154 protein-coding genes (1 of these 154 running past the window's edge) are annotated in these 221,882 nt (G+C 41.4%); 34 read left to right on the top strand and 120 right to left on the bottom strand.

Annotated elements, in window-relative coordinates:
- Window positions 1-267: 267 nt before the first annotated feature.
- From ACTJKN_RS08540 to ACTJKN_RS08510, 7 genes are all read right to left on the bottom strand, one after another.
- Entirely contained in the window at window positions 268-1,170 is a 903-nt protein-coding gene (locus tag ACTJKN_RS08540; protein ID WP_440824057.1) for a metallophosphoesterase family protein, read from the bottom strand.
- 118 nt (window positions 1,171-1,288) lie between these two features.
- Window positions 1,289-3,148, bottom strand: a complete 1,860-nt coding sequence (locus ACTJKN_RS08535; protein WP_440824055.1) for an alkaline phosphatase — start codon at window positions 3,146-3,148, stop codon at window positions 1,289-1,291.
- Window positions 3,142-4,665: a RagB/SusD family nutrient uptake outer membrane protein gene (locus tag ACTJKN_RS08530; protein ID WP_440824053.1), complete on the bottom strand. Its 1,524-nt coding sequence runs from the start codon at window positions 4,663-4,665 to the stop codon at window positions 3,142-3,144. The genes ACTJKN_RS08535 and ACTJKN_RS08530 overlap by 7 nt, the downstream gene beginning before the upstream one ends.
- Before the next feature lie 13 nt (window positions 4,666-4,678).
- Complete coding sequence (locus ACTJKN_RS08525; RefSeq protein WP_440824051.1) at window positions 4,679-7,912, bottom strand: SusC/RagA family TonB-linked outer membrane protein; 3,234 nt, start codon at window positions 7,910-7,912, stop codon at window positions 4,679-4,681.
- 229 nt (window positions 7,913-8,141) lie between these two features.
- The gene (locus tag ACTJKN_RS08520; protein WP_440824049.1) at window positions 8,142-9,086 is read right to left on the bottom strand and encodes a FecR family protein; all 945 of its coding nucleotides are present in this window, start codon (window positions 9,084-9,086) and stop codon (window positions 8,142-8,144) included.
- 63 nt (window positions 9,087-9,149) lie between these two features.
- Window positions 9,150-9,713, bottom strand: a complete 564-nt coding sequence (locus ACTJKN_RS08515) for an RNA polymerase sigma-70 factor (RefSeq protein ID WP_440824047.1) — start codon at window positions 9,711-9,713, stop codon at window positions 9,150-9,152.
- 457 nt (window positions 9,714-10,170) lie between these two features.
- Entirely contained in the window at window positions 10,171-11,175 is a 1,005-nt protein-coding gene (locus ACTJKN_RS08510) for an LLM class flavin-dependent oxidoreductase (protein WP_440824045.1), read from the bottom strand.
- Between the two features lie 443 nt (window positions 11,176-11,618).
- On the opposite strand from ACTJKN_RS08510, the gene ACTJKN_RS08505 reads away from it, so the two are divergent.
- Window positions 11,619-12,344, top strand: coding sequence for a LytR/AlgR family response regulator transcription factor (locus ACTJKN_RS08505; protein WP_440824043.1), 726 nt, complete (start codon window positions 11,619-11,621; stop codon window positions 12,342-12,344).
- Between the two features lie 28 nt (window positions 12,345-12,372).
- On the opposite strand, the gene ACTJKN_RS08500 is transcribed toward ACTJKN_RS08505, so the two are convergent.
- On the bottom strand, window positions 12,373-12,504 hold the full coding sequence (locus ACTJKN_RS08500; protein WP_440824041.1) for a hypothetical protein: 132 nt from the start codon (window positions 12,502-12,504) through the stop codon (window positions 12,373-12,375).
- A gap of 77 nt (window positions 12,505-12,581) precedes the next feature.
- Here ACTJKN_RS08500 and ACTJKN_RS08495 point away from each other — a divergent pair, with 77 nt between their 5' ends.
- A complete protein-coding gene (locus ACTJKN_RS08495; protein WP_440824039.1) occupies window positions 12,582-13,721 on the top strand; it encodes a histidine kinase in 1,140 nt (379 codons plus the stop codon).
- A gap of 179 nt (window positions 13,722-13,900) precedes the next feature.
- A complete protein-coding gene (locus ACTJKN_RS08490) occupies window positions 13,901-14,110 on the top strand; it encodes a hypothetical protein (RefSeq protein WP_440824037.1) in 210 nt (69 codons plus the stop codon).
- Between the two features lie 192 nt (window positions 14,111-14,302).
- Here the strand turns inward: ACTJKN_RS08490 and ACTJKN_RS08485 are convergent, their stop codons facing one another.
- The gene (locus tag ACTJKN_RS08485) at window positions 14,303-14,791 is read right to left on the bottom strand and encodes a hypothetical protein (protein WP_440824035.1); all 489 of its coding nucleotides are present in this window, start codon (window positions 14,789-14,791) and stop codon (window positions 14,303-14,305) included.
- 273 nt (window positions 14,792-15,064) lie between these two features.
- On the opposite strand from ACTJKN_RS08485, the gene ACTJKN_RS08480 reads away from it, so the two are divergent.
- On the top strand, window positions 15,065-15,691 hold the full coding sequence (locus ACTJKN_RS08480; RefSeq protein ID WP_440824034.1) for a hypothetical protein: 627 nt from the start codon (window positions 15,065-15,067) through the stop codon (window positions 15,689-15,691).
- Window positions 15,692-15,734: 43 nt separating this feature from the next.
- Here the strand turns inward: ACTJKN_RS08480 and ACTJKN_RS08475 are convergent, their stop codons facing one another.
- From ACTJKN_RS08475 to ACTJKN_RS08450, 6 genes are all read right to left on the bottom strand, one after another.
- On the bottom strand, window positions 15,735-16,622 hold the full coding sequence (locus ACTJKN_RS08475; protein ID WP_440824032.1) for a sugar phosphate isomerase/epimerase family protein: 888 nt from the start codon (window positions 16,620-16,622) through the stop codon (window positions 15,735-15,737).
- Window positions 16,623-16,963: 341 nt separating this feature from the next.
- The gene (locus tag ACTJKN_RS08470) at window positions 16,964-18,334 is read right to left on the bottom strand and encodes a YeiH family protein (protein ID WP_440824030.1); all 1,371 of its coding nucleotides are present in this window, start codon (window positions 18,332-18,334) and stop codon (window positions 16,964-16,966) included.
- 255 nt (window positions 18,335-18,589) lie between these two features.
- A complete protein-coding gene (locus ACTJKN_RS08465; protein ID WP_440824028.1) occupies window positions 18,590-18,763 on the bottom strand; it encodes a hypothetical protein in 174 nt (57 codons plus the stop codon).
- 14 nt (window positions 18,764-18,777) lie between these two features.
- Window positions 18,778-19,560, bottom strand: coding sequence for a DUF1223 domain-containing protein (locus ACTJKN_RS08460; protein ID WP_440824026.1), 783 nt, complete (start codon window positions 19,558-19,560; stop codon window positions 18,778-18,780).
- A 213-nt stretch (window positions 19,561-19,773) separates the two neighbouring features.
- Window positions 19,774-20,535 (bottom strand): LytR/AlgR family response regulator transcription factor, encoded by a 762-nt coding sequence (locus ACTJKN_RS08455; RefSeq protein ID WP_440824024.1) that lies wholly within the window; start codon window positions 20,533-20,535, stop codon window positions 19,774-19,776.
- Complete coding sequence (locus tag ACTJKN_RS08450; RefSeq protein WP_440824022.1) at window positions 20,516-21,556, bottom strand: sensor histidine kinase; 1,041 nt, start codon at window positions 21,554-21,556, stop codon at window positions 20,516-20,518. Before ACTJKN_RS08450 ends, ACTJKN_RS08455 begins: the two co-directional genes overlap by 20 nt.
- Before the next feature lie 451 nt (window positions 21,557-22,007).
- Here ACTJKN_RS08450 and ACTJKN_RS08445 point away from each other — a divergent pair, with 451 nt between their 5' ends.
- Window positions 22,008-23,057: an alpha/beta fold hydrolase gene (locus ACTJKN_RS08445; RefSeq protein WP_440824021.1), complete on the top strand. Its 1,050-nt coding sequence runs from the start codon at window positions 22,008-22,010 to the stop codon at window positions 23,055-23,057.
- Window positions 23,058-23,105: 48 nt separating this feature from the next.
- Complete coding sequence (locus ACTJKN_RS08440; protein ID WP_440824019.1) at window positions 23,106-23,564, top strand: organic hydroperoxide resistance protein; 459 nt, start codon at window positions 23,106-23,108, stop codon at window positions 23,562-23,564.
- Between the two features lie 71 nt (window positions 23,565-23,635).
- Here ACTJKN_RS08440 and ACTJKN_RS08435 read toward each other — a convergent pair whose 3' ends face one another.
- Window positions 23,636-24,103 carry an Lrp/AsnC family transcriptional regulator gene (locus ACTJKN_RS08435; RefSeq protein ID WP_440824017.1) on the bottom strand — a complete coding sequence of 156 codons (468 nt, stop codon included), beginning with the start codon at window positions 24,101-24,103 and terminating at the stop codon, window positions 23,636-23,638.
- Window positions 24,104-24,688: 585 nt separating this feature from the next.
- Here ACTJKN_RS08435 and ACTJKN_RS08430 point away from each other — a divergent pair.
- Window positions 24,689-25,195 (top strand): hypothetical protein, encoded by a 507-nt coding sequence (locus tag ACTJKN_RS08430; protein WP_440824016.1) that lies wholly within the window; start codon window positions 24,689-24,691, stop codon window positions 25,193-25,195.
- The gene (locus tag ACTJKN_RS08425) at window positions 25,183-25,938 is read left to right on the top strand and encodes an oxygenase MpaB family protein (protein ID WP_440824014.1); all 756 of its coding nucleotides are present in this window, start codon (window positions 25,183-25,185) and stop codon (window positions 25,936-25,938) included. The genes ACTJKN_RS08430 and ACTJKN_RS08425 overlap by 13 nt, the downstream gene beginning before the upstream one ends.
- A gap of 331 nt (window positions 25,939-26,269) precedes the next feature.
- Here ACTJKN_RS08425 and ACTJKN_RS08420 read toward each other — a convergent pair whose 3' ends face one another.
- From ACTJKN_RS08420 to ACTJKN_RS08375, 10 genes are all read right to left on the bottom strand, one after another.
- Window positions 26,270-27,997, bottom strand: a complete 1,728-nt coding sequence (locus ACTJKN_RS08420; protein WP_440824013.1) for a RagB/SusD family nutrient uptake outer membrane protein — start codon at window positions 27,995-27,997, stop codon at window positions 26,270-26,272.
- Window positions 27,998-28,020: 23 nt separating this feature from the next.
- On the bottom strand, window positions 28,021-31,254 hold the full coding sequence (locus tag ACTJKN_RS08415; protein WP_440824011.1) for a SusC/RagA family TonB-linked outer membrane protein: 3,234 nt from the start codon (window positions 31,252-31,254) through the stop codon (window positions 28,021-28,023).
- A 29-nt stretch (window positions 31,255-31,283) separates the two neighbouring features.
- The gene (locus ACTJKN_RS08410; protein WP_440824009.1) at window positions 31,284-32,717 is read right to left on the bottom strand and encodes a fasciclin domain-containing protein; all 1,434 of its coding nucleotides are present in this window, start codon (window positions 32,715-32,717) and stop codon (window positions 31,284-31,286) included.
- A gap of 32 nt (window positions 32,718-32,749) precedes the next feature.
- Window positions 32,750-34,564: a fasciclin domain-containing protein gene (locus tag ACTJKN_RS08405; RefSeq protein WP_440824007.1), complete on the bottom strand. Its 1,815-nt coding sequence runs from the start codon at window positions 34,562-34,564 to the stop codon at window positions 32,750-32,752.
- 10 nt (window positions 34,565-34,574) lie between these two features.
- Window positions 34,575-36,041, bottom strand: coding sequence for a RagB/SusD family nutrient uptake outer membrane protein (locus tag ACTJKN_RS08400; protein WP_440824005.1), 1,467 nt, complete (start codon window positions 36,039-36,041; stop codon window positions 34,575-34,577).
- Between the two features lie 9 nt (window positions 36,042-36,050).
- A complete protein-coding gene (locus ACTJKN_RS08395; protein ID WP_440824003.1) occupies window positions 36,051-39,329 on the bottom strand; it encodes a SusC/RagA family TonB-linked outer membrane protein in 3,279 nt (1,092 codons plus the stop codon).
- Between the two features lie 6 nt (window positions 39,330-39,335).
- Complete coding sequence (locus ACTJKN_RS08390; protein ID WP_440824001.1) at window positions 39,336-41,561, bottom strand: fasciclin domain-containing protein; 2,226 nt, start codon at window positions 41,559-41,561, stop codon at window positions 39,336-39,338.
- A gap of 437 nt (window positions 41,562-41,998) precedes the next feature.
- Complete coding sequence (locus ACTJKN_RS08385) at window positions 41,999-43,360, bottom strand: hypothetical protein (RefSeq protein ID WP_440823999.1); 1,362 nt, start codon at window positions 43,358-43,360, stop codon at window positions 41,999-42,001.
- A gap of 27 nt (window positions 43,361-43,387) precedes the next feature.
- Entirely contained in the window at window positions 43,388-44,770 is a 1,383-nt protein-coding gene (locus ACTJKN_RS08380; protein WP_440823997.1) for a glycoside hydrolase family 88/105 protein, read from the bottom strand.
- A 638-nt stretch (window positions 44,771-45,408) separates the two neighbouring features.
- Complete coding sequence (locus ACTJKN_RS08375; protein WP_440823996.1) at window positions 45,409-46,449, bottom strand: adenylate/guanylate cyclase domain-containing protein; 1,041 nt, start codon at window positions 46,447-46,449, stop codon at window positions 45,409-45,411.
- A 332-nt stretch (window positions 46,450-46,781) separates the two neighbouring features.
- On the opposite strand from ACTJKN_RS08375, the gene ACTJKN_RS08370 reads away from it, so the two are divergent.
- Both ACTJKN_RS08370 and ACTJKN_RS08365 read left to right on the top strand, forming a co-directional pair.
- Window positions 46,782-47,393: a GIN domain-containing protein gene (locus ACTJKN_RS08370; protein ID WP_440823994.1), complete on the top strand. Its 612-nt coding sequence runs from the start codon at window positions 46,782-46,784 to the stop codon at window positions 47,391-47,393.
- 133 nt (window positions 47,394-47,526) lie between these two features.
- Window positions 47,527-48,135, top strand: a complete 609-nt coding sequence (locus ACTJKN_RS08365) for a hypothetical protein (protein ID WP_440823992.1) — start codon at window positions 47,527-47,529, stop codon at window positions 48,133-48,135.
- A gap of 247 nt (window positions 48,136-48,382) precedes the next feature.
- On the opposite strand, the gene ACTJKN_RS08360 is transcribed toward ACTJKN_RS08365, so the two are convergent.
- Window positions 48,383-50,017, bottom strand: coding sequence for an ABC-F family ATP-binding cassette domain-containing protein (locus ACTJKN_RS08360; protein ID WP_440823990.1), 1,635 nt, complete (start codon window positions 50,015-50,017; stop codon window positions 48,383-48,385).
- Window positions 50,018-50,168: 151 nt separating this feature from the next.
- Window positions 50,169-51,014 carry a FimB/Mfa2 family fimbrial subunit gene (locus tag ACTJKN_RS08355; protein WP_440823988.1) on the bottom strand — a complete coding sequence of 282 codons (846 nt, stop codon included), beginning with the start codon at window positions 51,012-51,014 and terminating at the stop codon, window positions 50,169-50,171.
- Window positions 51,015-51,602: 588 nt separating this feature from the next.
- On the opposite strand from ACTJKN_RS08355, the gene ACTJKN_RS08350 reads away from it, so the two are divergent.
- Window positions 51,603-51,824, top strand: coding sequence for a hypothetical protein (locus ACTJKN_RS08350; protein WP_440824076.1), 222 nt, complete (start codon window positions 51,603-51,605; stop codon window positions 51,822-51,824).
- 96 nt (window positions 51,825-51,920) lie between these two features.
- Here ACTJKN_RS08350 and ACTJKN_RS08345 read toward each other — a convergent pair whose 3' ends face one another.
- Genes ACTJKN_RS08345 through ACTJKN_RS08335 form a run of 3 tightly spaced genes read right to left on the bottom strand, consistent with a single transcriptional unit; the run spans window position 51,921 to window position 53,782 of the window.
- Window positions 51,921-52,193, bottom strand: coding sequence for a UBP-type zinc finger domain-containing protein (locus ACTJKN_RS08345; RefSeq protein ID WP_215130350.1), 273 nt, complete (start codon window positions 52,191-52,193; stop codon window positions 51,921-51,923).
- A 2-nt stretch (window positions 52,194-52,195) separates the two neighbouring features.
- Entirely contained in the window at window positions 52,196-53,440 is a 1,245-nt protein-coding gene (locus ACTJKN_RS08340) for an NAD(P)/FAD-dependent oxidoreductase (RefSeq protein WP_440823985.1), read from the bottom strand.
- Window positions 53,441-53,449: 9 nt separating this feature from the next.
- The gene (locus tag ACTJKN_RS08335; RefSeq protein ID WP_440823984.1) at window positions 53,450-53,782 is read right to left on the bottom strand and encodes a phosphoribosylpyrophosphate synthetase; all 333 of its coding nucleotides are present in this window, start codon (window positions 53,780-53,782) and stop codon (window positions 53,450-53,452) included.
- A gap of 249 nt (window positions 53,783-54,031) precedes the next feature.
- Here ACTJKN_RS08335 and ACTJKN_RS08330 point away from each other — a divergent pair, with 249 nt between their 5' ends.
- Entirely contained in the window at window positions 54,032-54,211 is a 180-nt protein-coding gene (locus tag ACTJKN_RS08330) for a hypothetical protein (RefSeq protein ID WP_440823982.1), read from the top strand.
- A 113-nt stretch (window positions 54,212-54,324) separates the two neighbouring features.
- Here ACTJKN_RS08330 and ACTJKN_RS08325 read toward each other — a convergent pair whose 3' ends face one another.
- The 15 genes from ACTJKN_RS08325 to ACTJKN_RS08255 all read right to left on the bottom strand — a co-directional run bounded on the left by ACTJKN_RS08325 (window position 54,325) and on the right by ACTJKN_RS08255 (window position 70,182).
- Window positions 54,325-56,013, bottom strand: coding sequence for a sigma-54 interaction domain-containing protein (locus ACTJKN_RS08325; protein WP_440823980.1), 1,689 nt, complete (start codon window positions 56,011-56,013; stop codon window positions 54,325-54,327).
- A gap of 350 nt (window positions 56,014-56,363) precedes the next feature.
- The gene (locus ACTJKN_RS08320; RefSeq protein ID WP_440823978.1) at window positions 56,364-57,332 is read right to left on the bottom strand and encodes an alpha/beta fold hydrolase; all 969 of its coding nucleotides are present in this window, start codon (window positions 57,330-57,332) and stop codon (window positions 56,364-56,366) included.
- A gap of 730 nt (window positions 57,333-58,062) precedes the next feature.
- Window positions 58,063-59,010, bottom strand: coding sequence for a D-2-hydroxyacid dehydrogenase family protein (locus ACTJKN_RS08315; protein WP_440823976.1), 948 nt, complete (start codon window positions 59,008-59,010; stop codon window positions 58,063-58,065).
- 35 nt (window positions 59,011-59,045) lie between these two features.
- Complete coding sequence (locus ACTJKN_RS08310; protein WP_440823975.1) at window positions 59,046-59,663, bottom strand: TMEM175 family protein; 618 nt, start codon at window positions 59,661-59,663, stop codon at window positions 59,046-59,048.
- Between the two features lie 8 nt (window positions 59,664-59,671).
- Window positions 59,672-60,286, bottom strand: a complete 615-nt coding sequence (locus ACTJKN_RS08305; protein WP_440823973.1) for an alpha/beta hydrolase — start codon at window positions 60,284-60,286, stop codon at window positions 59,672-59,674.
- A gap of 2 nt (window positions 60,287-60,288) precedes the next feature.
- Window positions 60,289-60,591 (bottom strand): GNAT family N-acetyltransferase, encoded by a 303-nt coding sequence (locus tag ACTJKN_RS08300; RefSeq protein WP_440823971.1) that lies wholly within the window; start codon window positions 60,589-60,591, stop codon window positions 60,289-60,291.
- A 4-nt stretch (window positions 60,592-60,595) separates the two neighbouring features.
- Window positions 60,596-61,531: a ring-cleaving dioxygenase gene (locus ACTJKN_RS08295; protein ID WP_440823970.1), complete on the bottom strand. Its 936-nt coding sequence runs from the start codon at window positions 61,529-61,531 to the stop codon at window positions 60,596-60,598.
- A 5-nt stretch (window positions 61,532-61,536) separates the two neighbouring features.
- The gene (locus ACTJKN_RS08290; RefSeq protein WP_440823968.1) at window positions 61,537-63,843 is read right to left on the bottom strand and encodes a tetratricopeptide repeat-containing sensor histidine kinase; all 2,307 of its coding nucleotides are present in this window, start codon (window positions 63,841-63,843) and stop codon (window positions 61,537-61,539) included.
- Window positions 63,844-63,845: 2 nt separating this feature from the next.
- Complete coding sequence (locus tag ACTJKN_RS08285; RefSeq protein ID WP_440823966.1) at window positions 63,846-64,535, bottom strand: YoaK family protein; 690 nt, start codon at window positions 64,533-64,535, stop codon at window positions 63,846-63,848.
- Between the two features lie 13 nt (window positions 64,536-64,548).
- Window positions 64,549-65,022 carry a Dps family protein gene (locus ACTJKN_RS08280; RefSeq protein ID WP_131032254.1) on the bottom strand — a complete coding sequence of 158 codons (474 nt, stop codon included), beginning with the start codon at window positions 65,020-65,022 and terminating at the stop codon, window positions 64,549-64,551.
- A gap of 22 nt (window positions 65,023-65,044) precedes the next feature.
- Window positions 65,045-65,479 (bottom strand): DoxX family protein, encoded by a 435-nt coding sequence (locus ACTJKN_RS08275; protein WP_440823964.1) that lies wholly within the window; start codon window positions 65,477-65,479, stop codon window positions 65,045-65,047.
- Window positions 65,480-65,482: 3 nt separating this feature from the next.
- Entirely contained in the window at window positions 65,483-67,375 is a 1,893-nt protein-coding gene (locus ACTJKN_RS08270; RefSeq protein WP_440823962.1) for an amidohydrolase, read from the bottom strand.
- A gap of 26 nt (window positions 67,376-67,401) precedes the next feature.
- Window positions 67,402-68,142, bottom strand: a complete 741-nt coding sequence (locus ACTJKN_RS08265) for a M17 family peptidase N-terminal domain-containing protein (protein ID WP_440823960.1) — start codon at window positions 68,140-68,142, stop codon at window positions 67,402-67,404.
- Window positions 68,143-68,153: 11 nt separating this feature from the next.
- Window positions 68,154-69,533: an alginate export family protein gene (locus ACTJKN_RS08260; RefSeq protein WP_440823958.1), complete on the bottom strand. Its 1,380-nt coding sequence runs from the start codon at window positions 69,531-69,533 to the stop codon at window positions 68,154-68,156.
- A gap of 16 nt (window positions 69,534-69,549) precedes the next feature.
- A complete protein-coding gene (locus ACTJKN_RS08255) occupies window positions 69,550-70,182 on the bottom strand; it encodes a hydrolase (RefSeq protein ID WP_215130319.1) in 633 nt (210 codons plus the stop codon).
- A gap of 581 nt (window positions 70,183-70,763) precedes the next feature.
- Between ACTJKN_RS08255 and ACTJKN_RS08250 the strand changes: the two genes are divergently transcribed.
- The 4 genes from ACTJKN_RS08250 (at window position 70,764) to ACTJKN_RS08235 (ending at window position 78,874) form a co-directional block, all read left to right on the top strand.
- Window positions 70,764-72,455 (top strand): sigma-54-dependent Fis family transcriptional regulator, encoded by a 1,692-nt coding sequence (locus ACTJKN_RS08250; RefSeq protein WP_440823956.1) that lies wholly within the window; start codon window positions 70,764-70,766, stop codon window positions 72,453-72,455.
- 6 nt (window positions 72,456-72,461) lie between these two features.
- Window positions 72,462-74,816 (top strand): tetratricopeptide repeat-containing sensor histidine kinase, encoded by a 2,355-nt coding sequence (locus ACTJKN_RS08245; protein ID WP_440823954.1) that lies wholly within the window; start codon window positions 72,462-72,464, stop codon window positions 74,814-74,816.
- A 6-nt stretch (window positions 74,817-74,822) separates the two neighbouring features.
- On the top strand, window positions 74,823-76,742 hold the full coding sequence (locus ACTJKN_RS08240) for a sigma 54-interacting transcriptional regulator (protein ID WP_440823951.1): 1,920 nt from the start codon (window positions 74,823-74,825) through the stop codon (window positions 76,740-76,742).
- A 176-nt stretch (window positions 76,743-76,918) separates the two neighbouring features.
- Window positions 76,919-78,874: a sigma 54-interacting transcriptional regulator gene (locus ACTJKN_RS08235; protein WP_440823950.1), complete on the top strand. Its 1,956-nt coding sequence runs from the start codon at window positions 76,919-76,921 to the stop codon at window positions 78,872-78,874.
- Window positions 78,875-79,243: 369 nt separating this feature from the next.
- Here the strand turns inward: ACTJKN_RS08235 and ACTJKN_RS08230 are convergent, their stop codons facing one another.
- Window positions 79,244-80,866, bottom strand: coding sequence for a Na+/H+ antiporter (locus ACTJKN_RS08230; protein WP_440823948.1), 1,623 nt, complete (start codon window positions 80,864-80,866; stop codon window positions 79,244-79,246).
- A gap of 472 nt (window positions 80,867-81,338) precedes the next feature.
- On the opposite strand from ACTJKN_RS08230, the gene ACTJKN_RS08225 reads away from it, so the two are divergent.
- A complete protein-coding gene (locus ACTJKN_RS08225; protein ID WP_131032265.1) occupies window positions 81,339-82,157 on the top strand; it encodes an alpha/beta fold hydrolase in 819 nt (272 codons plus the stop codon).
- Window positions 82,158-82,861: 704 nt separating this feature from the next.
- On the opposite strand, the gene ACTJKN_RS08220 is transcribed toward ACTJKN_RS08225, so the two are convergent.
- From ACTJKN_RS08220 to ACTJKN_RS08195, 6 genes are all read right to left on the bottom strand, one after another.
- Window positions 82,862-83,803: a hypothetical protein gene (locus ACTJKN_RS08220; RefSeq protein WP_440823945.1), complete on the bottom strand. Its 942-nt coding sequence runs from the start codon at window positions 83,801-83,803 to the stop codon at window positions 82,862-82,864.
- 34 nt (window positions 83,804-83,837) lie between these two features.
- The gene (locus ACTJKN_RS08215) at window positions 83,838-85,046 is read right to left on the bottom strand and encodes a DUF4998 domain-containing protein (protein WP_440823943.1); all 1,209 of its coding nucleotides are present in this window, start codon (window positions 85,044-85,046) and stop codon (window positions 83,838-83,840) included.
- A 12-nt stretch (window positions 85,047-85,058) separates the two neighbouring features.
- A complete protein-coding gene (locus ACTJKN_RS08210; RefSeq protein ID WP_440823941.1) occupies window positions 85,059-86,327 on the bottom strand; it encodes a DUF5000 domain-containing lipoprotein in 1,269 nt (422 codons plus the stop codon).
- Window positions 86,328-86,339: 12 nt separating this feature from the next.
- A complete protein-coding gene (locus ACTJKN_RS08205) occupies window positions 86,340-88,265 on the bottom strand; it encodes a RagB/SusD family nutrient uptake outer membrane protein (RefSeq protein WP_440823939.1) in 1,926 nt (641 codons plus the stop codon).
- 11 nt (window positions 88,266-88,276) lie between these two features.
- A complete protein-coding gene (locus ACTJKN_RS08200) occupies window positions 88,277-91,519 on the bottom strand; it encodes a SusC/RagA family TonB-linked outer membrane protein (protein ID WP_440823938.1) in 3,243 nt (1,080 codons plus the stop codon).
- Between the two features lie 139 nt (window positions 91,520-91,658).
- Window positions 91,659-93,068, bottom strand: a complete 1,410-nt coding sequence (locus tag ACTJKN_RS08195) for an alpha-L-fucosidase (RefSeq protein WP_440823936.1) — start codon at window positions 93,066-93,068, stop codon at window positions 91,659-91,661.
- 235 nt (window positions 93,069-93,303) lie between these two features.
- Between ACTJKN_RS08195 and ACTJKN_RS08190 the strand changes: the two genes are divergently transcribed.
- Window positions 93,304-94,737: a sensor histidine kinase gene (locus tag ACTJKN_RS08190; RefSeq protein WP_440823934.1), complete on the top strand. Its 1,434-nt coding sequence runs from the start codon at window positions 93,304-93,306 to the stop codon at window positions 94,735-94,737.
- Between the two features lie 13 nt (window positions 94,738-94,750).
- Window positions 94,751-95,455, top strand: a complete 705-nt coding sequence (locus ACTJKN_RS08185; RefSeq protein WP_440823932.1) for a response regulator transcription factor — start codon at window positions 94,751-94,753, stop codon at window positions 95,453-95,455.
- A gap of 331 nt (window positions 95,456-95,786) precedes the next feature.
- Here the strand turns inward: ACTJKN_RS08185 and ACTJKN_RS08180 are convergent, their stop codons facing one another.
- The 24 genes from ACTJKN_RS08180 to ACTJKN_RS08065 form a co-directional block, all read right to left on the bottom strand.
- Window positions 95,787-96,671 carry a PorP/SprF family type IX secretion system membrane protein gene (locus tag ACTJKN_RS08180; protein ID WP_440823930.1) on the bottom strand — a complete coding sequence of 295 codons (885 nt, stop codon included), beginning with the start codon at window positions 96,669-96,671 and terminating at the stop codon, window positions 95,787-95,789.
- Between the two features lie 21 nt (window positions 96,672-96,692).
- Window positions 96,693-103,454, bottom strand: a complete 6,762-nt coding sequence (locus tag ACTJKN_RS08175) for an MBG domain-containing protein (protein WP_440823928.1) — start codon at window positions 103,452-103,454, stop codon at window positions 96,693-96,695.
- A gap of 541 nt (window positions 103,455-103,995) precedes the next feature.
- Window positions 103,996-105,984 (bottom strand): DUF4832 domain-containing protein, encoded by a 1,989-nt coding sequence (locus tag ACTJKN_RS08170; RefSeq protein WP_440823927.1) that lies wholly within the window; start codon window positions 105,982-105,984, stop codon window positions 103,996-103,998.
- A 646-nt stretch (window positions 105,985-106,630) separates the two neighbouring features.
- Entirely contained in the window at window positions 106,631-107,896 is a 1,266-nt protein-coding gene (locus tag ACTJKN_RS08165; RefSeq protein ID WP_440823925.1) for a glucuronyl esterase domain-containing protein, read from the bottom strand.
- Between the two features lie 2 nt (window positions 107,897-107,898).
- Window positions 107,899-109,554, bottom strand: a complete 1,656-nt coding sequence (locus ACTJKN_RS08160; protein WP_440823923.1) for a RagB/SusD family nutrient uptake outer membrane protein — start codon at window positions 109,552-109,554, stop codon at window positions 107,899-107,901.
- A 12-nt stretch (window positions 109,555-109,566) separates the two neighbouring features.
- Window positions 109,567-112,389: a SusC/RagA family TonB-linked outer membrane protein gene (locus ACTJKN_RS08155; protein WP_440823921.1), complete on the bottom strand. Its 2,823-nt coding sequence runs from the start codon at window positions 112,387-112,389 to the stop codon at window positions 109,567-109,569.
- 33 nt (window positions 112,390-112,422) lie between these two features.
- Window positions 112,423-114,096, bottom strand: a complete 1,674-nt coding sequence (locus ACTJKN_RS08150; protein WP_440823919.1) for a RagB/SusD family nutrient uptake outer membrane protein — start codon at window positions 114,094-114,096, stop codon at window positions 112,423-112,425.
- Between the two features lie 14 nt (window positions 114,097-114,110).
- Window positions 114,111-117,281: a SusC/RagA family TonB-linked outer membrane protein gene (locus tag ACTJKN_RS08145; protein WP_440823917.1), complete on the bottom strand. Its 3,171-nt coding sequence runs from the start codon at window positions 117,279-117,281 to the stop codon at window positions 114,111-114,113.
- 582 nt (window positions 117,282-117,863) lie between these two features.
- Entirely contained in the window at window positions 117,864-118,808 is a 945-nt protein-coding gene (locus tag ACTJKN_RS08140; protein WP_440823915.1) for a DUF4886 domain-containing protein, read from the bottom strand.
- A gap of 5 nt (window positions 118,809-118,813) precedes the next feature.
- Complete coding sequence (locus ACTJKN_RS08135) at window positions 118,814-119,962, bottom strand: glycoside hydrolase family 88/105 protein (RefSeq protein WP_440823913.1); 1,149 nt, start codon at window positions 119,960-119,962, stop codon at window positions 118,814-118,816.
- Between the two features lie 12 nt (window positions 119,963-119,974).
- Complete coding sequence (locus ACTJKN_RS08130) at window positions 119,975-120,853, bottom strand: glycoside hydrolase family 16 protein (RefSeq protein WP_440823911.1); 879 nt, start codon at window positions 120,851-120,853, stop codon at window positions 119,975-119,977.
- Between the two features lie 10 nt (window positions 120,854-120,863).
- Window positions 120,864-121,976, bottom strand: coding sequence for an alginate lyase family protein (locus tag ACTJKN_RS08125; protein WP_440823910.1), 1,113 nt, complete (start codon window positions 121,974-121,976; stop codon window positions 120,864-120,866).
- A 116-nt stretch (window positions 121,977-122,092) separates the two neighbouring features.
- Window positions 122,093-126,178 (bottom strand): hybrid sensor histidine kinase/response regulator transcription factor, encoded by a 4,086-nt coding sequence (locus ACTJKN_RS08120; RefSeq protein WP_440823908.1) that lies wholly within the window; start codon window positions 126,176-126,178, stop codon window positions 122,093-122,095.
- A gap of 205 nt (window positions 126,179-126,383) precedes the next feature.
- Window positions 126,384-127,946, bottom strand: a complete 1,563-nt coding sequence (locus ACTJKN_RS08115; RefSeq protein WP_440823905.1) for a DUF4832 domain-containing protein — start codon at window positions 127,944-127,946, stop codon at window positions 126,384-126,386.
- A 33-nt stretch (window positions 127,947-127,979) separates the two neighbouring features.
- Window positions 127,980-129,203, bottom strand: coding sequence for a SusE domain-containing protein (locus ACTJKN_RS08110; RefSeq protein WP_440823904.1), 1,224 nt, complete (start codon window positions 129,201-129,203; stop codon window positions 127,980-127,982).
- Window positions 129,204-129,259: 56 nt separating this feature from the next.
- Window positions 129,260-130,906 carry a RagB/SusD family nutrient uptake outer membrane protein gene (locus ACTJKN_RS08105; protein ID WP_440823902.1) on the bottom strand — a complete coding sequence of 549 codons (1,647 nt, stop codon included), beginning with the start codon at window positions 130,904-130,906 and terminating at the stop codon, window positions 129,260-129,262.
- Between the two features lie 13 nt (window positions 130,907-130,919).
- On the bottom strand, window positions 130,920-133,913 hold the full coding sequence (locus ACTJKN_RS08100; RefSeq protein ID WP_440823901.1) for a SusC/RagA family TonB-linked outer membrane protein: 2,994 nt from the start codon (window positions 133,911-133,913) through the stop codon (window positions 130,920-130,922).
- 396 nt (window positions 133,914-134,309) lie between these two features.
- Window positions 134,310-136,100 carry a glycoside hydrolase family 2 protein gene (locus tag ACTJKN_RS08095; RefSeq protein ID WP_440823899.1) on the bottom strand — a complete coding sequence of 597 codons (1,791 nt, stop codon included), beginning with the start codon at window positions 136,098-136,100 and terminating at the stop codon, window positions 134,310-134,312.
- 11 nt (window positions 136,101-136,111) lie between these two features.
- On the bottom strand, window positions 136,112-138,106 hold the full coding sequence (locus tag ACTJKN_RS08090; RefSeq protein WP_440823897.1) for a glycoside hydrolase family 97 protein: 1,995 nt from the start codon (window positions 138,104-138,106) through the stop codon (window positions 136,112-136,114).
- Between the two features lie 519 nt (window positions 138,107-138,625).
- Window positions 138,626-139,696 (bottom strand): serine hydrolase domain-containing protein, encoded by a 1,071-nt coding sequence (locus tag ACTJKN_RS08085; protein ID WP_440823895.1) that lies wholly within the window; start codon window positions 139,694-139,696, stop codon window positions 138,626-138,628.
- A gap of 464 nt (window positions 139,697-140,160) precedes the next feature.
- The gene (locus ACTJKN_RS08080; RefSeq protein WP_215126290.1) at window positions 140,161-140,487 is read right to left on the bottom strand and encodes a DMT family transporter; all 327 of its coding nucleotides are present in this window, start codon (window positions 140,485-140,487) and stop codon (window positions 140,161-140,163) included.
- A gap of 105 nt (window positions 140,488-140,592) precedes the next feature.
- Window positions 140,593-140,883: a hypothetical protein gene (locus ACTJKN_RS08075; protein WP_440823893.1), complete on the bottom strand. Its 291-nt coding sequence runs from the start codon at window positions 140,881-140,883 to the stop codon at window positions 140,593-140,595.
- A complete protein-coding gene (locus ACTJKN_RS08070) occupies window positions 140,880-141,443 on the bottom strand; it encodes an NAD(P)H-binding protein (RefSeq protein WP_440823891.1) in 564 nt (187 codons plus the stop codon). Before ACTJKN_RS08070 ends, ACTJKN_RS08075 begins: the two co-directional genes overlap by 4 nt.
- A gap of 164 nt (window positions 141,444-141,607) precedes the next feature.
- Window positions 141,608-142,339: a helix-turn-helix transcriptional regulator gene (locus ACTJKN_RS08065; RefSeq protein ID WP_440823889.1), complete on the bottom strand. Its 732-nt coding sequence runs from the start codon at window positions 142,337-142,339 to the stop codon at window positions 141,608-141,610.
- 353 nt (window positions 142,340-142,692) lie between these two features.
- Between ACTJKN_RS08065 and ACTJKN_RS08060 the strand changes: the two genes are divergently transcribed.
- Window positions 142,693-143,964, top strand: a complete 1,272-nt coding sequence (locus tag ACTJKN_RS08060) for a hypothetical protein (RefSeq protein WP_440823887.1) — start codon at window positions 142,693-142,695, stop codon at window positions 143,962-143,964.
- Between the two features lie 92 nt (window positions 143,965-144,056).
- Here ACTJKN_RS08060 and ACTJKN_RS08055 read toward each other — a convergent pair whose 3' ends face one another.
- The 6 genes from ACTJKN_RS08055 to ACTJKN_RS08030 all read right to left on the bottom strand — a co-directional run bounded on the left by ACTJKN_RS08055 (window position 144,057) and on the right by ACTJKN_RS08030 (window position 154,956).
- A complete protein-coding gene (locus tag ACTJKN_RS08055; protein ID WP_440823886.1) occupies window positions 144,057-144,980 on the bottom strand; it encodes a DUF4886 domain-containing protein in 924 nt (307 codons plus the stop codon).
- 111 nt (window positions 144,981-145,091) lie between these two features.
- Window positions 145,092-146,771 (bottom strand): sodium:solute symporter family protein, encoded by a 1,680-nt coding sequence (locus ACTJKN_RS08050; protein WP_440823884.1) that lies wholly within the window; start codon window positions 146,769-146,771, stop codon window positions 145,092-145,094.
- A 22-nt stretch (window positions 146,772-146,793) separates the two neighbouring features.
- The gene (locus tag ACTJKN_RS08045) at window positions 146,794-149,073 is read right to left on the bottom strand and encodes an FAD-dependent oxidoreductase (protein WP_440823882.1); all 2,280 of its coding nucleotides are present in this window, start codon (window positions 149,071-149,073) and stop codon (window positions 146,794-146,796) included.
- Between the two features lie 14 nt (window positions 149,074-149,087).
- Entirely contained in the window at window positions 149,088-151,100 is a 2,013-nt protein-coding gene (locus ACTJKN_RS08040; protein WP_440823881.1) for a sialate O-acetylesterase, read from the bottom strand.
- Between the two features lie 2 nt (window positions 151,101-151,102).
- Entirely contained in the window at window positions 151,103-153,103 is a 2,001-nt protein-coding gene (locus ACTJKN_RS08035; RefSeq protein WP_440823879.1) for a glycoside hydrolase family 2 protein, read from the bottom strand.
- An 8-nt stretch (window positions 153,104-153,111) separates the two neighbouring features.
- Window positions 153,112-154,956 carry a glycoside hydrolase family 97 catalytic domain-containing protein gene (locus ACTJKN_RS08030; RefSeq protein ID WP_440823877.1) on the bottom strand — a complete coding sequence of 615 codons (1,845 nt, stop codon included), beginning with the start codon at window positions 154,954-154,956 and terminating at the stop codon, window positions 153,112-153,114.
- Window positions 154,957-155,172: 216 nt separating this feature from the next.
- On the opposite strand from ACTJKN_RS08030, the gene ACTJKN_RS08025 reads away from it, so the two are divergent.
- Window positions 155,173-156,186: a LacI family DNA-binding transcriptional regulator gene (locus ACTJKN_RS08025; RefSeq protein WP_440823875.1), complete on the top strand. Its 1,014-nt coding sequence runs from the start codon at window positions 155,173-155,175 to the stop codon at window positions 156,184-156,186.
- Window positions 156,187-156,661: 475 nt separating this feature from the next.
- Here ACTJKN_RS08025 and ACTJKN_RS08020 read toward each other — a convergent pair whose 3' ends face one another.
- The 7 genes from ACTJKN_RS08020 to ACTJKN_RS07990 form a co-directional block, all read right to left on the bottom strand.
- Window positions 156,662-159,436 carry a hypothetical protein gene (locus tag ACTJKN_RS08020; protein WP_440823873.1) on the bottom strand — a complete coding sequence of 925 codons (2,775 nt, stop codon included), beginning with the start codon at window positions 159,434-159,436 and terminating at the stop codon, window positions 156,662-156,664.
- Between the two features lie 65 nt (window positions 159,437-159,501).
- Complete coding sequence (locus ACTJKN_RS08015; protein WP_440823871.1) at window positions 159,502-160,911, bottom strand: SGNH/GDSL hydrolase family protein; 1,410 nt, start codon at window positions 160,909-160,911, stop codon at window positions 159,502-159,504.
- Window positions 160,904-164,314, bottom strand: a complete 3,411-nt coding sequence (locus ACTJKN_RS08010; RefSeq protein WP_440823870.1) for a hypothetical protein — start codon at window positions 164,312-164,314, stop codon at window positions 160,904-160,906. Before ACTJKN_RS08010 ends, ACTJKN_RS08015 begins: the two co-directional genes overlap by 8 nt.
- An 8-nt stretch (window positions 164,315-164,322) precedes the next feature.
- Window positions 164,323-166,911, bottom strand: a complete 2,589-nt coding sequence (locus tag ACTJKN_RS08005) for a glycerophosphoryl diester phosphodiesterase (RefSeq protein WP_440823869.1) — start codon at window positions 166,909-166,911, stop codon at window positions 164,323-164,325.
- Complete coding sequence (locus tag ACTJKN_RS08000) at window positions 166,908-167,807, bottom strand: DUF5017 domain-containing protein (RefSeq protein WP_440823867.1); 900 nt, start codon at window positions 167,805-167,807, stop codon at window positions 166,908-166,910. The genes ACTJKN_RS08005 and ACTJKN_RS08000 overlap by 4 nt, the downstream gene beginning before the upstream one ends.
- A 17-nt stretch (window positions 167,808-167,824) precedes the next feature.
- Window positions 167,825-169,396, bottom strand: coding sequence for a RagB/SusD family nutrient uptake outer membrane protein (locus tag ACTJKN_RS07995; protein WP_440823865.1), 1,572 nt, complete (start codon window positions 169,394-169,396; stop codon window positions 167,825-167,827).
- Window positions 169,397-169,414: 18 nt separating this feature from the next.
- Window positions 169,415-172,594, bottom strand: coding sequence for a SusC/RagA family TonB-linked outer membrane protein (locus ACTJKN_RS07990; RefSeq protein WP_440823862.1), 3,180 nt, complete (start codon window positions 172,592-172,594; stop codon window positions 169,415-169,417).
- Between the two features lie 341 nt (window positions 172,595-172,935).
- On the opposite strand from ACTJKN_RS07990, the gene ACTJKN_RS07985 reads away from it, so the two are divergent.
- A complete protein-coding gene (locus ACTJKN_RS07985; protein WP_440823860.1) occupies window positions 172,936-173,952 on the top strand; it encodes a GntR family transcriptional regulator in 1,017 nt (338 codons plus the stop codon).
- Window positions 173,953-174,008: 56 nt separating this feature from the next.
- On the opposite strand, the gene ACTJKN_RS07980 is transcribed toward ACTJKN_RS07985, so the two are convergent.
- From ACTJKN_RS07980 to ACTJKN_RS07970, 3 genes are all read right to left on the bottom strand, one after another.
- Entirely contained in the window at window positions 174,009-175,631 is a 1,623-nt protein-coding gene (locus tag ACTJKN_RS07980; protein ID WP_440823859.1) for a RagB/SusD family nutrient uptake outer membrane protein, read from the bottom strand.
- 17 nt (window positions 175,632-175,648) lie between these two features.
- Window positions 175,649-178,726, bottom strand: coding sequence for a SusC/RagA family TonB-linked outer membrane protein (locus ACTJKN_RS07975; RefSeq protein WP_440823857.1), 3,078 nt, complete (start codon window positions 178,724-178,726; stop codon window positions 175,649-175,651).
- Window positions 178,727-178,835: 109 nt separating this feature from the next.
- Window positions 178,836-181,508: a family 16 glycosylhydrolase gene (locus ACTJKN_RS07970; protein WP_440823855.1), complete on the bottom strand. Its 2,673-nt coding sequence runs from the start codon at window positions 181,506-181,508 to the stop codon at window positions 178,836-178,838.
- 319 nt (window positions 181,509-181,827) lie between these two features.
- Here ACTJKN_RS07970 and ACTJKN_RS07965 point away from each other — a divergent pair, with 319 nt between their 5' ends.
- Entirely contained in the window at window positions 181,828-183,279 is a 1,452-nt protein-coding gene (locus tag ACTJKN_RS07965) for an ATP-binding protein (protein WP_440823854.1), read from the top strand.
- A 332-nt stretch (window positions 183,280-183,611) separates the two neighbouring features.
- Here ACTJKN_RS07965 and ACTJKN_RS07960 read toward each other — a convergent pair whose 3' ends face one another.
- From ACTJKN_RS07960 to ACTJKN_RS07885, 16 genes are all read right to left on the bottom strand, one after another.
- Entirely contained in the window at window positions 183,612-184,313 is a 702-nt protein-coding gene (locus tag ACTJKN_RS07960; protein ID WP_440823852.1) for a sulfite exporter TauE/SafE family protein, read from the bottom strand.
- On the bottom strand, window positions 184,310-184,738 hold the full coding sequence (locus tag ACTJKN_RS07955) for a FixH family protein (RefSeq protein ID WP_440823850.1): 429 nt from the start codon (window positions 184,736-184,738) through the stop codon (window positions 184,310-184,312). Before ACTJKN_RS07955 ends, ACTJKN_RS07960 begins: the two co-directional genes overlap by 4 nt.
- A 111-nt stretch (window positions 184,739-184,849) precedes the next feature.
- On the bottom strand, window positions 184,850-186,232 hold the full coding sequence (gene ccoG, locus ACTJKN_RS07950) for a cytochrome c oxidase accessory protein CcoG (RefSeq protein ID WP_440823848.1): 1,383 nt from the start codon (window positions 186,230-186,232) through the stop codon (window positions 184,850-184,852).
- Entirely contained in the window at window positions 186,216-187,184 is a 969-nt protein-coding gene (locus tag ACTJKN_RS07945) for a cbb3-type cytochrome c oxidase N-terminal domain-containing protein (protein WP_440823847.1), read from the bottom strand. Before ACTJKN_RS07945 ends, ccoG begins: the two co-directional genes overlap by 17 nt.
- Window positions 187,171-187,353 carry a hypothetical protein gene (locus ACTJKN_RS07940; protein WP_167293061.1) on the bottom strand — a complete coding sequence of 61 codons (183 nt, stop codon included), beginning with the start codon at window positions 187,351-187,353 and terminating at the stop codon, window positions 187,171-187,173. The genes ACTJKN_RS07945 and ACTJKN_RS07940 overlap by 14 nt, the downstream gene beginning before the upstream one ends.
- A gap of 3 nt (window positions 187,354-187,356) precedes the next feature.
- The gene (gene ccoN / locus ACTJKN_RS07935) at window positions 187,357-189,498 is read right to left on the bottom strand and encodes a cytochrome-c oxidase, cbb3-type subunit I (protein WP_440823845.1); all 2,142 of its coding nucleotides are present in this window, start codon (window positions 189,496-189,498) and stop codon (window positions 187,357-187,359) included.
- A gap of 73 nt (window positions 189,499-189,571) precedes the next feature.
- Window positions 189,572-189,751, bottom strand: a complete 180-nt coding sequence (gene ccoS, locus ACTJKN_RS07930) for a cbb3-type cytochrome oxidase assembly protein CcoS (protein WP_440823843.1) — start codon at window positions 189,749-189,751, stop codon at window positions 189,572-189,574.
- Window positions 189,748-192,132, bottom strand: a complete 2,385-nt coding sequence (locus ACTJKN_RS07925) for a heavy metal translocating P-type ATPase (protein WP_440823841.1) — start codon at window positions 192,130-192,132, stop codon at window positions 189,748-189,750. Before ACTJKN_RS07925 ends, ccoS begins: the two co-directional genes overlap by 4 nt.
- Window positions 192,133-192,145: 13 nt before the next feature.
- The gene (gene hemN, locus ACTJKN_RS07920; protein ID WP_440823839.1) at window positions 192,146-193,519 is read right to left on the bottom strand and encodes an oxygen-independent coproporphyrinogen III oxidase; all 1,374 of its coding nucleotides are present in this window, start codon (window positions 193,517-193,519) and stop codon (window positions 192,146-192,148) included.
- Window positions 193,492-193,920 carry a lactate dehydrogenase gene (locus ACTJKN_RS07915; RefSeq protein ID WP_440823837.1) on the bottom strand — a complete coding sequence of 143 codons (429 nt, stop codon included), beginning with the start codon at window positions 193,918-193,920 and terminating at the stop codon, window positions 193,492-193,494. Before ACTJKN_RS07915 ends, hemN begins: the two co-directional genes overlap by 28 nt.
- 487 nt (window positions 193,921-194,407) lie before the next feature.
- Window positions 194,408-195,439: a response regulator gene (locus ACTJKN_RS07910; RefSeq protein ID WP_440823836.1), complete on the bottom strand. Its 1,032-nt coding sequence runs from the start codon at window positions 195,437-195,439 to the stop codon at window positions 194,408-194,410.
- A 24-nt stretch (window positions 195,440-195,463) separates the two neighbouring features.
- On the bottom strand, window positions 195,464-196,654 hold the full coding sequence (locus ACTJKN_RS07905; protein ID WP_440823834.1) for a PAS domain-containing sensor histidine kinase: 1,191 nt from the start codon (window positions 196,652-196,654) through the stop codon (window positions 195,464-195,466).
- Between the two features lie 56 nt (window positions 196,655-196,710).
- Complete coding sequence (locus tag ACTJKN_RS07900; RefSeq protein WP_440823833.1) at window positions 196,711-198,492, bottom strand: hypothetical protein; 1,782 nt, start codon at window positions 198,490-198,492, stop codon at window positions 196,711-196,713.
- Window positions 198,493-198,674: 182 nt separating this feature from the next.
- Window positions 198,675-199,130, bottom strand: a complete 456-nt coding sequence (locus ACTJKN_RS07895; RefSeq protein ID WP_440823831.1) for a pyridoxamine 5'-phosphate oxidase family protein — start codon at window positions 199,128-199,130, stop codon at window positions 198,675-198,677.
- A gap of 26 nt (window positions 199,131-199,156) precedes the next feature.
- On the bottom strand, window positions 199,157-200,176 hold the full coding sequence (adhP, locus tag ACTJKN_RS07890; RefSeq protein ID WP_440823830.1) for an alcohol dehydrogenase AdhP: 1,020 nt from the start codon (window positions 200,174-200,176) through the stop codon (window positions 199,157-199,159).
- A gap of 69 nt (window positions 200,177-200,245) precedes the next feature.
- Window positions 200,246-201,121, bottom strand: a complete 876-nt coding sequence (locus ACTJKN_RS07885; RefSeq protein ID WP_440823828.1) for a universal stress protein — start codon at window positions 201,119-201,121, stop codon at window positions 200,246-200,248.
- 219 nt (window positions 201,122-201,340) lie between these two features.
- Here ACTJKN_RS07885 and ACTJKN_RS07880 point away from each other — a divergent pair, with 219 nt between their 5' ends.
- The gene (locus tag ACTJKN_RS07880; RefSeq protein WP_440823826.1) at window positions 201,341-201,706 is read left to right on the top strand and encodes a hypothetical protein; all 366 of its coding nucleotides are present in this window, start codon (window positions 201,341-201,343) and stop codon (window positions 201,704-201,706) included.
- Between the two features lie 372 nt (window positions 201,707-202,078).
- Here ACTJKN_RS07880 and ACTJKN_RS07875 read toward each other — a convergent pair whose 3' ends face one another.
- Window positions 202,079-202,696, bottom strand: a complete 618-nt coding sequence (locus ACTJKN_RS07875) for a YceI family protein (RefSeq protein WP_440823824.1) — start codon at window positions 202,694-202,696, stop codon at window positions 202,079-202,081.
- A 335-nt stretch (window positions 202,697-203,031) separates the two neighbouring features.
- On the opposite strand from ACTJKN_RS07875, the gene ACTJKN_RS07870 reads away from it, so the two are divergent.
- The 3 genes from ACTJKN_RS07870 to ACTJKN_RS07860 are packed head-to-tail and all read left to right on the top strand — an operon-like array spanning window position 203,032 to window position 205,698.
- The gene (locus ACTJKN_RS07870) at window positions 203,032-204,009 is read left to right on the top strand and encodes an aldo/keto reductase (protein ID WP_440823822.1); all 978 of its coding nucleotides are present in this window, start codon (window positions 203,032-203,034) and stop codon (window positions 204,007-204,009) included.
- A gap of 11 nt (window positions 204,010-204,020) precedes the next feature.
- The gene (locus tag ACTJKN_RS07865) at window positions 204,021-204,758 is read left to right on the top strand and encodes an SDR family oxidoreductase (RefSeq protein WP_440823820.1); all 738 of its coding nucleotides are present in this window, start codon (window positions 204,021-204,023) and stop codon (window positions 204,756-204,758) included.
- Between the two features lie 19 nt (window positions 204,759-204,777).
- On the top strand, window positions 204,778-205,698 hold the full coding sequence (locus ACTJKN_RS07860) for a helix-turn-helix domain-containing protein (protein WP_440823818.1): 921 nt from the start codon (window positions 204,778-204,780) through the stop codon (window positions 205,696-205,698).
- 52 nt (window positions 205,699-205,750) lie between these two features.
- On the opposite strand, the gene ACTJKN_RS07855 is transcribed toward ACTJKN_RS07860, so the two are convergent.
- The 3 genes from ACTJKN_RS07855 to ACTJKN_RS07845 all read right to left on the bottom strand — a co-directional run bounded on the left by ACTJKN_RS07855 (window position 205,751) and on the right by ACTJKN_RS07845 (window position 207,980).
- Window positions 205,751-206,641: a bestrophin family protein gene (locus ACTJKN_RS07855; protein WP_440823816.1), complete on the bottom strand. Its 891-nt coding sequence runs from the start codon at window positions 206,639-206,641 to the stop codon at window positions 205,751-205,753.
- A 239-nt stretch (window positions 206,642-206,880) separates the two neighbouring features.
- Window positions 206,881-207,267 (bottom strand): hypothetical protein, encoded by a 387-nt coding sequence (locus ACTJKN_RS07850; RefSeq protein ID WP_440823814.1) that lies wholly within the window; start codon window positions 207,265-207,267, stop codon window positions 206,881-206,883.
- 20 nt (window positions 207,268-207,287) lie between these two features.
- Window positions 207,288-207,980 (bottom strand): lipid-binding SYLF domain-containing protein, encoded by a 693-nt coding sequence (locus tag ACTJKN_RS07845; RefSeq protein WP_440823813.1) that lies wholly within the window; start codon window positions 207,978-207,980, stop codon window positions 207,288-207,290.
- 577 nt (window positions 207,981-208,557) lie between these two features.
- Between ACTJKN_RS07845 and ACTJKN_RS07840 the strand changes: the two genes are divergently transcribed.
- The 4 genes from ACTJKN_RS07840 to ACTJKN_RS07825 all read left to right on the top strand — a co-directional run bounded on the left by ACTJKN_RS07840 (window position 208,558) and on the right by ACTJKN_RS07825 (window position 214,436).
- Window positions 208,558-210,930 carry an ABC transporter permease gene (locus tag ACTJKN_RS07840; RefSeq protein WP_440823811.1) on the top strand — a complete coding sequence of 791 codons (2,373 nt, stop codon included), beginning with the start codon at window positions 208,558-208,560 and terminating at the stop codon, window positions 210,928-210,930.
- A 1,127-nt stretch (window positions 210,931-212,057) separates the two neighbouring features.
- Window positions 212,058-213,056, top strand: a complete 999-nt coding sequence (locus tag ACTJKN_RS07835; RefSeq protein WP_440823810.1) for an aldo/keto reductase — start codon at window positions 212,058-212,060, stop codon at window positions 213,054-213,056.
- A 10-nt stretch (window positions 213,057-213,066) separates the two neighbouring features.
- Complete coding sequence (locus tag ACTJKN_RS07830; RefSeq protein ID WP_440824074.1) at window positions 213,067-213,954, top strand: helix-turn-helix domain-containing protein; 888 nt, start codon at window positions 213,067-213,069, stop codon at window positions 213,952-213,954.
- Between the two features lie 167 nt (window positions 213,955-214,121).
- Complete coding sequence (locus ACTJKN_RS07825; RefSeq protein ID WP_440823809.1) at window positions 214,122-214,436, top strand: hypothetical protein; 315 nt, start codon at window positions 214,122-214,124, stop codon at window positions 214,434-214,436.
- A gap of 89 nt (window positions 214,437-214,525) precedes the next feature.
- Here ACTJKN_RS07825 and ACTJKN_RS07820 read toward each other — a convergent pair whose 3' ends face one another.
- The gene (locus ACTJKN_RS07820; protein ID WP_440823807.1) at window positions 214,526-215,605 is read right to left on the bottom strand and encodes a sensor histidine kinase; all 1,080 of its coding nucleotides are present in this window, start codon (window positions 215,603-215,605) and stop codon (window positions 214,526-214,528) included.
- A 216-nt stretch (window positions 215,606-215,821) separates the two neighbouring features.
- On the opposite strand from ACTJKN_RS07820, the gene ACTJKN_RS07815 reads away from it, so the two are divergent.
- Entirely contained in the window at window positions 215,822-216,184 is a 363-nt protein-coding gene (locus tag ACTJKN_RS07815) for a response regulator transcription factor (RefSeq protein ID WP_440823805.1), read from the top strand.
- 214 nt (window positions 216,185-216,398) lie between these two features.
- Here the strand turns inward: ACTJKN_RS07815 and ACTJKN_RS07810 are convergent, their stop codons facing one another.
- On the bottom strand, window positions 216,399-218,396 hold the full coding sequence (locus tag ACTJKN_RS07810) for a PAS domain S-box protein (RefSeq protein WP_440823803.1): 1,998 nt from the start codon (window positions 218,394-218,396) through the stop codon (window positions 216,399-216,401).
- A gap of 254 nt (window positions 218,397-218,650) precedes the next feature.
- Between ACTJKN_RS07810 and ACTJKN_RS07805 the strand changes: the two genes are divergently transcribed.
- On the top strand, window positions 218,651-218,845 hold the full coding sequence (locus tag ACTJKN_RS07805; protein WP_440823801.1) for a hypothetical protein: 195 nt from the start codon (window positions 218,651-218,653) through the stop codon (window positions 218,843-218,845).
- 141 nt (window positions 218,846-218,986) lie between these two features.
- The gene (locus ACTJKN_RS07800; RefSeq protein ID WP_440823799.1) at window positions 218,987-219,457 is read left to right on the top strand and encodes a hypothetical protein; all 471 of its coding nucleotides are present in this window, start codon (window positions 218,987-218,989) and stop codon (window positions 219,455-219,457) included.
- A gap of 105 nt (window positions 219,458-219,562) precedes the next feature.
- Here ACTJKN_RS07800 and ACTJKN_RS07795 read toward each other — a convergent pair whose 3' ends face one another.
- The 5 genes from ACTJKN_RS07795 to ACTJKN_RS07775 all read right to left on the bottom strand — a co-directional run.
- Window positions 219,563-220,054, bottom strand: a complete 492-nt coding sequence (locus ACTJKN_RS07795; RefSeq protein WP_440823797.1) for a hypothetical protein — start codon at window positions 220,052-220,054, stop codon at window positions 219,563-219,565.
- A 78-nt stretch (window positions 220,055-220,132) separates the two neighbouring features.
- Window positions 220,133-220,423: a hypothetical protein gene (locus ACTJKN_RS07790; protein ID WP_440823795.1), complete on the bottom strand. Its 291-nt coding sequence runs from the start codon at window positions 220,421-220,423 to the stop codon at window positions 220,133-220,135.
- Window positions 220,424-220,678: 255 nt separating this feature from the next.
- The gene (locus ACTJKN_RS07785; RefSeq protein ID WP_440823793.1) at window positions 220,679-220,879 is read right to left on the bottom strand and encodes a hypothetical protein; all 201 of its coding nucleotides are present in this window, start codon (window positions 220,877-220,879) and stop codon (window positions 220,679-220,681) included.
- Between the two features lie 60 nt (window positions 220,880-220,939).
- Complete coding sequence (locus tag ACTJKN_RS07780) at window positions 220,940-221,776, bottom strand: transporter (RefSeq protein WP_440823791.1); 837 nt, start codon at window positions 221,774-221,776, stop codon at window positions 220,940-220,942.
- Between the two features lie 97 nt (window positions 221,777-221,873).
- Window positions 221,874-221,882, bottom strand: partial view of a ferritin-like domain-containing protein gene (locus tag ACTJKN_RS07775; protein ID WP_440823789.1) — the end only. Its footprint extends 513 nt past the window's final position; the window shows 9 of its 522 coding nt (coding positions 514-522); the start codon falls outside the window, past its right edge — the gene reads right to left on this strand; the stop codon is at window positions 221,874-221,876.

Below are 221,882 nucleotides of genomic sequence, written 5' to 3'. Positions count from 1 at the left end.
AGAAACAAGATAGCATTAAGAGTTGCTGCAGTTATAAAAAATCAGACCAGCTATAAAAATAATTATAATATAGCTGCTTAAAATTTGTTTTTATCATAACAATCATCTCGACTGAAGCATAGCGAAATGGAGAGATCTATAATAGATTTCTCGACTGCGTTGCACTCCGCTCGAAATGACGACCGCTTGAGATTGGCATCGTCTACTCCAATGTCTTTGAATAAATCTAATTTCCCCGTATAATGACCATTTTAACAAACTACATCATCAATAATTAACATATTTTTCTTCAAAACTGCCATCAGCGTATAAATCGATCAAGCCGTAACCTGGTGCAGTTTCTCTCCTGTTGCCCTCCCACCAGGCGCCAGATACAGCACCGTTGCAGAGGTAGGTAACACCGTTGTACACCACTTTATCGCGCATATGCAGGTGGCCACTTAAACACAGTTTTACATTAGGATGTTGATAAAAAAGATTAATAATTTTGCTCGTATCGGTATGCATATCGCCCCCCAACATGGTCCATTTGTTTACAATATTATCTTCTATCATTAAAAGCGCGGTAAGGATTGGAATGTGCGACATTACCATAACAGGCATTGTAGAACTGGTAGTTTCGAGTTCGTTTTTTAACCATGTTAACTGCTCATCGCCCAATTTTCCAATATACCAGGTATTGTCAATATCCAGGTGGGTACTATCCAACACAATAATCTTCCATCCGTTCTGCATTAAACTATAATATGGCTTAACCAACTGCAATTTATCCATGGCATATTTCTTCCCGTAAAAAACATCACCTTTAGTATTTTCGTTCCACCAGATATCATGATTACCTAAACAGTAATGCACAGGAAGGTTACATTCGTTCTTCATCGTCTCGTTTACAAGTTTCCATTGATCGTTAATGGTATTGATGTTTTCTTTGTTCATATCAAAAACGATATCTCCCCCGTTTAGAACCAGGCCTATCTTGGGCGATTGCGACTGTAAATGGTGCAGACACTTAACAAACCTGGCTGGCGCATTGAATTGATTCTTAAGGTGAACATCAGTGATGTGCGCAACTCTTAACACTGTTTTTTTATCAGCTGCCGATAAAAGTGCTGGCAAGGTTGGCAGCAAAAACAGGCCACCTATATTTTTTAGTGCAGATCTTCTTTCCATTACATTCTTTTTACTGTTTTTCAAAATTAGCATTGCCCTGTAGCCTTAACGTTAAGAAAAAAGCGGTGCTGTGATATACAGACACCGCCACAGTTTATTTATTTAAACTCTTGATTTATTAATTTTTCTTTAAACGATAAGCTTCGATGATTTTATAAAAAATCTGATGATTAGGATATACCCCCATAAAGGCGTCCGAACCAGGACCGTAAGCAAATACAGGTACCATGATATTGGTATGATCATCTGTACTGAAATTGCCACGTACGGTTCCTTTTCTATAAGAGGCATCAAGGAGCGACAACCCACCGGTTTCATGATCGGCAGTTACGATTACCAATGTTTCGCCATCCTGATCGGCAAACTTTAAAGCTTCACCCACCAGACGGTCGAAATCTTGTTGTTCGGTTACCGCAAAAGGCAAATCGTTTGCGTGTCCGCCATGATCAATCTGCGCGCCTTCGGCCATGATGAAAAATCCTTTTTTATTTTTCGAGAGCAATTCAACAGTTTTTAAGAACGAAATCTTCAGCATTTCTCCCCGGCCATCCATTACTTTCCGTGTAGCAGAATCGTCTAAAAGTACCACTTGTTTATCCGCATTTGAGGCAACGAAACTTTTTAGGTCTTTCTGCATAGTATAACCTTTAGCCGAGATTTTATCCATCAATTTTTGATCTGGATTCTCAGTAAAACTTTTGCGTTTCGAACCAACCAGAATATCAACATGACCGTTCTGAAAATCGGCTGCAATTTCCTTCGTCATAGATCTTTCGAGCTGATGGGCATAAAATGCTGCAGGCGTGGCATCGGTAATATCGCCACTGCTGATGATCCCGCTTGTAAGACCATAAGGTGCCAAAATATCAGGAATAGACTGAAGTGCTTTACCCGTAGAATCGACACTGATGTAGCGGTTATTGGTTTTATGCCCTGTAGCCATAGCCGTAGCACCTGCTGCAGAATCAGTAAAATCTGAATTGGAAGCTTCGGTGCGCGAAAGGCCAAGATGTTTAATCGTGATGATGTTGGATTGACCAAAATTAGCACTTAAGCCTGCCTGAATCTGTGCCAGCCCCATTCCGTCCCCTATTAGAAGAATTACATTTTTGGCTTTGGTTTTTAATCCGTCGGTTTTGTACGTTGGCTGATAAGGCTTATAAGCTTTCGGGTTGCTGTACTCGAGCTTAGCCCTGTTCTGGTAAAAATCTTTGAGCAATGCAGGATGATCCGTTCCGATCCAGTCAACCCCCATATGTTCCAGTTCTTTCCAGCTGTTCGGACTATCTTTGGTTGCCCAAAAACGGAAAGGTTTACCCAATGCATGTACTTTGGCAATTACCGCTTTCATCTTTTCTAAATCGGTTGGTGTTGGAGTACCTTTTCCATTCCATACCGAATAATGAGAAATATCATCGCTAATCATACCAATGTGCTTTAACTGATCACTTGTGTATTGATTTGCGGGACGGCCATCGAAACTGATGAGTGATGGATAATCCTTAAACTTTTCGGCAGGCGGAACAGCCCCGCTCATTACAATTTTAATGGCTGAAGGATTGATCTGTTGATCGAAAACAGATTCATTACCTTTTAAATCGGCCAGTAATTTCGGGATTACGTGTTCATAATCCTCCTTTATATCGATTACCAGCTGAAGTTTTTGTTTCGGATCTGGATAAGAATGGTTGGCATGATCTTTAAAAAACGCCACCAATGGATCGATATATAATTTTTTCAATGTTTTACCCGGGGTGATTTCGCTGCTATCGTGTGCAACGAACAATTCTCCATTACGGTAAAATACATCGGCCTCGATAGACCCCATGCCAGCATAATAAGCCTCCAATAAAGGAATCTGCTGCTTATAATCATTGTGGCTGTGTCCATTACCGGCATTCAGTTTCTGCTGAGCAGAAACTGAATGTACACCTAAACCCAATAATAAAAACAGGATCAGTTTATTCGATTTTACCATCCTGGATTTTGTTTAATTACACCTGCACTGTTATCAATTTCTCTTTGTGGTACCGCCCAAACATCGTGTACCTGTGGATTAAAAGTTCTTGATGGCCAAATTACGCTCCCATCAAAATCGTGTAATGGTTTTGCATAGGCTGCCTGAGCATCACCCCATCTTACTAAATCGCGGTGACGGTCGGCCCATTCTCCTGCAAGTTCGTTACGGCGTTCGCGTTTAAGGTCGTCGATCGTCATTCCTGTTCTGGTGCCTAAGCCTGCACGTTGCCTGATTTTGTTCAGTTCGGTATCGCCTGCCCCTGCACCGCTCAGGTTAATTGCAGCTTCGGCTTTAATCAGCAATACTTCGGCATAACGCATTAGGGGAACATTTAAATCTGTTGTGCCATTGTCTCCGTTCGGATTCACGTGTGTTGGAATTGGATTAGCATATGAAAACGGCTCCATGTATTTTTTAAACTGGTAATTTGAAGTCGCTCCTGCATCTTTGGTAAAGCTACGCTCAGCACCAAAAAACATAAATTTATCACCAGGTTTTAAGATGGTGGCTTCACGGCGCTGATCGCCAGTTTCGTAAGAATCGTAAAGCTCTTTGGTTGGCAGGTAATAACCCCATCCGTTATAAATCCCCCAGGCCTTATTGGTTAACATTACACCTGGAAGCTTGCTGCCCCAACCTGTTCCGCCACCGCTTGGCGTACACACCACCGACCAAATATATTCTTTCGACCAATTGTTAGCGGCCTTAAATACATCTGCAAAACCTGTATTTACTAAATCATGCTGACCTGAAGTGATGACCATATCAGCATATTTAGCAGCATTGGCATAATCTTTTTTGTACAGGTACACTTTAGACAGATAGGCCCAGGCAGCCGTTTTATGTGCTTTACCGTAATCAGCTGATTTCATTGCCGAGAACAAGGGAAGGTTATCAGCTGCTTTTAATAAAAGTGAAATGATATAATCGTAGTTTTCGTTTACATTTTTTGCACGGGCAATAGGCTGAGAAGGATCACTTTCTGGCGTTACGATCGGTACTCCGGCTTTATCGTTACCGTAATTGGCAGCCAACTGGAAATAAACCAGTCCGGCGTTAAAATAAGCATCGCCAATAATCTGTTTTTTCAAGGTTTCATCCATTGCGATGGCCGGCACATTGATAATAATATCGTTAGCGCGTTTAATGATGGCATAACGCATGCTCCATTGGGTTTCGGTATAACCTCCACCAACATAGGTACGGTTAAAATTTTTGATATTATCGGCCTCTGGCTTGTTACGTCCGGTAACCATATCATCGCTGGCATTGATAAACCAGAACATCCCACGACCGTAAAAGTCTTCTGCATTGTAATTTTCATACATTCCAGCTTCTGCTTTTATGGCATCTTCTTTGGTTTTCCAGAAATTTTGTGCCGATGGAGCCCCTTCAGGCACAATATCAAGCTCTTTTGTACATGAAGAGAAAAAAGCAAGGGTGGCAAATGCCATATATTTTAAATTCGTTTTCATTGTTGTTTTGTGATTATAGATTTATGCTTAAACCAAGGATAAAGCTTCTGGCTTGAGGATAACGACCAACATCCACTCCATTGTTGTCCATTCCGATTTCTGGATCAAAGCCTGAGTATTTGGTAATGGTAAAAAGATTGTTTGCTGTAGCATAAACCCTTACTCCACCTGTTTTTAATTTATTGGCGATTGATTTTGGTAAACTGTATCCCAGGGTTACGTTACGGATGCGCAGGTAAGAACCATCTTCGATATAAAAATCGGAGGCTGCAAAGTTTCCATTAGCATCGCTTGTTGAAATAATTGGCACTTTACCACCAGGGTTCTCTGGCGACCAGGCATCCAGGATACCGACCAGTTTGTTGTAAGATGGCCCACTAGCACTATAAGTAGTGCGTTTTACTGCATTAAACAATTTATTACCCTGTACGCCCTGCGCAAAAATATTGAAATCGAAATTTTTATAACTTGCATTAAAGCTCAATCCGTAAGAGAAATCGGGATAAGCGCTACCAGCGAAATAACGGTCTTTGCCATCAATAGACCCGTCGCCGTTGATGTCCACAAATCTAAAATCTCCTGCTTTTGCATTTGGTTGAATCTTAGTTCCCTTGGCATTTTTATAGTTATCGGCTTCTGCCTGACTCTGGAAAATACCATCAGTTTTTAATACAAAATAACTATACAGTGGCTGTCCTACCCTATTGGTAAGGGGAGCAACCTCATTCCGGAAATTGGTAGATACAGTCTGGTTTTCTATGCCTGGTAAAAGTTCTTCTATTTTGTTGTTTATTTTAGTTAAAGTAGCATTTACCGAGTAAGTGAAAGCTGCGTTTTTATCACTGTTGTAAGTTAACCCTAACTCAATACCCTTATCTTTTACCTTACCTGCATTAATGATTTGAGTATTTAAACCTGCCGTTCCAGGCAATGTTCTGGTTAGGATCATTTTATCGATTTCTTTGATAAAATAATCTACTGAAAGATTTATCCGGCCCAATGCCGCTACATCAACACCAAGGTTGGTCTGTTTAGATTCTGCCCATGCTATATTAGGATTGGCCAAAACGTTTTGTACATAACCATTTTGCAAAGTTGGCGTTTGCCCAAAATAACTTTGTGTAGGGCTTAGTAATGGATTAACCGCATCAGTAGTTAGCGAAGCTAAATTACCGAGAAAGCCATAGCTGCCCCTTAATTTCAATTCATTTAACCAACTTACATCTTTAAGAAAATCTTCTTTGCTCATTACCCATCCAATCGAAGCCGAACCATAATTCCTGGTCCTGTTATTTTTAGTGAGTAACGATGATCCATCACGGCGACCGATTAACGATACCAGATATTTTTCGCGATAGTTATAATTTGCTCTTAAAAACAATGACGACAGTGCCTGTGCAATATAACCGCTCGAAGAAGGCTGTATTACCGTGGCATTCATCAAATACCTGTATTGTGGCGATTCATCATCAAAACCAGATCCAGAAGCAAACAACTTTCTGTATTGTGTTTTTTGAAATGAATAACCACCAGTAAGATCAAGCTGATGGTTACCAAAGGTACCTTTGTAATTTAACACTTGTTCTGTTAGGAAATCGCTGTCATGGTTGCTGCTTTCCTGTAAACTATTGCTTAATACCGGCTTTCCTACCTCAGGTCTTTTAGGTGTAAAGCTTTTAAATGAAGCATCAGTTTTGGTGATGCTTAAGTTAGACCTAAAGGTTAAGCCTTTGGCCAGTTTAATATTGGCGTAAGGATTAACCACTAAAACATTTATAGGGTTATTGATATCGATACGCATTAAATCTGCAACGGGGTTAACAATGTCTCCATAGTCTCCGGCATACTGTCCACCCGGTAAACCGGCAAAACTTCCATCGGCATTATATGGTGTTCCATTGGTTGGATAATAAATAGCCGAAAGTAAAGCACCGGTATAATCGCTGCTCGTGTTGGCGCCGTTACCATTGGTACTGCTATAAGAAAGGTTTTCGCCAACTTTTAACCAATTGGTAACTTCATGTTCGGTATTGATCCTGAAATTATAACGTTTGGCTTTGGTATTTAACACAATGCCTTCTGCATTACGGTAATTGAAACTGAGGTAATAATTAGATTTCTCGCTACCACCATTTATTGCGGCATTGTAATCCTGTAATAAACCATCTCTAAAAACCTCGTCCATCCAATTGGTGCGGGTAATCTGTCCATCAGGGTATTTCGAAATATCAAAAGCCGGCAATATCGTTGTACCACCGTTTTTGGCAGCAGTTGCGGCCACCTGTGCACGTTGCTGAGCGTTTAATGGCTCTAATTTCTTCCATGCGCGCTGTTGCCCAAGTTTAGCATCGAAACTGATCTGCATTTTACCGCTCTTACCCTTTTTGGTTGTAACTAATATTACACCTCCCGAAGCTCTTGCTCCATAAATAGCTGCCGATCCGTCTTTTAATACCGATATAGATTCGATATCGTTAGGATTAAGCTGTGGAGTGCCCGAAAAGATAGATCCATCGATTACATACAGCGCATTTTCAGTGTTGATACCGCCTGAGCCACGAATGTTGATACGGGGCATCGACGTCGGATCACCACCCTCATTGGTTACCATTACACCAGGGGTTTTTCCGGCCAGTACCTCTCCTACACTATTTAATGAGCGTGAAGAAAGTTTATCCAGCCCAACAATGCTGATTGCACCTGTTAAAGTTTCTTTCTTCTGTGTGCCGTAACCTACTACTACCACATCGGCAAGCATCGAACGTTCTTCGCTCAACAACATATTAATAACCTGGTTTTCACCTACTTTTACTTCTTTGGTACGGTAACCGATCATAGAGAACGATAACACCGCATCAGCACCCACTTCAATGCGGTAAGCGCCATTACCGTCGGTTATTGTTCCGCTTTGCGTGCCCAGTACTTTCACTGAAACGCCAGGAAGCAATAAACCTGTTGAATCGCGCACAACTCCAGTGATAATCCGGTCTGGCTTATTCTGAATGGCGTTGTTCAAAATTACATATTCGCCTTTTTCTAAAACCTGTAATCCTAGTTTATCTAATAGCGACCTTACAGGCTCTGTGGTAAAATCGCCACTTACAAACATGTTTTTTTGTTGCAGCTGATCTGGATTATAAACAAAGCTAAGTCCGGTGCGCGACTCAATTTCTTTGATAATTTCGGTCATCTTACGGCCTTTGTTTAGCGTAATGCTGACGGTAGTTTTCTCTAACTTTTGTGCCATACCAGCCGAGGCCAGGATTGAGCTGCAAAATATGCAGAGAATTGAAAATGTTAAACATGAGTATTTCATGATCTTATAAAGAGCTGATGTCCTCTTAGCGGAGGTTGGTTTCATTTGTTTGATTTGTTTTTTAAAAGCTTTTAATTATGCTGGCCCTTTGGCCGGAAAGAAAGATTACGGTGGCCAGTCTAACTGGCGCCGCTAAGTATTTCTATGTTACCTGCTCATCTCATCTGTATATAATAAATGTTTTATGATTTTTTGATCCGTTGAATTTTAGGTGGTGCAGGCTGCAGATGATATCCAAAATCTCTTCTGGCGATTGCCTGCTGCTAAAAACGGCTGTGCTTTTAAGTTTAACCAAAGTGCTGTCACTCAGCGAAATCCTGATACTGTACACGTATTGAAGCTTGGTGATTACCTGCTCCAGGGTTGCACCCTCAAAGGCAAGTTCAACAAAGGTCAAAGCTTTGGTTTTACGGATGGCTGCCCATTCTTCGATTTTATCGTATGTTAAAAATTCGTCTTTGATCAGTGTACCAAGACTTTTCTTCTTATTGCTTACTGTAACTTTTCCGGTTACTACAGCAACTTCGATATGTTTGCTGGCCTGATAAGACTTAACATTGAAAGAAGTACCCAGCACTTTTATATCGATACCAGATGTGGTATATACTGTAAATGGTCTTTTCTCCTGGTGGGCAATATCAAAAAAAGCTTCACCCTCTTTTAATGTGACCTGGCGGTTGTTTGAGGCAAATACTTTGGGGTAGCTGAGTTTTGCAGACGGGCCTAACAAAACCACCGAACCATCTGATAAAGTAACGCGCTTCCGTTCTGTACTTCCAGTAACTACGGTAACCTGGTTTTCAGGCTTCACTGGGGTATTGAGTTTCCAGATGCTTATTCCCAGTGTAATGATGATGAGTACTGCGGCAGCGATTCCGATAAAAGACTGTAGTTTGAATACTTTACCATGTTTTGGCTTTTGGCGCATAGCGATCTGAAGGTGAACAAGCATTTGCTCCCCTATTACAGCTTTCCGGTCGGCTGCCAGTTCAATATTTTCCTGGTTGAGCGTGGCATACCATTCTTCAACTTTTTTTCGCTCTTGCGGACTTGCCTGCTTGTTGAGATATTTCTGCAGCAGTTCCTTTGCCTGTTCTTCTGTCATTTAAATACATGTCAGTTGAAAAGCAGATTGGTACTAACCAAGAATGTTATCTATAAATTAACTTTATGTTAAGCCGATTAAAGCCGCAATGAGCAGGATATAGGAAAGGCTTTTTTTAAGCAGTTTTAGTGCTGCAGAAATCTGGTTTTTTACTGTTTGTACCGAAACATCAAGTTCCGAAGCTATTTCTTTGATGGATTTTTCCTGTTTTCGGCTCATCGAGAATACCAGTTGCATTTTTTCGGGTAAAAGCGCAATGGCTGCATCAACTTCTAAATGAAGCTCTTTTAAAATCAGTTTATCATCAGCAGCTGCAATGTGCTGCTCATCCATTAGTGCTTTAAGTGCAGTTTGGTGATATTCTTTTATGCTGCCCGATCTGAAATAATTAATCACCTTATATTTCACAGCACCATACAGATAGGCACTGAGGCTTCCTGTTAAGTTAATTGTTGTTCGGTTCTCCCAGAGGGATATGAAAATTTCCTGTGTAATATCCTGTGCCAGCGCCTCATCACCCATTTTTTTCAGCGCAACATCAAAAACATCCTCCCAATAGATCCGGTAGATTGCCTCCATAGCCTGATGATCTCCAAGCTGTAAAGATAAAAATAGTGAATTGTCCAAAGGATGCCGCTTATAGAGCGCAAAGCTAATGGCCCAATATTCCCTTAATATTAACAAATCTTAAAGAGTAGATGACGAATGTAAGATGGGAAATAGACAGGATTCTGCGGTGATCAGTGATTTCCGCGGGAAACATGATGCGATTGAGTTCCTGCAGATTTAAGAAGATTGCCGCAGAAACCGCGCATTGGAAGAACGCTGTGTCCCTCTGTGACCTTTTCTCTGTGAACTCGGTGGTTAATATGGAAAATGGACTGGATCTGCGCTCTCATCTTCAATATCTTCAATAAAACGATCGTCATCTCGATCCGATATCAATAGGATGGAACGCAGTGAAATGGAGAGATATATCTCAATAGATCTAGCTTCGCTGAGCCTTCGGGTTCTCGACTGCGTTGCACTCCACTCGAAATGACGAACCATGCAGGAAGGCATATTCGCAATGACTCCTAATCGCTTACCCAAACAACCCTGCAAAAATTCTATTCGAATGCAATTTTGCCTGATGATCGTAAATATGCGAGGTACTCATGATCTCATTTACACCATATTTGGCAACAAAAGCTTCTAAATTTTCGCTAATGGTTTCGGCACTGCCAATAAAAGAATAATACAACATTTGTTCTACAGCTTCTTTTTCCAATTGATCCCAATATTGATTGATATCATCAACTGCAGGCTTTAACAATTCTCTTTTACCTGTAATTACCCCCAGGAACATCCGCTTTACCGAGCTTGATAAACGTTCAGCTTCTGCATCGGTATCGGCAGCAACCACATTTACACAGGCCATTACATAAGGTTCCCGTAAAAATGGGGAGGGCTTAAAATTATTTCTATAAATGGCGATGGCCTGTTCAAAATAAGCTGGTGCAAAGTGACTGGCAAAAGCATAAGGAAGACCTTTTTCTGCTGCTAACCGGGCGCTATCAGTGCTCGAACCTAAAATCCAGATCGGGATATCCAATCCTTCTCCCGGAATGGCCCTTACGCTTGCCCGGTTATTATTGGCAGAGAAAAACTGTTGGAGTTTCTCAATATCCCTTGGAAAACTATGCACAGCACTAAAATTTTCACCACGGATGGCCATTGCCGTAACCTGATCAGTTCCGGGTGCCCTGCCCAAGCCCAGATCGATACGGTTGGGATAAAGAGAGGCCAAAGTACCAAATTGTTCAGCAACAATTAAGGGTGCATGATTGGGTAACATAATGCCTCCCGAGCCTACGCGGATGCTATTGGTGCCACCAGCAATATAACCAATAAGCACAGCTGTTGCCGAACTGGCAACACCAGCCATGTTATGGTGTTCGGCAAACCAATAACGTGTATAACCTAAAGTTTCAGACTGTTTAGCTAAATCGAGGCTTGTTTTAAAGGTATCTGCAGCAGTAAAACCATCTAACACAGTTGCAAGATCGAGAACGGAATAAGGAATATTTTTCAATAAGTGATCAGCCATAAATTAATAGGAATAAAATCTATGCTGCAAAAATATCTTTAATAAAGCCAAGTCTGGTTTATCTGAATATATATGACGTTTAACCAACACTAATCAATACAGCAGGAATTATTCAATTAATCTATGCAAAATGAGATGGCTATCAGGCAACTGGGTATACACAAATGTAGGAGTATATATATTATTGTAACAAAACATATAAATCTGCGCTCTTAGCTTGATTAAAACTTACAATTCGATTAGCAAAACCATTAAAGGCGGAGTATAGGTATCCCAGAATATTTTTATGGATTATAGCTATTGCCTGCATCTTTTAAACTTAATTGACACATTTTTGCGTTAAATTAGTAAATAAGAAAGGACTTTAAATTAATCCGTACAGATAGTACCCTTTCCGGTACGAAAAGGAGTAATTTCGTTATAAGAGAAACAGATTTTTGAAGATGATTAAGTGCATAGCCATAGACGACCAGTTCAGTTCCTTAGCGGGACTACAAAAATATATTGAGGATACTCCGAACATGCGACTCGTCCAGCAGTATACTGATCCAATTACTGCTTTAAGAGAGCTAGCCAACTCAGAAACAGTCGATATAATTTTTATGGATGTGGAAATGCCTCAGATTTCCGGCCTGGAGCTGGCTAAGGCCATCCGCTTTAGAACCAGAAAACTCATCTTCACCACCTCACACCAGGAATATGCTTTTGATGCTTTTGAAGCTGCAGGAGATGCTTATTTGCTTAAACCATATAGTTATGCCAAATTTGCCACTACGATTACCCGGCTTTTTGGACAGGAAATGACAGGTGGTGCCAACGAAGATTACTTTTTAGTTAAAAATAAAGAAGAGGAACACCGTGCGGTAATGGTTAAATATGAAGATATTATTGCTTTTGAAAGTTTTCATAATTACATTAAAATACATACTGTAGAAAAAGTAATTATTGCTTACTTAAGCCTAAAAGATGTTCGGGAACAGCTTAGTATTAAAAAAGGTTTTATACAGTTACATCGCGGTTATATTGTTGCTATCGACAAGATTTTGTATGTTGATGGCAACCGGATTTCCATGAACAACCACGTAAGCTTTACCGTTGGCGATATTTATTATAATGATTTTAAAGGCTTTATGTCTACTAAACTAATCATCAGTAGCCGTAAAAAATAACGGCTATTGATGAAAAAATTCAATAATTTTAAATTATACCTGAATTCGTAGTAAATGTTGTAGTGGTTGGTTCGGAAGTGGTGGTTGTTTCGTTTATCTTTCCACCAATTTTTTTTTTAAATACAAAAAGTGTTTTTTTAGCTAATTTTTGAGTTTTCATAATTATTTTTTTTTCGAAAACTAGCTGCGATGGCACCCTATAACTTTAATCGTTACACAAATAGCAAATAAGTCTTTATGAATAGGTTAAAATGGAGCAACAGTATGTTGCAAAACTGGCTATATACTTACCGGATACACATCATTGCATGGACGGTATTTATTATCTGGGAAACCGTTATGGTTGTTTATTTTATCGGTATGTTAGGCACATTTGGCAACTATGCTATTCATTATACTATTAATATCACCTTATTTTACACCTATGCTTTACTGATAGAGAAAGCAACAGCATTTCCCAATGAAGCGGTATGGAAAGTTCCCTTAGTTGTAATCCTCACAATCTTGACTTACTTGGGTATAGTTACCGGCGTTGACATTCTGCTAAATACTTATACCAACATTTTACCTGGCCAATTACCTAGTCTTAAGATCAGAATAACCAAGGTACTTTATAGGGGTTCGTTTTTCCTTCTTTTTTCTACAGGTTATTATTTCTTAAAACGGTTCATCAAAGAAAAAGCAGAGAAATCCCGTATCGAAAAACAACGTTTTCAAATGCTTATTGATAAGGAAAAAATGGATAAGGAGCTGGCCATGTCTAAGAATGCTTTCATGAAAGCACAAATTAATCCCCATCTGCTTTTTAATACATTTGAGTTTGTACACCAGAAACTAAGCACCTACTCGCCAGAAGATGCTAAGGTAATGCTTTATCTTTCTGATATGATGCGTTTTGCAGCCAATACCCAACACAATGAAGGCTATGTATATTTAAGTGAAGAAATTGCACAATGCGAAAACCTGATTGGTTTGCATCGCATTACCCAGGGTGCAATTTATATCGAACTTGCCAGCGGCCCTGATCTTGGTGAAATCAAATTAATTCCGCTTATTTTGCTTACCATTCTGGAAAACATGTTTAAACACGGGAATCTTAATGACATAGAAAACAAGGCCACTATAGATGTTTACACCTTTGATGACAAACTGCGTATCGAAAGCCGCAATTTACCCAGATTAGTAAAAAGCAAAGTAGGCTTTGGCTCAGGAATGGATAATATCCGTAACCGATTAAAATACGCTTACCACCAAAATGCCGAAATAACTGCAGGGATTAGCGAAGAAGGTTTCTATATTTTAAGCATAAGTATTTCCTTAAATGCATTGCTAATAGAATCTGAAGATAAAAAAACTGAACAAACTATCCCTCTTTAACAATTAGATCGACCTGATAAGCAATCTTTCCAGGTTTCCACCATCGAGAAATATTATCGGTTCCCCTACTTAATGTAACAAAATTATTACTATATTAAACCGTCCTAATTGACGTTTTAATATTTAGATAAATCTTTACTGAAGAATTAAATGTAATCTTAACATAACAGATTAAAAAAATGAGAAAGGGTACAATATGCTATGTAGATCAAAATAGTGGACATGGCATTATTAAAGATGAAAATGAACAGAAAATTCAATTCTTTTTAATGGAACTTAAGGAAGAAATCAGGCTCAATGATGAAATTTCTTTTGAAATAGAGCTTACGGCAAGAGGCCTTGCTGCAACAAAAATACATTTAGTTAGCACTGCAGAACTAACATCCTAATAGCGTCTCAATGAAACTTTGAGGCCAATACTAGATCTAAAAGGAAATTAATACCGATTTAAATCTAATTGACTATCGTTTATCCTAATAAATAAAGATGCTGTAGCAAAATAGGTTTCCCGGGGAATTTATATGTGATATTTTAAGTAATGGAAACTTATATGGAGTAAAATCCTTGTTTCCAATGCAAGATTACCATTTCTGAATAGGTTGATAAATGGATTTTTCTTCCTTGCGGCTAAGTTTCTTTGTAAAATCTTCGCCAAAATTATGGCTATAAACCTTAAAATTGATTGCCCACTCATCCTTTATCATGGCAGGTACAAATTTTTCAAACATTTTTTCAAATGATCTGAAATTTACAAAGGGTTTGCAGACGACCAGATATTCAGCATCTGAATTCACTATAATTTCCTCAATAAGCTTTGGCCATCTCAATTTAATCTCGACAGGCAAATTTTGATATTGCTGCCGATCAATAAACAGTCCTATATTTTGTATAAGTTCTTCGGATAAGGAACTGCCTAGCAACTTTTTCCATTTCCCATCTTCTTTCACTATCCTTTCCAATACCTGTTTATGGTCAAGAACAGTCCATAAAGCTCCTCTTGAAAGCTGGATAAGCTGAAAATGCATGATATCGCCATCAGGCAGATTAAAGAAGAAGTCGAGCTCGATCATCAATTATGGGGCGATACCAAATATCGCAAAATCAAAAGTATTGAACTATTTCCAAAACACAAAAAAGTACAGAATTAAAAGCTTAATTGCGAATTCTTCTCCATAAAAAATTAAGCTGCTAAGCCAAAGAATTGCGTATATTTTTTAATTATTAAATACCTGTTAAATAAAAAATTGATTTTTATCATCAAGAAAAATCAAAAGCACCTTAAAAACGTAATATTAAACATACAAAAAATTTAATTTTAGCAATCATACATATATCTTTGCGGCATGAAAAGTACCAAATTATCCGCTCTTGTATTCCTTGTAATCACTTCATTATCTTGCTTATCAATTCATGTTCTTGCTCAAAACAAGCCAACCAAACTAGCTGATGTCTTCGAGAATGTAGATAGATTGAACGGAAACGATATGATTGAACGTTTAGCTGCTCAGCGCAGTGCCTATAATAAAAACCGCTCAAAAAACAGCCTTCCAAAGGCAGAATACATCATCAACAGAAATAACTTAACCCTCATTAGCTTTAATGGCTTAGATTATTATGTAAAAAACAATAGGGTAATAGGTATACAAGGACTAAATCTTTCAGACGAAGTATTGAACCAGATTACAGACAAATTGGTTCTTTTAGACAGTATCCAGTTTGATCAAAGTGAGCGGTCGAATACCGAACATTTTAATCCAAATGTTGATTTTCAGAAGATTTGGAATATCGACCGTCAATTTATGCTTACACTTAAAATGTTGTCGAGCACGGTGAGAGACATAGCCGCACTTACAAAAAGTGAGAATCCATCTTTAACCGTTGAGACCAAGGTTGCAAAAATGCGTTTACCAAATATCGATAAGGCGGCAGAAAAATCAAGCATGCAATCGTTGGTGTCATTATCGAAATAACAGTAAATTAACATTTCTTGTTTCAAGAGTAACAGGCGCTAAATCAATCCACTTTCTTTTCGGAATATACTTCGGCAATCTGTGCAGAAAGATATTTAAAAGCAAGCGGCATTTCGATAGCTGCATTTTTGATGCTTCCCTCCATAAAAATGAAACCTTTATAGTTTATTTTGTGCAGGGCTCTTAAATAAGGCTTAAAATCATCGCCCATAACACCTGGTAACGACCTATTTTGTTTTTCGGCCACTTCAGAAAATGCAATCAATGTTCCGGCCTCAATAATTTCATTTGGAGACTCTCCTTCCCGCATCATGTGAAATATATCAGCATTAAGCCTGAAATTTGGGTGATCAATTTCTCTTACAATTTCTGCAGCAGCCTTTAATGAGGTGATGAAGTTGGTTTCGGTGGTTTCGAGGTTTTCTAACAAAATTGTAACCTTATATTTCCCGGCAATTTTTGCTAGTTTTTTGCCCAGGCTAATAAAATCTGATTTTGCCTTAACGACATTATAATCAGCAGGAATGCTCCTTGCACCCGAGCTCCCTAAAACAATAAACCTAATCCCCGCTTGTTGAGCTCTTGAAAGAACAGTTTCCGTGTAACTTAAAACCTTCGCTTCATCTACCTCCGGCCCAGCTATTTTTATACTTGCCGGATAAAAAAGGTTACAGGTTAACACTTTACATTTTGCAGCTTTAATCTTTTTCAAATTGGCACTAAACTGGTCATCTGTTAGTGCAGGTGAAAGCATCTTCGGAACAGATTCGCCAATCATTTTAAAACCAGAGGCATAAGCTAAACTATCCTGTGTTAAACCAGACACAATCCCTAAACGCGGATATACCTGTTTATCAGAAATAAAACCACAAAAACCGATATAAATCAGGCAGATAAAAAAAGCCAGATAGCTAAATTTTGTACTTCTCATATTGTTATTTAAACGATTTGGTCAAAAAATGAGGTCTTAAGCTCCCCTAACTGAACAACTTGCCGGTGAGTTCCTAAGAATTCTTCCTTAAAGATAATATAAAATCTGCCCATTAAGTTTTGTATCAGCAAAATCACAGATTATGGAATTACAGAAATGAATAGCCCAGGTACAAATGCGGTGCAAACTGCTGCATTGGCAAAATAATGAAATAATTTGTTTCAGAGTATCGTCATTTCGACCGCAGTGGAGAACCCGAAGGCTCTACGATGTAAAATCTTTTAAATTTCAATTCTTATAAACATTTCAAAGATCTTTCTCCCGAAAGTTCGGGACTTCACCTATTTAAAATCTGGTACTGGGAATATATATCCGCCAAATAAAATATACGACCATAAGAGGGTCCAGAATATGTTAAATATTTGTGCTGTAACAAATGTAAATGCGGGTTTACCGCCCTGAAGTTTAACCAGAGCGGAAAATTTAGCTTCCATACCGATCGAAATAAATGCGATTGCAAACCACACGGTACGTAAGCCGTTTAAGGTTGGCCCAACACTTTTTGCGGTTGTGGGAGATAACAGAAAAGAAAACACCAAAGATGCTGCAACAAAACCCAATACAAATTTCGGAAATCGCTCCCACACAATTTTCAACCCCGGGCGCTCTGCTTTGAAGGGTACACCATCTTCTCCTTTAGGTTTTTTATAGGCCCACCATATTGCAATAAAAAAAGCAGCAACACCGATAAAAACATTTTGCGAAAACTTGGCAATAACACCTGCTTTAACGGCTATTGGTCCAACCAAATCGCCTGCAGCAGTTACGGTTGCCGTTGTATCTAAGGTACCACCCAGCCATGCCCCACCAATCACCTCAGGTATATGAAAATACTTTACCGCCCAAGGCAGAATAATCATCATCGGGATGGCCATAATCAATACCAGCGTGGTTACGTAAGATAATTTACGTTTATCTCCATTAATAGCACCAGCAGCAACAATTGCTGCAGAAACACCACAAATAGATACGGCTGAGGCCAATATTACGCCAAATTCATCATCCACTTTTAACTTGCGGCTTAACCACATCGAAAAAAACCAAACTACAGTAACAACAATAATGGCCTGTATTATACCAGGTAAACCAGCTTTGATCAGATCGGCCGATAATATTGTGGTTCCTAATATCACCAAACCTGTTTTTATATAAAACTCAGACCGTACTGCTTCTTTTAGCCAAGATGGCAACTTGATCAGGTTGCCCAATGCGATACCAATAAGCAGTGCAAATACCACATATTCTAGCCCAAAATAGGATACACTTTTATTACCTCCGATAATAAAAGAAACGATAGCTAAAAAATAGATGAGTGTAAAACCGCCAGCAAACCGCGCAACACTGCCTCCAGATAAACCTACAGCAATTGAGGCTAAGGCCAGAAAAATTGCGCCCATTTCAACAATCAACAATAAGTTGGATGCTGATAATATTTTACCCAAAAGATCTTCACTGGTTGCCCATTTAAATGCAGGTAAACTTATTACAGTACCATTGCTGGTTAAATAAAGTACAGTGGCAATAATAATCGTTCCCAATATAACTGCCCACCAATCTTCAGTGAGTGATTGTAAAAATGTTTTCTTATCCGGGGTTATCCCAGCATCTGTTAAAGCTCCAGTAGTATCGGCTGCGTTGTTTCGATTCGACATAGTTGATTAATTATGGTGTTAATCTGATTTAATTCTAAAAATATTGGTGGATATGATCAATAAACGAATACCCAATATCTAACTAAAATAAATATTCAGGAGAATTTTATCCGTAACAAATATCTGACGCTGTAAACGCCGTATATGTTTCCTTTTGAAGTTGAATGTATATTCCGTCTAAATAGAAAGGTCGCCAAATATATGGCGACCTCCTAACTAATAAACTTTGCTTATGAATTTTTGACTAGACTTATGTTATATAACTGGCTCATCCTCCAGTCCTTTCTGTTTTTTCTTTCCGATGCTTTGCACCATTTCACATTGCTGTGGATTTTTTTCAAATGGAGGGCTAACCAGAAAAAGTGTCGACATTAAGCTTGCCAATCCAAGCAATAAACTGTTGGTTGTGGTATTTTGATGATTTTCCATGATAATAAATATGCTTAAAAAGTTGTTGATGCATTTACTGCTGAAATTGCGCCTGTTGTTTTATGCTGAACCATTCCGATTACTTCCCATTTTTCGGCACTGCTGCCTTTAGGGATACTCAATACTGCAGTTCCAGATTTTGCATCCTTAAGAGATAATGTTAAGGTTTTCCGTACAATTTGGACATGGGATAATTTAAGTCCTGCATTCTCCCCACGCTGTACATCGGTGTTACCGCTCTTTTGTATAAGTGCAAAAAGGAGCTCGTCGCTAGCCTGAGTATCTTTGGCTTCGTAATTTATTTTCAGTACATCCCCATCCCTTTTCGTATCGAAGGCTAAACTGGCAGTATACTTTTTATTCAGAAGCTGTTTATTAATGGCATTTCTCACGTCGCTTTCATTAGATCCTATAAATTCTTGAGCACCGTTAATAACCAATTGAGGGGTATACACCTGTGCATTTAGCCAAGCACTATATTTTTTTTGCCTTTTTGTATTTTCCGGACTTCCAAAAACATCCTTCCAACCTAAATTATCAAAATAATCTACGTGATATCCAAGCACATACACCGGTTTCCCATTAGATTCTTTCTCTATTTTGGCCAAAAGTTCTTCTGCTGGCGGGCAGCTCGAACATCCTTCAGACGTAAATAATTCCAAAACGGCAAAGCCTTTTCCATTAATGGGCTGCTCCACTTTTTTTTCTTGTGCAGACCCCGCCCAAATAAATGCGCTAAGTGCTATTACCACCACAATGACCGCATTTACGATCGCTATTCTTTTTAGTGTTTTCATAATTTCTATTCTTTTTTGATCAAAAATAAGCGAGTAGTCTGCCTGAAATTAGGTGGAAATAGCTGAACCGGACAAATTAACGAAGGAACTAGACATAAAGCTGGTAAGGAAGACAAATTAGCAACGAACGTGCCCTAAAGCAAAAAGGTCAGAAAAGGATATCCATTTCTGACCAAGCTTGTTATCTAATGGCAAATAAATATGAATTTTTCTTTACCTATCTTCCATCCAGGAAAGAAAAGCAGGTGTTTTTTCCTTATTAATCAGCAATTTATCTGGAGTTTCAATCACCAGTTTAACAAACAACTTCCGTAAGAAATAATGTTCTATTTCTTTAATGGCTTTAAAGTTTACCAAATATTGGCGGTTAACCCTGAAGAACTGCTTAGACGATACCAATGCCGTAATCTGATCAAGAGATTGACTTAATGCAAACTCTTGTTTATCGAAGCACATAATGGTTGAAGCATCATTCCTGATATAAAAGAAAGCAATATTCTCGGTTTGAACTGTGGTATATTTCTGGTTTTTAAACACTAAAAAGCTCTCTTTCCCGGCAGGGCTGTTCAATTTTGTCAATAAATTGCTTAAATCGGGAATTACCTTTTGCTGAAAAAAATTCCGAAGGCCGTCTACCTTTTGAAAAGCCTCCTGAATATCTGTCTTTGAAAATGGTTTTAACACATAATCTACCCCATTACGTTTAAAAGCTTCCAACGAGTACTCATCGAAGGCTGTGCAGAACACAATAGGACTGTTTACTTTAACCTGTTTAAATATTTCAAAACATAATCCATCTGCCAATTGAATATCCATAAATATCAGATCTGGCTGTGGCTGTTCTAACAGCGCTTTTACCGATCCTTCGATGCTCTGGTACTGCCCTACTATCTTCACGTCGGGTCTCAGGCTCAAAATTATATTTTCGAGTGATTTAGCTGTTTTCAGCTCATCCTCAATGATGATGATGTTCATGAATTAATGGGAGTTTAATTTTAAAAATTTGGCCATCGTTAATAATTTCGATTGGCTTTTCGAGAAGATGCTGGTAGCGCAATGTGATATTTTTTAATCCAACCCCCAACGAGTTGTTATCCGCTGTTTTTAAACGGATAGGGTTTTCCAAAACAATTTGCCCATCTTCGGCATACAAGCTGATGTGCAAAGGTTTATCCAGCGAAACCACATTATGCTTGATACAGTTTTCAATTAACAGTTGTAGCGTAAAGGGAGGAATTAAGGTGTGCAATATTTCTTCATTTAAAGTAGAAGTAAAACTAAAACCACCATCAAATCTTGCCTGTTGTAAAAATAGATAGGCATTGAGTATTTCCATTTCTTCCGAAACGTGAATCAGGTCTAGTTTACGGCTCTCAAGGGTATATCGATAAAAATTAGAAAGCTTAAGGATAAAATCGACAGCGTCTTCATCACCGATTTCTACCATAGCCTTTAACGTATTGAGGCTATTAAAAAGAAAATGAGGGTTAACCTGCTGCTTCAGCAATTCATACTGTGCGCCCAAACTATCGCTTTTGATTTTCTCCAATTCCATATTCACCTGTTGATTTTCGTAATTTTGCTGTAACAGATGAAGGAACATATAAAAAATTAAATTGATTAATATTCCCCTTACTTCTACCATCAACATCACCGGACCGAAATTAATGTGCGAAAGGATCAATTGCTGAATCCACGCCAGGCAAAGCATAACGCCAATACCAATTGAAAGACTTTTAAATAACCTGGAGTAAGAAATCCCTTGTTTGTTGGGCCTACTGCTCTTTCGCGACAGCATGTAAATATTCAGGTACCACATCAACAATGCAAATACCGAGGTAATGCCAGCATTAACTGCCGCTTCGGCTGCATTAAAATGATGTTCTGCTATTTGTGGAACAGAAGATAAAACGCCGAGAAAAATGGAACTTACCCAAATAATGGCAGGCGAAATCTTTAAAGGGTTTTTGGTCATATCAGTTTTTAGCCTGGCCATTCAGGGTGGTTGGGATAATCAAAAATAATATTTTTTTAAATATGATAGCTGCACCGCAAGTATCTCATCTTTTTTTCACCTAAAGTAACCACGTAACTCTTATAGTTAAACAATTTTAAGCCTGAACCAGACAGATTCGGCGCTTAAGTAGACAATATCAGGTTTAAATCAGCATAAGAATTGTGTTTTTTTCGATAAGATCCGTATTTCGTTAAAATAGTTAACAAACGCATAAAAGGCTAACAATAGAAAATGTATCAACACGATAGCCGGCACAAAATAATACCCATTCCTTTGAATTCAATTATAGTCTTACTCAGGGCTAACAATGTATAAGTCAAAACCTAATTTGTCTATTTCATCAGGAAAAGGCTAATCTCCTCTTTCCATCCGCATTAATTTTGACATACCTAAGGGAGTAAAATATTAATTATTCAACAAATTTTAGCAAATGGAAAATCAAAATAATTATAGCCGCCGGCGCTTTTTAAGCTTAGCAGCATTAACCGTGGCCGCTGCAGAACTTGGCGGGTTAAACCTTTTGAGCGCCAAGGGAATTACAAAAAATAAATCCAGCAATAATAAAATCAATGGCAATATATCTTTCGATAGGATAAAACAGATTCATGCCGGTGTGTTAAACATGGGTTATGCAGAAAGCGGACCTGCAGATGGCGAACCGGTTATACTGCTACATGGATGGCCTTATACAATCCACAGTTATACCGATGTGGCTACGCTACTTTCTGCAGAAGGATATCGGGTAATCGTTCCGCACCTTCGAGGCCATGGCAGTACGCAGTTTCTTTCGGCAAAAACACCTAGAAATGGACAACAATCGGCCATTGCTGCAGATATTATTGCTTTGATGGATGCCTTAAAAATAGATAAAGCAGTAATTGGCGGTTTTGATTGGGGCGCAAGAACGGCCAATATTATGGCTGTTTTGTGGCCAGAACGTTGTAAAGCAATGGTTTCGGTAAGCGGATACCTCATCGGAAGCCAGGAGCTAAACCAAAAACCATTGTTGCCAAAAGCTGAATTATCATGGTGGTATCAGTTCTACTTTGCAACTGAGCGTGGCCGTTTAGGATATGAAGCTAACCGAAAAGATTTTGCCAAACTGATCTGGCAAACCGCTTCTCCAGAATGGAAATTCCCTGATGCCGTTTTCGAAAAGTCGGCAGTTGAACTGGATAATCCGGATCATGTTGCCATTGTAATTCATAATTACAGGTGGAGATTGGAGCTGGCAGAAGGGGAAGCAAAATATGATAAATATGAAAAAATATTAGCCACATTCCCAGCCATAACGGTTCCGACAATTACGCTCGAAGGCGATGCCAATGGCGCGCCACATGGTAATCCAAGTAATTATGCAGCTAAGTTTAAAGGCAAATATGCGCACTATAATCTTAGTGGCGGCATTGGCCATAATCTTCCTCAAGAGGCACCTAAAGCATTTGCAGATGCCATTATCCAGGCAGCAATGATGGCGTAAAAAAAATATTCATCTAATAATTTAAACAATCATAATAAAATTTAAAAAATGGAAAATCAAAATGTAATCGAATCAGCAAATACTTTAAACGTAGTGATCAACAAAGTGCTTTATACTGGAAAAGTTCATGTAAGCGGTGGCCGTGAGGGCTTTGCAAAAAGTAGCGATGGAGCACTTGACACCGCACTATCATCTCCTGGCAGTACTGGAAAAGGAACTAACCCTGAGCAATTATTTGCTGCAGGCTGGGCTGCATGTTTTATTGGTGCAATGAAACACAATGCGCCCCAACTTCAAATTGCACTTCCTGCTGATGCTGTAATTAATGCAGAAGTTGATCTGGCTTTGTCCGATAGTGGTTTTAGCCTTCAGGCAAGGTTAAATGTAGTTTTACCCGGACTTACCTACGAAGAAGCAAAAACAGTGGTTGAAGCTGCTCACCAAACCTGTCCATACTCTAAAGCTACCCGTGGTAATATCAATGTACAGATCAACGTAGCGATATAAGCTTCTATAAATCAAAAAAGCACTCCGGATTAAATCGGGGGTGCTTTTTGATTTATAATTTAATGATCTTGCTATACAGGAAAAGCAGTTTCGCGTTTAGCCTGCGTAATTACAAGTGAACTATTAAGGGTACCTATATTATCCAAACGGCCGAATTTATTGATTAGAAAATCATTATAAGCGATCATATTTCTTGCAACAACTTTTAACATAAAATCAAAGCCTCCTGTTGTATGGTAACATTCCAGTACTTCATCAAGTTTGCTCACTTCCTGCTGAAATAACCGGAAGGCATTAACAGAATGATTGGTAAGCTGGACCTGTAAATAGGATATCATACAATTCTCGAATTTATTAGGATCGATTAATGCTACTACCGATGAGATAAACCCTAAACGTTCTAAGCGTTTTACACGTTCCTGAATGGGCGATTTTGACAAATGCAGCATAGCAGCCAGTTCCTTATAGGTTAGCCTTGCATCTTTTTGTAATAGTGTTAAAATATCTCTGTCTGTTTGGTCAGGGCTGTATAATTCCATTATAGTGGTTAGTCTATTTATTTCTTTTCTAGGCTTAGTTTATAATGAATACCCAAATATATAAATACTCTCCGTTAAACCCTTAAGCAGAACACAAAAAAAAGAACAAAATTTTGGCAAAAAGTATAATTAAAACTACCAACAGAATTAAATTCCGCAAAAGCCTATTCAACAGGACATTTTCCGTATTTATCAGCCACCTTCGTTTTAATTGTCAATGCGACAGATATTTGTTTAACGAATGAAACAAACTGCTAACAGCAGTGCGTTGATTTAGTTTAGTTAATGATAACAAGAGCGCCAGCGCGATGCTGGCTCTTTTGCTTTTTAAATTATACCCTTATTTGGTGTAAACCTGTAGCAAATCGTCTCCCTGCTCCATAATCTTTAAGTGCAACCTTTTTCCAATCTCAATACAAGAAGATAAAAATTAATCATATCGAAAATCTTTAACTTTTTTTGGAATATTCAATTTTTAATATTTACTTTGAAACACAAAGCACTTTACATAACATAGAAACATGAAGCAATTTCTTCATCAGGCTTATACTCACTTGAAAATCACCGTTATTTAACCAGCAAGCTATGAATACGGAAGAACAAAAATTAAGGTTACACTCTAAAATATACGTCTGTACAATCATTGTAGGATTGGCAATAAGCGGATTAACAGCTTTTCCGTTAGAAACCGAAATGGCCTATCTGGTTAAATACAGTACAATTTTACCAAGTAGTCTTCAAATCTGGATTGAAGTGGTTTATCAGGCCCTTAAAGCGACCAACCTACAGTATCCATTTTTAAGTTATGGCACCGATTGGTTAGCTTTTGCACATATCATGTTAGCCGTTCTTTTTATCGGCCCATTAAAAGATCCTATAAAAAATAAATGGGTAATCGAATTTGGGATCATCTGTTGTATCTCGATCATTCCACTGGCTTTAATTGCGGGAAACATCCGTCACATTCCAGTATTCTGGCAAATGATAGACTGTTCTTTCGGCATCATTGGCATCATCCCATTGATACTATGCCGTATCAACATCAAAAAAATTGAAATATTAGAAGAGCATTATGGATTATGGACTTTGTAAACAAACATTCTATCGTAAGGAAAATATGGGGCAACACAGATGTTATTCTTTTTATTTTTGCTGGCGCCGCCGCAGAATTTAGCCTGAATAAAGCTGTTGATTGGCTGTATTTTACGGGTAAACTTCCTAAAGATCCACTTGGAAGATTGTTTTCTACGGTTACCTATGCGCAAAAAATCGTATTTTCTACTTTAACTGAAGCCCATGCAGCCATAGATCAGATTACCATGATCCATCAGCATGTTGAAGCTGGAAGAAATACTAAAATTCCAGATTGGGCCTATAGAGATGTATTATTTATGCTGATTAACTACTCTATCCGTGCTTTCGAGGTGTTGGAAAGAACACTCACTTTAGCAGAAAAAGAGGAAATATTTACTACTTTCTATCAAGTTGGGTATCGCATGAAAATAAATGGGCTTCCTACTAATTTTGCGGCGTGGCAAATGATGCACGAACAACAGCTACAGGAAAATTTAATTTATAGCTGCTTTTCTCATGATCTTTTCGATCAGTACAAAAAACACCTGGGTGCGTTGAGGTATTTATTAATGCGAAAAATACAAGCACTCATTGTTCCACTTAAAGTAAATGAATTGCTTAAACTGGGGGAAGGAAAACCCATTAAACCAATACTTACTTTATACAAAATAAGCAGGAAACTGAAGCTGAACAAACCGTTAAGAAACTTAATTCTTCCGGCAGCTTACAAGGCACAGATTTTGAGCCTGGAAGCTTTTTAAGCGTAATGAAGCTCTATCACAAAGTTAATTCGACACGTATTGTCACGTTGTCCAAAGGACGCCTACGGAGAGCTTGTCGAAACGCCTCGCCGAGGTTATTTAACCTAGTCCTTCGATAGGCTACCATAAAAAGGTCGTCATTGCGAGGAACGAAGCAATCTTAATGCGCACGCTGGTAGCGATCGTTGTAAGATTGCTTCGTCGGCTGGAAAAGCCTTCTCGCAATGACGATAATTATGAGGAGATTTAACCTCTTAAATTTATTTGTAATAAATGTTGATTTTTGCACGATAAATTACCCTCAGGTACTATACAGTTTCAATACAACCTTCTATTTCCAATCAAACGGCAAATACCAGTTGGCCGGATCCATTAATTTCTGCCTGGTAAGGCTTGCATTAGGATTGCCTGCTTTTAACAGCTTTTGGTAAATGCGATCTGCTAAAAAGGCCGGGTTGTTCTGTCTGCGGGCAATACGGACCAAATCAGGCCAGCGGTTACCTTCAAAAGCAAGTTCCAATGCGGCCTCATCAATTAATTTGCCTTCTAAGCCAACCATATCCGTCTGGTAACTTACATCGATCGAATTTACTACTGCCCTACCTCTAATGCCACAATTACGGTACCAGGTACCCGATACATCGTTATTTTTTCTGGCATCGAAATAATAAGGTGAGGTTTCCGGATAGGGCGTAATCATGGTGTTTAACTCCGCTACCGAAACAGGTGCCTGTGCTCCTGCAGTAATGGTACCTACATAATAGGTATTTCTGATCCCCGTGTTTAACAATGCCCAGCCCAATTTGGTCTGTCCATCTCTATTGGCTGCTTCCGAAAAACGAAGGTGCAGTAAAGGTGCCCTGTATATGCCCCACTTACCGCCATTATCTGTTAGTTTGGTGATTTCATCGCCCATTGCTGAAGCATTGAAGGATAATTTGCTTCGCGGATCGAAGGGAACACCACCGTAGGTAATTTGGCTGTTCCAAAGGTCTTTTATGGCTTGTGATGGCTTAATCTGATAACTTTTTATCGGCGAACACAAATCAATCATTGGATTTACAGGTTTAAAAGCGGTGTTATAAGGCATAGCCCATAACCATTCGGTACTCCATGGGCTCGAGGTGGTTGGCAAAGCAAAAATAGCACGCCAGCCTGCATCTAAACTGTTTATCAAACTACTGGCATCTTGCCCGCTTCTGCTAAACAGAATGGCTAAATTAGCATACGCCACATCACCGGAGTTATTGATTTTGTAAAAGTTAAACCTGAAGTTATCATTCGCATTGCCATTTTCGGCATTCATCAGCTTGGCATAATTTTCGGCTGCTTTAATATAGTTACCTTTCCACAAGTAAAGATCGCCCAACAGGAAAGCCTTTGATGCAAACAGTTTTTGGGTATAATTTCCATCAATGGTTACCAATAAGGATGTGCCTGTTGGATAAGCATAAGCTTCTTTATAAGGCAGGCTTTCGTTAAAGGCTATTAATTTATCCAAGAGCTGATCAAACGGTGTTTTTGGATAATTGGCCAGGTTTTTCAAATCATCTACCGTTTCTATCGCATCAGTGATATAAGGCACGCTACCATATTGAATACCTAAATGCAGGTAAATCCAGCTCCTTAATGTGGCAATATCTGAGTAACGTTTGTTATAATCATCAACACTCATCCGGCGATCATCAACCATCATTTTAAAGTTTTTGAGCACATCGTTACAATTCACAATCACCTGATAATATGGCCTTGGATCAGCATATTGATTATTTTTTGTTTCGGTATGTGTTGATAACTCCTGTAAATCGGTACTTGATCTGGAGGTAACATCCATTAAATCTCCACGCAGTTCATTCTGCAGGATATACAGTTTTTCCAGACCCAAAAATTGGCCGTAAATACCAACAACCGCCGCATCTGCATCAGATACTGTTTTAAAAGCATTTACACTATCCAATTTATCTTCGGTTGGTACGTCGAGCATTTTTTTGCAAGACCACGAACCTGCCGATAAAATACCCAACAGTAAAAGGGATGCGATTTTTTTATTTATGTTCATTTTCATGAGTATATCTTTCTTAATTATAATCCAACTCTAACGCCAAGTTGAAACGACCTGAACTGAGGCTCAAGTGTGGTATCTACGCCCTGGCTAAATAAACTGCCTGAATTGCTAAATTCTGGATCATAGCCTAAATAATTGGTTACAGTAAACAGGTTATTAGCCGTAGCATAAATTTTTGCGTACTTAATGGCTTTTAGTTTTAAGGGTACATTATAGGTTACATTAACGGTTCGCAAACGTAAGTAAGAACCATCTTCTATCCAGCGGTCAGAAAAACGGGCATTCCCTACCGGATCGCCATAAGTAGCTTTTGGTACCAACGTAACTTGTCCATCACCTTTCCACCTGTTGCCAATATTTGGTGTTTGGTTGTAATAAGTACTTCCAGATTCTAGCTGCGCCCTGGTATAATTGTAAACGTCGTTACCGCTAACAAAAGTGATTAAAGCATCTAAACTCCAGTTTTTGTAAGTGAAGGTGTTGTTAAAGCTTCCAAATAATTTCGGATTAGGATTGCCAATAACGGTGCGGTCGGCATCGTCTATGATTTTATCACCATTGCTATCGGTAAACCTTATATCTCCTCCTGTAAATGGCACCAATGCTCCTAAGCTGTTGCGGCTAGATAATCCTGAGGCAGCAGCCTCTGCATTGGTCGCAAAAACACCATTGGTTTTATAACCGTAAAACTGATTGGCTGACTGCCCAACCTGGCTGATGTAAGCACCACCCGCATAACTGGTTATAACTGAATTTCCATCAGGTAAACTGGTAATTTTATTGGTTGATGTACCGATGGTTAAACCCGCATCCCATTTTAATTTTTCATTTAGAATCCGACCGTTTAAGGCTAAATCTAAACCATTTGTCTGCATGCCACCATTATTGTTGATAAAAGAAGCAGTACCCGTAACAACACTCAGCAATTGATAGCTTAGCATATTTTTAGTGCTGTTTCTCCAATAATCTAAGCTGATGCTTAAACGCTCACTAAAAAAGGAGCCATCTATACCAGTATTAAACTTGCGTACGGTTTCCCATTGTAGATTGGGGTTAGCAAAATTGCCGGTTACGATACCCCTGATGCCCAATACATTTTGAGAGGTATAATATTTTCTGGCGGTATAATTCCCAACATCATCATTTCCAACTAAACCATAGCTCATTCTTAATTTCAGCAGGTCAACGCGCTGTAAATTGCGCATAAATTTCTCCGAAGAGATTACCCAGGCAGCACCAACGGCGGGTAAAACGGCATAACGGCTTCCATTAATCCTCAAACCATCGTCGAAGTTTAAGAAACCCTGGTCGGCCTTTGCACCAAAGCGCGAAGAACCATCAACAGCCATTGAGAAATTAACGAGGTATTTATCGGCGTAACTATAATTGGCAGACAGGTAATTGTTCAGCGTACGCCATTTCCCAATATCGCCACCAAATGTTCTAAAAGCGGCATTACTGTTCCCGATGCTGATCAACTCATCTGTTGCAGAGTTAAAACCCAAAGCATAGTCCTGCTCGCTTTCGCTCTGCGAATAGCGTGTGCCTACAATTGCATGTAATTTGCTATAAGAGCCAAAAGATTGATCGTAAGTTAAACGCAGATCGTTAAACACATTAAAAAACCTTCCTACCTGTGTACCCAAACGGCTATCGCCTACATAATTGGAAAGCGTATCGTTGGTTACCCCTTTTCTTGGAATAAAAAGCGTTTCCTGTGTTTTATCGTAAGTTACACCACTTAGGTTAGATAGTTTAAAGTTTTTGTTGAAAGTAAAATCGAAATTGATGTTACCATAAAATCGATAAGCCTTTTTTAAATTTTGTCCTTTCTCGATTAAAGCTCTTGGATTACTCACCTGTAAAGTATCGTAATCTGCTAAATTTGGTGAAACTGCCCCAGTCGAATTTATTTCATTTCTGGCCATAAAAGGCGATTTAACCAAAGCTAAAAACAGCGGGTTGGTTACAGGAGCAATTCCCTGATCTTTTAAACGCTGCTCGGTATAAGTAAATGATAAACTGGTGCTTCCCTGCAGTTTTTTAGTCAGGTTTAAATCACTATTAAAGCGTGTGCTGTATTTTAAATTATCGGTACTATCAATTACACCCCTATCTCTGGCATAAGCAGCAGACAGTGCATACTTTGCAATATTATCACCACCGGTTACCTTTAAAAAATAGTTCTGATCGAAACTGCTTTTTAATACCTCATTCTGCCAGTTGGTTTCGTTGTGGTATTTAAAATAATCGGGATTGGTTGGACTATCGTTCATATAAGGTTTTGCTGCAATGGCACTATTGCTTAATCCCTGACTTTTTAAAATATCAGAAAGATATAACCTATAATCAGAAGCACCCATTACAGGTAAGTTTTTAGGTTTGAAATTAAAACCTGCGTAACCAGAAAAATCGATATTGGTAGCCAGATCGTGTGCACGGTTGGTTGTAATTAACACCACTCCATTTGCCGCTTTCACCCCATAAGTAGCTGCCGAAGCTGCATCTTTAATAATACTGATGTTTTCAATATCCCGAACATCGATAAATTGAAGCGGGTTGTTAACATGGCCTTTAATTAGTGAAGCACCGTAATTATTGGCATCAAAAATCATCCCATCAACCACATATAAAGGTTGATTTGTAGCATACAACGAGTTAAACCCTCTAATGAGCACATCGGCACCTACTCCAGGTGTTCCTGAGCGCCTGGTAACTTTAACCCCTGCTGCCCTGCCCTGGACGTAACTCATAACACTTTCAGAATTACTGGCCCAGTTACCTTGCAAACTCACATTACTGATGGCGGGTATTGCCCTTGCCTGAGAAACCGTACCTATGGGCGTAACTACCTCATTATAAACCGAGGCAAATGATAATGGGTAAAGTTTGGTCCTGATTTCTTTATCTTTGTAAACTGGTAATACTTTGGCTTGGAAACCATTACCTGAAATAATAATGCTGGCCTTATAATCGGGTACGACTACAATAAACCTTCCTTTTTCGTCGGTAATGGCGGCGTTAAAACCAGTAACCGTGATATTAATGCCCACTAAAGGCTTATTGGTATTCCCATCGAGCACAACTCCCCTTATTTTTTCACCCTTAACTGCGCGGGCCTTTACTTTTACGGTAGTGGTATCTGTTTCGGTTTTCATCGAATCTACTTCCTGTGCCTGTGCAGCTAAGCCAAACACCAGTAAGCAAAGCAATATGCCCCAAACTTTTTTTATCGTTGTAAAATTATACATAGTATTTTTTTTGAAAGCAAGATTCATAATTAAGGTAAAACTGGTTCGAAGCGTAGATAATCCAATATGAGCGTACTTACATTTACATTCGTACTGTTTGCAGCGGTCAACCTCACCTGAAAATTGCCAAACTGTGCTGGCGTATATTCTCCTAAATAGGTTTCGTTATAGGTTAAGGGATTTACCAGATGGGTATAAAACAAAGTATAACTTACTGTGGCAGGGTTAAAAAAGAAATAACGCTGTGTAAATGCCACAACCTGTGGGTCGCCGGGTAAACCAGAAATAGCCCTTGCGTAAACTTTATATTTTACCACTGGCAAGTTGGCTTTAGTATAAAACACGCCAAATTCGGCATACTTGTGGTCGTAAACCTCGATATCGTTAAAGGTTTTCCCTAAATTATCGAGTTTTGTACGGTATAAAAGCGTACGTGCAGCACTAATGGCTTGTGGTTTTTCACCCTCAATTTTAAATTCTGGAACTTTATCCTTCAAACGAAAAGGCAGTGCATTTACCACGTGCACCATCCCGTTACTGGCACGATAAGAACGGATAATATTAACCTTATTGATCGGCACTTTTACCCCTTGTAAAGAAATCAGTGTATCAGGTAACTTTTCAATTGGATAGACGCCTTTAACGGTTAAATCTTTTACCAAAAAGTAGGAAGCATTCAAATTCGGATTTGTACTTGGATAATAGGCTGAAAGTTTTTCCGATTCGGCTGTAAAAGCGGCATCCTGCAATATAAAATAAGTGTATTGCTGACTTTCGTCTCTCAGATCGGCTACATTTACCCAGTAAGTATTTCTGGATATCATGGGCGGACTGGGGGCAAAAATTGGGTTTCCCAATGCATTATAACCAATAACAGTAGCATTTGCGGTATCGATAACGGTAATCGACAGATTATTAATATAGTTTTTTTGCAAAGTACCATCAGTACTGCCGAGCATATAATCCCAAATATTCTGTTTGGTTGGAACAGCCTGATCTACGGCATACAATACCCCATTTTTCACAAACTGGCCAGCAGCAGAAACAGTGCCTTCTTCAAATTTAGTGCTGGTAAAAACACCAAACTTATTATTAAGCAGTTTCAACCTTGTGGTATCGCCTTCTTTGTTTAATGGATAAGTAGATATTGCAATGTGATTGGCCACAAAATCTTTCAATTTTGCGAGATCAGAAACAATTGCTGCATCTAAACTGGCTAAAGCCTGATTGGTTGGTGCCCAAACCGTATAATTTTGCGCACCTGCAAGCACTTTATCATAACCTGTAGTTTTAACATAACCGTTAAAAACACTTAGGTTCGCCTGGGCATCTAGCTTTTGCGCAAGATCTAAACTGTTATCTACATTGGTAAGCTCGTTATGAAGGTCCAGGTTATCCTTACAGGAATATAAAACTGCACTGATACTGAGCAGGACAGCATATATTATATATTTTCTAGTCATTATTTATATTATTAGTTCTATAGCTCAATTAGTTATGGGCGTTTATAAACCAGGCCCGAGGGACTAAATCTTGGATAGTTCTGATCATCATCAATCGGAATAAAGTGAATCATATCCATATTCATAATTCCACTTCCATTGCCACGCAGTGTAGTAAACCTAACCCAGTGTTTATCAGTAGTTTTGATGTCGACCACACCAGCCAATTTCCCGACCATAACCGACCATTGGTTATTAACTGATATGGGCTGTAAACCATTTACACCATTACTTACATCGGCTGTGGTAGCCATATAGCGTTTAAAGCCGTTGGTTAACATTAATCCATCTGCTGAAGGCAAGGCTGCATTGGCAGTAGGCACACCAGAACTACCTAATGTTTGCGCAAAATCGACCAAATTCGGCAATAATTGCTCTTGTGTTGTGCCCACATCTACCCCAACCTGCGTAAGCGGTCCGGAGACGTTGTAGGTATGACAGATCCAAACTTTGTATTTACCTTTTACCAGCATAGGGGTCCTGATTTCCATCCAGATAGAACGTGCAGTATTACTGGTGGTTGGATTAAATTGAATTACATCCCTGTTGGCATAACTCCTGCCATCAGATGCACCGATTGGCGTTGACGACACGGCATAAACAGGACCAATTGTATTTGATCTGTAAGCATCAAGCCTGATACCTGCAGTAATTAATTTTCCGTTTTGTAAAAGCTGAATGGTTTGTCCAGGCGCCCGCCAGGCCGCTAATAATTTTAATTCTGGCTGATCGCCAATATCGAAGAAAACGCCCGTAGGTACCCTAGGTTTAATTTTGTAAAAACCTTTCGATTCGTGCAAAACCCCGTTAGAAGTAGTAACATTACTAAAAGTTCTGTTTACTTCTACTCCGGGCTCAATCACACCATTAAATTCATCATCATTTAATAAGATTTTCGTTCCAACTAATTTTGTGGTTATAATTTCACTCGGCACCAACGTTGCCAAGGAAGGCGAAGAAACAATATCGGGTGTATAACTTGCTCCTGTTGAAATGTGGTAAGCTACGTACATCCACAAACTATCAGTATGGCTTTTCGGATTACCTGTTTTTGAAAGTTTGGCTTTTAAAGCAGCATAGTTATTAAAACCAGCAGCTTGTAATGCCGAATCAGATTCTAAAATTACCGTCTGGAAACGGCGTGTAGTATCAGGAATTACAGATTGAACATAGTTTAACGAGTCGTAAAAACCAGTTTCTTTTAAGGCATGGGTAAAGATGCTATACCTGGTATTGCCTTCGATAGTTGAAGCCAGCGTTTTAGTTGAAGGGATTAATACATGATCGATAACATGGATGATTCCATTCCCAACCCGAACATTCGACTGGGTAATGAGCGCCTGTTTGTTAATGATAAAACTACTTACGCCATCTTTAAAAGTAACACCGGTTTGCAGATACTGGCCATACAGGGTGATCTGGGTTAACTTACCGTCGGTAAATTTGCCTGTAGCCAAGGTATCTGGCAAAACGTGGAAACGAACAACGTCTTTCAGTTCTGCAGCTGATAATTGGTCGACTGCTGTTTTATTTAAACTTTTTAACCAATCGTTAACTGCATTATTATCAGGAGTAAACATGGTGTATTTACCATACGCTGCCAAATAACCTTTTGTACCCGATCGCTCTAAGATTTGGGTAAACAAAGAAAATTTTTCTGGATTTTTCTCTAAAAACCCGGTAATGTTTACATCATCAGTGGTACTTAATGTTAAACTTTCTCTTTTGCAGGCATTAATCACGAAGATTATAAATGCGCTGAATATAACCAAATAGGTAATGTTGCGGATGTCTAATTTCACTTTCATATCACTTATTCTATTTAGTGTAAAATGGATTTTGTACGAGATTAGGATCGGTAAATAACTCACTTTGATAAATTGGCAAGTAATGGCTATTGGGATCTCTAAATTTAGTAATGGCCGATTGTTGAAGTGTAGGCGATACTGTTTTGGCTGCAAGATCTAACAAAATATCAATGCGGCTATAGTTATTGCGTTTGGCGTGACGTAAAAGGTCGAACCATCTTTTGCCTTCAAAAGCAAATTCTCTGGCACGTTCGGCCAAAATATAATCGCACAAAGCTTCAGTTTCTGAAGGGTCTACAGTAACTTTCGTAGCATTTACAGCATCACGTCTTAATCGCAGTTCATCAACCAATGCCAAAGCTTCTACACCACCTCCGGTTAAGGCCAAAGCTTCGGCTTTAATCATCATGATATCTGAATAACGGTAAGCCTGCCATTTTACATAAGATGGATTTTCTGTGCCATATTTTTGGATGGTAAAAGCCGAACTATAATAAGAGCCTGGTCTGATATCATAGTTATTATCCGGATCAACGTCATCTGGAATAAAGATTTCGGTACTCAAAAACGGAGATCCGATAAAACGCCGTCTGGTGTTTACCAATAAAGTATAAAACGGGTTTTCAATCGCCTGGTCGAATTCAAATATGGTTTCGATGGATGAACCTTTAAAAAACACATTATTGTACCAGCCAGAACCTGCACCAACAAGGGCAAATCTTTGCGAACTGATGATTTTATTACACTCAGTAATACAGTTCGGATAATCTTCCATCCACAGGTACACATCGGCCAGCAAAGCATTTACGGTAAATTTTGTTACCCTACCCTTATCAAACCTTGTGCTACCATAAGTGGTAACCGCTCCTTGTTCTGCTTTTTTTAAGTCGGCAACAATCTGTTTTAAAATATCGGCCTGTTTGGTTTTCGGCAGATCCTGTAAATCGGTATCCTTTACGGTGGCGGTTAATTTTAAGGGTACATCTCTAAAGGTACGCAACAGGTAAAAATACATGAGGCTTCTTAGTGTAAGCGCTTCTGCCACATAACCGTTCAATGCTGCATCGGTAAAAGTGGGATCGGTAGCTTTAACGCCAGGCGCAAAATCGAGCACTGTATTGCAATAGTTAATGGTGCGGTAAAATGCTGCCCATCTTGCTGTTGTATTGTCCTGGGTAATATTTACATTGATAATATCCGTTTCTTCTGTTGTAATACTAGGCCCGCCTGCAATCATATCGGCCCTAAGCTCACCATACATAAACATGTACTCCAATAAAGATTTATCACCAATACTGGGAGGAGGTGCCAGTAAAGAGGTGTAACAACCGGAAACCGCTGCTAAAACATCTTCTTTCGTTTTCCAGAATTCCTGTCTGGTAATTCCATCCCTAGGTTTAAGATCGAGCCATTTGTTGCAAGAGCTACTCATTACCAGCATCATTACTAAACAAGTGCTATATAAAATATTTTTCATCAGTTTGAATTAAAAGTTAGCAGTTAAACCGAAAGTGATTGTTTTAATTGGCGGCGTGGTAGAATTATCTATCACCGTGTTGGACCCATTTAACTTAATTGGCACTTCAGGGTCCTGACCAGTATATTTAGTAAATGTTAAGATATTCTGAACGGTAAGATTGGTGGTAAGCGATTTCATACCCAATCTCTTCATAAAGGTTTTGCCAAAGTCGTACTTTAACACCACCGAGCTCAATCTTAAAAATGATCCATCTTCAATGTATCGGTCGGAGCCTAAAAAGTTATAGCCCGTACCATACATGGCTCTCGGCATATCGGTAACATCTCCTTCTTTTTTCCACCGGCGCAATACTGCTGTACTTTGGTTGTTAAAACCATACATATTGGTGGTGTTAATTTTGGTACCGTTAATAATATCGTATCCGGTACGGAAAGTAAAGTTAAAACCTAAACGAAGGTTTCCGTTGATGGTTAGGTTAGATCCAAATCCTCCCGTTAGTTTCGGGTTGCCATTACCCAGGTACACAATATCTTTATAATCGATGTTCCCGTCATGGTTGATATCTTCATACATGGCATCACCCGGTTGGAAAACATAATCGATAGATGGATAAGCAAAACGCATGTAAATTTTATCGCCGTTCGGCCCAACAATCTGGTTTCCACTCTCATCCAATGCAACAGTTGCGTTTTTATCAGGATATACACCTTTAAATTTGAAGCCATAAAACGACCCGAAAGGATTATTTTCCTGAACAAACACTTTGTACACATTGTTGCTGGTTACCCTACCTTTGTTTTCTCGAGGGTATAGCGGCGAAACCTCACGGATTACGTTTTCGTTGTGCGCGATATTGAAGGATAGGTCTAATCTTATCTTTTTCTTTTTGATCACCGTAGCATTCAGGTTTACTTCCCAGCCCTGATTATCCATAGTGCCCACGTTCATATCAACCCCTCCATAACCGTTATAACTTGCTACCTGTAAACCCGGATAAAACAGATCTGTTGTACGTTTACGGTATAAATCGAAATCGAGGTTTAAATTTTTAAAGAGGTTTAAGGTAATACCGAGGTTGGACTGTGTAACAGTTTCCCATCTTAAATCGGTTAATTCCATATTGGTAGAGTATACGCCGGCATTATCCAGGTAACTAAACCCATAATTTTGGTAAATATTAAAATAAGAATAATCGTTTCTTGGCACATTGCCACTTTTACCATAACTCGCCCTTAAACTAAAATCATCTACATATTTATTGGCCTTCTTCATAAAAGGTTCGCCAGATATCCGCCAACGGCCAGAAACTGAAGGAAAAATGCCATATCGGTTAGCGGCACCGAACCTGGAGTTACCATCGCCCCTAATGCTACCGTTAATGATATAACGGTCTAAAAATTTGTATTGAACGTTAGCCAATAAACCAACTGACCTGGTTTGCCCTAATGATGATGATGCAGAACCTGTGTAATTGGTACGGCTATCAACAGAAGGGTCGGATAAATACGATGATGCCGTATTGGTAGAAAACAAGTACTGCCCAGTCCTGCGGCTATCTTCACTATCGAAGCGTAAAAAACCTATAATGTCGTGTCTATCGTTCAGTTTCGGTGTATAGGCCAATGTCATACTGGTGTTCATGGTGAATGAATCGCCATCCGCATCTGAAGCCATATTAACTACTGATTCGGTATAAGGGCGGCCTGTTGCAATCTGTGGAAGGAAAGTTTTTACTTTGGTGTTATTAATATTTACCATAAAACTTCCGTTTAAACGCAGTACGCTTGGCAAAATCTCGTACTGTAAACTAAATTTTGGTGTAATCCGTTCGCCCAATTGGTGGTTACTGCCTGCAGCAGCCATAGCCAATGGATTAAAAGTTCCGCTTACCTTTTCCTTTTTATCAGAGTTATAGATGAATAAGCCTTGGGCTGTTGCTGCAGGACTGAAAAAGTTTGAAGTTAAATTTCCATACTCATCGTACTCGTAAATGCTCTGGTTAGGCATTTTGGTATAAGCAACATCTCTAACGGTCTGCGTAAAAAGTCCGTTCTGATCGATGTGTGTGTATGAAATATCAGAACTGAACCTGATTTTGTTCGACACCATATAATCTAAATTCACCCTTGCCGAAACACGGTTTAAATCGGTGCCAATGGTAGTACCTGTTTGGTTAAAATAATTTACCGAAGCCCGGTATCTCGCTTTTTCACCACCTCCAGAAATAGATAGGTTATGATCTTGAAGGTAACCTACCCTCGTAATGACCGATAACCAATCGGTATTATTGCTGTAATTATAGTAATTATAAGGATCGTTCGGATCATATTGAAATTGTTTTGCAAATTCTGAAGTAGAAAACTGACGGCCAGCATTATAATATTCTTCCAAAACGAGTGATGAATACTGGTTACCATCCAACATTGGGATCGGACTTGGCTGTTTAGAATACGAACCTTTAAAGTTATAGGAAATAGCTGGCGGGCCAATTGAACCTCTTTTTGTGGTAATGATCAATACACCGTTTGCGGCTCTCGATCCCCAAATCGCTGTAGCCGCGGCATCTTTTAGCACACTAATTTCTTTAATATCAGATGGGGCAATATTTAATAACTGACCGTAATTGTTCTCATCAGAGGTGGCAAAGTTAAAATCAGAAGGAATGGTAATGTCGTAAGGCATACCATCCAATACAATTAACGGATCGGTTGCGCCATTAATGGAAGATGTACCGCGGATCCGGATCTGCATCGGCGCGCCCGGATCACCCGTACTGGCGGTAATATCAACCCCTGCCATGCGGCCTTGCAAGGCCTGGTCGATTGATGCCGATTGGAGATCTTCGAGTTCTTTGGCATCGATGGTAACCGTAGCCGAAGTCTGATCGCGTTTATCGATCGTCATTCCACTTCCATTGTTTGTTTTGGCTCGTGAAACAATCTGAACTTCATCCATCTGATTTTCAGAAGGTTCCAACTGGAAATTAATTACTGCTTTATCGATATTAACAGGTGCTGAAGACCTATAACCAATATATGAAACCGAGATCCTATAGGTTTTATCTGCTACCGGTAAAGAATAGTTTCCATCAATATCTGTCGAAACGCCTTTAATTACCCTTTTGTCTTTATCAACAATTACAACAGATGCACCAATAATGGGCTGCTTATCTTTTTTATCAATTACCTTTCCCTTTACATAGTTAATTTGTTGTGCATAGGTTAGGGGCGATACCAACAAACAGCATAGTAAAATAAAAAAACTATAATTATATTTTTTAGTCATCTCGGTTTAGAATTGATATTTTAAATAAGAATTGATTTGGTGAATCACCGTTCTGTTAGATAACACGTTGCTCCTATCGGTTGTACCCAGCAAAACATTCACAGAAGTATTGGTTACATCTCTTAGCGTGAGTGTATTTGTGGTATTGGTAAATACAGTAACCTTGGCTGCATCTCCCGAATCGTTTTTAAGCAAACTTTCAAAAGAACCTGTTTTCTGTCCGTCGCTTGCTACTGTGCTTTTAATAATATGGTATTGGATAAATTTGGCCACTCGGCTAATGTCTCCTGCATCTGTTGGCGCATAATTTGGCGTTCCGTTGGCTAGTTTTGGTAATAATCCAGCGGTTACCGCAGCTTGTATAGCCGCATTTGTAGGAATGAAAACGGTGTAAGCGCTTCCATCGGTAACCCCTTGAATTGCGCCTGTAGCAGCCGTATAAAGCGTAACGTTATTTTTAAGGTATTGAAAGAAAGCATAATAAGGATCGGTTGTTAATGTACCATATTTTTCGATATGCTTGCTTACCGGAAGTACAGTGTACATCAGTACTTTGGCAGCATAGGCATCAGCTCCATTAACAGCTGTGGCAACCGAATCGATCTTAATACTTTTATCGGCAAGTGCTGGCAGATCTTCTGTCCCAGCAGAAGAGAAAAAACCGTTGTTGTACTTAATGTATTCACCACCCGAAGTTTCTAAAATACCAGCTGTTGTAGCAAAATTTGGTACAGCACGGTCACCCAGTGGGATAATATGCGTTTGCAAGAGTCGCCTTAAAATATTAAGATCGCCTCTAATTGGCGATGAAGGATAAAATGGATCGTATGAAAATCCTAAATTTACCAAGGTGGCATCGGGAATTGGGATAACAATATATTTTAATGAGGCCGTTTTAATTGGAATAGCATAGCCCAAAACATCAAGCGCCTGTTTCATAATGTAATAGGTAGGATCTAAATTTACCTTCCCATAAACAGTTGAAAATACATTGGCATTTTGGGCAGCATTTACGCCATAAAACAATCCATTACTTAAAAACTGTTTGTCTACCACATTAGCAGGAGTAAGTTTCGTGGCTTCGCCCAAAAAGCTGTTAACCGTATTAAATTTGCTTGGCCATACTGTAGTTCTGTATAAGTGGGAATTGATAAAATCCCTGATAATGTCGGATCTTAAAGAAAACAGTTCGTTCAGCTGTGCTTTATAGTTTCCTGGCTGTAACCTGTTTTTTGCATAATATTTTAACAGCACTTTTGCATAGGCCTCAACCGCGTCATCGGTTGGTGCAAAAATGGTATACATACCAATCTGTGCATCGTTGGCATCATCTTTCAGGTAATTTTCGTTATTAGGCGAAAAACCAAGCAATACGCTATAGTTTTTAACGTAAACATTATCACTTTTCCCCGTTAACACCTGATAACGGTGGGTAATATCAGTATTCACATTATAGCTTACATATTTATCCAAAAGGGATTTGAAGGCACCATATTGTGCTTTAGCACCAATATACTGATCGATGCTTTGTGGCGGTGTAAGCACCTTATCTACAATGTGGATTACGCCATTTTCGGCTACAATATCTTGCTCGATAATTTTTCCAGGGCCTACATTTTTTCCGGTATATTCAGTATTTGGATAAAAATAATTATAATCTAAAGCGCTAATGCCCGCAAAAGTGACGAAGGGGCTAAGAAAATAGGGCAGGTTTTTATTGTTAAAATCGGTTGGCAAGTATGTTCCGTTTCGGTTACCCGCAATTACCTTTATCGCTTTACCATCATTGTCTACGCCATCATAAACAAAATCGTAATAAACAGTACGTCGCCTAAAACCGACATTTTTAACGAAACCTTTTGCAGTTAAATTATCGCTTAAACGTTCTACTTTTTCTCCATCATAGGTCATTGAATAACGTACAATTGCCGAAGCGAGCGTTGCATTTATCTCGGTTAAGTTGTTTTCGGTCATGTAAGTGGCAAAAGCCACATCTGTTGGTGCAAAAACCGTCCACGATCCTGCTTTGCTTAAGGTTTCTTTATAGCCCGATTTATCTATACACTCTAAAAATCTGGTAAAATTCCCTTTGGCCTGAAGTTGTTGATAAATCGGATCGGCTAATGTTTCAGGACGGCCATAGAACTCATCAAATTCTTTTTTCCGGCAAGCGCTGAGAATGAATATAATCGTCAAATTAACGATTAAAAATTTTTGTAAAATTTTACTCATAGCAATTTCATTGGATAAACGGCCATTAAAATACTGGGCAATAAAAAGCTATGGATCTAAATCAATTAGAAATTAAAGAATGCAAAAACTGACTTAAAAGGGTGAGTAGATTTTTACTGCATAGAATGATATTAACGTTCGTTAATTAAATTTTGGTTAAAAAGTTATTTGGTTAGTGAATTATTCCTTAAATATATAAAGGCAGAACAAAATCCCCATCCTGTACTATCCTGTCTTCTTACTATAAAATATTATCATAAAAAGATAATATTAATCTTCAGCTCAGGTAAATCGTTTTAAGCAAGCCTTAATGCCTTTAAAAAAAAATAAGCAATAGCAGTACTGGTCAAAAAAAACATTAACAGTACAACAAATAAGACAAAATGTGAGGGCTATTCTGCAATTAGCAGTAGCATGTAATGTTGTTCGGCTTAAAGCTATTTGATATTCATCCATCCTTTTGGGATAGAAATCACGCAGATATTCATCGACCGGTTGTCTTCAGACAACATCGCAGATTGGATTTCGATTTTTTTACCATCAGGACTCATGGTAGGATGCGGATGATCTGCAGCTGTTTGCTTATGTCCGGCCGAAAGCAGTTTCATTTCACGCGTTTTCCTATTAATCAGATAAATGCTTCTCGAAAAATCGTCGCCAACGGCCCACTTTCCGTCTGGAGAACCGCTTACATGCCAAAGCCCGCTACCCGTTGGCGTTTGTCCTTCAATTCTCATTTCCCTTGTTCTTAAATTTACAATGGCCAGCCCGGTAGGTTTTTCGCGGGTGCCTGATGGTCCCCAGGCATTTTCTTGTCCGGGATTGGCACCGTTCACCTCAGTTTGTGGGGCAGATACAGCACCAGTTCCAGGTATAGGTCTGTGCCCCATAATGGCCATGGCTACTTCATCACGCGAAATGATGGCTTCGTGGGTAACCCATTCATAATCGGCCTCTGGATATAGTGGCCGTAACCCTGTTCCATCAGCCAATACAGTCCAGGTTCGCTGTGGGGATTTCCCTCCGGTTTCCCAGCAAAAAACAATTTCGCCGGCCAGCCAGGGATTGGTCTGTATATGCCCTATCTGAAACGGAACCGAAACTACATATTTGATTTCGCCGGTGTGGATATTCATCCCCGCTATACCCGATGGGCCAGCGCCCATTTTCCGTGGTCCAAAGTTCGGTTCCAGTTTAATTCCTGCAGCAAGATGTTTAGCCGCTTCTTCTTTACCCACCCTGAAATAAGCCCAGTTTTCGTCGCCATCAAGCGCCATATCGCCACCTGCACCTATTTCTTCGGGGGTAGTTCCACAAACACGCTCGTAAGCCGATATTGATTTCATTTTGCCAGTTTTACTATCGGCAAATACCTTAGCGAGATCTACCTCTATAATTTTTACTGCGCCTCCTATGTGTTTGCCCGAATCAATATTCCGCATAAAATATAGTTTCATCGATTTTCTGGCCACATTCAACATGCCGGTGTAGCCACCTTCGGTAACCTGAACAAGATCTCCCGTCTGCTCATTTACCGCCATTGCTTCTCCCTTAACCCTGCCAGATCGGAATATCAACCATCGTCCATCAGCAGTCCACTGATTATGTGTCTGATAAATCTTCGAATCTCCTGCCGGCGTGCTGGTTAGAAAAGTAAGTACAGCACCCGTAACCGGATCTTTAAGCACTTTCTTTTCTGAAGGAAAACGTTTACCAATCTGTGCGTAGCCTGGCTGATGATTAAACGCTAAAATGCAGGTAAAAACGGCAATAAGAAATGAACAGGATGTATATTTCATCTTTATTTTGGTTAAATGCGGTGTTGATTATTTGTACATCTGTACCGAACTATCGTTTATTACGAAAGGGTGCGTTTGTAACAAACGATAAGTTTCTGCTCCTGCTAAAAGCACCGGGCCATAGCTATGTGCCGCAAAAACATTTACAGGCCTGTAATAATAAAACGCAGGATCGAACCCCATGCCTGTACCTACACAGGTACCTTCTACCTGACCGTTTGCATTTATTTTAGTGCTCACTGCGTTCCAGGCCAACAGCGCCATAGGGCCATAGGCTCTGGCATCAAGCCAGCCTTTATTTACTGCACGGGCAATGCAATAGGTATAAATCGCGGTAGCAGAAGTTTCCAAATAAGAATCGTTACGATCTAAAAGCTGATGCCAAAAACCTGTTCCATCCTGCAAAACTGCCAAACCTTTTACATGTGCTTTTAACATTTGCAAGATATAGGGTCTACCTGGATGGTTTACAGGCAAGGCATCCAGCAGTTCTATTTTTGTCATAAGTGCCCAACCATTTGCCCTCGCCCAATGAAACTGCGGATGGGGATCCATGTCCTGAACCCAGCCATGCATATACAATCCTTTTTCTGGATTAAACATCCGTTCGGCAAACAATCTGTATTGTTTCACCGCTTCGTCAAAATATTTTGTATCACCGGTTAGTATGCCCATCTGCGCAATTGCAGGCAGGCTCATGTAGAGATCATCAAGCCATAACGTATTGGGCTGTGGCCTGTTCCTGGCCAATGTACCGTCTTTCAAACGGAACTCTTTGGTCATAATGTAATTTAAATAATGATCGATAACCGGGCGGAGATCGGCTTTCACCTCTCCTGTTCGCTGCGTCTTAATCATTGCTGCAGCAATAGAACCTGCATCATCCAGTGCATGTGGATCTATTACCGAACGAACCGGTGTTACTGCCCCTTTATTTGTTTTTAAATATTTTTGATAAGCAGAAACAACATTTGCCAAAAAATTAACCCGCTTTACGGTATAATCTTTAAATTTTTGATCTCCTGTTGCAGTAGCAACCTCCAGCATCCCCGTATAGGTAACCCCCCATTCGTAACTCGTTAACCGATAGTCTCCTGGTTTAAATATCGAAATGGAATCTGCCTTTTTTAAATCCGAAACCACTTTTCCAGAAACCTTACCTATCAGTTCGAAAGGGGTCGTTTTATCCAGGTAGTTAAAAACACGATCAAGCGATACTTTAATATCTGCCATTTTTGTTTCACCATAAGGTGTAACATAGGCCGGTTTTAACAGATGTAGTGGCGAGGTAACATCATTCCCTTTATGTTCTACATATTGAGCAAAAGCTGGTACGCCGGCGCATATCGCAGAACAAAGGAATAATATTTTAGATCCCGAAGTTTTAATCAGATTGGTAAAAACAAACATAATAGGTGGCTCAAGCTATATCATTGCTCCTAAATGGGAACAAAACATATAGGGGTTTATAATTGGTTAATCAAGCCAATCTATCATAATTTAAAAAAAGAAGCAACCTGCTCTGTCCTGCTTCTTCCGTAAAGAAATTATTACAGTATTTATAGAGCCTGTTTAAATTTGACGCAATTATTTTTACTTTTCTAATATTTTTGTCACACTGAGGGATAATTTATTGTATAAAAATCAATATGAATGACGCATATCTTTTTTTGCCCAGAGGCTCATCCTTGCCTCGGCTCGCCGCCGCCGATGAGGCTCTTTCTTTTTGCTGTCAAAAAGAAACAAAAAACACCGGCTGAAAATTTTTCTTTCAAAGCTAGTGGGTTGGCTGGGCCGGTGGAGCCCGAAAAATTTGTTAGGCCGGATTTAAGTAGAACGGGATACCGTGCTATGGCCTAGCTGGATGGAAATGAGACAGCAGCTAAAATACTGATTAATAGTTTTTTATGGAATAACGTCAATGGTAGCGGAGTCGATTGCTTTTAATATATCTAAAAACGGGTCTTCGACTCCGCTCAGGCTGACATACTAATAATTTATAGGCTCATATAATATGTTTTGCGCATATTTTTTATGCTTTGGATGTATTAAACAGGTTTTACAGCTACAAGCTGCATTTCTTTTTCCTTTCCACGGAGCTTAATTGCGCCTAACATTTGCGTGGTATAATGGTCGGTTAACTGGAGTTCTTCAATTAGCGCTATCGAAACCAGCATCTCCTGGTTAAACTCCTTGCACATATTCTGAATTCTTGAAGTGGTATTCAGTACATCTCCAGAGTAGGTAATATCGCGTTTTATAATCCCTACTTCGCCTGCTATAATCTTTCCGCAATGAATACCTGCTTTAAAAGCAGGCAGTAAACCATATTTTCCAATGTACTTATCCCTCAGCAGTAATAGATGCGCTTTGATATCAAAAAAACAATTGATGCATTTATTGTTTCTTAATCCTTCATCATAGCGCCAGGCAATTACCACTTCATCGCCCACATATTGGTATATTTCTCCCCTATTTTCTAAAATAGGATTGGTAATATCGATAAAGATATCTTTTAATAATTCGTGGTATTTTTTATCTCCGAGGCTTTCGGCTATAGATGTTGATGAATTTAAGTCGAGAAACATAAAGATCCGTGATTCTTCTTTGGGCGTATTGTATTTTCCCCTAATAATATCCCAGAAAATCCCTTGTCCAAACTTACTGTTTATCTGTAGCAGCAACTGCGTTATGGAAACCACGATGGCCCACACCAATCCGTTTTTTAAAAATCTTTTCGAATCACCCAGTTCATAGAGGCTCAGTATCTCGTTTACAATCAAAATAACGCCTAAAAACGATCCGGCAACAATTAAGAGGGTATAGCCGTAAGGCTTATCGTTATATTTTACATTTACAAAGAATACGAGCAAGCTTCCGCCCAACAGTGCCCCAAACAAGCCAATAACTGCATTTAGTACAATTGAAGAAATTAAGGTATAACCAGGCGCTGGCCCTAAAGAATTTCGGGTATGCAGCACAAGGTCTTCAAAAATGGCAATTACCATTCCAGCCATCACCCAGGCAAGGATAATGACCAGTAACTGCTGAAGTTTCTGCTGTGTTTGGCGATTGATTTTTACTGACATCGTGATTTTATTCAAAACGACTGATCCAATATACTTTAACTTTTCACTAAAATAATGAATATAATCCTTACATGTGCCTTACTTAAACAATTGAAATAGCAATTACAAGCTAATGCACAAAAACTGTTCGCTGCCGCACAACGACTGTTCGGAAATGAACATGCGTAAACGAGTAATAATTAAAAAACAACCATTGCAGAGCAATTGAAGTAACATTTGCTTTTTGGCACCCGCTTGGTTAACCACGAAACTGAATAATGTGTGTACAAGCTGGTTTAAATTAACAAACCACTATAACCTCAGCAAATTTTAATATTTAAATAAAAAACACGATGAAAACCTCAATTAAAACGCTAATCGTTATTGCATCTGCAGTAATTACCTTAACGGCTGCCCTTCCAAACAACTTAAGGGCTGCAGAAAAAAACACGACAATACTTTACAAGATTCAAAACTTTAGAAGGATTATGATAAAGGGAAATGTAGAAGTGATGCTGGTACAGCGGCCCGCTATTGGAATATCTTTTTCAGATGATAATGCAGGAAGTGTGAAAGTTACCCAGCAGGGCGAAGTGCTACGCATTACCGGACTCAATAAAGAAACGTGTAAACTTGTTATTTATGTAAACGACATCTATCGCATTGAGGCTGATGAAAATGCTGTAGTAAAAACAGAAGCAAAGCTCAGCACTAAATTTCTTCAGATCATTCTTAAGGGAAATGCCTTTGCCGATATCGATACCAGTAGTGAGGGCTTGTATACTGAAATTCTCGACAATAGCACATTAAAACTCAAAGGCAATACCAATCACCATACGCTGGTTATGGGCAAAGCACCAAATTTAATCATCGATCGTTTTGCTTCCGCCCATACAGACGTTAGCCGGGTGGGCGTTACAGCAGAAGAAACTGTTGCGCTTGTTCATCCTCAATTCAATAAATGATAGCGGCTTTAAAAGTAAATCATCCTCACGAATAATTTTGCTAATCACACAAAACAACCAATCGGAACAGTTATTTTTTCTATTTTGCGTTCGAAATAAAATTTACCTCTAGACTAAATAACATCATTAGCAAATGAAACTCTCCGAAAACTTGCAAAAATTATTGCCATATGGTTACCTGTTCCTTGTGGTGATGGGGATAATAAAAGAAAGCATTTTTTACTACCAGATCGGTATAAACATTTTAAAGTATACCACAATTATGGATGTACTGATCAGTCCAGTGGCAACACTAACCTCTCATCCGGTGGTAGTAATCGTTACGACAGGCTTCATTCTGCTCGCTTATGCTTACCCGGCCTATCTGGCAAAGCGCAGGAATAAAAAGTGGGCACAAAATCTTTCTGGCCTAAAAAACCCTGAAACACTTAGTGAAGAGGAAGTAGAAAGCCACTTTTCAAAACTTTTCACTATTATTTTTGCTATCGGACTACTATCGATGTTTTTGGGAATTGGCCTTGGACAAGGGAAAAACTTATCAAAACACATCCGCAATAACGAACTCAAATACGATCGCAAGCTGAATTATTCGAACGACGAATCTGAAGACATTTATTTGATCGGCACAAATAGTATTTATTATTTCTACCTATCCAAAGGAAACAGATCAATTAAGATTGCGCCAATTGGTGCTGTAAAAAATTTAGAAATTCCAATAAAAGCTTCGATTAGCGCTAAGTAGTAATCTTATTTCTAAATAAAGTGTTCAGTATTTCTCATTTTCAAATATCTTATATTTCCCTCCAGGACCCTAATCAATGTTGCGAGGGCTCTTCATCCGATAGTTATCGGATGACGATTTTTCTACTAGGATCTGTCTATAGTAGCCTAGTCGAAAGGCATTTATTTGCAGTTATCAATCTGAAGAAGTCTTCGACTACGCGCTCCACAGGAGTCCTTTGAACAGACTGACGCCCACTAGTGCTTATTTAACTTTGCTCTATTTCCTTCAGGCTATTCATTTTCTTATAAGCTAAGAATCCTTTAATATCTTCAAAGTGTTCACGAACGCGTTTATTGCCAAACTCAAACACTTTTTTCACCAATCCATCTAAGAAATCCCGGTCGTGCGATACCAAAATCAAAGTACCATCAAAATCTTTCAACGCGTCTTTAATAATGTCTTTGGTCTTCATGTCCAAATGGTTGGTTGGCTCATCCAGGATTAATACATTTACGGGTTCTAACAACAATTTAATCATGGCCAAGCGGGTTTTCTCGCCCCCGGAAAGTACCTTAACCTTTTTTGTGGTATCATCACCACTGAACATAAAGGCGCCTAAAAGGTCTTTGATTTTTATTGAGCCGTCGCTTAACGGAATTTGATCAATGGTTTCGAATACCGTTAGGTTTTCATCCAGCAATGCAGCCTGGTTTTGGGCAAAATAGCCAATCTTAGCATTATGACCTACTTTTAAACCGCCTTCGAAATCAATCTCACCCATAATGGCTTTAATCATAGTCGATTTACCTTCACCGTTTTTCCCAACAAAAGCCACTTTTTCGCCCCGTTCGATCACCATAGATGCTTTTTCAAATACCACATGATCGCCATAAGTTTTAGTTAGCTCTTCTACCATTACCGGGTACTGACCTGAACGTGGTGACGGAGGAAACTTCAATCGTAATGCCGAAGTATCTACTTCATCGATTTCGATCACTTCAAGTTTCTCGAGCATTTTTACACGCGATTGCACCTGTAGAGTTTTAGAATAAGTTCCTCTAAAACGATCGATAAATTCCTGGTTATCGGCAATAAAACGTTGTTGTTCTTCGTAGGCTTTCAATTGGTGTACGCGGCGCTCGGCACGCAGTTGGAGGTAATGGGTGTATTTGGCTTTATAATCGTATATCCTGCCCATGGTTACCTCAATAGTACGATTGGTAATGTTATCTACAAAGGTACGATCGTGCGAGATTACCATCACCGCTTTTGCCGAATTGATCAGAAAATCTTCCAGCCATTGAATACTTTCGATATCCATGTGGTTGGTAGGCTCATCCAGTAAAATGAGGTCGGGTTTCTTTAATAAAATTTTGGCCAATTCGATACGCATACGCCATCCACCTGAAAACTCAGAAGTTTGGCGGGTAAAGTCTTTACGATCGAAACCCAAACCTTTTAACACTTTCTCTACCTCTGCATCATAATTGGTTTCTTCAATCGAATAAAATTGCTCACTTAACTCCGATACCCGTTCAATAAGCTTCATATAATCGTCACTTTCGTAATCGGTACGGATAGTCAGTTGTTCATTCAGCTCATCAAGCTCTTTTTGCATCTGGTTTACCTCTGCAAAAGCTTTCATGGTTTCTTCAAAAACAGTGACATTGTCGTGAGTGAGCAAATGCTGTGGCAAATATGCAATTACAGCTTCTTTCGGACCTGTTACGCTGCCAGAAGTAGGTTTAGCTACATCGGCAATGATTTTTAAAATGGTCGACTTGCCTGCGCCATTTTTACCCATTAAGGCGATTTTATCGTTCTCGTTTATCGAAAAGGTTACGTCGCTAAAAAGGGTGGTTCCGCCAAATGAAACGGAGATGTTATTTACATTAATCACGATTGGGAATATTAAATTCGCGGCAAAGATAAAGGAAAGCGCTTAAATTATCGCGAGAATTTTAAGGCATAAAAAAAGCCTCAGCGTTATACTAAGACCTTTTAAAATCTGGAATGGTTTTATTTACCAGCTTTACATTTTTATATACTAATTATTGCACAGTTATAGTGTATTCTCCTGTCAGTACTTTAGCTTTAACCAGGGTTGTTTTATTTTTATATACCCGAATATCCTGAATGTAAAGCGGATGTAACCATACCCCTGATTCAATTGAAAGATTACCGGTTGTGTTGAGTATATAAAGGCTGATTTTACCATCCACAGCAGTATATTCAGGGAAACTGTAGGTCTTTACCCGATGGGATAATGAATCTGCTGAAACCTTAAAAGCAGTTTTTTCGTCATAAATTTCAGACACCTTGAAGTTAGGGGCATCATTCACTTCAAATTCGAGCTTGCCCACAATACGCTCCATCACCATCTCTACTGTTTGATTGTTGTTAATATTGACCGCTTTTCTGGATAAAAAGGTGTCACTAGTCTCATAATGCCTCCAATAGGGATCAGGGCCATCCTGTAAATATTCGATAGAGGCCTGTGCGTAAGGGAGGTATACGGGAATGGTATCGAGTTTATAAAACTGATTGATGCCAAACGCCGACTGTGACCCGACTGCTACAAAATTATACTGTGCCGGATCAAGTTTAAATATTACCTTTCCAAAATCAGATTGAGACGAAAATTGCGTTAGCCGTTTCACTTCGGCACCTGTCTTGGCATTATAGGCAATCACGCTAAGCTGCGTAATATAATTCTGCAATGGTTCAGGTTGCATCCCCACATTTGGCTGCCCGACAGTGTGGTTGAGGCCAGAAAATTGAAAGGTAACCTCGTGTGTAGTACCTCCTGGCTGACCACCATGACCGTCCAGAATCTTCCGGCAGGAACATATCATAACGACCTGAACCAGAGTAAGTAGAAGAAATAACTTTTTCATAAGCTTTTTAATTAAAGTTATTGACTATCAATCAATTTTAAACTTTAATCAACACATTGTGCATCATAATGTATACCTATACACACGTTTTCTTTGTATTAAAAGCACATTCTATCATTATTGGAAATATGGTTTACAGGAAAATATGCAATTAATCATATCAGACAAATATGTAGACAATACTATAGACGTTGTACATGATCACCCGAATTTAACCTTCGATGAGCCTAAATTGAACCATTTATGATAGGAGAAACAAGTCTATCTTCATGAGTAAAGAATACACCAATTATTTAAAAATTATTTTTTCCAGACTACAATGGCTAAATAATAGAATTCAGGGTGAATAATGATTAATCGATAAGGCCATTTTTTGGGATAATGTGCCCAGAATTTCTTCACCGTTCAATTCCATCAAAGTGGTTTCGATTGTCAGGCAATTAGCATTTAGGGCGAGTTGTTCGATGCTGTACCGAAAGGCTGCTCTACCATCGAAATAACGGATGATGTTAAACCTGGCAACTCCTGTAGTGCCCTTGCAGGAATTGAGGAAAAAGCAGGAAATGACCTTAAAATAAATCAGAGACAATATGTCGTTCGGACATCCTTCAAAAAGGTGAGGTTGGAACCTATTTTATTGCTTATTCTAAAAATTTGAGTACCGTTAAGGAAATGTTAACACGAATGTCCGTTGGTTATCCGCCTGGCAACTCAGATCGGATCCTTCATTTTAGCACAGCCCACACAGGCACCTTATATTTTGCACCAAGCCTTATGGTGTTACAGGCTTATGCTGAAGATGGCATGTAGAGAATTCTTGCGGTGATTGATACGAGGTAATAGTGACTCAGGTTACTATTAATTTTATATGCTTTAACCAAAAGCCACCTTTTTTATAATATTTAATCAATATTCAACCATTTCATTATCCAGAAAGCAGTACATCCACCGTTCTCCCGGTTCTGATGAGATGATAACAGGATGTTTCTCTGCCCGGCAATGATGCGACATGTGTTGCATTGGCGATGAATCACAGCATAAAGTAATGCCACAAGTTTGGCAGGTACGAAGGTGTACCCAATCTGTACCTTGTTTTATACAGGTTTCACAAACACGTTCTTTTGCAGTTTTTAATTCTTTTACAGCCTCAATGTGGCTGCAGATGCTGTTGTTTTCCATAATTACAATTTTGATAAATATTGATGAACCTGAGTTACCGCCATGGCACCTTCGCCCACAGCCGATGCAACCCTTTTTACCGAATTAAACCTGACATCACCAGCAGCAAAAGAGCCCGGAACACTGGTTTCTAAATGATAAGGCGGCCTTTCCAGTTCCCAGCACATCTTATATTGATCCAGGCTAAGCAAATCGTTACCTGTAAAAAGATATCCGTTTCTATCCCTGCAGATTGCAGTTTCAACAGCCCATTCGGTATTGGGTTTTCCACCTATGCAGATAAATAATTTTGATGTCTCGTGCCATGTTTCTGTTCCATCCTGACTGTTTACAATTTTGATGCGCTGTAGATAATCATCACCTTCCAGTGCCACTACTTCAGCATAATACAGGACATGAATATTCTTAATGGATGCTATCCGCTGAATCAGGTATTCAGATAGGGTATCTGCAAGGTTACCTTTTCGGATCACCATGAAAACGCGTTTGGCAAAGCCAGAAAAATAGGTAGCGGCCTGTCCGGCAGAGTTTCCGCCGCCAACAATATAAAGATCTTTATCCTGACAGAAAAAAGCCTCACTTGCACCGGCACCATAATAAACCCCTTTGTGAAAAAACCGGTCCTCATCAGGGAGATTCAATCTCGCATACTCCACTCCTGTTGCACAGATATTTGTTTTAGCAACAAGCTTTTCGCCGCTTGCAAAATCTACATGGATTCTATTGTTATAAAATGCACCTTTGATCCCCTCCTTTAAAAGCAAAATCTCGACACCGAATTTTAGCGCTTGCTGCCTGGCTCTTTCAGCAAGGTTTGCCCCGGATATTCCTTCAGGAAAACCCAGATAATTTTCGATCAGCGAACTTGTACCAGCCTGCCCACCAATAGCCTCACGTTCAATCAGAATCGTTTTCAGCCCTTCTGATGCCGCATAAACCGCGGCACTTAATCCCGCAGGACCAGCACCGTAAATCGACAGATCATATTCCGCATATTTAGGTTCGGTAATCCAGCCCAGGTTACAGGCAATTTGTTCTAAGCTTGGATTTACAATCACTTTGCCATCTGGGAATTCTATTACGGGTTGCTTATCCGGATTATTAAATGAGGTAATTCCCTGGCCCCAGCCCAAATCATCATGCGTAATATCGAACCATTCGAAATCGATAACACTTCGTTTTAAAAAGTCTCTGATGGGGTAAATTTCAGGAGAATCTGGTTTACCATATAGTTTTAGTTTGTTCATGGGCAGTTCCTAGTCAGTTCGGGTTTTTAATTTTTTAATCACCTCATCACCAACGCTTTCGGATGAAGTTCCGTAACCGTTAACAAAGATCCCTTTTATTTCACCATCAACAGAGGATATGGCATAAACAATCGCCTCATCATCGGGATCAGATTCTCCTTCAAAACGATAGTATTTATCAATCAAAAATTGCTCGGGAGACGCCTGAATTGGGTTTTCTCCGCTATTTAACTGGCTACTTTTCAAATTGAAATCGAAAGTATAACCCTGTTTAACCAGGGCATTTACAACTTCTGAAAGTGAAGTCATTTCCCCGATATGTTTTAAATAATCGTTATCCATAATTATTTGTTCTTTTTAAATAACGTGTTAATTTACCAAAAACCAAACCAACACACAACACCCTGTAAAACAAAATTTTAAAAACAAACCAACAATAAAAATCGACGAAATAAAGTGAATTTATGATAAAATTCGGGTGTATTTATTTTTAAAAATATTAATGAACAAAAGATAAACTATTCGATGTATAAAAAAGCAAAAAAGAGTGGCTTAAGCTAATTTAAATGGTTATCTTTAAATAAAAAAGCCATGATAATAGACCCAAATAAAGAAGAACTTTCTGACGATAAGGAAGATGCATTAACCAGCGAGGAAGATGCGCTAAATCAAAGTACAATCATTAGTGATGAAAGGGCTGCCGAACACGATGCCGACTTGTTAAACCAGGCAGACAAGGGCTCCCGCTCATCTTTCGAATTGGATATTTAGGCCAATCGTTTTGCCAGGATAAATGGCGATATCTTTGGAAATTTCAGAAGATATCGCCATTTCAGTAAGCAGTGCTCGAAAGAATAAGTACGAAAACTATCGCTTCAAGATGATCAATAAATGTGTTTTTTGGCCAGGCCAAGCTTTTTGATTTTTGAATTTAGCGTGGTTGCCGGAACACCTAATAATTTTGCCGCGCCATGCTGACCGGAAATCCGCCCGTTACATAACGCTAATACAGCGAATATATGCTCGCGTTCATTTTCAAATATGGTTTTAACAGAGCCAGCTGAAGATATGGATTGTTTGTTATTCTCTGGAATTTCGATATCCTTAATCACATTACCATCAGCCATCACCACCTGCCTTTCGATGAGGTGCTCCAATTCTCTTACATTCCCAGGCCAGCTGTAAGCCATCATCGTGGAAATTGCCTTTTTTGAAAATCCATGAAGATTTCGATTAGACTTTTTGGCGAATTTCGCTAAGAAAAAAGTAGCCAATACAGGTATATCCGGTTTTCGATTTCGAAGTGGCGGCAATGAAACCGGAAAAACATTTAACCTGTAATATAAATCACGCCTAAACCGCCCCGCCTCCACTTCTTCTAAAAGATTTCTGTTGGTGGCCGAGATGATGCGCACATCAGTCACAATAGTTGTTTTGCCCCCAACACGCTCTATTTCTTTTTCCTGTAAAACACGAAGCAATTTAACTTGTAAATCGAGCGGTAACTCGCCAATTTCATCCAGGAAGATTGTACCCTTATGCGCTTGTTCAAACTTCCCGATCCGTCTTTCTGTAGCACCCGTAAAGCTTCCCTTCTCATGACCAAAAAGTTCAGATTCGATTAAATTAGGTGGAATAGCTGCACAGTTGACCTTAACCATTGTTTTTTTGCTTCTTGAAGACCCCTCGTGAACGGCTTTGGCGATCAGCTCTTTCCCCGTTCCGGTTTCGCCCAAAATTAAAACTGTAGTTTCCGTAGCAGCAATCCGGTTGAGCAGTTTGTAAACCGCTTTCATTTCAGGGCTACTGCCAACAATATCAGGGTTTACGAAGATTTCAGGTGACTCTTCAGGCTCAAAAATCAGGTATTCTGCAAGCTGCGCACTTAGTTTTTCAACTTTCTTTTCTAACTGCTTAATTTTCTCCTCTGCAAAGGCTAATGTTTCAGACCCGTTTATAATTTGGGACGTACCTAGCCTTGCAAGATCAGCACCTTTTACATTTTTTTCCCAAATTGTAGCGAGCAGTCCAGCTATGAAATCGGCAATGTTACAGCAAAAAGTCAATCCTTCCGCACTTAATTCCCGCTTATGATTATGAAGTTCGAAAGTTCCCAGTATGCGGCCGTTGTGCGCTAAAGGTATATAACAATGAAAATGATACTCTGTAGGATGATTGCTGAGGCAATGGTTCTCGCCAAAATCAGCTATCCAGTCTTGCCTCGACTTAAGCACAGGAAAATCAAATCCCGAAATTTCTTTTGTAATCAGCGAAAGACTAATCGGATCGGAGATAATTTCTGTACAGGATATTTTGCCTGAAATAGCCTCTGTGAGATATGCTCTTGTAATGTGGTCCACTTCATCGTTATAAAGAATCAATGCAGCACAATCAATAGAAAATAATGGATTCAGTTTAGAAAAAATACCTTGAAATAGTTCCTTTAAACTAAAATTCTTTTCTTGTTCTGCTATTGTTTCTGCCCTTGTTTCGAAATAAGAATCGGCATGAGGCTTAACATCGTTGCCATCAACACTAGTACTCGTATTAAGATATGATTCTTGCTTTCTCATTTTTATAATTGACCTTCCTAAAATATCTATCCGGGAAGTGGATGAATGAACTTAACGCAATCGCAAAACGAACAAACCCGGATGATTATTCATCATCACTGAGCGTTTTAGAATTGATTTCGATAGAGACTTTTTTGTTAACGTTCAAGCCCGCGAATTCAAAGAATATGCCAAAGGCAAGAATATGGCGTTAATGGGCTGCAATCAAGATTATGATCGTAAATGCCTCACGATATTTCGCTAAAAGGCGATTTTGGACACGAAATGTAGTAGAGAATGAGTGAGAAGATGATGGAACGGTATTAATGGTGGATATCCTTATTGTTATGTATTAGATATCCACCAATTGCTTATTCTTTAATAAACTTGATCAGTTCTTCATTGAACCTGTCTTTTTCTTCGAGAAAAGAGGCATGGCCGCTTTTATCAAAGGTAACAAGTTTAGAACCCGCGATTCCGTTATTCATTTGTTGCGCTAAGGCATAAGCTACAATGTGATCGTCTTTTGCATGCATGATTAAAGTCGGGACTTTGATTTTTGCCAGATCAGCCCTCAAATCTTCATCTCTTAACGAAATAAGCGCCTGCTCCATTGCATATGCTGATGATTGAAGTTCGATCGAATATAACCACTGGCCAATGCCTGGCGACAGTGAGCTTGGCGTTAGCGCAAATTTAGCGCCTACAGCAGCTAATAATGCCGGGCGATCTGAATTGTTAAGTGCTACCCATTGGCTGATATCATCTTTGGTAAACAATGGATAAGGATAATCGGCGGTTTTAGTGTGGCGGGGGGCTGCTGCCGAGAACAGACCAAGCTTTTTAATGTGTGCACCATCGTATTTGGCTACATAATGTAACACGATTGCCCCACCCATTGAGTGTCCGCCGATAACAGCGTCTTTTACATCCATCTGGTCTAAAACACTTTTGATATCATCCGCAAACTGATCGTAGTCATATTTACCAAATGGCTTATCAGATTGGCCAAAGCCTCTTAGGGTAATCCCAATTGCGCGATAACCGGCTTTAACCAAAGCATGGTACTGGTACTCCCAGGACGCATCGCTTAACGGGTAACCATGGATCAGTACCACTGCCGGACCATTGCCTAAATCAGTTACGTGCAGTTTTACATTTGGCGCAACCTCATAATATTCTTTTCTTCCTTCGGTAGCTGCTGTTGTTTGTTTTTCTTCTTTGCTTTCTTTTGGCTGTTCCTTACACGAGCCTAAACCCATTGCTGAAACGAGCAAAGTGGCTGCAATGAGTTGATTGTACTTCATCATAATTTGTTTGTATTTTAAATAATTGATCATGCCACTATTTTTAGTGGTCATCCCTTATCATTCAAAACAAAAGCCACCACACAATAGCCTGATTATTAAATAATTAATCAAATAACACCCATTTCAAGCTTACCTTATTTCGTTAATTTATGATTCGGTTATTTTTTGTGGTTATGGAAAAGGAAAATCTGTTAGATGACGATCCTTCGTACGTACCTTCTAAGAATCGTCATCCGAGCTATCGGATGCGAGAAGGCTTTTTCAGCCGACGAAGCAATGACGACCTTTCTTTTGAATTTGTCATTGATAGTGTAGTCGAAGGGCATTTTATTTGCGATTTTATAAATTCAAGAAGTCTTCGACTACGCTACCATTGACGTTATTTTACAAATCACTATTAATCAGCATTTTTATCGCTTTGCATTTCCATCCAGCTAGGCCATAGCACGGTATCTCCGTTCTACTTAAATCGGCCTAACAAATTTTTGGGAATCCACAGGCAAGCCCATGCAGAAACTTCAATACAAAAATTTTCAGCCGACACTTTTGTTTCTTTTGGTGCCAAAAGAAAAAGGCCTGTCCGGCCAGGACGAATAAAACACCCCCGTCCTGCGGACACCCTCTAAAAGAGGGGAATTATATACCGCCTGATATTTCAACGTCATTTATATTGATCTTTATGAAATAAATTACCCCCTCAGAGTGACAAATGAGACGCTTAACTTATCCGCCAGATGGTAACACCTGACACTATGGAAATCTAACTTTTTGGATGTCGAGGGATCCAGTCCAGCAAAACCTTAATAATATCATTAAAAAAAAGGCTGTAGGTATCCTGCGTAACGAAGCCGATGTGAGGAGTCGCCAGTACGTTCTTCAGCTTTCTGAAAGGATGGCCTTCATCAAGCGGTTCTTTATCAAAAACATCTAAGGCTGCGCCGGCGATCTTGTTTTCTTCCAGGCTTTTGATCAATGCATTTTCATCAACCAATGGTCCCCTTGAGGTATTGATCAGGTAAGCCGTAGGTTTCATCAATGCTAAATCTTCGGCACCCACAATACCTTTACTCCTATCGCTCAGCACCATGTGAACGGTTAAATAATCAGACTCCTGGAATAAAGTTTTTTTGTCTACATACCTGGCACCGCCAGCTATCGCTTTTTCGGGTGTTAAGTTTTCACTCCAGGCAATGATATCCATATCAAAAACTTTTGCCACGGCGGCAACCTGTGCACCCAAATTCCCAAGCCCTAATATGCCAAGGGTTTTTCCTTTTAAATCGTTACCCACCATCTGCTGCCAGCCACCAGCACGCAGATTGGCATTTTCTTGCGGAATGTGTTTTGCGATGGCCATTAAGAGTGCCCAGGTAAGCTCTAAAGCGCCGTGACCTAAATAACCGGTATTACGCACTTCAATTTGCAATTTTTCAGCTACAGCAACATCAATGGAACGGTTTCTGGCACCCGTAGAAACGATCAGTTTCAGGTTGGGTAACTGCATAAGTAAAGCAGCGCTTAAAGGGGTGCGCTCGCGCATGACACAAATGATATCAAAGTGTTTAAGGCGTGCTACAATTTCATCCCCTCCATGAAGATGATCGGTAAATACCTTAATATCGGCATGTTCGGCAAGTACCGTCCAATCGGCAAATGATTTCGCTACATCCTGGTAATCATCAAGTACTGCAATTTTATATTTCGACATATTTTATAAATTTAAATCCTTTGCAATTACAACCATTATGTTTGGATAAAGTTAATTTTCTTTGATGATACTGCCCAGAATATCCAAAGTAAAACACAGATCAGCAAAGCGGGATCGGGATAAAAGAACGAAAGGACGAAAGCGATTAAGTAGGTCGGGAATCCATACAGATAGTTGTTTCTGAGCTGCATAATGGCAGCATCACTTATTCCGGGACGCAACAGTTTTTTATCAGCGGTAGCCTGTTGCCAAAGCAGATTGAAAGCCAGATTAATCAAAACGAACAGTCCGGTGTAAATGGTAACCGAAAGCTGTTTTGAATCCGTTAGAAAAAACCTGGCCAGTAGTGCACTGGGAAAAGAAACAAGCGAAACCAGGAACAGTATGAGTCCGTTGGCAAACATCAGTCCCGTGTTTCGTTTGTAAATCTGTTTAAAAACTTTATGGTGGTTAACCCAGATAATAAAAATGCTAAAAAAGGAAATGACAAAAGCGATATAACCTGGCCACTGCATTTTAAGTTCTTCAAGTAAATGTACCGGAGTATCGCCATCCTTCAGTTCAGGAACATGGAGCTCGAGCACAAGGAGCGTCACCGATATGGCGAAAACACCATCGCTAAAAGCCTCTATTCTTTCTGTTTCCTTTTCCATTTGCTCAGTTAACTGTTAAAAATCAGCTTATTTACCTGCTCTATTTCTGAATGGCTGATGGTATGCCCCATGTTTTGGTAAATAATCTCGGTAACCTCTGCACCCATACCTTCGAGTAAAACTGTTGATTCTTTAACCCTCGATACCGGAACATGCATATCGGGGTCACTGCTGCCGATAAAAACAGGCGTACCGTCGAAGTCGCCATGATAATTGCGGTGATCTACCTGTTCGCCGATAAGCCCTCCTGTGAAAGCCACCACACCACCATAACGGGCAGCATTACTTGCAACAAAATCGAGGGTTAAACAGGCGCCCTGAGAAAAACCCAAAAAGTAGATCTGTTCTTTTGTAAAACCTTCTTTTTCCAGATCAGTTATAATATCGTTTATTGTTTTTAGCGCATTGGAAAGCGAAGGCTCGTTAGCTGCCCGTGGCGCCAAAAACGATTGTGGGTACCACGTATTATTTTCAGCTTGCGGGGCGATCAATGCAAATTTTGAAACCTCCAGGTATTCTGCCATCGATAATATATCCTGGGCCGTTCCTCCACGGCCGTGGATCATGATCAATACTTTTTCTGCCTGATCAAGGCTTTTTCCAGCTTTTATAATTTCTCTCATTTTTATTCTTCTTTTATTTTGTTCCAGATATCGCGATACAGATCTTCGTGCCGTTTGAACTGAATGTGAACATAGGGGCACATTGGAATAACCATTAATCTGTTTTCGCGAACATAGGCCACCATTGCATCGAGCAACATTTTAGCATAACCTTTTCCTTCTTTTGCAGGCTCAACTTCGGTATGGTAAACGGTTAAATCGTTATCCTTAATATCAAAAATCATTTCGCCAACTTTTCCGTCTTCATCATAAATATCGAACGAACTTGGTTCGCCTTCCTGAATGTTTAATTTTACCTGTGCCATATTTTTAAATTAGTTTTGGAAGTAATTTATCTAAATCTTCGCGTAAATGCTCATGCTGATGTGGTAATTTTAAATGTGTTCCCAGTTCATTTAAAGGCTCATCAACAGTAAAACCTGGATTTTCTGTTGCAATTTCGAAAAGAACCCCTCCTGGTTCGCGGAAATATAAAGAGTAGAAGTAATCACGATCGATTTTAGGGGTAATTTGTAAGTTTTTACTTAAAATCTGCTCCCTCAATTCCATTTGAATATCCTCGTTTTTAACACGGAATGCCACATGGTGGTTGGTACCGGCAGCATTTCTTCCCCTGTGGCCAGCTGGTACTTCCAACAGATCTACAATAGCCGCATTTTCTACTGTATCGGTAATAAAACGATAGCGGTTTTCCTCCTGCCCCAATAAACGGTAACCAAATAAATCAGTTAATACCTTCGCGGTTCCATCGATACTTTGCAGGGTTAAAGTGGTACTGTGGAAACCTTTAGTGGCGGTATCCTTTTTAATCTCGGTAGTTTCCCATGGCGTTCTGATATCTGTAGTTTTGGGAACAATCAAACTCAACGATAAGCCATCCGGGTCTTTAAAAGCCAATACCTGTTCTCCGAAGCGCTCGGTAATCTCTTTTGTTTTAACGTTTGCGGCACCGAATCTTTCCAACCAGAACTGGTGACTGTCCACAGGTACTGAGTAGCCGATTTCTGTCGCCATGCCTACGCCTTCTGTCCCCTGCCCAATGCCCTCCCAGGGGAAAAAGGTAAGAATAGTTCCTGCTGATCCACTTTCATCGCCATAATAAAGATGGTAAGTTCCAGGATCATCAAAGTTCACAGTCTTTTTCACCAACCTTAAACCTAGTGTTTTAGTATAAAAATCGAAGTTCTGCTGTGCATTGCCTGCTATCGCTGTGATGTGGTGCAAACCTAAAATGTTATTATTCATATCGTTTAATTTTTATTTATTAATAGTGTTGAACTTTCTGTAATTAATTCGTTGTGGCGTTTGAAGATGACATCAAGCACAAGGCCATCATCATTCCACATTTTTATTTCTCCGTTAAGCTGTTCGGTAAGGCCGGTCATCAAGCTCATTCCAAGTGATTCGGTATTGTCAGGATCGAAGCCTGCTGGCAAACCAATCCCCGTATCTGCAATTTTCAGTTCACAGCGCTCCTCTCCCGTGAGCAAGAAAGAAATGTGCACTTTACCTTTTTCATTAGCTGGAAAGGCATATTTAATCACGTTACTAATGGCCTCGTTCAGGATCAAACCAAGCGGAACCGCCTGTGCAACATCTAATTTAATCGCCTCTGTTTCTAAAGTGAACTGGATTTTCTTATCAGTACCAAAACATTCGATCATGTAATCGACCAGTTCTTTGATGTACCATTTCATATCTATTTCAGCCAGATTATCAGATTGATAAAGCTTCTGGTGGATGAGCGACATGGCATGCATCCGGTTCTGGCTATTTCTAATGGCCACTAAAGCATCTTCATTATCGAGGTAAGCCGATTGGGTATTGAGCAAACTGATGACAATCTGCAGGTTGTTTTTTACCCGGTGGTGGATTTCGCGAAGGAGCCACTCTTTTTCACCCAGTATTTTCCTAAGCAGCTCGTTCTGCGTATTTATTTCTTCCTGCTTTTGCTCCAGGATAAGATTGCTACGCTTTTTTAGACGATAACGGTTATAAATGAGACCTGCAAACAGCGCCGCGATAATAAGTCCTGCGATAAAAAAATACCTCACACGCTCCTCATTCCCGATCCTGACCTGCTGCAACTGATTTTTTTGATGAAGCAGGGCAATATCCTTATCTTTTTTCTCGGTTTGATATTCGATTTCCAATCCCGAAATCTGTTTGTTCTTTTCGTTGTTCCAGATGGAATCTGTTAACCTTTTATAGGTTTTATAGTGCGCCACAGCCGACCAGGGTTTGTTCAGTGCAGAATCTACATCAAACCAAAGCCTGTGCAACTGAGACAGCGCCAGTAAGTTTTTCTGCGCTAAACTTTGCTTTTCATGTTCTTTTAAATAACCGTCGGCAGCTTGAAATTGCTTCTCATGGATCAGTTTCCGGATGATACTGCGGTACAGATAAATCTGGTTTGGATCATCTTTGGGCAGGTCGTGGTGGAATTTAATTAAAGTTTTGAAAAATGGTTCAGCCTTGCCATATTGTTCAATATCGTAGTAAGTGTTGAATAAAATATAAGGAATGCGCAGTTTCATCTGGGTATCAGTTGGCGGATATTTTTTAATCAGCTCTTTCAACTCAGCTATTCCATCTTCGAATCTTTTCATCCGGACATAAATGGTGGCTACATTGGCAATAATGGTCTGCATGTAACCTGGGTCTTTGTAACGCTCGGCAATGTTTTTGGCCCTTAACCAATAGTCAAGTGCTTTCTGGTCGTTCCTCAGGTAATAATAGGTTAAACCTAAATGGTTGTTTATAGAACTTCTTTGCAAACTTGTATCGGCCAACTGGTCGGCAGTTTTCTCTGCGAGTAAACCGTATTTTAGCGCTTCCGAAAAATTGCCGAGGCTGATATTGGTAATACACATGTTATTGTACACGCCTTGCAACTCTTTAAAACCAATAGCCTTGTAAACAGCAAGCGAGGTATCCATTAGTTTAATGGCATAGGCTGGCTGCCCTTTTATGTTGTAATAATCGCCCAGGTTTTTGAGCGAATTGGCTTCCTCCAATTTATCCCCAGCCTGGCGGTAAAGGGCCAGGGATTTTTCGTTGTAAGCAATTTTCTTTTCGAGATCCGCTCCTTCATTGCCAAAAAGAGTACCCATAGCGGAATAAGCGGCTGCCAATTGATCTTTCAGATTCATCTTCGAGGCATAGGCTATGGCCTGTTCATAAGTTTTTGCGCCTAAAATCCTATCTCCCGATTCGCGGATGATACTTCCTTTGAGTACCATACTTCGGGCAATTCCTTTTGGATATTCGATCTTGCCGGCTAAAGCAAAAGCCTGTTCGCGGAGCTGCATCGCCCGGGCGAGGTCGGCCTTTAATTCGCCTGGTAAATTGAGGTAATAGGTGCCCAGGTCGATCCATAAATCGACTTTGCTTTCTGTTTGGCCAAGCCTGCGAAGTTTAATTTCCGCTGTCTCAACTTCCTTGGAGGTCCTGATGCCCTGCCCTTTTGCAAGGACAGGACTGATCAGCATGAAAGTAATTAACAGGAACCTGAATTCCGGCCAGCAAAAATTAGCTGTTCTATTTTTGGTTGGCATCTTTAAAGTTTAGCATCATTTTTAGCCTGCTTTGTGCTGTAATAGCAGATTAACATGGCAACACCAGGCAGCACGATACCCACTAAGCCAAACAGCTGTCCGATCCAGGCACCGAGGATACAACCGATTAAAAAACCGCCCAAAGTGATTAAGCCTTTATTTATTCCTGAAAGGAAGTCAGCATTTTTGAAACCTGAATTACAAAACGACCTGATATCGAGCGCAAACTGGGTTACATTACCTGTCATCATGGTGGTTGGTCCGTAGGTTTCCTTGGCAAAAAGTTTCCCAAAGGCATTCTGCAGCCCCATGGCAAAAACCACGATCATCGTAACCAGATACATTGGCCATGTAACTTCACCATTATCTATATAGCCTAATGAATACGCTATTGCACCGCCAAGTAAAAGAATAAGTCCCTCACATAAAAGCAGAAAATGCCTGTTTGAAAATCTCGCCGATATCCAGCCGCCAGCCATAACAGAGAGCATAAATATTGGGAAAGTTAGCAGTTTGATCCATGCATCGCCATCAGAGCCTTTTATCATCTGATAAGCGAATACGATAAAGTTTCCTGTAACGTGTGCCGAAAAAATCTTATCCGCAGCAACAAAGGTAATACTATCGCAATAGCCCGCTATAATGGTTAATACAAGGGTTACAAACCAGATATTGTTCTGTTTTTCTTCCATTTTGTTTTTGATTTTACGATAAATGAGCCCTTAACATCCAGGCCATGGTTTCGTGTGTTTCCATTAAACCTGTAATGTAATCGCTTGTTCCTGCGTCCTTAAGCGCACCGGCATAATTATCAATGTTTTCTCTTAAATGGATCAGAATACTTTCGTGATCTGCTAATAACATTTTGATGTAGGTTGGTGCATCGTTTTTACCGCGGTCGTCTTCAGTTAAGTGAGTTAATTCCAGAAACTGTTTAAGTGATGCCGGGGCGTAATGACCAAGTTTACGGATACGTTCTGCAACTTCATCAACAATATCTTCCAGTTGGGTGTATTGCTCTTCGAAAAATTTGTGTTTGTTGTAAAAATCTGGCCCTTCTACGTTCCAGTGCGCTTTTCTGGTTTTGGTATATAAAACGTATTCATCTGCAAGAATTTTGCTTAATGAATGTGCAACCTCGGCGAGGTTTTCTGCGCTGATTCCAATTTTAGCTTCCATAATTTGTGATTTAATGTTTATTTTAATTAAAAAGTGTATTGAATAAATAATGATCTATTGAAATAGTCCCGGGTCCGATTGACCATAAAAAAAGCATGGCCAATGTGTACATGTAAGGTACATCACGCACTTCAATCGAATCTTTACGGTGCACCACAAAGTAACCGATGGCCGTTACGCCTATAGATGGCAGGAGGAAAAGCCTGGTTCCGAATCCTATTGCAACCAGAAATGGCACAACGGTATCAGAAAAAGTGGCAACCAGGGCATTCAGTTTATCCGGCAACCCCAATGGATTGGGCACATGTTCTTTCTCTCCATTTTGAACACGGAACTTTTTCATCCCATGAACCCTGAAAAGCTCAAGCATGAGCAGCAGCCTAAAAATAAGTACTGCCCAGTTGTTAAAGTCTGATCCCAAATCAGAATAAAGCAGGTATTTAATGATATTTTCCATGGTTTAAAAAGCAAAGCATGAGCAGCCCAGCGCGCCCCAAAATGCGGTGTAATTGTTTACAGGGAGGTTGCTGGTCCTCACTGCATCGTGATTATGGTTATGGACATTACAACTGCCTACGCAGGAATGTACCATTGCTAACACTGAACCGGCTCCATTTGCCGTTTTTGTTTTTCCTTTCTGATCTGTTTTATGTGTCAATTGAGAATAATATCCATTATAGTTTTTGGTTGGCGACCAGTCTGGCAGAATCGGGATTTTTGGTGGAGAAAAAGAAGAGAAATCGCCTTTGGCATACACAATTTTGCCATCAACAATGGTTAAATCAGATTCGATACTTTTAATCTGCTCATCGGCAACCTCAAAGTAATCGTGATTTAAAACAGCTAAATCTGCCAGCATGCCTACTTTGATATCACCTTTCTTTTGCTGTTCATTCGAAAACCAGGCACTACCCCTGGTGTATAGTTCTAAAGCAGTTTCTCTTGATAAAACGGTTTCTTCACTGTAAATTTTTAAGCCACCAACTGTTTTACCGGCAGTTAGCCAAAACATCGAAACCCATGGGTTGTAACTGCTTACGCGTGTGGCATCAGAACCGCCACCAACAGGAACTTCCATTTCGAGCATTTTTTTAACCGGTGGTGTTTGGAGGGCAGCTTTTGCACCATAACGTTCGGTAAAATATTCGCCCTGATAAGCCATTCTGCTCTGAATCGCTATACCGCCGCCCAATGCTTTTACACGTTCAATGTTCCGTTCGTCGATGGTTTCGGCATGATCAAAAATCCAGGGCAAACCAGCAAAAGGAATATCTCTATTTACCTTTTCGAAAACATTTAGAAAACGACCGATACTTTCATTATAAGTGGCATGAAGCCTGAAAGGCCATCTTTTTTCGACCAGCAAACGCACCACACGTTCCAGTTCAGGCTCCATATTATCAGAAAGATCTGGCCGTGGCTGAAGAAAATCTTCGAAATCTGCTGCAGAGAAAACCAGCATCTCACCTGCCCCGTTGTGGCGGTACATATCATCTCCCTGGTAAAGTTTTACGGTATTGGTCCAGTTGTCAAAATCCTCAAATTCCTGCTTTGGACGCTGTGTAAATAAATTATAAGCAATGCGAACGGTAAGTTGTTTTTGCTCATTTAATTCGTTTACAACTTTATAATCGTCAGGAAAATTTTGAAAACCTCCACCGGCATCAATTACACTGGTAATCCCGAAACGGTTCAGTTCGGTCATAAAATGACGGGTAGAATTTACCTGATGTTCATAAGAAAGTTTCGGACCTTTTGCCAGCGTAGAATATAAAATCATGGCATTGGGGCTGGCGATAATCAGTCCCGTAGGCTCCCCATTGGCATCTCTCTGGATTTCTCCACCTGGAGGCGCAGGCGTATCTTTTGTATATCCAACGGCTTTAAGCGCAGCGCGGTTCATAAAAGCACGGTCGTATAAATGCAAAATAAACACAGGTGTTTCGGGCGCAATGGCATTTATTTCTTCCAGTGTTGGCATTCTCCTTTCAGCAAACTGAAACTCAGACCAGCCCCCAACTACCCGCACCCATTGTGGTGATGGGGTAATATCTACCTGCTCTTTAAGCATCCGTAAGGCATCGGCCAGTGATGGAACACCATCCCAGCGTAATTCAAGATTGAAATTTAACCCACCACGGATTAAATGGATATGGGAGTCGTTAATCCCAGGAACAACCCGTTTTTTGCCCAGATCAATCAGCCTTGTTGCAGAACCCGAAAAATTCATAATGTCGCTATCACGACCAACGGCGATAAACTTGCCATCTTTAATGGCAACGGCTGTTATTTCTTCCTTGTGCTTGGCAATGGTATGAACCTTACCATTGAATAAAATGATATCTGCAGTCATGGTGTCTTCTTTTTAGATTTGAGATCTTAATTTTTAATAGCAGCAATTGCTTCCTGAATGCCTTCTCCAGCCGTTGTAAAAAATGCCGGCCCTGCCAAAAGGATCACTTTCGCTACCGGTTTAAAGGTTGCCATATTCTTTTCTTTTAACCAGGTTTGGGTTCTGTAGGCTTCAAAAATGCCTTTTACAACGTTGCCAGCAACCAATGCCGTTGGCGAATCGATCCCTGCATCTTTTAAATCACTTGCAAAAGAAAAGTTGTTTACACCAAGTTTAAGCGCTTCTCTCATGGCGATGCTGCCTACTCCTATCATTAATTCTGGTGTAAATTTATTCCGATCGCCAAGACCGATTAAAAGCAGGCGTTTGCCACCTATAGTACCTTTTGGTGGAGAAATTAAAATGGTTTCGTTGGCGTGACCAAGAAATTTGCCGCTTTTGCGGATTTCGGTGATCAAACCTTTCATATCCTGATCTAAGTGCACCAAACCATTTAAAGCTGGTGGAAGTGCTGGTGGTGAGTTAAAAATATCTCCTTCGGTGTATTCGAAAACACAGGCAATCTGTAAATCGCTAACCTGCGCCGATGGGCCCTGAACTACGCCTTCGATTGCAATCCCATCAACCGTACCCCAAACTTTGGCCGTTCCTATTGCGGTGGTTGTTTGTGCGAATGCTGTTCCTGTAACAAATACAGAGAATATGATAATGGCCACCCTGAAGTTTTGGATAGCAGCTATTGATTGTTTAGTGAAGTTATTTTTCATTTTCTTTTTGTTTAAAATTTGTATGATACCTGAGCATTAAAAAACTTTGAATTGTCCCAGCGTGGTACAATATCTTTTATAAAATCACCCACCCTGAAATATTGCCCCCCACAACTGAATGAAAGGTTATTATTGAATTTATAATCTGCACTGAGCAGATAAGTGGTACCGATAAAGCGGTGGTTAGAAAGTGAACCTGCGGTATTAAAATTCCCGCTGGGACGATAAATTCCGTCGTTTGCAGAATACCTCCAGTTAAAAACAACATCAGCCTGGATGCTTAATTTATCGGTCGGGCTAAGGGTTAAGTAAGGGTGCAGATCAATTAGGTTCGATGGTCCGATGAGGGGGTTGAAGCCAAAATAGCCTCCTTTGGGATACAAGGGATTAAAGGTTTGGAGTTTTCCGTCGCCAGCTTTCCTGTCGCCTGAGATATAATCGTTCCGCAGGTTTACAGAAGGCTTAAGCTTGGTTTCTTCAAAAGTATACCCCAATTCGATAGCCATTGTCCAGGCATCGATATTGCCACTTCCAAACCTGCCAAACTGATAGGCCGCTTCTACATTATAGATAAAACCGCCGCCACTTTTCCAATATCGCGTAGCCAGGGTATGCCTGATTTCTTTTTCAGCACCTTCCTCAAATTCTGCATTGTCGCGCCTGATGCCTAAATAATAGAAATCAAAGTTTCCGCCTTGTTGGATATTGAGATTCGAATAAGTGCCCCAAAGGTTTGCCTGATGGCTGGGGCGATTATCGAATACCCCGAAATTCACTTCATCGGCTGCTAATACAAATGCATCCAACGAAAACCGTGGTGTTGCATACATCAGTTTTGCTCCTGTAAAGTATTGCCTTACCGTAGTACCCTCCCGCACAGAAATTAACCGCCCCGAACCGTAATTTATTTCCTGCCTGCCCACCCGAACGGCTAATTTGTTTAATGAATCTTTAAGTATGCGATATTCTGCGAAAAGATTTTGAACTGCAAGCTGATCCTCATCAACCGGAGAGGGGCCATACTTACTGCCGTTTTCCAGAGCACTGTTTACCTGAGCGAAAAACCGCAGTCTTTCTCCAACATTTAAATCTGCATAAAGCGAATAACGCTGTAAAAAAGAATAGTTGAAACCCTGATCTTTGATCCAGTCTTCATTGATTTTCCCTCCATATTCCTCCCTGATTTCGCCACCAAAACTGAGGTAAGCTTTTTTATTGGCAGAAAGCGGCAGGAACTTTAATGTATTGTAGAAGTTCCTGGCCGAATCTTTCAAATTGCTATAATCCTCATCGTAGCGCATAAGCTTAATGCCTTGGGCGAATGCCACAGTTGTTGATAAGCAAAAACACATTGCAACAACGAATGCCAAATGGGGATAATCAGTTCTCATTTTATGTAAATGAGGATTAGTGTTTTACCATTTTGTGTGCATACTGGATACCAAGACCATAACCTGCACCGTATTTTTTCATTAGTGTGGTTACAGGCTCATAAGTTCCGGTTCTGGCCCAATCTCTTTGCAATTCGAGGATGTACTGTACAGAAGTTACTGGTTTTACACCTGCATGCACCATCCGTTGAATGGCCCGTTCGTGCGCCTCATTGCTTACATCACCACAGGCATCAGTGATCACGAAAACATCAAAACCTTCTGATAAGGCTGATAAAGCCGGACCAACAATACAAACACCTGTCCAAAGGCCGGCCAATACAAGTTTCTTTTTCCCGGTTGCTGTTATTGCTTTGTAGGCCGGTTCGTCTTCCCAGGTATTCATCGAAGTCCTATCGATATAATTTGAAGTAGCCTGGGGATAAAATTCTTCAATTTCTGGAAAAACAGGGCCTGCAAACGATTCTTCGGCAACTGTGGTTACAATAGTGGGTACGTTAAAGATTTTAGATGCGCCACAAACAATGGCAACATTTGTACGAAGTTCGGTAATAGAGATGCTTTTTGTTGCAAAAGCCATCTGTCCTTCGAAATCGATTAATACTAATGCATGATTTTCCGGAGATAACAAGTCTGGTGATGGTTTCATAATTAAATATTTTTGTTTCCCTCATTGTTCCAAGAAACATACCACCACACAAACAACTATAAATCAGAATCTTACATAAAAATACACGAAATATGATTAACCATATATCGTTGATTTACGAATTTCAATATTGTTTTTTACCACAAAAGACTAAGAGGGAAAAGCGTGTATGTTTTAACCACCGAGTAAACAGAGGAAATGCACAGCGCGCACAATTTGGAGTTGTGATTCCCTTCATCGGACCGTCATTTCCAACTTGATTGGGAACCTAATGCCTAACAAATGCTCAAGTATTAAGATTCCCGCCTGCGCGGGAAAGACGACATTTCTATTGAATTGCCGTTAATGATTTATTTCAACATTCAATCTACCAAACATTTACCTCTGCGGAAATCTCCTAAATCTGCGGGATAAATTAATTGAACACCTGAATAATCACGAAAAAATAAAAAAATATCAACATTAAAACTAAACATAACTCACTAAAAATCAATATAAAAAATAAACAAATAACGAAATTTCGTTACCGATTTAACGAATCAAAATTCATTAATTAAAATTATAAACCCTACTTTAGCGACATGGAAAGCAAGGGCAATTTATCTGAAATTCAAAATCAAGAACATGCCATCCTAAATATTAATGGAGCGACAGTACTTGAAATCGAAAATGCACGCTTACTTAAAAAACTCGAACAAAAGGAAAGAGAAAATGCAGTTTTATTATCGTTAAGCAACTCCATTGCTTCCATCAGGAATAAACTTGATCTCTTCGATGTTATAGACCTAAAGCTTAAAAAATTATTTGATTTTGATGACTTTGTAATCTGTTTGATTAATGACGATCAGGAGACCCATAGTGCTTTCATCTATAACCAAAAAGAGGATTTTCTTAAAACAGCCGGTATAGCACCAGAATCATCGAAGAAGTACACGCTCGATGACGGCATGTGCAGGGCGATGATTTCTTCAGAAAAACCAATCGTTTTTAACGTTGAAGAAGTTTTGAGGTGGGATGACGCACCCGCCTGGTTATCATTTTGGCACAATAAAGGCATCAAAGAAATGATTGGCCTGAAAATGGTAGACCGATCAGCATGTATTGGTTTCTTTTATCTCTACACTAAGAATACGAATTCGTTGTCGAATATCTATTTTGATCTGCTGCAGGGCATTTCGCTGCAGATTTCAATTGCGATATCGAACATCCTTGCAAACGAAAAAATAGAGCAACAGCTCTTAGAAATCAATGCATACAAACAAAAATTAGAGGATGAAAAAAGCTACCTGCAGGAGGAGATCCAATACAAATACAACCATACAGAAATCATCGGGCAGAGCAAGTCGTTAAAAGGCATTTTTCACCTGGTTGAGGCTGTGGCTGCTACCGATAGCACTGTATTGATTACCGGAGAAACAGGAACAGGAAAAGAACTCATTGCAAGGGCATTACACAATTCCTCACTTCGCAGCAGTGAACTGATGGTTAAAATCAATTGTGCCGCAATCCCATCTAACTTAGCTGAAAGTGAACTTTTCGGTCATGAAAAGGGCAGCTTTACAGGTGCAACAGAGCGGCGCATCGGCAAGTTTGAACTGGCACACAATGGGACGCTTTTTTTGGATGAGATTGGCGAACTTTCATTAGAACTTCAGGTAAAGCTGCTCCGTGCATTACAGGAAAAAGAAATTGAACGGATTGGCGGCAGGGATGTAATTAAAACAAATGTGAGAATTATAGCAGCCACGAACAGGAATCTGCTAAAGGAGGTAGAAAAAGGAAGTTTCAGGAGCGACCTGTATTACAGGTTGAATGTATTTCCAATTCCAATCCCACCGTTGAGGGATAGATTGGATGATATCCCCCATCTTACGGCATTCTTTATTGAACGCATTTCAAAAAAAACAGGAAGGCAGGTAAATGCCATTTCCAAAAGCGCGCTGAACAAACTCATGCTCTACCCCTGGCCGGGAAACGTGAGGGAGCTGGAGCATTTGATTGAACGGAGCATATTATTAACATCCGGCAACATATTAAAAGAAATCCACCTACCGAAAACAGATAGAAATGAGGTAACTAACAATACAGATGAGCAAAAAATCAAAAGCATCCACGAAAACGAGCGCGACCACATCCTATCGGTTTTAAAACGTTGTAAGGGAAAAATATCTGGTATCGGTGGAGCTGCAGAAATATTAAATATCCCTGCTACTACCCTTAACTCAAAAATTAAAAAATTTAAGATTAAACGGGAACATATCCTGAATAAGTAACATTTAATGATAGAATTAAACAAACTGTTTAAAAAAATTGGGGCAGTAAAGCACGTCAATAAAATGATCGTGCTCATCATGCTATTTGCGATTTTCAGTTTAATGCTGGTTAAGGGCAGTAATACTTCAGCCAGAAATCAGGTAGGCAGTCTAAATCCTACAGATTCTCTTCAAAAGCTACAGCGACTTTTGGCTGATTCAAAACCCGATACAAACCGTATACAATACCTGCTAAAAATTGCCTATCATTTCATTAATCAACAAGAAAACCAAAGCATAAATTTAGCGAAGGCAATGCCTTATCTGCAAAAGGCACATATTTTAAACGATCAACTTAAATCCCCAAACTGGGAATTCCGTACCCTTATGGCTTATGCCCGGTTTTTGAACAAAAAACGTTTGCGGGTGCAGCAGGCACTTACCTATGAAAAGGCAATTTCTGTTGCAAAAAGAATTGGCAATAAACATTTCGAAGCCAGCGCATGGTATTCTTATTATGTCAATGTTCCCGATACCGTTTCGGATTATAAAAACAGAACATTTTACAACCGGGCGGCTAACGCACATGCCTTATATAAAGAAATTGGCACCTCTTTCCAGGAAAAATACAGAGAGGCAACGCTCCTAAAAACAATGGCAGATTTCCATTTGGAGGAAGAAAAATTTGATTTATCGATAAAAGAGCTTTTTGAGGTTATCGCCTTGGATAAAAAATTCAAACTTCCCGATCTGCCAATGGCCTATGATCTGCTTTCGGCAGTTTATGAAAGAAAAGGAGAACTCAGTAAGGCATTGAATTACGCATTACTGAGTGTAAAAACGGCACAAAACAATCACGAGGAAGTGCTCGGCACTTATTTAAACCGGGTAGGCTCTGCCTATGAGGCCATGGGTAAAGCTAAAGAAAGCATTGCCTGGTACCGTAAAACCCTTGATGTTAACGATAAAAGAGATCCTTTCCGTTTTGTTACGGCTTATTCCATTACGAGCCAAATGATCAAACTGGGTGAAGCTAAAAAAGCATTGGCCATACTCGAAAAAACCTGGAGCGAGGTTAACAATCCATCAAGTGGGCATGAATATTTTATGTTTCTGGCATTTGGCGAATGTTATGCTGCGTTAAAAAAGTACGATCTGGCTAAAAGCTATTTCAATAAACTACTAGAAGACAATACATTACAAACATACTCTAACCCTTTCCAAACTTCAGTTTTCTTCTCTGTAAGCGAATTCTACTTTGCCCAGAACAAATACGGACTTGCGTTACAGTTTGCAGAAAAAGCAAGGGAAAACCAGATCAGTATGACCTTGCCAAGGCAGATCCGCCTAAATGAAATTCTTTACAAAATAGATCTATCTACAGATCGTCCGGCGGAGGCAATTATCCACCTGCAAACCTTTCATAAGCTTAGAGATTCGATGCTTAGCCAGGAGAATTTAAATACGATTGAGCGATTGAAGATTGAATTCCAGGCCTCACAGAAAGAGAATGAAAATGAAATCCTCAGGAAGAAATCACAATTACAAAGTCAGGAACTTAACCGCATTCAATGGATTAAAAATGCCACTATCGCTGGGCTGGCTTTTTTAACTATCGTTCTTGTTTTAATCTATGGCAGGTTCCGGTTGAAAAAGAAACTTCATGATACTTTGGTAAAGAAAAAGGCAGATATAGACCTTGCTTACACTGAACTCGAGCTAAATATTCAACAAAAAAACAAGTTGATCGAAGAAAAAGAGGGTTTGATTAAGGAAGTACACCATCGGGTTAAAAACAACCTGCAATTAACAATGAGCTTACTGAACAGCCAGAGCTATTACCTGGAAGATCTATCGGCAATTGAAGCCATAAAGGAAAGTCAGCACCGGCTGAAAAGTATTGCATTAATTCACCAAAAGCTTTACCAAACAGAAAATCTGGCTACCATTAACATTCAGCCATATATCGTAGAATTAGTTGAATATTTAAAGGAAAGCCTGAACGATGATAAAAAGATCAGCTTTGAATTGGATATTTTGAATCTCGAACTGGATATTTCGAAAGCTGTTCCGCTTGGCCTGATTATTAACGAGGCGATTACCAATATTTTCAAATATGCGTTTCCTAATAGTCATGGAGGAAAAGTGATCATTAGCCTAAAAGAATGCCAGGCAGATCATTATAAACTATTTATTAAGGATAACGGCATCGGATTACCCGCCGATTTTGATTATGAACAATGCAACACACTGGGCATTATTTTAATGAAGGGACTGAGTGCCCAAATTGATGGTGTTTTTACGATGGAAAGCAAAGATGGTGTTTCGTTAAGCTTAATTTTTATAAATAGAAGTGAAGATTTATTGCTGTTGAATGATTAATTGAAGATGAGGACAGAAAAAATTCTAATTGTTGAAGATGAATTTATCGTTGCGCACGATCTGCAGATGATTTTGCAGCGTGCCGGTTATCAGGTTGTCGGCATTGCCGATTCTGTTAAAAATGCTCAGGCCCTACTGGAAAAACACCAGGTAGACCTGGTTCTTTTAGATATTTACCTTAAAGGCAGGTTAACCGGCATTGATCTGGCGCATGACTTAATGAAAAGCCAGATTCCTTTTATTTATGTCTCTGCAAATTCGAATGAAAAAGTGCTGGAGGCTGCAAAGTCCACCTGTCCGTACGGGTTTATTGTTAAACCTTACCGCGACCGCGACATTTTACTCAGCATTGATATTGCCAGGTACCGCAAGGAAAACAGCAATAACATGAAAATGAGCAGCGAGCGCTTTATGCAGGATTTCATTGTAGATATCTCGATGAAATCGTTAACCTGGCAAAAGAAAATTTTAGCCATTGCAGCTGCCTTTCAGCCATATATTCCTTTTGATTTTATTGCACTTTCTGGTATTGCAAAAGATGGAAAACGATATAGCGAAATTGGAATCACCAGAAAAAACTTCGACCAGTACGACTTATTTACAGCAAATGAGTTTTTAAAATACGCGGGTTTAAGCAGGGCAGAATATGATACCATCAATCAACTGGTACCCCAAACAACAGCCGACGCCATTTACATTGGTGATGATTTTGAGGGGGTAAAAAAGGCTGCTCCAATGAAAAACTTAATCGCCACCACCTATCATCTCTATTCCAATATGGTGAAAACATTCTACCTTGAAAATGGCGATCAGATCAGCTTTTCGTTTTACAGTAGAACTGAAAACATTTACCAACCCGCACACATGGAACTGCTTAACTTTTTATCAGGCACTTTAGAGAAAAAATTGGTCCATATTATCGAGCTTGAAAAAGCGGGAACGGAGACAGTTTTACACCAAGAAAGCAGTAACTATCCTGTAGCGAAAAAAGATTTTGAAAATATTATTGGCAAAAGTACTGCTTTGCTCAGTGTTTTAGACAAGATAAAAATTGTTGCACCAACTGATACATCTGTATTGATAACCGGAGAGAGCGGGACAGGAAAAGAAGAAGTTGCCAAAAGTCTCCATCGCTTATCACATAGAAGTGCAAAGCCAATAGTGGCTGTAAATTGCGCTGCACTACCTGCAGATTTAATTGAATCCATTCTATTTGGCCATGAAAAAGGCTCGTTTACAGGCGCTGTGAACACCAGAATCGGAAAATTTGAAGAGGCCAACGGTGGCACCATCTTTCTCGATGAGATTGGAGAGATGCCCTTCGATCTTCAAGCAAAGCTTCTCCGCGCGTTGCAGGAGAAAGAAATTGAGCGGATTGGTGGTAAACAACCTATTAAAGTCGATTTAAGAATAATTGCGGCAACAAACCTCAATCTGGAGAAAGAGATTGCAAAAGGCAGGTTCAGGCTGGATCTTTTCTACCGTCTTAATGTTTTTCCAATTCACGTTCCTCCGCTTTGTCGACGAAAGACCGACATCCCACTATTGGCAGAATATTTTGTTCAGAAGCATGCAAAAGCAGTAGGTAAAAACATTACCGAAATCCCCACTGATTTTATGGATCGGCTAATGTTGTATGATTGGCCAGGCAATATCAGAGAACTGGAACATGTAATGCTGAGGAGTGTACTGCTTTCATCGGATGGAAAACTTAATCCCGATCATTTGGAACTTGGAATTAAAAATGAGGAACCGCTTTCGCAAAATGGAATTAAAACGATTATTGACAATGAAAGAGACCATATCATCAGGGTTTTGGAGCTCTGCAAAGGCAAGGTTGCAGGCAGCGGTGGTGCGGCAGAATTATTGGGTATTCCGGCAACAACTTTGAGTTCTAAAATTAAAAAACTGGACATAAAACGTTAGTGATATTTAGTAAATCGACGATATATCATGAGCTCAAAAAACCAACCAACACAATAAAACACTGATAAACAAAAACTTAAGGATTGGTATTTTTCTTGACTTGAATAGACTGTATTAATCAAAAAGGGACCTTTGTTGGCCGTTGATTTATATCTAACGCTCGCCCGAAATAGAAAATGAAACAGAAAATCTTAATTGTAGAAGATGAATTTATTGTAGCCAACGATCTTAGGATCATGCTCGAAAAAGCTGGCTATAAAGTGTGCGGGATAGCACCATCGGTGGTGAAGGCGCTTGAGCTGATCGCAGCTAAAGAACCCGACTGGATACTGTTGGATATTTTTTTACAGGGCGACAAAACGGGAATTGATCTGGCTGGCCAGCTTACCGAAATGGGAATCCCTTTTATTTACATATCCGCAAACACCAATCAAGGGATTTTAGAAGCTGCAAAAGCAACCCTGCCCTATGGCTTTTTGGTTAAACCTTTCCGCGAAAAAGACCTGATGGTAATGTTGGATATTGCCCGTTACAGACATGAACAAAACCTGAAATATAACCATCATACAGAGCCACCGCTACATAAACAGATTGAACACATTGCGCAAAAGCAGGAACCGGTTTCGCAGCGTTTGAAACAGATCAGTGCCGCAATGCACCCCGTTGTACCTTTCGATTTTCTCTGGATTACCAGATCAAAGCCGCGCACAACTACAAAAGATGTTTACATCAGCCGCGCTTCCGACGGAACGTTCAATATCTTCAGCACCGACGCTTTATTGAAAGAAACCAATATTTCAGATCGTGATTTTAAAACCTGGAACGGCACTGCGCTTGTCCATAATGGAAAACCGATATTTAACGGATATGATTTTCGGAAACTGAGAATGGAAAGTCGATCTGTACAAGCGCTTTCAGACCATTACAAACTTGAATCAGCCTTGATTACCGAAATTGAAAGAGATACAGAAGTATTTCAGTTCATTTTTTTCAACCAGCTTTCAGATCTCTACACAAAAGTTCATTCGGGTATTATTGCCCAATTTAAGAAAAGCCTTGAACTCATTATAGATAAAATTATTTTAAGTAAGGGTAGTGTAGCTCAAACTCCAGCTGTGGACGTACCTGTAGTTGAAAAGCCAATCATCAAAAAAGAACAAGCTATAGAAATTCAAAAGGATTTTAATGGCATTATTGGCAACAGTGCTTTATTGCACGCTGCATTTAAGAAACTGGAACTGGTGGCACCCGATGATACTTCGGTACTTATCCTCGGCGAAAGTGGTACGGGTAAAGAAAAAATCGCCCAAACTATCCATAAATTATCTCCCCGTAAAAACAAACCCTTAATTACCGTAAACTGTGCTGCCTTACCCTTAACGTTAATAGAATCGGAACTTTTCGGACATGAAAAAGGTTCTTTTACAGGCGCAAACGAAAAACGCATCGGCAAGTTTGAACAGGCCGACGGAGGTTCGATTTTTCTGGATGAGATAGGCGAACTTCCCTTAGAAGCCCAGGTAAAACTATTAAGGGTGCTTCAAGAAAAAGAAATTGAACGTTTGGGTGGAAATTACACCAAAAAGATAAACGTTAGGATCATTACGGCCACCAACAGAAACCTGGAGAAAGAAGTTGCAGAAGGCCGTTTCCGCCTTGACTTATATTACCGCTTGAATGTTTTCCCGATAGAATTACCTGCGCTGAGAGACCGAAAAGAAGATATACCTGCTCTGGCTGCTTATTTTATCGACAAATATGGCAAAAAAGGATCGTCATTAGTTACTTCAATATCTACGGATGCATTGAATGAAATGCAGGATTATCACTGGCCTGGAAATGTCAGGGAATTGGAGCACCTGATCGAAAGAAGTATGCTGTTAACTGAAGGGGAAATGATTACTAAAGTTGAACTTCCCAATTCGACATCCGCTACAGGTTTTTCTGGCGATGATCATTTCAAAATTAAAACCATGGAAGAAATGGAGCGGGAGCATATTATGAGCATTTTGCAGCTGTGTAAAGGCAAAATATTTGGCCCGGGCGGCGCGGCGGAAATCCTTAATATCCCCTCAACGACATTAAACTCAAAAATTAAAAAACTTGGGATAAAGTTCGAATTTGTTAAGTAGGCTTTGGGTTTAGTCCGAAGTTTGTAGTCTTGAGTCCGCAGTCGATTAAGCGCTGTGATTTGTTGTCCTGAGAAATTGATTGCATAAAAACAATAAAAATAGCAGAAGAATTTAAAAGATATAAATCTCTTCAAAGTATCGTCATTGCGAGACGGCTTTTTCAGCTGACGAAGCAATCTTTATGGCAAGGATCACTAGCGTGAAAGATTGCTTCGTCGTTCCTCCTCGCAATGACGCCCCTTATATTTGAATCTTCCAATAGTAGCGTAGTCGAAGGGCTATTTGCGTTTTATCAATCTCAAGAAGTCTTCGATCACGCTCAGACTGACAACTACAGTGCTTACTTAATGGCATTGGGGCACAATCTACTTAACCATTACTTTTTATTGATACATGCGGAATTTTGGTATCTGATAAATCGATCTGCATTTCCTGCTTCCTGATTACATCATCACTAAATTGCTTTTCCTTGCGGATTTTGTGAAGTTCTTGCCGCTGGATATGATAAATATCTTTTAAGATGTGGTTATAAACTTCCATCTCTGCATTTTCGATTGCTTCGCACTCCATCGATTCGAGTCTTCTGGAGGTATGGTTTAAGCTGTTCTCGAGTTCATTTTTCAAACCATTTACCAATCCGATTCCTTCAATTTCCTGTGCATAGTTTTCCCTTAAGCGGTTTAATGAAACCTTTAACAGCCGCTGTTTAATGCTGGCCTCTTGTTGCTCATCAGGTACCAGTGGATCAATTTCGTAAATGTCGATCGCCTTGATGATATAAGGCAAAGTAAGGCCCTGAAAAACCAGGGTAACCAAAATAACCACAAACGTAATAAAGATGATCAGGTTACGGTGTGGAAAATTAATGTGAGCGGCAGTAGTAATGGGCAATGAGAGTGCCGCGGCCAAAGAAACTACTCCTCTCATTCCGGCCCAGCCGATAATTAACGGGCCTTTCCAGCCTGGGTGAGCTTCACTCCTTCTTACCCTGGCAGATAGCCACCTTGGTATAAAAGCTACCGGATAAATCCAGGCGATGCGGAGTACAATTACAAGTGCACTAATGATCAGTCCATAACTAAAAGCTTCCCAAATTGAATAACCTTCTAAGCCAGCCATTATGATAGGCAATTCCAGTCCGATCAAAATAAATACCAGGGCATTTAGGATCATCGTTAAGGTTGCCCATACATTGATGGCCTGCAAGCGGCTTTGTCCATCTACAAAAATTTCGTGCGACCGGTATGATAAAAACAATCCCCCGCTTACCACAGCCATTACGCCCGAAAAATGGAACTGCTCAGCAGCCAGATACATAAAGTAGGGTGAAATTAAAGTGATGGCAGCATCGATGCTGGGTGTAGTAGGTAAAAACCGATGGATAAGATATAATACATGAGCCACGGCCAATCCGATTACAATGCCCATAACAGTACTTAAGAAAAAGTCGCCTGCTGCATTTGAAAGCGAAAACTGCCCTGTAATTACCGCAGCTAAGGCAAAACGGAGCACAATTAGACTGGAGGCATCGTTAACCAAACTTTCGCCCTCCAAAATGGTGGTAATCCGTTTTGGCACTTTTATATTCTTCAATACCGATGTCGCCGCAATGGCATCAGGTGGCGAAACAATGCCCCCAAGCAAAAATCCCATAGCGAGTGTAAAGCCAGGAATCATGGAAGAGGTTAAAAATGCAACGGCTACCGATGTAATAATAACCAGGCCAAAAGCAAGCAAACTGATCGGCCTGCGCCAGCGCCAGAAATCATTCCATGAGGTATACCAGGCAGCCTCGTAAAGCAGCGGAGGAAGAAAAATCAGAAATATAACCTCAGGATCTATAGACATTGGCGGGATACCCGGAATATAGCTGATGCCCAGACCGGCAATTACTAAAAATATAGGATAGGAAATTTTTACCTTTTGTGCCAGCATGATCAACAGGAAAGCTGCTGAAAGTAAAATAATGAACTGAAGAAGGGTATAATGCATGGCTTTTTCTCACAAAGAATAAACCACAAATATAATCAACAAATAACCAGTTATTTGAGCTTTAAAGGATTGTTATTTAAGCAAAAAAAATAACGATATAACGTAATTTTACCTGAAACAATTGCTAAAATCAGCTAAGCAAATAATAAACTGTTAATAAGGCAGGAGACTACTGCTCCAGATGTTGTTTTAAATCAATACGATTATCTTCGCTAAAGCACAAACCAAAAATCATTCAGCAATATTTATTTCTCCAGAAAACTAACGTAAATTAACGAAATAGCGCAAATTAAAAATCAATAAACAAACAACAAACACCTAAAAACCAAATACTTAATAAAATGGATCGCAAATTGTAATATTGGCAGCACGAAACTTAACATACAGTTTAGTGAGCACCTCGACATCAATTATTAGTTTTGGTAATTCGCAAAAACTGCTTTAAACAATTAAAATTAATCTATAAAAAGCTATGAGTACAATTAAAGTAAAAGACGGAACTGAAATTTATTACAAAGATTGGGGAACGGGACAACCAATCGTTTTTCACCATGGATGGCCATTATCTGGAGATGACTGGGATACACAAATGATGTTTTTCCTGAAACAGGGCTATCGGGTGATCGCGCATGACCGTCGTGGGCATGGCCGCTCAGGTCAAAGTGCCAATGGTAATGATATGGATACCTATGTAGCCGACATTGCAGAACTTACAGCAGCACTCGACCTGAAAGATGCCATTCACATTGGCCACTCAACCGGTGGTGGTGAAGTAATCCGTTACGTGGCAAAACATGGGAAAGGCCGCGTTGCAAAAGCAGTTTTAATCAGTGCAGTAACGCCGATTATGATCCAAAACGAAAGCAATCCGGAAGGTGTGCCATTGGCGATATTTGATGAAATCCGTCAAGGTACCGGTTTTACCAGAGCCCAATATTTTTACGATTTCCCAGTGGCATTTTACGGCTGGAACCGTGATGGCAAAACAGTTCAGGAAGGAATAAAACACAACTGGTGGCGCCAGGGCATGATGGGGTCTGTATTGGCACATTATGAAGGTATCAAAGCATTTTCGGAATCAGATTTTACTGAAGATCTAAAAAGTGTGGAAATTCCGGTATTGGTATTGCATGGAGAAGACGACCAGATTGTTCCTTTTAACCAGGCACCAAGAGCGGCAAAGTTGTTACCAAACGGAAAACTGATCTCTTACCCAGGCTTCCCTCATGGTATGCCTACAACAGAGGCGGAAACAATTAATAAGGATATTTTAGCCTTTATTAAATCGTAAAAACTTAATTAACCACTGATGCGCACAGATAAACACAGCCGTTTGTTTGTGCGCATTTTTGCGTTTGTAAAAAACAAAGGGCTTGGAATAGAGGAGTTCGAAGAACAGTCACTATGCTTGAGTGTCTGCAATTGTATTTAAAAAGGTCCTTCGAGGGGCTACCATTGACATGCCTCCATAGGAAAATCGTCATCCCGACTGGAGCATCGCGGAATGGAGAGATCTATGAGCCAAATTAAAATGGAAAATTGATTTAGCTTTGCTGAGCACTTCTCTTGGTTCCCGACTGAGTTGTACTCCCTTCGAAATTACGATATCCTGTAATGACTTAGCGAGACGCAAAAGATTAGGCAAGAAAAATCGTCATCCGATAGCTATCGGATGCGAGAAGGCTTTTTCAGCCGACAAAGCAATCTTACAACGATTGCTAATAGCAGGCGCATTAAGATTGCTTCATCGTTCCTCTTCGCAATGACGATATCTCACACTTCATCTTAAGAAACAATTGCCGTAAAACAAAAACATAGGCCTGGTATCCACCGCAGCCTATGTTTTACCAAATTAAATCAGCACGTAACAAGAATCAAAGCTCATTAAGACTGAATTTATGACCGGTCCTCACCGGATACCTCATCCATTGATCTTTGCTCAGGTTCCTGATTCAACAAAGCATCAAAGGGAATATTTAAATGATAGCATGCACATTATCTGCTGCTACCTTTAGTTTCATAGTTTAGTTTCGGAAAATCCTTTTGGGCCTGTTTAAACTGAAGATCGTATTCGATTGGCCAACCAAAAGCTTTTTCTGCAACATCCTGTAGGTTTACACCAGATGCACCACTCCAGAAATGAATAAATTCGCCAAAATTCAAATCTCTTTTGTACCGCCCGCTTTTGTTTTTTGGAAAGTTTAATGCCAGGAGCTCAAAATACCTATTGAGTACTTTTCCTTCACCATACTTATTATAAATAGGGAAAAACCAGTTTTTGAACCACTGCGTTCCCTGTCTCGGAAAGTCGTCGTACTGGGTCTGCATTTGCGTAAATACTTTATTGGCCTCGCCAGCCATTCCTATGTTTTTGAGTACATCATAATTGAAAATCTCCATAAACTTACTATCTCCCCACAATACATCAGAGGGCGAGCCTTTTGTACCGTGACTGGCGCTGGTTACGATATGTCCCATCTCGTGTATTGGCATGCCAATCTGTTCGCCGGTAGGATTATTCCATTGCGCTAAGCCACAATCGATCACGTTGCGATAATCATGGCTCGCATCAAAAAAAGGTGATGGATGCCCTCCTCCATAATCCTTGCCCATTGCGCGGTGCAAGATCACATATAGTTTTGGGTCCGGTCCGAAATCGCCATAGTTGCGTTTAACATAGGCCCAGCAATCTACCATTACGGCGATAGGCCATTTAATATTGCTCGGCATATTTTTATCATAAAAAACAGCCACATGTGCATTGCTTTCTATCAGTTTCAAATCTTCCTGATGTTCAAACCAGTGCTCTTTCCATACAGAATCAGGGGTGATTATCGCTTTATTAGATCGATCCTTAGCCTGAGCTTCGGATTTTGAAACTAGTCCCAATAAAAAAATCGGGACTAGTAAATAAATGATTGCTTTAGTATTATTCATAATTATGTTATTCTCTATTATAGAGAATCGATCCTTATTTATTCCAGAACGATATTTCACTAATATTGCTATAATAGGCATCGCCACTGGCCACTTCAATTACCCGAATGCGGATGTATCGCATTGCAGGCAGGCCATCAGGCAGGGCAACTTTAAATGGTGCCGATCCATCATCTGAGCGTTCCACCGTTTTAAGCAGCGTCCATCCTCTTCCTTTTGATTCTGCTGTCCACCCTGGTGAATTACCTGGCGACTGGGTTTCTGCTCCTGTAAGGTCTGCGATTCCCCAGATCTCAAATTTGGTAGGATTATTATAACCATTGCGCCCGATGATTTCAAACTGTGTAAGATTGACAATCGCCTTACCCATATCAAAAGTGAAGTGATGTGGAAGCGGTGTCTTGTTGTCACTATGAAAAATATCCGGGTATGCGGTTGGTGCTTTATTGCCATTCCAAAGTTGCGATAAAGAGGTTTCACTCGAATATGTGCCCACATCATTCGCCAGTTTTAGCGGACGGAACAGTGATTTATCCACTGGCACCATAATATTGCTCAAAGAATCGTAATCTACTGTATAAAAGGTATCAATCGCCGATTTTACCGGCACATAAGCCGACCTGAAATAAATCTTGGTTCCGGTTTTGTAGTCGGCAAGCCTGATTGAATTTTCATCAGGACTTAACGCGCTTTTATGAATGGTACCATCTTTATAGGTATAGCGTATTTCGGTTGTAATATTGATGGTATCTGGTTTTTCAAAATTGAGTGTAATGCCGTCATCATCCAGCTGATAAGGATCTGTTGAAACCAGAAACCTGTTGGTTAGACTCGATTTATAGCTATCGCCATAAACCTTTACGTTGCTAATCTGAACAGGCACAGATTTGTTGCCAGCTTTATCATAAGAATAAATGGTAAAGGAATAATTATATTCTACCAGTTTGGGAATAATTACCGATACATCAGTAACGCTTCGGTCTGGCGCTTTCATTTCCAATGAATCTGCCGAATTGTTCCAGAATATGCGGTAATGGGTTACACTCGGATCGGGACTTGCCTTCCAGTTCAGTTTTATCCTGTAATTGCCCGGCGCTGCACCAACTTTGCCGGCAAAGCCTGGATATATACGTTCTTTTCCGTCAAGATATTTTCTGTAATCTAGTGCATCCTTGCTACAGCCACAAAGAACCATAATGGCCGTAAAAACCATTAAAATGCTGTTTATATGTTTAGTTGTCATCTGCTTTAATTTTTAATTGGTATTTCCCCAAAAAGACAATTCCATCACATGGGCAAAATCTGCATTTCCCCAGGTCGAGTTAACGGCCAGCCTGATAAACCTCACTTTAGGAATATCAAGTGCAATGTTAAATTCAAAGCCGGCTTTTACTGCGGCAAGATCCACAGGTGTGGTTTGTCCGGGTGCATTGCCAGAGGGCGGCGGCGGGCAGGTAAAATTCCCCAGGTTGATCCAATCACCTACAATGGTTCCTTTTGCCGAACTTACCGGTAATTCGATATCTGCGGGTGCAGTTTTGGCTGATCCCCAGAGCGTCCATGCTTTAGGGTTACCATGGTTATAAGAATAATCGTTACCATAGGCTTCTCCTCTTTCCCACAATTTATAGCGACTGAGCTTAGCAAGTACGCCCATATCAAATGTGCAGAGCTGAAGAGGCTTGCCATAACCTGCCTCTGTATGCCACCCAGGATCTGAAGTATTGTTATCCCATAACCTCGAAGTATTCCATCCAAGACCTGTTGCGCCCAGAGGGGAATCTGATGGTAGCCGATATTCGCTGAACTGTGCTTTTGGCACCATAATCTCAAAGATGGGACTGATTGATTTAAATAAGGTATCGGATATATTTCCCCATCTATCAGTTACATATACACCAAAATCTCTTTTTAGGGTATCAAATCCCCTTACACTAAAATTAATGTTTTCGGCTTCGGTGTAGAACTGTTCTATGGGAAGCATTTTCCCTGTTGTTTTATCATTGGAAATCACAATCACCCCGATTGGTTTCTTAGCCGGGTTACTGGCGATTACATTTACCCCGCCAAAATCAGCCTGAAGCTGAACTGTTGGATAAACCGACAGATAAGATGGTGTTGCGGGGTGTACACGCACCTGAACAGGATCACTTTTCACATTTGCACGCGATACGGCATAAAGCGTAACATCGTAATCGCCGCTTTTTTCGAAGCCTTCTACCTTGATCGTGTCGCTATAATAAGAAGATTTACTCTGCCTTACGGTCCGCGAATTGATCCGGTATTCTGCCTGTACATACAGCAGGTTTTCGGAATTGGGCAACACATAAGAAATTACTGCAGCTCCTGCCAGGTTTTCTACTTTTACTCCGGTGAGTACTCCGGGTTTTGTCATATCTTTCGATACCACCTCATTAAAACCTTCGCTTTCTTTACAGGAGTAGAACGAGCAGGCCACAAGTAACATGGCAATAAACTGCAATACAAAAAGCCTGTTATATATTTTTGATCTAATTTTCATCATCTTCTATTTAATTTACCAATAAGGATTTTGAACCAGGTTCGGATTTACGATCAAGTCGTTGTATTTAAGTGGCCACAAATAGTCTTTCAGACCAAATACAGGAATTACCAGATTACGCTGACGGTAATAACCTTCAGGTGTGGTATCCTGAATATTCCAGCCCTGAAGTGGTTTGCTGAGTACATCCTGCATCACTTTCCAGCGCCTTAAGTCCCACCCTATTCTGCCTTCAAAACAAAGCTCAATCCGTCGTTCCTGCTGTATGATCGATCGGAGGCCATCTTTACCCGAAGCCTTGCCGGGATTAGATGAATAGCTCGCCCACGACTCTTTAACGCCCTTTAAACCTGCACGTGCGCGTACTTTATCGATATAAGTATAAACATCTGCCGTTGGACCATTTACCTCGTTAAGCGTTTCTGCGTACAGCAGATAAAGTCCGGCCAGCCTGATTAGCGGCATCCTGAAACTTGCCTGGGTAACCTCGGTGCCAAAAACAGATTGGTAATTTACCAGTTTGCTTGGCCAGTAGCCCGATACGTTAACCCTGATATTATCTTTAGGGCCAGCCAATGAAGTACCCCCACGGGCCTGTACATAGAGCATATTTTCTGGATCTGTTTGGCCATTACCAAAAAAACAGCTTCCATCAAAAGATAAATCGGCATAAAAGCGAGGCTCCCGATCCATGTGCATTTTTATGGTCTGGTAACCACTTTTTAAATAGTATTTACTCTCGGCACCTGCCGAGGTGACTGTATAACGGCCTCTGTAATCGTAACCGGTATCTTCAGCCATTGGTACACCATTTTTCGAATAAAACAGCTCGGCCATTCCAATAGGTACGGCAAAATTTCCAGGTGTGCCGCCCATATTCTGCACCATGGCATTGGTGAGCCTGGGCATAGCCATTGATTGCAAGCCGAATTCAGGGTTAAGTGCCCAAATTACCTCAGGATTTTTCTCCCAGTTTTCGGTAATGCTCTGTCTGATGTCCATCACTGTTTTCAATGGTGCAGGTATAGTTGGAAGATTGCCAGGAGAGGTAAAACGGTAAAGGGAAAGGTTGCTTTCTTCGCAGGATTTTACCGCAGCCTGGCAGGCCAGCATGGCTTTATTCCATTTTTCTGCACTAAAAGCTGCAGGAAACAGGTTTGCACCTTCTTTATCCTTAAACCCGGTATAATCGGGATTGCCGTTAAAAAAAGGGCTCGCCTGCGTGGTAAGCACTTCAGCTTTAACCGATAGGACAACATTCTGTGTAATTCGGCCTAAACTCCTTGCCGGATCCTGTATGGTGCGTGGAAGGTCGGGTGTGGCCTCATCCAATAGGGATACGATATAGGCGAATGCCTCGTCAACGGGCGCACGTTTTATCCTTACCTCATCTGTACCAGCATCTATAGGCAGATTCTGTTTAATCAAAGGAATGGGGCCATACATTCTCAAAAGATAAAAATGGTAATAGGCCTTTAAAAACTTAACCTCTGCAATCCAGCGGTTGCGTTCAAATTGAGCCAGATCCTTCGGCCGGTCGATATTCTCCAGAAAGATATTACATCTCCTGATTGCTTTAAAAATTGGCTGGCCAAGCTGCTCTCCGTCCCAATAATTTAATGATGGGTTATCGGTACTCTGTACGCCCCTGATCAGGTGAAAACCCTGCTCTGCATCCCTGCTGCCCAATGTGGCCTCTGTTAAGGTGTTGGGGAAATAAATCTCCCCGGAAGTTGTAAAAGCAGCATCGCTATTGGACGGCCCCATGTTCTGCAGGGTAGAGTAACAGGTAAAAAGGTAGTTTTCGGCCTCATTTCTGTTTCTGAAAGCATAATCGATTGTGGCCACATTATCTGGCGTTACATCCAGGTATTTCTTGCAGGAAAGGGTCATTCCCGAAATCACTGCAATGAGTATGAGAAGTTTTATGTTTAATTTCATTACAAGCATGCTTATAAGTTAACGTTGATTCCGATGTTATATACCTTCTGGATCGGATAGCTGAAGCCATTTGAGGCCAATTCCGGATCCCAGTCTTTGAACCTGCTCCAGGTGAGCGGATTTAAAGCGTTGAAATAGATCCTGCAATTAGACAGAAATGCCTTTTTTGACAACTTATCAGGGAAAGTATAGCCGATTTCTACAGATTTGAGCCTGATAAAAGCACCATCACGCATCCACCACGAACTGGTTTGGAGGTTATTACTAATCTCGGAAGAGGTGGTTCCCAAACGTGGATACTTGGCATATAAATCCTGATTTTCTTCTGTCCAGTGGCTATCCGCAAAGGGCTGAAGCACCTGCCTGTTGGATAGGAATGGACTAACCTGAGATGGATCAATAAAGAAACTCGTGCGGCCTACACCTTGAAAGAAAAGCGAAAGGTCGATCTTCTTGAACCCCATTGAAAGCCCTGCACCATAAACAATTTCAGGTGTGGAAGGAAGGCCGATAAATACCTGATCGGCTTCTGTAATCTTGCCATCATTGTTTACATCGGTATATTTGATATCCCCTCCCTTAGGCGCCGAGGCGCCAGCGCCAAAAAGCTGGGTTGGCGAAGCAGCAGCTTCCTGATCATCAACAAAAAGACGCTCGGCAATGTAGCCCCATCTTACGCCAATTTTCTGCCCGGAAAGTATTCTCCATGGCTCTTTATAGGCAGGTTGCTCATATTGTCCGTATTTATTTTGCGAAAAGGTAAAGTTCATCCTGCCCGACATCCAAAATCCGCCCCTGAAGGTTTTACTATAATCGGCAGAAAAATCTATTCCCCTCGAATCAGCAGTACCCAGGTTTGCGCTCACACCAGATTCTAATCCCATAGTAGAAGGAATCGAAGCCCGCTCCATCAAAATATTGTAACGGTGCTGTTTGTATACCTCTGCAATAATATTCAGACTTTTAAACAAACTGATTTCCAGCCCAATATTGGTCTGTCTGGAAGTTTCCCAGGTAACAGCATCATTGGCATAATTGGTAATGCTTACCCCTGGCCTGGTAACGCTATTTGCTTGTCCGAAATAAGCAGGGCTACCACCATTCAGGTTCACGTTCGAAAGGTAGAAGAATCGCTGTGCGCCAATGGCATCGTTACCTACGAGACCATAGCTTGCGCGCAGTTTAAGCTTACTCACAGCTTCTTTTAACCCGCCGTCCCAGAAAGCTTCGTTGGAAATTACCCATGAACCGCCGATAGTTGGAAAGAAACCAAACCTGTTCTTTTCAGCAAAGCGTTCTGATCCGTTGTAGCCAAAGTTAAATTCGGCAAAATAACGGTTATCGTAACCATAACCCAACCTTCCCGATAGGCCAACATTCCGGTAGGGAAGCGAATACTGAAGGCTGGATAAATTGGTTGCCGGATCTACTGCATTGGCGTATAAACGCTGTTGCCTTGTGGCTATCAATGTTCCGCTGATGTTGTGTTTACTACCGAGCTGCCTCGAGTAATCCAAAACAGCCTGCATGTACACAAATGTATTAATGTCTTTAAATCCTGGTTCAAAACTCAGGTATTCTGAAGCCTGGCCAGGCTGGTTATTGATCCAGTTGAGGCTATATTGATTGCTGATCCTATCATAGGATGCCACATTGTAAAAAAATGGAGAATATTTTCTGGTCAGGTCGAAATAAGAATATCTATTGGTGTTAAACATTCCTTTAAAAGACAGGCCTTTGGTCAGGAAGTTAAGGTCTTGGTTCAGCTCGAGCTGTGCAGACATCCTTGACCTGGAAAAGGATTTATATCCCTTCATCATATCTGCATAAGGATTGGAAAAACCGACTGTATTTCCTGTACCTTCAGTGGAGCTGTTACCAAATAGGATGTGGGTATCGATCCCCAGCGAAGGATCGGCCGGATAAAAGGCCGGAAATAATACCGGGCTGGTATGAAGCGCCTTTTTATAAAGGTCGGCAGAGAAAGAGCCATCATCGGTAATCGGTCCATTGTACTCATCAAAAGTTCCCGACAGCCTGAGTACCACTTCTGTAGTAGGCGTAACATTGATGTTGACGTTTGAGCGGAGCTGGTAATTTTCGAGTTTAACGTTATTGTTGAAGTTATTTACAGGGCTTACCTTTAATATCCCGTTATCGCGGTTATAAGAAGTACCGATATAGTATCTTGCAATCTTTCCGCCCCCGCTTACGCTTCCGTTTAAGCGTTGGTTATTGGTGCTGGTTTTAAACAGTTCATCAATCCAGTTTACAGCAGGATAAACATATTTGTTGCTTCCCGGCGCACCACTTAAAGTCTGCTCGCGGTTATAAATATCGTTCTGGCTAAACCTTGGCACGCCTAAAGGATTTCGAGTGGTAATGGCCTCATTGTACATCTTCATAAAAGTAATGGGGTCGGCAATTTCAAGGTTTTGTGTGGCCTGCGAAATGGAGTTTTCAAAGCGGACATTTACTTTCGCATTGCCTTCAACACCTTCCTTTGTGGTTACCAAGATTACCCCATTAGCCCCTCTCGCACCATACAAGGCCGTGGCACTGGCATCTTTTAAGATGGAGAAACTCGCAATGTCATCAACTTGTAGCCGCGCCAGATCGGTTGGCGTAAGCTCTACGTTATCTACCAGGATCAATGGATCTTGCTTGTAGCCGAATGTGGTTACCCCACGGATAAAAAAGGTAGAATTGTCAAGCCCTGGTTGGCCGCTCCGCTGGTAGGCCACTACGCCGGCAATCTGTCCGGCCAAGGCATTGGTTAAATTGCTGGATGGGATCTTTAGCTTGCCAGGTGTAATGCTGGTAACAGACCCCACCATAGCTTCTCTCCGCTCCTTCTTTCCAAAGGCGGTAACCACTACATCCGAAAGATTGTTGTCATCCGAATGCAGTACCAGATCTACCTTTAACTTTAGCGGATCGGCTATAAAAGTGATCTGCCTGAAACCCACAGATGATACGACAACTGTTGATTTGACTGTAGCGTTCAGCAAGAATTTACCATCGCCATCGGTAATGGTTCCCATACCGCTCTGGCCTTTAACCTGAAGGCTTACGCCCGGAATTCCCAGGCCAAGCGAATCTTTAACAGTACCGGTAATTTTGATTGTTGCGCCCTGTTGCGCATAAGTGGGACTGCCCAAAAGCAATAAACAGGCACTAAATACGGCGAACAGTACCCAGAGGTTCCCCAGATAAGGCAGATGCCTTACCTTAAGAGTAAAATTTTGGTTCATAAAGTTTGGTTGGTTTTTATGTTTAGATTATTTCAAAAAATGTTTATCCGTATCATTTGGAGTAGTCAATTTCCATCTGTATCTGTCAAACAAGAGCGGTTAATAAATTAGCCGGGCCAAAAATGATCCGGCTAACACATTATTTTCTTTCGTTAAACACCCCTAGTTCTGCAATAGCGGGCGGGCTATCGAAGCCTGTAATGGTTACCTTTATTTTTTCACACCAGATGCGCTCGAATCTAAAAATACTCACCTTTTTCTCTCCCTCATTTTTTGCAGCTAAAGCATTCCATTTACCATTTGCATAATACTGTAAACTGTAGGTAGCTTTTCTGTTATTGCCAGCGGTTAGTACCACCATGTTACAGGGAACAGCTTTTTCGAAATTCAGTTCATACCATGGCGATTTTACGGTGTGATTGGATGACCAGCTCGAACCGAAATCATCATCATTGGCAAAATCCATGATATTCATATCATCACTCCAGCTGCTGTTACTTTTTACATGCTTGGCGATGTTGCTCGAAATAATCGGTGCAGCGTGCGCAGGAATACGTGGAAGATCTGTAGATTTTTTATAAATCTGGCCCATTTCTTTAAGTGCTGCCAAAGCATTATCGTCTATTAAACCATTTTTACCGGGCGCTACATTGAGAATAAAATTGCAATAGGCACCGTTGTAAGGAATGATGAATTTGTTCACCAGTTCAGGTACGTTTTTTACCGGAGTGGTAGGAAAAGATGTTTTCCAGAACCAGTTGGCCTGCAGGGGAAGACAGGCAAGTGCCGGAAGTTTGTTGTTCTCTTTAGAAATAAACTGCCCTGCGCCCTGCTCATAAGATTTGATATCGGTATAAAATAGCGCCTGTGTAGGATATTTTGCTGCATTTAAATCCATCACCAAACAGTTTGGCTGTAATGATTTAATTAGGTAATAGATATCTTCAAAAGGCACCTGATCATAAGAAATCCTCGACCATGGCGCGTCCCATCCATCGATAATCAGTGCTGTGATCTCGCCATAATTGGTGAGCAGTTCGGTAATCTGATCTTTGATCATTTTAACGTTATCTGGTGTAATCTGGTTTGGGCGGATGCCATGGTGGGTATCCAATATGGAATAATACAACATTACCTTTAATCCGTTTTTGCGGAAAGCATCTGCATATTCCTTAACTACATCGCGCTTTAGCGGCGTGTTCATTACGTTATACGCTGTAGTTTTGGTATTCCAGATCGGGAAACCACTGTGGTGTTTAGTGGTAAGGCAACCATAGGTCATGTTAGCAGATTTTGCGGCTTTTGCCCACTGGTCTGCATCCAATTTTGGCGATTGGAACAATGAAAGGTCGGCATCAGGATCAGACCAGTCCTGATCCATAAAAGTTGGCATCCCATAGTGGATAAACATGCCCAACCCAAGGTCAACAAAATCCTGTTGAAGTTCAGTCAGTGGTTTATTGGCCGATTTTTGCTGGGCCATTGCCGGATAAATAGATGTCGTTCCCGAAACGATAAGCAATAATAATAAAATCCTTTTAAAGGTCATTTCTCTTTTTTTTGTTATGTGATTGGTGTTATTTATTTAAAAGACTTATTGGATTACAATCACTTATCAAACCCAATCATTCAACATTGATCTGGTTTTATTGCGATCTGCTTTCCGTTATCCAAATCTACATCCAACATCGAGGTAATTTGTCGAACGAAAACGTAACAGAAACCTAACAAAAGCTTAACGTTATGGTATTTATGAAATAATACGGCTATTTTTAAAGGATAAAATGAAAGATCGTATATATAAGTCAGTAGTATTGGTCAGTTTTCTGATATTGCTTCTGGTACAGCTCAGGTTAACCTATAATTCTTACGTTCTGCGGGACAGGGATTATAGTTTAAAAGAAAAAACGCTGATTAACGATGAATATGGGCGCAGTATATCCGAAGACAAAGTTTATAAGGGCGGCGGAAAGATTATCGATTCGATCCTCTCGAGAAATATGCCCGCGCTTAAACAAGCATACTTAAGCAACAAGAAAGAATTTGTTAAACGTTCACAAAGTGTTAGCAACACATTGTTAAAAGACCTGCAAAAAGAAAGCACTATGGACAGTGTTTTCCGCTCGATCGTTAAAAGGAATGGGTTAGATTCCAATCTTCAATATCTGCTCACTTTCCAGTCAATTGAGATTAACTTCGATCCCAACATCGGCAACATTCCCATATTTGATACCAGTACCGATACATTGTTCAAAACATCTCAAAAAACACCGTTCGGAGTCATCATTGATGGCACATTGACTGATCCTAACGTTCAGAACAGGGTAACCAACCTTTCTGTTAGTGGCAAACTGGTGTACGATTACAGAGTTACCTTTAATCTTTTTGCCGATCCTCCGGGCCGTACTTTAAAAGTTGCTTTTCAAATGCTGCCCACATTTTTATTGGTTGCGCTTTGCATCATTATTATTGTGGGCATTAATTATTATACCTATATCAGCTGGATGCGGCAGAAAAAAGAAACAGATATTAAATCTGATTTCCTAAACAGTATTAAACATGAATTTAACACCCCCATTACAACTATATTAGTGGCAAGCAAAAGCCTGCACGAAGATGAGGTGCTCAATGACAGGACACGCGTAAATGCACTCGTAAATATTGTAGAGAGACAGGCACGGCGACTTCACTCCCACATTAACCAGATGCTGGAAATTTCGGAAATCAACAGCAACATTAACCTGGAGGAAACAGATCTTAATTATGCCATTCTTACTTTGGTTAACGATTATAAAATAAAAGTCCAAGAGCCAAATAGTCTTACTTTTGATCCCCATGGTTCGGAAATAATGATCATGGTTGATCCTTTTGTGTTTACCACCATGTTGCAAAACATCCTCGACAACTCCTTTAAGCACAATCATAGCGATATAAAAATGACTGTGCTCTTTATTACCGAGCATATTGGCGGATATACCATCCATATTAAAGATAATGGAAAAGGAATTGAAGACGCAATGAAAGAAAAGATATTCGATAAGTTTTTCCGTGCGGGCAAAGACAATACCGTTTCGGGCCTGGGGCTGGGCTTATATTACGTTAAACAATGTATTGATATTCATGGCTGGGAAATCAATGTAAGAACAACATTGGGAAAAGGGACCGAATTTCTGATTCATATCCCTGCGGAGCAGACCATAATTGGTACAAATCATTAATCTAAAGAATTTTATGAGTTATGATATCGTAATAATTGAAGATGAAATAGACCTGGGCAATGTAATTTCGGAATACCTGAAATTGAGGGGATTCAGTGTGCTATGGTTCAAAACTGCTTCGGAAGCATTGGCATATTATAGCGCAAACCAGCTTGATAACAAATTGGTTATTGTGGATGTACAGCTACCAGATATGAATGGCTTTGACCTGGCCTCAGAGATGGTGATGATCAACTCTAATCAACCTTTTTTCTTTCTAACGGCACATAACGAAAAACAGGACCGTCTTCGCGGCCTCAAGATTGGTGCAATAGATTATATTTCAAAGCCATTCGAAATTGAGGAACTGGTGCTTAGAATAGGAAATATCATCAACAAGTTTTCCAGCGCTCCAAACGTGCAGTTCCCATCCGGTTCAGGGTTTATCAACATCGGCGACATCAGGTACCAAAAGGATCAGCTGTTTCTGCGAATGCCCGACAGCAAAGAAGTTTCCTTAACCGTTAGAGAATCGGAAGTATTAGACCATTTGGCTGGCAATATTAATCAGGTAGTAAAAAAGAAAGATATTTTATTGGCATTATGGGGAAACGATGATTACTTTAATGGAAAAAGCCTTGAAGTTTTTATTTCAAGGCTAAGACGGCTCTTCAAGGCCTCAGACCATGTTAGCATAGAAAACGTATATGGCCTGGGCTACATTCTAAAAGTTAAATAATAGCACATTTATTACTAGCAAAGTTAGGTAGCTGATCTTTAAAGATGCTCACTATCCCATGTAAAAATAGCGTAGTTATTCCCGAAAGTAATAAAATTAACATTTACTTGATCTTCTGTTAATCATTTTCTCGACTGTAATAACGGTTAAAAAGATGAGTGGCGCCCAGCCTACAACGCATGCCCGTTTATTCTGCCGCACACTAAAAAACAACCCCGACAACAGTAAAGTACATCGGGGTTGTCAATCTGTTCACCTGGTATTATGAGGGTATTGATACGACCATTTCCTTCATGCTTTCAATACCCAAGATTATCCTTCTGCAAAAATCCTACAACACGCTCAACCGGAGATTCAGCTCAAAACTGCCGTTTGTATAGGCACTTAAAGCCGAGGTCTGTGTGGTGTACATCCCACTGATCAGGTATTTTCTTTTAAAGTCTACACCAATGCCGAAGGTGGCATTTTCACTGCTATGGTATACCCCCATCAAAAACACCTGTTTGTTTGCAATCCAGGCCTGTGCACTCAGATCAAAGATATTATCGAACCCTCTCACCCCGCGGTAGGCTACTTTTGGTTCAACCTCTATCCCCTCCATTCCTTCACTCAGCGTAATCTTATAACTTATGGCCGTATAAAAAGTGGCCACATCGGCCAGCTTGATCACATCTTTTTTGAAAAAGCTTTTCAGGTTGGGCAACGATCCCTCAATACTCAGTTTATCTGAAGTATAGGCAACACCAAAATCCCCATCAAGATAGGTTTTGCGGTCATTGTAAAGCCCCACCATCGGGTCGTTCGGATTGCCATAAATATCTGCGTTTTCAAGACGCTGGTTCATGAAACCTACCGACAGGCCAAAATGAAGCTGCTGGTTGTTTGCGTTTAAAGGCAGGTGGTAGGCATAACTGCCCACTATGCGGGTCTGCCGCTGTAGCCCTGCACTTTCATTGCTCATGTTCAATCCTATACCAACTTTACTGAAACCATAGTCGGCGGTGAGATTCTGTGTTACGGGAGCGCCCGGAACGTTGTCCCAAAGTTTACGGTAGGCCCCGTTTATGCGCAGGCCATTGTTTGCACCTGCAAATGCGGGATTGATCACATAACGGTTGGTATAATATTGTGAGGAAAGCGGATTCAGCTGTGCGTGAACACTGACTGCAGGTATCCATACTGCCAGTAACATCAATATTTTATATAAAGTCTTCATTTGATCTTCTCTTTAATTTAACTAATTTTCCCTTACCAGTGTGATAAAACCCTTTACCCTCATCTTATCTGTACCGAAATCAACAATATAATAATAGGTACCCTCTGAAAGTGCCGTTCCGTTGACTGTTCCGTCCCAGCTGTTATCGTATGCCTTTTTACTATAAATGATCCTTCCTGCCTTATCAAATACCTTAACCTCATTGTTCGGATAGTAGTCGATATTCTCGATTACCCACTTATCGTTAAAGCCATCATTGTTTGGGGTAAGAATGTTGTTGGCCTTGATTTTTGAAAGATCCTCGGCGACAGTGATGGTAATAGACTGGCTCTGGCTGCATCCGCTTCCGTTGGTAGCGGTAACGGTGTAGGTAGTAGTTTCTCTTGGCCTAACGGTAAGGCTGGCAGAATTTTGTCCGGTAATAATCCCACTGGCAGTCGACCACACATAGCTTGCAGCCCCTGTTGCGGTAAGAATAGCAGTTTCTCCCCTGCTGATGCTGGTTCCCTTATTGCTATTGATAGCAATGAGCGGAAGGGGATTGATCTTAAGCACGCCGTTGATATAATTAAAAGTATAATTGGCAGATACGCCGCCAACTGGTGAAAGCACATAATCTCCAGCTGCAGAAGACCTGCTTCCGGTGCTGTTTACCGATGGCCTTGTACTTAAACTGTTTGCATTGTCAGAAAATTTAAAACCGTTGTAGCTCAAGGTAAATGCGGGTAGATCGGCTCCCTGGCACATCTGCTTTGCATCTGCAGTTACGCTTAGCACTGCTTTATTAATCGTCAGATCAGCTGTTTTAAAGTCTATAGTGTAATTAGCACCCGCGCTCAAGGTACTGGCAATAGCATATACACCTACATTTTCGCCTGAACTGCGACTCAGCGCACCTGTAAAACCATCACCTGTCCCTAGCGAAGGGCTAAAAGTATAGGTCAGCGCCGGATCGGTGTCTCCGTAAGTTTTGCTCTTGGCAGCAGCAGTTACCGTAATGGTTTTCTTAGCGATGACAAAATCGGCTCCCGTATAAGTCAAGCTATAATTTGCATTTAAAGCCAGGCTGCCCTGGTTAATCGGATAGGTGCCCACATTTTCGCCTGCCGAACGGCTAAGTGACCCGCTAAAGCTGTCGCCCGTCGCTAATGCCGGTGCAAAAGTATAGGTCAACGCCGGATCTGCATCACCATAGCTTTTATTCTTAGCGGCCGCGGTTACCATAATGGTTTTCTTAGCAATTACCAAATTTGCTCCTGTATAATTCAGGGTATAGTTTGCATTTAAAGCCAGGTTGCCCTGATTGATCGGATAGGTGCCCACATTTTCGCCTGCCGAACGGCTAAGTGATCCACTAAAGCTGTCGCCAGTTACTAAGGCCGGGGCAAAAGTATAGGTCAGCGCCGGATCTGCATCACCATAGATTTTGCTTTTAGCGGCCGCGGTTACCGTGACTGTTTTCTTACCGATAGTTAAATCGGCACTACTAAATGTTATGCTGTAGTTGCTACTTAATACAAGTGTACCTTGATTGATAGCATAAGTACCAGTATTCTCACCAACCGCTCTGCTTAAGGATCCCGTAAAACTATCACCTGTTTGCAATGCAGGAGCAAAAGTATAGGTCAACGCTGGATCAGCATCACCATAGGTTTTGTTTTTCGCTGCTGCTGTCACCGTTATTGTTTTTTTACCAATGGTCAGGTCAGCACCAACGTAAGTTAGGATATACTTCCCGTCCAGGGCAAGTGTACCCTGGCCAATTGCATAGGTACCAACATTCTCACCAACCGCCCTGCTTAAGAATCCCGTAAAACTATCACCTGTTTGCAATGCCGGAGTAAAAGTATAGGTTAATGCAGGATCTGCATCACCATAGCTTTTGCTTTTCGCTACCGCAGTTACCGTTATTACGGTTTTCGCTTCAATGGTCAGATTGGCTCCTGTGTAGGCCAGGATATAGTTTCCGTTCAATGCCAGTGTACCCTGGGTAATGGCATAGGTACCCGCGGTTTCACCAGCTGTCCTGCTCAAGGATCCTGTAAAACTATCGCCTGTTTGCAATGCTGGGGTAAAAGTATAGGTCAGCACAGGATCGGCAGCGCCCTGGATTTTACTTGTCGCAACAGCTGTTACCGTTATTGTTTTTTTGCCAACAGTGAGATTTGCACCGACATAATTTAAGGTATAATTGCTGTTCAGTGTAAGTGTACCCTGGTTAATGGCATAGCTTCCAATATTTTCACCCGGCAATCTGCTCAATGCTCCCGTAAAAGTATCAGTACCTACCAAAGCCGGGATGAAAGTATAGGTCAGTGCCGGATCGGCATCACCATAGGCTTTACTTTTGGCGGATGCAGTTACCGTAATGATCTTCTTGGCGATCACAAAATCAGCTCCTACATAGTTCAAGCTATAATTTGCATTTAAAGCCAGGCTGCCCTGACCGATCGGATAGGTGCCCACGTTTTCTCCTGCCGAACGGCTAAGTGACCCGCTAAAGCTGTCGCCCGTAACTAATGCTGGGGCGAAAGTGTAAGTTAACGCCGGATCGGCATCACCATAACTTTTGCTTTTGGCTACCGTGGTTACCGTAATGGTTTTCTTGCCGATGGTAAAATCCGCACCAACATAGCTCAAAGCATAATTACTGCTCAATGCAAGGGTACCTTGAGTAATGGCATAATCACCCGCATTTTCACCTGGCAGTCTGCTTAAGCTTCCGCTAAAGGTATCGGCAAAGGCAAGGCCTGATCCGCCGACCGTAAAGGTAAGGAAGGGATCAACACTACCGTATTCCTTAGATTGTGCAGTAGCTGTAACCGTTACCGCCCTTGGATTGATTGTAAAATTTATTCCTGGAGTAAAGGTGATCGCATAATTAGTGCTTAGTGCCAAGGTACCCTGGGTGATGGCATAGCTGCCCACATTTTCTCCAGGTGCGCGCGATAAACTGCCGCTAAAGGTATCGGCGAAGGCCAAGGATCCGCTAAGCGTAAATGTGAGGGCCGGATCAACATTTCCGTATCCTTTCGATTGTGCAGTAGCAGTAACCGTAATTGCTCTTTTATTGATTGTAAAATTTGTTCCTGCGGTAAAAGTTATTGCATAATTGCTTCCAGCCGAAAGCGTACCTTGGGTAATGGCATAAGTACCGATATTCTCTCCCGCTGCACGGGTAAGTGATCCGCTAAAGCTATCACCGGTAGCTAAAGCTGGTGTAGCGGTAAAGTTTAGTGTAGGGTCTACGTTTCCGTAAATTTTCGAATTTACAGTTGGGTTTATTGTAATCGTTCTAACCGAAATGTTTGCTGTTGTTGATGCGGTTGCATTGCCTAAGGTATAATTGCCCGATGCACCACCAGAAATGGTAATGCCCGTAACCGTTATCGGCTTATTTGTTCCTACAGCAGCCGATGCAAATGAAGCTCCTGTGTAACTTTCGGTAAATACATCGCCCGCTACACGATCGTCGCTCAGGCTTACCGTTGCAGTTGTAGTCCCGTCGTACAGTTTATTATTCCCTGTTGCCGATACGGTTAATGGTTTTGGTGTAACTGTTAAAGCTGAGGCATTAGCTGCAGCCTGTACAAAATTATAGTTTGCTGCAGTTAGTCCTCCACCATTAACATTATACGAACCCACAGCACTACTTATTGTAGCAGAGCTTGACCAATTAATAGTGCCGGCTGTTGCGGTTGTTATAATTTCCGAATTCACAAAGCCGGTTACTGTTCCTGTTAAAACCGGAACACTTGCCCCATAAACTTTTGATATCGCATTTGAAGTATAAGTTAATGTTGCCTTTAAAACTGTACTCGAGGGTATGTTTATCGTAGTACTATTTGCACCTGCACTTGTTAATATCACATTTCCTAAATTTGTACCAGCAGATGCAGTTGCTTTTAGTCTTACATATACAGTTCCGGACACCGTACCAGAACTACCGATGATGGCAGAAGGACCGAAAGTTGTACCATCGGCACTCACCTCAAAATTGGTGGTTGATGATGGAGTGGCCGTAATTCCTGCCAATAATCCGGTACCGGATACAGTGACACTAGTTATAGCGGATGCCGTCCCATAAGTAGTGCTTAAGCCCACAGGAAAGTTGGCAGGGGCAGAAATTGTTAGTGCCGATATCGCTATGGTGTATGATACTGATTTATTGCTCGAAAACGCATCAGTACTTTTTACCGTAAAGGTATAGCTCCCTGGTGCAGTGGCCGTTCCCGACAATACTCCTGCAGCACTCAGCGTGATACCTGCAGGCAGCGCGCCGGCAGTAATCGAATAAGTATAAGGTGCTGTTCCGCCCACAGATAAGAAGGTTTGGCTATATGCGGCACCCAAAGTAGGATTAGGCAATGTAGCAGGGCTTATTGTAATATCGGCCTGAGCAACATTAATGCTATAAGCCTGAGATTTACTGCCCAAAGATGCATCTGTACTTTTTACGGTAAAGGAATAGCTTCCAGCTGCTGTGGCAGTTCCCGACAGTACTCCAGCAGTGCTGAGCGTGATACCTGTAGGCAGCGCACCGGCAGTAATCGAATAAGTATAAGGTAATACTCCCCCGGTGGATGACAGAGATTGGCTATAGGCCGATCCAACAACCGCATCAGGAAGTGTGGCAGGGCTGATGGTGATCACAGCCGGTGCAACAGTAACTGAATAGGCCCTTACCCCATTAAAAGGAGAAATATCGCTGGAGAATATAGAAAAATTAAAGGTACCCGAGGCCGTTGGCGTTCCCGAGATAAGCCCTGTGCTGCTGAGCGACAGGCCTGCAGGCAGTGCACCTGCACCAACAAGATAGGTGTATGGAGCTATCCCCCCGGTAGAAGACAGTTGCTGGCTATATGCCATCCCTAGTACAGGGTCGGGCAAAGTAACCGGACTAAGTACGACTGTTGGTGCTGCAATCTGTATGTTATATGCGCGTGTGCCAGTTACCGAATTGCCATCGGCAGCCTGCACAGTAAAGTTAAAGTTTCCGGCCTGTGAAGGAGTTCCTGAAAGAATACCCGCCGGGCTCAGGGACATACCCGCTGGCAGACTGCCTGCACTTAACGTAAAGGTATAAACCCCTGTACCGCCTGAAGCAGTAACGTTCTGGCTGTAAGCCGCCCCATATACCGGGTTTGGCAGTGTTACTGGAAAAAGCGAAATTGGAAGTGTGGCCTGAATACTATTTCCAGTTTGATCTGCTGTAGTTAATGCCGGATCCGCGCCTCTGTTCCAGTCATCCGCAGCAGCCAGGTTATAGATATTGCCATCCTGTGCCGAAAGACCATTCTTGTTTAAAATAGGAATAAGTGCAGCTTTATCGGCAGCATTCAATACAATTGCAAACGACAGTGCAGAATTAATTTCAACACCGCCCGAAGTTAAGGTATAGGTAGCGCCGCCCTGACCCTTAACGGTCAGCTTAGTGACATCAATATCGTTGAGCGCACCGCTTCTAATAAGAAAGCCAGTTCCGCTCACCACCATCACCCCTGTTGTTCCATTGTAAGTTGCAGAAGTAATGGTCGGTACGGCTACCCCACTCACCGTAACCGCATTGGTTGCATCTGCATTTAAACTTACGTTGGCCATCCAGCCGTTTGCTGCTGCCAGGTTATAAACAGTACCTCCTGTAGAGGTTGTACCATTCTTATTTATAATCATACCCAAGGCCGTTCTATCGGTGGCATTCAAAGTCACGCTGAATGTCGTTGCACTGGTAATTTCCACATCGGGACTTGTGAGCGTATAAGTACTACCGCCCTCAGCAGTAAGGGTTAAGGTAGAAATATCGACATCATTGGCAGCACCTGCTTTAGCCTGTAGGCCTGTACCTGTTACGGCCAATACTCCAGTCGCAACATTGTAAGCCGCTGAAGTTATAGTAGGCTGTACCAAAGTGGTAAATGGGCTGTTGGCCCCATAACTGGTCCCTTCTGAATTAATTGCGTAAGCCCTATAATTGATCAGGGTACCTGCCGGAAGGGAAGAAATTGTGGCACTGAAACTACCTGTTCCGTTACCGTTGGATACTTTATTATTTGAGGTCGTAGGAACGCCGGTGGTAGACCATACAATACCTCTTTCGGTTACAGCGGCACCTCCATCGGCTGTTACATTTCCACCTAATACCGCCGAATTCGTCTGAATAGTAGTAGCTGCCGTAGTACTAACGGTTGGGGCCACTTCTGTTCCGGTAGCTATTCCAACCCTTATATCATCGATCCAATAACCATTATTTGCTTTAAAATATATATCAACACTGTTTACGGCCAATGTTCTGGTGAAAGTATTGGTTGTAGTGGTAATTGCGTTCGATCCTCCAACTATGGGAGAATTATCCTGATCCGTTTCGGCTGCTCCTGCAACTTTATTGTAGGTTACAATATACCATGGCGGTATAACGATGCCGAACAGGCCGTTGTAGCTATTATAGCCCTCGTGCCTAACATACATTGAATAAAAATTAAAAGGCTGTCCATCTGCGCGCTCCAGCCTGAAGGTGTCTCCTCCTGCACCGGTTTTCCACAAAGAAGCAGAGTTGCCGCTTCCGCCCGTTGCACTAATACTAAAACCTCCGTTTCCTCCTGAGGTAAGTTTATAATTAACCCCAGCAATAGTAATAACAGCTTCTGTGGCCCAGGGAGACCCCGGAGGCGTTGTTATTGTTGCCCCTGCATTAAAATTATAGGTGGTCTGCGCATGGCAAAACAGGGACAGGCCAAAAACTAAAAAGATCAGTAAAGAACCCTTCAATAGATTGAATAATCTCATGAGCGTAATATTTGGTTAAAATGTAGATGTTCGGTCGGCTGTAGGTAGCCAGTTTATTAAAGAAGTAGAGCGTATCGGCAAATAAATGACGCAAATAAACAAAATATCAGACTGGAAAGAGATTGTAGCGTTGTAATATTTATAATACAATACAACAATCTTAAAATAACAGCAAAAAGCGTTACTTGATGAAACAACAATGTCATTAAATTAAGCCCTTTTAACCACAGATGGGCACAGATAAACACGGATTTTCAATCCTCACCTGGCCTTAGCGTCTCTCTCCGAGACTTTGTTTTTTTACTATTAAACAAAGAATGGGAAGTCTTAGCGAGATGCTAAGGCTAGAATAGTAAAAAACGTCATTGCGAGGAGGAACGACGAAGCAATCTTTCCTGCCAAGCGATCAGTGCTACAAAGATTGCTTCGTCGGCTGAAATAGCCTTCTGCATCCGATAGCTATCGGATGACGACGATACCACCTGGTCTTAGCGAGATGCTAAGACCAGAATGCGAAATCTTCCGTACAAGTAATTTACGCCTATTCCAAAGCAAAAGCCTCCCAGCCTGCAATGGTTTCCCTGTTACATTTCATTACCGATTGTCCACCTTCAGAAGAAATGTATTTGCCGTTATTCCCCTTAAGTGAGATTTTTCCATTGGCATTAACCACCCAATCAAACTTTTCCCAATCGCTGATCGTTGTTCGGTTGCAGGTTATCCCGGTAAGTGCTCCATTTTCTGAGGATACATATTTATTCATGCTGCGCAGGGCGACCTTTCCTCCGCCTGCGTCTATAATGGCAAAGGTTTCCCAGCCAGAAGCACTCACACGATTACATCTCATGGATGCTTCCCCATTTTCGCCGGATACAAACATATTGTTGGGGCCTTTTAATTTTACCGTTTGGCCAATTGGCGCTTCTGCCTGTACCTGCAGATTACCGAGTTCCAGCCATCCATTTTTAAAGGTGCCGGTTACAGCAAGTGCAATACCAGGTTTATTCAAATTTGTTTTATCGACAATGGCTACCACCCATTTATAATTGCCAGGAGGTAAATTGATTGCCGTTGTGGTAAAATTGTAAGTGATAGAATTGTCTTTCAGCCATTTAGAGGGATCACCGTTTTCATCAATAAAAAGTTTTTTTACCGCACCTGCAGTATCCAGAATAGCAAAGGCAACTTTGTACTTATAGTTCCACTGAGGAATATTGTTAGGGCAATACCCCCAGCCCATGTTTTTCCAGCGATGGCTTAAAGTAGCCGTTGCACCATTGGCAATTGCGTTTGGTAACGATAACTCATCAGGATATAACCGATAACCTCCTTCTGCATTAAAACGTTGTACCAGGGGAAAGCTGGTCTGAAACCAGGAGGTTGTTTCTCCAACCCTAAAATCCATCATGTTTACCGCAGCTTCGGCCGACCTGTTAAATTCGCCTAACCTTACATCCTCAGGGTGTCCTTCGCGATATTGTCCACTGGAGTCGATCCAGTAACGATGGGTACCACTCACAATCCATCCTCCCTCCATAATAATCGGACGTTTATGTTTCCAGGTTGCGGCAAAGTTTTTCTCCCAGCTTTGGTAGTAGTCGGTCATTCCAAAGGCATCATGCCTCAGGCTATACCCTTGATTGATCGCTTTCACCAGTAACCTGTCACTGTTGGCGTTTGCTGCCCCCCAACTCGTAGGATGACCTATTAGCCTGTGGTAATTGATCACCAACGGTACCTTGGTAAATGTTCTGTTATATAGGGCCATTATCCAGTCTAAAGTCTCTTCTTTTACCGTCTCTGTTTGTGCGGCCGTTAACACACCCGGTGCTGCATATACCGTATTATGCGCTTCTCCCCACTTGCCTAAACCATAGGCATCGATAAAAGAAGTACGAACGGGGTCATTAAAGTCTTTTGCCAGTTCTTCAATAAAAGTGGCATAATACTGCCTGAATATCGGATCTTGAGGATAAGGGGTTTTCTGTGTAGGTGCGGCGGGATTTGACAACCAGTATCCAGCTCCGGCGTTAAATACAAAAGCAGGCGTATTTTCTCCCTGATCGCGCCCATCTACAACGATCCGGAATGCGATGGGTAATCCCCTGGTTTTAACGCCATTAATTAATTTACCAATTTGTGAATTAAGGTCTCTCCAGGCATAAACGCCGGGGCTGGGATTAAGGGATCTCCAGCTTGTACGGATGTAACAGGCTGACGCATAATCTATAGCCTTTACGTTTCTGCCCAATTCTGGTACATAAAACTGACTATCCCAGTAGGTATCCAGCGCATCACGCTTTGCATACATTACCCAGCCATTTAACGGATTGCGCAATACAGCTGTACTGTTGTATACCGGCCTGATCAGCACATTATTGGCGGCACCAACAACAGCCATTTTCTGCGCGCCGTTGCTAAAGGTTTCTAAAAGATCTTCATCCTTGCTTTTAGTGCACGAAAGCATTTGCAAGCATAAAAATGCCAGCAAAGCGACCTTTCCGGTTTTCTCTAAATTAAGTTTTTTCATGGTAATAAACATTAAATTATTGGATTTAAAAATTCTTTAAATTTGAATGCAGCAATGCTTCAAAGCAGAGGGCAATTTTTGCCTCTGCTAAAATTACATGCGCACCAGTTGCTACCTAAATAAGGGATTGACGTAAAGAGACATTATAAATCGAAGGGCGATTGCCGGCAAACCGCTATTCGAATCACAATAATGGGGCTTGAAAAATCGGTGATCAGCATACGGTGTTATACTGATTAGGATAGGCAAAGAGATCTTTTAATGCATCCAATCTGGACGCATTTAATACACTTAGCCTCCCATTTCACCTTGCTCTGGGTTAAGGGAACTTAAGCTATTGGCTCATAAGAATATAATTTGGTTGTGATAAAAATACACGACAAGAGGGCGCGAAAGGGTTCGTTTTTGTACGGAAATGGTTCAATTTTGTACAAGAACAAAAAAATTGCCCTGAAGGGTATTAAAACTGAGATTTGCCTTCAAAAAAATATCGGTAAATCATGGCATATCAACAGAAAACAAAAAACGGAGGCGCTTTGCAGCATTCCTCCGTCAACTAAAACTAACCAATCTAATCTTTTCAGGTTATGCTAGCATAACATATTGTGAAATAGCGACTTGCCACAGCATCCATCCAATAGCATAACTAAAAATGGAGTTTGGCAAAGCGGATAAAATTTGTCCAATCGTAAATGTTGAGGTCGTGTTTTCCTTCCCTGAAATGGTAACCCATAGCCGAACTAATTATGGGACTGTTCACTACGGGCATATCTTTAGAAAGGACAACTTTTTTACCATAGAGATCATAAACAGGCTTGGCATTCACTAATGACAAAAACGAGCCATAAGGGTCTGCCCACCGATCTTCGGTAGCATTGGTGGTATACACCGGCCTTGGAGCAATGAGACCAATAAGCATATGCTGATCAACCGGCAGGCTGTTTACATCGTTGCTATATTTCTTGTAATTATTGTTAAACCAATAACCAAACTGTTTATTGATCAGGCTTATTGTTTCGCCATATTTACGCCTTGCAAGCGATGCGCCTGTGCTGCCTGAGCAACTGCTAAACACCATTGCAAAACGTTGATCCTGGGCGGCTGCCCATAAAGCCGTTTTACCACCCCGCGAATGCCCTACGAGCGCAACTTTGTTAAAATCGATTGCTTTATCGGTTTTGAAGTAATCCATTACCCTGCTTGCTGCCCAGGCCCAAACGCCGATTGCTTTCATTCCATTATCTTTTTCGAGTTCTGCCGGAAATAAATGTGCCAATACACCATTCTGATAGCTATCCTTACGGTCGGGAGCCACATCTCCATGATGAAAAGCAGCGATAGCATAACCGCTGTCGATCACTTGCTCTGCAGGCCAAAAAGCACTCTTTTCTGCTCTTGTTGGATCCGTATTTCTGCTGCTCCGGTTGTTGATCAGTAAAAATACAGGAGCTGGTTTGTTCCGCTTGTTGGGAATAAAGAGCACCACAGGAAAGGATACCGAGTTACCTTTATTCCAGGCGGTAATTTTTATCTCTTTCAAATGAGCCTTTCCCTGCATGGCATCAGATTTTTCATTGGTTACCATAAATTTTAAACTATCAAAACTGCCGGGCGTTTTTCCATAAACATGTTCTTCAAAAAGGGCTAAAAGCTCAGGTCTTCGCTTTTTCTCCCAAATTGAGGTGTTTTTCACCCTTTCTCCTTTTGTGGTGAGCAGTATTTCGGGTAAGGTGTAGGCAGGAACAGTGCTTTCATCATAATTGACAATTTCTCCCATAAACTTATCCGTTTTCTGCGCATATACGCTACCTGAAAATAGGATTAGCACAAGCAAAAAAATCAGCGTTTTTCTTACCAAATCGGTTATTATAAATCTGCCCTGACGGGCAGCACATTTTAATTTATTTATCATGCTTAATACCCTGGATTTTGAATCAGTTTATTTGCTTTATTGATTTCGGACTGCTGAAAAGGATACCAATAGTTTTTACTGGTGAAGGTTCGGTTTTCAATTACAAAAGGGCTATAAGCTAACGTAGTACCCACCTTGGTAATTTTTATTCCTTTAACAGGTCCGTTAAAATTACTTTCCCCATCCTTCCATCGCCTCACATCAAAAAAACGCTGTTCTTCGAAACATAATTCTACACGACGCTCATTTTTAATGCGATCGCGCATTTGAGATTGTGTTAACCCAGATAGCACGGGCATTCCGGCGCGGGTACGCACAGCGTTTATGGCATTATAAACTTCTGCATTCGGACCTCCAAATTCATTTAAGGCTTCTGCATAGATCAATAAGATTTCTGCATACCTAAACAGTACCCAGGGCCTTCTTACGCTTGTGGTACCCGTGATGTTATAAGTCGCATTGCCACTTAGAAATTTACGCAGGTAATAACCGGATTTTGTACTGTTTACATTGGAAGGAACATTATCACGCCCTCCTTCATAAGTTTCTACTGCACGGGTTAAACTTCCCGTTTTAAAATTTGCGCCATTATACACGATAAACTGGTTTAAACGTGGGTCTCTGTTGGCATACGGATTTTGCGGATCATAACCTGATGTAGGATCTGTTATGGCTTTACCATTGGTCATTTCAAAGGCATCCACCAGGTTCTGTGTAGGGTTTGTTCTTCCCAAACCGCCGGTGAAGCTAATGGGTGCGTTATTTGACTCTATTGTATTGGTATTGCTTGCCGGTGTGGCAAAAATAACCTCATTATTGTAAGAAGTAGCAGTGGTGGTATAGTCCCATAAGCTTGGGAATAACGCCGTACTTAACAAGCTGTGCTTGTTTAAATCAATTAAATCTTTTGCACTTTTCGCAGCATTCTGCCACCGCTGTAGGTCGTTACCCGGGTTATAAAGCGGACTTGCATAAACCAACAGCGTTTTGGCTTTTAGTGCCATTCCAGCAGCCTTTGTAGCACGGCCGTAATTGGCCGCATCCCAATCTTTGGTAGAAGCTGCCGGAATCTGGCTGATGGCCGAGTCGCAATCTTTAACAATCTGTTTTACCACATCATCAACAGTATTTCGTGGAAGGTTCAGATCTTCTATCGGCGAAAAGGATCTCGTGGCGAGCACGATGCCGCCATACCGCTTAAATAATTCATAATGGAATAAAGCCCTCAGAAAGAAGGCCTCTCCCCTTAACGCGGGCAGATCGCTTGCCGGAAAGATAACCGCCGTGGGCGAACGCTCCAGAAATGTATTTACCACCCACAGTCCGGTATAAAGATTGGTGTATTGTTCATCGAAGGTTCTTAAACTGCTCCAGTTACCATTGTTGAAAACGTTTACGTTACTATTTAAATTTGAATTTACGGCTTCATCACTTCCGCTGGCCATTAATGCGCCCGAACCGTCAACATTGTATCTGGCCAGCATGTAATTGTATCCGTTGTTCAAATACTCCCGCACGCGCCTGTCTGTATTCCAGATTGCTTCTTCACTTACGGGGCCTTCACTGTACGAAGGTTCAAAAAATTCATCCTTACAAGCGCCAAGGCCCGTTAGCAAAACTGCCAGAAGGATATACATACCATATAATTTCTTTTTCATCTTCATTTTGAATTAAAATTTGACATTTATACCCACGGCAAAGGTTTTTACGTAGGGATAAGAGGAAAAACGACCTGCATTCGGTGTTTCGGGATCAATATCCAGCTCATTGAGTTTGGAAATGGTAAAAATATTATTGCCACTTACAAAAATCCTCGCGCCTTTAAAACGTAAGCGTTGATTGAGTTTATTTGAAGTGCTATAACCAATTTCAGCGGATCTAAGCTTCAAAAAATCACCTGAATACAACCAAAAGGTGGAGTTTGCGGTATTGTTTCCATTATCTGAGATTCCAACACGTGGGTATTTTGCCGTAGCCGCAGTGGCAGGTGTCCAGCTATCTAAGCTCAACTGGTTCAATCCATTAGGACCAGCATACATAATATCAGAAAGATCGATTGTTCGCCCTTCTACGCCTTGAAACTGTGCACCGAGATCAAACTGTTTATACCTGATATTAAAACCAAAGCCATAATATACTTTCGGAATATCGGTATAGTCGCTTGATACAGCATCATTTGCATCTATGAGATTGTCGTTGTTAACGTCTTTATATTTAAGATCGCCAGGTACCACCAGGCTCGACAAGGTTTGCTTTGGGCTTGCATTAATTTCTGCCTGGTTTTGAAAAATACCTTCAGCGATATAATAATTTCCCCCATTTACGTATCGCCCTATTGTAGATTGATTGGGCAATACATTTTCGGTCCTTTCCAGAATCACGTTTTTAGCATAGGTAAAGTTGGCGTTGGTACTGATGAACACTTCGCCGATTCTTTTATTAAAAGCACCGCTGGCATCAAATCCTTTACTGCTCACCTTTCCAGAGTTTACCTGTGCAATGGCTATCCCAACGATACCTGGTAAATTTGCCGGGCCCAAAATGTCTGTCCGTTTTTCATCAAAATAATCAAAAGAGAAAGAAAGCGCCCCTTTTAGAAAGTCTACATCTGTACCCAGGTTCAACCGGTCAACCTTTTCCCAGGTGGTTAATGGGTTACCGGCAGGGCTTACCAATCTTGCTGTTGTTGAAGTAGAAAAAGTAGAACCGAGGAATGGCCCTGCATCTCTGGTAAACAGCGTACGGTAAGGCAGCCTTACCACATTCCCGCTGGCATCATAAGTTGGCCCTATATTGCCCGAACGCCCATAAGATCCTCTTAATTTAAGGTAGCTGATTGCTGAGGCATCTTTAAGAAAATCTTCTTTGGAGATAAGCCATCCGGCCGATACTGCAGGAAAAAACCCAAAACGTCTTCCCGGAGCGTAATTTTCTGATCCGGAATAACTTGCCGTAAAACCCAACATATAACGCTGTTTGAAACTGTAATCGGCACGGCCAACAAGCATACGCGAACGATAATCTAACCGATCTACCGCTGCACTTACGTATTGCTGCCCACGTACATTGGCTTTTATTTGATGATCTGTACCGATGGTCCTGTTATAATCAAAGCCAAACCAAAGCTCATTATTTTTGGTATTGGTTTGGAATGCCGCAGTTCTGTAAGCAATTACCGCAGGTGTACGATAGGTTTGTACTGGGGTAACTGTTTGATTGAAAACAGCATAATTTTCAGATAATCCATCTCCATAATTGCCATAGCCATCATAAGAAAAGAATAAGTTGGCAGAAAGGCCCTTCGTTATAAAATCCAGTTTTTGATCGGCCATGATACTGGCCAGTAAAATATTTGTGGTGGTACGCGAAAATCCCGTGCCCTGTAACTGGCCGAGGGGATTATTCTGAAAGAGTGAAGTTCCGCCGTAAGATCCATCCGCATTTAAAATAGGAAACGCATTTGGCGGCAAATTATACAAGTTGTTAAATACAGTTGCAGTGCCATCTCCAACATCGTTCCGCACTTCACTTCTTACCCCTGCCAATAAGGTTAGCGTAAGCGTTTTAGTCACATCATAATCCAGATTGATCCTGAAGTTATAACGTTTATAACCATAATTAGAATCGTAATTGGGCGTTTCTGTTTCTTTAAAGAGTCCTTGCTGATTAAAGTAACTAACGGAGCTAAAATAACGCACCTTGTTGCTCCCGCCACTAAAGGTAAGTGCATACCTTTGGGTAGCTGCCCGTTTGTTTAGAAAACGATCTAAATAATTGTTATCAGGATACAAATAGGGATCTGTATGATTTTTGTATCCTTCGAGGGCTGCTTCGCTGTAGGCTGGCGTTTGCCCGATATTGGTTAAGCCGCGATTATACAGGGTGGCAAAATCGTAGGCATTTAAGGGCTTGATCAGGTTGCTGGCCGACTGAAAACCGCCCTGGGCATCGAAAGAGATCAGATTTTCTCCAACTTTGCCCCTTTTGGTTGTCACCAGAATGGCGCCGTTGCCACCATTTAGCCCATACCAGTTTAAAGCAGCAGCATCTTTTAATACGGTTACGCTTTCAATTTCGCTGATATCCATATCCTCGAAATCACGTTCAATTCCATCCACGAGGAAAGCTGGTGTTGAGCCTTGCGCATAAGATGACCTTCCACGGATCTGATAGGATACGTTGCCGCCACCAGGCTGATTACCTGTCCATCTGAACAAAAAGCCACTCAATCTTCCGGCGAGTAAACCAGACAGGTTACTGATGGGTACTTTTGTGAGCTGTTTATATCGAAGCGAACTCTGGGCAAAATTCAGTTCTTCCCGACTGCGGGTGCCAAAGGGAATTTCAATCAATTTATCAGTTGAGTCTGTCTGTCCATCGTTTTCCTCTGTGATAGACACCTTCTGATTTGTATTTTGTGCTAAAGCTGTGCAGGTAAACAGATAGCATATGATGCCCAAAATTATGCCTGAACATTTAGTATATCTTGTCATTTCTTATCTTTTAAATTATATATAACTGAATAGTTACCAGCCTGGATTCTGTTTTAAAGCGCCACTGGTTTTATTCATTTCTGCTCTCGGGATCGGGTATAAATACATGTTATTGTTGAATACCTTTTTAAATGCGGGCAATTCTATCACGCTGTAGCTAAATGATCCATTGGCATTTTTAATCACTTTCATGGCTTTCATTGGCTGCGCCACGATTTCCGGTCCTTTTTTCCAGCGGAGTATATCCCACCAGCGCATGTCTTCGAAAGCAAATTCTATGGCACGTTCATTTCTAATGCGCTCCCGCATTTCAGCTTGGCTGAGGCCAGCTGGTAAAGCAGGCATTTTAGCCCGCAAACGAATGGCGTTCACCGCGTTATACACTTCGGAGGTTGGACCTGCTTCTTCATTTAAAGCCTCAGCGTAATTAATCAGTACTTCGGCATACCTGTAGAAAACATAGTTCAGAAGCGCCGACGCTGTAGAGCCCGAACGCGAAGCTTCAGGCCATAACCTTTTTAGGTAATAGCTGGTTTTAGTAATGGAGGTAGCGGTGCTGATATCAGTTCCATAGGTGATAATACCCTGTGCATTGGGCTCTGATTGCCAGGTTTGTAACGCACGCCCCTGCCAGGTAACATTATTATAAAGAATGTTGACATAAAACCGCGGATCTCGATTGAGATAAGGATTTTGCGGATTGTAGCCCGATGTGACATCGGTAATCGGTTTGCCGTTCGCCATTTCATAAAGATCAACATGATTCTGAACTGGCGAAAGATTAGATTGTGCCCCTCCATAACTTGTAGGTATCAAAAAATCGCTGAGATAGGTACCAATAAACCCTCTCCCTCCGCGTGGCCAGATCCGGATGTATTCATTAGAGTTTGCCACAGTGAGTACGTTGGCATAGTTTGGCTCGAGTGAAAATTTATTAAGGTCTATAATTGCTTTTGATGCCTCTGCGGCCTTCTTCCACTTGGCTAAATCATTGTTGGGATTATTTAACGGGCTGGCATCGAATAACAATGCTCTTGCTTTAAGCGCCATAACTGCAGCGCCTGTAGCCCTGTTAGATTGTGCAGCAGGATTTGGCCAATCGGCATTGGTTAATGGCAATAGTGCAATGGCCTGCTCCAGGTCATTCAAAATCAAACCCAATGTTTCAGCATAACTTGTACGGGGAAGGTCTGTTGAAGCTTCAGTAAAATCCTGAGGTTGGGTTAATATAACCACCCCGCCAAAGCGCCTTAAAAGCTCAAAATAAAAATATGCCCGGAGATAAAGTTGCTCGCCTTTGATATAATTGGGATTGTAAAGATCTGTCCATGGGGTTTTACCCATGTTAGCCAGCATCAGGTTTGCGTTTCGGATTCCTCGGTACATTTGTGCATAAATGCCTGTTACATCTGAAGCCCCGGGATCTAAAAACTGGCCGCTGTTCATCGCTGCTACCTCTATCTGACCGTTATTGACAATTGATTCATCTGTAAATTGCGAGGTCATGCCCTTATAACCGCTCAGGCGGCCATAATCTGAAATGGAAAACGTATAAGTAAAATCGCCGAAACGGGAAGCCAGCAAGGGGTCTTTAAAAACCTCTTCGAGGTCGCTCTGGATCCCCACATCACGTTGTAGAAAATCCTTTTTGCAGGAAAAACCAATTAACGAGGCGACTAAAAACAAGAGATATATGATTTTTTTCATGATTATACCTTTAATTAGAGTGATAAATTGAGACCGAAATTGAAGACCTTGGTGGTTGGAATGGTGGCAACGGACGAAGCATAAGCATTTCCCGACAAGCTATTTTCAGGATCTATACCATAGAAATTAGTCCATGTTTTTAAATTTTGCCCGCTAACAAATACCGTAAGGCTACTTAACCGAAGTTTTGTTATCCATTTTTTAGGCAAACTGTAACTGAGTTGCACATTTCGCAGTTTGATGTAAGATGCATCCTGCAAGGTAAAATCGTTCAAACTTTCGTTAGGGTTTGCATTCAGGCCCGGACGGATTACCGGCCAGCTGGCGTTGGTATTGCCAGGCGTCCATCTTTCCAGCATCGGTGCATAATACTGGTTAAGGCCACCGCTTTGGAAAACTACGTTAGAACTCACATTGGTTACCGCATTAAACAATGCCGACAACTGAAATCCCTTATAGCCGAACTGCATATTTAAACTGGCATTGTATTCAGGGATGTTTGGATGCCCAATGGCCACTACATCCTGGTTATTGATTATTCCATCTTCGTTTACATCCTGGTATTTAAAATCGCCTGGTATAGACGGATATGCCGTTATTTTGTTTAGCGGGCTGCTGTCTATATCCTTTTGGTCTGCATAAAAGCCAAGCACATGGTATCCGAAATAAGTACCGATAGGTCTGCCAGATACCCGTAGGTTTTCTGCAAGGCCGGGAGCCTCGTCTAATACCCTGCGCTGGTTACGTGCATAACTCAGGTTTCCGGTGAATGAATAGTTAAATTCGTTAATCTTATCCCGATAAGTTGCTGAAAGTTCATATCCATGGTTATAATTGATGCCATAATTGGTACTAGGAACCGTAGCCCCGTAGGTGGCAAAACTGGTTGCCGATCGGGTAGTTAAAATATCCGAACGCTCATCATCAAAAAGATCTGCCGTGATATTCAGTTTATCTTTAAATAAAGAGAGATCAAGCCCTATGTTTCTTTTTAACGAGATCTCAAAGGTGATAAATGGATTACCATATTGCAATTGGGTATAGGTTGGCGCACTGAAATTGCTGTTTGGGTTTCCAAATACGACGTTCGCCCCTGCCCCAAATCTATTCTGGTAATAGAACCGGCTTGTACCCGGACTGGGAATCCCCACCCTACCAATCGAACCACGTATTTTGAGCATACTGATCCAGGTAAACTTTTTCATCCATTCTTCATTGGCCAAATTATAGCCTACAGTTGCAGCAGGAAAAAAGCCATAGCGATAGCCTTTGGCATAATTTTCCGAGCCGTTGTAAGTAGCACTGGCTGTTAAAAAGTATTTATTGCCATAATTATAGGTTGCTTCCGAAATAATGCCTTGATTGGCATAGGGAGCAGCTGCTGCTGCTGAGCCCTGCAGCTCGCGCTGACCGATTAAATTAGCACTCAGATTATGTTTACCGAATGATCTGCCATAGGTTAAAAACAGCTGTAAATTCGTTTTGGTAAAACCGCTTCTAGAATAAGCTGGTGCGCCAAAAAAATCATTGTAAGTTCCGCCAACTGGTGTAAGCGCCAGTGTTGACCGGTTTAGTTCGAGGTATCCTGTACTCCCCCTTTGCAACTTTCCTGATAATTGTGTGGCATCATAACCAAACTGGGCTTTTAAACTCAGGCCTTTTGTTATAAAATCAAGCTTTTGGCGTACCGTAAAAATCGATTCGGCAATATTATTATCGGTAAAAGCATATCCCCCGTAAGTTAACAAAGCGTAAGGGTTGAAGGCATTTACCCCACCCAGTCCATAATTTACGATATGGTTATAGTTTCCATCCAAGGCAATTACTTTGGGATCGTCGGAGTTGGTGTATTCTTTAAAAAATGGGGCTGCCCACGATGGCATTTTCAAGGCCCGGCCTACAAGCCCTTCAATACCGTTGCTTACTACACCCGCAGGGTCGTTGTATTCGCTCATTCCTGCCGGACTGTAACGGTGCTCGTTCCTTCCTGCTAGGTTAACTTCAAAATTTGTAGTCTTGGTAAGATCTATGCCAACCCTCGCCCTGAAGTTGTACCGGCTATAGCTCGGAGAGGTAGAATAATCTAATGGTGTTTTAAATTCCTTAAAATTTCCATCTTCGCGCAGGTGACTAAAAGAGGTAAAATATTTTACTTTTTCACTACCGCCTGATATTGTCAGGTTCTGCTGATTCTGCATCCAATGATCTTTAACGAGTTCATCGTACCACATCACATTTGGATAAAGCAACGGATTACCGTTTCCGGCCTTAAATGTGGCTAAATCTTCATCGGTAAAGGTTCGTGGCTCACCAACATTAAGCTGACCTTCTGTTAGCAACATCGCGCTTTCGTAGGCACCCAGAATCTCCGGACGGGATGTGGCACTAACAATGCCCACGTTACCTGAAAGTGTTACCCTTGCCGGCCCCTCTACTCCTCTTTTTGTGGTGATTACAAATACGCCGTTAGCGCCTTTTAAACCATATAAAGCCGTAGATGACGCATCTTTAAGTATGTTAATGCTTTCGATCTCGTTTGGATCGATATCGCCGAAAGAAGTCCGTTCCACACCATCCACAATAATAAGTGCTGTTGCTGAGGGAGAAACCTGTCCGCGGATATACAATGCTGCACCATTAATGCCCGGTCGGCCGGAGGTTTGCTGTACGACCAAACCAGGTACCCGCCCGGCCAAAGCGTTATTGACATTGGTTACCGGCGCTTTTAATAAATCGGCACCTGAAACGGTACTGATGGCGGCGGTAACGGCCGATCTTCTTTGTGTAGAATAACCATTTACCACCACTTCATTAAGCGAACTACTTGAAGATGTTAAAGTGATACTAATTACACTGGAAGTACCTACAGTCACCTCCTTGCTTTCAAAGCCAATGGTAGAAAAAACGAGTACCTGACCGCGATTAACGTTGATTTTATATTTTCCATCCAGATCGGTTTGAACGCCGGTGGTAGTTCCTTTTATTTTGATTGTTGCACCCGGAATGGGTTGGTTTTTCTCATCCTTAACTGTTCCGGTTATTTCCTGGAACAGTGGTTTGGAAGATGTAGTAACAGCGCTGGTGGTTATTTTAATTGGCTCGGCAGCAAGTGTATGTGCCTGACACCAAACTGCAATAACCACGAAAAACCAGCTTTTGGGCCTGAGGTTTGATTTTTTTATCATCTATTTGATATATGGTTAGAATTATTTTTTTCGAAAAGGATGGGCCTTCTTTATCTGATTTTAAAGTTGCAGCCTCATTTTTATTTACACTTATGCTTCAGGCAAAATCAATGTTGAATTAATATGGTTATGCTTTTATCACGCATAATTCACCTTCAGGCTACCATACAGGCGTCCTCATAAATCCCAAAAAAGGGTAGGTTTATTAGCTGAATTTTAAGAAAAGAGATATGAAAGCATTACAATAGCAATTATTTGATTTTGCCATTTGGTTTAAACCTTATGCCGTGAAACATCAGTTAAATACCTGTGCCATTCTATTTTACTGACTTGTAGTTTAGACTTTGTGTTTTCCTCGTTGGCAATGGCCGGGATGGTTGAGAAATGGGTTATCATACTTAGTTGGGTTTATTATTTGGTCAACACAAATCTATAGTACTTACCCCTTACATAGGGTTCACTTTTGTACGGAAATGGTTTGGTTTTGTACAGTTGGCGCATTATTTCGATTAAATTTGCCCTCAGACTGAATGCTGAGGGCTAAAAATGCGGAAATCATTTTAATCTGTGGATATCATATCCTTATTGCCAATCCTGCGCTTTCCTCACCACTTTGCTTGCCACCTTTTTCAGGTAAGCTGCAAGGTCGTCAGATACCCGCTGGGGCTTGAAAGCGATATTTTTCAAATCATCATTAAACAATATGCTATACCAGATTAATCCGCCTAAATATTTCCCTGCATCATTGGCGTGATTAGGATCGAAATTCAATTGATCCTTATTCCAGAAATACCCGATGTTTAGCGAATTGGTCTGATCTGGCAAATTTGGTGCAACCGGATGATCATAATCAAATGAAAGATCAGGTTTGAAAGCATATTTTTTATTGGTAGCCACAATTTCGAAAGCGTCGCCAACTGGTAAAATACGGGCATTGATCCGTTTTGCAAGGAGATGATAAGCTGCACGGGATTTTTGCCACATTTCTTCCTGATTCTTCGCAGTTTGGCCTTCACTTATACGCCCAAATTTCTTTGCATCAGAACGGTAAGCCCAGGTTTGATGGATGACGATACGGGCCTGAGGTTGCAGTGTTTTTACATAGGCAACCAGTTTATTGGCATAGGGATAATAGCTCGGGGAATCGCCCGAGAGGAAAGAATATTGTTGTATGGTCACAATATCCCAATTCCCTTGCCCCAATAACATTTTTAATGATTTACCATTATAAGGTTTGCCCTTAGGATCGTCTACATTGGCCTCTGCTTTTTCTACATAACTCCAATGCTGTTCGAGTGAGTGCCCACCGAGTTCGGCACGCCCGATAACGAGGGTTTTCCCATTCTCTTTAGCCATTTGTGGCAAATAGGCGGAAGCGTTTTGCGAAAAGCTATTTCCGATGATAAATAAACGCAAGGTATCTTGCTGGTTCTGAGCAAAAAGATCGGTAACCAGGCAGATCAACAGTAGAAAAAAAGCTGTGGATTTAGCTAAAGGAGGCAGCTGTATTTTGATGTTAATCTTCATTCTTGTTAATTTTTATGAGCCTTCTCCTCCGATTTTAAATATTGATATAATTGAGTTCCTGCCAACAAAAACGCACCCACACCGTAAACCTCGGTACTATTTGCATTTACCGCATCCGGACTTGCGCCGATAGGCTGCACATAACCCAGCATGCCATCTTCATGAACAGCAGATACCAAAGCTTTCCATGATTTTTCTACCACAGGAAGATATTGCTTCTTTTCCAGAAGTCCATGATTTAAGCCCCAGGCAATTGCATAGCTAAAGAAACCCGTACCGCTCATCTCCTTAACGGGGAAACTTGCAGGATCCAATAATGAAGCGTGCCAGCTACCATCTGGCTGTTGTAAGCTGGCAACTTTACTTACCATATCTTTATAGAGTTGCACCAATTTAGCCCTGTCGGGATGGTTTTTCGGCGTATTTTCGAGTACCCTTACCAAACCGGCCAGCACCCACCCGTTACCCCTTGACCAGAATATTTTCTGACCATTTTTTTCTCTTTTGTTAAAGAAACTTTCATCTCTGAAAAACAGCTTCTCTGTTGGGTCGTAGAGGAATTCGGTGGTCTTCCACCACAGTTTTACCGCTGTGTTTAAGTATTTTTCATCTTTGGTAGCGGTGCTCAGATAAGCTAAAGCAGGAGGCCCCATAAAAAGGGCATCGCACCAGGCCCACTCTCTGTTTTGGATTTTATTTTTCCAGTTTAAAGGCTCGTTATGTGGTTGATTTACAATGCTGTCTGCCTGCAAAACAAACGGAGCAATCATCTTTTTCTTTTTAAATTTACTATAAAGCTGAGCATAGGTTTGCCCCACGCAATAATCGTCTGCATGAAAGCGTAAATGCCCGGTATTCCAACCCAGCTCATCGCCAATATCTACCAGCGTTTTAAGATAACGATCATTACCTTTAATGTTGCCAAAAGCGAAAATACCAGTATAGCAGGCCCCATTTGTCCAATCGGCTTTTCGGTGGTTAAAGCCTTTGTTTTTCCAGGTATCCAATTGCCAGTCTGCCACCCGCTGCATCATTTTAAAAATGTTTGTTTTTTGCAGAACCGAATCTCTTTTTGCATGTGTTGGCTCAGAAAAAGCGTTATATCCGCAGCAGCCAGTAAGTATTAATATTAAAAGCAAGTGTCTAAAATTCATGTGTTTCATATTTTAATTTTCTAATTTATTATTTTGATAAACCCTCACATAATCTACTTCGAAGCTGGCCGGAAAGGACGTTTTTGAAGGATCTCCACCTTGTTTTCCACCTATTGCTAAATCGAGCAACATATAATGCGGTTGTTTGAAAGGATTAATATTGGTACCATTCTGGTTCACCAGCTTATCTAAAGGCACCTTGTTCAAGAGCTGGTTATCTACATAAAGTGCAATGCTGTTCTCGTCCCAATCCATTCGCCAAATGTGAAATTGATCTGCCCAGGCCTGGCCGCCTAAGGAATCGATATTTTTCTCCGTGGTAAACCAGGCATCTTTTCGATCGGCTCCCATAAAAGCAATATTCGCGAGCAGTTTTTTCCGGTAATATTCCATCATATCAATTTCGCCGGTTGCAGGCCACGATCCCTTTATTCCCAACGTCCACCAGGCTGGCCAAATGCCATCGCGGATATCAATTTTACCGCGCATCACAAACCTGCCGTAAAGCCAGCTGTGCAGTCCTTGCGTTTTGATACTGGCGGAAGTATAATCGGCTTCTTTGCGGTTTTTCTTCCAATCGTTGCTCCCTTCCTTAAAATTGGGGTTTGTCTTTTTTTCTCTTTTCGCTTCGAGGATTAATTTTCCGTTTTCACATCTGGCGTTTTCTGGTTGATACCATTGAAGTTCTTCATTGCGTTCAAATCCAAGCTCGTAGGTCCAGTTAGCCGGATCGGGCGCACCATTGCCATTAAATTCTTCGGCCCATACCAGTTTGAAACCATCGGCGGTGAGTGCTGGCGGCATAGGTTGTTTTTGCTGTTGTGCTACTGCAGATAAGCCCGCGAAGAACGTACAGGCCATTAAAAAGGGTTTTAATAAATGTTTTTTCATTGGAGTTGATTTATTGGTATCCGTTTAAACGTAAAGGCATCAGTGTAGGAAACGTCCAGGCATAATCGTGTTTCGGATACATGATCGGGCGATATGGCGCCAGGTATTTCTCATATTCCGCGTCGGAATAAATGCCGTTCATGGCCTCCAGAAGATTGGCCGGCCAGAAACCCGTTTCTGTATAAACCGCTCCCGTAGCAGGATTTTTGAAGAATTTCCATTCTTCAGGATGCTGGTTATAGTAGTGCAAATAATCTAGCGATTTCTTAAATGATGCGCCGTTTTTTGTTGCGGCAAAAAGATTTTCACCGGTTTGGTTATAGATCACCCAGCTCGAAGCAGTTAGCGGGGCCAGCGAAAAATAGGTATACCAGATTCCTTTGCCCTGTCTTTTTACTTCTTCAACCATGTGACCATCGGGCGCAAGCTTATCGAAAAGGTCATTTTTAATCAGCGCAATATTTTTTTGTAAATCTTCCTGATCATCAAGATAGGTATCAGCCAGTATAGAAGCCAGCCGGGACCAATCGCCAGAGTTGTTGTTGCGGAAACGAATGCTATTTGCCGCTTCCCGGAAAACGTTTTTAGTCCATAATTTAAATTGCGCAACATCTTGCGGCTTCCATTTTTTATAATTTTTAAGCAGGTCTGCACTGATCATTAGGGTGGTACCAGAGTAAGACATTACCAGCGAACCATCTAATTGTGAATATTTTTTGTTAATGGATGCCCATGCATTGAGAAAATAAATCGCTTTATCGGCATATTTGGTTTTCCTGCTCAGTTGATAGGCCAGGGCACAACTATAAGCCGAAAAACCATCTACCTGAAGAGCCAGTGAGGTTTTCCGGTGGCCATCCTTGTCCTGGTAAAATCCGGGAATGCTGAAATCTGCTACTGCATGCTGTTCTACCAGCAAGGCAGAATCCGCTTTGCTGATCAGCGCTTTATAAGCTGAGGTATATAGCTCTTTTTTGGCCTTGAGCTGCCTTTTAACAAAATCAATCTGTTGTTGTGGGTGCATGCCCTTAAGTTGGTTTTGCGCAAGCGCCTGCTGTCTTTGCAGCGTACTTAAAAGGCATGTTGTGAGAAAAATGGAAAGAAAAAATTTTAAATGGTTCATGGTATTTTATTTGGTTAAAATGGGATGCTGAATATGCAACTGGTCCCTTTAAATATGATATTAAATCTTTTTGCTATGTCTAATAAGGCAGCTTATATACCCATTGCCTATCATCTTTACGCCGTATTGCTTTCAGTACTGTAGCGCTTTTTATATTCAGACGGACTGGTTTCAAATTGTTTTTTAAAACAAACACTAAAATATTTCGCGTTGTTAAACCCGGTTTGATAAGCAACTTCTGCCACGGTTAAATCTGCATGTTCGAGCAAATAGGCACTTCTTTTCAACCTGATATTTAAAATGAATTCTTTGATAGACATGCCAACAATATCATTGATCTTTTGGTAAAGTATAGTCCTTCCGGTGTTCATATCCGATACAAAATCGTCGACTGAATAATTGGGATTGGCCATATTCTGCTCAATAAATTTCATGGCTTTAATCAGCAGTTCCTCATCCATTGAGGTAATGGTAACATTAGATGGGTCGACCACCAGGCGTTTGCTGTACATTTCGCGCATTTCCTGCTGGTTTTTTAAAATGGTATCAATCTGCTGAATGAGGTATTCTACTTCAAAAGGTTTATCGATAAAAACCGTGGCTCCATGTTCAAGCGCTTTGGTTTTGTTCTGGTGTACATCGCCCATACCAGATATCATTACAATTGGAATATGGCTGGTTTTAAAATTCTGCCTCAAATGACTGCAAACCTCAAATCCATTGGTATTAGGCATCACCAGATCGGTAATAATCAATTGTGGATAGATCTTTTCGGCCTTAATAATACCTTCCATTCCATCGCTGGCCATGTATACATTGTATTTTTCAGACAGTCGCCGTTCCAGATAATTCCGAAGATTAGGATCATCATCAATCAACAAGATGCTAGTGGCTTTTCTGGCATTTTTCAGTGTATGATCAGGCTCTTCAGCTTCTAACAGGATATCGTCTATCTCTGAGATGGTATAATCGTATACGCTTGACTGCATATCGCCAGAGCCGGCTTCTTTTTTGAGTGGCAGCATCATGGTAAAAGAAACTTTATTGGTTTTATTCACCATCCAGATTTTCCCCTCAATGGCATCCACAAGCTCCTTTACAATAGCAAGGCCAAGCCCCGAACTTTCTTCGAAAGTTGGCCGGTAAGACGACAAACGATTGAAAGAGGTAAATAAGGTAGCAATCTGCGCTTCTGAAAACCCGATACTGGTGTTCAATACCTCCACAGAAATATATTCCCGGTCATGATGATCTGGCATAACATCCACACGCAGTTTTTCTTCCGCTGTAGATTGATAAATCCGTACGCCAACATAGCCTTTATTGGAGGTATATTTTAAAGCATTAGAGAAAAGATTGGTCAAAATCTTTTCAATAATATCGTAATCAAAGGCAACATATAAATGATCTTCATGTGCCGTTATGTTGGTTTCAATCTCTTTTTTGTTCGCGTAAAGTTCAAAAAGGCCAAAAACGTCGTGTACGAAGCTGATAAAATCACCAACCTGAGGATTTAGCGTTACTTTCTGGCTTTCGATTTCCCTGAAGCGTAACAATTGGCTGATTGTACGTTGGATACGGGCAACATTTTTCTCAATTAACTGCATATATCCAGTGGCGTGGTCGTTTTTCTGCACCGTTTCTTTTAACTGCTTAAGGGGTTCGAGCACCAGGGTAAGCGGTGTCTTCAGATCATGTGAAATATTGGTAAAAAAATCTGTCCTGGCCTGGTTTAAATCCCGCATATTCTGTTCTTTCATCGTTTCTAAAGCCAGCCGTTCCTTAAAAACCTTCTTGTTGGTAAAGTAACGCATAATGAAAAACAGGAGCCCCAGTACAATTAAAGTATAAATGGAGTAAGCCCACCACGACAGGAAAAACGGTGGATTTACATGAAAATAAAGTTTAGAAACCTCGCTGCCCCAAAGCCCATCGTTATTAGAAGCCTTTATTTCAAAAGTATAGTCGCCACTAGGCAAATTGAAAAATTGTACAGCATGCTGACTGGTATTGATCTTGAGCCATTTATCGCTAAGACCGACCATACGATAAGAAAATTGATTTTTATCGGCAGATAGATAGCTATTTGAAGAGAACCGGATTTCGATGTTTGACTGATTACTGGAGAGTGAAATCCTTCCGTTCTCCTGATTGCTTAAAGTAGAAATATCTTTCACCAATGGCGAATCTTTGGAAATGTTGCTCACCTGTTGATTGTTGATGAGCAGGCCAGTGAAAAATACCTTTGGCTTTTGTAAGTTTTTGTTCAGGTATTGCGGATCGAAAAGTAAAAAGCCGTTTGTTCCGCCAAACAACATTTCTCCGTTTTTGGTTTTATAGGCTGACCTTAGATAAAAAGAGCCGCAGCTATTTGCCTTATAAAACCTGGCTTTTTCAAATTTTTGATTTTTTTGATCGAAAAAATACAGTCCATCATTGGTGCTGAACCAAATATTTCCAGAAGCATCATCTTCAAGAATACCGAAAACGATCTTTGGAGGGAATCCATTTGCGCCATTGAAATTAAGGTATCGGCCATCTTTCTTTAAAATGTTAACTCCTCTTCCGGCGGTACCGAGCCAAAGATCGCCATTTGAAGCTTCATAATAGCTACAGAGGTGATTAACCGCATATGGACCATTTTTGATGACATAATGCCGCAGCACCTTTAGGGTTTTGGGATCTGCAATGTACAAGCCCTGATGGCTTACGACCCGTAAATGCTGTTGCTGATCAAGCGAAATGGCCTCAATTTCTACATCCAAAGGTTGACCATTTAAACCAATAAGTTTCACGATTTCAGTTGCTGACGCTGGCTGGTTTTTCTTCCGGTGAAAAAAGGTTTTATCAGGATCAGTCATCCACCAGGTACCTTCGGCATCGCGTACAAAATCATACACGGTTAAGGGCTGTTTACTTTCTGGCGAGCGTATGTTCAGGTTGTTAAAGCGCCCGGTCGCCATTTCATAGGCAGAAATGCCACCACTAAAAGAAGATACAAAAAGGTGTTTTCGCTCAGGATCGAATTTTAAGCGCTTTACCATGTTCGAATTGATGGAGTTGGCTTCGCCTTTGGTGAAATGGCGGAAAGTATCTTCTTTTCTGTTCCAATAATTAAGCCCGCCGCCCTCGGTTGCAATCCAAACATTGCCCAGATCGTCTTCCTGAAAACCGCTAACTATTGGATGATTGAGCCCTCCAGAACTCGGTGTAAAATAGCGCACATATGCATCATAGAGTGAACAATAAGCAATTTTGCCACCATAAGTTCCAATCCAGGCGCCCTGATCCGGATCGCCATAAATGGTCCAGATTGAATTATTTGGCAGGGAAAAAGCATCGTTCAGGTTCATTTTGAGCAGTTTGCTTGTTTCTGTCTTCGGATCGTAAAGCAGAAGTCCCGACTGTGTAGCGATCCACATCATTCCGACCTGATCGATGAAAATCTTTTTAGCCATAGTTGCCTGGTTCCCTCCGGCCACTATTGGAATATTTTTTTTAATTGCTCCCTTCGCATCGGTAATGAATATGCCACCATATTGTGTAAGGAAATAATAATCGCCCTGATAGGCCACTGCATCGTTAACTACATAGGAGGTTTTGCCCAAATCGGCAAAAACAGTAAAGCGCGATGTTTTGGTATCGAACCTATACAGTAAATTTTCCTGCGAGAGATAAATATTACCCTTCAGGCTAATTACGCTATTGAAATACTTGCTGGTAGGCAGTTTATTTTTTTTGACAACCTTATTTTGCCGATTATACTTTAACAAGCTATCGCCAGAGAGCATGTAAACACTCCCATCGTCATGCACACAGATTGAGCGGATTTTCCCCGGAAGAATTAAATCAAATTTAAACCGCTCGTAATTAAACCTCAACAAACCGTGGTTGGTTGCCAAAAACAATCCGCCCTTTTTATCGGTTACAAGCGAGCCATAAGCCCACTTTACCTTAGGGTTACTTAATGAGGCCAGTTCGTTTAACTGATAAAAGCTGTTTCCATCATACATAAAAACAGCATCAGGGCCGGTATACCAAATTCGCCCCAGGCTGTCCTTAGTGATGCTCTGAATGCCTCCATAATAGAATGTTTCGGGCATCACGTGAAAACGATACCTGGAAATATCAATCGCAAATGCACTCTTTAACAGAAATGCACTGAAACAAAACAGCAAACAAATGATTTTCCGGATATCCATAAGGTTAAAGCAGAAGCAGGTAAAGTATTGGATTTTGAAATTACCACTAAAATTTTTATCTATAAATTTATTTCGATTTCTATTCTCTATTATATTGACGATGTTACACGCCTGGAAGGGAAATCATTAAATGATGGTGTTCGATAATTTCTAAGATCGAAGCGCTCGTTTATCCTAAAGTAAATAAGCGCTTCGAAAGATTTTCTTATTGAACAGCTACATCCATCAGCTTCAGCCATCCTGTGGAAGTTAAATCGCCATTTACGGCAATTTTTATCCCCGGTTGATTTTCTTTTGTGGTATCAACAATGGCTACTGCCCAGGTATAATTTCCTGCAGGAACGCCTGCGTTTAGCTTAAATTCGTATGTAGCAGGGTTATTTTTTAGCCAGGTTGATGGTTCTGCTTTGGTATCAACAAAGATTTTCTTCACGTTGTTATTACCATCAAGGAGTGCAAAAGCCACTTTATATTTAAAGTTCCATTGCTTAATGTTGTTTGGAAAGTAACCCCAACCCATGTTTCTCCAACGGTGTGTAATAGTGGTTTCGCTTCCACTGACCAATTTTTCGGGCAGATACACCTGATCCGGATATAAACGGTAGCCACCTTCAGAAACAAAGCGCTGTGTTAAGTTAAATGCCTTGGTAAACCAACTTTCAATTTCTCCAACACGAAAATCCATCATGTTCACTGCTGCGTCTGCCGAGGCATCAAATTCACCCTGGCGCACATCTTCAGGATGATCTTCCCTGTATTTACCATTCGGATCGGTCCAGTAGCGGTGGGTGCCTGTGGTAATCCAGCCGCCTTCCATAATAACCGGACATTTAAAACTCCATGTTTTGGCAAAGTTTTTTTCCCAGCTTTGGTAGTAATCACTCATGCCGAAAGCATCCTGTCTTAAAATGTAACCTTTGTTAATCGATTTCACTAAAAGTTTATCGCTGTTTGCATTGGCTGCACCCCAACTTGCCGGATGGCCGATTAAGCGGTGATAGTTGATTACCATTGGCACTTTATCGAAATTTTTTGTATAGAGATTGGTTACCCAGTCAAAAACCTGCTCCTTAAGTGCTTCGGTATTTGCGCCAGTTGAGGTATTGGGATCTTCATAGATTACATTGTGTGCCTCGCCCCATTTACCCAAGCCATAGGCATCGATAAAAGAAGTGCGAACCGGGTCGTTGAAATCCTTGGCCAGTTCTTCGATAAATTTGGCATAATATTGCTGGAAAACCGGATCCTGAGGATAAGGCGTACGGCGGCTGGGAAATTTACTGTCTTCCAGGTAATACTTCGCTCCGGCATCGAATACAAACTGCGGGGTATTTAAACCCTGGTCGCGGCCATCCACAACAATTCTAAAAGCAATCGGCAAACCCCTGCTTTCTGCACCTTTAATCATTTTATAAAGTGCTGAACCTGGATTTCTCCATGCATAAACGCCGTTTGAGGGGTTGAATGTCGCCCAGCTGGTTCGGATATAACAGGCTGAAGCATAATCTATCGCCTTTACTTTTTTTCCTAAATCGGGAACATAATATTCGGTATCCCAATAAGATTCGTTACCAGAACCCGAGCCGTACATTACCCAACCGTTAAGCGGGTTGCGAAATACAGCACTCCTGTTGTACTTAGGTTTAACCAAAGTACCTTCGGCCTTAGCCGTTTGTTCGTCGCCATTTTTTTTACAGGCAAAGCCCATAACACCCATCAGGGCTAATAATGCTTGTGAAATCAGTATTTTATAATTCATTTTTTTCATCTTTTATTTTTTGAGGTCCCATCACTAACTGTATCATCGTTTTTCTGCCAGTATGGTCATATTACGCAGATCGAATACAATCACATTTGTACCAGATGGAATAGTATAATAAGAATTGCGCTGTGCACTGGTGAACCCGCCAGATAGCGGTGCAACAGTACCCTGCAGGAGGGTAAGTTCTTGTGCAGTACCTGTGGCGGTAAGTGGGCAACTAAATGCGTAGGCCAGATTTTTATTGTTATCATTGCCTCCATAAACAATAAACTTGGTTTTACCCACCCTGCCTCCGGTGTACACCAAAATCTGCGGATCGGCCAGACTCACTTTACAGTCCATTTTTATGGGGGTTCCAAAACTATTAACAGCTCCGTGCATCCATAACTCGGCAATGGTGGTTGTTTGGGCAATTCCACCATCTCCGTTCCAGGTTACAACCTTTGGTGCCAATGCCTGGGCCGGAGAATAGATGGTTGCGGTTGCCTTTTGCATGTTTACCACAACGCGGTATTTCCCCGCCGTCTCAATTTTCCATGAAAAGGAGGTTTCACGCATTTTTATGCCGATAACGGTCCCGTCTTTTACCGTCGTAGCCGCATCCGCAGAGGCAATATAATTTGTTGCACCATTATACTCTACAGGGATTTGCAGCTCGCCAGGCTGTAGGTCGATCAGGTAGGCATACTGATTTAAATTCTCTAAAGTTTTAGGCATTTCAACCTTGCTTAATCCAGGAACAGCGCTTCCACCCAAAAATATTTTATCGGCATCAAAAACAACTGTTCGGATAGGTGTTACGTTAACCTGTACTGTTCTTACTTCAGGCGATTCAAACGTGGCGCCACCCTCCCATTGTGCAATAACCCTGAACTCCAGTGTAAAGGACTTGTTGGTAGGAATGCCCCATTTCTGATTTGCCCAGTTTTGCAATTGTTCAGAAGTGAAACTTCTGCTAAATGTTCCATCATCTTCGTAATTCATAATGGCGGTAGCCGACCCGAAGTTGTTTCCAACCAAATCCAGTTTGGTTACGTAAGAAACTAAATGATCATCTGATTGCGGCCTCGCCGGATGCCATTTGAAGGTGACAATGTCTTTGCTGAGGTTATTTTCATCAAGTGTTATATTCGCCGAAGACAGCTGCAGTGCCAATTGCTCTTCAACTTTTTCAATGTCGCTGATTCCTTTTTTGCAGGCTGTAAAACCGATCGCCAGGAACAGTAAAAGCCATATTTTATATAAAAATCTATTTTTTTTCATCTGATATAATAGCATAAGTATTCATTTTAACTTGTTCTATTTTAGCACACTTATCATTACTTACCGTAACCCGGGTTTTGAGGAAACACTGCATCGCGGTTTGCATCGATAATCGACTGTGGAATTGGCCATAAGGCATGAAAGTCCATCACCTTGTCTTTAATTGCCGTATTATAAAGTTTTACCCGATCTACCAGTTTATTGGTACGTACTAATGTAAAACGGCGGCTTTCCTCTCCCACCAGTTCCCTGATGCGTTCATCGAGGAGAAAATCCATGGTCATCTGGCCTGCGCCTACTACCGAGGCACCAGCACGTTTACGCACCTCATTTACAGCATCGGCGGCTTTCGCCGGGTTTCCTTGTCCTAAATAAGCTTCTGCAAGCAGCAGATAGGTTTCTGCCAGTCTAAATTTCACCCGGTCTTTATAACTTCCGGTTAGCCCAAGGTTTTCTGCCCGTCCGTAAAAAAACTTAGTAATTGCCGGAAATAAACTTTTGGTAGAAAACCAGGTCTGTTCGGTAATATTTGCTTTTTTGCCATACAGTGAGGTTTCGCCAGGGTTATTATAGTACCAGTTGCGCTTGATGTTATAATTGGAATTACGGATATCTGTTGCTTCAAAAATCCCCGGAACATTACCTGTAGCATTTGTGCCTGCAGTTCCAACCCACCACTTCATCGGGGTAAGCTGTGCCAGGCCTCTTCCACCCAGGGTATCTGCTAAAACGAAACCCGTCATGGTAGAATAATTTGGGTTCCAGGCCCTGCGGCTCCAATCGTCAGAATTGGTACCACCGCCTACAGTATTAAATTCGAACTGCAAAACCCAGATACTTTCCCGGTTTGCATTTTTTAACCTGTTCTGGTTATTCTCCAGAAAAAGATCACTGAAAACATCTCCAGCCTTATCTTTATTTACGCCAAATCGTGTTTTCATTAAACCATAATAGCCACTGTTGATTACCGCGAGTGCAGCTTGCTCAGCAGGTACATAGGCTTTGTTCAGTAGGTGCATTTCGCTCAGTAAATGGTAAGCAGCCCATTTGGTAAGCTTCCCATCTTTTACCTGATCTGGATTTGCAGGTAAGTGCTGGCTGGCAAAAGTCAAATCGTCTATGATATGCCCCAAAACCTCTGCTTTTGGTGTACGGGTAAAATTGAGTTTAAAATCGTATAAAATGGTTTCTACATAGGGTACGTCTCCATATAAATAGACTAAGGTGCGATAAGCGTATGCGCGGAAAAATCTGGCCTCTGCCTGAAAACGTTCCTTATCGGAAGGGGAATCCCAGTTGGTATTTTTTTCCGAATAAATGAGCATTAAATTGGCCGATGAGATAATGCTGTATGCCCAGTTCCAGTAAGTGCCAACAAACCTTTCTGATGAGTTTAACGTGAGATTGGCAAAAGGCAGCAGTGATGCATCGCTGTTGATTACATCGGCAATATCTGTAGCAGCCTGTAAAGCCTCGTAAGGACATGCACCATTATGAAGGTATGCACCGCCTTCGCCAAAAGTATTGTATTCTGAGCGGGTAAGGGCGTATAAGCCAGCGCTTCCTACTTCAAAGCCATAGGTACTGGTATAAGTATTGGTTGGTGCCAACTCTGTTTTCAAATCTTCTACCAGAAATTTTTTACACCCCATTGCCGAAAACAATATGATGAGTGCCAATCCTGTTTTTATAATTTTTTTCATGTGATAAAAAGCGTTAGAAATTTACGTTTAAACCGAACATATAAGACCGTGCAGTCGGATATGAAGCCATCCAGGTATTATCATAGTTAAGTACCTGCCTGATGTTCGAAATTGTATTTAGGTTGTTAACACTCACGTTAACATCAATACCATTTACACCAAGCTTTTTGGCCAGCTGTTGTGCTATTCGATACCCGAGGGTGATATTTTTTACCTGTACATAAGAAACTTTTTTATAGTAGCCATGCCCGAAATTATTGTTGTATCCCGGCGAAACAATAGTTGCTTCCGGATTTTCTGGCGTCCAGTAATTGGCATTGTGTACATAATTGGTTATTCCGAAAGTCCACGAACTGATATTGGCCATATTATCATCGCGCCAAACGCCAAATACCCCGGTTACCAGTGCCGAGAGGTAAAAGTTTTTGTAGCTTAACCTGTTGCTTAATGAGGCGGTATACCTTGGCATCTTAGAACCAATAACTTTGCGGTCTTTAGAATCGATGAGGCCGTTACCGTCCACATCTTCTAATTTGGCAGCGCCTGCTGCCGCGCCTTGCTGAACGGTATAGTTTTCGCCTTTTTGCCAAATGCCAACCATGTTATAATCGTAAAAAACACGCAGCGGTTTACCAATAAACCAACTGTTATTTACGTCGTCCAGTCCATCGCCCCTGAGTTCTACAATCTTATCGCGGTCTAAGGAGAAAACAGCTGTCGAATTCCATTTAAAGTTCTTAGCATCAATATTGAGCGAGTTTAAGGTAATCTCAAATCCTTTATTTTGGGTTTGGCCGATATTATCCCAAATCCTGCTGTAGCCGTTCATGATTGGAACGGTACGGGTCATCAGTAAATCTTTGGTTCTCGACAGATAGGCATCAATTGTACCGCTTAAACGGTTTTTAAACAACTGAAAATCCAGACCAACGTTTGTGGTATAAGTTGTTTCCCATTTCAGATTGGGATTACCAACGCCATCGCCGGCAAGGTAAGCAGTATTTACAGCCGTTCCGCCATCGCCCCAGATGTATTTTACGTTCGAGTAAAGGCGATCTAATGTTCGGTAAGCCGTGATGGCCTGGTTACCATTAGCACCATAGGAGACTCTTAGTTTGAGTAAATCGACCCAGTTTAGCTTATCTTTAATAAAACTTTCCTCACCGATATTCCATGCCAGTGCAGCTGATGGAAAAAAAGCATATTTATTGTTTTCACCAAATACAGAAGCACCATCCGAACGGCCGGTAAAGGTTACCATATATTTCCCTTTATAGCCATAATTGATCCGCCCCATGTAAGATAAAAGCGCTGTTTCTGATAAACTTGAGGACATGATGAGGTTGCGTGCGGCTGTACTCATCATGTAATAACTGGTGTTGTCGGTTACAAAGCCCTCACCGCTCTGCGATGAACTAACACTTTTGGTTTGTTGCATACTAAATAAGCCTGTAGCATCAAAACGGTGATCGCCGAGGGTGCGTTCATACTTAAGTACGTTTTCCCAGGTATAATCGTTATAATGCCCATTATTGATAGATGCCCTACCGCCAACTAAACCGGCCTGCTCGCGACCGTCAAAAGTGTCTCTTCCATAGTAAGTGCCCGTAAAGCTGCTCCTGTAGTTGTAACCGAAATTCGAGCGTGCAGAAAGTCCTTTCAAGGGCAATTTAATATCAGCATAACCACTGAGAAAAAAGCTACGGTTTATTCTATCCTGGTCTGCATTCACATTACGCATGGGGTTAACAATGAGCGCAGACTCCATAGGCTCGGGAACATAATAACCCGCAGCATCTATGTATTTACCATAAGGGCTCATTTTGACGGCATGTTCAATGTTTGGCGTAATACCTCCATCACTTCTTTGCGAAAACTGGGTTCCAAGGCCAACAGTTAACCAATTATTAAAGGTCTGGTCGATATTGGCGGTAACATTCAGTCTCGAAAGCTTCGAATTATAAACCACCCCTTCCTGACTGAGCGAAGAAGCTGCCGCCATGTACTTGGTATTTTGCGTGCCACCAGAGATACTTAACTGATGGTCCATCGTTATTCCCCTTTTAAAGATATAGTCTTGCCAGTTATGGGTAATGCCGTTTTTATAGTTTTCGCGCTCGGTTACACTCATGATGTTTCCGGCAACAGGATCAAGCTGATCGCCGGTATACCCTGATTTTAAACGGCCGATATCCTGTTTCAATCGGATAAATTCGTTTGGTCCCATTACATCAATCCGCTGCATTGGCTCAGCAAAGCCCAATTGTCCGCGATAGGCAACCTGTGCTTTACCCAACATCCCTCTTTTGGTCTGGATGAGAATTACACCATTGGATCCACGGGCACCATAAATGGCCACCGCCGATGCATCTTTTAAAATGGTCAGGTTTTCGATATTATTTGGATCAAGGTCTACCAAAGATCCGCTGTAAGGTATACCGTCTAAAACAATTAGCGGTGAGTTATTGGCCGATAATGAGTTTTCTCCACGGATCAGTAAAGCCTGGTCCTGACCTGGAGCAGCATTTCCTGTTGTGATATTAAAACCTGCTACCTGGCCAACCAAACGATCCATAAGGTTTGGTGTAGAAACCATATTGATCTGCTCCTTTCCTACTACAGCCAACCCGCCGGTCAGGTCTTTTTTCTTGGCGGTACCGTACCCTACAACTACTACTTCATCAAGTTGTTTATCGCCAGCCATTTTTACATTAACTATCCCTGAGGCATTTACGCTGGCTTCCTGGTTGCCAAAACCCACATAAGAAAATACCAGTACTGCAGCGGGAGCCGCCTGCAAGGTATAATTTCCGTCTTTATCAGTCGAAGTACCCGTATTGCTTCCTTTAACCCTTACGGAAACCCCAACGAGCACCTCGCCCTTCTCATCGGTAACTTTACCGGTTATTTTTTTCAGGTCCTGCGCATAACCGATGTTTATCATCAATAAAAGCAGCACAAGCATTATAATGTGGCCCTGGAGCCTAAGTAGTATTTTTTTTATCATGTAGAATTATATATTGGTTAGTATTCGAATTATTATTTTTTTTGCTCCCGGTAGGCATGAGCTTAAAGAGCTTGGATGTTTATCATGGGCCTGATGATTTGCCAGCAACTTTGATATTTTGCTCAGACTTGGCGGAGATGACAACTGCCCGAAAATCAATGATCTGTTGAATGCTCATATTACTTGGTTGTGATATCTGGTTAGTACAAAACTACCGCTAAAGCCCATTCCAAAGGGTTCGTTTTTGTACAGAAATGGTTTGCTTTTGTACAAAGGAGGCGCTAAAAGGCATTTGTTATGATAATTTTAACGAAATACGGGTTGCTTACTCAGACGCACGTTTTCCTGCTTTAAGCAGTTCTGGAGGCTTAAAACATATCTCCTCAGATTAAATGATTACTTTATATTTTTGTAATAGTCTGCGATGATATACCATGCTTTTTTGCGGAATCCCTGGTCTGAAACAAGGCCCTTTCTATTCCAGCCATCCTGGTAAGTAGGATGAAAACGGAAAGGTGATCGAAAATCGAACAATACCCAGGGAGAAATTCCACGTAGGTTTGGAATGTGTTTAAACATCTCCAGGTTGTCTTTATACAGCTGGGCCTGATAATCTTCACTCCATGAGCTCGCTACATCAGCCTCTCCGGTTTTTCCGTACAAGGCTTCTGCGCCAAATTCGGAGATAATTAAAGGCTGATTTCGAGCTACATCCCAAATGGCCTTATCAGGTGTAACCGGCCAGGGATGATACCAGCCCATGTATTTATTGATAGCTACCACATCTATCTCTTTAATGAAAGGATCATCCATAACAAAACATTGCCTGTTGCGATCAAACTTTACTAAATCGAATGCAGCTGTGATTAACCGGGTGCTATCAATCTCCTTTGAACATTTGATCAGGTATTTCAAAAATTCATTCCTGGCTTTTGAAGGCTGTGTTTCATTTGCCATGCCCCAAAATGAGAGGGCACATCTGTTTTTATCCCGCATCACCATTTCCTTTATCATGGTTCCGGCCTTTTTTCTGGTTTCCTGATTTTCAAAATCAATTCCCTGCCAGATAGGAGTCTCTTCCCACAATAAAAAGCCCATTTTTTCGGCCGCACGTACCGTATATTCATTTTGAGGATAATGTGCCAAACGGATCATGTTACAACCCAATGCCTTCGCTTCAGACAAAAGCATCACGGCATCGGCCTCAGAAAAAGCGCGACCTTTGCGCTGTGGAATCTCTTCGTGAAAGCTGATAGATTTTAAAAAAACCGGTTTATCATTGAGGTAAATCTCGGTTCCTTTTACAGCGAGGTTTCTAAAACCGATCATTTCATTTACCACATCTTCGGCAGTTGATACGCGTACGCTATAAAGCTTGGGCGATTCAGGCGACCAGCGCTGCAACTGTTTTATATTGTTGATTGTAGCCCTGGCGATTCCCTGCTGATCTGTAACCAGCTTTTGTTTAATTTTCAACTCAGGAATTTCGACAGTTACCGCTACATTTGCCTGGCTACCAGCAATTTTAACCACGGCATTGATTTGATTGTTACGCTGTTTATCCAGCTGAATAAAATAATCATGGATATAAATTTTCGGCATTGATACCAGCATTACATCACGCGTAATGCCGCCATAATTCCACCAATCGAACGATTTTGCAGGTATGGCATCAGTAGTCCGGGTATTATTTACCTCCAGGGCTAAAAAATTATCTGTCATCTTCACCAAGTCTGTTACCTCCACCTGAAAAGGCGTAAAACCGCCTTCATGCTCAGCAATTTCTTTTCCATTGAGGTAAACCTTACAGCGATAACTTACCGCTGCGAAATAAATAAACAAGCGTCCATTTTGCGCTTTAGGTACATCAAAATGTTTTGCATACCAAACGGTGCCTTCATAGTATTTCAGTTCAGGCAACTGGCTGTTCCAATCAGAGGGTACATTTAGTTTTAGTCCGCCATCAAAGGAATATTCATAAAAATCTGTTTTACCTACAGGTTTTTTGTTCAGGTAAATTCTGTTCTTTCTCCCCTGATCGTATTGATCTATAATGGCATCCCATTTCCCATTAAGAGATTGCGTTTTTCTTCCATATACATTGACCAAAATGTCCTGCGCAAAAGTGTTGGACTGCAAGCAACACAGTAGTATTAGCAAAGAAAAAATGGTTTTGCTTAGCTTCATAAATTATTAGTTTACTTTTTAATGATTTTCATAGCGAAACCTCCGCCCTGGGCCATGGTAATGGGTAGTTTGCGATTGGCAGGAATAGTGATCCGCTCTTTTCTGTAATCGGATGCTATTTTATCGGCGTTTACGCCATCACGATAAATCTCTGCTGCATAATCTCCTGCACCAAGGAAGCTGAGATCAAGTTCTAGCTTGCGGGCATCCCAGTTGGTTAACGATCCCAAATACCAGGTATCGCCCTTTTTGCGTGCGGTAGTGATATACTTTCCAATCTCGCCGTTAAGCACGATGGTGTTGTCCCATACTGTGGGGATTGCGCTGATGAAGTCAGTGCATTCCTGCTCCCTTTCATAATTATCGGGGCTATCACAAAGCATATTCAATGGCGATTCAAATACCACATATTCGGCCAGCTGCCTACAGCGGGTTCCCTGGCTCATCGGTTCATCGTTTATCCCCCTATGGCTTCGTTTGGTTGCGTTACGCATGGCTCCCTGGGTATAATCAACGGGGCCTGCAATCATCCTGATAAAGGGCATGGTAACATCATAGGTAACCATATCCATTTCAGGCCCAGTCCATTTCATTTGCTCAAGGCCGTTCACCGCTTCGTAATTGATTACATTTGGGAAAGTGCGGTTCAGGCCTGTTGGTTTATAGGTTCCGTGAAAATCAACAAGCAGTTTATATTTAGCAGCTATCTCTGCCGCACGGTAATGAAAATCGACCATATCCTGGTCATCACGATCCATAAAATCGATCTTGAAACCTTTTATTCCCAATTGCGAATAATGTTTACAAACTTTTTCCAGATCCCGCTCAAAAGCGTAGTATCCGGCCCAAAGGATCAGGTCTACATTTTTAGATTTTCCATAGGCAACAAGCTCCTTCAGGTTAATTTCGGGTACAACCTCAAATAAACTGGCTTTCAGGTTTACCGCCCAACCTTCGTCTAGAATAACATATTCAATTCCGTTTTTGGATGCAAAATCGATATAAGCCTTATAGGTTTGATTATTTACGCCTGTAACAAAGTTTACTTTGCTGATGCCCCAATTGTTCCACCATTCCCAGGCCACTTTTCCTGGTTTTATCCATGAAACATCTTTTAACCTGCTCGGTTCTGCCAGTTTATAAACCATATCATTGTCAGCCAATGCTTTATCAGTTGTGGTTACGATGGCAATACGCCAGGGAAATTTTGTTTGGGCCTTGCTTTTAGCCAGATAAGGCTGGCGGGAGGTTACCATCTGTTGCAGCTGGTTATGTCCGCCTTGCTTTGTAGATTTGGGATAAGGTGCAAAGTTTGCTTCCAGGGTGGTGGTGCCACCAGGATTATAAAGATACATACCAGGATAGCTTTGCAGATCTGCCTCGGCTAAACATAGTTTCTTCCCGCCATCAAGTTCTACCACCAACGGAGAAAAAGCCAGTTTATCCCTGTTCATTTCACTCAGAAGAGTGTAGTCATATGTGTTTTCAAATGAGTTGAAATATTGTCCTTCGAGCGTCTTCTCCTTTGTTTTTACATACGGAATGTAGGCTTTGTAATCTTTAGGAAATCGGAACGATGCCAGTTCTTCATTTACGATGAAGTCTTTTTTACCATTGGATACGAAACGATAGGCCATTCCTTCGTTATAAACCCGGAAAATCAGTTTGAAATCTTGTTTAAAACCAAGTGTTAATTCCGAATATTCGTCATTTATCCGGCTTCTTTTGTAAAAGTGTGCGTCAATTTTTTCTTTAACAAGCGTGGTTTTGGCCTGCTTCAATTGGGATCTGATCCCAAAGGCGTTTCCATTACCCAGTTTCATGGCGATGGCATTAGCACTCAGTATTAGTCTGCCATCGTGAAACAGCTGATAGCCAATAGTATCAGTAAGGAGAACACCCACTTGCAACCGCCCATCGGGCGAAGTAACACTAAGCCTCCTTTGGGCGATTGCGGGGATAGTTAGGAACGTTAAAAGGAATAGGCGTAGTATTTTTTGTTTCATCAGTTATACCTGTTATTTAATTGTTGATTTCTCCTGACCCGGCAGTGGTTTAATTGGATGCTGTTTGTGGTATTGGAGAATTTCCAACAGTATGCGAAAATGTTCGCCGATCGATCTCATAATAATTTGTAGCTATTGTATTTGGTGAGTCCAAAACTAGCTAAACTGCCTACCCGAAGGGTTCGGTTTTGTACAGAAATGGTTCAGTTTTGTACAAAATGAATTTTTAGCCGAAATTTAAGACCTCTTGTCGCGTATATGCCAGCAAGATTGATGAAATGGCAGATTGAAATAAACTCATTCTTCTGCAAGCAATCCAACACCTTTCCACTACAATACCCGAATTTGATTAGTACTGCGTATTTACTAAAGAAATATTTGAGAATAAAAGATGAATATTAAATGATCAAAGATTCGCAAAAGCCGATTAGCTGGCGCGATTAGTATTAATAGATGGATTTGGAAAAGAAAAAATCATTAAAAGTTTAAATTTTGTGGATTGGCTATCGACCAATCCAATTACTTTTCCGAGTTTTCACCTAGGAGGTAAATACGTTCGATCGCGTTCACAATTGGTTCAAGGGCAAGTCCTTCATCCTGATTAGCAAAGACAACAATTGAGAATTTTTTCTCTGGATATCTTACATAATAGGATGAAAAACCTGTCGTTCCCCCACTGTGGAAAATTCGCCTAGTGCCATAGCGTTCTTCAATATACCAACCGTAGCCATAGTTTATGCCCGGTGCCTCCTGCGAACTTGGCCTAAAGATTTCCTCCAGGGTCTGTCTTTTTACCAGTTTATCGGTGTAAAGTGCCTGGTCCCAGAAATAAAAATCATTTATCGAGGAATAAATCCCACCATCACCCTGAAGATAGCTCGCATTGCTTTGGTCCTCCAGCAGCAATTTGCCATCCCGAAGGTTATAGCCATAAGCCCGATTTGGAATCTTTCCTGCTAAATTATTAAAAGTAGAGCCTTTCATTTCTAGTGGAAGAAAAATATGTTTGCGCACAAATTCATCAAGCATCAATCCAGATACCTGTTTTACAATGAGGCCCAAAAGCACATAAGCAGAATTACTATAAGAAAACCTTGAACCTGGAGTAAACCTGGTGCTATCCTGCTTTTCTATAAGGTGCAGCACATCTATATCTTTTAGCGGCTCTTTAGTTCGAGCATCTCCGTAGCCCATTAATCCGGAAGTATGGTTAATCAACTGTTTGACAGTAATCTTACTCGCAAAGGCAGGCAAGTTGGGAAAAAAACTGCTGAGCTTATCATCGAGACTTAACTTACCTTGGTCGCGTAACATCAATAAGGCCATAGCCGTAAAGGATTTAGTTACAGAGGCAATCCGGTAATTGGTAGATGAATTGGCTTTTCCCAAATTACCGATATCAGCATATCCGAAAGACCGGTTATAAAGCTTTCGCCCGTCACTGATCACCATTATACTAATTCCCGATTTTTTGCCATCGACATACTGCCCGAAAAGGCTATCAACCGATTTAGCTTGCTTTTTAAAGTTTTGAGCCATTGAAAAGGTAGAGAAGAGTGCAGTAGCGAAGAGCAGAAAAAACTTTTTCATAGGTGTATAAAATAAAAAGGACACTAAATTACACCAAAAGACACCATAAATATTTAAAGGTTGCTTACAATTACAAACAATTTCGCCCTGGCACTTTTCGGTTAAACTGCCTTTCGGTGTTTGGAAAAAGAGAATTTTCAATTTTGATCATCTTGTGCCCTTACCCAAGTAATCTACAAACTTTCGCAACTTGACCTGATTTCACAATACGGCAAAAGATTCATCATTTCAGCTCAAAAAATCTTCTGAGAAGTAGTTGAACATGACAACAACAGGATCAATCAAGATATCTGATCTGAATCGAGCTTTGAGAATTCAGACACTTTATTGCATTAAAAAAGAGCTTATGCCTGTAAAATAATCTTGTTCAAGCTGGTAATCCAGTTAACACTGAGTAGGTCGAGTCATGCTTCAATAAAAACAAATTTGAATGCATGACCCTGACCTAAATCAAGACTGCAAAACTATTCCGCTACAAGTTTAAGTCCAATCAGTGATATCACCAACGTACTCAGGAAAAAGAGGCGCCAGAAAGTAGCTGGATCTTTAAACACAAGTATGCCAACCACAACTGTACCTACAGCGCCAATGCCTGTCCACACAGCATAGGCAGTTCCAATAGGCATAGTCTGTGTAACTTTCATTAATAAAAGCATACTAAGAGACATGGTTATAAAAAAGCCAAGGTACCATAGATAAACAGCGCTTCCGGTCGCTTCCCTTGCCTTACCGAGGCATGATGCAAAAGCGACTTCACATAGGCCGGCTATTGCTAATAAAATCCAATTCATAGTTACATTATTTACCTGTTAAGGTATTAATAACAAATTTACTGTCCGCCTCATTGGTAGGTGATGAAATATATTGTGACCTGGGCGGATCGGTCAGTTTCTGTATTATTCTTTTACCAGATCATGGATATACTGCTGTAGCGTAATTTCTCCCCTTAAGGCGTTCTTTGGTACCTGGATATCATTAGCTGCTATTTCGGTCATAGCCGCATAAGACGCAGCGGCCTCATCAGAAAATCCCACTGATTTAAAAGCATTAGTCCATTGCTGCTTCGGAATCACTTTTACGCTTACCTTCTTGCCCAGTGCATCAGAAAACCCGTCCGCTACATCCTGTGGTGAATAAAGTTCCGGGCCTACTATGGCATTCAACTCCGGTCCGTTCTTGGTTGTCATAAACCTTGCCGCCAATCCCTAATGTCCTGAGGCGCGACCATCGGTATCTTAAGCGCTTTTGGAAAGAACGATATAAGTTCGCCGGTTTTTTTTATGATCGGCAACGATGATGCCCAATTGCTCATGTAATAGGCTGATCTGATGATCTGATAAGGGTATCCAAGAGTCCCTATTCCTTGCTCAAGTTCATACAAAGTATTGAGATCACCAATCCTGCTGCCAGACCGTGCCCCTAGTGTCGAAGCAACAACTATCTTTTCTGCCTGCGTTCCTTTTAAGGCCTCCACTAAGGAAGCGACCGTTTTCCTTTCCTGAAGGTCCGTGTCCGTCAACGGGTCAGCAGGCGGATTCAGTACAAAAATGTTTTTTCCTGTTTGAAAGATCCCGTGCAAACCTTCGGTGTCATAAATATCTGCAACTGCAAATTTTGCGCCTTTAGCTTGCCAATCAGCTGCAGACTTCGAGCTTCGGGAAATAATGGTTACCGCCTCGCCGCTTTTGAGCAAGGCTTTTGCTAAGGCAGATCCGATCTGCCCCGTTCCTCCAGATATGATATTCATAATGCTATAGGTTAAATTTCGTAATAGATCAAAAATACAAGCTACTGTGACAACTCTCTGTCATAGGTGTTTTCAACTTGGGATTTTTTATTAACCGGTGCGCATTTAGACAAATTAAGAAGCTGGAATAACCCGACGGTTCAGAAAACAAAAAAACTGTAGCGCTAGAGATGTATGCTATCTTCTGCCAGTCTGTTGAGGTATTGAGAGATCGTCATTTTATGTGGCTCAAATCTTTCGTTAAGGATATAAAAGGACTGGAACCGGTCAATCCTAAAAAAACGGTAATCCTTCCGCAACCGGCAAAAGGCAAGTAACAACCACTTGTTTGCCGCATAAAACAAAGCAAAAGGCTCGACTACACGCTCTGTAATTTCATTTTCTTTTAAAGCGCAGTATTCGATTTTAATGAGCTTATAATCGGTTAGTGCCTGTTGCAACTCCGCTAAATGACTGCTCGATGGCTTCTCATCGGTATTAACATACACTTTTACACGTTCAGAGAGTAGGTTCATTTTCTCTTTTTCCGCATAACGCAGTACAGCTTTTACCTTGTCTGTCGCGTTGCGATAATTTCTAACCAGTGAATCATCGTTATTACCGGCAACGAGTTTTTCAGCAGTGATAACAGCTGCTGCTTCGCTTTCTGTAAACAACAATGGGGGTACTTTATAACCCTCTACCAATGAAAATCCTTTTCCTTCTTCTGTAAAAACCGGAACACCGGCCTCTTCCAATAGTTTGATGTCCCTGTAAACAGTTCTTGTGCTAACATTAAACCGGGTTGCAAGATCAGTTGCGGTTACAATTCGCTTGGTCTGCAAAACGGTAAGCAAGGCAATAAGCCTGCGTAAACGGGTAGCACTGCCAGATTGGTATTGGTTATTTGACGACATATGGACAAGGCATAAATTAAATATCTACTTTATTGGCTATTTTAATATATCGCGTTCTATTTGGGCATCATTCAACTCCTTTTATAGCCCCTCGGCTATTGGATAAATCTATAGCCGCTTTCTTAAAGGACTCATCAAACACTCGTTTGCTCATCTATTCAAATTTAAATTTTCTGTTCAAATTTTACACATAAATCCCCTAGTTAAATGTAGCAACGCTAATCCTCTTGATTGTGAGGGGCAACAAAACCTCAGTCTTTCAACATATGTGTCAGAAAAAAAACCATATGAAGTATCCGCTAACGCTTGATTTATTTAAAATTGATTAATTAAATCATTAACCAAATCTACTTATGAGAAACAAAATTTCACATGTGCTCATTGCAGCACTATTATTTGCCGGCTGTTCAAAAAATGAAATCAACGAAGCAGAACTGTTAATTCCGCAAAAAACGACCGCAGCGCTCAGATCGGACTCCGTTAACGGAAGCATGGCAGCGCTCGCCGTACAAGGTACTGCCGAAATTAACGCCTCTACTGTACAACAGTCTATAAAAGGGTTCGGTGGAGCCAATATTGTGGCATGGACAGGGGACTTAACAAGTGCTCAAAGAAGTACAGCATTTTCACCTACAAACGGCATCGGTTTAAGCATCGTCCGCGTACGTGTTCCAAATTCCTCCACAGAGTTTTCTGCTGAAAAAGCAACTATCGATGCATGCAAGTCATATGGAGGCTCAGCCATCGCCTCAGCATGGTCAGCACCCGCATCGATGAAGACCAATGGAAGCGTAGTAGGCGGCAAAATCAAAACAGCTTCTTATGCTGCCTATGCCGCACATTTAAGTGCGTTCAATGGTGCAGTTGGCGGCCTCGCGGCCATTAGTCCTACGAATGAGCCCGATTATCAGGTCAACTATGAATCTATGGAACTTACGGCTCCGGAAGTAGCTGACTTTGTTGCTGCGCAGGGTAGCAATTGCGGCGCACCCATTATGGCACCTGAACCATTCCAAATGAACCAGACTTATATTAATACCTATCTCAGCAATGCAACTGCAAAATCAAAAACCAGTTTTGTATGCGGCCACATTTATGGTAAAACGCCTTATAACCTGGGGAATATTGGCAAACCAGTGTGGATGACCGAACATTATACCAATTCGAGCATAAGCGGGGAAGATTGGCCAAATGCAATGACAGCAGCCAAAGAGATCCATGACTGCATGAATGCAGGATGGAGTGCATATGTATGGTGGTACATCAGAAGAAGTTACGGACCGATCAGCGAAAGTGGCAATATTCAAAAATTAGGTTACATCATGGCACATTACGCCAGATATGTCCGCCCGGGATATACCAAAATCAGTTGTACTTCAAATCCAAGTACTGGTGTTTATGTTACCGCATACAAAAGCGGAACAAAATTAGTGCTTGTTATCATAAACCAAAATACAGCAGTTACTTATCAGCCTTTTAGCTATACCGGAATTTCAGTTAATGGATTCAACCGCTATTTTACAACAAGCACCACAAATCTTGGCTCAAACAGCTTCGCGGTTTCAGGCGGAAGCTTTGGTATTAACCTTTCTGCATCAAGCATTACAACACTTGTATCTTATTAAAATTGCGTTTCCCTGGCTAAATGGTCAGGGAAATTCCTATTCATTAAATAAATTAGGTAAAGATATTCTGCAAGGAGTGGTAAGAAACAAAATCAGTTTTTAGAAGCCTTTATAACCTTGTTCGCAACCTCAAGCAGATAACTTTTAAAATCATCTGAAACAGATGTGGGTTTAAATTCTATTTTTTTCGGGGAATCTTTAAAAAGTATCCCGTACCAAATCAAACCGCCTAAATATTTCCCTGCATCATTCGCATGGTTTGGATCAAATGCCAATTCTTGTTTGTTCCAAAAATAGCCCATATTAATAGAATGAGTCTGATCAGGTAAATTGGATGCAACAGGATGTTCAAAATCGAAAGCTGTATCCTTTTTATAGCCATATTTTTTATTGGTTGCCACTTCTTCAAACGCATCGCCAACAGGTAAAAGCCTGGCATTAAACTGTTTTGCCAGTTTGTGGTATGCTTCACGAGATTTTTGCCACATTTCCAACTGGTTTTTAGCCAATTGCCCTGGCCCAACTCTCCCAAATTTCTTTGCATCAGCACGGTAAGCCCAAGTTTGATGAATCACGATTTCTGCATTTGGTTGAAGCTTTTTAATATAGTCTACAAGCTTTTTCGCGTAGGGATTGTAGCTTGATGAATCGCCGGAAAGGTATGAATATTGTTGAATGGTCACTACATCCCAGGTACCTTGCGACAATAACATTTTCAACGATTTGCCTCCGTATGGCTTTCCTTTAACATCGGTTGAATCCTTTTCAAATTTTTCTACATAACCCCAATGTTGCTCCAAAGAATGACCGCCAAGTTCTGCCCTACCAATAATTAAATTTTTACCCCTTTCTTTGGCCATTTGAGGCAGAAAAGTGGTTGCATTTTGCGAAAAACTATTTCCAATTACAAATAAGTGTAATGTATTGTTATTGGTTTGACTGAAAGCATTAAGACTAAAAACAAGCAAAAAAATGAATAATCTGCTGCCTTTGCACTTTAAAAAGAATCGTATCATCGTAATATATTTTTGTTTTTATTTCGCCTTTGTAAAGGCTTTCATGTATTTATAGCGTTGTACTCCTGATCGTAAAAAGCACCCACTCCATAAATTTCTGTACTGTTTGCATTAAACAACCAACTTTTTACTGGCTACCCGCCATATTAACCCTGCCGATATCAGGATCAGGCCACCAACAGCCATAACTGTGATTGAAAAATCCTTTGCGATATATCCAAGTATCCCGATGCCTATCCCCACAATACCCATTGAAAGTGCAATAACACCTATCCCGAATTTATTTTGTTTTGCAGCCTCAATGTGGAGGGCCGGATCTACAACCCGGACCGCGGTAAGCTCTTTTTCCTGCTCCATTTCTTCTACCTTAATGGAAATACGCCCCTTAGCAGTATAATATATTTCGAAAAACAAAAGAACCGCTATTGGAATGCCCATTCCCATGCAGGTTTCCATGGTACGATCAAGCTTTAAACCCCAGATACCAGGTGCAATTACTTTAAAGAACAGGTTGATCAGCAATGATGCCACAGTGGCGGTAACGACTGAAAATCCGGTTTGACGTTTAGAAAAAAGTGTCCAGATGATCGGTGCAAACAATGCTCCCCCTGCAATAGAGGCCGTACTTAAAACCACTTCAACAATTCCCCCGGCACTTGGAATCCAAATGGCAACAACAATTGTTAGTACGCCAAAAACCAGGGTAAAGAAACGGGCCATCCAGATCACCTCTTTTTCTGAAGCTTTCGGCCTGAGCAGGTTTTTATAAATATCCTGTGCAAAAACGGTTGAGGCCATATTGATCGTTGTATTGGCTTTACTGGATGTGGCAGAAACCATTCCGGCCAGCACAAGCCCTATCAAACCTGCCGGCATTACTTTTTGGATCAACATCATGTATGCATCTTCACTTTCCAGTCCCTGAAGATTTGGATTGATCACCCGGTAGATCATCGGCGGGATCATCCAGATAAAAGGACTTACAAAATACAATATGGTAAATATACCTGCTACCTTTTTTGAGTTTTTCTGATTAGACACACTGGTATAACGTTGCACGTATGACCAGTTTCCGCCGATATAAAACGTCTGATAAACAATAAAAGCCAACATAAACCCAAAGGTATAATCCTGGTTAAAAGGCTCAAAAAAATGGGGCGGCGCTTTTGCCACGAGGTTTGCCGGTCCGCCGATCTGGGAAAAGGCAATAGGGATCACAATCAGTACCGCAGCTGTAAGTATCACAAACTGAACAACGTCGGTTACTAAAACCGCCCATAATCCGCCAGCAGCGGTATATACCACAATGATCAACCCGATCACAATTATGCAGGTTTCTAGCGAATAAGGGGTAGCTACATGCACCATTTTACCAACCGGATACAATACTGCAGCAGTGGTGAACAGGCTCAGTAGCAAGGTCATATAGGTGTAAAACTGTTTTTCGGCCGCACCGAAACGTTTGCCGATGTATTCAGCCGCAGTTGCAACACCTGTTTTTTTCCATCTTCCGGCAATAAAAAAGGTGACAATTAAGCCACTGATAGCCATTGTTAACTGTATTGCATTGGCAACCAGCCCATGTTTATAAGCGATAGATCCCCAAACCACAAAGGTTCCGGCCGAAAAATAGCTGATAAACAAGGATAAGCCATTGATCCACCAGGGTGTTTCTCCCCCGGCTTCGAAAAAAGCCTGTCCGCTTTTACTACCCACACGGGTAAATGTAAGTCCGATACCGAATATAAGTAAGGCAAAAACCGCCATTACCACAAAATCTAATTTTCCCATTTAATTTATCTGCTATTTAATATTATTGATAACAACGCACGGAGAACAAAGCTGCAGGTACATCACCTGAAGGATGTTCCAAATATATCGTTAGGCTCCTGGTATTTAAAGGCTCAGTTAGTTCAATGATGTTCCTGGTTTGATAATTACCGGTTTTAGTAAAAACAACGGCCCCTTTATCGTCTTTGATTACATAATTCCTTACGCAAAACGGCATCACATTTTCCGGATGCCCCATCAGGACAGACTCCATCGGATGATCAAAATCGGTATCAAACATCAACTCGATCCGTTTAACGGTCTTGATTTCTTTCCAGCTGATGGTTAGTGCCGGATTCTTATCTTTCCAGTCGGCCACCCATGCATTTGGCGCAGAAACTGGTCTATCTATGCCATTGGTAACATTTGCAGCACCAAAAGCATGGATACCAGATTCGTAGTTAAATGCAATATTGTGCCCTTCGGGCCTGCGCTTGGGGCACCAGAATTCAAACTCATCTACCCCAATATCCGCTGGCGGACTTTGTTTTCCATAATTGGAGACGTCCTTATTAATGGCATTGAACACGGATAATAGTCCCGTAACGCGCTTCGCTGAGAACTGCAGTTTAACATCAGGGTTCTTCATAAAGGTAAGAAATGCATAACTTTCTTCAGGCATTACCGCATCAAAGCTGATCTGCAGGCAATTGCGCCCGACATTTATTGGCAGTGACACCTTATCTATGGTCAAATCTGGCGTATGGTTGTTTTTTTTACTGCTGATCCTAAGTTCTACCTCCAGCTCCGTTACCACATCTCCTTCTGCATGTACAACAAAAGCCCCGATTGCACCTGCTTTTAAGGGAATCATCTGTGCAACAGAAAACTCAAGTGGCTTAAACAGTTCACTTTCGGGAAGACCTGTCAGCAATAGTTCTGAAGATGCTGTAACCTGCGCACTGCGTACAAGGTCGAGCGCATCATGAAGTACAAGATCTGGAATGTGATGCCCACTTCGCAACAGCTCAGTCTGCAGTTCAGGTATAAATCCTTTATGATAGATGTCAGCTGGCAGCAGATTTTTGTCTTTACAGATCTTCGCTGCCATGGCAACAGCCTGTGCCGCATGGGCGGCAGTAGCCATAACCCTGGTAGAGCCAAAGGCAACATGTGTTGCACTGATAATCCTTCCCGCCAGAAAAAGATTCCTGATGTTGCGGCTGTACAAAGCGCGGTAGGGAATCTGATAAATGCCCTTGCTATGCCATTGATTACAACCGGGTTTCTCGCTGAACACCCCATCTGCCGGATGCAGATCTATGCTCCAGCCACCAAACGCCACGGCGTCATCATGTAGTTGCTGATTAACGATATCCTGTTGTTTGAGGATGTATTCGCCTTCGAAACGACGGCTTTCTCTTTTACCCGGTATGGTACCTACCCACTCTAGCGCAAGGTTTTCGGCTTCGGGAAAATTGCCTGAGTTTTTTACATAGTTCCATGCACCGTAGGCTACTTTCCAGAGTTCCCATTTTATTTTTTCGGTATCATGTACCGTATCCAGTCTTCCTCCATATTCCAGCCACCAAAGTTTACATCCGTACTCTCTGGCATTAAAATTTTTAAATCTGGGGATTTTTGTAATATCATCCAGCGCATAGGAAGGGGCTACAAACTTTACGGGTTTACCGGTATCCTTGCTGTAAAAATACAGGCTATGGCCAAGCAGTTCCCCATATTCTTTTGTAGGCGCAAACTGTTCTCCAAATTCTTCTTTAGCCTCTGCTCCCATCCTAAACGCCGCACCTGCCAAAAAGGCCACAATGCCATCTCCTGATGCATCGCAAAAAAGTGGTGCGTGTATAATATATTCGGTAGAATTCTGACTGCAAAAGGCTTTTACGGCACTCAGTTCATCTGCGGCTGATTTCTTTACATCATACACCCCGGTATTGAGCAATAAAGTAATATTTGGCTCTAAAATAACTTTATCAAGCAAAACCGTATCAAAAATCAACGGATTTCCTTCAGGGTTCCTGTACATATTTTCTACCATCAGCTCATCCACAACACCACCTTCCCTTGCCCAACGGTTATTATTTCCCATATGTGATGTAGCACCCAGCATCCATAACCTTACCTCACTGCTCGCATTTCCGCCAAGCACGGGCCTATCCTGCACCAGTACAACCTTTAAACCTTGCCTTGCAGCGGTAATTGCGGCACAGGTTCCTGATACCCCGCCGCCAATAATGGCAAGATCTGCCGCGAGTTCGTTAGATCGCAGCTGCCTCTTTTCGCCTCCTTGATTTGTGATCATAAAAATATTCTGTATTATTTCTTTCCTTCTGTTATACTTTTCCAATTGTCTGTTCTGAATGGCGACAAGGGAAATCCTTCTGCATTAAAAACATTGGCGCCGTTACTTTCTACGGGACTGCCGGTCCATGCGTACCTTACAGCAACCGGTTTTACTTTCCAGAGCCATACCACGATCTCGTCGCCATCAATTTTTGCATTTGCCCATGCAAATTTTTTATCAGCGCCTGCGATGGCAAAACCTTTAGTTATGCCGCCCTTACTGATCAGATTTTTACCTGTATGGCGAAATTTAAGGCGGATACTGTCACCACTCAGCCGCATAGATTCGTAAAGTGGGGATATTGCCTGATCCTGATCGCCATAAACCATGTGCATGGCCTGGGCAGCCAAACGTTTACCAACTACCTGTTTATTGAGGGGATGGATATCATACGGATCACCCACATCAATGGTAACTGCCATACCTGTATTGGGCACCGAAAGTGTTTGCAATTGTGCTTCTCTTAATTCAGCCCAAAAATGATCAACAGGCTCACTGGTAATCGGTCCGTAACCCGAGAGCTGCGTAAAAATAAAAGGGAGATCGCCCTGGTTAAACTGTTTTCTCCAGTCGTTGATCAAAAGCGGGAACAAAGTTCTGTACTGAAAAGCCCTCCCGGCATTATTTTCACCCTGATACCATAAAAATCCCTTCACTGCCAGCTTTTTAAGCGGCGCAATCATTCCATTGTACAATACCGAAGGAAGTGCCGATACATTTATGCCGGCTTTGGGCTGTTCGGGGTATTCTGCAGCAGCAAGTCCCTGGGCATATTTCCATTCTCCTGCAAGTGGTATGGTAGTAGGATTGTTTGTTTCTACCATCTGCTCAAGCCTGATGATTGAAGCATCTTTTGCTTCAAAACCCGCCGGGCGATCAAATGCTTCCAGCCTGATGCTAATGATGTTTTCTCCTTTGTTGAGGATTTCCTTTGGGATGCGGTATACCCTTTTCCCGCCGAAACCGGAAACCCTGCCTGCTTCTGTACCATTAAAATAAGTAATGTCGCGTTCATTGAGTTTTTCCATTACCAGGGTCAGATCCTGACCGGCCATAGCTGCAGGGATAATAACATGTTTACGCAGCCATATGCTTCCTTTATAATCTCCAAGTCCCTGCTGTTCCAAAGTTCCCGGAACAACCAGTGTTTTCCATTCGGTATCATTATATTGAGTTTTGCTCCAGCCTTCGATATACCCCTTGTCCTTTTCCTGTAGCTTTTTCAGGTATGGAAAACTGCGCTCTATGTATACCTGTTTTTGTAGTGCTTCTATTGTAGATCTGTTTTTAAATACCTGCAAAAGACTATCAGCTTTTAGTTTAAAATCAGGATGGGTTGATATGGCGTCATTACTGATCCAAGATTCGGCAGGTGTACCTCCCCATGAAGTATGTATGATACCGATAGGTACTTTATAACGTTCGGTAAGCGTTCTTGCAAAGAAATAGGCCACAGCAGAAAATTCCCAGGCGTTAGCTGTAGTGCAGGTTTTCCATGAAGCATTTTTTATTTCTTCTGCTGCAAAGGAAGCCGCATTTTTGGGAACAGTAAGGAAACGTATGTTGTTATAGTTCGCTTTTTTTAATTCATAAGGACTATTAAAGGCCCTTCTCAATACCCATTCCATGTTGGATTGTCCGGAACATACCCATACATCGCCAATCAGGATATTTTTTAGGGTGAAGGAACTGTCGGATGTTACCCTTAGTTTATATGGCCCCCCAGCCTCCATCGCCGGAAAAGTGATCTCCCATTTGCCATTTCCGGTAGCATTTACTTTTTGTTTTTTTCCTGCAAATTCAATATCGAATACTGCTTTAGCTGCTGCTGTTCCATAAAATCTGATTGCTTTCTGCCGCTGCAATACCATATCATCGCCAAACAGCCCAGATAAACGCACAATGTTACTGGCTTTAGCGCACGTAGCTGCAAAGCTTAAGGTGAACAACAGCGCAAAAGCCCTGGTATAATAAAAAGACTTCATTCTTATCTGTTATTAATATTTGTTTTCGTGATGATAAAGCCACCCGGTTTGATCAGTTCTATGTACGCTGGCTTTTCGCCCGGGACGATATTGATACTGATCTGCTGCGAGGCTCCGGGCGGCAATGTTTTAACCTGAACAGTTTTGCTCCCCGCTTTTAGCTGATAACCCTGCAGGCTGTAAGAAGGAAAATCGCTTCTTGATTTTATATTCAGGATTAACCTGTTATCCTTAAAACTGATAACAGAGATCAATGCAGGCGCAAATTCCGCTTGTAAAAGACCATAAACGCCTCTTGGTTCACGCCTTGCATTAACCACTCCCCAAGACCTAAATCCATCTGCATTGGACAAAGGAAAACGGCTCAGATAATCGTTAAACGACCAGATGGAAGCACCAATCACATAATCCGTTTTTCTAAAAGCCTCAATGGCATCTTTAAGATAAACTTCCCTGTCTTTCTCGGTCTTATTTGGGGTGAGCATCATACCAAATTCACTTATATAAATCGGTTTTGAAGGGTACAACTCATGGATATGGGCTACCCATTTAGCATGGTTTGCATATACATTGGCACTGATAAAATCAACATATTGAGAAGCTTCATCAGTTGGTTTTTTGATGTAGTCCCTAAAAACAATATTACTGGCAAAGGTGATTAGCCTGGTACTGTCGATATTTTTCACAAATGCGCTCATGTCCCTCACCCATGCCTGTCCTTCGGCTTTGTGGGAATAAAACTCATTGCCCAATGAATAGGCAAATACCGAGGGGTGATTCCAGTCTCTTTCGAGCATTTCGCGCATCTGCGACTGAAATTTGCCCCGCATTAAAGGGTCTGCCATTTGAGAGGAAGCCAGCTGCCAGTTGCCCGCTTCGGTGATAATGAGCATGCCGTGTTCATCGGCCCAATCCAGCAAATCGTTAGAAACTGCATGATGTGCAATTCTGGATAGTTCCATTCCTGCAGATTTCATCAGGATGAGGTCTTTCTTTAACACACTATCCGGATCAATGGAACCAAAATCCGGATGGTCAGCAGGCCGGTTGCCGCCGCCCATTCTAATGGGCTTTCCATTAAGCAACAACTGTGTTCCCTTAACTTCGATCTTCCTGATACCGAAATTACTTTTTAGTGTATCGTTGCCCGCATTTAGCGCTAAAGCATATAAGGAAGGGCTATCATGGCTCCATAGTTTTACATGCTTTGCAGGTAGATTGGCCTGCAGGTTCAGCGCTCTGGATGAGTTGCCTGCAATATTTATTTTTACCGGTTTAAACAGGCCTGTAAATTTTTCTTTATTGGCAGAAACATCAGCGTTTAGTATAATTGTGGTATCAGCAGCAGACGTATTTTTAATAAACGCTTTGACTTGGATTACAGCACTACCTTTTTTCAGGTCGGGATCGGCCTGGATCTTGATATTGCTGATATACACAGCCGGTCTTATCTTTAGCTCAACAGGTTTGGTAATGCCTCCATAATTTATCCAGGGATATACCTGCGCAGCGGCAGCATTGTAATTGGAATCAACAGCCCTTGCACCGGGAATAGTCGTTTTGTCCCACGAATTATCAACCATTACCGACAATACATTTTTTTCTTTCAGCGCAGTGGTTACATCAAGTTCAAAGGGGGTATATCCTCCTTCGTGTGTACCAATAACCTTACCGTTCAGCCATACTTTACACTTATAAAAGACGGCATCAAATTTTATAAATGCCCTAAAACCGCTACCGATAGGCCTGGCGTCGAATTTTTTAAAATACCAGGCCGTTCCGGTATAAAAGAAATATCGTTTGTCGACAGAAAAAGAGTGTGGTACGGTAACCTTATCCAGTTTATTATCAGGGAAAGCCGGAGCTGCCCAGCCTTCATCTGCCCCTATCTTTAAAGGATCAGGGGCAAAAGACCAGGCACCGGAGAGCGACTGTATATTCGACTGGCCAAATGCAGCTAGTGAAAATACAATCAATATTATAGAGAGGATATGTTTTTTCATAATCAGAATTAATTACCTGAGGGACTGATTTCCATCACCAGTCCGGCATTGGGACCAATTACTGTTTTTTTAACATCAGTTGCCCCAATTGTTGATGTTGTGCTCAAAAAACCGCCATCCGGTGCATCGTTTATCGCGATAACCTTATATTTTTTCTTCTTCTTTAAAAAATCTGCATTAAAAGAGATTTCTTTATTTTTTGCTGAACCGTTAATTGCAGCGATATACCATGTATTTCCTTTCCTTCTTGCGAAGGCCGCAATTTCGCCAATAGCACTACATTTAAGTACAACTGTCTCATCCCAGGTAACAGGCAGTTTTTTCAGCAAGGGAACAACAGGTTTAAACTGGCTATCTGCCAATAACTTTACCGGATTCTCGGCCATACATTGGAAAGGCGAATTAAACAGGTAGAACAATGCCAACTGGTGTGTATTAGTGGTATTGGCCTTGTTGGAGAACAAGCCGGGGGTATAATCGCCGTGGCCGAGCACCAGCCTGGTGAATGGCAGGGCAGCATTGTGCCAAGCTGGTATGGGCTCTTTCATGATATTCAGTTCCATCCCACGGATCCCCTCCCTCGTCATTTCATTTGGATAGGTTTTACTTTCTCCGGTGGGCGCATGGCAGCCATGGAAATTGACCATCAGTTTTCTTTTTGCACAGGCTTTTAAAAATCCGATTTCAAAATCGATCAGTTCTTTTGCCTCACTGTCCATAAAATCTGTTTTTATCCCAACAGCGCCTGCATTGCGCACACTATCCAGAAAGCCGTCACTTTTTAAGGGGTCTCTAAGTGCTTTTGAGTTCTTCCATACCCATACCCCCACCTTTTTACCTGCTGCGAAACTGCATATTTCAGTTAACTGTTTCCATTTGTCGGGCCATATCGTTTCCCATCCCTCATCCAATAAAGTATATTCAAAATTCAGTTCGCTGGCAGCTGTTATGAATTTCATCTCTTCTTCAGGCTGCATATAGTTTTTATCCCTGGTGATCCAGCTCCAGACTGACCTTCCGGGTTTTATATAGCTTTGGTCAGCGTACAACTGTTTATTTGGCTCAGGGTTCAGGTCATTGATCATCGAGCTATTCACCAGCCTATTCAAGTCCGTGGCATATAATAAAACCCTCCATGGCGTAATCAGGTTGCCCGTAACTTTAAACCCGTTCTTTTCTGTAAAATCTACTTGTAAAACCCTATTTTTCAAAGCTTTGAAACGCATTCCACTATAATTATACAGTGCCGCTTCGGTAAGCATTGCGTATTTTTTGCCCGGAAGTTCGAATAATAAAGGTTTTCCCTGTACCGGCCCCTGGCCTGATATTATATTCAGGCTATCTGCCGTGGTATTTTGCCATAATCCTGCGTAACTTTTCAGTTTCCAGCTGTTATTCCGTTCAAAAAACCATACCCTCGATTTTGGAAGCACAAAGGCCGTAAGCTCTTTGTCTACATATTGTGCTGTTTTACTATCAAAAATATACCGAAAGGCAGCCCCCTCATTTGAAAGCCGAAATTCGATGTTATATTTTCTTCCTGCTTCTGCTAACAACAATGTGTATATATGATATACTTTATTTCCCGTACGGACTGTACGCTTTGCTAAAATAGAGAGGCTGTTAACACGGCTCCCGTATGCAATATCGTCAATCACCAGCCCCATTGTGCCATTATTGATCATTAATTGCTGACCGGCCTTTATGGTATAAAATAAATGTCCATCCCTTTGAGCTATTTCGGCTGAAATATGACCAGCGGGACTGATCATTTTAATTTCAGTATTCAAAACCGCCCCCTTCGCTGCAAATACAAGAAGAAGGAGGTTGATAAATAATATCGCTTTTTTCAAATTTGATGTTTTTGACCCTTTTACAGGTGAGATTTATAAATGGTTAATTCAAATATAAGGTACAGTAAAAGAACCTCGCAGCTTTCAAAAAAGTTATTGTTTTGGGAACGGTCCCAATATTTGGGAACATTCCCAAAATCCTTTCCCCAATCAATTAATATGTTGTATATTGGAAATAATCAATTTTGTGATTGCATCATACCAGATATTTTAACGATGAAAAAGCACCAGGTTACCATTATAGATATTGCCAGGGCACTTAACCTGTCGAAATCAACTGTATCAAGGGTTTTAACAGGCCATGCCAATGTAAGCCTCAAAACCAGAGAAGCAGTATTGGAACTGGCAAAAAAGCTCGATTATCAGAAAAACATGCTTGCCATAAGCCTGATCAGTAAAAAAACAAATACCATAGGTATCATCGTTCCCGAGTTTTCGAGTTCTTATTTTCCACAGGTAATCATAGCCGCACAGGAAGTAGCCACCCAGGCTGGCTACAATACCGTTGTCAGCCAATCAAACGAAACCTACGAAACTGAAGTAGCCAACACCAAAGTGATGCTGGCCAACCAGGTTGATGGCATAATCGTATCTATTACCCGCGAAACCAAGAACTACGACCACTTAAAGATTTTTGAAAGAAAGGGAATTCCAATCGTATTCTTCAACCGTGTATGCGATGAAATGAAAGTTCCGAAAGTAATTGTGGATGATTTTGAGGGTGCCTACAATGCCGTTGATTATTTAATAAAAAACGGCAGAAAAAGAATTGCCCATCTTGCAGGTCCGGTATCGTTGAGAATAAGTGAGCGCAGGCTCGATGGCTATAAATCTGCACTTAAGAAAAACAACATAGCAATAGATGAGGAGCTCATCATTTCTTACGACCTTGGCCTTTCTAAAGTTAAGATTTATGTAAACCACCTGTTAAATCTGGAAAACCCGCCCGATGCGATCTTTGCTGTAAACGATCCAACGGCAATAGAAGCCATTCAGGTCATCAAAAAAAGAGGTTTAAAAATTCCTGAAGATATTGCCATTATCGGCTTTAGCAATGACTATGCTTCGGCATTGATGGCACCCTCCTTAACAACTGTTGCACAACCGATAGCAGAGATCGGGATGACCGCAGCACAGTTGTTGATAGACCAGATCAACAGGGATGTGAGCGACTGGAAGGCCGTGACAAAAGTATTGAAAACAGAACTGATCATCAGGGAGTCGACCTGAGGGATAATTTATTTTATAAAAAATGAGTGACATACAATTGTTTTCCTTTTCCATACACCAGGGGCTTGCCTCGGCTCGCCGCCGCCGAAGGGCTCTTTCTTTTTGGCATCAAAAAGAAACAAAAAATGCCGGCTGAAAATTTTTCTTTTGAAGGCAGTTGTGCGGCCAGAACAGTACGGCCCGAAAAATTTGTTAGGCCGGATTTAAGTAGAACTGGGATGCCGTGCTATGGCCTAGTTGGATGGAAATGCGAAAGTAGTTAAACTACTGATTAATAGTAATTTACAAATAACATCAAATGGCAGAGGTTAGAATTTTTCAAATACATCAGAGTGCTGATGACAGATTCGTAACTTTGTTAAGCCTTATGCTGCTTGCTAAAAAATCACACAATACACTTATTATCAATAACTTACAAAATCTATCATTAATAAAACCTGTTGATATCCAAAAAGGCTATTGTGGGAAATAAATATTATTTTCCCAATTCCGTTTCTTTGGATCGCGTCAATTTTCCATTGATATCTGTTAATTCCAGGTGAAAACGAACCGCTTTATCTTGATCAACAGGCACAGTAAATTCAAATGGGTATTCATTTTTATCAATGCTCTTTTCCTTGCCTCCATTGATCTTGTAGACCAACCGCGCCTTCTTCCATTTGGTATCATCTTCCTGAAGAAATACAAAAAGCTTTTGCGCATAAGCCCCAAGTTTAAACAATAATGCCTTTGTATCTCCTTCCGGGATATTGATATAATCATTTCTCTGGTCTTTTTTCACATTCAGGATCTGGTCCTGAAAAGTACTGCTGATTTTTACGCCCGGGATAGCCAGGGCAGTAATGCCGCCGGCAGACACATTGATCTGGAAAGTGCCGTCTTTTAAATTCAAAACCTGCGCTGATGGATATAAAGTCTGAACTCTGGTACTATTTGAAAAATCTACCCTCGAAGCATCTACAGAAACACGGGTGCTGATATCCGCTTTAGATTGGTTCATAAAAGCAAGCAGAAGGGTATCTCCTTTTTTTGCACTAACATAGTTTAAAGCAATATTAGCGGTGTTCAACAGGCGGGAAGGCATCCAGAGTTGCACATTTTCGAACTGAAAGAACAGGCCTTTCTTTGCGCCGTAAAACTTATTCTGCAAATACGCATATCCCTCTATATAATTGCTTGGAAAGTCTATCCTGCCACTACTCTTCACATAAGCATCTGAAACCAGGTAATCAACAAACATAGAAGCCATTGGCAGGATATGATTGTAATGAAAGGAGTTTACACTCTGGTCTTTATGCTCGTGGAGTGGAAAATCGGCCTTTTCATAGGCTGTAGTTCTCTCCGTATTGATATGGTATCCTGGAAAACTTTCGGAACGGCCAACAATCGAAGCTTTAGCTACATTCATTAAAAACGGATCTTTTGTATGATAGCCTATCCTTAACAACCAGGGCGCATAAGTGGACATGAAAATACCCCTGTGCCCGGTTGAAGTTCCCGATGATTCTGGTGTAAGTCCCATCTCAGAAAGCCTCCACGCAGGCACTTTTTCTTCAGGATAATACATTTGATGATGTCCTTTTGATTTGAGGTACCAATACATCGGTGCTTTCCCTCCTCTATTTACAGTAACCACATCATTCGGTATAGCGGGTGTCATCCAGGTAAACAAGGTGTAATGCCTGGCCCCATCCTGTGCGGCTTCCAGATACCGGCGATCAGCAGTAAGTTCATATAACTCCAAAAGAGCAGACCAGTTATTGGTAAAGGTTGGCCAGAAGAAATTGGAACTAAACAAGGGATCACCAAACGCCTTTAACCTTGTATTTACTCTTTCTTTCAGATATTTATCCGCCAGGGTCTTGCTTAAATTTAAATAAGCCGAATCGGATGTCAGTTTAAACATAAACATTGCATTGACCCAGTTGCGGCCTTTCTGCTCTTCATCAAGATTTCTGACACGCGCCGTTCCGAACTCTTTTTTGGCCATCGTAGCATAAAAGGAGTTGTTCCCACCAAAAACATCAGATAAAACCTGTAATTCGGACAATGGCGCAATAGGCCCCCTCAATTTCCTGGATGGAGACTGAATTTTCTGGTTGCTATCAATCGCAAACAGGAACTTTTCGCGCGACAACATAAACTCCATTAAAGGATATGCCCTTTTATCAAACATTTCCTGATCATCTCTAACGATTGCCAGTTCAAGCGGGTTCAGGCTCGAAACATTCTTTACTGCACCAGGCACATCCGTAGCATAGGCAAAGCCTTTCAGGCTATCGATAAACCAGGCATAACGGGTCTTTGAATAATCAATCAGGTTATCCAGGGTTGTATTCATAGAGACGGTGGCATTGGTACGGTAATCCTTAAAGCCAAACACAGTTGTTGCAATTTGCTCATATGTTTTTGTGATGCTCAAGGGCTCAACAATAGGGTTCATTGAAAACTCAAAAGAATGCCCGGCGCTCATCTGAGAATTGAAACCACCTGGCATCGGGGCGAAAACCTGGGGCTGTAATGCTGATTTGTTATTTAGAAGTGCGATCCCAAACTGGCTGTTGGTTAAAAGCGGTAAAGGTTGAAAAGGCAAATACCTCGAATCAGCCAGTACACCTATTGAGTTATACCCGTCATTCACCAGTGTAGTAGGGATTGTTGCCATAAACGACGGCGTAAGATAAGGTTGCAGGGGAACCCGTTTTTCGGTCCAGATCAGGGGCTGCCATACTTCATCAACATGATCACTTTTAAAAGACGGCGCCCCGATATACCCAACACTATAAAAACCGTTCTTTTTAGGGGTAAACAAAAACTCCATTTTAGGATAAGGCAAACTACTTTTAATCAGCCAGGCTTTTAGCGTAAACAAGGCATGTTCGGGAAAGATAAAACGAATGGAATCTCCAGAACTGATTGTTTTAATGGCACTAAGAAAATGTGTTTTCCCGGCGTGATAGATATTGGCCGTTCTATCTTGCTTCGCACTTCTTAATATTTTATCGTCAAATCCATCTCCGGCAACACTGGCGTTAACAATTTGTTGACGATAATCGGCCAGGCTACTGTCGCTGGTTTTCCAGGTGGGAATATTGTAAGATACTTTTTTTAAGCCGGAAGGCTTTAATGCCAATTCAGGATCCTTTTCGTTCCAAACAACAACAAAATCGGGCTTGAAGAGGTAAGTTTTACCTTTTGATAAAATTTTAAAGCCCTGACCATCTTCTACAATTTGCGCATTCGATTGCATACATAAACAGCACGCAATTGAAAAGCAAATGAATTTTATATGCGGTTTTAATTTAAATATCTGTTTCATTTCAATAATGTCCCCCTTAATAAAATCCGGCCTAAATAGATCACTGTCTGATCATATTTTTCGGGATGTTGAATAATATCCCCTCTCTTGTCTTCTGGCAGTATCATAAGTTTATTGGCTTTCCGGCCAGCTAGGGTTACCTTTACCAAATGTTCACCCTGCGGTACTTTAATTACATCAAATTGTCCACGGTAACGGTTATTGCAGTAGCTGTTGAACCTGTTCAATAGATCAGCAGCGGTTGTATCTTTTGCCTGGTAATAAATAAAATTTCCTTCTTTTTCCCTGCTTAGTTTAACTGGTTTTCCATCTATGATCCACTCCAGTTGTCCAACCTCTGGTCCGCCAATATCAAATACACCCAGCATATCTCCTTTAAAACGAAAACTAAATGTGGCCCCGGGCTTATTTGCAGAAAGTACATTAGAAAACCAGGGACTGAATTTTTTAAGGTTTGGATCGGTACCTGTTGACAACACCCTCCAGCCCTTATCAGTAACCGGTAAAGTTGATGGATCCACCATCATTGCATCATCCCATAAGGCAGTAATTAATGGCTTTGGCAGCTCCTTCTTTTTTAAAGGCTTTGCTGCCTCAATTTTTTTGAAGGCCCTGGCTATGGCAGCTGCATACAGGTTCCCACCCGCCGTTGTCGGGTGGATTCCATCCTCAGAAAATAAAATCTTATTCGGATCAGCCTGGTTCCCTTTCCAGATCAGCTTTCCTGTTGCTTCCAGGCTTGCTGCCTCCACACCTAAGTTTACGGAAGGCAGGTTGTAGTGTGCCGCAATCGGCTCCAGTCCTTTAATATTTGGGGGCAAGTCATTTTTTTGATAAAAGGCAGTTTGCCCGGTTAAAATGGTATACAGCAAACAAATAGCTGTATTGGGGTTCTTCTTAATCGTTTGACGGATTATGCCCTCCATCCCTGCGGCATAAGCGCCGTTAACGGCAAACTCTATAAAAATAAGATCGGGCTGGTGGCTGAGCACCTGTTCATTGATCCTGAATGCGCCAAGCTCCGTTCCCGTGCCCGAGACTCCTGCGTTGATCCATTGAAAGCTGGCCTGAGGATAGGTTTGATCCAGGTACCTGGCCGTTTGAAGGCGATAACCAAAATTTGCCTGGGTAATGCTTCCTCCAATAAAAGCAACCACCACTTTTTTACCCGTATTTACTTTTTCAAAGAAGCGCGGAAGACCTCCCCTGACATTGCATTCCAGTTCATTGTTAAAATTACCCGCTTCAATCACCGGGATATTCGCTGCAGAAACATCAAAATAAAGCGGAGAAGCCCCTGCCTGGGAGGCCGCAATCTGATCACGATCAGGCCTGGTTTGAGAAAATGCAGTAGCAGACATTAATAAACAAGCAAGCAATGCAGTTTTCGAACATTTTTTATTCATTACCATTGAGTACAATCTTTTTTGATTTTGTTTTCCCATCATTACTTTTAAAAATGAGCTCCAGTTTTGCGTCCTCACTCATTGCCAGTTTGTTAAAACTCCATTCGTAAGGATATTGCTTTATTTCCTGCACTTGATTGTTACAATTAACGGTTACGGAATATCCGTTTAAAGGAGCTGTTTCTGCAAATCCATAACAGGTATCCCAACCAAATGGAGAGCGGATACGGAACAAGAATACACGCCCCCAGGGAGCCCCCAAATCAATTACCTTCATTCCATCTTTTACCGGCTGATATTTCTTTGCTAACGGAGTCGCCTTTAACGGAATAGCAATGGCCCTGAATCCTTTTGCAGGGACAACAACATCAATCTTAGCCGCTTTAAAATTCTGGGAAACCGGCTGATCGCTTTGCGCATAAACCAGGGCTTTCCCATCCTTTAGCGCAGCCGTAGCATCAGTCCATTGTACAGCTACTTTTTGCCCAGACTCAGCTTCCGAGGAAAGCAGGATCCAGAAGTTCTTATCCGAAATTGCGGTAACATAATTGATTTCTGGATGCTGAATATTTACCAGGCCCTTATGCATCCACAGTGTGGCTTCCTGATCGCCAAAGATCTTTCCTTTTCCGCCACCATATACCCGATTGTTAAACCAGACAAATCCTTCCTGTTTGCTATAAGGGAACACTACATTTCCATTCGAACGCTGTATGCTTTCTGAGATCAGGTAATCGAGGCTAAAAGCGATGTGTGGTGGGATATGGTGATAATAAATGGAACTCACATCCGGTCCTTTATAAGGAAAATCAACCGACATGGGTATATCTGTAAAACCCGTACCGTAATACCCAGGATAGTTTGTATAACGACCGATTACTGCATTGCGGGCATAGGTTTCGTAGATAGAATTGTTCTCGTACTGGAATAAACGCAATAAATGAGGTGCCCAGCTACTCATAAATACCGGACGGATTGTCTGATCTTTTACGCGGGTAAAATAAGTACTAGGCTGCTCCAGGCCCAGGCCCACTGGCGATACCAACCATTCGGGTACTTTCTTCTCCTGTACATCGTCATTTTTCCGGGGAAAGCCTAAACGATAAGGCTCATTGCCTTTCCACCAGATATGTGTAACGCCATCATACTGATTATTCTTGTGAATTGTTTGCAGACTATCTTCCACTTTCGGATAGCTGCGTATTCCCGCAATGGTGAAGTGGGCACCATATTCTGCAGCTTTAAGATACTTTTTATCCTTTGTTGTTTCATAGAGATCCAGCAGGTCCCACCAGGGCGGATAAAAACTGGCATTGTAAAAAGGTACATGGCTCAATACTTTACTGGTATTGTTATATATTTTTTGCTGAATAAAAAGATCGGCATCTTTTTTTGCCTGCTGCAGCCATTTTGCCTGTCCTGTGAGCTGGTATGCCCAAAGCGCCTGGTTCCATGAATGGAAATCTGTTGAGTAGCCTTTTGCCATCCTAAGGCTATCTCCCGGTAGTGCTATATTTTTCAGCCAGGGATTCAATCCGCCCAATAAGCGATCCAACCCTACGTAATAAGATGTGGTGAACTGAGAGGTAAGCGGATTGAACTCCAGCGTTTTTCGTGTAGCATTATACGCTGTCGGAACAATATCGGTCGCCCATCGGTACCCGCTTCTGGAAAGCGTAAATTCTATGGTCGGCAAGGACCGGCTGATGTAAAATTCTTCATCATTCTGCAATACAGAAAGCGCTATGTTGGCCAATGGTGTGGCATTTACAACTGTAGGTGCTGTTTTAGGGTCGCCTTCAATATCAAAAAAGCCCTTTAGCTTAGTTGACCATCCCGCAGCATTGTCGTTTTTCACCAGCTCAATCATGTTGAATACCGCGTCGGTAAGTGAAGCTTGTTCTTGTTTCCGGTAGTCCTTTACCTCAAACACTTCTTTCGATACATAATCCATGGCCGAATCCCAATTGCCCGACTTTACACCAATAATAAACCGCCTGTCAATCAGCTCCCCTGCACGGTATTTAGAATCGTTCATTCCCAGAACCGGAGAAAACATAACCGGTTGTATCTGGTTATTGTGGTTCTTCAGTGTAAAACCCGCTGGCGCATAGTCTACAGAACCCCAATCCTTTTTAAACAATTCAGGACTTGTTGCCACATAACTTGAAACAATATCTTGCCCTGTTTTTGAAGAAACAATAGCCAAGGGTTGCTGCATCATCGAAGTAATCATCATTTGCGGACCGTCAGAAAGCCGCTTATACTGAAACATGGGGGCCATCAGTACGCTTTCCAGCTCCTGATCAGAAACAGGTTGAAACGCTTCGATCCCTATACTGTAATACCCTGGCTGGGCAACCTTGCAGATCAGCCGCAGATCAATATGTTGCTGCCCCGGATGTAATGTCCACAAACCAGTTATTTCAGAACCATTCCTGGTCACATATTGAACTTTTATGGTCTGTTTATTTACAGCTTCTGCTGTTATGGGAATGGCCTCGCTTAGGTTCCCCGCCTCAAAAGGATTGAGATCGGCTCCCGGCTGGTAAACTGCATATTTATTCCCCTTAAAAACAAAATATGCATTTGGTTTTTGGCTATCCCAGGCCGGGTAGTATTTATTAAACTGGATAGCGGTGGCATTAGTACTGATTAAGAAAATCCTATGGTCTTCAATGTTTGCAGTACTTACCTGTTGCCAGGACCCATCTTTTTTTATTTCTGTTTTACAAGCTATGGCCTTATGGTCAGCCCCCGTTCGTACAAACTGCACACGTACGGCCTCGTTTTCAATTCCTGCAATTACTTTATCCGTCTTGCCCAGTTGAAGTGCGGGACTCGTGTTTTTCTTTTCCGCTGTAAGTGTTTCCTGCATAACAGGAAGCTTTTTCCAGGATAAAAGGGTTTTCTTGTCTATATCATTTGGATTGATGGTGCTGTCCTGCGTAAAAAGAATAGCATCGCAGCGGCCAAAATTAAAATTATGAAGGCGCAACAGCACATCAGTCTCTTTCAGGTCAGCACTTCCGAGACGCTCCCAGGCATATCCTGGTTTTCCATGTCCGCCTGCTTTTTTTAACCTGGCGTTCCCAACCGAAAGCTGAAATAACCGGGTACGGGGACGGATATCAAAATCGGGGGTCCTTATCCAAATGGCATAACGACCTGCTTTTCCGATATTCATCACGGTTAATGCATCAGATGTGCTGTCCTGTTCTCCTTCTAAAAACCTTAAAATGCTACCACTGATGCCGTCTTTATTGACTTCATTAAACCATTTGCCTTTAAACTGAAAATCAGTCCCCAACAACAGGCTTTTTTCCTGCTGAGCAATCGCAGTTCCCGTTGTTAAAAACAAGAATGCTATTAATAATAAACATAGCCTGGTTTTCTGGTACATGTCTTAATTTATTTATATGTAAATGCATAAACCTGGAGACCATAAGGTGCTATTTTTATAGGATCTCCTGTAGAAAAAGGAATTTTTGAACCTGATGCAGAAAAACATTTGGCGGTTTTCAAATCCAGGTTATGTCCTGGAATAAAATTGGACATGTCTAGCTTGAGGGTACTTTTTTGTATTTCGTCATCGTTATTCAATACAAACAGGTAAAACACTTTATCCTGCTTATTCAAGGCGCATACATAGTCCATATTGGGATTGTTCAATGAAACCAGTTTCTCCATCAATGTCAGGTCTCCCTGCTGATCAAATATTTTTCCCTGCCTGAAGCCAAACGTTTTGTGAGGGCCAACCTTAGGCGTAAGAAAGCCTGAAGGAAAATCAATCCGCCCCTGCGAACGCAAGGAAAGTTCTGCCATCAGGTAATCGGTGATCCAACCCACCTGCCACCAGGCATGATGAGGAAAAGGCCCGGCTCCCTTGTTCATGGCGCTCCAGTAATAGGAAGCGACTCCCGTGGCGGGGTCTACAAAAGCATCTTTACTTAATGCTGCTGTCCTTGCCATTTTAAGGTATAGCGAATCTTTTGTCAGTTGAAATAACCTTATAAACATGCCGGCATGGCTTGCCAGCATGATGGGGCCGCTGTTATTTGCGGAACCTAAAATTCCTCCATGTTCAAAGCTTAACCCCACCTGGCTTATTTGCCAGTCTTCCAATTGCCTGGACCCAACTTTTTTGCTTTCTTTATTCGGAATTGGATGAGAATAGATGGAGGTGGTATAGAATTGTGCAGTCTTAATTGCAGCCTGTTTAAATCGTACATCCTTTGTAATTTCAAACAGATCGAGCAAAGCCTGGGCACTTTGTCCCGTTGCAAAATCAGGTGCAAACCTGGCATCTCCGCAAACACCTAAAAAGTATCCTTTTTCTACAGCATTTTTGATATACCAGTCTGCAGCTTTTACAGCCGCCTCCAGGTATTTCCTATCCCGAAGCGTTTGGTATGCTACCAATAGACCATAAAAGGTAGGCCTATAATCTTTCAGATCTTCAAACATAGGCTTTTGCGTGTCGTTATGATAAGCCACTTCCCAATAACCTTCTGGCTTCATTTTAGTCAAAAGCCAATCGGCCGCCATACGTATCCCCGATTTAAGCTGCTGGTTATCTGGCTCAAACAAAGACACATTTCCCATATCTAGCAACATATAATAAGTGGTTGCAATTGGCTCGGTATAAGGGCCCCATTCTTCGGTAAACCGTTTTGAATTATAGAGGTAGTATTGACCAGCAGCAGCCCCGTGAAAGAACCCGCCGGCGGTATTTTGCTGCGCCAATTTAAAGTTCAATGCGTCTTTTAGTCGTTTCTGAACCAGAATCGGATCTTGAGTGATATTCGCCAACATCCACATAGCCCCATAATCGGCATTTTTTACGGCATCTTTTTCAGAGCCATACACTCCACCCAAATATTCCTGGGCACCGATAGTCTGGCCGTGATAATCGAAAGTCCGCCACCGTGAAGTACTGTCCTTTTTCACATAGTCTAAAAGTTGTTCCATGCGATCAGATAAGGAAAGCTTGGTTTGCTTCAAGTGCAGTAGCTCATCAAAGCGGTAAACATCACTTACGACATGCTGATATGCCTGATACCAGTTGGAAGTATTGATGGTGTACCTGAAATCAAAGGAGATACTTTCTCCCTTTTTTAAATACGACTTGTTCTGCCCCAGTACCGGATGATATAAGGTTGGGCTCAGTTGTTCCTGCCTGTTGATCAGTGACAGGCCAAGCAGCCAGTTCGACTGGGTAGATTTATCATATTCCCATGGGTGCCTGGCAGTTCCAGGCTCGGCCGTTACGGCGAGTGTAATTCCATCTCTATTGGTGAGCATAGCGGTAAGTGCAGCTGCTGTTCTTTCTCTTACCACCACCGGTCTATCCGGAATTCCGTGGCCATAAGCATAGGCATCTGTAAAGTCATTGTTGATGGTACTGCCTTGGAACACACCGGGGATGCAGCCCCATTCGAAACTCTTTTTGTCGTTTGTGCTCAATGCCGGAGTCGCTATGGAATAATATCCATCCCTATCGGCTGTTAAATGAATGGAAACACAAAGATCATTTTTGTAAACAGGATCTAATTTCCAGATTGCTTTTACTGTAGAGACATCTGTTTTTTGCTGAAAAACGAGTGTATTGCCAACCTGCTTATATTGCTGTGGATAAAATAAAATGGCACGCCCTTCCTTATTTAAGGAAACCGCAGAGGTATTCGCCTTCCAGGTAGGAATGATATAGCGGTATTCAGGTTCGGGAAACTGAATTTCTTTCCCGTTTTTGTCCTTAGCCTCCGAATCCATCCTGGGTTGATCTGCACTGTAAAGCAGGGTATATTGCCCCAATGTGCCAGACAGGGAATGCCATCCGTTTTGTCCCTTTACCGACAGCTGTTTTATTTGATATCCCTTACCGGTATCTTCCCAGTTCAGGCGAAGTACATCATTTGTTAACCGGGCTTTGGGCGCTAGCTGGGCATAACTGCTGTTTGCAAAAGCAAGCAACAGCACGATTACAGGGTTTAATCTCATTGGGTAATGGTTAAATCTATTTCTTTTACAACTGTAAGTGATTGTTCTACATTGGCGTTGGTTGCCACAAACGACACTTTATATACGCCAGCTTTAGTATAAACCCTGGTATAATCTGTTAGTTTCTGGGAAATATTCTTAATAGGTTCCCCTACGTCTGGCAAAATACTATTAGGGTTAAACTGTTTGCTTACTACCCAGTCGTCATCAAGATCTGTACTGTTCCTCACTGTAAGCAACTGTGCTGAACTAATACTCCAATTGGTTGCAGGACCACTAAAATTAAAAGCAGTCCAGCCCGCGGTAGCCATAGTGGCCAGTACTGTTTCTTCCCCTTGCTGATTGGTGCTTTTAAGATCGAAAGAACGGATTACCCAACGGTTTTGCTGTGCTTCTGGTTTTATAACACTGGTCTTATAAACCAAAGCCAGCGCCATATTTTTGTTCCGCGCGGCAAAAGTGTTCAGGCTGATATTTCCTGAGGGGGTCTGATCCAGGCCGGCAGATAAAACAGCTTTATCTGTAATATCTTCCCAGGTGGCAGCCTTTACATTTGTAGCATCATATATTCCGTTGAAATTGGTAGATACGTACAGTTTAATCACCGATTGATCGATGGGCATTAAGCCGAACTGGGCATAAGTTTTAAAATTGAGGGAAACCGCATTTCCTTCCACAACCGTTCTTTTCCGGTACTCATATTTGCGCCCGGCTTCTCCCGACCAAAACACAATGTTCTCCGGTTTACCATTAATTATAAACCTAACGGGTTCTCCAACTTTATAACTGTTTTTTTCCAACTCAACAGAAAAGTCATCCTGCGGAGCCAGCTCATAGGTCTTCTGGCAGGAAGCCAGGGAAAATAATATAACAGAGGCAATTAATAGCTTATTCATCTTATACAATTTTGTAGTTACCATCCTGTATTTTGTTTAATATTAGGGTTAACGGCCAGTTCGCTGTTGGGGATCGGGAATAAAACAGCACGATCTGTTACGCGCTGTGCCTGTGCAACAGCCGCGTCTTTTAAAGCAGTTGGCATGTTGGTTTGGTATTCTCTTGCCTGCGTTTGCATAACGGATGGATAAATACCCCATCGTACAAGATCGTGCTTCCGAATGCCCTCGAAAGCGAGCTCACGTAACCGTTCATTCCTGATCAGATCAAGGAAGTCCTGCTGAGACAAATTAGCAGCAGCATCGGCCGCTACATCAGGAACAAGCACATCTTTTCCATAACCCCTTCGCCTCACCATATTTATCGCTTTATACGCATTTACAGAGGGGCCGTTATTGGTATAATTATCAGCTTCTGCAAACATCAGCAATACATCGGCATACCTTAACAGCGGCCAGTTTGTACCGGTATAATTTTGATTTCTTGGCAAAAGAAGTTCATACTCGCGCCTCCATTTTCCATTACTACGGTCGTATAGCTGATCTGCTGCCCAATTGGTCCGTACAGCCGTTTGTCCGGTTGTAACATACCGGTAAGGAGCAATTGTCCAGTCCCTTCTCAGGTCGCCATTTGCATAAGCATTGTAAAGTTTCGCCGTAGCATGAACATAATCATAACCATATCCCAGTTCAATATTTCCACAGGTAATGCCATTATAACTGCCAATCATGCCGCCCTCTTGTATTTCGCCCTGGTTTACGCCTTTAAATTCTACTTCCCACATACTTTCCTTTGTATCGAAAATCTCCTGAACGTGGTTGATATAGATTTGTTTAAAATCGGGATTAAGGCTGTGCAATCCTGACAGCATTACTTTTTCTGCATAAGTTCTGGCATCAGCATATTTTGCAACATCATTTAACGGGGCGCCTGCCATGGTTAAATATACCCTAGCAAGTATACCCTGTACAGTAGTTTTTGTAATACGGGTATTATAGCCATAATCAGAAATAGATTTCACCAGGCCTTCTGCCTGTTTCATATCAGTAACAATACGTTCGTAAAGGTCCTTTAACGGCGTACCAGGAAGAGGCGGTTCTTCGGGTGATTTGCTCGATTGAAGCTTTAAAGGCACACCTCCAAACTCATCCGCCAGCAGAAAATAATAGTATGCCCTTAAAAATAGTGCCTGACCTTTTATTTCGTTGCGTTTTTCCACAGTCACCTTAACGGCCTTATCTATGTTTTCGAGTAACATGTTTGCTCGCTCAATACCCGTGTAAAGCGTTTCCCAATGTCTGTTTAATTCCAGGGTCGAAGCATCCACAATATTGGCATTCATTCCCGACGTCTGGTTTTTCATGAAAAACTCATCGCTAAAAACCATGTAGCAAGACATACCTTGTGAATAAACCCTGTTATCGCCCAAACGGTCGTATACTCCGGCCAGTGCAGATTGCAGTTCACTTTCTGTATTGTAATAATTTACTGGCGATACAAAATCCTGTGGGGTTGTATCCAGGATCTTTGAACATGAGCTAACAACCAGTGCCAGCATCATCGCGATATATAATAAAGTTGTTTTCATTTGTAAAAACATTTATTGTTAAAAAGTTAGGTTCATACCAAAGGTGATGGTGCGCGCTCTTGGATATGGGCTCCAGTCGAAACCAGGTGTAAGCGCAGAATGGCGCACTGAAACTTCAGGGTCCAAGCCAGAATAGTTGGTCCAGGTTATCAGGTTTTGTGCCGAAACATTAAAGCGGGCTGATTGTATTTTCAGCTTTTTCGTTATTGTAGAGGAAAGGTTGTAGCCCAACGAGACCGTCTTTAACCGAAGGAAGGAACCATCTTCTATATTCCTGTCGGAGAACACATTAGGACCATAACCACCGGCTACGGGCAAATCGCTATTCTGATTTTCCAGAGACCACCTGTTCTCGTAGGTTTTAAACATATTCAGACTTGGCCTGGCTTCTGCGCCTTCAAACACAATCCGGTTCGCATTTAAAATGTCATTCCCGTAAGACCATTGCAAGAAAACATTGAGGTCAAACGGGCCATAATTGAAATTATTGGAAAAGCCTCCAATGTGTTTCGGATTAGGATTACCAACAATCGTCTGATCATTTGCATCTACCACTCCATCTCCGTTAATGTCTTTGTATTTGATGAAGCCAGGCTTAATGAGCGAGCGGGCGCCTCCATTATTCGGTACATCAGGTTTCAGCTCATAGCTACCGTTAGACAATACATTGAAATCACTTAAAGGATACACGCCATCAAAAACATAGCCGTAAAACAAGGCCACAGGGCGTCCTGGTAAGGCTATATAGGGCAAAGAGTTATTGAAATTGGCGTTCCAGTTCGAAACACGTGTAATCAAACTAGGCTGATCACCATTCAACTCTTCGATCTTATTGGTATTAAATGCAATGTTAAAATTGGATGTCCAGCTAAATTTCTTTGTACTTACGTTTATCGTATTTAAGGTAAACTCTAAGCCCCTGTTTACCACAACACCAATATTTTTAAATGCGGTAAGGTACCCGGTTGAAGTAGGCAATGAAGCATTCAGCAACAAGTCTGTAGTTCTTTTATAATAATAATCGGTAGTTAAACTGATGCGTTGCTTAAAGAAACTTAAGTCTATTCCAAGGTCAAGGTTTCCGGTTCGCTCCCATTTAAGGTTCTCATTTCCCAGCCCAACAGGTACAGTTCCTTTAATATATTGTCCGTTAAAATAATAGCCACTTCTGGTATTTCCGGTGTTGGCGCCCACTTCCTGATCTAAAATACTCAGGTACGCAAAGTCTGATACCCGGTTGTTTCCGGTAATTCCATAAGAAGCCCTTAGTTTTGCAGAAGAAATGGCTTTCACTGATTTCAGGAAATTTTCTTCCCCAATATTCCATGCAAAGGCCCCCGAAGGAAAATAACCCACCCTGTTATCCCGGGCAAATTTCGAAGATCCATCACTCCGGATAGAAGCCGTGAACAGGTAGCGGGAGTTGAACGTATAGTTCACACGCCCGAGGAAGGACACCAGCGTTGAATAAGTACCTGAAGTTGTTTTTACCAGAACAGTGCCTTGGTCAAGCCCTCTGACACCCAATGACTCATTTGGCAATAAAATAGATACAAATCCATCCCCTTCCATACTATTTCGCTGCATGGTAAATCCAGCCACTGCATCTAAACGGTGTTTCTTGTTAAATGTCTTGTTAAATGTGAGCAGGTTCTCGTTCAGCAAACTGCGGATATTTTGATTTTCGAGGGAACCATTAATGCCATAGCTTTGCCCATAAACGGTCCGTGGATTTCCGGCTGCCGTATTAGAATTGTTAAAACGCTCAAAAACCAAACGGGTATCCGTCATCCCGCCACTTACCTTAAACTTAAAATACTTCAGGAAAGCATACTCCGCAAAAGCATTGGCAGTAAGTGATTTGTTAAAAGCATACTGATACAGGTTGTTGGAGTTTACCACTGGATTTATCCTTAAATCTGTATTGCCCGCCACATCATCGTCAAAAGGCTGATCAAGGAAATTTTCATCATCCGCATTGCCCGTAACGGGCCTGTATCCCCAGGTACTGTACATCAAATACGAACTGGCATTTCCCGCCGAGCTGCTGTTTAAGTTATCACTGGTTAGATTTGCGATCTGGCCTTTTTTGATTCCGTATGTATAATTGGTATTAATGCCAATTCGCATATTTTTCCCTACACGCTGATCGATCTGAAACCGCCCCTGGTATCGCTTATATCCACCATTAATCACAATTCCATTCTGATCTAAATAAGAGCTGCTTACCGAATATTTTGTAGCCGCTGTACCGCCTCTCATAGAGAAGCTATGATTTTGCATAAATGCATTCTGCAATACATTATCCTGCCAGTTTATCCCCTGCTCATTGCGGTACGCATCTAAAGTTTTACCGTCCTTAAGATACAAAGCAGTAGCCGAAGTCTTATTCAGGTCCAGCTGATACTTCACAAATTCATAAGGGCTCATCACTTCTATCTGCTTTGACGGATACTGATAGCCCAGCCAATTGTTATAGTTAACTACCGGCGCGCCTACCTTACCTTCCTTGGTCTTGATTATGATCACTCCATTGGCTCCCCTCGCGCCATAAATTGCGGTAGAAGATGCGTCTTTCAATATATCTATTGATTCAATATCATCCGGATTAATGGTATTGTTGTCGGGATTTTCCAAAGGAAAGCCGTCAATTACATAAAGTGGTGAGTTAGACTGGGTAATGGAATTTCCACCGCGAATGGTGATGTTACTGATACTGCCTGGCTGCCCATCACCAGAACCGACCTGCACTCCTGCCACCCTTCCTGCCAAAGCATCTTCAAAGGAAACTACCGGTGCCTTTTCCATATCTTTCATCACTACAGAACCGACCGAACCAGTAAGGTCCTTTCTTTTTACCTGGCCATAACCAACAATTACCACATCATCTAAAGCAGTGTTGTTAGGTACCAGCTGAATTTTATACTGGTTTTGACTGGTGATAACCACAGTTTTGCTGATATAGCCAACCATGGAGACCACCAATAGTTCACTTTCCTTTGTATTAGAAAAGCTAAAGTGGCCCTGATCATCTGTTACACGGGAAGTTGTTTTACCCTGGATGACTACTTTTGCACCCGGCAAGGGTTTCCCGGTTTCTTCTGTAACAGTTCCGGTAATGGTTTTTACCGCTTGAGCCAGACTGGAAAGCGGAATACCCAGAACCAATAGCACCGTTAAGAGTAAGTTTGGTTTCATATTCATTGTTTATATTTGGTTATATTGTTACGACAGACATTTACGTGCCTGCAGTATAAATGACTTGTTAAAGCATTTAAAACCTCATCCAGATCCCGAGAATAGCAATTAGCGCAGTACAACAATAATTACTACGCACATCATCAAATGCTCAAACATTAGTCTGGTCTGGACTGGACTGGTTACTTAACAAATATAATATATTTTATTTCTTTACAAAAGATAAAAAAAAATAAAAAAAGCCTCCCTACACCCAAAATTGGGTGATTATTAAATAATTGTTAGGTGGGCTGGTTTGGTTTGTATGGTCTATTAATTACATTTGCCTAAATAATATACCTATGACCTCTGAAAATACACTCCAGAAAGGCAATCAAGGCAAAATGAAATATCAGCAGCTTGCCGATCACATTATGTCACTGATTGAAATTGATCAGCTACATATCGGAGATCAGCTGCCTTCTCTTAAACAGCTGCAGTTGCAATTAAAAATGAGTAAGGAAACTTTACTCAAAGGGCTGAATGAGCTTGTTGAAAAAGGTATTGTAGAATCTGTATACAGGAAAGGGTATTATGTACGCAAAAAGGCCATTCATCATTCCTTCCGTGTGTTTTTGCTCCTTGATAAAATGAATATTCTGCGTGAACAGTTTTACAGGACGCTTTTTAATCAACTGGAAAACCGCGCTGATATAGATATCTACTTTCACCACCATAATTATCAGGTATTCGAAAAATTGATCAAAGAAAATCTGGGATCATATACACATTATGTCATTGCAACTTTTTTAAAAGAAAATGTAGCCCCGCTCCTCAACCTGATTCCTGACAAGAAAAGAATAATTATTGATTTAAATGAACAAGGTTTATCAGGAAATTACAGTAGTATATACCAGGATTACGGCTATGACATTTATAACAGCCTTCATAAACTACAGGCTGAGTTAAAAAAATACGATCGGCTGATATTGGTTGCCCATCCCGAAGCTGTACATGCCAGGCTGGTGGTTGAAGGTTTTCTACATTATTGCACTGAAACTGAGTATCCATACCTGATACAATCTGAGATTGATGAAAAGACTTTTCAAAAAGGTAATGCTTATGTAACCTTCAGCAGGTACGACACCGATGATGTCATGTTAATTAAACTTGCCCGAAAAAAGAAACTTAAGTTAGGGAAGGATATAGGGCTCATCTCTTACAATGATACGCTGGTGAAAGAAGTGCTTGAAGATGGCATTACGGTCATATCAACTGATTTTGAGGCAATGGGTAAAACAGTTGCACAGGCCATCCTGGATGAAAAAATCGTGATTACGAGAAACCCGACAAAAGTTATCAAAAGACATTCGCTCTAAAGAACCTGTTGATACGCAAAACATATTTTCTGCATATCAACAGGCAGCATGTCTTCTTATTTAATCAGTTTATTGGCATCGGTTTCCGTTTTTGGGATTGGCCATAAATATCCTTTATTGGCATCAAAGGGCGTCCGCTGCAATGCCGTGGTAATCTCATATATGATTCCGGTAGATGCAAACCTGGTTAATTTAGCAGGATTAAAGCCTTTTAAGTCCTTATAGGCATCCGGACCGCTCTCCCAACGCATGATATCAAAAATCCGCAATCCTTCAAATGCAAATTCTACCCTTCGTTCGTGCCTGATCACATTCCTTAAAGCCTGTTGAGAAAGGCCTAAACCCTCGGCGGTTTCAACCTTTGGCATCATCACGCTGGTACGCTGCCTCACCTGGTTAATCAGCGAATAAACATAAGCTTCATCATAACCGCCCTTTTCTACAAGCGCTTCGGCCTCCATCAGCAGCACATCGGCATACCTGATAATAATGGGATTTACGCCAGAAATGCCCGAAACATTGTAATTGGTATAATCTACATACTTTCTCACCCTAAAACTGGTTAAATTGGCTGCTTTTTTATCAGTCGGATAAAATACACCGGGCGCTTTGGTTGTGGCATTATAAGAATCGATGGTATAGGGAACAACAATCGAAAAATGCATCCTTGGATCCCGGTTTTGAAACCTATTGTCGTAACCCCCATTTAATACATAGGTTGAAGGTGCAACCAGATCAGAAGTTCTTACTGCGGGATTGTATAGTTTATTTGCCGGATTGGTAATTGAGAGGCCATTGGTAGAATAATACTGCTCATACAGATCGTGAGAAACCTGATAACCAGAGAACAGATAAAACCTATCGTACCATGAATTCGATAGTCCTTGCGGTAGCGCATTGGTTTGATATTGCATATCGAAAATTGTTTCCAGGTTCCCGGCCTCGCCTTCGGGCAGGAACATGGTTTTATAATCAGGCATGATTTTATAGTAATTCAAAGCCTTAACTTTAACGCAGTATGCTGCTGCCTCTTCATATCTTTTATTGTATAACAGTACCCTTGCTTTTATGGCCAGCGCAGCACCTTTTGTTGCACGCCCTTTTTCAGAAGCGGCATAAGATACGGGCAATAATGCGGCTGCATCTTCCAGATCTTTAAGCACGAGCTCAACAATTTCTGTATTTGAGCTCAGGGCCTTATTAGCCTCTTCCAGTCCTTCTGGTTTTAAACGCATGGGAACGCCTCCAAAAAAGAACGACAGGTCGGCATAGGAGAGCGCACGTAAAAATGTGGCCTCTCCTTTATACTGTTTGTAGGCAGATTCGGTAAGTTTCACTTTATCGATATAGGCAAGTACGGTGTTTGCCCTCAATATCACTTTATAATCTCTCGACCATTTGTTAACGATGTAACTGGTTTCGTTGTTATAGGTTCTGTTCCACATATCCCTGTAATCAGGAAAATAGCCATTATCAACAATAAAGTCGGTATAGATAGGCTCGTTTTTGTCGGAAACGTATGCCCTGTAGATTCCATTTACAGCCTCTCTGATGTCATTTTCAGTTTCAAAATTATCGGGAGCGAGAAAATCGATCGGTTTACGGTCCAGAAATTCTTTGGTACAGCCGAAAAGCAGACAGGCCATACAGCTTAAAAGTATATATTTTATGATTCTCATCTTTGTTTGCTTTGAGGTTAAAAATTAAGGTTAAGGCCAATAGAATAAGTAGCTACCTGAGGGTGGAAAGCGGCAGTAACGTTTGTAGAACGCCTTTCAGGATCAAAGCCTTTAGGAAAGTCAGAGATCAGGAAAAGGTTTTCGCCACTTACAAAAACCCTGCACCTGCTTACATCAAATTTCCTTGTAAATGCAGCATTAAAGGTGTAGGATAACTGTAAGCTTTTAAGCCTGAAATAAGCAGCGTTGTATATATTATAACTGGTAATCAGCGCATCACGCCCTTTGTCTACATATATCCGTTGGTACTTATCAGAAGGATTATCAATGGTCCACCGGTCGGTTACCGTGCTGGTAAGTAAGGGGCCCGTTGTGTTAAAAAAAGGCCCGATCAGGTTACCGTTCATATAGGCATCGGTACGGCCCGTGCCCTGGGCAATAACATTTAAACCAAAATTCTTATAGGATACATTAGCGGAAAGTGAATATTGCAGTTTGGGGATGGGATTGCCGATCAGGGTTTTGTCGTCTGCATTAATCACCCCGTCACTTTTAACATCGCTAATTTTAATATCACCGGGCGCGGGATTGCTCATTACCCCTGATACAGTGGGCATTCCCGGTTTTAGGGTATAAGTTCTGCTGGCATGCGGAACAGAAGGATCACTTCCGTTCTGCCAGGTAAAGTCTGACACCTGATAGATCCCATCTACTTTATAACCATAAAATGAAGAGAAAGGCTCGCCTACCACGCTACGGTTGGTCGCACTATGATCTACATAAGGCAGACCGCCCAATGATGTTAGTTTATTGGTGATGTAACTGGCATTTACAGTAAAACCATAGTTTATTTTTTTGTTGTTTACAGGCGAATTGTAACCGATACTCATCTCGATGCCCTTGTTTACCATATCTCCTATATTCTGATAAGGAAGCACGGTAACCCCTAGTGAAGGCGGAATGGTAACACGTGCCAGGATATCGTAAGTCTTTTTATTAAAGTAATCGGCGGTAATGCTCAGCCTGTTCCACAGGATCATATCAAATCCCGCATCAAACTGTTCTGTAGTTTCCCAGCGGGTATCTTTATTGGCCAGAATGATGGTACCCCTGCCCGGTACAATTGCATTGCCAAAGGCATAATATTCCGAGCCGCTCATCTGATCGGCAAAGGCATATTGGGTAAAGATGTTCTGGTTGCCCAGCTTACCCCACGATCCCCTCAGTTTTAGATATACATCATTTTTAATTCCTTTAAAAAATCCTTCTTCACTGATTCTCCATCCGGCAGAAACCGAAGGAAAATTACCCCATTTTCTTCCATCGGCAAAACGCGAGGAACCATCCCTTCTCATGTTCAGCTCGAGCAGGTACTTACCGGCATAGGAATAATTGAAGCGGCCGAACAGAGACGCTGTAGCGGTTTCATTGGCCGCACTGCTTAAAAACGGAGATGTTGGGTCGCCATAATTGAATATAGGCTGGTTGGAAGATAGGTTTTTCACACTGCCCATATCGTAATTATAGATCATTTCTAACCGCTCGTGGGCAGCCAGGAATTTCGCCTCATGTTTGCCCTTTTTGAAGGTGTACTCCAATGTTGCCAAAAACGTATTCAGGTTACTTTCCGAATTTCTTTTCTCCAGGCTCGATTCTCTGAGATTGATTGATGTTTCTTCGTAGGTACCGGAAGTATAAAACCGGGGCGTAAAATTAACATAATCGGTTTTGAGTTTATTGTTGCTCAGCAAAACCTTTCCGATCAAACCTTTAATCGGTTCTACCTCTACACTTGCTCTCGAATTGAGGCTGTTCTGCTTGTTTTCTATGCCTCCCCCCAGATCCATTGCACCCAGAAACCGTCCGGGATAGCTGTATAAGTTGGCATTGCCGGTAAGGGTATCGATGGATTGCACAAATGCAGTTGGTAAAGATCCTGAGATCTCGGCAAGCACGGTACTTGTAGGTGAGATAAGCTCCTTCCCTTTTTCATTATAACCCACCAGACCTAGGTTAACCCTTACTTTATTCTTAACAAAACTGCCACTTAAACTGCTGTTGAAAGAAAGTCTTTTAGATGAGGTTCCTAACAATATGCCCTGCTGATCTTTATACCCTACTGAATTGGAAAATTTATAATTCTTTTCGCCGCCCCTTAAGCTCACATAGTGGTTCTGCATGTATGCTTTTTTATAGTACACATCATACCAGTTGGTATTGGGATAATTCGGGTCTGTTCCGCTTTTAAACAGATCAAGCTGCGTTTGGTTATATATTGGCGCCAGTGCAACATTTACCCTGGCTTCATTCAATAAAGAAGCATAAGTGTAAGAATCAACTGTTTCGGGTAGTCTGGTGGCATCTACCATTGATCCGGTTACATTATATTCTACCTGCAGCCCTTTACCTGTGAAACCTTTTTTGGTTTCAATAATAATTACGCCTGCCGAAGCACGCGAACCATAAATTGCCGCAGAAGCCGCATCTTTAAGCACGGACATGGATTCTATATCATTCGGGTTCACATCATTGATATTACCTTGCACGCCATTGATGATAACCAGGGGATCATTATTGTTGTCGATTGAAGAAACACCCCTGATCCTGATTTCCGAGTTATCATCACCCGGACGCCCGGAGTTCTGAACAATGGTTACACCCGAAAGCTTTCCCTGCAGGATCTGATCTGCAGAAGTTAAGGCCCTGCCTTCAACCTCCTTTACAGACACACTGCTTACTGCACCTGTAAGATTTGCTTTGGTCTGTGTTCCATAACCAATCGCCACAACCTCTTCGAGTTCAGTAATACTTTCTTTCAGGGTTACATTGATTACACTTTTACCGTTGATGCTGGCCGTTTGCTGCACATAGGAAAGAAAAGAAAAAGTTAAAGTTTTTGTCGTATCCGCTACGCTCAATGTGTAATTGCCCTGAAGATTGGTAGCCGCTCCCGCGTTGGCTTTGCCCGCCTTTACAACAACGCCTGGTAAAGGCTTGTTCTGTTCATCAACTACTTTCCCGGTAATGGTTCTAAGCTGTGCAAAGGTGTTGATGCTGATCAATGAAATAAAAATAATGAATAACAGTTTTCTCATGTTTTTGTATTTATGTGTTACCCTTTTCCTTCAGATTAAGCTTCAGGGGCCATTGTACTTATAATTGGTTAGTAATTAACTGTTTGCTGCTTGAAGAATAATACAAACATCATTGGTAGGAAAATTTACAGTAAATCAGCCCCAAACTTGTGGTGTAAGCGGCCGAATAATATCCTGGAGCTAAATTTTTCACATTGATTATACTGGACGATTTTTCGGCCTCAGTTTTCAGATTACCGGTGTACACAACGTTTCTTGTAATTAAATTAACAATCCTGAGTGGTCCCTGAAGTTTGGTTTTGGATGTCACAACAATTTGTAGATCATCACTGCCATTGGAACAGAAAACCCTTAAAACAGCTGCCTTTTCCTGTGGTGCTTTTATAGGTGATCTGAGCATACTAAAAGTTTGTGCCGTAATGGTGTCAGGAGCAAGGGCTATTCCCCTAAAGATTGTGTTCGTAGGCGCCGAAGCCACCAAAACCACTTGAGGTGCAGCAAAATTCACATTATAACCTGTGGTATCCGTAATGGAAACAACCTCGCCTCCTGCTATTAAACCACTGTTTTTACGGGTGGCATACAAAACAACTTCAGCTCCATTCTGCTTGCCTGTAAGGCCTCTGTATAGATCAGTCGCCGTTCCAATTTTTCCGTTCAGCACCCAGGTTCCTCCAACCAGCGAATATTTAGATAAAGCATTTGTGCCATCGTCTGCCACATACATTACATCCACTCCCGGCACAGCGCTGCTCAGGTCTGCCATGTAAATACCATAAGGACTTCCACTTGCTGTTGCAATCCCAGGTAAATTGGTCATCGTCTGCCCAGCAGTTACCGGCATGCCTGTTCCTATTTGCGCAATCCGCAGGTTCGTTGCTGTTGTAGAAGCATACAGTTGACCATTAAATATATTAAGGCAACGTGCTGTAGGTGTTGTAATTGCTATTGAGGTTGCCGAGCCCAGAGTGGTATATCTTATCCCATTATTTCCGCCAGTGGTCCAGATATCGGTTCCGTTACTGGTAACAGCCGACCTGATGGCTACGCCGCTGAAAGTATTTAGCCCCGTCGATGTATTTACAATGCCTTCTGCATCAACAATACCAATAGTCCGTTTAACTGTTGCGCTCGCGGAAGTACTTACTCCAGCCAGTCCGGGTGCGGCGTCGTATCCGGCCAGGGCAAGAAATTTCCCATCAGGAGAGCGGGAAAGATAACCCTCTGTTTTGTCGGCAGCGGATACAGATAATGTCAAACGCTTATTTGCTCCCGTTGTTGCTACAGGCATGGAGATACTTCTCACCAAAGCCCCGCTGCTGGTATATTCGTCAAGGAAAACGCTAGTTGCATTGCCGGAGGTTAATGCAGTCAGTCCATCACCAATTCTTAACACAACAAGGTTACCCGGAGTAAAGGGTTCACCGCTTCCTGATGGTGCAACATGCTGTACATTACTATCGGCACCTATTCCAACGGGGATAAAAGAAGTGTCGCCCGTAAGCAGGAATTTATCACATCGTGCAAAATTCTGTGAACTGTCAAAAAGTTTAAGCGTAGTTGTGCCCTGAGGTATGTAGTAGGTACCTGCACTTTGCCATGCATAACCATTGATACCATGGTTTCCGAACTCGCCCGGCACCTGCTGTCCGTTCAAGATTACTTTAAATTTTCTAGTGCCCGGCCCTATCGTAAAGTCCCTGGATCTTACCCAGAGTTTGTAATTGCCCGCACTATCAATTTTAATTCCGGTTACGGCAGTAAGCTCGGTGCTGTCTCTGCTGGCATCCCGCTGGGTATAGCCCTTCAGCACCACCATATTCTCATCGAGCTCTTTAGTCCAGTTTTTTTTATTTTTGAAATCTTCTGCTTCAATCCAAAGGTCCTTGGCTGCCGAATGAAGGGGCAGTTTTAGGGAGTCGAGATGTGCAATAAATGGCCCCTTACGCAGGTTATAGTTTGCCGGCGATATTTCATAACATTTTAAATAATCAAAGAAAACTGCTCCAGAATCTGTTGCATTAGGCTTATTGGCAATACAGGTAAGCCATAAATACAGGTCGTGACTGGGGAGTTTCCTGGTATCAACCGTTTTAACCAGTTGCCCGTTGTAAAAATAATTAAGGTAATCTGGCGTATATTCAAAACCGAATACATTATAGGCGCAGCTTAAGTTTTCTGTTACAGTTTTGTAATCTCTGTTGGCATTACCGGTAAACGGCGACCACTGTATGGCACCATAGGTATAATAGTTATTGGCATAATCAGCATAGTGTTCAAAACAGTCGATCTCCAGCTTATCCATATTATCGTAAGCGGGGTTCAGATCATCAAAGCCACTTTTCCATGAAGACCAAAAAGCTTCGTGCCAGCCATAACCACCATCAATTTTAACGCTCACTTCATAGTAGCCGTACCGCCTTGGTGTTTTGGTAATTATTCCTCCGGCAGTATATGCTTTACCCCCGTAAGTTTCCTTTTTTAAATTGATGCGTATTTTTCCGTTTTCTAAAACAACATTTTCCGGCTTTAAATAACTGGTTCCGGCAACACCTGTACGGTATTTCCAAAGTGTAGTATCAAGTGAAGCCGTATTAAATTCATCAGACCATGCAAGTGAATATCCGGTGGGTGCCTGGGCATTAACGGAAAGTGCAAAGAGCAGACTAAAAGCCAGTATTAAACAGAAGACAATGTTTTTATAAGCCTTTATCGCAATTTTACTATAAATTTCATAAAAGGGCCGATGGTCCCCAAGAGGTATTAGTAAAGCTCTTTTCATAAAGTTTATTATTTGGTCAGCTAAATTTGTCCATTAAAAATTACAAAACCACAAATTTTGGATGAGTTTTATCCTCGGGAAGGTTCCCAACTCTTGGGAACATTCCCAAGAATATACCAACGCCATAATGCCAATAACAGAGTACGATGAGCTTGGCCGTTCACGCCATACCTTGGATCTTGCCCAAATAAAGAACTTTCAAAAATCTTATTATTTTGTCCCGGACGATAAAAAATGACCAATATAAGAAGGCAGCTCATCTTTAACAGCTAAACATATTCGGCCTGAAAATGTTATCACTTTATCAGCTGAAATTGTTATGCAAGAAAAAAAAGAGCAAGATAATTTTGAGAAACGGTTCAAAGAATGTGATGATAAGTTCAACACTATATTTGATCTTACCAGTGTAGCCTCAAAGATCATCCGGTCAGACCTAACCATCTTAAAGGTGAATAAGGCCCTTTGCGAAATGTTGGACTATCCTCCGGAACAAATTGAGGGAACAAAAATTCTGGATCACGCCTGTGAAGAACATATTGTACATTGGCATCGCCTACAGGAAGAGATCTGGTCTAGGCAGGTGCCGTTCTTCAAGCTGCAGGCCTGCCTGTACCGAAGAGACCGCAGCCGTGTATGGGTTGATGTGACTACGATCCTTTATAACGATCAGGGCGAAACCTTCGGATTTACTGTGCTGGATAATATTTCAGGAATGAAACAACTTGAGGAGAGTCAGAAACGCCTGAACCTTGCCCTCAAGTATACCGGCACAGCTATCTGGGAACTCGACCTTGAAACAAAAGAAGTTTTTCGTTCCCGCGACCATGATGAAATCTTTGGCTACCCGCAAAGGCAGGAACATTGGAGCCTGGAAAGTTATTACCCACATATATCAGCAAATGATCTCCCGGTGTTTAAGGAAGCCATAAACAATATTCAGACTGATGGCGGCATAGATGTACAGGTTAGATTAAATAGGGCAGATGGCAAGCTTCAATGGCTGAATATAAAGGGCAAAACGGAAACCAACAAAAAGGGTAAAGCGGTGAAACTGGTCGGTGTTATTAACGATATTACCAACGACAAAATCATAGAAAGGCATAAAGACGATTTCATCAGTATTGCCAGCCATGAGCTGAAGACCCCGGTTACCAGCTTAAAAGGATCAGTGCAAATGTTGCAACGGGACGCGAACCGGCAATCTGACCGTACCAAGCGGTTGGTTGCGCAGGCAAGCAGGGGCATAAACCGGATCTCTCTGATCATAGACGATCTGCTAAATGCCGGCAAAACTTATCGGGATCAGATAGAACTAAGAAAAACGAACTTCAACCTGTTTCAGCTGGTCCAGGAAATAGTAGAACTGTTTGCTTCCACCGAGGTCCCGGCAGTAACTATAACAGGGAAAGAAGATCTCATGGTTTATGCCGACTCAGAGCGGATTGGCCGGGTACTTACTAACCTGATCAGTAATGCAGTCAAATATGCTCCTGGTACCGCAGAGATAAAAGTTGAGCTCATTGATAATGAAACCTACGTTAAAATCTCCGTTATCGATAAGGGTCCGGGGATTGTTGCTGAAAAGATCCCCTTGCTGTTCGACCGGTATTACCAGGCCGATGAGCAGCAGCAGCAATATTCCGGACTTGGGCTAGGCCTGTTTATCTGTGCCAATATCGTCCGTAAACATGGCGGAGAAATCGGCGTTGAAAGCGTACCCAGCGAGCGTACCAGCTTTTGGTTCACCCTTCCGAAATCGGCAGGCAGTTAAGTTAAATCAGAAATATATTACCATGCACACCGTACGGATGGATAATGGATTATGCTAGTTTTTTTACCAGTCAGAAAGGTTAAGGCAAAATTTCACGAATACTCCATTATCCATTATAGCCTTACGACACAGTTGCAAACCTAAGGCCATAAGTTTTATACTACTTTCCTGGCAATGGTTACTTTACAAGATAATAAACGAAGGTTTTTAATATCTTTCCCGCGTTCCTGACCAATAACGGATCAATACCACATTGCAGAATAATTATTTCCAAGCATATTATTGAGTTACCTCGACAGGAAAAACGCTAAGGATCTTCACACAGAAGTGTTTTATCGACAATTTACGGTATGCCCATAGGTACCAGTAGTTTCAGGTGATATAAAGGGAATACCCAGATCGGCCGACCGTAATATGAGCAATGCCCCCATAAAAAACATAAACCAGGGGATAAGTTTGTTGGTATTAAAGCGGATGTATTTTTTAAGGAGAATCCCTCCTAAAGAAATCATGAGCATCAGTGGCGTGGTACCCAATCCAAAGAGGAACATAAAAGTAGCACCAGATTTAATACTACCAGTATTTAAAGCAGTTGCAAGGGCCAGATAAACCATCCCGCAGGGGATGATGCCATTAAGCATTCCGGCAAACAATCCCCACAGTGGTAAATTAAATACTTTTCCCATAAGCCTGCTCAGCGGATTGAGCGCCTTTAACTGAAGCTTTGAAAACCTATTTCTATAAGCAGCATTAAACTGTAGCGCTGTAAATAAAATCAGTACAGAACCGATTAAGATACTTAGCATTTTCTGATCGCTAAATATGCGGATACTGCTCCCTAAAGCACCCACCAACAATCCTAATACAGTATAGACGGCAATTCTGCCAAATTGGTACAACAAAAGCTGTAAGCCACTTTGAAAGAAATCCTGTTTCGTGAATGGCATGCCCAACATGATCGGCCCGCACATTACGGCGCAATGAAGGCTCCCGAAAAGCCCCATCAAAAATGCCAATGGTAAAAAATCCATCATAGGGTGATGTTATTTTTAAACAGATAATCTTTACCAGAAGAGTGCCACTTGAGGTTTAAAAACCACATTCCCTTGGGCATTTTAGTTTTATCAACCAGAATAAGATTCGCCGTTCCCGAGGTCTGTCCCTTTAACTTAACATCATCGTTGCTGTTGGCAGGCCGCATTAAAACAAGATCGTATTTTGCACTATCTTTTACCTGAATGATAATCTGAGTTTTTGTAATGGTAATTTTGGGACTGGCATTATCATCTATCACGTTCACTTTGGCATTGTATTCTGAATTATAATTGATCCCCTTTTCATAATAATTTTCTTCGATCAACGCATCCCGTCCGTGTACATGGAACATATAAACTACCATCCCCACAATAAACATCATGAATGCAATCATTCCCAACACTATTTTTGTTCCCCAGTTCATATCTCTTTTTTTAATTTTGAATGAGTGAATTTTGAATGAGTGAATGGCAACGATAACTCCACATTCAAAATTCAATCATTCACTCATTCTCTCACTCAATCATTCTCTAATTCAATCCTCAATTCCTCCCGGTTGCGCGAAAAAACTTGTAGTTGCCGTACTTAAAACCTCGCCATTGGCAATAATTTCGAAAACAGCATCGGTTTTATATTTTTTAATGGAATTGTTTTTCCTGATCAGAAAGAAAGTAAGGTGCGCCGAACCTTCTTTTGGCAAAACATCAGCTTTTTGGATGAAATTAATTTCGTCTCCCTTTTCCTTCGATCTGAAAGTAAACTTTATCGCCTTATTGGTTTTGTTGATCAGTTCTGCATTATAAAGATTACTCGTTTTATCTGCTCCCCTACTCTGGTATAAAGTACCACTTGCCCTTAATACCGTAGTCTGGATATCTTCTCTTTTATAGATCAGTGAAGAAAAAACCATCATTACCACAAACAGTACCGCAGCGTAACCGTAAGATTTTAAACCAATTTTATAGGGTTTACGTTCGTTAATAAAATCCTGATTGAAGAAACCGATCAGATTTTTGGGCCTGTTTATTTTAAGCATCACCTCGTTACATGAATCGATACAGGCCGCACAGTTTACACATTCGAGCTGCGTACCTTCGCGAATATCGATACCCGTGGGGCAAACCTGCACGCAAAGCCCACAATCTATACAGTCGCCGGCTGTTAACTCATTAGCATTTTTTTGAAGATGCCCACGTGGTTCGCCCCTGGTAAAATCATAGGCAACTACCAAACTTTGGTTATCTAACAAAACGCCCTGTAACCTGCCGTACGGACAGATTACCGTACACACCACTTCGCGTACATAGGTAAATACGCCATAGAATATAAATGTAAATAGCCAGATGGATACAAAGCCAGAAATATGGCCTGAAACGGGCTCCGTTATGATTTTAAGGAGTACATCCGAGCCGATCATATAAGCCAGAAAAGTATTCGCAATGGCAAAAGAAATCACCAGAAAGATGAAATGTTTACTGCCTTTTTTGAATATTTTATCCGCGGTCCAACCTGCTTCAGCTAGTTTCTTTTGTTTGTTGGCATCTCCTTCAATCCAGTATTCAATCCTACGGAAAACCATTTCCATAAAAATTGTCTGCGGGCAGGCCCATCCGCACCATAGCCTGCCCAACACTACCGTAAAGCACACAATGAACATGATAAAAATGAGCATGGCAAGGGCAAAGAGGTAAAAATCCTGCGGGGTAAAAATCAATCCGAAGAATACAAATTTTCTTTCTATAAAATTGAGCAGTACCAGTTGCTCACCGTCAAGCTTTACAAATGGACAGGCAAACAAAAATAAAAGCAGCACATAACTGACCCATTTCCGGTAGGTATACAACCTGCCCGATGGCTGTTTAGGATAGATAAAATTTCTGCCCCTGCATTTATTTTCTTTTTTATTTTTTGGTAACATTGGCCTGGTTTACACTGTCGGTTGGTGCTTTCACCTCATTGTCTTTTAAATCTTGCGCTTCGTATTTTTCACCCTGTGGCGCTTTGGCTCCTGCAGGATTACTTCCTTTTAGCGATAGGATAAAATTGGTAACAGCACTAATCTGTTTTGGGTTCAGGTTTTTCTCCCAACTGATCATTCCCTTTTCAGGAACACCATATTTAATGGTTTTGAACACATTATTAATGCTTCCACCATGTAGCCAGTATTCGTCGGTTAAATTTGGCCCGATGATGCCCTGGCCTTTATCGCCATGACATACCACACAATTAGTTGTAAAAACAGTGCTTCCTTCTTCCAGCACAGTTGGTGTATTATCAAACTTCACAGAGTTTTCATCAATGGTATTGGCCGATTTTTCGAGGTAGGCTGTTTTTTCTGTCTTCGCTTTGGCCATTTCATTTTCGTATTCTTTATCCTGCAGGTCTCCATAACCACCAATGTGGTAATAAAAAAGATATGCTGCGGCAAAAATCATTGTACCGTAGAAAAGGAAGTTAAACCAGGCCGGCACAGGGTTATTAAGTTCTTTAATGCCATCGTAAGCATGATCGATGACCAGATCCTTTTCTTCTTCAATGGGTCTTAAGCTTAAAAGTTTTGTCCAGATTGAAGGTTTAACAGGCTGTTGCTTTAACCAGGTATCGTAATCCAAAACAGGTTCTTTTACCGACTTGGTATATGGTGTAGGATTTAACTGTTCCTGGTACATTACCTTGAATGCATTTAACAGGGTTACTGAAACAAAAAGCAGCACAATTGCAAAAACCAAAAGGATTATAATCAGTATTTCCGACTGGTTTAACCCCAAGCCTGCCTGAGCAGGTGTTACGGGCGCTGCGGCTTTCTCATCCACAGCAAAGGCTGTAATTGAGCTAAACAGGAATAATAACGATAGTTTAATCTTCTTCATATGCAATAGGTTGATTGTCTTGAATGGGAAGCTGGCTCATCACTTCGATATGTTTTTTATTTAGTTTGAGCAGGTAAATACCCACGATTACAAAAAACACCATGAACATGAGCAGTGAGGTGATGAGGTATAATTCGCCACCGGCTAAATCTTTGATCTGGTTGAACATATTTTATTGATTTGAAGGAATGGTTTCTTTATTTGCTTTGATATCGGTACCCAAACGTTGCAGATAAGCAATAATGGCTACTATTTCCCTGTCGCTTTTAACCTTAATGTTATTCTGTTTTAGGTCGAGTGCAATCTTTTCGGCCTGAACTTTTAAATCATCGTTAGCACGTTTATCATAACCATCGGGATAAGGAACGCCCAATGTTTGCATAGCCCTGATCTTGCTCGCTGTGGTTGTAATGTCCAGTTTCTGTTCGATGAGCCAGGCATAAGGCGGCATAATGCTTCCTGGCGACATTGAAGTAGGATCGATCAGGTGATTGTAATGCCAGGCATCAGAATATTTCCCGCCTATGCGATGAAGATCAGGCCCGGTACGTTTACTGCCCCATAAAAACGGGTGATCATATACAAACTCTCCGGCTTTACTATATTCTCCGTATCGTTCGGTTTCTGAACGGAAAGGCCGCACCGTTTGCGAGTGGCAGTTTACACAACCTTCTCTGATGTACAGATCTCTGCCCTGAAGCTCTAGTGCCGAATACGGTTTTACGCTCGCAATTGTGGGCACGTTAGATTGAATGGTAAAAGTGGGCATCATTTCTACCATGCCCCCGATTAGGATAATGATGAGTGATAACACCATAAACTTCATTGGCTTACGTTCCAGCACCCTATGCCAGGCTTTATCTGCCAAAGAAGTTTCGATGATAACTTTGCTTAATGGCATGGCTTCGGCCGGTTCGTTGGCAAGCAATTTAGCGCCCAACATGGTTTTGGCCAGGTTATAAGTCATTGCAATTACCCCTATTAAATACAGCGCCCCACCGATTGAACGTAAAACATGCATTGGGATAATCTGCAGCGTGGTGGCTAAGAAATTCGGGTACTTTAATAAACCTTCTGGCGTAAACTCTTTCCACATTAGCCCTTGGGTAAAACCTGCCCAATACATCGGCACGGCATAAAAAAGGATACCCAAAGTACCTATCCAGAAATGAAAGCCTGCTAGCTTTTTAGAGTATAATTCTGTTTTGTAAATGCGTGGAATTAACCAGTACAGGACACCAAAGGTTAAAAAGCCGTTCCAGCCCAAAGCGCCAACGTGTACGTGTGCTACAATCCAATCGGTAAAGTGGGCTACACCATTAATCTGTTTTAAAGATAATAACGGACCTTCGAAGGTGGCCATACCATAAGCGGTAAGGGCAACCACCATAAATTTAAGGGTAACATCTTCCCTTACCTTATCCCAGGCACCGCGCAGGGTTAACAAACCGTTGATCATACCGCCCCAGCTTGGTGCAATCAACATGATCGAAAAGGCAACACCTAATGATTGTGCCCAACCAGGCAATGATGTATATAATAAATGGTGCGGGCCGGCCCAGATGTAAATAAAAATGAGCGACCAAAAATGCAGGATACTTAATTTATAGGAGTAAACGGGTCTTCCGGCCATCTTAGGCAAGAAATAATACATCATGCCCAGATAAGGCGTAGTGAGAAAAAATGCCACCGCGTTATGTCCATACCACCATTGTACCAGCGCATCCTGTACACCGGCATACACATAATAACTTTTCATGAAAGAAATAGGCAGCTCAAAAGAATTTACAATGTGTAATACCGCTATGGTAACAAATGTGGCAATGTAAAACCAGATGGCCACATATAAATGGCGCTCTCTTCTTTTGAAAATGGTACCGAACATGTTTACGCCAAAAACCACCCATATAATGGTAATAGCAATATCAATCGGCCATTCGAGTTCAGCATACTCATGTGATGTAGTAAAGCCCAGGGGAAGGGTGATTACTGCCGATAAAATGATCAGTTGCCAGCCCCAGAAGTGGATTTTGCTCAGCACGTCGCTAAACATCCGTGCTTTTAACAAACGCTGAAGGGAATAATAAACACCCATAAAAATGGCATTGCCCACAAAGGCGAAAATTACGGCATTGGTGTGCAGCGGCCTGATCCGGCCAAATGTGGTGTACTGACTGCCCATGTTCATTGCGGGTTTAAACAGTTGCATTGCTGCGAGCAAGCCAACCGTCATGCCTATAATTCCCCAAACCAGGGTGGCAATACCAAAGTTCCGAACAATCTTGTTATCGTAAGTAAATTTTTCTAACTGCATAATAGAAGCTGAATTTTTGTATGTTTTGTACACCAAAGGTATCTGGCAGTGGGCGGATAAAGTATGACGGCAGTTAGCTGGAAAAGTGATCTTCTTCACTTTTTTCAGCAACAATTTCATCATCGAAGAGCATACGGATCCCCGGGGTATGCACATCATCATTCTGACCGGTTTTATAAGCCCAGAAAAACGCAGCCAAAAAAATGAGTGCCATTAAAACACTGCAGCCAACCAAAAAGTAAAGGATGTTCATATCAGTTTATTTTTACGCGCAAACCATCTGGTTGCCAAAGTGGTAAAAGAGATAATCGTAACGGTACTGATTGGCATCAGCACTGCGGCCACCAAGGGATAAAGTGTACCCTGCACCGCAAAATAAACACCTATGAAATTGTAGGCGATGGCTATAGCAAAGCTTGTTTTAATGATCTTCAGCCCATCTTTACTGAGCTGGATAAAATCTGGCAGAAAGTTTAAGGCATTACCTTGCAAAATAGCATCACAGCCGGGCGTAAAATTATTGATATTATCCGTTAATGCGATTCCAAAATTACTTTGTTTTAAGGCTCCGGCATCGTTTAATCCATCGCCCAGCATCATCACTTTATTCCCAACCTGCTGAAGCTTTAAAACTGCATTGAGTTTTTGGTGTGGACTTTGGCGAAACCTGATGGTTGTTTTTTCGGTGAATATCGTATCCAACATCCCACGGTCTTTATCGGTATCACCAGATAAAACCAGCAGCTTCAATTTCGAAAGTTTTAAGATCAACCGCGCTAATCCCGAACGCCACTGCTGTTTGATGTCGAAACATCCTTTATAAACATGATCGATCACAATATGCACGCCGCTTTCGCGGGCAGATTTTACTGCTATAGGCAGCATAGAAAGATGTCCGGCATAAATACTGTGGTTATTTATTTTAGCGGTCAAACCTTTCCCTACCACCTCTTTATAATCGCTGAGTGAATAAAACCGATCAACATTCAGGGCTTTTAAGATATGCCTGCTCAAAGGATGGATAGAATTTCGCAAGAGGGAACCAATAATAATCTTTTCCTCCCCGGATATCGTTCCGCTAAAACCGATCTCCGCATTTTCATTGCTGGTTAGGGTACCAGTTTTATCGAAAATCAGGGTATCGCATTTGGCAAATTCTTCAACGGCATCTGTATTTTTTACATAAAACCCTTTCTTATCAAAAACCGATAAAATTGCAGATAGTGTAAATGGGGTACTTAAAGCCAATACGCATGGACAGGCCACAATAATTACGGCGGTAAATGCCGACCATGCTTTGTGGCTATCGTTCTGAAGCAACCAATACCCGGTAGCGGCAAATGCAATCAGGAAAACCGCCAGACTAAAGTATTTGGCTACAGTATCATTAAAGTTCCGTTTTTCGGTATTGTTTTTATAATTATCGTTGTTCCATAAACCGGTTAAATAACTCTGTGAAACAGGTTTGATCACTTCAAGTTCTATGGCCTCACTGGTTTGCCTGCCACCTGCATAAATAATTTCGCCCAGAACTTTATGTACAGGGTCTGATTCGCCGGTAACAAAACTCATATCCATCCAGGCCTCACCTTTCATTAAAATTGCATCTGCAGGAACGAGCTCACCATTCCTGATCCATAGCCGGTCGCCGATCTTGATTTCGTTTATGGATACTGGTTTTTCTTTGCCGTTTAGCAGTGTAGTTACCGCAATTGGAAAATATGACCGGTAATCGCGATCAAAAGAAATGTGATGATAGGTACGCTGTTTGAGCCATTTCCCCATTAAGAGCAAAAACACCAAACCGGTTAGTGTATCGGCAAAACCCGGACCTGTACCAAAAACAATTTCAAAAGCCGTGCGCAAGAAAAGCACCGCAATAATTAATGCTAAAGGGGTATCGAGGTTAATATGCCTGTGTTTAAGGCTTGTTATGGCTGAGGTAAAATAATCGCGACCGCAGTAAAAAGCTGCAGGAATAGAGAACGCAAGGTTTAGCCAGCCAAAAAGCGATTGAAATTGTTTCTCGAAACCTGATAAACCAAAATATTCCGGAAAGCTAAAGAGCATAACATTGCCCATTAAAAATCCGGCAACGGCTATTTTTAACACCAAAGCTTTATCTACCGAACTGCTGTGTTCCCGTACTACATCCTGCAGACTGATCAAAGGCTCGTAACCAATCTGGTTTAAAGTTTCTACCAGCTGCCTTAACGAAATTTCGTCGTGATTGAAACTTATGGTAACCTGTTTTTTAAGAAAATCGATCCTTGAGCTGAATATAGCGGGGTTGATTTTATAAAGGTGTTCTAGCAACCAGATGCACGAACTGCAGTGTATTGCAGGGATATAAAAGGTGATAATGCTCGAACTTTCATGTTTATAATCGAGCAGCTGATCGATAATTTTTGGCTCATCCAGATATTCTAAATGGCTTTCATTCTTAAATTGCCTGCCTGGATTGTTGTTGTACACATAATAATTGCATAAATTATTCTCTGAAAGGATCTTGAAAACGGCCATGCAGCCCGCACAGCAAAAATCTTTATCTTCCGCCTGATATTTTACCATGGGCAGATCTTCGCCGCAATGATAGCAAAGGGCTTGTGCTGCAGTTTTACTTTGATCTTCCATTTTTAACCTTTACTTAAATTGATGAGCTGAACAATTGGGTTTTGGGCTGTTTAAGCCATAGTTTCTCGTCGAAAGCCATACACACGTTTCGTAAAAAAGATCGCCCCTTGGTGGTAATCCTGATTTCTTTTTCGGTTACCCAGATCAGCTTATCGCGTAATAAGGGCAACAGCCTGTCATATACTTGTTCTGGAATGCCTTCGTTGTACACTGTATTTTCCTTACACATGAGGTTAAGGATGTGTTTTCTTACCTCAAGATCTTCACCTGTAAGTAAATGCCCTTTTTCTACAGGGAATATGCCTTGTTCAATTTTATCAAGATAACCTTCTACTGTTTTCGGGTTTTGTGCAAAAGCTGTCCAGCTATCGCTAATAGAAGATACGCCAAGGCCAATAAGTAAATGGGTATGTTTATTGGTGTAGCCCATAAAATTGCGGTGCAGCTTCTGTTCAGTCATCGCCTGGAACAAAGAATCGCTGTTCAGTGCAAAATGGTCCATCCCCACATCTTTATATCCTGCGGCATCAAGCAATTGTCTGCCCAATTGGTAGAGCGCAAACTTTTCGTCGCCCAGGGGAAGATCTTTTTCGGTATAATGTCTTTGGCCGGGTTTTAACCAGGGCACATGTGCATAACTGTAAAAAGCAATGCGGTCTGGCTTCATATCGATTACCGCTGCTATGGTATCCGCTAAGCCCGGAATTGTTTGCCCCGGAAGACCGTAGATTAAATCAAAATTAACAGAGGTGTAACCAATTTTCCTTGCCATGGTGGTAATGTTAGCTACCTGTGCAGTGGTTTGAAAACGGTTGATCAGGAACTGAACTTTGGGATCAAAATCCTGGATCCCCAGGCTTAACCTCTTAAAGCCAAGTTTATAAAGTGTGGTTAAATGTAGCTCAGTAGTATTGGCCGGATGTGCTTCAAAAGAAAGCTCGGCATTGGGAGCCAGATTGGCCTGCTGCATAATGCCCCCAATAAGCTGTTCGAGGTTTTCTGCGCAAAAAAAGGTAGGTGTTCCACCTCCCAGATGCAATTCTTTTAGTTTAGGTTTTTCCCTCAGTACTTCCACATACATTTTCCACTCCGAAAGTACTGCCGCTATATATGGCAACTCTACCGAATGGTTTTTGGTAATACGCGTATTGCAGCCGCAATAGGTACAAAGGCTTTCACAGAATGGAAGGTGGATATAAAGACTGATTCCTTCTTCCCCATACGTTGCATAGGTATTGGCCACACTGCCCAGCCAGCCATTTGCATTGAAATTTTCATTATCCCAGTAAGGAACAGTTGGATAACTGGTGTACCTTGGTGCGGCAACATTGTATTTTTTAAGTAGTGCAGCAGTTTCCATTATTTCAGCGCTTTTACGGTGGAACATTCGTTTTGACAGCAGCACGCGCTACCTACGCATTTACCTACCGCCCATTGATCGAGGTTTTTGATCACCTGTTCCATCCGCTGTTTAGCATCGGCATCGCCGGATGCCAAAGGAACGTTTGCCACTTTGATCCCAGCAGAACCGGCAGCTTTTAAATCAAGATGATCTGTTTGGAATGATGAGGTTGCAATGTATTTTATACCCAGGGCTTTTAGTCCCAGAATCATCGCCTCGCTTAGTTCATCGTTATTAAAAACCAGCAGGGCTTCCTTTCCGGTTGCATATGAAAGCGTATCAATAGTTAAACTATTGGCAATTATGGTAATGTCGTGTTTTTTATAATTGGCCAGTACCAACCATTCCTTTTCATCGGGTTTGATGTTGTAAGCTATAGCTTTCATATACAGAGTTTATGAATACAAAACTATAGAGGAAGTAAACTGCAACAGGTGAGGATGCTTAGAGAAAAAAATGATCTTTGTTACATTTCTTAGTTTGGCGTTGGGTGTTTGGGGTCGATTAACCGATGTAAACAATTTGAGTCCAGAGCTTGGCGCTAGGCGCATAGCGTAGATCAACCGATTAAAGAGTTTAGGGATGATTCAACCTGAGTAATAAATATGAACTATTGACTAATTCCCATAATACAATCGTCATTCCACGCAGGTGGGATGCTAAAGCAGTAAGATTACCAATCAATTACCAATTACAGATTCTAAAATTGGCATCTTCTCGACCGAAGCAAATGCGGAGTGGAGAGATCTTTGGACTATGCCTTATATCCCGCTGAACTTATTTCAGCGGCTATAGGTTAAAGATTCTTCACTGCGTTCAGAATGACAGGTCTTATAAACGATCATCATCACGAACCATTGACCAATGCACAATTTACTGTTTAATATTTCGGAGTCTTTCGATTGAGCGGATATTTATGGCATTGCCGGTTTTATCAATCAGTTTTTCATCTTTAAAATCAGCAAGCATTCTGCTTACGGTTTCGCTGGCTGTACCCACCAATGCAGCAAGGTCATCACGAGAAATCCGGATGGTACAGCTATCATCAACACCATTTCCAAACTTAGCGGCCACTTGCAGCAAGGCTTCCGCTACACGTTTCCGTACTGATGAATAGGCCAATTGAAGCATTTGCTGTCCTCTATCGCGCACATTTCCAGATAACAAAGCAATAAAAGTTTTGGATACGGCCTGATGGTTGAGCAGGTACTCCATAAAATCGGCTTTGGGGATCTGGATAATGTCCGATTCAATTAAGGTTGCTGCATTGTCTGTATATACTTCGCCATTACACAAACTTTCATATCCAAAAAAATCGCCATCATGATACAAGCCCGATGAGAGTTCCCTGCCATCCTTAAAACGTTTATAGGTTTTCACCTGGCCCTTAACTACATAATAAAGATGGGTTGGTTCATCCCCTTCCACATAAATAATCTGTTTGCTGGCAATTGGCCTTAATTTACCCTTTTTACGGAGCTCGTCCATCACCGCTTCGCTATTGCCCGATGCTGCATTAAAGCCCGCTGATTGTTGTTTCTTTTTAAACCTGCTTTCTATGGCCTTAAAAAGTTCTATATCATCAAACGGTTTGGTGAGGTAATCATCTGCACCCATTTCCATACCTTTTCGCATGTCTGCCCGCTCGGTTTTTGCCGTAATGAAAATAAAAGGAATATTTGCCGTTATCTGGTTTTTGTTCAGTAGGTATAAAACCCCATAACCATCCAGTTCCGGCATCATGATATCACAGAGGATCACATCAGGTAAATGATTCAAAGCCATTTCTACACCTAATTTACCATGTTTCGCGGTAAAAGTTTCATACCCCGCCAGATCCAGCACCTCAGCTGTACTTTCCCTTATGTCGTCATTATCTTCAATAATCAAAACTTTCTTGTTCATGGAGATTGGGTGTTTAATTGTAAATTATTTACCAAGCGCAAAGCTGAGCGTAAAAACCGTACCTGAGTTTTGTTCGCTCTGGCAGGCTACAGTGCCATTCATCAGCCCTACATATCTTTTTACAATGTTCAGGCCTAAACCTGTGCCAGGGATATCGCCCGTATTGTGCGCCCTGAAAAATGGTTCGAATAAGTTGCTCTGATCGACTTTTGGAATCCCTATACCGTTATCTTTTACCTCCAAAATGAGTTCATCATCTTTTAAAATGGAATTGAACTGGATCAAAGTATCCGCGCCGGAGTATTTTATCGAATTGGAAATCAGATTGATTACACAGTTTTTCAACAGGTTCGGATCGAGATAAACTTCAGCAGTTATACCTGTATGTTCGTAAATAATATGCTGGTTCTGTTTGGTCATCATCTGCATTTCTTCAGCTATTTCTTCAGCAAAGCTGATGATATTGAAAGACTGGGCCGATGCTTCTACTTTTCCGGCCTCAAGTTTTTCGAGCGAGAGGAAATCGTTTAAAATTGTAGTAAGGTTATTGATCGAATTTTTGATTTTCAGCGTATGTTTTTCTACACTGGCCGCATCATGTTTGGAGGTATATTTATCTATTAAAGAAGCAGATAACTGAATAGAGCTGAGTGGTGTTCTAAACTCATGCGAGGCCATCGAAACAAACCTTGTTTTGAGCTGATTGAGCTCCTTCTCTTTCTGAAAAAGCGCCTGCATATTTTCTTTGGCCATTTCAAGTTCGGATACCAGCTTTACCAGATCATGTGTACGTTCCTTGATCTTTACCTCTAATTTTTCGGTGTAACTTCTAATCTGCTCTTCATTAGCTTTTTCTTTACTCAGATCGTGGATAAAACCGGTGTAAATTTTACGGTCGCTAAATTTTATTTCGCTTACGCCCAGTCTGAAGGGAAAAACCGAGCCGTCTTTACGTTTTCCGGAAACCTCTCTTCCAATACCTATAATGTGTTTCTGTCCGGTATGTTCATATCTGGATAAGTAACCATCATGCCGCGAATGATCGGGCTCTGGCATTAAAACCGATACGTTTTTTCCAACCAGTTCTGCTCTGCCATAACCAAAAAGCTCAAGTGCAGCCGGGTTTAAATGTTCTATAATCCCTTTATCATCAATGGTAATAATCCCATCAATGGCATTTTCAATAATTGCATCTAAAAATTTCGATCTATCCATGTAATACATCAGTATATCCTCGTAAATATAGAAAAGTTATTCCCGATCTTTTTCTCTTATTCAACAATCAATCCGTCCAGTTTGTCTTTCGACTTCGCCAGCTGTTCGAATAATCCTTTTAATTCTCCAGATGCCTGATCTGCAACCTCGGCAAAAAGCTTTTTATAATAATTAATCCCTTCAGCCAATTGGAGTTTGAATGCGCTTAACTGCTTCCTTTTTTTATCGCTAAAATGTTGAAGCTGCTGTTTAATATCTTCCTGAAGATAATCGATATAAAGATTGAGCTCTTTAATAAAAACATGTGGTCTTTCTACTTGTGCCAGCAGGTTAATTTTACCGTAAATATGGCCAACCATTTCATCAAATGAATATACATCGGAAAAATAGGCCAGGTTTGGCCCCGGGCAAATGGCTACTGCGGTGCTTTCTTTTGGTTTAGCCATGTTATATTTCAAATAGGTAGCGGCACATAAGCCCTCACAAAGGCAAACTTTTTCGGTTACCAGGTTAAACTGCTTTTGGTATTCATCTGCTGATAGGCCGGCGGTTTTGAGGCTTTTGATTTTTAAGTGCTGATATTCGCGGGATGCCGTACAGATGGCTTGCTCGGTAAATTCGGTATTGTTGCAAAGGTATTTCTTGGTACAGGGGCTTCCCGGCCTGCCATTTTCAATCCGCTCGGTGCGCTGGAGTTCTATTGTACTATTTTTAAAATTATTGAACCGGATACCCAGCGGAGAGGCTCCACTTAGATAAAAATCACTTTCTGTTGAGCTGGCCAATTGCGCCAATGTTCTGGCATCTACATTAGTTACTTCGGGGACCAGTAAAAAAGGGCTTCCCCATCCTGTGGCGTCTAGATTGTAATGTTGAAGGAGGAAATCGTGTTCTGCAGCCGTACCAATCCCACCCTGAACACTGATCCGTTGTTTGGGCTGTTTTTCTGTTCGGATTCCCTTTTGCACCAAAGCAGATTGGTACATTTCAAAAAGCTCAGCAAGCATGTCGTTTTTTTTGAGCTTAAATTCTTCCAAAATCGGCCCAAGCAAGTATCCTTCTGTCGCAAATGCATGGCCTCCACAGTTTAAGCCCGACTCTATCCTGAATTCTGAAACCCACAAACCCTTTTTCGCCAAAAATTTAGCCTGGATCAATGCCGACCTGAAATCGCTTACTTTTAAGATGATTTTCTTTTTCAGCTTGCCTTTTTCATCTGGAAAAAAGTCTTCAAAATTTTCCATATAACTGTATAATTTTGGGTTCATACCAGCAGAGAGTATAACAGAGGCGTTTAGTTTACTTTCGGCAAAACCGCGTAATGCACTTAATGCATCGGTATTGGTATCACCAGAATATTCGCCATCGACATAATTCATTTTATCTACCTTGGCCATGATGTTCACATCAATAGCCCCTACCCGCATCGAATTTTTCAAAAGCGCCTGGAAGGCCTGCTTGGTTTCACCTTCAGGATATTGCAACATCAGTTCGTAACCATGTTTTAATTTAGACGTATCAGGCAGTAGCTCAAAATAACGGCATATATCATTACCAGTGGCAAAATCCTGCTTTTTTAAGTTTTTAAAATCGTCGGTTATCGTTTCCAGCAAAAAATTGAGGTATGCAGTGATGCGTTTACTCCGGCAGTCAGCTGCTCCTTTTGGAATCGCTTCGAAATGAATCTGGCGGTTTTTTGAATGATAAGCACGCATGCGCTCTATCAGTTCGTCATCAACAATAGATAGCACGGACGAAATACCGTACCTGGCAACTTTTAGTGGCGTATCAATAGAATAGCCTAGGCCTAATACAGGGATATGGAATGAATGTGGCATGATATGTTGTAATATAGGTTTGGCCTCTTATAACAAAAAGCCGATGATTTCGACAGCAAAACTATTATAGTTGAACTGATCTGGAGATGATGCCTGTCAAAATGAAAAGTGAGGGAGGTCACTTTTTAACGTTTTATAATATGCCTTTGGAAAGTTGGGGTATATTTATTTGTTAAAAACGCTTATTCAACACTATCGTTTATTTCGAATCTACCTGTTTTAAGATGAAAGATAATTTTGAACACGATAAGATCTTCATCATAAGTATCTTTCTTGCCAGTTCCATGCGATGGTTGCTCCGAAGGGGTATTGGTTAAAGGCATCATTCGGTGGATAATCCCCTGAAGTGCCCTTTGTTTTTCTGCAGCATCGGTGATTTCTTCAAATTTGCCCCAGCACACCACACTCTTCCAGTTAAAGGTGTCGCGGATCTGCTCGGTTTGAAAACATACCTGAGGATTACTTTTCATCATCCTGATTTTTTGCCCCGGAGCAGAATGGGCGTAGACCATGCCGCTGCTATACACATAATTAATGGGTACAATGTAACTTATCCCATGTGCATCGCAGGCCAAACGGCCAATATATTGTTCCTTAAGGAGTTTTTCGATCTCCCCTTCTCCTAGTTTTCCTAACATCTTACAAAAATTATATTTATTATAAATCAAGCTCCCGCGATATCCAAAACAATCCGCCCCTCAATCTCACCCTTTTTCATCTGTCCGAATACGTCATTAATGTCGTCCAGTTTTGCTGATTTAACCTGTGCCCTTACCTTTCCATCTACCGCAAATTCGATGGCTTCCTGCATATCCTTTCTTGTGCCTACAATAGAACCCCTGATGGTTATTCTGTTCAACACGGTATCGAATATGGGAAGATCAAAACTGCCTGGAGGTAGTCCGTTTAGCGATAAAGTACCTTTCCTGCGTAATGCCGAAAGCCCTTGACTAAAAGCAACAGGTGTTACTGCCGTTACCAATACGCCGTGCATGCCACCAGTTTGTTTTTTAAGAAATTCACCAGGGTCATGCTCAAGCGCATTAACAACAATGTCTGCACCGAGTTTTCTGGCCATCTCCAGTTTATCGTTTGAAATATCAATCGCGGCAACCTGAAAACCCATGGCCTTTGCATACTGAACCCCAAGATGGCCGAGCCCGCCAATACCTGATATGGCTACCCACTCACCTGCTTTGGCATCAGTTTCTTTTAAACCTTTGTATACGGTAACCCCGGCACAGATAATCGGTGCCATTTCTGCAAAATTTACATGCGAAGGAAAATGCGCAACATATCTCGAATCGGCAATTACATACTCTGCAAAACCTCCGTTTACACTATAGCCTCCATTCTGCTGCTCATAGCACAATGTTTCCCAGCCTGTTAAACAAAATTCGCAACAGCCACAGGCACTGTATAACCATGGTACCCCAACCACATCGCCCTCTTTAACACTTTTAACATCATGTCCCATTGCCGCTACCAGGCCGATAGCCTCATGGCCTGGCACCAATGGCATTTTTGATTTTACAGGCCAGTCGCCATTACAGGCATGAAGATCGGTATGGCATACACCACATGAAATTACCTTAACCAAAATTTCGTATTGATTGAGCGGTCTAACCGGAAGTTCTTCTATGGCCAGTGGTCCTCCATATTCATGGATAACTGCGGCTCTCATTGTTTTAGGATACATATATGCTGTTTTACAATAGGTTATAATAATTGATTTTTATCTGGTGATGGGCAATTACATCGGAATGTTGTGTGATGGCGGTAAAACCAAAAGCGGGATCTGAATATGATCTGACATGTTCAGGGTATAACTACCTTTAAGCAGGCGATGAAAAAAACCGTGTTTTCGATGCACCATGGTCAGGATATCGATCTGTCCGTTTTCTACGATCCAATCTAAACCATCCTTAATCTGTTCACTGTTTATATGCCTATGGTAAATATTTCTATAGTTAACGCGATCGGCAACCCGGTTTAAAAAATCTTCGGTTGTATGACTATGACCTTCTGGTTCTGATTTTGAATTACCGGTATGTGTAATGAGTATATCTGCATTAAAAGGTTTTGCAAATCCGGCAAGTGTACATAAAACAGGGATATCACTATGGCTAAAATCTGTGGCAAAAGCGATTTTTTTAGGTTTCTTAAACCTATATCCCGCGGGGATAAGCAAAACAGGTATTTCCTCCCCGATAATTTTTCTGGCAATACTGCCCATAAGCGTTTTGGTCAACTTATCTGCACGGTTTAGTCCGGCCACAACGAGGTTCATTTTACACTCGGTAAAATACTTGCTAACCTCTTGTTCAACCTCGCCACGAACAGCTCGCCCAAATACTTCTGCTTTAAAACCAAGCTCGTGATGAGCCTTTTTATACTTTTCTTCAACCTTTTCGACCAGTTTGCCCAATGCTTTTTTAGCATCGTCTTCTATAAACTTATATTCTTCAAGCGGCCATACCAGAGATGCCGCGGCAGGAGAAAATTCAGGAACCTGAAAAACATTTAACAATTCTACGCTGGCACCAATACCATGGGCCAGATCAGTTGCATAATCGGCTGCGTTCTCTGCCGTTGCAGAGAAATCAACAGGTACCAGGATTTTTTTCATAATCAGTCTTTTTTGATCGGTATAAAGTTTGCAAAAACCCTATGTTTAAAATATGAGCCGCATCAGTTATTAAAATGATTCTCCCGGTGTTACCATTTAAGTGCCCATTCACTACCATGATCTATTAAAGAAATATTTAGACTAATTATCATTACCACAAAAAAAGATTAAATCATTATGCTTTCCGTAATTTCAAGCTTTTAAATCCCATTATACAAGATGAGTGTCCATATAGGCTTAATGATCTGGAAGGAAATGAAGCAGAAAGATATCTCTGTTTCAGACATTGCCACCGCCCTTGAGATCAGCAAAACAAAAACACAGGAGATGCTGAATACCGCAACTATCGATATTCTTACTTTGGTCCGCGTGAGTGAAATCCTGAACTACAATTTTTTCAGCTATTACGAAAGCGGAAAGGTTTTCTCTAAAATCGAGTTACAGGAAAAAAAACGGCTAACCGCAGAAGTCGACCGGTTGAAGGCATTGCTCGCCGAAAAGAACAAAGCCCTCGAACTTCAGGAAAGGTTGAATAAGATTCAGTTCAGTACGATTTCACTGTTGGAAAAAGGACAGTTTAGATAAACATGCTCTAACACCTGAATTACCCTGCCCCTTCCATTTTTTAAAAAAATGCCACAACCAGTTGATCTTTAGCCTGGATGAGCCTGTCTATTTTTTGGAGGGATGAGATGAAAATCAGAAAAATTAACAGCTTGTTGCCCCTATCAGCTCGATAGAGCCTCGTTAACATTAGCTGATAACAGATTTCGAATCTTTTAATACCCCTGATAGTGTGATCTCCACATCCCCTTTTATAAAACTATTCTGACCTTCGGAAGGGATTTCTTTTAAGGACAGGAATTTGATCTTTAGAACTGGAAATCTGTTCTCCTGCAGTGGATTTAGTAGTTGTTGTAAATTTATTTTTCATGATTTTATCTTAGTGATGAACTGTTATTTTACCACTGATGTCTTAATATATTCGAACTCGAACCGGATAACGAGGTTATTACCCACTTTCATTGGGCCAGGCATAAAACTTGGCGGTTCAATACCATAGTCGGTTAGCATTAATTTTTCGCTGCCATGGCAACTGATGGAACCATCTGCATTTACCAAGGCCATTACCTTCATTGAAAGGCTTTGCGTTTTCCCGGCAATGGTCAGGATTCCGGTGGTCTGGATAGAATACCTTTTTGCCTGTACCATGGTAACTGTTGCAAAGGTGAGTTTATAACTTATTTGGGGAAATTCAGTTGCATTGAGCATTTTATAAGTACATTCATCCATAGCAGATTTACCACTTTTGAGGCGCTTTGCCGCCAGGGTAAATTTTAGGACCGTTACATCTGTCATTTCACCACGGGCATTGAAATTAAATGTACCTGTGCTTTCGAACTGTTTGGCTGTCATCGACCAATCCTGAACATTGGACGTACCTGTTACCTTAACTGAATTGCTGGCTGTTTCCGAAAGCTTATAGGCCGTTTGTGCCACAGTTAGCAGCGGGGAGAGCATAAATAACAGGGCAATAGGTCTGTTTTTTTTCTGGAATATGTTAAATGTTTTCATAGCAGGTTAGTGGATTAAACTGTTAATCAAACCTACCCTGTTCTGTGTCAAATTTTATGAGCAGCACCAGATTGAAAACTGATGGTCATCACTTTTCAACCGCACCAACATCCTGAAAACCAATAATATATTTTTTTTTAAAGAAGTTTTTCGGCTAAAGTTCACCTGATTTAACTAAAACACATCCAATCAGGAAGGGGCAGTCCTATTCATTTTAACGCAGTTCTGAAAATCTGACTACAACAATTACCAATTGGGCTACTTTTTACAGCATGGCAATCAAGAATTTTGTGCCTGAGATTTATTCAGTTCAAGAAACAATTAAAAATAGGATTATGCAAAAAAGAAAATTAGGAAATAGCGGATTGGAAGTTTCCGCATTAGGTTTTGGCTGTATGGGTTTAAACTTTTTGGACGGGAAAGGTCTTGAGAAAAAAGAAGCCATAACGCTGCTGCACAATGCGGTTGAAAGAGGGATTACATTTTTTGATACCGCAGAAGCTTACGGACCTTACACCAACGAAGAACTTGTTGGTGAGGCACTACAACCGTACAGAAAAGATGTAATAATCGCCACAAAATTTGGGTGTAAAGATGCCAGACCGGCAGTAGGTTTAGACAGTAGACCAGAAACGATAAGAGCAGTAACCGAAGCATCTCTAAAAAGATTAAAAACAGATTACATTGATCTGCTTTATCAGCACAGGGTTGACCCCAATATTCCGATAGAAGATGTTGCTGGAACCGTTAAAGACCTGATACAAGAGGGCAAGGTAAAATATTTTGGTCTATCGGAAGCAAGTGCCAGAACGATTCGAAAAGCACATTCAATTCAACCTGTTTCAGCATTACAAAGCGAATACTCTTTGTTTTGGCGTGAGCCTGAAAATGAGATCATTCCAACTTTAGAAGAATTAGGAATTGGTTTCGTTCCCTTCAGTCCTTTGGGCAAAGGTTTCCTCACAGGAATCATTAACAAAAAATTAGCGGATGCCGACCGTAGAAATGTTATTCCACGTTTCACCGAAGATAACATAAAGGCCAATTTGGTTTTAGTGGAAGCACTTTCTGAGATTGCTCAACAAAAAAATATAACGACCGGACAATTAGCATTGGCCTGGCTATTAGCTCAAAAGCCCTGGATCGCACCAATCCCCGGGACCACCAAAGTGCATCGCTTAGCAGAAAACATTGGCAGTATAAATATTGTATTGACAGCCGATGATCTGGCAAAAATTGATACAACAGTAAATGGGATTACATTGGTAGGCGACCGCTATCCCGAATTTTTAGAAAAACAAATAGACAAATAAAAATAGCAACAATGCAAAATATCAGAGGAAAAGTAATTGCGGTTACAGGTACCAGCAGTGGAATAGGTAGGGCCATTGCCATAGAACTGGCAAAAAATGGTGCAAAGGTTGTTTTGGGTGCAAGGCGAAGAGCGCAATTACAACAACTTGTTGAAGACATTAAAAGTAAAGGTGGTGAAGCCGCTTTTGCTCAAATTGATGTAAAGAATAAAGCCGATCTGATTAGGTTGGTCAATACGGCAGTTGAGCAATTTGGAAAATTAGATGTCATTGTAAATAATGCAGGTATCAGCCAGTTAAGCCGCATTGACGAATTGGATATTGACGGTTGGGAAGAAATGATCGACATTAACCTCAAAGGCGTTTTGTATGGGATGGCGGCCGCAATTCCTGTTTTTAAACAACAACAATCGGGACATATCGTTAATATCATTTCAACTTCAGGAATAAAGATTGTGCCAATGCAAGGCGTTTATGCGGGAACTAAAAATGCCATTCGCACGATTGCAGAAGCTTTTCGTCAGGAGTCAGACGGGAACATACGCATAACAGGGATTTCCCCTGGAATTGTGAAAACAGATTTTGCGAGCCATATCAAAAACGAAGAAATGAAAACAGCTGTTCAAAAAGGAATGGAACAAATTGCGATAAACCCCATAGCCATTGCCAATGCTGTAATTTATGCAATAAGCCAACCTGGCGATGTTGAAGTTGGTGATATTGTGATTCGTCCGTCAAAACAAAATTGATTAAATTCGTAAACGAAAAATGCAACAACGATCTAACATCAATCACCTTAAAAGTATATCGCAATTGGTGCGTATCTTGGGATTTTCTGCACCCTCGCACCCATTGATTGCATTGGTTGATTACAATAATGTCTCGATTGAAATGTTTCCAAAAGGGCAAAAAGTAAGTCTTGATTTTTACAAAATATCCTTTAAACCTACCTTCACAGGACAAATAAAATACGGGCAAGGCTATTACGATTTTGAAGAAGGTGGATTAGCATTTTTGAAGCCAAAACAAATCGTTTTTTCACCGGAAGACACAGAGAGCTACCAAGGGATTGCTTTGTATTTCCATCCAGACTTTATCCGAAATTATCCGTTAGCAAGCACAATAAATCAATATGGCTTTTTCTCTTACGATGTTTCAGAAGCTCTGTTTTTATCAGCAAAGGAAAAAGAAATTATCGCTAATTTATTTGCTTCAATAGCCAATGAATTGAGCAACAATATTGACAGTTTCAGCCAGGATGTGTTGGTGTCGCAAATAGATTTGTTATTGAATTACAGCAACCGTTTTTACAACAGGCAATTTTTGACAAGGAAAGCCATTAATCACGACATCATAACTTCTTTGGACAAACTTTTAGACAATTATTTTGAAGAAGAAAACAGTTTAAAAAACGGCTTGCCATCAGTAAAATATATCAGCACAGCATTAAAACTGTCGCAACGCTATTTGAGTGATATGTTGAGTTCGTTGACAGGACTAAACACACAACAATACATTCAGAACGCAGTCATAGAAAAAGCTAAAGAAAAATTATCAAGTACAAATCTTTCCGTCTCGGAAATTGCTTACGAATTAGGTTTTGAACATTCACAATCGTTCAGCAAACTTTTCAAGACCAAAACTAATGTTTCGCCTTTGGCGTTCAGAAATTCGTTTATCTATCGCTGATTTGAAGCGAAAAGGATATGTTTCCGGCACTAGATGCGGCATTGCCCCTTGTTTAAGTCAGATAAAACCCGTTCGGCTGATGCGGTTCGGGAACATCCCCCTGACCAGTCATTTGCCTGATGTTAATCTCGATATTGGTCGCTATTGCCGTCATCGCTGTATCGGTCGGCTTATTACTGAAGGGATCCTGCAACTGTGTCGCCGTCTCTTCCAGCAGAAAGAAAAAACTCGTAATCAACAGCAGAATGGGGATTTCAAAGTAGCCTGATGTCTGTCGCAGGGCGATGGACAGGGTTATGATAAAAACATAAATAATCATGTGGAGGAACAGCCGGTAGGTTACCGGGAACACCGTGCTTTTGATACGTTCGGCCATTCCCATCTGGTTGACCAGGTTGACGATGATACTATTCAGATGAACATGGCTGTAGCTATCGATTTCATCTTCTTCCCTGAGCTTAGAGATATGCGCATTGTTGAGCTGAAGAACAGCCAGAGCCTTATTGGAGTGACAACCGATAGATTTCAATTCATCTCCAGACAGAAAACGGTCAAGCCCTTCCATTACCTCCTGTCCTCTAAGCTGCCTTCCCAGTACATAGCACCACGCGATATGCCGCTGGGCAATAATCCGGACCGCATCTTGATTCTGCTTCACAAAAGCCTGGAGCTGCAAGACCAGGTTTCTTGAATCATTGACAATGCCGCCCCATATCTTACGTGCTTCCCACCAGCGGTCATAGGACTGGGAAAGCTTAAAGGATAATATTACCGATATTGAAGTTCCCAGGAAAGTTGGAATCGTTAATGGGATTTCAGGGATCAGGTGGTCAAATTCGGAAGTCAGGAAATAAACAACAACAGTTGCTATCGATACATTAATGAGCTCTCTTTTTATTTTGTTAAATATATATGCAAAGGGCGGTCTTTTTTCAAGTAACATAGCTGAATAAAACTTTTCTTTTATACCTTACAAAAAAGTGCTATCAATGGTTATGCCAGGCGCAACAAGCGTGAAATTTTGTCACTGATATTTTAAATGCAGATTGCCAGTTATTGCCCTGTTTGCTAACTTTGACGGATGCTACTCTAATTATTGAAACAAATGGCAAAATAACCTGTAGAAGCAAAAACTGTTACAATCCTGTAATATTACTTGCCTTAGTCCTATTTATTGTGGAATCATTTCACAGCCCTGGTTGCCTTATCAAAAGACAGCACCAGATTCTTCTGATCAATATCTTTTAACAATACCTCATGGATACCATTACCACGGCCCGCAGTAAAATAAACATCAGACTTAACAGTAGCGCCCTTCTCAAGCCCCTCCTCAAACAGGGCAATCCCGAATAAAGTACTGTCCACCTTCGAAGAAACAATTATGCTCACCGTACCCAGATAATACTTTCCGTTATTCTTCAAGGTAACAACCCCTTGCTTATAAGTATAGCTTACCCCTTTCAGTGTTTCCAGATAGGTTTTATTCTTACTGGTAATCGCCTGATAGGTTTGCGTATAACCTGAAAGGCCGGCAATTGCCAGCAGTAAAACCAAAATGATTTTCTTCATGACTTTAAAAATTAATTCAATTATTTCATTTGAGTAAGCGCAGATTTAAGTCCTCCTATTTCGTCATCAGGATCTCCTTCAGAAGCAAAAATTTCCGCGACATCCATATCTTTGCCATACACCACAGCGTTCGCAGCCACATCAATCTCCAGTGATGCGCCATTGACAGAAAGCCCTGCAAAAAGCCCCTTGCTACGGGAATAGGAATAAACCTCGGCATCGAGTTTGTAATCTGTATTCACTGCAGAACTCCGTCCAAGAGGACCCGCCGCGATAGAAAGGTCGCCACCAAGGGTAAAGCTGCTTTTCTTGATCGCTGTCAGGCTACTGGCATGGGTAAAAACAAGCACAAGTTCAGTCGATTGTACACCCGCCTGAAGACCAACGCTTCCTCCCGTAATAGTTATAAATACAGGATTGCTCCAGGAGCCGTCTGCCCTTTTTACCATTGCAATGCCCCTGCCACGTTTCCCTCCGATAACAAAACCTGCGTTGATCAGTTTAGGTACGATAACAATGCCCTGGGTAAGTTCGAGTAGTCTTAAGGGAATAGATTCTTTCATTTTCCCGAAACCGGAAAGCACCTGGGCCGAAGCCTGTATTCTTTTTTGCTCCTTATTCTGCGCAACGGTCGCATTGGGAAATGATAATAATAATAGTACTGTGCAGCAGAGCGCAGTAAGGTTCAGCTTGATCAAGTTGATTGTGTTCATATATCTGTCAAAACATAAAGACGTTACCGGGGCATATTTGCGCTCCGAAACCGTCCATACGTGCAATATTATATCTTTTATTTCTTTTCCCGACGGCTCTACAGCTAAATTACGTTTCTGTGAGAAATCCCCCTGGTTCAATAAAATTTAGGATAGAACGGGGTAACAGCTTGTTATCCCCTACTCCAAAATTGACGAAGAATAAGCAAAGTGCTCATTTATTCCGCTCCGAAATATGCGCCAAACATCCCATAAAGCGCGTAGTCGGCTGATTTTTAATATTGAAATTCAGGGTATGAAATGCTGCCAGCGATAAACTCATTCTCGTATTATAACTCAAAAACGATAAGTAAATACAGGACGAGTGAAAATTTACGAACAGAAACAAGGATTAACCCGCATACGGCTGAACTGTCCAATAGTGTACAGCTATCGTTCGATAACGAACGATTCTATTATCGGACTAAATATTAATTAACTTAAAATCAAAATGTTAACAACATAAATAACGATTGGCACAAACTTAGTAAATTGCAGATCAATTAGTATTTGATTAATTGATAAACCACTTGCTGTCATGTTCAAACTCAATTTAAAAATCGCTTTCCGCAACCTCTGGAGAAACAAAACATCTTCAGTGATCAATATTATTGGTTTGGCGGTCGGTTTGTCTGCCTGCTTAATGCTTTTGTTGTATGTCGATTATGAAATGAATTTCGACCGTCACTTTAAGGGTGCAGACAAAATTTACCAGGTAATGACCAATTTTCAGGATGCATCAGGAAAGATAACCAGTACAGGAAAGTCGCCAGGAAACGGGATTGCAATGGCTATAAAAACTAAAATACCTGAAATAGATGCCATTACCAGAATTAGTGGCGGTAATGAATCGCTTATTGCAAATAATCAAAAAGTTTTTAAAAAAGTTGATCTCTTTGCAGACCCTGAAATTTTAAAAGTTTTCAATTACGAATTTTTAGCGGGCAACCCCTCCTCTGCCCTTAATACACCAAATGCTATTGTATTAACCGGGGAGACCGCAAAAATTTTATTCGGCACTACAGATGTGCTTAACAGAACCGTCAGGTATCAAAACCATAGCGATTTAAAGGTAACCGGTGTAATCAAAGATCTGCCCGCCAATACTTCGATCAGGTTTGATTATTTGATGCCCTGGTCTTTTTATGAAAGTATAGACAATGATGCCAAAAACCCTGGTTGGGGAAACTTTAGCTACCTCGCAATAGCCAAGGTTAATAATCCAGACAATATAGACCTGATCAATACGAAGGTAAAAAAGCTTTTCAACGAAAATTACACAGCGCAAAAGAATCAGAATTTTCTATTTCCCCTTTCAGATTTACACCTGCATGGTGAATTTTTGAATGGCAAGAGTGTAGGCGGCGATATAGAACGTATCTATCTTTTTTTTGCACTTGCCTTCGGCATTTTGCTTGTCGCCTGTATTAATTTCATGAACATGGCCACTGCTAAATCAGAGCGTAGAGCAAAAGAAGTGGGAATCAAGAAAACCATTGGTGCAACAAGAAGTTCTTTAATTACCCAATTTTTAACCGAAGCCATGGTGTTAACCATGGTGGCTGTATCGATTGCGATTATTATTATTGAAGCCAGCTTACCGCTGTTCAACAACCTGCTAGGTATAGATATTGTAATTGGTTATACCAACACAGGTTACTGGTTTGGCATCTTCATAATTGCATTGTTCACCGGACTTTTATCAGGAATTTATCCTGCCTTGTTCCTTTCTTCCTTTAATCCGATTCAGACTTTAAAAAAGAAAACTGCAAGGGCGAAACTAATCCCCATCAATCTGAGGCAGGTATTGGTGGTAGGACAATTTTGTTTTGCCATTATGCTGATCATTGCTACGCTGGTGATCTATAAACAGATGCAGTTTATAAAGAACAGGCCTATAGGTTATAATGTCAATTTACTTGCTGAGATGTCTCAGGATGGTGAGCTATCCAGTAAGTTCGAATTGTTTAAAACACAAGTACTGGAAACCGGAGCTGTTACCGCCGTAAACCAAACGTCGCAAAGCATGACTCATGCGAGCAACTGGTTTTATGGCTTTGAATGGCCAGGGATGGAAGAAAAAGGAAAAGAAATTGTTTTCAACCGGCTTCAGACACAGTACGATTTTGCGAAGACAAATGGTATAAAACTCATTGCCGGGCGCGATTTTTCCAGAAATTTCGCATCTGATAGTTCGGCAATTTTGCTAAGCAGTACTGCGGTGAAGGTAATGAAGCTTAAAGATCCGATAGGGAAGAATGTAAAACTCTTTGGAAATCAACTGACCGTGATTGGGGTTTTTGATGATTTTATCTGGGATTCGCCCTACCGTTCGGCCCGCCAAATGGTAATTAATTTCAAGAAAGACCAAGGTGGGAAAATCAACTTGCGGCTAAATCCCGCCAACAGTTTAACTAAGAATATTGAACTGATATCGGGCGTTGCAAAACGTCTTAATCCAAGCTATCCGGTTGAAATTAGCTTTGTTAATGATCTCTATGCCACAAAACTGAAGTCAGAAAAGATTCTGGGTATTCTCGCTAACCTTTTTGGCGGTATAGCAATACTCATCTCCTGCATGGGGCTTTATGGTCTGGTTGCTTATAGTGCAGAACAACGTACAAAAGAGTTTGGCGTGCGCCGTGTACTGGGTGCATCGGTTAGCAATATCATGAAGCTGCTCTCGGTTTCCTTTCTGAAAATGGTATTTGCAGCAACATGTATTGGCGTGCCTTTGGCTTATTATCTGATGAACAGATGGCTTACCAGTTTTGAATTCAGAACAACAATTTCATTCTCAATTGTGCTTATCTCAATCACGGGAACTGCAGTCATAGCATTTTTGACGGTTGGTTTTCAATCTTATAAGGCTGCAAAAGCTAATCCTGTTGATGCCCTGAAATGCGAATAAGCTTATGTATAAGTAACTGTTGAACTGAAAGAAATCATCTAAATCCAGACTACTTATGGTTGAAGGAAAGCTGCAGATAGAAGGCGGAGTGATCCACGTGATCGTCAAACGTTGCTTTGATTCACCAGCTTCCTCCGATCAATAGTCAGGGAAGAAAACAATGGTTTCCTGCCTTTCTCCATATCTGATGAAAGGACAGTAGTCTATTCCGGCAAGGATACCAGATAAAGGCACTCAGGTAAACTCAATAATTCCAGGAGGCAGAAATGTTAAGTAACGATCATGCATATTGGGTAATTGAAATACACTTTATTCCGCAACTGGGGGAAGCAGCGGATACCTGCCCATGGTTAATGTCAGAAAGTGTAAGAGCGGATAGGCCGGTAGTTGCTAAAAAAACAATATAAAAAGCTACCATCAAAATAAAAAATACTAAAATGGGCTAAATACGACCCTTATTGAGCTAAAATGAGCCATTATAATTGTGGCAGGCGGCGCAAAACCCGGGCGTTGTGGCGGCCCAATACCATTAAGTTAAACCATCCGGCACGAAAAATAATTTAACCACAGATAGAAAGGATGCTCACAGATATAAAAATCTGTGTTTATCTGTGCGCATCTGTGGTTAAAAATTCTTAACTTAATTACATTGGGTGGCGCCCTGCTTAAGGGCAGCATAACCATCGGCGGTGGTGCCATTCTGCGAAAGCAAGCTCCGGCTTTACCTTTTAGGTAAAGAAAAGGTAAAGCCGGGGTAACCCTGGGGTTATCCTGGGGTTAACCTGGTAGCAACAAAGGGTACAGAACAGGTAAAGCAGGGGTAATTAAATACGGCCCTTTTGCTGGCTTTCCAGGTAGGCAACCAGTAAATCTTTCGCGTAAAACGATCGCTACCAGGTTTTTTAAAGGGCTTAACGTGCCATCTTTTACCTTCGTTTGTAGGTGCTTTAGCAGCTTTTACATTTGAGTTCCTGTAGGCATACTACATCTGGCGCCGACTGGTTAAGCCAGCGTAGCAGTATAGCCAGGATTATAGACCTTAAAAAATCATTCCTTGATTTGCTTACAAGCTTCAGGGGTTTGCATACATTCACCCGATTTGGCTTGCCGACCTTTGGATCATGGAAATGAAAAAAATAGCATTAGGCAGCCAGGGTTTGGTTGTGCCTGTGATCGGCCTTGGCTGTATGGGCATGACGGGTTTTGAAAAGGGGCATATGTATGGTCCTGCGGATGAGCAGGAAGCTATCGCGACGATTCAGCGTTCGCTTGAGTTAGGCGGTAATTTTTTAGATACTGCCGATCTGTACGGACCGCTGAAGAATGAGCAGTTGATCGCTAAAGCGATTAGTGGTAAACGTGACCAGTATATTTTGGCGAGCAAGTTTGGCTGGGAGATCGATGATAACAATAAGGTAACCTGGGCAATTAATGGCAAGAAAGATTACGTAAAAAAGTCTTTGGAGCGTTCGCTCAAAAATCTGAATACGGATTATATCGATCTGTATTACCTGCACCGCCTGGATAAAAATACGCCGATCGAGGAAACGGTTGAGGCAATGGCGGAGTTGGTTCAGGAAGGTAAAATTGGTTATATCGGTTTGTCGGAAGTTTCGTCTGAGACCGTTAAGCGGGCGCATGCAGTTCACCCGATCACTGCCGTACAGAGCGAGTATTCTTTGTTCGAGCGGACGGTGGAAGAACGTGGGGTTTTGGCAACCTTAAAGGAACTGGGTATTGGTTTTGTAGCCTACTCACCGCTGGGCCGTGGCTTCTTATCGGGGCAGATCAAAAGCATAGATGACCTGCCTGAAAATGATTTCCGCAGGGCGATCCCGCGTTTCCAGGGTGTACAATTCGACAAGAATATTGAATTGGTGAGCGCTATCGAGGTAATGGCCGAAGCTAAAGAGGTCACTTCTTCGCAACTGGCTTTGGCCTGGATCATGAGCAAAGGCATCCTGCCCATCCCCGGAACAAAACGCCGGAAGTACCTGGAGCAGAACATTACGGCAACAACTATTGAACTAACGCAGGCAGATCTATCACAGCTGGAGCGCATTGTACCTTTAGGTACGGATACCGGCGCACCTTATGATGAGTTTAGTATGGGCTTAATTGATTAATTTTGTTTTTATGAACGCCATTAACTCCATATCGGAATTTCACCGTTTGCTGTCCTTAACAGAACCCCGCCACCCGCTGGTGAGCGTGATCAATCTGGCAGAAAGTATTTTTTTGGAAGACGAGATCTGGAAAGGTTTCGTTAACCGCTTTTATTGCGTGGCACTCAAACGCGAAGCCAGAGGCAAAATCAGGTACGGACAGCAGCATTATGATTACGATAAAGGAGTATTGAGTTTTACCGCGCCTAACCAGGTGCAACAACTGGACCTGCAGAATATGGAATGCGGGTCTGGTTATCTCCTGATATTTCACCCAGACTTCCTGTTACAGCATACACTGGCGAACAGCATTCATCACTATGGTTTTTTCGATTACGCGGTTAACGAAGCGCTGCACCTGTCGGCCGGGGAAGAAGATGACCTGATCACCATTCTCCATAAAATAGATAAAGAGTGCCAGCATATCGATAAGCATACCCAAGAGATCATACTTACGCAAATCGAGAGCCTGTTAAAGTACTCCAACCGTTTTTATGAGCGGCAATTTCTGACCCGCAAGAATAATAATTCAGCACTACTGGCCAGGTTCGAGCAGTTGATTGATGACTACTTTAAAGGCGAGGTACAGGCTTTGCTCACGGTACAACACGTTGCTGCGCAGATGAACCTGTCGCCTAATTACCTGAGCGACCTGCTCCGGATTCATACCGGGCAGAACACACAGCAGCATATTCATGAAAAACTGATCGCGAAAGCAAAAGAAAAACTTTCCACAACCAGTCTGTCGGTCAGCGAGATTGCCTATACCCTGGGTTTTGAACACGCGCAATCCTTTAGCACACTTTTCAAAAAGAAAACGAACTTATCACCGCTGGAATTTCGTCAGGCTTTTAACTGATTACCGGGAAAAATGGTGTCTAGAAAATATTTTTCGTTAAAATATTTACCATAGACCTGTATGGGCCGATTGGAGATGTATCCTATTAATAAACAGGTATTATCCTCCTTCCATTTTTTGAAAACAAGCATTGCCTGTGATTGTTGTATATAAAACACGAAACCCTTATGGACAACTTTACTGTAAGCCTTAGCCCCGATCGTGTGTTCCATTACCAGGTTGAACAGCATCCGCATCACGTTACCGGTGGCTGTAAATACAAAATCTACCAGGATGGGAAATTTGTGGCCAGCCTTGAACCCGACAGCCGGGATTTTTTGCATGTATGCCAGAACCCTGCAGCTATTGAGCTGGAGATTCTGCATATGTTAGCAGAACAGATTGAACTTGTGCACCCCGGCATAACTCATTTGGGAGAACTTCAAAATATTGAACTCGACAGCGATGATGAGCTGGAAGCACCACCGCAAAACACGTCTTGACATTATTAAGAGGGATAAAGTTGGCAGCGCGGTAAATGATTTAAAATATGGCTAACACCTATCAAAGCATAACGGCGCCTGACAAACGATTAAGCTTTAATTTTCAGATAAACAGTAAATATTGAACCTTCTCCCAAATTACTATCAACGGTAATCCTTCCCCCAGAAGCACCTACAATTTCCTTAACCAGGTAAAGCCCGATCCCTGAGCCATCTCCAGACTGGGAAATCCGCTGGTATTTGCCGAAGATACCCGTTAAGTTATTTTCAGCAATCCCAATGCCGTTGTCTTTTACAATAATTACCATAAAATCACCTTCCTGACGGGTTTTGACCAAAATTTCCGGAATCCTTTCACTTGACCTATACTTTATTGCATTATTAACCAGGTTATAGATTATGCTACGCAGTTTACGGCGGATATATAAGATTTCAGAAAAACCGATATCAGCCTTTATCCTTGCAGACGATTCATTTATCTGCGGTGCAAGCGTGAGCCTGACATCCTCCAGGATATGCTCAAAATCCAGCAGTTCCTCCACCGCTTTATAACGGTGTTCCTGTTCACGGGAATCGGTCAGGTCATGGATTATCTGTTGCATTTTGGTCAGGCTGTTCTCCACCTTTTCCAAAAGCAACGGAAACCGTTCCATATCTTTCTCTGGCAGTTTTCTAAGCATCTCGATTGTAAGTCCCAGGCTGGTGAGTGGTGTTTTTATATCATGAGAAATAGTATCCAAAAGCAGTTCATGCTCAGCAATCAGTTTTTCCTGCTCTTTTAAATCGCGTATGCGCATGGTGATCTCGACAAAAGTGATGATTACGCCATTTGTTTTCTTATCACGCTGGACGATATATGGCAGAATATTCATCTGATACCAACGCAGGTCTGTGGTCTGTATTTCCTTTTCCAGCACATCCCCACTATCAATAACATGTTGAATATTCTCGATAATAGTCGGAAAACGAAAATTTTCTTTGATATCTGCAATAGGCCTTCCCACATCAGCGAGCTTTAGGCTGAACTGGCGCATGGCTGGTGGCGTGAATTTTCTCAGTATCAGGTGTGCATCGACAAACAGCTGAGGGATGATTGTATTTCTGAAATAGTTTTCCAGCTCTTCGTTAAGTTCGATAAGTGCACTGATCTGCTCGGCTTTGTTCTGCATGCGTGTGGCCTACAGGGTGAGTCCGGATCGGCAGTGCAAGATAGACAATAAATAGCTATGCCTATATGTTCAGAATAATCTTAAGCAGTTTTTAATTCTTCTGCAGATTAGGACCGCCACCGATGCAAAACAATGTCCTATCTTGTAAAGGTTAATTTCTATAATCAAAACAAATGTTTACAATCAGGGTTGTTCTACCAAAGCCCGGAATATACTATGATCAAACGCATACTAATCATTGAAGATGATCCGGGGATTCTGGAACTGCTATATTTTATATTTGAAACCGAAGGATACGCGGTTGAGGGCTTTTTGAACGGTAAATCGGCAGCTGAGATCATTTTGCTAAAGCCTGATATGATCATACTTGATATCAGGATTGCAGGGTCAGTCCAGACAGGTGACCAGATCTGTGCTGATCTGAAAGCTACAACACCATTATATATAACACCTGTACTTCTATTATCAGCAGAACCAGACCTGCCGGAACTTTCCGCTGCATGCTTTTCTGATTCATTTATGTCCAAACCATTTGATCTTGACAAATTACTGAACAGGGTTGCAGAACTCACCGGATGACAAATAATAAAAAATGATCGCCGTCCAGGAACCCTGTTTTTTTTTATACAGTAGCAATTTTAGCTTTACCCGGAACCATCAAAAGATTATACTTCCCGTAAACACCTCTTCTATCTACAGTATTATTTTCCCAGTAATTCATCCCTGGTCTCCTCAGCATGGTTTCATCGGATTATATCTATTTCAATGACTGTTAATACAAATATATGGCCGCTTACAGCCGCGGCAAGGCGAAGGTGAGTAAAGATCCTTTTCCCAGATCGCTTTCTGCCCATATTTCCCCGCCGTGCAGCTTTATGATCTCCGAACAGACGTATAGTCCTATTCCGAATCCCGAGATCAGCTTATTGCCCTCCGCACGGTAGAACCGCCCGAATATTTTTGAAAGCTCTTCTTTTCTCATCCCCATCCCCTCATCCTTTACACTTACCCTTACCTGCTCACCAGCCCCAATACATGATACGAGGATAACACTCCCTGGTTTGGAATACTTAACTGCATTGCCAATAAGATTTGAGATGACCTGCCCAAGTTTTCCCCTGTCTCCATTTACCATGTGGCTTTCTACAGGATCAAAAATAAATTTATGGGTACCATATAACATCAACGCTTCCTCTCGTGAATCTCCGATGAGCGCGCCAATATCAAACTTTGAGCTGTTTACGTGGATCTTTGCCGATTCCAGTCTCGATAAATCCAAAAAGCCGTTGATCATATCGGTCATGCGCTTGGTCTGTTTGACAGATTGTGATAATGCACGATGGATAATTTCATCGGAGCTTTGCTTAGACCGCGATTCCAATAACTGGAGATATGCAGAAAGCGAGGTCAACGGTGTTTTGAGTTCGTGGCTTACCACACCCATAAAATCGTTCTTCCGTATCTCCTCCATCTTTTGTTCGGTTATATCCATAACTACACCGGTAAATGCAGAAAATGTGCCTGAAGGGTCTGCTGTAAGATTGCCGATTGCCCTGAGCCACCTCAGTTTATCATCGTGAAGGCCGATAACAGGATAACAAACATCATAATCTCCATTATTGTAAAGGGCATTTTCGAATTTATCCGAAATAAAGTCTCTGTATTCAACTGTAATCTGTGCAATTGCCTGTTCAATAGAAAGCGTTTCATCAGGGTAATAGCCGAATAATTCCTTAAGCCGGGCATCGGCAATGAATTCCCTGGTAACCGAATTTATATACCAGGTACCGAAATTTGCCGCCTCGACCGCGAGACGAAGGGCGAGTTTCCCTTCCTCAATGGTTTTTTGGGCCGAAATGAGATCGGCATTGGCTTTTGACAAGCGTTCGTTGGCCGCCTTGAGCTGATCATTGGAAACGGTGAGCTCCTCATTAATGGCGGCAAACTCCTCATTCATGGCCTGCAGTCGTTCTGCACTTTGCGTTAATTGCTGCTGCCATTGGTCCCGCTCGGTTACGTCTCTGGTTGTGCCTGAAACGGCGACAACTTCGCCGCTTTCGTTGAAAACAGGATTGAGGATATAATCATATAACCTCCTGCCCAGGGTGGCGTGCGGAAAAGCCACTTCGCCCCTAACCGGGTTTCCTGTAGCGATGATACTGTCAATCTCCCGCTCATGCATATCTGCGTGCCATGGTTCGTAACCATTTTCCAGCAGGTTCTTTCCTATTGCTTCATCCCAGGTTTTACCCCACATCTGCAAAAGTGCGGCGTTTGCATAGGTGAACCGGTACTGGAGATCGAAAACGTACATCAGGTCGGGTGTTCCGGCAGTGATGGTTTCGTAAGTGCGCTTCTGTTGCTCCAATACTTCTTTGGAGGCTGCCAGTCGCTGTTCGGCTAACTTACGTTCAGTAATATCCGATTCCACGCCAAACCACTCTTTTACCTCCCCATTATCACCAAAAATCGGCACTGCCCTGGAAAAGGTCCAGCCAACACTTCCATCAGTCCGTTTCACCCGGTGCTCGAGCTGAAAAATGCTCCTGGCTGCTATGGCATTTTGAATCGCATGTTGTACAAGTTCAAGGTCTTCTTCATATACATGCATGGATTGCCAACCCGGGCTTGCATCCTTGGCAACATAGCGGGCACCATGGCCACCGAGCTCAGTCAAGATGGTCCAATCCGGGTTCATACTGTAAACTACATCTGAGGTTGCGGTCAATAATGCCTGAAAACGTTCCTCATTTGTAGCAGAAAGAGATAAATAGGTTAATTGTTTACCCATAAGTTGGCATTTGATAATATCTGAAACCTGAAAATAAGCGTTTTGTTTGAAATTATCATTAACAGACGTTCTCTGTTTGCGTGCAATAACACGGTTAGTTACACAACACTGAGTGGCCAGGGTAGTTTGATACGAAATACGGCTTTGTGCTACGTTAAATACCCGTAATCGATTTAGCGGAGCACACAAAATACCTAAAATTCAAAATGATAAAACTTAGCCGCGTTTCTTCCAGTTACCTATTAAAAAAGATTATGGAACAACAGCGAAGCGGTGCACAAAGGGATAAGATCTCCATAGCAGAAAAAATTGACGACAGACGCCAACGGTTACAGCCACTAACGGGCCAGCCGACTTTAGAAGAAGGCAGCCGATCTGGGTTAATTGAAGGGAAAATTGTTAACCTAAAGTGGAAAGCGCCTTCAAATGGAATAGCCGGTCTACTATAAACCGAAGGGTTGCAGCGGTACAGTACCGCTGCATTTAAAATTTAAATAATGAGAAAGCCGAAACCTGCAGTGTGTAGAGATCATCGTCAGGGAGATATCAACACAGTGGGTATATAGGCTATTTTTTACGAACAGCTCAATATGAAAATCCGCATTACATTAAGCTCAGTTATATGCGCTTTATCAATGGTTTCCTGTAACAGCTACGAGAGGGACAGGCAGATCAAAGCAGATCTTACGATAAAAGCAAAGGAAGATGTGAATTTCGCTGGCGTAAACTTCACCGTGCGGAACCGCAGTGTAAAGATCTGGGGTTATTGCCCAACATATAAATCCAGAATGGCAATCATCCAAAAACTGGGTACTATTCACGTCATTAAGAATATCGACAATCAACTCGTTATCAAACCACTGCGTATAGATCAAGGTTTTTATCTGAAGCAGCTGGCAGATAGTCTCCTGGCAACCCACCCAGAATCATGGGCGGTTATAACCGATCAGAACATCATATTAAAGGGAAATATTAAAGAAAAACAGCTCCCAAAGCTATTACAGGCTATCCACCAGCGGATCCCCGAACGCGTCCTAATCAATCAGACAGTTACTAATTGAGCCAATTCCAGATGAAATAGTGAGAAGAATAATTGCCACTGATAGCATAAAATGCCTGAATACTTACGCAGACTTGAACGCAGGGGAAGAATAAAGGCTAGGTTTCTACGTACCCAATACTTTTTTGCATGTTGCACCATTTGTGCTATCGGCACTTTTCTGCATGGCATGGTAAGCAATTGTTGCAAAGATTGCGAATACAATATGGGCAGGGATACGCTGTAGATAGAACCGTTTATAATTCATGAGCGGGCTTAATGGATGAACGGCAAATGTCGCTTTCCAGATTGCAATTCCGATCAGGCCGCTCACTGCTCCCAAACACAGCCCACAGGCTAATGTAGGTTTTAAGGTTTTTGAATCCCATAACTTAATATATACAGCCGAAAACGCAGACCCCATAGCATAGTGTGCGGCCCATGCCGAAACAGATCTGACCTGTTTTGGCAGAAAAGGCAATACCCTGCTAATTAAGCCATTTAAACGTTCAGGCTCTCTAAAGTCCTGGCCTAGTAATGACATTAATGCACTTGATGCTGTCATCATCGTTGTACCGGCAACACTACAGCCAACAGTTTTAACGAGCGGATTTATCATATCTTGGTACTAGTTATATTTACAAATTCAAGTTTTCTGATCTCATTTTTAAATTTGAAAAGGTAAATGAATAAACGCTTATTCCATTTCCTGTTCGGCTAAACCTTCGAGGAACCATCCTGATTTATATTCAAAATCAACGCGCTCACCTGATCCGTTAATTACATGACTGGTAAAATCATGGGCTATGATACGTTCATTTTCGAGATATTTTTTCGCCAAAGAGGCATATTCTTTAACGTTAAGGCCATCCTTGATAATATAATGGGGTTCTCCAGCTTCACTCCAAACTGTTTCTACCACACCAGATTCGAACCTGCTAGCTTCTTCTGTGGTTAAACGATTGTTTGTTCCGTTAATTTTTTCCATTTTTCTATGGTTTAAGTGTAACTGAATTAATAACAGGTGTTACAATGGATTTGTTCTTGCAAAGAAATTGAGCATCAAATAGGAGTCAACTTTAGTACAAATCATTGTAAGTGATTTTACAAAGTGCTTCTTCGCAAGTAAAAATCGCAGACACCATCAATAAAATTTTTTGAAAGATTCCCTCTTTACCGTTTTGGTATCCAGCCGGGTGAGCTAGCGTCCTGTTCTTTCATGTATGTTTTGTTAGGCAAAAATTTAAATGCCCCGGATCAATGGATTGTTATCCGTTTCTTCTTGAATATCTTCTTCTCTGGATGCCTGGCTGTGTTCTGGTGCCTTCGGATCACTGCTTAAACTTCCTTTTCCGGCAATTCCACGGTAATCTGTATTTTCGAGAAGCTCGGTTTCTTTGGGCAAACTGGTCTGGGGAATTTTTCCCGATAGGTTGTTTTCCATAACGTGTATTGATTAATCTATTTTGTTTTCCATATTGTTTACTGTCATGTCTGTTCTGGATTATAGCCTGAAAGAAAGCCCGACAAAATAGCTTTTCCTTGCATCATGCTGAACGCCATAATTAAGGCCACCGTCAATAAGCAAATCCTTGGATAGCTCATATTGCAGCGCAGCATTCAGAAAGTTTTTTAAGTGGTTATCCTTAAATTCATAGGTATAATAGGTTTCAACAATACCATCAAGCTTTTTAGTAAGCGGGTGTGATACCGTGAGCGTCTGCAAAATCTGGTCGTGGTGGCCAGAGCCTTCCTCGTCCTGTAACCGGTCTGCTTCAACCTGAAAGCCTAATTTCCAATCGTTTCCAAATTTAATACTCATTGGGATGATGATCCCCCCTTCATATTGGCTTTCTTTATCTGCACCGGAAGTCGGAAATTTCAGATATGGGAGCAGCGCGATAGCGAATTTTCCTTTATCGTTGCCCAATAGATTTTGTTTCAGCCTGAGGGTAAGATCACCAAATCCACTGTTCCGATCAAAACTGCTTTCAGTATTAAAATCCTTTTTTACCACAAAGCTTTCGAATGTAAGTTGGATGGCTGTCGAATTTGTTAACCCCAGCTTTATATTGGCCAGGTTAAAAAGATATTCGTCGCTCCTTCCTGCATTACGGTTTTCGCGCTGAAAGCGAACAAGATCGGTCTCAAACTGAAAATGCCCGGCATCAACGGTTTGCGGGCTTTCGGTTACATCTGGCCGATCGGTTTCCATTTCCCTCAAACTATCACCCGGAACTGGCCTGAATAAATGATAGCATGTTTTTTGCTGGCCGAACGCCGCAATATTGCCAACGCTTAACAGCGCGAGAATTAAGATAATATGATATAGTATTTTCATTTGGTTCTGGAGACCAGGTATTAATTGCCTTGCCGGCGACTTAAACCTGAAGAGGTTAAAAACGCCACACCGGATAGCGTGGCGTTTTGCGTGTGTTCTAGGCGGT

Source organism: Pedobacter sp. 22163 (assembly GCF_052045595.1).
Classification (GTDB): domain Bacteria; phylum Bacteroidota; class Bacteroidia; order Sphingobacteriales; family Sphingobacteriaceae; genus Pedobacter.
Note: the sequence above shows the minus strand (reverse complement) of the source record. Positions and strands in the feature narration are given on the sequence as shown.

Excerpts from the sequence above, each read along its gene's own strand:
- ACTJKN_RS08225 (WP_131032265.1), top strand. The coding sequence starts at position 81,339 with ATGAGTACAATTAAAGTAAAAGACGGAACTGAAATTTATTACAAAGAT.
- ACTJKN_RS07940 (WP_167293061.1), bottom strand. The coding sequence starts at position 187,353 with ATGTTCAACCAGATCAAAGATTTAGCCGGTGGCGAATTATACCTCATC.
- ACTJKN_RS08530 (WP_440824053.1), bottom strand. The coding sequence starts at position 4,665 with ATGAAAACGAATTTAAAATATATGGCATTTGCCACCCTTGCTTTTTTC.
- ACTJKN_RS08195 (WP_440823936.1), bottom strand. The coding sequence starts at position 93,068 with ATGACCTTTAAAAGGATTTTATTATTATTGCTTATCGTTTCGGGAACG.
- ACTJKN_RS07780 (WP_440823791.1), bottom strand. The coding sequence starts at position 221,776 with ATGAAAATACTATATCATATTATCTTAATTCTCGCGCTGTTAAGCGTT.
- ACTJKN_RS07805 (WP_440823801.1), top strand. The coding sequence starts at position 218,651 with ATGGAACAACAGCGAAGCGGTGCACAAAGGGATAAGATCTCCATAGCA.
- ACTJKN_RS07970 (WP_440823855.1), bottom strand. The coding sequence starts at position 181,508 with ATGAAAAGAGCTTTACTAATACCTCTTGGGGACCATCGGCCCTTTTAT.
- ACTJKN_RS08205 (WP_440823939.1), bottom strand. The coding sequence starts at position 88,265 with ATGAAATTAAACATAAAACTTCTCATACTCATTGCAGTGATTTCGGGA.
- ACTJKN_RS08160 (WP_440823923.1), bottom strand. The coding sequence starts at position 109,554 with ATGAAAAAGAAATTATATGGTATGTATATCCTTCTGGCAGTTTTGCTA.
- ACTJKN_RS08145 (WP_440823917.1), bottom strand. The coding sequence starts at position 117,281 with ATGATAAAAAAATCAAACCTCAGGCCCAAAAGCTGGTTTTTCGTGGTT.
- ACTJKN_RS08485 (WP_440824035.1), bottom strand. The coding sequence starts at position 14,791 with ATGATCGAGCTCGACTTCTTCTTTAATCTGCCTGATGGCGATATCATG.
- ACTJKN_RS08165 (WP_440823925.1), bottom strand. The coding sequence starts at position 107,896 with ATGATAAATAAATTAAAATGTGCTGCCCGTCAGGGCAGATTTATAATA.
- ACTJKN_RS08040 (WP_440823881.1), bottom strand. The coding sequence starts at position 151,100 with ATGAAGTCTTTTTATTATACCAGGGCTTTTGCGCTGTTGTTCACCTTA.
- ACTJKN_RS08080 (WP_215126290.1), bottom strand. The coding sequence starts at position 140,487 with ATGAATTGGATTTTATTAGCAATAGCCGGCCTATGTGAAGTCGCTTTT.
- ACTJKN_RS07870 (WP_440823822.1), top strand. The coding sequence starts at position 203,032 with ATGCAAAAAAGAAAATTAGGAAATAGCGGATTGGAAGTTTCCGCATTA.
- ACTJKN_RS07955 (WP_440823850.1), bottom strand. The coding sequence starts at position 184,738 with ATGAACTGGGGAACAAAAATAGTGTTGGGAATGATTGCATTCATGATG.
- ACTJKN_RS07820 (WP_440823807.1), bottom strand. The coding sequence starts at position 215,605 with ATGCAGAACAAAGCCGAGCAGATCAGTGCACTTATCGAACTTAACGAA.
- ACTJKN_RS07965 (WP_440823854.1), top strand. The coding sequence starts at position 181,828 with ATGCAAGAAAAAAAAGAGCAAGATAATTTTGAGAAACGGTTCAAAGAA.
- ACTJKN_RS07875 (WP_440823824.1), bottom strand. The coding sequence starts at position 202,696 with ATGAAAACATTTAACATATTCCAGAAAAAAAACAGACCTATTGCCCTG.
- ACTJKN_RS08470 (WP_440824030.1), bottom strand. The coding sequence starts at position 18,334 with ATGTCGAATCGAAACAACGCAGCCGATACTACTGGAGCTTTAACAGAT.
- ACTJKN_RS08300 (WP_440823971.1), bottom strand. The coding sequence starts at position 60,591 with ATGGCACAGGTAAAATTAAACATTCAGGAAGGCGAACCAAGTTCGTTC.
- ACTJKN_RS08070 (WP_440823891.1), bottom strand. The coding sequence starts at position 141,443 with ATGAATATCATATCTGGAGGAACGGGGCAGATCGGATCTGCCTTAGCA.
- ACTJKN_RS08000 (WP_440823867.1), bottom strand. The coding sequence starts at position 167,807 with ATGAATAAGCTATTAATTGCCTCTGTTATATTATTTTCCCTGGCTTCC.
- ACTJKN_RS08420 (WP_440824013.1), bottom strand. The coding sequence starts at position 27,997 with ATGAACATAAATAAAAAAATCGCATCCCTTTTACTGTTGGGTATTTTA.
- ACTJKN_RS08180 (WP_440823930.1), bottom strand. The coding sequence starts at position 96,671 with ATGAAGACTTTATATAAAATATTGATGTTACTGGCAGTATGGATACCT.
- ACTJKN_RS08315 (WP_440823976.1), bottom strand. The coding sequence starts at position 59,010 with ATGTCGAAATATAAAATTGCAGTACTTGATGATTACCAGGATGTAGCG.
- ACTJKN_RS08305 (WP_440823973.1), bottom strand. The coding sequence starts at position 60,286 with ATGAGAGAAATTATAAAAGCTGGAAAAAGCCTTGATCAGGCAGAAAAA.
- ACTJKN_RS08280 (WP_131032254.1), bottom strand. The coding sequence starts at position 65,022 with ATGGAAGCTAAAATTGGAATCAGCGCAGAAAACCTCGCCGAGGTTGCA.
- ACTJKN_RS08050 (WP_440823884.1), bottom strand. The coding sequence starts at position 146,771 with ATGGGAAAATTAGATTTTGTGGTAATGGCGGTTTTTGCCTTACTTATA.
- ACTJKN_RS07790 (WP_440823795.1), bottom strand. The coding sequence starts at position 220,423 with ATGGAAAAAATTAACGGAACAAACAATCGTTTAACCACAGAAGAAGCT.
- ACTJKN_RS07825 (WP_440823809.1), top strand. The coding sequence starts at position 214,122 with ATGGACAACTTTACTGTAAGCCTTAGCCCCGATCGTGTGTTCCATTAC.
- ACTJKN_RS08460 (WP_440824026.1), bottom strand. The coding sequence starts at position 19,560 with ATGAAAACACTAAAAAGAATAGCGATCGTAAATGCGGTCATTGTGGTG.
- ACTJKN_RS08130 (WP_440823911.1), bottom strand. The coding sequence starts at position 120,853 with ATGAAAAAACATTTATTAAAACCCTTTTTAATGGCCTGTACGTTCTTC.
- ACTJKN_RS08390 (WP_440824001.1), bottom strand. The coding sequence starts at position 41,561 with ATGAGTAAAATTTTACAAAAATTTTTAATCGTTAATTTGACGATTATA.
- ACTJKN_RS07860 (WP_440823818.1), top strand. The coding sequence starts at position 204,778 with ATGCAACAACGATCTAACATCAATCACCTTAAAAGTATATCGCAATTG.
- ACTJKN_RS08480 (WP_440824034.1), top strand. The coding sequence starts at position 15,065 with ATGAAAAGTACCAAATTATCCGCTCTTGTATTCCTTGTAATCACTTCA.
- ACTJKN_RS08255 (WP_215130319.1), bottom strand. The coding sequence starts at position 70,182 with ATGAAACCATCACCAGACTTGTTATCTCCGGAAAATCATGCATTAGTA.
- ACTJKN_RS07960 (WP_440823852.1), bottom strand. The coding sequence starts at position 184,313 with ATGATGGATTTTTTACCATTGGCATTTTTGATGGGGCTTTTCGGGAGC.
- ACTJKN_RS08055 (WP_440823886.1), bottom strand. The coding sequence starts at position 144,980 with ATGATACGATTCTTTTTAAAGTGCAAAGGCAGCAGATTATTCATTTTT.
- ACTJKN_RS08365 (WP_440823992.1), top strand. The coding sequence starts at position 47,527 with ATGAAACTCTCCGAAAACTTGCAAAAATTATTGCCATATGGTTACCTG.
- ACTJKN_RS08245 (WP_440823954.1), top strand. The coding sequence starts at position 72,462 with ATGATAGAATTAAACAAACTGTTTAAAAAAATTGGGGCAGTAAAGCAC.
- ACTJKN_RS07980 (WP_440823859.1), bottom strand. The coding sequence starts at position 175,631 with ATGAGAATCATAAAATATATACTTTTAAGCTGTATGGCCTGTCTGCTT.
- ACTJKN_RS07945 (WP_440823847.1), bottom strand. The coding sequence starts at position 187,184 with ATGAAGAAGATTAAACTATCGTTATTATTCCTGTTTAGCTCAATTACA.
- ACTJKN_RS08200 (WP_440823938.1), bottom strand. The coding sequence starts at position 91,519 with ATGAACCAAAATTTTACTCTTAAGGTAAGGCATCTGCCTTATCTGGGG.
- ACTJKN_RS08410 (WP_440824009.1), bottom strand. The coding sequence starts at position 32,717 with ATGACTAGAAAATATATAATATATGCTGTCCTGCTCAGTATCAGTGCA.
- ACTJKN_RS08520 (WP_440824049.1), bottom strand. The coding sequence starts at position 9,086 with ATGACAGAAGAACAGGCAAAGGAACTGCTGCAGAAATATCTCAACAAG.
- ACTJKN_RS07795 (WP_440823797.1), bottom strand. The coding sequence starts at position 220,054 with ATGATAAATCCGCTCGTTAAAACTGTTGGCTGTAGTGTTGCCGGTACA.
- ccoS (WP_440823843.1), bottom strand. The coding sequence starts at position 189,751 with ATGAACATCCTTTACTTTTTGGTTGGCTGCAGTGTTTTAATGGCACTC.
- ACTJKN_RS08155 (WP_440823921.1), bottom strand. The coding sequence starts at position 112,389 with ATGACAAGATATACTAAATGTTCAGGCATAATTTTGGGCATCATATGC.
- ACTJKN_RS07815 (WP_440823805.1), top strand. The coding sequence starts at position 215,822 with ATGATCAAACGCATACTAATCATTGAAGATGATCCGGGGATTCTGGAA.
- ACTJKN_RS08065 (WP_440823889.1), bottom strand. The coding sequence starts at position 142,339 with ATGTCGTCAAATAACCAATACCAATCTGGCAGTGCTACCCGTTTACGC.
- ACTJKN_RS08075 (WP_440823893.1), bottom strand. The coding sequence starts at position 140,883 with ATGACAACCAAGAACGGACCGGAGTTGAATGCCATAGTAGGCCCGGAA.
- ACTJKN_RS07855 (WP_440823816.1), bottom strand. The coding sequence starts at position 206,641 with ATGTTACTTGAAAAAAGACCGCCCTTTGCATATATATTTAACAAAATA.
- ACTJKN_RS07885 (WP_440823828.1), bottom strand. The coding sequence starts at position 201,121 with ATGAAAAAAATCCTGGTACCTGTTGATTTCTCTGCAACGGCAGAGAAC.
- ACTJKN_RS07895 (WP_440823831.1), bottom strand. The coding sequence starts at position 199,130 with ATGTTAGGAAAACTAGGAGAAGGGGAGATCGAAAAACTCCTTAAGGAA.
- ACTJKN_RS08395 (WP_440824003.1), bottom strand. The coding sequence starts at position 39,329 with ATGACTAAAAAATATAATTATAGTTTTTTTATTTTACTATGCTGTTTG.
- ACTJKN_RS08150 (WP_440823919.1), bottom strand. The coding sequence starts at position 114,096 with ATGAAAAAAATCATATATCTCTTGTTTTTAGTCGCCTCGTTAATTGGT.
- ACTJKN_RS08210 (WP_440823941.1), bottom strand. The coding sequence starts at position 86,327 with ATGATGAAAATTAGATCAAAAATATATAACAGGCTTTTTGTATTGCAG.
- ACTJKN_RS08110 (WP_440823904.1), bottom strand. The coding sequence starts at position 129,203 with ATGAAAAAAAATAGATTTTTATATAAAATATGGCTTTTACTGTTCCTG.
- ACTJKN_RS08270 (WP_440823962.1), bottom strand. The coding sequence starts at position 67,375 with ATGACTGCAGATATCATTTTATTCAATGGTAAGGTTCATACCATTGCC.
- ACTJKN_RS08135 (WP_440823913.1), bottom strand. The coding sequence starts at position 119,962 with ATGAATTTTAGACACTTGCTTTTAATATTAATACTTACTGGCTGCTGC.
- ACTJKN_RS08450 (WP_440824022.1), bottom strand. The coding sequence starts at position 21,556 with ATGGCCAGGCTAAAAACTGATATGACCAAAAACCCTTTAAAGATTTCG.
- ACTJKN_RS08060 (WP_440823887.1), top strand. The coding sequence starts at position 142,693 with ATGAGAAACAAAATTTCACATGTGCTCATTGCAGCACTATTATTTGCC.
- ACTJKN_RS07915 (WP_440823837.1), bottom strand. The coding sequence starts at position 193,920 with ATGAAAGCTATAGCTTACAACATCAAACCCGATGAAAAGGAATGGTTG.
- ACTJKN_RS07785 (WP_440823793.1), bottom strand. The coding sequence starts at position 220,879 with ATGGAAAACAACCTATCGGGAAAAATTCCCCAGACCAGTTTGCCCAAA.
- ACTJKN_RS08275 (WP_440823964.1), bottom strand. The coding sequence starts at position 65,479 with ATGGAAAATATCATTAAATACCTGCTTTATTCTGATTTGGGATCAGAC.
- ACTJKN_RS08400 (WP_440824005.1), bottom strand. The coding sequence starts at position 36,041 with ATGAAAAATATTTTATATAGCACTTGTTTAGTAATGATGCTGGTAATG.
- ACTJKN_RS08175 (WP_440823928.1), bottom strand. The coding sequence starts at position 103,454 with ATGAGATTATTCAATCTATTGAAGGGTTCTTTACTGATCTTTTTAGTT.
- ACTJKN_RS07850 (WP_440823814.1), bottom strand. The coding sequence starts at position 207,267 with ATGAAGAAAATCATTTTGGTTTTACTGCTGGCAATTGCCGGCCTTTCA.
- ACTJKN_RS07845 (WP_440823813.1), bottom strand. The coding sequence starts at position 207,980 with ATGAACACAATCAACTTGATCAAGCTGAACCTTACTGCGCTCTGCTGC.
- ACTJKN_RS08535 (WP_440824055.1), bottom strand. The coding sequence starts at position 3,148 with ATGGTAAAATCGAATAAACTGATCCTGTTTTTATTATTGGGTTTAGGT.
- ACTJKN_RS08495 (WP_440824039.1), top strand. The coding sequence starts at position 12,582 with ATGAATAGGTTAAAATGGAGCAACAGTATGTTGCAAAACTGGCTATAT.
- ACTJKN_RS08335 (WP_440823984.1), bottom strand. The coding sequence starts at position 53,782 with ATGGATAACGATTATTTAAAACATATCGGGGAAATGACTTCACTTTCA.
- ACTJKN_RS08020 (WP_440823873.1), bottom strand. The coding sequence starts at position 159,436 with ATGCAATCGAATGCGCAAATTGTAGAAGATGGTCAGGGCTTTAAAATT.
- ACTJKN_RS08440 (WP_440824019.1), top strand. The coding sequence starts at position 23,106 with ATGGAAAATCAAAATGTAATCGAATCAGCAAATACTTTAAACGTAGTG.
- ACTJKN_RS08525 (WP_440824051.1), bottom strand. The coding sequence starts at position 7,912 with ATGGCACAAAAGTTAGAGAAAACTACCGTCAGCATTACGCTAAACAAA.
- ACTJKN_RS07995 (WP_440823865.1), bottom strand. The coding sequence starts at position 169,396 with ATGAAAACAACTTTATTATATATCGCGATGATGCTGGCACTGGTTGTT.
- ACTJKN_RS08355 (WP_440823988.1), bottom strand. The coding sequence starts at position 51,014 with ATGAAAAAGTTATTTCTTCTACTTACTCTGGTTCAGGTCGTTATGATA.
- ACTJKN_RS07905 (WP_440823834.1), bottom strand. The coding sequence starts at position 196,654 with ATGGATAGATCGAAATTTTTAGATGCAATTATTGAAAATGCCATTGAT.
- ACTJKN_RS08120 (WP_440823908.1), bottom strand. The coding sequence starts at position 126,178 with ATGGATATCCGGAAAATCATTTGTTTGCTGTTTTGTTTCAGTGCATTT.
- ACTJKN_RS08505 (WP_440824043.1), top strand. The coding sequence starts at position 11,619 with ATGATTAAGTGCATAGCCATAGACGACCAGTTCAGTTCCTTAGCGGGA.
- ACTJKN_RS08240 (WP_440823951.1), top strand. The coding sequence starts at position 74,823 with ATGAGGACAGAAAAAATTCTAATTGTTGAAGATGAATTTATCGTTGCG.
- ACTJKN_RS08095 (WP_440823899.1), bottom strand. The coding sequence starts at position 136,100 with ATGAAGCTAAGCAAAACCATTTTTTCTTTGCTAATACTACTGTGTTGC.
- ACTJKN_RS08045 (WP_440823882.1), bottom strand. The coding sequence starts at position 149,073 with ATGATCACAAATCAAGGAGGCGAAAAGAGGCAGCTGCGATCTAACGAA.
- ACTJKN_RS08540 (WP_440824057.1), bottom strand. The coding sequence starts at position 1,170 with ATGGAAAGAAGATCTGCACTAAAAAATATAGGTGGCCTGTTTTTGCTG.
- ACTJKN_RS07910 (WP_440823836.1), bottom strand. The coding sequence starts at position 195,439 with ATGAACAAGAAAGTTTTGATTATTGAAGATAATGACGACATAAGGGAA.
- ACTJKN_RS08185 (WP_440823932.1), top strand. The coding sequence starts at position 94,751 with ATGAGTTATGATATCGTAATAATTGAAGATGAAATAGACCTGGGCAAT.
- ACTJKN_RS08010 (WP_440823870.1), bottom strand. The coding sequence starts at position 164,314 with ATGTACCAGAAAACCAGGCTATGTTTATTATTAATAGCATTCTTGTTT.
- ACTJKN_RS08510 (WP_440824045.1), bottom strand. The coding sequence starts at position 11,175 with ATGGCTGATCACTTATTGAAAAATATTCCTTATTCCGTTCTCGATCTT.
- ACTJKN_RS08340 (WP_440823985.1), bottom strand. The coding sequence starts at position 53,440 with ATGAACAAACTAAAACTATATGGTAAACCAGATTCTCCTGAAATTTAC.
- ACTJKN_RS08105 (WP_440823902.1), bottom strand. The coding sequence starts at position 130,906 with ATGAAAAAAATTATAAAAACAGGATTGGCACTCATCATATTGTTTTCG.
- ACTJKN_RS08375 (WP_440823996.1), bottom strand. The coding sequence starts at position 46,449 with ATGTCAGTAAAAATCAATCGCCAAACACAGCAGAAACTTCAGCAGTTA.
- ACTJKN_RS08015 (WP_440823871.1), bottom strand. The coding sequence starts at position 160,911 with ATGAATAAAAAATGTTCGAAAACTGCATTGCTTGCTTGTTTATTAATG.
- ACTJKN_RS08005 (WP_440823869.1), bottom strand. The coding sequence starts at position 166,911 with ATGAGATTAAACCCTGTAATCGTGCTGTTGCTTGCTTTTGCAAACAGC.
- ACTJKN_RS08090 (WP_440823897.1), bottom strand. The coding sequence starts at position 138,106 with ATGAAACAAAAAATACTACGCCTATTCCTTTTAACGTTCCTAACTATC.
- hemN (WP_440823839.1), bottom strand. The coding sequence starts at position 193,519 with ATGTTCCACCGTAAAAGCGCTGAAATAATGGAAACTGCTGCACTACTT.
- ACTJKN_RS08325 (WP_440823980.1), bottom strand. The coding sequence starts at position 56,013 with ATGAGAAAGCAAGAATCATATCTTAATACGAGTACTAGTGTTGATGGC.
- ACTJKN_RS08220 (WP_440823945.1), bottom strand. The coding sequence starts at position 83,803 with ATGAATAATACTAAAGCAATCATTTATTTACTAGTCCCGATTTTTTTA.
- ACTJKN_RS08455 (WP_440824024.1), bottom strand. The coding sequence starts at position 20,535 with ATGAACATCATCATCATTGAGGATGAGCTGAAAACAGCTAAATCACTC.
- ACTJKN_RS07810 (WP_440823803.1), bottom strand. The coding sequence starts at position 218,396 with ATGGGTAAACAATTAACCTATTTATCTCTTTCTGCTACAAATGAGGAA.
- ACTJKN_RS07800 (WP_440823799.1), top strand. The coding sequence starts at position 218,987 with ATGAAAATCCGCATTACATTAAGCTCAGTTATATGCGCTTTATCAATG.
- ACTJKN_RS07865 (WP_440823820.1), top strand. The coding sequence starts at position 204,021 with ATGCAAAATATCAGAGGAAAAGTAATTGCGGTTACAGGTACCAGCAGT.
- ACTJKN_RS08260 (WP_440823958.1), bottom strand. The coding sequence starts at position 69,533 with ATGAGAACTGATTATCCCCATTTGGCATTCGTTGTTGCAATGTGTTTT.
- ACTJKN_RS08035 (WP_440823879.1), bottom strand. The coding sequence starts at position 153,103 with ATGAAAAAACATATCCTCTCTATAATATTGATTGTATTTTCACTAGCT.
- ACTJKN_RS07830 (WP_440824074.1), top strand. The coding sequence starts at position 213,067 with ATGAACGCCATTAACTCCATATCGGAATTTCACCGTTTGCTGTCCTTA.
- ACTJKN_RS08500 (WP_440824041.1), bottom strand. The coding sequence starts at position 12,504 with ATGAAAACTCAAAAATTAGCTAAAAAAACACTTTTTGTATTTAAAAAA.
- ACTJKN_RS08285 (WP_440823966.1), bottom strand. The coding sequence starts at position 64,535 with ATGGAAGAAAAACAGAACAATATCTGGTTTGTAACCCTTGTATTAACC.
- ACTJKN_RS08445 (WP_440824021.1), top strand. The coding sequence starts at position 22,008 with ATGGAAAATCAAAATAATTATAGCCGCCGGCGCTTTTTAAGCTTAGCA.
- ACTJKN_RS08235 (WP_440823950.1), top strand. The coding sequence starts at position 76,919 with ATGAAACAGAAAATCTTAATTGTAGAAGATGAATTTATTGTAGCCAAC.
- ACTJKN_RS07880 (WP_440823826.1), top strand. The coding sequence starts at position 201,341 with ATGAGTGTCCATATAGGCTTAATGATCTGGAAGGAAATGAAGCAGAAA.
- ACTJKN_RS08380 (WP_440823997.1), bottom strand. The coding sequence starts at position 44,770 with ATGTTTGTTTTTACCAATCTGATTAAAACTTCGGGATCTAAAATATTA.
- ACTJKN_RS08425 (WP_440824014.1), top strand. The coding sequence starts at position 25,183 with ATGGACTTTGTAAACAAACATTCTATCGTAAGGAAAATATGGGGCAAC.
- ACTJKN_RS08115 (WP_440823905.1), bottom strand. The coding sequence starts at position 127,946 with ATGAAAAAAATGAATTATAAAATACTGATTTCACAAGCATTATTAGCC.
- ACTJKN_RS08370 (WP_440823994.1), top strand. The coding sequence starts at position 46,782 with ATGAAAACCTCAATTAAAACGCTAATCGTTATTGCATCTGCAGTAATT.
- ACTJKN_RS08250 (WP_440823956.1), top strand. The coding sequence starts at position 70,764 with ATGGAAAGCAAGGGCAATTTATCTGAAATTCAAAATCAAGAACATGCC.
- ACTJKN_RS08405 (WP_440824007.1), bottom strand. The coding sequence starts at position 34,564 with ATGAAAGTGAAATTAGACATCCGCAACATTACCTATTTGGTTATATTC.
- ccoG (WP_440823848.1), bottom strand. The coding sequence starts at position 186,232 with ATGTTACCAAAAAATAAAAAAGAAAATAAATGCAGGGGCAGAAATTTT.
- ACTJKN_RS08125 (WP_440823910.1), bottom strand. The coding sequence starts at position 121,976 with ATGAACCATTTAAAATTTTTTCTTTCCATTTTTCTCACAACATGCCTT.
- ACTJKN_RS08215 (WP_440823943.1), bottom strand. The coding sequence starts at position 85,046 with ATGACAACTAAACATATAAACAGCATTTTAATGGTTTTTACGGCCATT.
- ACTJKN_RS08345 (WP_215130350.1), bottom strand. The coding sequence starts at position 52,193 with ATGGAAAACAACAGCATCTGCAGCCACATTGAGGCTGTAAAAGAATTA.
- ACTJKN_RS08320 (WP_440823978.1), bottom strand. The coding sequence starts at position 57,332 with ATGATCAATTATTTAAAATACAAACAAATTATGATGAAGTACAATCAA.
- ACTJKN_RS08025 (WP_440823875.1), top strand. The coding sequence starts at position 155,173 with ATGAAAAAGCACCAGGTTACCATTATAGATATTGCCAGGGCACTTAAC.
- ACTJKN_RS08100 (WP_440823901.1), bottom strand. The coding sequence starts at position 133,913 with ATGATAAAAAAAATACTACTTAGGCTCCAGGGCCACATTATAATGCTT.
- ACTJKN_RS08465 (WP_440824028.1), bottom strand. The coding sequence starts at position 18,763 with ATGGAAAATCATCAAAATACCACAACCAACAGTTTATTGCTTGGATTG.
- ACTJKN_RS08385 (WP_440823999.1), bottom strand. The coding sequence starts at position 43,360 with ATGAAATATACATCCTGTTCATTTCTTATTGCCGTTTTTACCTGCATT.
- adhP (WP_440823830.1), bottom strand. The coding sequence starts at position 200,176 with ATGAGAGCCGCAGTTATCCATGAATATGGAGGACCACTGGCCATAGAA.
- ACTJKN_RS08490 (WP_440824037.1), top strand. The coding sequence starts at position 13,901 with ATGAGAAAGGGTACAATATGCTATGTAGATCAAAATAGTGGACATGGC.
- ccoN (WP_440823845.1), bottom strand. The coding sequence starts at position 189,498 with ATGCAGTTAGAAAAATTTACTTACGATAACAAGATTGTTCGGAACTTT.
- ACTJKN_RS08430 (WP_440824016.1), top strand. The coding sequence starts at position 24,689 with ATGAATACGGAAGAACAAAAATTAAGGTTACACTCTAAAATATACGTC.
- ACTJKN_RS08085 (WP_440823895.1), bottom strand. The coding sequence starts at position 139,696 with ATGAAAAAGTTTTTTCTGCTCTTCGCTACTGCACTCTTCTCTACCTTT.
- ACTJKN_RS08475 (WP_440824032.1), bottom strand. The coding sequence starts at position 16,622 with ATGAGAAGTACAAAATTTAGCTATCTGGCTTTTTTTATCTGCCTGATT.
- ACTJKN_RS07900 (WP_440823833.1), bottom strand. The coding sequence starts at position 198,492 with ATGCCACATTCATTCCATATCCCTGTATTAGGCCTAGGCTATTCTATT.
- ACTJKN_RS08290 (WP_440823968.1), bottom strand. The coding sequence starts at position 63,843 with ATGCCAACCAAAAATAGAACAGCTAATTTTTGCTGGCCGGAATTCAGG.
- ACTJKN_RS08140 (WP_440823915.1), bottom strand. The coding sequence starts at position 118,808 with ATGAAGATTAACATCAAAATACAGCTGCCTCCTTTAGCTAAATCCACA.
- ACTJKN_RS08265 (WP_440823960.1), bottom strand. The coding sequence starts at position 68,142 with ATGAAAAATAACTTCACTAAACAATCAATAGCTGCTATCCAAAACTTC.
- ACTJKN_RS08295 (WP_440823970.1), bottom strand. The coding sequence starts at position 61,531 with ATGAATAATAACATTTTAGGTTTGCACCACATCACAGCGATAGCAGGC.
- ACTJKN_RS08435 (WP_440824017.1), bottom strand. The coding sequence starts at position 24,103 with ATGGAATTATACAGCCCTGACCAAACAGACAGAGATATTTTAACACTA.
- ACTJKN_RS07835 (WP_440823810.1), top strand. The coding sequence starts at position 212,058 with ATGAAAAAAATAGCATTAGGCAGCCAGGGTTTGGTTGTGCCTGTGATC.
- ACTJKN_RS07975 (WP_440823857.1), bottom strand. The coding sequence starts at position 178,726 with ATGAGAAAACTGTTATTCATTATTTTTATTTCATTGATCAGCATCAAC.
- ACTJKN_RS07990 (WP_440823862.1), bottom strand. The coding sequence starts at position 172,594 with ATGAAACCAAACTTACTCTTAACGGTGCTATTGGTTCTGGGTATTCCG.
- ACTJKN_RS07840 (WP_440823811.1), top strand. The coding sequence starts at position 208,558 with ATGTTCAAACTCAATTTAAAAATCGCTTTCCGCAACCTCTGGAGAAAC.
- ACTJKN_RS07985 (WP_440823860.1), top strand. The coding sequence starts at position 172,936 with ATGACCTCTGAAAATACACTCCAGAAAGGCAATCAAGGCAAAATGAAA.
- ACTJKN_RS08310 (WP_440823975.1), bottom strand. The coding sequence starts at position 59,663 with ATGGAAAAGGAAACAGAAAGAATAGAGGCTTTTAGCGATGGTGTTTTC.
- ACTJKN_RS08190 (WP_440823934.1), top strand. The coding sequence starts at position 93,304 with ATGAAAGATCGTATATATAAGTCAGTAGTATTGGTCAGTTTTCTGATA.
- ACTJKN_RS08415 (WP_440824011.1), bottom strand. The coding sequence starts at position 31,254 with ATGTATAATTTTACAACGATAAAAAAAGTTTGGGGCATATTGCTTTGC.
- ACTJKN_RS07925 (WP_440823841.1), bottom strand. The coding sequence starts at position 192,132 with ATGGAAGATCAAAGTAAAACTGCAGCACAAGCCCTTTGCTATCATTGC.
- ACTJKN_RS08230 (WP_440823948.1), bottom strand. The coding sequence starts at position 80,866 with ATGCATTATACCCTTCTTCAGTTCATTATTTTACTTTCAGCAGCTTTC.
- ACTJKN_RS08170 (WP_440823927.1), bottom strand. The coding sequence starts at position 105,984 with ATGAAAAAACTTAATTTAGAGAAAACCGGAAAGGTCGCTTTGCTGGCA.
- ACTJKN_RS08330 (WP_440823982.1), top strand. The coding sequence starts at position 54,032 with ATGATAATAGACCCAAATAAAGAAGAACTTTCTGACGATAAGGAAGAT.